The organism is Microbulbifer maximicatervae (SeqCode), assembly GCF_052467385.1.
On the sequence record NZ_CP174311.1, the window covers coordinates 1,555,858 to 1,786,543 of the forward strand.

At 47.4% G+C, this 230,686-nt stretch carries 188 protein-coding genes and 11 tRNA genes (2 of these 199 running past the window's edge); 119 read left to right on the forward strand and 80 right to left on the reverse strand.

Features of this window, described 5'->3' with window-relative positions:
- The 5 genes from lapB to ACJJIR_RS06795 all read left to right on the forward strand — a co-directional run.
- A protein-coding gene (gene lapB / locus ACJJIR_RS06775; protein WP_444907757.1) for a lipopolysaccharide assembly protein LapB crosses the window boundary here: on the forward strand, positions 1–548 show its final stretch. The gene continues 646 nt to the left of window position 1, outside the view; only the last 548 of its 1,194 coding nucleotides appear in the window; its start codon lies off the left edge, out of view; the stop codon is at positions 546–548.
- 70 nt (positions 549–618) lie between these two features.
- The gene (gene pyrF / locus ACJJIR_RS06780; RefSeq protein WP_444907758.1) at positions 619–1,326 is read left to right on the forward strand and encodes an orotidine-5'-phosphate decarboxylase; all 708 of its coding nucleotides are present in this window, start codon (positions 619–621) and stop codon (positions 1,324–1,326) included.
- A 141-nt stretch (positions 1,327–1,467) separates the two neighbouring features.
- Positions 1,468–1,776 (forward strand): ComEA family DNA-binding protein, encoded by a 309-nt coding sequence (locus tag ACJJIR_RS06785; protein ID WP_444907759.1) that lies wholly within the window; start codon positions 1,468–1,470, stop codon positions 1,774–1,776.
- Between the two features lie 357 nt (positions 1,777–2,133).
- Positions 2,134–3,015 (forward strand): MraY family glycosyltransferase, encoded by an 882-nt coding sequence (locus ACJJIR_RS06790; RefSeq protein ID WP_444908405.1) that lies wholly within the window; start codon positions 2,134–2,136, stop codon positions 3,013–3,015.
- 53 nt (positions 3,016–3,068) lie between these two features.
- A complete protein-coding gene (locus tag ACJJIR_RS06795) occupies positions 3,069–5,021 on the forward strand; it encodes a polysaccharide biosynthesis protein (protein WP_444907760.1) in 1,953 nt (650 codons plus the stop codon).
- 121 nt (positions 5,022–5,142) lie between these two features.
- On the opposite strand, the gene ACJJIR_RS06800 is transcribed toward ACJJIR_RS06795, so the two are convergent.
- Positions 5,143–5,218: transfer RNA gene (locus ACJJIR_RS06800), tRNA-Asn, on the reverse strand.
- 46 nt (positions 5,219–5,264) lie between these two features.
- Positions 5,265–5,340, reverse strand: a tRNA-Asn gene (locus ACJJIR_RS06805).
- A 241-nt stretch (positions 5,341–5,581) separates the two neighbouring features.
- Here ACJJIR_RS06805 and uvrB point away from each other — a divergent pair.
- From uvrB to ACJJIR_RS06860, 11 genes are all read left to right on the forward strand, one after another.
- Complete coding sequence (gene uvrB / locus ACJJIR_RS06810) at positions 5,582–7,591, forward strand: excinuclease ABC subunit UvrB (RefSeq protein WP_413662664.1); 2,010 nt, start codon at positions 5,582–5,584, stop codon at positions 7,589–7,591.
- 176 nt (positions 7,592–7,767) lie between these two features.
- Positions 7,768–7,844, forward strand: a tRNA-Val gene (locus ACJJIR_RS06815).
- Positions 7,845–7,954: 110 nt separating this feature from the next.
- Positions 7,955–9,883, forward strand: coding sequence for a threonine--tRNA ligase (gene thrS / locus ACJJIR_RS06820; protein ID WP_108733842.1), 1,929 nt, complete (start codon positions 7,955–7,957; stop codon positions 9,881–9,883).
- A gap of 102 nt (positions 9,884–9,985) precedes the next feature.
- The gene (gene infC / locus ACJJIR_RS06825) at positions 9,986–10,450 is read left to right on the forward strand and encodes a translation initiation factor IF-3 (RefSeq protein WP_444908406.1); all 465 of its coding nucleotides are present in this window, start codon (positions 9,986–9,988) and stop codon (positions 10,448–10,450) included.
- Between the two features lie 146 nt (positions 10,451–10,596).
- Positions 10,597–10,791, forward strand: coding sequence for a 50S ribosomal protein L35 (rpmI, locus tag ACJJIR_RS06830; protein WP_020413351.1), 195 nt, complete (start codon positions 10,597–10,599; stop codon positions 10,789–10,791).
- Between the two features lie 36 nt (positions 10,792–10,827).
- The gene (rplT, locus tag ACJJIR_RS06835; RefSeq protein ID WP_108733840.1) at positions 10,828–11,187 is read left to right on the forward strand and encodes a 50S ribosomal protein L20; all 360 of its coding nucleotides are present in this window, start codon (positions 10,828–10,830) and stop codon (positions 11,185–11,187) included.
- Positions 11,188–11,380: 193 nt separating this feature from the next.
- The gene (gene pheS / locus ACJJIR_RS06840; RefSeq protein WP_108733839.1) at positions 11,381–12,394 is read left to right on the forward strand and encodes a phenylalanine--tRNA ligase subunit alpha; all 1,014 of its coding nucleotides are present in this window, start codon (positions 11,381–11,383) and stop codon (positions 12,392–12,394) included.
- Between the two features lie 129 nt (positions 12,395–12,523).
- Complete coding sequence (pheT, locus tag ACJJIR_RS06845; protein ID WP_444907761.1) at positions 12,524–14,899, forward strand: phenylalanine--tRNA ligase subunit beta; 2,376 nt, start codon at positions 12,524–12,526, stop codon at positions 14,897–14,899.
- A gap of 129 nt (positions 14,900–15,028) precedes the next feature.
- Complete coding sequence (ihfA, locus tag ACJJIR_RS06850) at positions 15,029–15,334, forward strand: integration host factor subunit alpha (RefSeq protein WP_444907762.1); 306 nt, start codon at positions 15,029–15,031, stop codon at positions 15,332–15,334.
- The gene (locus ACJJIR_RS06855; RefSeq protein ID WP_108733836.1) at positions 15,315–15,683 is read left to right on the forward strand and encodes a MerR family transcriptional regulator; all 369 of its coding nucleotides are present in this window, start codon (positions 15,315–15,317) and stop codon (positions 15,681–15,683) included. The genes ihfA and ACJJIR_RS06855 overlap by 20 nt, the downstream gene beginning before the upstream one ends.
- A 114-nt stretch (positions 15,684–15,797) precedes the next feature.
- Positions 15,798–15,874, forward strand: a tRNA-Pro gene (locus ACJJIR_RS06860).
- Positions 15,875–15,973: 99 nt separating this feature from the next.
- On the opposite strand, the gene ACJJIR_RS06865 is transcribed toward ACJJIR_RS06860, so the two are convergent.
- Together ACJJIR_RS06865 and ACJJIR_RS06870 are read right to left on the reverse strand one after the other, a co-directional pair.
- Positions 15,974–17,191: a site-specific integrase gene (locus tag ACJJIR_RS06865; RefSeq protein ID WP_444907763.1), complete on the reverse strand. Its 1,218-nt coding sequence runs from the start codon at positions 17,189–17,191 to the stop codon at positions 15,974–15,976.
- Between the two features lie 14 nt (positions 17,192–17,205).
- Entirely contained in the window at positions 17,206–17,469 is a 264-nt protein-coding gene (locus ACJJIR_RS06870) for a hypothetical protein (protein WP_444907764.1), read from the reverse strand.
- 194 nt (positions 17,470–17,663) lie between these two features.
- Between ACJJIR_RS06870 and ACJJIR_RS06875 the strand changes: the two genes are divergently transcribed.
- The 3 genes from ACJJIR_RS06875 to ACJJIR_RS06885 are packed head-to-tail and all read left to right on the forward strand — an operon-like array spanning position 17,664 to position 18,690.
- Positions 17,664–18,113, forward strand: coding sequence for a hypothetical protein (locus tag ACJJIR_RS06875; protein WP_444907765.1), 450 nt, complete (start codon positions 17,664–17,666; stop codon positions 18,111–18,113).
- Between the two features lie 48 nt (positions 18,114–18,161).
- Entirely contained in the window at positions 18,162–18,428 is a 267-nt protein-coding gene (locus tag ACJJIR_RS06880; protein ID WP_444907766.1) for a hypothetical protein, read from the forward strand.
- 19 nt (positions 18,429–18,447) lie between these two features.
- A complete protein-coding gene (locus tag ACJJIR_RS06885; RefSeq protein WP_444907767.1) occupies positions 18,448–18,690 on the forward strand; it encodes a GmrSD restriction endonuclease domain-containing protein in 243 nt (80 codons plus the stop codon).
- Positions 18,691–18,979: 289 nt separating this feature from the next.
- Here the strand turns inward: ACJJIR_RS06885 and ACJJIR_RS06890 are convergent, their stop codons facing one another.
- The 3 genes from ACJJIR_RS06890 to ACJJIR_RS06900 all read right to left on the reverse strand — a co-directional run bounded on the left by ACJJIR_RS06890 (position 18,980) and on the right by ACJJIR_RS06900 (position 20,608).
- Positions 18,980–19,279, reverse strand: a complete 300-nt coding sequence (locus ACJJIR_RS06890) for a hypothetical protein (protein WP_444907768.1) — start codon at positions 19,277–19,279, stop codon at positions 18,980–18,982.
- A gap of 379 nt (positions 19,280–19,658) precedes the next feature.
- Positions 19,659–20,234: an ImmA/IrrE family metallo-endopeptidase gene (locus ACJJIR_RS06895; RefSeq protein ID WP_444907769.1), complete on the reverse strand. Its 576-nt coding sequence runs from the start codon at positions 20,232–20,234 to the stop codon at positions 19,659–19,661.
- 5 nt (positions 20,235–20,239) lie between these two features.
- On the reverse strand, positions 20,240–20,608 hold the full coding sequence (locus tag ACJJIR_RS06900) for a helix-turn-helix domain-containing protein (protein WP_444907770.1): 369 nt from the start codon (positions 20,606–20,608) through the stop codon (positions 20,240–20,242).
- A 1,544-nt stretch (positions 20,609–22,152) separates the two neighbouring features.
- On the opposite strand from ACJJIR_RS06900, the gene csrA reads away from it, so the two are divergent.
- The 5 genes from csrA (at position 22,153) to ACJJIR_RS06925 (ending at position 27,941) form a co-directional block, all read left to right on the forward strand.
- Complete coding sequence (csrA, locus tag ACJJIR_RS06905; RefSeq protein ID WP_444907771.1) at positions 22,153–22,332, forward strand: carbon storage regulator CsrA; 180 nt, start codon at positions 22,153–22,155, stop codon at positions 22,330–22,332.
- A gap of 2,024 nt (positions 22,333–24,356) precedes the next feature.
- Positions 24,357–24,764 (forward strand): hypothetical protein, encoded by a 408-nt coding sequence (locus tag ACJJIR_RS06910; protein WP_444907772.1) that lies wholly within the window; start codon positions 24,357–24,359, stop codon positions 24,762–24,764.
- 1,661 nt (positions 24,765–26,425) lie between these two features.
- A complete protein-coding gene (locus ACJJIR_RS06915) occupies positions 26,426–26,956 on the forward strand; it encodes a DUF6882 domain-containing protein (protein ID WP_444907773.1) in 531 nt (176 codons plus the stop codon).
- A 97-nt stretch (positions 26,957–27,053) separates the two neighbouring features.
- On the forward strand, positions 27,054–27,500 hold the full coding sequence (locus ACJJIR_RS06920; protein ID WP_444907774.1) for a GNAT family N-acetyltransferase: 447 nt from the start codon (positions 27,054–27,056) through the stop codon (positions 27,498–27,500).
- A gap of 93 nt (positions 27,501–27,593) precedes the next feature.
- The gene (locus tag ACJJIR_RS06925) at positions 27,594–27,941 is read left to right on the forward strand and encodes a hypothetical protein (protein ID WP_444907775.1); all 348 of its coding nucleotides are present in this window, start codon (positions 27,594–27,596) and stop codon (positions 27,939–27,941) included.
- A gap of 756 nt (positions 27,942–28,697) precedes the next feature.
- Here the strand turns inward: ACJJIR_RS06925 and ACJJIR_RS06930 are convergent.
- The 4 genes from ACJJIR_RS06930 to ACJJIR_RS06950 all read right to left on the reverse strand — a co-directional run bounded on the left by ACJJIR_RS06930 (position 28,698) and on the right by ACJJIR_RS06950 (position 33,613).
- Positions 28,698–29,285, reverse strand: coding sequence for a hypothetical protein (locus tag ACJJIR_RS06930; RefSeq protein WP_413662643.1), 588 nt, complete (start codon positions 29,283–29,285; stop codon positions 28,698–28,700).
- A gap of 675 nt (positions 29,286–29,960) precedes the next feature.
- Positions 29,961–30,182, reverse strand: coding sequence for a hypothetical protein (locus tag ACJJIR_RS06940; RefSeq protein ID WP_413662641.1), 222 nt, complete (start codon positions 30,180–30,182; stop codon positions 29,961–29,963).
- A 104-nt stretch (positions 30,183–30,286) separates the two neighbouring features.
- Complete coding sequence (locus ACJJIR_RS06945; protein ID WP_444907777.1) at positions 30,287–31,264, reverse strand: trypsin-like serine peptidase; 978 nt, start codon at positions 31,262–31,264, stop codon at positions 30,287–30,289.
- 771 nt (positions 31,265–32,035) lie between these two features.
- Positions 32,036–33,613, reverse strand: a complete 1,578-nt coding sequence (locus ACJJIR_RS06950) for a phytoene desaturase family protein (RefSeq protein ID WP_444907778.1) — start codon at positions 33,611–33,613, stop codon at positions 32,036–32,038.
- 575 nt (positions 33,614–34,188) lie between these two features.
- Here ACJJIR_RS06950 and ACJJIR_RS06955 point away from each other — a divergent pair.
- Positions 34,189–35,325 carry a serine hydrolase domain-containing protein gene (locus tag ACJJIR_RS06955; RefSeq protein ID WP_444907779.1) on the forward strand — a complete coding sequence of 379 codons (1,137 nt, stop codon included), beginning with the start codon at positions 34,189–34,191 and terminating at the stop codon, positions 35,323–35,325.
- A gap of 127 nt (positions 35,326–35,452) precedes the next feature.
- Here ACJJIR_RS06955 and ACJJIR_RS06960 read toward each other — a convergent pair whose 3' ends face one another.
- Positions 35,453–36,562: an oxidoreductase gene (locus ACJJIR_RS06960; RefSeq protein WP_444907780.1), complete on the reverse strand. Its 1,110-nt coding sequence runs from the start codon at positions 36,560–36,562 to the stop codon at positions 35,453–35,455.
- A 100-nt stretch (positions 36,563–36,662) separates the two neighbouring features.
- Between ACJJIR_RS06960 and ACJJIR_RS06965 the strand changes: the two genes are divergently transcribed.
- Positions 36,663–37,559 (forward strand): LysR family transcriptional regulator, encoded by an 897-nt coding sequence (locus ACJJIR_RS06965; RefSeq protein WP_444907781.1) that lies wholly within the window; start codon positions 36,663–36,665, stop codon positions 37,557–37,559.
- Between the two features lie 108 nt (positions 37,560–37,667).
- On the opposite strand, the gene ACJJIR_RS06970 is transcribed toward ACJJIR_RS06965, so the two are convergent.
- The 4 genes from ACJJIR_RS06970 to ACJJIR_RS06985 are packed head-to-tail and all read right to left on the reverse strand — an operon-like array spanning position 37,668 to position 40,283.
- Entirely contained in the window at positions 37,668–38,276 is a 609-nt protein-coding gene (locus ACJJIR_RS06970; RefSeq protein ID WP_444907782.1) for a DNA-3-methyladenine glycosylase I, read from the reverse strand.
- 9 nt (positions 38,277–38,285) lie between these two features.
- Positions 38,286–38,588 (reverse strand): YciI family protein, encoded by a 303-nt coding sequence (locus ACJJIR_RS06975; protein WP_444907783.1) that lies wholly within the window; start codon positions 38,586–38,588, stop codon positions 38,286–38,288.
- Between the two features lie 26 nt (positions 38,589–38,614).
- Positions 38,615–39,187 carry a TetR/AcrR family transcriptional regulator gene (locus tag ACJJIR_RS06980; protein ID WP_444907784.1) on the reverse strand — a complete coding sequence of 191 codons (573 nt, stop codon included), beginning with the start codon at positions 39,185–39,187 and terminating at the stop codon, positions 38,615–38,617.
- Positions 39,188–39,197: 10 nt separating this feature from the next.
- Positions 39,198–40,283 (reverse strand): alkene reductase, encoded by a 1,086-nt coding sequence (locus ACJJIR_RS06985; RefSeq protein ID WP_444907785.1) that lies wholly within the window; start codon positions 40,281–40,283, stop codon positions 39,198–39,200.
- A gap of 174 nt (positions 40,284–40,457) precedes the next feature.
- Here ACJJIR_RS06985 and ACJJIR_RS06990 point away from each other — a divergent pair, with 174 nt between their 5' ends.
- Both ACJJIR_RS06990 and ACJJIR_RS06995 read left to right on the forward strand, forming a co-directional pair.
- On the forward strand, positions 40,458–41,165 hold the full coding sequence (locus tag ACJJIR_RS06990) for an alpha/beta hydrolase (protein ID WP_444907786.1): 708 nt from the start codon (positions 40,458–40,460) through the stop codon (positions 41,163–41,165).
- A gap of 730 nt (positions 41,166–41,895) precedes the next feature.
- Positions 41,896–43,380, forward strand: coding sequence for an APC family permease (locus ACJJIR_RS06995; protein ID WP_444907787.1), 1,485 nt, complete (start codon positions 41,896–41,898; stop codon positions 43,378–43,380).
- Between the two features lie 401 nt (positions 43,381–43,781).
- Here the strand turns inward: ACJJIR_RS06995 and ACJJIR_RS07000 are convergent, their stop codons facing one another.
- The 16 genes from ACJJIR_RS07000 to ACJJIR_RS07075 form a co-directional block, all read right to left on the reverse strand.
- Positions 43,782–44,429 (reverse strand): MOSC domain-containing protein, encoded by a 648-nt coding sequence (locus ACJJIR_RS07000; RefSeq protein ID WP_444907788.1) that lies wholly within the window; start codon positions 44,427–44,429, stop codon positions 43,782–43,784.
- Between the two features lie 586 nt (positions 44,430–45,015).
- The gene (locus ACJJIR_RS07005) at positions 45,016–46,176 is read right to left on the reverse strand and encodes a patatin-like phospholipase family protein (RefSeq protein ID WP_444907789.1); all 1,161 of its coding nucleotides are present in this window, start codon (positions 46,174–46,176) and stop codon (positions 45,016–45,018) included.
- Between the two features lie 621 nt (positions 46,177–46,797).
- Positions 46,798–47,340: a hypothetical protein gene (locus ACJJIR_RS07010; protein ID WP_444907790.1), complete on the reverse strand. Its 543-nt coding sequence runs from the start codon at positions 47,338–47,340 to the stop codon at positions 46,798–46,800.
- The gene (locus tag ACJJIR_RS07015) at positions 47,340–47,654 is read right to left on the reverse strand and encodes a hypothetical protein (RefSeq protein WP_413662626.1); all 315 of its coding nucleotides are present in this window, start codon (positions 47,652–47,654) and stop codon (positions 47,340–47,342) included. Before ACJJIR_RS07015 ends, ACJJIR_RS07010 begins: the two co-directional genes overlap by 1 nt.
- A 157-nt stretch (positions 47,655–47,811) precedes the next feature.
- Positions 47,812–48,795, reverse strand: coding sequence for a right-handed parallel beta-helix repeat-containing protein (locus tag ACJJIR_RS07020; protein WP_444907791.1), 984 nt, complete (start codon positions 48,793–48,795; stop codon positions 47,812–47,814).
- A gap of 119 nt (positions 48,796–48,914) precedes the next feature.
- Positions 48,915–48,991 (reverse strand) — tRNA-Arg (locus ACJJIR_RS07025).
- 190 nt (positions 48,992–49,181) lie between these two features.
- Positions 49,182–50,207 carry a serine-rich family protein gene (locus ACJJIR_RS07030; protein ID WP_444897852.1) on the reverse strand — a complete coding sequence of 342 codons (1,026 nt, stop codon included), beginning with the start codon at positions 50,205–50,207 and terminating at the stop codon, positions 49,182–49,184.
- Between the two features lie 693 nt (positions 50,208–50,900).
- Positions 50,901–51,698, reverse strand: a complete 798-nt coding sequence (locus tag ACJJIR_RS07035) for a potassium channel family protein (RefSeq protein ID WP_444907792.1) — start codon at positions 51,696–51,698, stop codon at positions 50,901–50,903.
- A gap of 803 nt (positions 51,699–52,501) precedes the next feature.
- Positions 52,502–52,578: transfer RNA gene (locus tag ACJJIR_RS07040), tRNA-Arg, on the reverse strand.
- 251 nt (positions 52,579–52,829) lie between these two features.
- A complete protein-coding gene (locus ACJJIR_RS07045; RefSeq protein WP_444907793.1) occupies positions 52,830–53,462 on the reverse strand; it encodes an outer membrane beta-barrel protein in 633 nt (210 codons plus the stop codon).
- Positions 53,463–53,710: 248 nt separating this feature from the next.
- Positions 53,711–54,199 (reverse strand): DUF1993 family protein, encoded by a 489-nt coding sequence (locus ACJJIR_RS07050; RefSeq protein ID WP_444907794.1) that lies wholly within the window; start codon positions 54,197–54,199, stop codon positions 53,711–53,713.
- A gap of 61 nt (positions 54,200–54,260) precedes the next feature.
- Positions 54,261–56,480, reverse strand: a complete 2,220-nt coding sequence (locus ACJJIR_RS07055) for an ATP-dependent helicase (protein WP_444907795.1) — start codon at positions 56,478–56,480, stop codon at positions 54,261–54,263.
- A 66-nt stretch (positions 56,481–56,546) separates the two neighbouring features.
- Complete coding sequence (locus ACJJIR_RS07060) at positions 56,547–58,277, reverse strand: SulP family inorganic anion transporter (protein ID WP_444907796.1); 1,731 nt, start codon at positions 58,275–58,277, stop codon at positions 56,547–56,549.
- 95 nt (positions 58,278–58,372) lie between these two features.
- Positions 58,373–58,807, reverse strand: a complete 435-nt coding sequence (locus ACJJIR_RS07065) for a DUF6691 family protein (RefSeq protein ID WP_444907797.1) — start codon at positions 58,805–58,807, stop codon at positions 58,373–58,375.
- Complete coding sequence (locus ACJJIR_RS07070; protein ID WP_444907798.1) at positions 58,807–59,250, reverse strand: YeeE/YedE family protein; 444 nt, start codon at positions 59,248–59,250, stop codon at positions 58,807–58,809. The genes ACJJIR_RS07065 and ACJJIR_RS07070 overlap by 1 nt, the downstream gene beginning before the upstream one ends.
- A gap of 4 nt (positions 59,251–59,254) precedes the next feature.
- Positions 59,255–59,569 carry an ArsR/SmtB family transcription factor gene (locus tag ACJJIR_RS07075; protein ID WP_282932131.1) on the reverse strand — a complete coding sequence of 105 codons (315 nt, stop codon included), beginning with the start codon at positions 59,567–59,569 and terminating at the stop codon, positions 59,255–59,257.
- A 92-nt stretch (positions 59,570–59,661) separates the two neighbouring features.
- On the opposite strand from ACJJIR_RS07075, the gene ACJJIR_RS07080 reads away from it, so the two are divergent.
- The 3 genes from ACJJIR_RS07080 (at position 59,662) to ACJJIR_RS07090 (ending at position 62,834) form a co-directional block, all read left to right on the forward strand.
- On the forward strand, positions 59,662–60,540 hold the full coding sequence (locus ACJJIR_RS07080) for an MBL fold metallo-hydrolase (protein WP_444907799.1): 879 nt from the start codon (positions 59,662–59,664) through the stop codon (positions 60,538–60,540).
- A 55-nt stretch (positions 60,541–60,595) separates the two neighbouring features.
- Positions 60,596–61,009, forward strand: a complete 414-nt coding sequence (locus ACJJIR_RS07085) for a protein tyrosine phosphatase family protein (RefSeq protein WP_444907800.1) — start codon at positions 60,596–60,598, stop codon at positions 61,007–61,009.
- 97 nt (positions 61,010–61,106) lie between these two features.
- Positions 61,107–62,834, forward strand: coding sequence for a SulP family inorganic anion transporter (locus ACJJIR_RS07090; RefSeq protein ID WP_444908407.1), 1,728 nt, complete (start codon positions 61,107–61,109; stop codon positions 62,832–62,834).
- 50 nt (positions 62,835–62,884) lie between these two features.
- Here ACJJIR_RS07090 and ACJJIR_RS07095 read toward each other — a convergent pair whose 3' ends face one another.
- Positions 62,885–64,126, reverse strand: coding sequence for a patatin-like phospholipase family protein (locus ACJJIR_RS07095; RefSeq protein ID WP_444907801.1), 1,242 nt, complete (start codon positions 64,124–64,126; stop codon positions 62,885–62,887).
- Positions 64,127–64,446: 320 nt separating this feature from the next.
- Between ACJJIR_RS07095 and ACJJIR_RS07100 the strand changes: the two genes are divergently transcribed.
- A complete protein-coding gene (locus ACJJIR_RS07100; protein WP_444908408.1) occupies positions 64,447–64,776 on the forward strand; it encodes an SDR family NAD(P)-dependent oxidoreductase in 330 nt (109 codons plus the stop codon).
- Between the two features lie 161 nt (positions 64,777–64,937).
- Here ACJJIR_RS07100 and ACJJIR_RS07105 read toward each other — a convergent pair whose 3' ends face one another.
- From ACJJIR_RS07105 to ahpC (ACJJIR_RS07155), 11 genes are all read right to left on the reverse strand, one after another.
- Positions 64,938–66,221, reverse strand: a complete 1,284-nt coding sequence (locus ACJJIR_RS07105; protein ID WP_444907802.1) for a condensation domain-containing protein — start codon at positions 66,219–66,221, stop codon at positions 64,938–64,940.
- 117 nt (positions 66,222–66,338) lie between these two features.
- Positions 66,339–66,842, reverse strand: a complete 504-nt coding sequence (locus tag ACJJIR_RS07110) for an ester cyclase (protein ID WP_444897837.1) — start codon at positions 66,840–66,842, stop codon at positions 66,339–66,341.
- A 282-nt stretch (positions 66,843–67,124) separates the two neighbouring features.
- Positions 67,125–67,841, reverse strand: coding sequence for a LytR/AlgR family response regulator transcription factor (locus tag ACJJIR_RS07115; RefSeq protein WP_444907803.1), 717 nt, complete (start codon positions 67,839–67,841; stop codon positions 67,125–67,127).
- 3 nt (positions 67,842–67,844) lie between these two features.
- Positions 67,845–68,951: a sensor histidine kinase gene (locus ACJJIR_RS07120; protein ID WP_444907804.1), complete on the reverse strand. Its 1,107-nt coding sequence runs from the start codon at positions 68,949–68,951 to the stop codon at positions 67,845–67,847.
- 65 nt (positions 68,952–69,016) lie between these two features.
- Positions 69,017–70,474, reverse strand: a complete 1,458-nt coding sequence (locus tag ACJJIR_RS07125) for an alpha/beta hydrolase family protein (RefSeq protein ID WP_444907805.1) — start codon at positions 70,472–70,474, stop codon at positions 69,017–69,019.
- Between the two features lie 360 nt (positions 70,475–70,834).
- Entirely contained in the window at positions 70,835–71,722 is an 888-nt protein-coding gene (locus ACJJIR_RS07130) for a hypothetical protein (protein WP_444897833.1), read from the reverse strand.
- Positions 71,723–72,122: 400 nt separating this feature from the next.
- Complete coding sequence (locus tag ACJJIR_RS07135; protein WP_444897832.1) at positions 72,123–73,061, reverse strand: right-handed parallel beta-helix repeat-containing protein; 939 nt, start codon at positions 73,059–73,061, stop codon at positions 72,123–72,125.
- Between the two features lie 461 nt (positions 73,062–73,522).
- The gene (locus ACJJIR_RS07140) at positions 73,523–74,500 is read right to left on the reverse strand and encodes a right-handed parallel beta-helix repeat-containing protein (RefSeq protein ID WP_444897831.1); all 978 of its coding nucleotides are present in this window, start codon (positions 74,498–74,500) and stop codon (positions 73,523–73,525) included.
- A 301-nt stretch (positions 74,501–74,801) separates the two neighbouring features.
- Complete coding sequence (gene ahpF, locus ACJJIR_RS07145) at positions 74,802–76,352, reverse strand: alkyl hydroperoxide reductase subunit F (RefSeq protein WP_444907806.1); 1,551 nt, start codon at positions 76,350–76,352, stop codon at positions 74,802–74,804.
- Between the two features lie 76 nt (positions 76,353–76,428).
- Entirely contained in the window at positions 76,429–76,995 is a 567-nt protein-coding gene (gene ahpC / locus ACJJIR_RS07150; RefSeq protein ID WP_444884410.1) for an alkyl hydroperoxide reductase subunit C, read from the reverse strand.
- Between the two features lie 333 nt (positions 76,996–77,328).
- Positions 77,329–77,895, reverse strand: a complete 567-nt coding sequence (ahpC, locus tag ACJJIR_RS07155; RefSeq protein ID WP_413662577.1) for an alkyl hydroperoxide reductase subunit C — start codon at positions 77,893–77,895, stop codon at positions 77,329–77,331.
- A gap of 243 nt (positions 77,896–78,138) precedes the next feature.
- Here ahpC (ACJJIR_RS07155) and ACJJIR_RS07160 point away from each other — a divergent pair, with 243 nt between their 5' ends.
- The 3 genes from ACJJIR_RS07160 to ACJJIR_RS07170 are packed head-to-tail and all read left to right on the forward strand — an operon-like array spanning position 78,139 to position 80,610.
- Positions 78,139–79,455 (forward strand): DUF2157 domain-containing protein, encoded by a 1,317-nt coding sequence (locus tag ACJJIR_RS07160; RefSeq protein ID WP_444907807.1) that lies wholly within the window; start codon positions 78,139–78,141, stop codon positions 79,453–79,455.
- Positions 79,452–79,979: a GDYXXLXY domain-containing protein gene (locus ACJJIR_RS07165; RefSeq protein ID WP_444907808.1), complete on the forward strand. Its 528-nt coding sequence runs from the start codon at positions 79,452–79,454 to the stop codon at positions 79,977–79,979. The genes ACJJIR_RS07160 and ACJJIR_RS07165 overlap by 4 nt, the downstream gene beginning before the upstream one ends.
- Positions 79,980–79,998: 19 nt before the next feature.
- Complete coding sequence (locus ACJJIR_RS07170) at positions 79,999–80,610, forward strand: CPBP family intramembrane glutamic endopeptidase (RefSeq protein WP_444897824.1); 612 nt, start codon at positions 79,999–80,001, stop codon at positions 80,608–80,610.
- Between the two features lie 322 nt (positions 80,611–80,932).
- Here ACJJIR_RS07170 and ACJJIR_RS07175 read toward each other — a convergent pair whose 3' ends face one another.
- Positions 80,933–81,517, reverse strand: a complete 585-nt coding sequence (locus ACJJIR_RS07175) for an exopolysaccharide biosynthesis protein (protein WP_282932146.1) — start codon at positions 81,515–81,517, stop codon at positions 80,933–80,935.
- Between the two features lie 382 nt (positions 81,518–81,899).
- On the opposite strand from ACJJIR_RS07175, the gene ACJJIR_RS07180 reads away from it, so the two are divergent.
- Positions 81,900–82,499 (forward strand): CPBP family intramembrane glutamic endopeptidase, encoded by a 600-nt coding sequence (locus ACJJIR_RS07180; RefSeq protein WP_444907809.1) that lies wholly within the window; start codon positions 81,900–81,902, stop codon positions 82,497–82,499.
- Positions 82,500–82,608: 109 nt separating this feature from the next.
- Here ACJJIR_RS07180 and ACJJIR_RS07185 read toward each other — a convergent pair whose 3' ends face one another.
- Positions 82,609–83,256, reverse strand: a complete 648-nt coding sequence (locus tag ACJJIR_RS07185) for an oxidoreductase (protein WP_444907810.1) — start codon at positions 83,254–83,256, stop codon at positions 82,609–82,611.
- A gap of 217 nt (positions 83,257–83,473) precedes the next feature.
- A complete protein-coding gene (locus tag ACJJIR_RS07190) occupies positions 83,474–83,902 on the reverse strand; it encodes a DUF4174 domain-containing protein (RefSeq protein ID WP_444907811.1) in 429 nt (142 codons plus the stop codon).
- 279 nt (positions 83,903–84,181) lie between these two features.
- Between ACJJIR_RS07190 and ACJJIR_RS07195 the strand changes: the two genes are divergently transcribed.
- From ACJJIR_RS07195 to ACJJIR_RS07260, 14 genes are all read left to right on the forward strand, one after another.
- Positions 84,182–85,576: an MFS transporter gene (locus ACJJIR_RS07195; protein ID WP_444907812.1), complete on the forward strand. Its 1,395-nt coding sequence runs from the start codon at positions 84,182–84,184 to the stop codon at positions 85,574–85,576.
- Between the two features lie 244 nt (positions 85,577–85,820).
- Positions 85,821–86,330, forward strand: coding sequence for a hypothetical protein (locus ACJJIR_RS07200; protein ID WP_444907813.1), 510 nt, complete (start codon positions 85,821–85,823; stop codon positions 86,328–86,330).
- A 2-nt stretch (positions 86,331–86,332) separates the two neighbouring features.
- The gene (locus ACJJIR_RS07205; protein WP_444907814.1) at positions 86,333–88,363 is read left to right on the forward strand and encodes a tetratricopeptide repeat protein; all 2,031 of its coding nucleotides are present in this window, start codon (positions 86,333–86,335) and stop codon (positions 88,361–88,363) included.
- Positions 88,360–91,479, forward strand: a complete 3,120-nt coding sequence (locus ACJJIR_RS07210; protein ID WP_444907815.1) for a tetratricopeptide repeat protein — start codon at positions 88,360–88,362, stop codon at positions 91,477–91,479. The genes ACJJIR_RS07205 and ACJJIR_RS07210 overlap by 4 nt, the downstream gene beginning before the upstream one ends.
- A 32-nt stretch (positions 91,480–91,511) precedes the next feature.
- Complete coding sequence (locus tag ACJJIR_RS07215; RefSeq protein ID WP_413662567.1) at positions 91,512–92,096, forward strand: tetratricopeptide repeat protein; 585 nt, start codon at positions 91,512–91,514, stop codon at positions 92,094–92,096.
- On the forward strand, positions 92,093–92,413 hold the full coding sequence (locus ACJJIR_RS07220) for a hypothetical protein (protein WP_444907816.1): 321 nt from the start codon (positions 92,093–92,095) through the stop codon (positions 92,411–92,413). Before ACJJIR_RS07215 ends, ACJJIR_RS07220 begins: the two co-directional genes overlap by 4 nt.
- A 69-nt stretch (positions 92,414–92,482) precedes the next feature.
- Positions 92,483–93,214 (forward strand): MotA/TolQ/ExbB proton channel family protein, encoded by a 732-nt coding sequence (locus tag ACJJIR_RS07225; protein WP_444907817.1) that lies wholly within the window; start codon positions 92,483–92,485, stop codon positions 93,212–93,214.
- Positions 93,214–93,804, forward strand: a complete 591-nt coding sequence (locus ACJJIR_RS07230) for an ExbD/TolR family protein (protein ID WP_444907818.1) — start codon at positions 93,214–93,216, stop codon at positions 93,802–93,804. Before ACJJIR_RS07225 ends, ACJJIR_RS07230 begins: the two co-directional genes overlap by 1 nt.
- Positions 93,801–94,340, forward strand: a complete 540-nt coding sequence (locus ACJJIR_RS07235) for an ExbD/TolR family protein (RefSeq protein ID WP_444907819.1) — start codon at positions 93,801–93,803, stop codon at positions 94,338–94,340. The genes ACJJIR_RS07230 and ACJJIR_RS07235 overlap by 4 nt, the downstream gene beginning before the upstream one ends.
- Before the next feature lie 9 nt (positions 94,341–94,349).
- A complete protein-coding gene (locus ACJJIR_RS07240) occupies positions 94,350–95,729 on the forward strand; it encodes an AgmX/PglI C-terminal domain-containing protein (RefSeq protein WP_444907820.1) in 1,380 nt (459 codons plus the stop codon).
- Between the two features lie 304 nt (positions 95,730–96,033).
- Positions 96,034–109,083 carry an isopeptide-forming domain-containing fimbrial protein gene (locus tag ACJJIR_RS07245; RefSeq protein WP_444907821.1) on the forward strand — a complete coding sequence of 4,350 codons (13,050 nt, stop codon included), beginning with the start codon at positions 96,034–96,036 and terminating at the stop codon, positions 109,081–109,083.
- Positions 109,083–114,275, forward strand: a complete 5,193-nt coding sequence (locus tag ACJJIR_RS07250) for an OmpA family protein (RefSeq protein WP_444907822.1) — start codon at positions 109,083–109,085, stop codon at positions 114,273–114,275. The genes ACJJIR_RS07245 and ACJJIR_RS07250 overlap by 1 nt, the downstream gene beginning before the upstream one ends.
- 325 nt (positions 114,276–114,600) lie before the next feature.
- Complete coding sequence (locus ACJJIR_RS07255) at positions 114,601–115,965, forward strand: MFS transporter (RefSeq protein WP_444907823.1); 1,365 nt, start codon at positions 114,601–114,603, stop codon at positions 115,963–115,965.
- Positions 115,966–116,211: 246 nt separating this feature from the next.
- Positions 116,212–117,990: a sulfatase-like hydrolase/transferase gene (locus ACJJIR_RS07260; protein WP_444907824.1), complete on the forward strand. Its 1,779-nt coding sequence runs from the start codon at positions 116,212–116,214 to the stop codon at positions 117,988–117,990.
- Between the two features lie 180 nt (positions 117,991–118,170).
- Here ACJJIR_RS07260 and ACJJIR_RS07265 read toward each other — a convergent pair whose 3' ends face one another.
- From ACJJIR_RS07265 to ACJJIR_RS07280, 4 genes are all read right to left on the reverse strand, one after another.
- Positions 118,171–119,397: a hypothetical protein gene (locus tag ACJJIR_RS07265; protein ID WP_444907825.1), complete on the reverse strand. Its 1,227-nt coding sequence runs from the start codon at positions 119,395–119,397 to the stop codon at positions 118,171–118,173.
- 348 nt (positions 119,398–119,745) lie between these two features.
- Positions 119,746–120,969 (reverse strand): hypothetical protein, encoded by a 1,224-nt coding sequence (locus tag ACJJIR_RS07270; protein WP_444907826.1) that lies wholly within the window; start codon positions 120,967–120,969, stop codon positions 119,746–119,748.
- Between the two features lie 350 nt (positions 120,970–121,319).
- Positions 121,320–122,543, reverse strand: coding sequence for a hypothetical protein (locus tag ACJJIR_RS07275; RefSeq protein WP_444907827.1), 1,224 nt, complete (start codon positions 122,541–122,543; stop codon positions 121,320–121,322).
- A 197-nt stretch (positions 122,544–122,740) separates the two neighbouring features.
- The gene (locus ACJJIR_RS07280; protein ID WP_444907828.1) at positions 122,741–123,211 is read right to left on the reverse strand and encodes a hypothetical protein; all 471 of its coding nucleotides are present in this window, start codon (positions 123,209–123,211) and stop codon (positions 122,741–122,743) included.
- Positions 123,212–123,412: 201 nt separating this feature from the next.
- On the opposite strand from ACJJIR_RS07280, the gene ACJJIR_RS07285 reads away from it, so the two are divergent.
- From ACJJIR_RS07285 to ACJJIR_RS07295, 3 genes are read left to right on the forward strand one after another with little or no spacing between them, the layout of a single operon-like run.
- Positions 123,413–124,798: an MFS transporter gene (locus ACJJIR_RS07285; protein ID WP_444907829.1), complete on the forward strand. Its 1,386-nt coding sequence runs from the start codon at positions 123,413–123,415 to the stop codon at positions 124,796–124,798.
- Positions 124,799–124,838: 40 nt separating this feature from the next.
- Complete coding sequence (locus tag ACJJIR_RS07290; RefSeq protein WP_444907830.1) at positions 124,839–126,218, forward strand: MFS transporter; 1,380 nt, start codon at positions 124,839–124,841, stop codon at positions 126,216–126,218.
- A gap of 52 nt (positions 126,219–126,270) precedes the next feature.
- Positions 126,271–127,650 carry an MFS transporter gene (locus tag ACJJIR_RS07295; protein WP_444907831.1) on the forward strand — a complete coding sequence of 460 codons (1,380 nt, stop codon included), beginning with the start codon at positions 126,271–126,273 and terminating at the stop codon, positions 127,648–127,650.
- A gap of 21 nt (positions 127,651–127,671) precedes the next feature.
- Here the strand turns inward: ACJJIR_RS07295 and ACJJIR_RS07300 are convergent, their stop codons facing one another.
- The 3 genes from ACJJIR_RS07300 to acnB all read right to left on the reverse strand — a co-directional run bounded on the left by ACJJIR_RS07300 (position 127,672) and on the right by acnB (position 134,138).
- Positions 127,672–129,813, reverse strand: a complete 2,142-nt coding sequence (locus ACJJIR_RS07300; protein WP_444907832.1) for an alginate lyase family protein — start codon at positions 129,811–129,813, stop codon at positions 127,672–127,674.
- Between the two features lie 484 nt (positions 129,814–130,297).
- Positions 130,298–131,107: a sulfotransferase family 2 domain-containing protein gene (locus ACJJIR_RS07305; RefSeq protein WP_444907833.1), complete on the reverse strand. Its 810-nt coding sequence runs from the start codon at positions 131,105–131,107 to the stop codon at positions 130,298–130,300.
- A 415-nt stretch (positions 131,108–131,522) separates the two neighbouring features.
- On the reverse strand, positions 131,523–134,138 hold the full coding sequence (acnB, locus tag ACJJIR_RS07310; protein ID WP_444907834.1) for a bifunctional aconitate hydratase 2/2-methylisocitrate dehydratase: 2,616 nt from the start codon (positions 134,136–134,138) through the stop codon (positions 131,523–131,525).
- A 304-nt stretch (positions 134,139–134,442) separates the two neighbouring features.
- Here acnB and ACJJIR_RS07315 point away from each other — a divergent pair, with 304 nt between their 5' ends.
- Entirely contained in the window at positions 134,443–134,892 is a 450-nt protein-coding gene (locus ACJJIR_RS07315; RefSeq protein WP_444907835.1) for a DUF1289 domain-containing protein, read from the forward strand.
- 43 nt (positions 134,893–134,935) lie between these two features.
- Here the strand turns inward: ACJJIR_RS07315 and ACJJIR_RS07320 are convergent, their stop codons facing one another.
- On the reverse strand, positions 134,936–135,871 hold the full coding sequence (locus ACJJIR_RS07320) for a hypothetical protein (RefSeq protein WP_444907836.1): 936 nt from the start codon (positions 135,869–135,871) through the stop codon (positions 134,936–134,938).
- 220 nt (positions 135,872–136,091) lie between these two features.
- Between ACJJIR_RS07320 and ACJJIR_RS07325 the strand changes: the two genes are divergently transcribed.
- Positions 136,092–136,718 carry a MiaE family protein gene (locus ACJJIR_RS07325; RefSeq protein WP_444893381.1) on the forward strand — a complete coding sequence of 209 codons (627 nt, stop codon included), beginning with the start codon at positions 136,092–136,094 and terminating at the stop codon, positions 136,716–136,718.
- 1,897 nt (positions 136,719–138,615) lie between these two features.
- Positions 138,616–138,882: a hypothetical protein gene (locus ACJJIR_RS07330; RefSeq protein ID WP_444907837.1), complete on the forward strand. Its 267-nt coding sequence runs from the start codon at positions 138,616–138,618 to the stop codon at positions 138,880–138,882.
- 302 nt (positions 138,883–139,184) lie between these two features.
- Here ACJJIR_RS07330 and ACJJIR_RS07335 read toward each other — a convergent pair whose 3' ends face one another.
- Positions 139,185–139,445, reverse strand: a complete 261-nt coding sequence (locus ACJJIR_RS07335; protein WP_413662543.1) for a DUF3081 family protein — start codon at positions 139,443–139,445, stop codon at positions 139,185–139,187.
- 70 nt (positions 139,446–139,515) lie between these two features.
- On the opposite strand from ACJJIR_RS07335, the gene ACJJIR_RS07340 reads away from it, so the two are divergent.
- The 3 genes from ACJJIR_RS07340 to ACJJIR_RS07350 all read left to right on the forward strand — a co-directional run bounded on the left by ACJJIR_RS07340 (position 139,516) and on the right by ACJJIR_RS07350 (position 141,719).
- A complete protein-coding gene (locus tag ACJJIR_RS07340) occupies positions 139,516–139,980 on the forward strand; it encodes a DUF3429 domain-containing protein (RefSeq protein ID WP_444907838.1) in 465 nt (154 codons plus the stop codon).
- A 54-nt stretch (positions 139,981–140,034) separates the two neighbouring features.
- Complete coding sequence (locus ACJJIR_RS07345; RefSeq protein WP_444907839.1) at positions 140,035–140,664, forward strand: malonic semialdehyde reductase; 630 nt, start codon at positions 140,035–140,037, stop codon at positions 140,662–140,664.
- Positions 140,665–140,738: 74 nt separating this feature from the next.
- Entirely contained in the window at positions 140,739–141,719 is a 981-nt protein-coding gene (locus ACJJIR_RS07350; RefSeq protein ID WP_444907840.1) for a hypothetical protein, read from the forward strand.
- Between the two features lie 17 nt (positions 141,720–141,736).
- Here the strand turns inward: ACJJIR_RS07350 and ACJJIR_RS07355 are convergent, their stop codons facing one another.
- Positions 141,737–142,192, reverse strand: a complete 456-nt coding sequence (locus tag ACJJIR_RS07355) for a DUF2269 family protein (protein WP_444907841.1) — start codon at positions 142,190–142,192, stop codon at positions 141,737–141,739.
- 129 nt (positions 142,193–142,321) lie between these two features.
- On the opposite strand from ACJJIR_RS07355, the gene ACJJIR_RS07360 reads away from it, so the two are divergent.
- Positions 142,322–142,792, forward strand: a complete 471-nt coding sequence (locus tag ACJJIR_RS07360) for a YpsA SLOG family protein (RefSeq protein ID WP_444907842.1) — start codon at positions 142,322–142,324, stop codon at positions 142,790–142,792.
- A gap of 2 nt (positions 142,793–142,794) precedes the next feature.
- Here the strand turns inward: ACJJIR_RS07360 and adiC are convergent, their stop codons facing one another.
- The 5 genes from adiC to ACJJIR_RS07385 all read right to left on the reverse strand — a co-directional run bounded on the left by adiC (position 142,795) and on the right by ACJJIR_RS07385 (position 151,309).
- The gene (gene adiC / locus ACJJIR_RS07365) at positions 142,795–144,234 is read right to left on the reverse strand and encodes an arginine/agmatine antiporter (RefSeq protein ID WP_444907843.1); all 1,440 of its coding nucleotides are present in this window, start codon (positions 144,232–144,234) and stop codon (positions 142,795–142,797) included.
- Positions 144,235–144,284: 50 nt separating this feature from the next.
- Complete coding sequence (locus ACJJIR_RS07370; RefSeq protein WP_444907844.1) at positions 144,285–146,588, reverse strand: Orn/Lys/Arg family decarboxylase; 2,304 nt, start codon at positions 146,586–146,588, stop codon at positions 144,285–144,287.
- A 41-nt stretch (positions 146,589–146,629) separates the two neighbouring features.
- Positions 146,630–148,342 carry a thiamine pyrophosphate-dependent enzyme gene (locus ACJJIR_RS07375; RefSeq protein WP_444897784.1) on the reverse strand — a complete coding sequence of 571 codons (1,713 nt, stop codon included), beginning with the start codon at positions 148,340–148,342 and terminating at the stop codon, positions 146,630–146,632.
- A 25-nt stretch (positions 148,343–148,367) separates the two neighbouring features.
- Positions 148,368–150,050 (reverse strand): FMN-binding glutamate synthase family protein, encoded by a 1,683-nt coding sequence (locus ACJJIR_RS07380; RefSeq protein WP_444897783.1) that lies wholly within the window; start codon positions 150,048–150,050, stop codon positions 148,368–148,370.
- A 98-nt stretch (positions 150,051–150,148) separates the two neighbouring features.
- Positions 150,149–151,309: a saccharopine dehydrogenase family protein gene (locus ACJJIR_RS07385; RefSeq protein WP_444907845.1), complete on the reverse strand. Its 1,161-nt coding sequence runs from the start codon at positions 151,307–151,309 to the stop codon at positions 150,149–150,151.
- A 210-nt stretch (positions 151,310–151,519) separates the two neighbouring features.
- Here ACJJIR_RS07385 and ACJJIR_RS07390 point away from each other — a divergent pair, with 210 nt between their 5' ends.
- Genes ACJJIR_RS07390 through ACJJIR_RS07400 form a run of 3 tightly spaced genes read left to right on the forward strand, consistent with a single transcriptional unit; the run spans position 151,520 to position 154,625 of the window.
- Entirely contained in the window at positions 151,520–152,824 is a 1,305-nt protein-coding gene (locus ACJJIR_RS07390; RefSeq protein WP_444907846.1) for a condensation domain-containing protein, read from the forward strand.
- Positions 152,825–152,858: 34 nt separating this feature from the next.
- Positions 152,859–153,659: a glycosyltransferase gene (locus tag ACJJIR_RS07395; RefSeq protein ID WP_444907847.1), complete on the forward strand. Its 801-nt coding sequence runs from the start codon at positions 152,859–152,861 to the stop codon at positions 153,657–153,659.
- A 24-nt stretch (positions 153,660–153,683) separates the two neighbouring features.
- A complete protein-coding gene (locus tag ACJJIR_RS07400; RefSeq protein WP_444907848.1) occupies positions 153,684–154,625 on the forward strand; it encodes an NAD-dependent epimerase/dehydratase family protein in 942 nt (313 codons plus the stop codon).
- On the opposite strand, the gene ACJJIR_RS07405 is transcribed toward ACJJIR_RS07400, so the two are convergent.
- On the reverse strand, positions 154,622–155,347 hold the full coding sequence (locus ACJJIR_RS07405; protein WP_444907849.1) for a UDP-2,3-diacylglucosamine diphosphatase: 726 nt from the start codon (positions 155,345–155,347) through the stop codon (positions 154,622–154,624). The two genes, ACJJIR_RS07400 and ACJJIR_RS07405, sit on opposite strands and share 4 nt — an antisense overlap.
- Positions 155,348–155,382: 35 nt before the next feature.
- The gene (locus ACJJIR_RS07410) at positions 155,383–155,892 is read right to left on the reverse strand and encodes a peptidylprolyl isomerase (protein ID WP_444897777.1); all 510 of its coding nucleotides are present in this window, start codon (positions 155,890–155,892) and stop codon (positions 155,383–155,385) included.
- A gap of 213 nt (positions 155,893–156,105) precedes the next feature.
- Here ACJJIR_RS07410 and ACJJIR_RS07415 point away from each other — a divergent pair, with 213 nt between their 5' ends.
- The 7 genes from ACJJIR_RS07415 (at position 156,106) to ACJJIR_RS07445 (ending at position 165,973) form a co-directional block, all read left to right on the forward strand.
- Positions 156,106–157,779: a glutamine--tRNA ligase/YqeY domain fusion protein gene (locus tag ACJJIR_RS07415; protein WP_444907850.1), complete on the forward strand. Its 1,674-nt coding sequence runs from the start codon at positions 156,106–156,108 to the stop codon at positions 157,777–157,779.
- A gap of 87 nt (positions 157,780–157,866) precedes the next feature.
- A complete protein-coding gene (cysS, locus tag ACJJIR_RS07420) occupies positions 157,867–159,243 on the forward strand; it encodes a cysteine--tRNA ligase (protein WP_444907851.1) in 1,377 nt (458 codons plus the stop codon).
- Positions 159,244–159,357: 114 nt separating this feature from the next.
- Positions 159,358–159,546, forward strand: coding sequence for a DUF3012 domain-containing protein (locus ACJJIR_RS07425; RefSeq protein ID WP_108733723.1), 189 nt, complete (start codon positions 159,358–159,360; stop codon positions 159,544–159,546).
- Positions 159,547–159,561: 15 nt separating this feature from the next.
- Complete coding sequence (locus ACJJIR_RS07430; protein WP_444884476.1) at positions 159,562–160,989, forward strand: Wadjet anti-phage system protein JetA family protein; 1,428 nt, start codon at positions 159,562–159,564, stop codon at positions 160,987–160,989.
- The gene (locus tag ACJJIR_RS07435; protein ID WP_444907852.1) at positions 160,982–161,746 is read left to right on the forward strand and encodes a DUF4194 domain-containing protein; all 765 of its coding nucleotides are present in this window, start codon (positions 160,982–160,984) and stop codon (positions 161,744–161,746) included. The genes ACJJIR_RS07430 and ACJJIR_RS07435 overlap by 8 nt, the downstream gene beginning before the upstream one ends.
- A gap of 155 nt (positions 161,747–161,901) precedes the next feature.
- Positions 161,902–165,549, forward strand: coding sequence for an ATP-binding protein (locus ACJJIR_RS07440; protein WP_444907853.1), 3,648 nt, complete (start codon positions 161,902–161,904; stop codon positions 165,547–165,549).
- A gap of 43 nt (positions 165,550–165,592) precedes the next feature.
- Positions 165,593–165,973 (forward strand): hypothetical protein, encoded by a 381-nt coding sequence (locus ACJJIR_RS07445; protein WP_444907854.1) that lies wholly within the window; start codon positions 165,593–165,595, stop codon positions 165,971–165,973.
- 385 nt (positions 165,974–166,358) lie between these two features.
- On the opposite strand, the gene ACJJIR_RS07450 is transcribed toward ACJJIR_RS07445, so the two are convergent.
- Positions 166,359–168,233 carry a poly(ADP-ribose) polymerase family protein gene (locus ACJJIR_RS07450; RefSeq protein WP_444907855.1) on the reverse strand — a complete coding sequence of 625 codons (1,875 nt, stop codon included), beginning with the start codon at positions 168,231–168,233 and terminating at the stop codon, positions 166,359–166,361.
- A 1,294-nt stretch (positions 168,234–169,527) separates the two neighbouring features.
- Here ACJJIR_RS07450 and ACJJIR_RS07455 point away from each other — a divergent pair.
- The 4 genes from ACJJIR_RS07455 to ACJJIR_RS07470 all read left to right on the forward strand — a co-directional run bounded on the left by ACJJIR_RS07455 (position 169,528) and on the right by ACJJIR_RS07470 (position 171,922).
- A complete protein-coding gene (locus ACJJIR_RS07455; RefSeq protein WP_444897771.1) occupies positions 169,528–169,989 on the forward strand; it encodes a 6TM ABC transporter family protein in 462 nt (153 codons plus the stop codon).
- 131 nt (positions 169,990–170,120) lie between these two features.
- The gene (gene msrC, locus ACJJIR_RS07460) at positions 170,121–170,594 is read left to right on the forward strand and encodes a free L-methionine (R)-S-oxide reductase MsrC (protein WP_444907856.1); all 474 of its coding nucleotides are present in this window, start codon (positions 170,121–170,123) and stop codon (positions 170,592–170,594) included.
- Positions 170,594–171,340, forward strand: coding sequence for a spermidine synthase (locus tag ACJJIR_RS07465; RefSeq protein ID WP_444907857.1), 747 nt, complete (start codon positions 170,594–170,596; stop codon positions 171,338–171,340). Before msrC ends, ACJJIR_RS07465 begins: the two co-directional genes overlap by 1 nt.
- Positions 171,341–171,466: 126 nt before the next feature.
- Positions 171,467–171,922: a hypothetical protein gene (locus tag ACJJIR_RS07470; RefSeq protein ID WP_444897768.1), complete on the forward strand. Its 456-nt coding sequence runs from the start codon at positions 171,467–171,469 to the stop codon at positions 171,920–171,922.
- A gap of 48 nt (positions 171,923–171,970) precedes the next feature.
- Here the strand turns inward: ACJJIR_RS07470 and ACJJIR_RS07475 are convergent, their stop codons facing one another.
- Genes ACJJIR_RS07475 through folD form a run of 3 tightly spaced genes read right to left on the reverse strand, consistent with a single transcriptional unit; the run spans position 171,971 to position 174,538 of the window.
- Positions 171,971–172,987, reverse strand: a complete 1,017-nt coding sequence (locus ACJJIR_RS07475) for a class I SAM-dependent methyltransferase (RefSeq protein ID WP_444907858.1) — start codon at positions 172,985–172,987, stop codon at positions 171,971–171,973.
- A gap of 8 nt (positions 172,988–172,995) precedes the next feature.
- Positions 172,996–173,700, reverse strand: coding sequence for a 16S rRNA pseudouridine(516) synthase RsuA (gene rsuA / locus ACJJIR_RS07480; RefSeq protein WP_444907859.1), 705 nt, complete (start codon positions 173,698–173,700; stop codon positions 172,996–172,998).
- Positions 173,693–174,538, reverse strand: coding sequence for a bifunctional methylenetetrahydrofolate dehydrogenase/methenyltetrahydrofolate cyclohydrolase FolD (gene folD, locus ACJJIR_RS07485; protein WP_108733712.1), 846 nt, complete (start codon positions 174,536–174,538; stop codon positions 173,693–173,695). The genes rsuA and folD overlap by 8 nt, the downstream gene beginning before the upstream one ends.
- Before the next feature lie 340 nt (positions 174,539–174,878).
- Here folD and ACJJIR_RS07490 point away from each other — a divergent pair.
- From ACJJIR_RS07490 to ACJJIR_RS07500, 3 genes are all read left to right on the forward strand, one after another.
- Positions 174,879–174,955 (forward strand) — tRNA-Pro (locus tag ACJJIR_RS07490).
- An 18-nt stretch (positions 174,956–174,973) separates the two neighbouring features.
- Positions 174,974–175,050: transfer RNA gene (locus ACJJIR_RS07495), tRNA-Arg, on the forward strand.
- A gap of 115 nt (positions 175,051–175,165) precedes the next feature.
- Positions 175,166–175,241, forward strand: a tRNA-His gene (locus ACJJIR_RS07500).
- A gap of 131 nt (positions 175,242–175,372) precedes the next feature.
- Here ACJJIR_RS07500 and ACJJIR_RS07505 read toward each other — a convergent pair.
- Entirely contained in the window at positions 175,373–176,089 is a 717-nt protein-coding gene (locus tag ACJJIR_RS07505) for a tyrosine-type recombinase/integrase (RefSeq protein WP_444907860.1), read from the reverse strand.
- Between the two features lie 62 nt (positions 176,090–176,151).
- Between ACJJIR_RS07505 and ACJJIR_RS07510 the strand changes: the two genes are divergently transcribed.
- From ACJJIR_RS07510 to ACJJIR_RS07530, 5 genes are all read left to right on the forward strand, one after another.
- Positions 176,152–176,316 carry a hypothetical protein gene (locus tag ACJJIR_RS07510; RefSeq protein ID WP_444907861.1) on the forward strand — a complete coding sequence of 55 codons (165 nt, stop codon included), beginning with the start codon at positions 176,152–176,154 and terminating at the stop codon, positions 176,314–176,316.
- Between the two features lie 85 nt (positions 176,317–176,401).
- Positions 176,402–176,773: a DUF2190 family protein gene (locus tag ACJJIR_RS07515; protein WP_444907862.1), complete on the forward strand. Its 372-nt coding sequence runs from the start codon at positions 176,402–176,404 to the stop codon at positions 176,771–176,773.
- Positions 176,774–176,780: 7 nt separating this feature from the next.
- Positions 176,781–176,948 carry a hypothetical protein gene (locus ACJJIR_RS07520; protein WP_444907863.1) on the forward strand — a complete coding sequence of 56 codons (168 nt, stop codon included), beginning with the start codon at positions 176,781–176,783 and terminating at the stop codon, positions 176,946–176,948.
- An 837-nt stretch (positions 176,949–177,785) separates the two neighbouring features.
- Complete coding sequence (locus ACJJIR_RS07525) at positions 177,786–178,064, forward strand: hypothetical protein (protein ID WP_444907864.1); 279 nt, start codon at positions 177,786–177,788, stop codon at positions 178,062–178,064.
- Between the two features lie 105 nt (positions 178,065–178,169).
- Entirely contained in the window at positions 178,170–178,469 is a 300-nt protein-coding gene (locus ACJJIR_RS07530; RefSeq protein ID WP_444907865.1) for a hypothetical protein, read from the forward strand.
- Between the two features lie 28 nt (positions 178,470–178,497).
- Here the strand turns inward: ACJJIR_RS07530 and ACJJIR_RS07535 are convergent, their stop codons facing one another.
- The gene (locus ACJJIR_RS07535; RefSeq protein WP_444907866.1) at positions 178,498–179,439 is read right to left on the reverse strand and encodes an IS110 family RNA-guided transposase; all 942 of its coding nucleotides are present in this window, start codon (positions 179,437–179,439) and stop codon (positions 178,498–178,500) included.
- Positions 179,440–179,597: 158 nt separating this feature from the next.
- Here ACJJIR_RS07535 and ACJJIR_RS07540 point away from each other — a divergent pair, with 158 nt between their 5' ends.
- Both ACJJIR_RS07540 and ACJJIR_RS07545 read left to right on the forward strand, forming a co-directional pair.
- Entirely contained in the window at positions 179,598–180,155 is a 558-nt protein-coding gene (locus ACJJIR_RS07540; RefSeq protein WP_444907867.1) for a hypothetical protein, read from the forward strand.
- A gap of 18 nt (positions 180,156–180,173) precedes the next feature.
- Positions 180,174–180,515: a hypothetical protein gene (locus ACJJIR_RS07545; RefSeq protein WP_444907868.1), complete on the forward strand. Its 342-nt coding sequence runs from the start codon at positions 180,174–180,176 to the stop codon at positions 180,513–180,515.
- 37 nt (positions 180,516–180,552) lie between these two features.
- Here ACJJIR_RS07545 and ACJJIR_RS07550 read toward each other — a convergent pair whose 3' ends face one another.
- Positions 180,553–181,494 (reverse strand): IS110 family RNA-guided transposase, encoded by a 942-nt coding sequence (locus ACJJIR_RS07550; protein ID WP_444907869.1) that lies wholly within the window; start codon positions 181,492–181,494, stop codon positions 180,553–180,555.
- A gap of 845 nt (positions 181,495–182,339) precedes the next feature.
- Between ACJJIR_RS07550 and ACJJIR_RS07555 the strand changes: the two genes are divergently transcribed.
- From ACJJIR_RS07555 to ACJJIR_RS07565, 3 genes are all read left to right on the forward strand, one after another.
- Positions 182,340–182,972, forward strand: coding sequence for a hypothetical protein (locus tag ACJJIR_RS07555; protein WP_444907870.1), 633 nt, complete (start codon positions 182,340–182,342; stop codon positions 182,970–182,972).
- A 157-nt stretch (positions 182,973–183,129) separates the two neighbouring features.
- Positions 183,130–183,402 (forward strand): hypothetical protein, encoded by a 273-nt coding sequence (locus tag ACJJIR_RS07560; RefSeq protein WP_444907871.1) that lies wholly within the window; start codon positions 183,130–183,132, stop codon positions 183,400–183,402.
- A gap of 91 nt (positions 183,403–183,493) precedes the next feature.
- Positions 183,494–183,877 carry a hypothetical protein gene (locus tag ACJJIR_RS07565; protein ID WP_444907872.1) on the forward strand — a complete coding sequence of 128 codons (384 nt, stop codon included), beginning with the start codon at positions 183,494–183,496 and terminating at the stop codon, positions 183,875–183,877.
- 28 nt (positions 183,878–183,905) lie between these two features.
- Here the strand turns inward: ACJJIR_RS07565 and ACJJIR_RS07570 are convergent, their stop codons facing one another.
- Complete coding sequence (locus ACJJIR_RS07570; RefSeq protein WP_444907036.1) at positions 183,906–184,847, reverse strand: IS110 family RNA-guided transposase; 942 nt, start codon at positions 184,845–184,847, stop codon at positions 183,906–183,908.
- A gap of 639 nt (positions 184,848–185,486) precedes the next feature.
- Here ACJJIR_RS07570 and ACJJIR_RS07575 point away from each other — a divergent pair.
- The 19 genes from ACJJIR_RS07575 (at position 185,487) to ACJJIR_RS07665 (ending at position 202,565) form a co-directional block, all read left to right on the forward strand.
- Positions 185,487–185,795, forward strand: a complete 309-nt coding sequence (locus tag ACJJIR_RS07575; RefSeq protein ID WP_444895975.1) for a transposase — start codon at positions 185,487–185,489, stop codon at positions 185,793–185,795.
- Positions 185,796–185,803: 8 nt separating this feature from the next.
- Complete coding sequence (locus tag ACJJIR_RS07580) at positions 185,804–186,649, forward strand: IS3 family transposase (RefSeq protein ID WP_444905485.1); 846 nt, start codon at positions 185,804–185,806, stop codon at positions 186,647–186,649.
- Between the two features lie 549 nt (positions 186,650–187,198).
- Positions 187,199–187,618 carry a hypothetical protein gene (locus ACJJIR_RS07585; RefSeq protein ID WP_444907873.1) on the forward strand — a complete coding sequence of 140 codons (420 nt, stop codon included), beginning with the start codon at positions 187,199–187,201 and terminating at the stop codon, positions 187,616–187,618.
- A 62-nt stretch (positions 187,619–187,680) separates the two neighbouring features.
- The gene (locus tag ACJJIR_RS07590) at positions 187,681–188,094 is read left to right on the forward strand and encodes a hypothetical protein (protein ID WP_444907874.1); all 414 of its coding nucleotides are present in this window, start codon (positions 187,681–187,683) and stop codon (positions 188,092–188,094) included.
- A gap of 137 nt (positions 188,095–188,231) precedes the next feature.
- A complete protein-coding gene (gene gpU, locus ACJJIR_RS07595; protein ID WP_444907875.1) occupies positions 188,232–188,639 on the forward strand; it encodes a phage tail terminator protein in 408 nt (135 codons plus the stop codon).
- Positions 188,640–188,665: 26 nt separating this feature from the next.
- The gene (locus ACJJIR_RS07600) at positions 188,666–189,079 is read left to right on the forward strand and encodes a phage tail tube protein (RefSeq protein WP_444907876.1); all 414 of its coding nucleotides are present in this window, start codon (positions 188,666–188,668) and stop codon (positions 189,077–189,079) included.
- 2 nt (positions 189,080–189,081) lie between these two features.
- Complete coding sequence (locus ACJJIR_RS07605) at positions 189,082–189,507, forward strand: phage minor tail protein domain-containing protein (RefSeq protein ID WP_444907877.1); 426 nt, start codon at positions 189,082–189,084, stop codon at positions 189,505–189,507.
- On the forward strand, positions 189,507–189,773 hold the full coding sequence (locus ACJJIR_RS07610; RefSeq protein WP_444907878.1) for a hypothetical protein: 267 nt from the start codon (positions 189,507–189,509) through the stop codon (positions 189,771–189,773). The genes ACJJIR_RS07605 and ACJJIR_RS07610 overlap by 1 nt, the downstream gene beginning before the upstream one ends.
- Before the next feature lie 3 nt (positions 189,774–189,776).
- On the forward strand, positions 189,777–191,987 hold the full coding sequence (locus ACJJIR_RS07615; RefSeq protein ID WP_444907879.1) for a hypothetical protein: 2,211 nt from the start codon (positions 189,777–189,779) through the stop codon (positions 191,985–191,987).
- An 11-nt stretch (positions 191,988–191,998) separates the two neighbouring features.
- Positions 191,999–192,394, forward strand: a complete 396-nt coding sequence (locus tag ACJJIR_RS07620; protein ID WP_444907880.1) for a hypothetical protein — start codon at positions 191,999–192,001, stop codon at positions 192,392–192,394.
- A gap of 2 nt (positions 192,395–192,396) precedes the next feature.
- Positions 192,397–197,712: a hypothetical protein gene (locus ACJJIR_RS07625; protein WP_444907881.1), complete on the forward strand. Its 5,316-nt coding sequence runs from the start codon at positions 192,397–192,399 to the stop codon at positions 197,710–197,712.
- 8 nt (positions 197,713–197,720) lie between these two features.
- A complete protein-coding gene (locus tag ACJJIR_RS07630) occupies positions 197,721–198,107 on the forward strand; it encodes a hypothetical protein (protein WP_444907882.1) in 387 nt (128 codons plus the stop codon).
- A gap of 398 nt (positions 198,108–198,505) precedes the next feature.
- Positions 198,506–199,372, forward strand: coding sequence for an RbmA family biofilm matrix protein (locus tag ACJJIR_RS07635; protein ID WP_444908409.1), 867 nt, complete (start codon positions 198,506–198,508; stop codon positions 199,370–199,372).
- 302 nt (positions 199,373–199,674) lie between these two features.
- Positions 199,675–200,202: a hypothetical protein gene (locus tag ACJJIR_RS07640; RefSeq protein WP_444907883.1), complete on the forward strand. Its 528-nt coding sequence runs from the start codon at positions 199,675–199,677 to the stop codon at positions 200,200–200,202.
- Between the two features lie 56 nt (positions 200,203–200,258).
- The gene (locus tag ACJJIR_RS07645; RefSeq protein WP_444907884.1) at positions 200,259–200,522 is read left to right on the forward strand and encodes a DUF4288 domain-containing protein; all 264 of its coding nucleotides are present in this window, start codon (positions 200,259–200,261) and stop codon (positions 200,520–200,522) included.
- Positions 200,523–200,665: 143 nt separating this feature from the next.
- The gene (locus ACJJIR_RS07650; protein ID WP_444907885.1) at positions 200,666–201,247 is read left to right on the forward strand and encodes a hypothetical protein; all 582 of its coding nucleotides are present in this window, start codon (positions 200,666–200,668) and stop codon (positions 201,245–201,247) included.
- 68 nt (positions 201,248–201,315) lie between these two features.
- Positions 201,316–201,600 carry a hypothetical protein gene (locus ACJJIR_RS07655; RefSeq protein ID WP_444907886.1) on the forward strand — a complete coding sequence of 95 codons (285 nt, stop codon included), beginning with the start codon at positions 201,316–201,318 and terminating at the stop codon, positions 201,598–201,600.
- A 70-nt stretch (positions 201,601–201,670) separates the two neighbouring features.
- Entirely contained in the window at positions 201,671–202,078 is a 408-nt protein-coding gene (locus ACJJIR_RS07660; RefSeq protein WP_444907887.1) for a hypothetical protein, read from the forward strand.
- Positions 202,079–202,157: 79 nt separating this feature from the next.
- Entirely contained in the window at positions 202,158–202,565 is a 408-nt protein-coding gene (locus ACJJIR_RS07665) for a hypothetical protein (RefSeq protein ID WP_444907888.1), read from the forward strand.
- A 2,134-nt stretch (positions 202,566–204,699) separates the two neighbouring features.
- Here ACJJIR_RS07665 and ACJJIR_RS07670 read toward each other — a convergent pair.
- Positions 204,700–204,978, reverse strand: a complete 279-nt coding sequence (locus tag ACJJIR_RS07670; protein WP_444907889.1) for a hypothetical protein — start codon at positions 204,976–204,978, stop codon at positions 204,700–204,702.
- An 810-nt stretch (positions 204,979–205,788) separates the two neighbouring features.
- Here ACJJIR_RS07670 and ACJJIR_RS07675 point away from each other — a divergent pair.
- Complete coding sequence (locus tag ACJJIR_RS07675) at positions 205,789–206,121, forward strand: glycerophosphodiester phosphodiesterase family protein (RefSeq protein WP_444907890.1); 333 nt, start codon at positions 205,789–205,791, stop codon at positions 206,119–206,121.
- 45 nt (positions 206,122–206,166) lie between these two features.
- Here the strand turns inward: ACJJIR_RS07675 and ACJJIR_RS07680 are convergent, their stop codons facing one another.
- Together ACJJIR_RS07680 and ACJJIR_RS07685 are read right to left on the reverse strand one after the other, a co-directional pair.
- A complete protein-coding gene (locus ACJJIR_RS07680; RefSeq protein WP_444907891.1) occupies positions 206,167–207,201 on the reverse strand; it encodes an IS481 family transposase in 1,035 nt (344 codons plus the stop codon).
- A 138-nt stretch (positions 207,202–207,339) separates the two neighbouring features.
- The gene (locus tag ACJJIR_RS07685; protein ID WP_444907892.1) at positions 207,340–208,704 is read right to left on the reverse strand and encodes an IS4 family transposase; all 1,365 of its coding nucleotides are present in this window, start codon (positions 208,702–208,704) and stop codon (positions 207,340–207,342) included.
- Positions 208,705–208,952: 248 nt separating this feature from the next.
- On the opposite strand from ACJJIR_RS07685, the gene ACJJIR_RS07690 reads away from it, so the two are divergent.
- A complete protein-coding gene (locus ACJJIR_RS07690; RefSeq protein WP_444907893.1) occupies positions 208,953–209,312 on the forward strand; it encodes a glycerophosphodiester phosphodiesterase family protein in 360 nt (119 codons plus the stop codon).
- A gap of 146 nt (positions 209,313–209,458) precedes the next feature.
- Here the strand turns inward: ACJJIR_RS07690 and ACJJIR_RS07695 are convergent, their stop codons facing one another.
- Complete coding sequence (locus tag ACJJIR_RS07695; RefSeq protein ID WP_444907894.1) at positions 209,459–209,647, reverse strand: DNA-processing protein DprA; 189 nt, start codon at positions 209,645–209,647, stop codon at positions 209,459–209,461.
- A 1,127-nt stretch (positions 209,648–210,774) separates the two neighbouring features.
- Here ACJJIR_RS07695 and ACJJIR_RS07700 point away from each other — a divergent pair.
- A complete protein-coding gene (locus ACJJIR_RS07700) occupies positions 210,775–211,170 on the forward strand; it encodes a universal stress protein (RefSeq protein WP_444907895.1) in 396 nt (131 codons plus the stop codon).
- A 114-nt stretch (positions 211,171–211,284) separates the two neighbouring features.
- Here ACJJIR_RS07700 and nhaA read toward each other — a convergent pair whose 3' ends face one another.
- Positions 211,285–212,715: a Na+/H+ antiporter NhaA gene (gene nhaA, locus ACJJIR_RS07705; protein ID WP_444907896.1), complete on the reverse strand. Its 1,431-nt coding sequence runs from the start codon at positions 212,713–212,715 to the stop codon at positions 211,285–211,287.
- 1,013 nt (positions 212,716–213,728) lie between these two features.
- Between nhaA and cysC the strand changes: the two genes are divergently transcribed.
- The 10 genes from cysC to ACJJIR_RS07755 all read left to right on the forward strand — a co-directional run bounded on the left by cysC (position 213,729) and on the right by ACJJIR_RS07755 (position 227,331).
- Positions 213,729–214,358: an adenylyl-sulfate kinase gene (gene cysC / locus ACJJIR_RS07710; protein WP_444907897.1), complete on the forward strand. Its 630-nt coding sequence runs from the start codon at positions 213,729–213,731 to the stop codon at positions 214,356–214,358.
- Positions 214,359–214,553: 195 nt separating this feature from the next.
- The gene (locus ACJJIR_RS07715) at positions 214,554–216,920 is read left to right on the forward strand and encodes a DUF6351 family protein (RefSeq protein ID WP_444907898.1); all 2,367 of its coding nucleotides are present in this window, start codon (positions 214,554–214,556) and stop codon (positions 216,918–216,920) included.
- A 100-nt stretch (positions 216,921–217,020) separates the two neighbouring features.
- A tRNA-Val gene (locus ACJJIR_RS07720) sits at positions 217,021–217,096 on the forward strand.
- A 27-nt stretch (positions 217,097–217,123) separates the two neighbouring features.
- Positions 217,124–217,200: transfer RNA gene (locus ACJJIR_RS07725), tRNA-Asp, on the forward strand.
- Positions 217,201–217,442: 242 nt separating this feature from the next.
- Positions 217,443–218,420, forward strand: coding sequence for a 1-aminocyclopropane-1-carboxylate deaminase/D-cysteine desulfhydrase (locus ACJJIR_RS07730; RefSeq protein ID WP_444907899.1), 978 nt, complete (start codon positions 217,443–217,445; stop codon positions 218,418–218,420).
- Between the two features lie 176 nt (positions 218,421–218,596).
- Positions 218,597–219,475: an NAD(+) kinase gene (locus ACJJIR_RS07735; protein ID WP_444907900.1), complete on the forward strand. Its 879-nt coding sequence runs from the start codon at positions 218,597–218,599 to the stop codon at positions 219,473–219,475.
- A gap of 134 nt (positions 219,476–219,609) precedes the next feature.
- Positions 219,610–220,842, forward strand: a complete 1,233-nt coding sequence (locus ACJJIR_RS07740; RefSeq protein ID WP_444907901.1) for a glycosyltransferase — start codon at positions 219,610–219,612, stop codon at positions 220,840–220,842.
- A complete protein-coding gene (locus tag ACJJIR_RS07745; RefSeq protein ID WP_444907902.1) occupies positions 220,839–224,657 on the forward strand; it encodes a glycosyltransferase in 3,819 nt (1,272 codons plus the stop codon). Before ACJJIR_RS07740 ends, ACJJIR_RS07745 begins: the two co-directional genes overlap by 4 nt.
- A gap of 304 nt (positions 224,658–224,961) precedes the next feature.
- The gene (locus ACJJIR_RS07750; RefSeq protein ID WP_444907903.1) at positions 224,962–225,543 is read left to right on the forward strand and encodes a CatB-related O-acetyltransferase; all 582 of its coding nucleotides are present in this window, start codon (positions 224,962–224,964) and stop codon (positions 225,541–225,543) included.
- 1,554 nt (positions 225,544–227,097) lie between these two features.
- Positions 227,098–227,331 carry a DDE-type integrase/transposase/recombinase gene (locus ACJJIR_RS07755; protein WP_444907904.1) on the forward strand — a complete coding sequence of 78 codons (234 nt, stop codon included), beginning with the start codon at positions 227,098–227,100 and terminating at the stop codon, positions 227,329–227,331.
- A 555-nt stretch (positions 227,332–227,886) separates the two neighbouring features.
- Here the strand turns inward: ACJJIR_RS07755 and ACJJIR_RS07760 are convergent.
- The 3 genes in view from ACJJIR_RS07760 to ACJJIR_RS07770 are tightly spaced (at most 3 nt apart) and all read right to left on the reverse strand, a layout consistent with a single transcriptional unit that may run on beyond the window.
- Entirely contained in the window at positions 227,887–229,062 is a 1,176-nt protein-coding gene (locus tag ACJJIR_RS07760) for a capsular polysaccharide export protein, LipB/KpsS family (protein ID WP_444907905.1), read from the reverse strand.
- Positions 229,063–230,325, reverse strand: a complete 1,263-nt coding sequence (locus tag ACJJIR_RS07765; protein ID WP_444907906.1) for a glycosyltransferase — start codon at positions 230,323–230,325, stop codon at positions 229,063–229,065.
- Positions 230,326–230,328: 3 nt separating this feature from the next.
- A protein-coding gene (locus ACJJIR_RS07770) for a hypothetical protein (protein WP_444907907.1) crosses the window boundary here: on the reverse strand, positions 230,329–230,686 show its 3' portion. It continues 659 nt past the right edge of the window; 358 of the gene's 1,017 nt are visible here — the last part of the coding sequence; the start codon falls outside the window, past its right edge; the stop codon is at positions 230,329–230,331.

Here is a 230,686-nt window from a genome sequence, read left to right on the forward strand (position 1 = left end):
TGAGTTATGAGCGCAGCTCAGTGCGGGCAAATCTGCTGTGGGGTCGCCTCGAATATCTGCTTGGCAAGCCGAGAGAGGCGATCAAGGTTTTGCAGCGGATTCCCAAGCAGAGTCCAGACTATATTCCTGAAATCCTTGAACTGTTGATTACTTGTTATGGGGATTTAGGGGATGGCAAGGGGTTGGATCGCTATCTTGAATCCCTGTTGAAAGAACACCCCTCTAATAGTGTATTGATTGCCCTGGCTGAGCGTATTCAGCAGCAGGATAGCGAGGCTGCAGCGGCCGCATTTATGGGGAAGCAGCTGGCGCTGCGCCCGTCTTTGAGGGGGTTGGGACGCTTTCTCGACCTCCATATTGATAGTACAGAGGGTAGGGCGAGAGAGAATCTCTCTCTGCTCAAGACGCTAATCGATCAGCTAATAGCGAGCCGCCCTCACTACCGGTGTAGCAATTGTGGGTTTTCGGGCAATCAGTTGCACTGGTTGTGCCCGAGCTGCAAGCACTGGGATTCGGTACGCTCCGTTAAGGGGATTGAGGGCGAGTAAAGTAATGACTGTCCTATTCACCGGGCTGGCGGCCTGGTCGGGACGGCTTTTGAAATGAATGAGGTTTTTCTTGCAGTCTAAAGTTTCTTCTCCGGTTATCGTTGCTCTGGATTACGACAATGCTGAGTCTGCACTGGCAATGGCAGATCAGCTCGATCCGTCGCTGTGTCGGGTCAAAGTTGGTAAGGAGCTGTTTACTGCCGCTGGTCCAGACCTGGTGAAAACGTTGGTTGACCGGGGCTTCCAGGTATTTCTGGACCTTAAGTTTCACGATATCCCCAATACTGTTGCAAAGGCGGTTAAAGCTGCTGCGAAATTGGGGGTATGGATGGTTAATGTTCACGCAAGTGGTGGTGAGCGGATGATGTCGGCTGCCGCCGAGGCCCTGCGGGAATTTGGCGAAGATAAGCCTCTATTAATTGCGGTTACTGTACTTACCAGCACAACTGCAGAGGAGCTGACTGCAGTTGGCGTGGCTGCTCCACTGGAAAAGCAGGTGTTGCACCTGGCCTCTCAAGCTAAATCCTGCGGTCTCGACGGTGTAGTCTGCTCCGCACGGGAGGCCCAACTGCTGCGAAGTGAGTGCGGAGCCGATTTCTCCCTGGTGACGCCGGGAATTCGTCCCGCGGGCTCTGATGCCGGGGATCAGCGACGCACTTTGACGCCTGCTGAAGCTTTGGCGCAAGGTTCTGACTATTTGGTTGTGGGTCGTCCCATCACCGCGGCTTCTGAACCCCTAGCGGCCCTAAAGTCAGTACTGGCTGAAGTGGCAGATTAGGATGGTTATCTTGCTTCGCAGCTTGTAATGATGTGTAATTAGGCCTGAACCGACAGAAAGTCGCCTGTTGATATCATGGCGTTGCTTAGGGGAGGTAATTGCAGTCCCAAAGTGAAACTGATAATTCACTGGGAGTTGACCATGAAATTGACCTACCGATTGTTTTCTGTTGTTTTTGCACTAGCTGTTTCGCTCTTTCTAAACCCCTCTACATATGCGGAGGAGTTGGAGAGTGTTGATGCCAAGGAAGTTGTGCTGTCAGTCAATGTTAATAGTGCTTCAGCCATTGAGCTTGCTGAGAAATTGGATGGTATTGGCGAGGCGCGAGCGCAACTGATTGTTGAGTATCGAGAAGAGCACGGCCCGTTCACATCTGTAGAGCAGTTGTTGAATGTTAAAGGTGTAGGTGCAGCAACCCTGGACAAGAACAGGGGTATAATTCGGCTCTGAAGATTTACGGGTCCCGACTGGTAGGTTCATAGTTGCCTCCGGTCGGGGTTTTGAGTTGATAGACAAGAGAGTCGCGATAGATGAGCCCCCTTGGTACCGTTCAACTGCTTCCCCCGGTAAGATGTAATTCTTGGATTACATTAGTCACAAAGCCTCGTAATTTATTGTGTTCTGTCCCCCGCTCTGATCTTCCTTTAATCATTAGCGAATGTTCTCTGCTTGGACGACCTCTAGGGTTTTCCTTTAGGGGTGTGTAGAAAGTTGTAATTGCTTGCGGTGCAAATATTTGTCTGTGTTAAGAGTGGCTGGAGGGATTGGCTTGCGTGAAAGTGATAAGGGGTTAGTTGGTTGAGTAGTGTGGCTTGGGAGTGGGTAATTCCACTGTTGCTTGCTGTGGTTACAAGCTATGGCGCTACATCGGTGTTTATTGTAAGAATGCGCAATTTTGCGCTCGACATACCAAATAATCGCTCGATGCACTCGGTGCCGGTTCCTCGTACAGGTGGGTGGGCTTTCCTGCTTGGCTGCTTGGTCGCGGTAGTTGCTAGCCCACTTGATTTGTCCCCGCTGGTTTTGGGGGCGTTTGCGTTACTGTTAGCTGTGTCCGCCTTGGATGACTTGAGGAGTGTGGCTATACATTTTCGCTTTTCAGCTCATCTTCTGGCGGTAGCCTTGCTGTTAATTGCGCTACCGGGAGGGTTGGACTGGTGGCTCTACCCAATATTCATTTTGGCTGGAGCCTGGGCTATCAACCTCTATAACTTTATGGATGGGATGGATGGCTTGGCGGGGTCAATGACGCTGATCGGCTTTTCTTCTCTGGGGTTGGTTTGCGCTTTAAATGGGGACGCTGAGCTAGCTTGGCTCTGTGCACTGCTGGCTGTATGTGCGTCTGTTTTTTTGGTCTTCAATTGGCCTTCGGCGAAGATTTTTTTGGGTGATGCCGGTTCAACAGGTATAGGTTTGGCGGTGGTTGCTGTCAGTTTGTATGGCTGGCAACGGGGAGCGTTTGGACTTTGGATGCCGGTGCTAATATTTGCACCTTTTTGGCTGGATGCTACTTACACGTTATTAAAGCGAATGTTGGGCGGTCAGCGTTGGTGGGAGGCTCATCGCGAGCACTTTTATCAAAGATATGCGATTCGGGTTGGAGCAAAAAAAGCGCTCGTTGTGCAGTTGGGCGTGATGTTGCTCTTCTCTTCAGCGGCATTAGCAGTTGCCGTATTTGAGAAGGTCTGAGTGGCCTCTGTAGAGGATGGTTTTTTGTTTGTAGGTAGATTCCGGGGAGTCATGTGACAAGGGTTTGGCGAGGCGTAAAGAGAATCCAAAAGCCGGTATTGATGTTGGCATTTGATATGCTGATGTTAAGTTTGGCCTTTCTGCTGGCTATGGCAATCCGGCTCAATGGTGTCGCACAATTTCTTGAGTGGCGAATGTTTGCCTGCCTGGGCTTAACGTTAGCCGCTACTAGTTTTATTTTTCTTCGGCTAGGTTTGTACCGGACAATTATCCGGTACATGGGGCAAAAAGCTATTATTGCGGTTCTGCAAGGGGTAACCCTTTCTGCAGTGATGCTGGCGCTCTTTTCCTACTTGACTACTGCAGGGGTTCCTCGTTCTGTCCCTGTGATCTATTGGTGCTTTGCATTTATTGCCGTGGGTGGGTCCCGCTGGTTGGTCCGCCTTTACTATCAGACAGCGCTTGAAATTCATAAAACCCGGGTGGCCATTTATGGTGCTGGTACTGCGGGTCTGCAAATGTATAAGGCGTTGGTTCATGGGCAGCTGTATAAGCCCGTTGCTTTTTTTGATGATAACGCCTCCAAGCAAAAGACATTTATTGATGGGTTGCTTGTGTATAACCCCGCAGACATTCTTGAAGTGGTTGCGGGTAAAGATATAGTAGAAGTTATTTTGGCTATGCCGGGAGTACCTAGGCGCCGCCGCAGGGAGATAACCAAGGCACTCAGAGAGCGAGGTCTGGTGGTAAAGGCGATTCCTGGAGTGGAGGAGCTGCTCGACGGTGTGGGGCGGGCAGAGGATGTTTCACAGACCTATGAAAATATCCTGGGGCGCGCTCCTGTTGAGCCACAAAAGGAGCTAGTTTCTGGCTCCATCAGCGGCAAGGTGGTTTTGGTCACTGGTGCTGGCGGGTCGATCGGGTCGGAATTGTGCCGACAGATATCGCAATGGAAGCCTGCCAGGCTGGTTGTTGTCGAGTCCTCTGAATATGCCCTCTATCAGATAGAGCGCGAGTTGAGACAGCAGCATCAGGATGACGGGGTCCAGTTTGAAGTAACCGCGCTGCTTGGCGATGTGCGTAACACTGAGCGTATGGCGGAAATTATTCAGGGCTTCTCCGTGCATACAATTTACCATGCGGCCGCATACAAGCATGTGCCCTTAGTTGAGCAGAACGTTGTTATTGGTGCCGACAATAATGTTCTGGGCACCCTCTCTGTGCTTGAGGCTGCGGAGCAGTGTGGGGTTGAGCAGTTTGTGCTTATCTCTACTGATAAGGCTGTCCGGCCAACTAATGTTATGGGGGCCACTAAAAGATTTGCTGAGCTGATTTGCCAGGATTTTGGTCGCCGCTTCAACAAGATGCGTGTGTGCATGGTTAGGTTTGGTAATGTTATCGGCTCTTCCGGCTCGGTAATTCCCTTGTTCACGGATCAGATCAATGCCGGCGGTCCGGTAACTGTGACCCACTCAAAAGTAACCCGTTACTTTATGACGATTCCCGAGGCGGCTCAGCTGGTATTGCAGGCTGGGAGTATGGGGCGCAATGGGGATGTATTTGTTCTCGATATGGGTGAACCGGTTCGTATCTACGATCTGGCTGAGCGCTTGATTCGTTTGATGGGGCACACGGTAAGGGATGAAGAAAACCCTGATGGTGATATTGAGATTCAGCTCACTGGGTTGCGTCCTGGGGAGAAGTTGTACGAAGAATTGTTGTTGGGGGATAACGTGCTGGGCACGGACCACCCAATGATTATGCGCGCCGAAGAGGAGCGTCTGGATAGCGAGGCTTTGCAGCTTCTGGTTTCAGAGCTTAGGGATGCGTGCGGCTCTCATGATTGCGAGCAGGTCCGCAGGATTCTATGTCGGGCAGTAAAAGGCTATTCACCCAAGCAGGGGCTGGTCGATGTTGTCTGGTCGAGGCAGGGGCAGGTGCGTAAGGCGAGTGGAGGGGCAACTGTGGAGAGGTTGCCTTTAGCTGGGGAGGCTAGTTCCCGCTAGTGTATATTTTGGGCGGCTAACTAATACGGTTGGCCGCTATCTCACAATCTCCATATAGATTAAAAATATTTGAGCAGAAAAGAAAAAGCCCGGATAGATGGAATCTATCCGGGCTTTTGTTTGGCTCCGCCTGCTGGGCTCGAACCAGCGACCCAATGATTAACAGTCATTTGCTCTACCAACTGAGCTAAGGCGGAATTTAATCTAATTTATAGAGCGCAAATTAAGCTGCGCTTTGAAATTTGGCTCCGCCTGCTGGGCTCGAACCAGCGACCCAATGATTAACAGTCATTTGCTCTACCAACTGAGCTAAGGCGGAATATCTTTTCGGCTGTGCCGTTGAGATGGCGCGTATATTATAGAGCACTTCCGAACAGGTCAACCCCTTTTTTCATCTTTAACTAATTGATTTGTCAGGAAATTATTTTTTGGGGTCATGCGCAAAATGCCGCAGGTCAGAGTTGGGAAGGGTAGGACGCTATTCTCTTGTAATTGTGGGTCGTATGACGACAGCCTACAATCCTGTGTTGCATGAATGATTAAGCGGTTGGGGGAAGTGTATGGAGTCGCGACCTTTTAAGGTGGAATCCAAGTATCAGCCAGCGGGCGATCAGCCTCTGGCGATAGAGCAGTTGTCAGAAGGAATTGATGATGGTTTGAGCCATCAAACGCTGCTGGGTGTTACCGGTTCGGGTAAGACCTTCACCATGGCGAATATTATTGAGCGCCTGCAGCGGCCGGCCATTGTGATGGCTCACAATAAAACGCTGGCGGCTCAGCTTTACGGGGAGTTTAAAGAGTTTTTCCCCAAGAATGCCGTGGAGTATTTTGTCTCTTACTACGACTACTACCAGCCGGAGGCTTACGTTCCCTCTTCGGACACCTTTATCGAAAAGGATGCATCCGTAAACGAGCATATCGAGCAGATGCGCCTCTCGGCCACCAAGGCACTTATTGAGCGGCGCGATGTGGTTGTGGTCGCCACAGTTTCGGCAATTTACGGTTTGGGTGACCCCGACAAATATTTGAAGATGGTCCTGCATCTGGATCGCGGGGATCTCGTTGACCAACGCACTATCCTCAGGCGCCTGGCTGAACTGCAATACACCCGCAATGATGCAGATTTCCGTCGCGCTACTTACCGGGTGCGCGGCGATATTATCGATATCTACCCGGCAGACTCCGATTTGGAAGCGGTGCGCCTGTCTCTTTTTGATGAAGAGATCGAAGAGATCACCATATTTGACCCTCTCACTGGAGAGCAGATCAGGAAGGTGCCCCGGGTCACTATCTTCCCCAAGAGTCACTATGTGACGCCGCGAGAGACCATCGTCAGTGCTATCGATGAAATCAAAGATGAGCTGCGAGGGCGCCTCGAGCAACTGCGTGGAAACAACAAGCTGGTCGAAGCGCAGCGGCTAGATCAGCGTACCCGCTACGATGTGGAGATGATGCAAGAGCTCGGCTACTGCAATGGCGTAGAGAACTATTCCCGCTACCTCTCCGGTCGCGGTATTGGTCAGCCGCCGCCCACGCTTTTTGATTACCTGCCCAATGATGCACTGTTATTTATCGATGAGAGTCATGTGACAGTGCCGCAAATCGGCGGTATGTATCGTGGAGACCGGTCGCGCAAGGAAACTTTGGTGGAGTATGGCTTTCGTCTGCCATCAGCCCTGGATAATCGTCCTCTCAAGTTTGAAGAGTGGGAGGGGTTGGCACCCCAGACGGTTTTTGTGTCCGCAACCCCAGGGGCCTATGAGCAAGAGAATGCAGGGCAAGTGGTCGAGCAGGTGGTTCGCCCGACAGGGTTGGTGGACCCGGAAGTCGAAGTTCGCCCAGCATTGACCCAGGTAGATGATGCCCTGTCTGAAATTCACCGTTGTGTGGATGCCGATCAGCGAGTACTGATTACCGTATTGACCAAGCGGATGGCGGAAGACCTGACGGAATACCTCTCCGAAAGTGGTGTCCGCGTCCGCTACTTACACTCCGATATTGATACCGTCGAGCGGGTAGAAATTATCCGGGACCTGCGTATCGGTGAGTTTGACGTGCTAGTTGGCATTAACTTGCTGCGAGAAGGCCTGGATATGCCGGAAGTTGCCCTAGTGGCAATTTTCGATGCCGATAAAGAGGGCTTTCTCCGTTCCGATCGCTCGCTGATTCAGACCATTGGGCGGGCTGCGCGAAACCTGGAGGGGAGGGCGATTCTCTACGCGGACAAAGTCACCGGTTCTATGGAGCGAGCACTCGAAGAGACTCGTCGTCGCCGCGAGAAGCAGTTGGCCTTTAACGAGGAGCACGGCATTACCCCCAAAGGTATCCGCAAGAGTGTGGCGGATATTCTGGAGGGGGCGGTGGCCCCCGGTGTGCCCAAGAAAGGGCGCCGCAAAGTTGCCGAGGGTAAAGGTGAGTACAAGGTGGATGTTGAGGCCCTTACCGATAAGCAGCGCTGGGCCCGAATTGCCGAGCTGGAAGAGCAAATGTACCAGCATGCGAAGAACCTGGAATTTGAAGCAGCAGCAAAATTGCGCGATGAGATTACCCACTTAAAAGGTGTGGAATAGTCCTTGCTGAAGGGCGGGACTTGGATCTACATTTTGATAGTCCCGCACTGCCTTGTTGGTGCTTGGTAGCTCTTAAAAAATTTCACACAAAAGTTCAGTAAGTTGTTGAAAACACTGAAAAGCGGTGCTAAAGTTCGCGCTCTTCACAGCACAGGGTTCCCCCGCTGTAGAGCTTTAGACCCGTAGCTCAGTTGGTTAGAGCGCTGCCTTGACATGGCAGAGGTCGGCGGTTCAAATCCGCCCGGGTCTACCACCTTTCAAAAGGATGGATTGCCCATCCCGATCAAGAGTTCCATGAAAAAATTCATGGATAGTTTCATGCGGTCTTTGGTAGGGATCGCCACTGAGAACAAAGGATAAACAATGCCCGTTGTTACTCTCCCCGATGGTTCCCGTCGAGAATTTTCTGCTCCGGTTTCCGTACACGATGTAGCCGCTGATATCGGCCCTGGTTTGGCAAAAGCCGCACTTGCTGGCGTTGTAGACGGCAAGGAAGTCGATACCAGTTACGTTATTGATACCGACGTAAATCTGGCAATTATTACTGATCGTCAGCCCGAAGGTCTGGAAGTGATCCGTCACTCCACAGCGCACTTGCTGGCACAAGCAGTTAAACAACTGTACCCGACAGCTCAGGTCACCATTGGCCCGGTTATCGAAAACGGCTTCTATTACGATTTCGCCTACGAGCGCCAGTTTACGCCGGAAGATCTCGAGAAGATCGAAGAGCGTATGGAAGTGCTGGCCAAAGAAGACATCACTGTCAGTCGCCGCCTGATGCCGCGCAAAGAAGCGGTTAAGTACTTCCGCGAAATGGGCGAAGAGTACAAGGCTGAGATTATCGACAGCATCCCCAGTGATGAAGATATTTCTCTCTACCGCCAGGGCGACTTTGAAGACTTGTGTCGCGGTCCCCACGTACCTTCCACTGGCAGGTTGAAAGCGTTCAAACTGACCAAAGTGGCCGGTGCCTACTGGCGCGGTGACTCCAACAATGAAATGTTGACCCGTGTTTACGGCACTGCTTGGGCCAACAAAAAAGAACTGAAAGCTTACCTGCGTCGCATTGAAGAGGCAGAGAAGCGCGATCACCGCAAGCTGGCGAAGAAATTTGACCTTTTCCATATCCAGGAAGAGGCTCCCGGCATGGTGTTCTGGCACCCGAACGGCTGGACCATTTACAGCACTATCGAGCAGTACATGCGTCGCCGCCAGCGCGAATTCGGCTACAAAGAAATCAAGACTCCGCAGCTGGTAGATTTCAGCCTGTGGCGAAAGTCTGGTCACGCCGATAAGTTTGGCGATGACATGTTCACCCTGACCAGTGAAGAGCGTCAGTTCGCCATTAAACCGATGAACTGCCCTTGTCACGTACAGGTATTCAATCAGGGCCTGCGCAGCTACCGCGACCTGCCGTTGCGTCTGGCGGAGTTTGGCTCCTGTCACCGCAGCGAGCCTTCCGGTTCCCTGCATGGCCTGATGCGCGTGCGCGGCTTTGTGCAGGATGATGGCCATATCTTCTGTAGCGAAGACCAGATCCAGTCAGAAGTTTCTGACTTTATGGATCTGCTGCACTCCGTTTATAAGGATTTCGGCTTCCAGGACGTTATCTACCGTCTCTCCACTCGCCCGGAGAAGCGCGTAGGTTCCGATGAGAGCTGGGATAAGGCTGAAAAAGCCTTGGCCGACGCTCTGGATGCCGCTGGCCTGCCGTGGGAAGAGCTGCCGGGTGAAGGCGCCTTCTACGGACCGAAGATCGAATTCTCCCTGAAAGACTGTCTCGGCCGCGTATGGCAGTGCGGTACCATTCAGGTGGATTTCTCCATGCCGGGCCGCCTGGATGCCCAATTTGTGGCAGAAGATGGCTCGCGCCAGTCCCCGGTAATGCTGCACCGCGCAGCCCTGGGTTCCTTCGAGCGCTTTATCGGAATCCTGATCGAGCACTACGAAGGCGCGTTCCCCACCTGGCTCGCGCCGCAGCAGGTGGCGATCATGAATATCACCGATCGCCAGGCTGAATATTGTCGCAATTTGCAAGATCGTTTGGGTGAGCTGCAATACCGCGCCACAGCTGACTTGAGAAACGAGAAGATCGGCTTTAAAATCCGCGAGCACACGCTTCAGCGTGTTCCTTATCTATTGGTAATTGGCGATAAGGAAGTAGAAAGTCAAACCGTGGCAGTACGTACCCGTAGCGGTGAAGATCTTGGTACAATGACGTATGAGTCATTTCTCGAGATCCTCGAGCAAGACGTGAATCGTCGCGGTCGTTTGACAGAAGATAATGCATAACAACTTGGCAACTGGGAGACCATAGCTATTAAACGAGACACTAAGGGACGGTCCAAAAAGGCCCGCATAAACGATCAGATTGAAGCGTCAGAACTCCGCCTGATAGGCGCTGATGGCGAACAGGTAGGCATTGTCTCCCTGGATGAAGCGCTGGAAGCTGCACAGAAAGCTAGCTTGGATCTCGTTGAAATTGCCTCGGACTCCACGCCGATAGTCTGTAAGATCATGGACTACGGTAAGCACGTATTCGAAGCTAAAAAAGCTAAGAATGCCGCCAAGAAGAAGCAGAAGCAGCAGCAGATCAAGGAAATGAAATTCCGCCCGGGCACCGATGTCGGTGACTACCAGATCAAGCTGCGCAACCTGGCCCGCTTCCTGGAAGCGGGTGACAAGGCCAAAGTATCCCTGCGTTTCCGTGGCCGCGAAATGGCTCACCAAGAGCTGGGCATGGAAATGATGCAGCGCATCGAAAAGGACCTTGAAGAGCTGGGCACCGTAGAGCAGCGACCGAAAATGGAAGGTCGTCAAATGCTGATGGTGATTGCTCCGCTCAAAAAGAAAAAGTGAGGTTTGGGGAAGTCATTCCCGGGATCTCCTTTGAGAAGTGGTTGGGCGACGGCTGCCTCCCCACTCTCGCAGTGCCGGTAACTTCGGTTGTCGGCAGTTACTAAAGGTGCCTGTTTTACAGGCGAATATTAACTTTGGAGTACAAAATGCCGAAAGCAAAGACTCACAGTGGCGCTGCCAAGCGCTTCAAGAAGACGGCTGCGGGCTACAAGCACAAGCACGCTAACAAGAGCCACATCCTCACCAAGATGACCACCAAGCGCAAGCGTCAGCTGCGTGGCACCCAGACTATGAACAAGTCTGATGCTGGTCTGGTCGATCGTATGCTGCGCGCCAAGTAATTGGCCCAAATCGCAAAGGTTTAAGAGGATAGAAGTATGGCCCGTGTAAAACGTGGTGTAGAGGCGCGTCGTCGTCACAAGAAGATTCTGAAGCAGGCTAAAGGTTACTACGGTGCGCGTTCACGCGTATTCCGCGTTGCCAAGCAGGCAGTAATTAAAGCTGGTCAGTACGCATACCGTGACCGTCGCGTTAAAAAGCGTAACTTCCGCGCTCTGTGGATTACTCGTATCAACGCCCAGTCCCGTGCTGAAGGCCTGAGCTACAGCCGCCTGATCGCAGGTCTGAAAAAAGCGGACATCGCACTGGATCGCCGTGTACTGGCTGATCTGGCTGTTTACGATAAAGTCGCTTTTGCTGCCGTAGTTGAAAAAGCTAAGGCAGCCCTGGCAGCGTAAGCTGTCACTTCAGTTGTAAAACTGAATACTCAAAATAGGGAAGGGCTGTAGTGGCCCTTCCCTATTTTTTTATGGAGTTTCCGCTATTTTTTACCGGTGGCGGTGCCTGGGGAAATTCCCTCCGGTACAGAGAGTACCGGCCGAACAAAGCAGAAAAAATTAATCGAAGTTGGATTCAAACGGGAACAGTTCGATGCAAGATTTGCAGTCCCTCACCGAGCAGGCTATGGAGCTGGTGGAGAAGGCCGATGGCCTCGCCGCACTGGATCAGGTGCGTGTTGATTACCTGGGCAAAAAGGGCCAGCTGACGGCACTGCTGAAAGGCCTTGGCAAGTTGTCGGCTGAGGAGCGTCCGGCGGCGGGTGCCAAGATCAACGAAGCCAAGCAGCAGGTTCAGGAAAAAATTAACGCGCGCCGCAATATGCTGGAGCAGGCCGCCATCAACGCAAAGTTGGCCGAAGAGACCATTGATGTCACTCTGCCGGGGCGCGGCGAAGAGCAGGGCAATGCCCACCCCATTACGCGCACCTTAAAGCGCGTGGAAGAATTCTTTGCGAGCATTGGCTTCTCTGTTGAGAACGGCCCGGAAGTCGAACAGGACTACTACAACTTCGAAGCGTTGAATATTCCCGCGCACCACCCCGCGCGCGCGATGCACGACACCTTCTACGTAGACCCCACCACCGTACTGAGAACCCACACTTCCTCAGTGCAGATCCGTACCATGGAGAAAAAGTCTCCACCGCTGCGTATTATCTGCCCGGGCCGCGTATACCGCTGCGACTCCGATGTCACCCACTCGCCCATGTTCCACCAGGTAGAAGGCCTGGTAATCGGCGAGAACATCAGCTTCGCCCACCTGAAAGGCACCATCGACCAATTCCTGCGCGCCTTCTTCGAAGCGGAAGTACCGGTGCGTTTCCGTCCGTCTTACTTCCCGTTCACCGAGCCTTCCGCAGAAGCGGACATCCAGTGTACCGCCTGTTCCGGTGAAGGCTGCCGCGTATGTTCCGGCACCGGTTGGCTGGAAATTCTCGGCTGCGGCATGGTGCACCCGAATGTCTTCGCCGCCTGCGATATCGACAGCGAAAAATACTCCGGCTTTGCCTTCGGTATCGGTATCGAGCGCCTCGCCATGCTGCGCTACGGCGTCAACGACCTGCGCTTGTTCTTCGATAACGATCTGCGCTTCTTGAAACAGTTCTAAGCCAAGTGACAGCGCGAATGGCAATGGCCCTTCGCAACAGCAGTCGAATTGTGGAGGCCTGGGAGGCGAAATAGCCCCAGGCGAAATGCGCACCAAGTTGCGCTGACGGAATACAGAAAGAGATCAACTATGAAAATCAGCAACTCCTGGTTGCGGGAATGGGTAAACCCGGAACTCACCACGCAGGAACTGGCCGACCAAATCACCATGGCCGGCCTGGAAGTGGACGGTATAGAAAAAGTTGCGGGCGATTTCTCCGGAGTGGTTGTCGGTGAGATTGTCGCCTGTGAACAGCACCCGGATGCGGACAAGCTGCGCGTGTGTAAAGTGGCAGGCCACCCCGACGGTGAAATGCAGGTTGTATGCGGTGCTCCCAATGCGCGCACCGGAATCAAAATTCCTTTTGCCCTGGTAGGCGCCAAGCTGCCGGGCGATTTTAAAATCAAGAAAGCCAAGCTCCGTGGTGTAGATAGCTTCGGTATGCTCTGCGCACAGACCGAACTGGAACTGGGCGAAGACAATGACGGTATTTGGGAGCTGCCAGAAGACGCACCCACCGGTACCGATCTGCGCGAATACTTGCAGCTGGATGATGAGACCATCGAAGTGGATCTCACCCCGAACCGTTCCGACTGCCTCGGTGTTGCCGGTATTGCTCGCGAAGTGGGTGTATTGAACCGCTGCGCCGTTCAGGGCCCGGAAGTTGCTCCGGTACCCCAGCAGATCGACGAGAGCATGCCCGTATCCCTGCTGGCCGAAGCCGCCTGCCCGCGCTACGTAGGTCGTGTGATTCGCAATATCGATATCAAAGCGGTAACGCCTCTGTGGATGCAAGAGCGCCTGCGTCGCAGCGGCCTGCGCAGTATCGATCCGGTAGTGGACGTTACCAACTACGTACTACTGGAACTGGGCCAACCCATGCACGCCTTCGACCTGGAGAAACTCTCCGGCGGCATCAAAGTGCGTATGGCAGAAGCCGGTGAAGAGCTGACCCTGCTGGACGGCCAGGAAGTCAAACTGAAAGAGGGCACCCTGGTAATTGCCGATGAGGAAAAACCTCTGGCGATGGCCGGTATTATGGGTGGCCTGGATTCCTCCGTGACAGCGGGCACCCAGCATATCTTCCTGGAGAGCGCCTTCTTTAGCCCGCTGGCCATTGCCGGCAAGGCTCGCTCTTACGGCCTGCACACCGACTCCTCCCACCGTTTCGAACGCGGCGTGGACTACCACCTGCAAGAGAAAGCAGTGGAGCGCGCTACCCAGCTGCTGCTGGATATCGTTGGCGGTGAACCCGGCCCGGTACACGTGCGTGAGCTGACTGAAATTATGCCCGCCGAGCGCCACATTACCCTGCGCCGTGCGAAAGTAGAGTTAGGCCTGGGCATCAAACTGGCCGATGACGAAATAGTCGATATCCTCACCCGCCTGGGCCTGGAAAAAATCGACCAGAACGACGAAGGCTGGACCTTCCTCGCCCCCAGCTTCCGTTTCGATATCGCCATCGAAGCAGACCTGCTGGAAGAGCTGGCCCGTGTATACGGCTACAACCGTATCCCCAGCGAAAGCTTTACTGCCGAGTTGGAAATCGCCCCGCGCCCGGAGAGCACCATTGCCCAGGACAACCTGGAGCAAACCCTGCTGAGCCGCGGTTACTACGAAGCGATTACTTTCAGCTTTATCGATAGCGACAGCGCCGCACTGTTTGATCCGGAAGCCGATCCTGTGGCCCTGCAAAACCCGATCAGCGCCGAGCTGGCGGTTATGCGCACCACCTTGCTGCCTGGCCTGTGCAAAGCGTTGCAGTACAACCTGAATCGCCAGCAAAATCGCGTGCGCCTGTTTGAAACCGGCCTGCGCTTTGTGCCGGGTGCCGAGTTGCACCAAGAACAGATGATTGCCGGTCTCGCCTATGGCAGCCGTTACGCAGAAAACTGGACTGGCAGCAAAGACGCCGTGGACTTCTTCGATGTGAAAGCCGATGTAGAGGCCCTGTTGGCTCGCACCGGTGTTGCCGATGAGTTCCGCTTTGTTGCTGGCCAGCACCCCGCACTGCACCCCGGTCAAACCGCCAAGATTATGCGCGGCGACCGCGAAGTAGGGGTTATCGGAGCCCTGCACCCGCAGTTGCAGAAGAAGTTGGACCTGTCCAAGCCCGCGTTCGTATTTGAACTGAGCCTGGAAGCGATCGGCGAGGGCAAAACCCCCGCATTCCGCCCGCTGTCCAAGTTCCCGGAAGTGCGTCGCGATCTGGCCCTGTTGATTGACGCAGAGGTTCCTGCCGCCAGCCTGGTGGAAACTGCTGTCGAAGTTGCAGGTGAAACCTTGACGGACCTCAAGATATTTGATGTCTACCAGGGCAAAGGTATTGATTTAAATAGAAAAAGTGTCGCTTTGGGGTTGACGTTTCAGCATTCGTCACGCACCCTTAATGACGACGAAATCAATGCCGCTGTAGATGCGGTGGTCGGAAAACTAGAAGAAAAATATAACGCTAGTCTGCGCTAGTAGAGCATGATGCTCTCGGGTGCAGGCTGAATTGCACCCCGAGAGCGTCTGCTACCGGGTTGAAAGCCGCCGCGGTTTGGGCCGCTTCCGATCTGGAGTCGACGCCTCTGAATCAATTGGTAGGATCCAATGACAGAGGCACTGACCAAGGCCGGGCTCGCCGAGAAACTGTACGAAGAGCTGGGCTTTAACAAGCGCGAAGCGAAAGAGATCGTCGAATATTTCTTCGAGGAGATCCGCAATGCGTTGGAAAATAACGAGCAGGTCAAGCTCTCCGGCTTTGGCAATTTCGACCTGCGCGATAAAAGCCAGCGTCCCGGTCGCAATCCCAAGACCGGCGAGGAAATCCCCATCTCGGCCCGCAGGGTAGTCACTTTTAAACCCGGGCAAAAACTCAAGACACGAGTAGAAGAGCATGCTGGAACCGAGCAATAACGCTCAGCTGCCTGCAATCCCCGGTAAGCGCTATTTCACCATTGGTGAAGTGAGTGAACTGTGCGCCGTTAAACCCCATGTCCTGCGTTACTGGGAGCAGGAATTCCCCCAGCTGAAACCCGTCAAACGTCGCGGCAACCGCCGTTACTACCAGCACCAAGATGTCATCATGATCCGCCAGATTCGTGCGCTCCTGTACGAAGAGGGCTATACCATTGGTGGAGCCCGCCAGCAGATCGAAACCGGTAGCGAGCGGGCAGAGGTGGTACAGCTACAGCAAGTACTACCCGAAGTGATCGCAGAACTAAAGGACGTGGTGGCCCTGCTGGAAGGGAAAAATAATTTATAAAAAACTGTAAACCTGGGCTTGCAATCCAGCCGCACTCAGGTATGATTCACGCCACATCAAGACACGATGTCTTTAAAAATCAATCACTTAGCGAAGTGAGCGATTTTTCAAAATCGGAGCGTAGCGCAGCCTGGTAGCGCACCACACTGGGGGTGTGGTGGTCGTCGGTTCAAATCCGGCCGCTCCGACCATCTTTCTTTATATCTCATGCGGCTTTCAGCCACTTTTCCCGATTGAGCGCACAAAAACCAATTCCCAAGCGTACAAAAACCCCGTACAAAAACTCTCAATCACTTCCGCATCAGTAATTTCGGGTCGATGCTGATACCCACTTCTTTGTATTCCCGCTCATGCCCTCCGAGATAAAACTTCTCAGTAATTTCTGCATCGGTATGGGCGCATATTTCTGCAATCTCTTCCGGGCTGTGACCAGATTTCTTGAGCAGGTGAGAGGCTAGGGCGCGCACCTCGTGAAATGTAGGCCTGGCGCTGCTGGGTAAGTCCTGGCGAACCTCTGCGGCGTCTCGTGCATCTTTAAATTGGTTTGATAGCCTTGCTGGCATTAATCTGCACCAATGTTCATTTTGCTTCGCTCGGGGCTGTCTTTTCTTTGGTTGATATGAAACCGCAAAAGGGCATCGATAATTTTGCAGGGAGAGCTGTCGGGCGTGGTTAATTACTTGGCGTAATCCAGGGTGATGATTGTAAGACCAGCGCAGATATGTAGCTCTTTCTTCGCCGCGTTGATTAATTGATTTCTCTACCCCTTTATCAATCCCTGCATCGGTTACATGCTTGTCCAGTCGTAAGCTGCTCACATCACCGCGGCGCATAGTTGTAAGCAGTGATAAATCCATAGCAATTTGCAGACCTGTATAACCCAGCTCGCCAGCTGCGTCGTGTATGCGCCAGAAATCTTGCAGGGTAAGCCGTTGACGTACTTTTTCCGGTCGTTGCCTTGGAATTAATTTAGGGACTTCGTCACTGGTGTTAAATGGATTAAATGTAAGTTTTGGAACTGAGCCTTCCAGCATTAAATAATTAACAAAGCTTCGCAGGGCTGCGCGGCTATTTCGCAGGGGATGATAATCCTGCGATTCCCACCAGTCGCGAACCATGGTTAGCGTCAGCTCGTGCGGCATAGGGTTATTAAGCTGTTCACACATACGCTCAACATAGCGCCGCTTTTGACTCCAGCGTGCAGCTGTGGCCTGTTTGGGATGGTTCAGCTCCATCCAGGCAACCCAGTCGCTGTAGCGGTCCAGTAGGCTACCTGCTCGCGCAATCCAAACGGTATCCGTTGTTGCTGGCTGACGCTCATAGAGGTCGCGCTGGCGGTTGGCCTGTTTTGCCTGACGAATTGCTTCGGCTGTTGTGCCGTGGAATGTGAGACTGGAACCATCTGGGCGTAAATAACGCCAATAATTTGCCCGCTTTTTGGGGTCGGTATAAAGATTTTCTGGCAACTCCAGACCGTCCACATATCTAGGTTTTTTTGGTCTAGCCATTATTTTCTTCCGTGTTATCTGCGTGCGAGTAGTGGTGAGATTGGTTCAGCCTCTACTGCCGCGCGCTCTTCCGTGCGAATTGTGTAAGGGTAATGAAACCCATTTCGGTAAATATATAATCTATCGCCTAACCAGCGCCCGGCAACTTCACCAGTTGAAACCCACTTTATAATGGTCTCGCGTGCGGGCTGGGTTCCGGCAAAGCTCTCTCTAGCCAACGATTCATATAGATTTACCCCTGTAATATTGTGAGATTGATGGATCTCTCTCCTTCTCATAGGATGCGCACCTCGTGCATTTCACAGTAGAAATTTCCTACTTTTAGTAGCTCATTGGAGGGGCGTTACCTATGTCTATTACAGTAAATTCTTCATTACGGCGTATTCATAGGTTCCGTATAGAGGTATTTGGGCCTGACTCATTCACAAAAATTCCTCATATAGCTTGTACGCATTTTGCTAGAGGGGTTCGCTTGTCCAAACATGACTTAAGTGATGAAGAAAGGGATGATAGAACTACAATAAATCATGTTTCATTTTCTGGAGACATGAAGTACCCCACTATTGGTAGCTTTACAAGATATGACATACCGGGGCTTGAGGGGAAAAGGCAGTCTTTTAGCTCGAGAATTGGTTCATGTCACAGCATGAAAGAGGATATAGATAAATATGGACACCCTGATTCGATGTTCTTTATTAAGATCCCATTTGCTAAGGACCGATCCACTACTGCGACAATACCGGCCGTTTATCAGTTAGCAGACAGTGAGTTGGGTGCTGGAAATGGTAACAACTGTGTTCATTATGTAAAACGTGAATTGATGTCTGTTACTGAATGTGATGAAACCCGGAAGCTCATTTGGAATATGCCCCCAACAGTAGAAGGTTTTGCCCTTAGAATTAAAGAGAAATTTTCCTATTGATTGGAGGGGGGGCAATTTTTTCGGTATATATCTGCAGAGTTAGACATAATGAATAAGATCTCAACAGGCTTAATTTTACCTATCGCTTTATTCACTGTTTTATTAGGTTGCTCTGAAGTCGAGGCTAAAGAAGAGCGAAGCTATGACTGCCACGAGTGGCTACCGAAGTGGTCTGACTCCGATAAAGATTGCCAGAGCACCCGCCATGAGTTGCTGCTTCAGTTCTCTCTAGCTCCAGTAACCTTCACTAATGACAAGCAGTGTACTGTAGATACAGGCCTCTGGCTGGACCCGTACTTTCAATCTGGCCTCTGACCTGGATGTTGAACACATCGTGCCGCTGTCCTGGGATCACGGGCACGGTGGTGCCAACTGGACTGTAGAGCTTAAGCGTCAATTTGCAGAAGACCCTGAGAATCTATGGTTGGTCGATGATGGCCGGAATCAAAGCAAGGGTGACAAAGGCCCCGATGAGTGGATGCCACCCTATGAGCCCGTCCAGGCTATCTACGTGCAGCGATTCATGGCGATAGTGGAGAAGTATGGGCTGAAATTCTCACAGGAAGAGTCAGCCTAGATTCTGGCACTCCTGGACGAATAACTCGCACTCTGCAGCGCTTCTACCAGCCTTCCAGAGTGCCGCTTGGTTACCCTCTACCTCCCGGAGACCCTGGCTCCAGTTATGTACCTTCACTGAAGTCTTGGGGTTGCTAAAAGGTGATAGGGAGTATGGGGCGCTAGTTACGCGCCCCTAGCCTAATTGTTCATTGGCCCGATGAGTTGATTAGAGCTTTTAAGAGTTAGGGGAGGGTATCCATTTGGTTGCTCACTTTTAAAACCATATACAAAATGATTTGATAGTGAGCTTAAGTCTCGACGTTAGCCTCATGGATATGCTTCAAGCCAGCCCTTCTAAATGAATGGCCAACCCAAAATGAAATTAGTATAAACACCAATAAGGCTAAGTGAGTTTCTTGATTCATTGATGTAAAAAACCGCAGGATGTCTAGCTTTTCTTCGGAGCTAGAAAGGGTATTGTTTAAGATTATTGTAATAGGTATTACTGTGAATAGCAGAATTATTCCTTTAAAAACTGCAATTGAAATATCTATGAGGGTTTTTCCGAAAGCAATTCTAGCTTCTTTATTAAGCTCACTGGGTTTCATATCTGATCCTGCTGAATAAATCCAAAAATTTTTCTACGAGAAAGGGTATATTTCTCGGTCGTAATTTGGATGGGAGAGGTTGCCCCCTCCCAATGGGATTAGCGGATAGGTTGACTGCGCATATGTGCACAGACAAGTTCCCAGACACCATTACGGAACCGCTTATAACTCCGAACACGAACAGATTTGAATCTATGGGTAGCCATGATAGGCCTCCTTATAAAGTTTAAGGAGTGAATAGAAAAATCGGCTAACCAGTGATACACTTGAATTGCTACGTTCAATTGTTTCAAGTTATGCCGGCGGTTAAGGGTCACTCCTGATACCCCGCACCTTGTTACACAAAAAGCCATCATAAGCGCCAACTTATGATGGCTTTTTACTTTCTTGTGTTCCTAAATCTGTATTCTGCTGCTTTTGTTGAAACGTCAAACCTGACTTGTACGTCTCTAGCGCTAGAGCAGTTTGCTTTTACTTCTTCGTACGGCATGAGGAATTCAGCTGCAAAAGTATCTGCTTGCCACTCTGAGTCCTCATATTTTCGATGAGTTTGTACGTGGTTGCTAATATTTCTAGGGTAGGCAGAAAGGCGACGATGCAAGAAAAGGTGTCCGATTTCGTGTGCGATGGTGAAGCGATCTTTTCCAACACCTTGTGCAGCTCCCTTATATACATGCTCGGCCAGAACTATTCTATTCTGATCGGGATATGTAATTGCCTCCGCCCCGTTGAGCAATGAGGTATCGCTCTGTACACATTCATATGTAAAGTTCGGTATGAGCTTTGGGAGATGAAACTCTAATGTGTCAACAACTTCAACTCTGCCGTTTGGCTTAGAGCCCACCTTGGCAAGAAGATTTCTCCATAAGTTGGCGTGTTGACGAATTTTTTGAGTGCTTAAAGGAGGAACTCTGCTACCACCTCTCCTCATTGGCTCATACCGACTTTGTTCCATATTTTCTAGCTCTCCGGCTGATTTTCTAAAATCTCTAGAATTTGTTTAGCAACAGACTCATCAAGTGATGAGGTGTTGATATTCCTTGCGAATGCCGCTACTGCCTGTCGAGTTATGTCACTTTGCTTTTTTAGGTTAAACCGATACTCAGTTTGGGAGCTATCGGCTGAAGCCTGAAGCTCGGATGCTTCTGCTGGTGACAAACTTAAATAATTGGATATATTCTGTACTAATTCATATGTAACCTTTTTACTGCCTGTTTCAACTGCTGATAGGTATGGGGCACTAACGTTAATTGCAGCAGCCATTTCACCCAGTCTTAGTTGTTGATCAATCCGGTGCTTCCTTACCAGTTTCCCGAATGAAGTAAGCATCCAAAATCTCCCTTTTTTCTATTTGTTATCGCATGAACATCTTTTTAAGCGGCGACGGAAAGAATATTAACCTCGTTTGGTTAATATTAGAAGCCATTTTTAGTAAAAAATACTACTAATTATTAAAAAATTGAACCCTTGTACCGTTTCAAAGTTTATTAATGGCATGAAAGTCATGAATGGGTTAGCTGGGGCGTTAAACCTCTAGATTTACTGAGGGGCTTCATCCTTGACATAGAGGCAGGGGAAGTGGAGTACCAGAAATTGACGTTCAGGTTTTGGGGAAGGCTGATTTTGGGGGTAGGCCAGATTATAAGGAACGCTGAGAGGAAGCTACTGGCAGTCACTTACAAACTTTAATCTGCTTTCAAAATATGGTTGCTACATAGCCAGTGGAGAGGTGAGGTATCAAGTATCTCGGATAGGAGGGGTGATTCCGAAAATACTACCTAGTTTTTAAGGATCTAAATACCGGCCACTCCAGTCACTGGCTCCAAATAGTGCTCCAATGGAAAGGGAAGTGCTTTAGGTTCTTTCAAGCGCTCACTACCAATAAATAAAGTAGAGTTTTGGGTTGCTCACTAGATACGACCGTGCGAATGCGTTGTTAAGTACAAGTGTAATCAGAGTCTTCAATATCTTGCCAATACTGGTAAGAATAGAGCTAAGCCAGGAATTTCAAATGACCTCACCAGCGGCTACTTATACGGTTGGTTTTAACCCAAAATAACCAAGCAATAGCACTAATGTGGAGAGGTGACTTGCAAGGTGGTAACTCCATGTTGAGCTCAATATTTATCCCTACAGCGAAATCCCGCTCTTCCAGTATTTAACAAAGGAGTGCGGATACGAGTATAAAACTAATGAACCAATTAAATCATTAATGAACTTTCACATTCCCCGGTTTTGCCTTTAGTTAGCCATGTAATTGAGAATGTTGCTCTTTATCTTTTAAGAAAAGCATGGAGTGTATTTCAATGTGAATTGAGTTTTCCAATGGTTGATTGAGATTTCCTCAGCCGAAAACAACTAAAAATATAGGCGCGAAAATAATCTTATTGGAATTTATTCAGTTTGTTTCAATCTCAAAGCTGCGTAGAATCGATAGATATTTTTAGTATTTTGGTCGTAATTGAGCGAGCCGATAAAAAATGCTCCAGAAGTTTGAATAGTTTTGAAAGCTTCGAGAGAGCCGAGAATTTTCTAAAAGACCCATCCCTCAAAGGAGAACGGTAGCGTGACCTAAGAGTAAGTAAAAGGCGCTGACCCAAGGTGCTAGGAACACCCGGGGCCAGCTGACCAAATTGATAATCGCACTATCAAAATGGCTATATGGATAATACGCTAGAAACCCGCTCGTCTTCAATAAAGTGGAGTACATTCAGCGGCGTGGGACCTGTTCCCAAGCTCTGGAAGCCTAGCGCCCGCCTTTTCCTTTTCTCTGCCTACCGCCCCCGAGCGCCACCCCACATTTCCTCCAAACGTTAAGCCCAAGCTTCCCCACCCCGGAAGCGCCCAAACTTTGACCATCGAAGGAAATAAGTATGTTGATCTTAAAGCGACGGACAGGTGAACTTCTAAGGATTGGAGCAAATGTCCAAGTCACGGTGCTGGAGGTGAAAGGCAATCAAGTGAAGATAGGCATAAGCGCACCCAAATCACTCCCCATCCACCGTGAAGAAATCTATGTGCGGATCAAAAGGCAACAGAAAGCGAATGTCTGAATATCCTAAAGAGGGTAGGGCAACTTGAGGCACCCAATAATTGAAAGCGGGATTCCAAGAAGAATCATTGCGCCTCTGTCCGTAAGGCGATATACGCGCTCTGATTCGAATGCCTTTTGGATGCCAATGGCGACTAGCTAGCGAACTCGGAGTGGCCGTGCTGATGTCTTGGAGGTGTTTAACAAGCAGACCCTCTTATCCGAGAGGAAGAGAGGGTAGGCAAGCCTTGCCAGCACCATAAGATGTGTACTCAATGCTTGGCTTGCTATGCACAGATCCTCCAGATGAATGTTGCCGAGCCCACCAGCTGCTTCAAGCAGCCTTCAGGATTGCGCTAAAGACAGAGCCTACGCTAAGTGAAGATGCCTAGCCTTTTGATGAAGGAGGAATATTCCCAACAATGCTCCCTAGCTCTTGTGTATTGAGTCAGTGATCAATCAACCTGCCAGCAAAGGAGGTTCCACTTTTGGCGGAATCTGTGCTTTGGTTTTTCTGTTCCTCGCCTAACATACAAGGTGTCCCTCCACATCGCTAGATTTCAATTCGTCACGCTCTTCCGAACCTGTATAGTCAGCCCCGCAGAATCGTTACCGCCACGTATAAGAATAGTAGCAACGGAGAACCTGTTGACGCCGTGTGACAAAAATCAGGATATCAATAAGGTCAAGGAAGAGGGGATCGACCAGTGTTTACAACACAGTGAAGTTTAGGCTTACAGCTTGGATGGGAGGCTATGCCTGATGATATGGAGCATACCGCGTGCAAACACATATCAGTGATGGGGTTGCTTAGACGGCACAAGTGGCTAGCAAGCCATAACCCTCAGATTATCAGTTTTGGGCCATGTAAATTAGTTGGCGCTGATCGAGAAGTGTACAGCTGTACTTTCAATAACAAAAGCCAGCAGAAGCTGCACCTACTTCTAGTTGAAACTCAGTAACTCATTGATACTTAAAGGGTGCCAAAGGTGATGTAAAGCTGAGAAAATACAGAATTATAAAGGCGCTGCTTTGTATATATTCTTGCGTATTTACACAAAAATAAGGTAACTTATTGATTTTATTGAGATTTGAAAGGAAATCGGGCGTAGAAATATAAAGCAGGGTGATATAAAGAAGCTTCTTTTGAATTAACTGTTATGCTTTCTAGTCCAAAATTTTAAATCCTAATGAAATATTTTGTAGGTTTTGTTGTTACTGCATTTGTCTATGTATATGGCCTCATGAGGTTATATGATCATAGTCATTACTGGCCGAGAACTGATGCTGTAGTTGATCCTGTAGAAATGTTACTTTGGACGATATCAAGTCTGTTTGTGGTGGTTATTATTCACTCTATAATTTGGAGCTTACATTCAATTTATCAGCTGAAGCTAATGAGTTTTAAGCCATCTTATAGGGGGCTTTTGTGTTCGGTAAATTTCTGTTTTATTTTATTTTTATGGGTGTTACCAGTATTAATATGAACGCAAGCATAACAAACTGTCGTGGCGGGCCAAAGTAAGCGTGGTTCGCTTTCGCTCACTTTACCACGATTACTTTGGCCACTTAACAGGGCGTTATGAGAAATGGTATGAGGTATACATTCAATTTTTTGAATTTGGACGTAGAGTTTGAAGTCCTTTCAAAAAACAACACAATGGCTATATTCAGAAGTAATGGAAAACAGTGGGTTGAGGTCCTAGAGACTAAACTTTCGAAAAAAAGTAGGTTAGATTCATTCTTTTTCACATCCGATTCAATGGGCCAACTACCCAATATCGTGTTTCGCCAGCTATTCTTTGAATAGAAAATTAGTACTTATAAAGCGTAAAGATGAATATGTCACCTGCTTTCTGGTTACCTGGCGAATACCCTTTACATTTTCAGTGAGCTGGCCAATGTCGGTTCGCAAGTCATTAGTAGATAGTTTTATCGGGGAGCTGCGTGAGGGAAATTCATAACAAACTAATTAACTTTACGCGCGAAGGACGCGTGCCGGAGAGTCTGCGCTCCGGCTGCCGGTTTTAGAGTGTTAACTTTATCATGAATATCGAACAGCTTCGCCGAATTCGAAACAAGAATACTGAACAACAAAATGAACTCTCGTTCCTTGAAATGAAAGAGTGCGCGGACAAATTTATAAATGATGAAAGTATGTACCCATGGTTAAGCTTGCTGTTATCCCAAAAGGGGATGTCCGCGAATGAGGGAATTCTATTGAATTGTTCCGATATTTTTGAGCAGTATGGAACTCAATGGATGGGCACATGGCTAACGAAGAAAAAAGAGTTCTACGAGTTTGATGTAATGACAGATCGAGCCAATAAAGAGTTATTGGAAATTGATGATTGGTCTAGGGTTCACCCTGAAGTGTCTGCTCATTCTAAAGGCATTGGGAAAAAGCCTGCTTTTATAGCTCTAGAGCTGTTATCGGAATATGGTCAAAGTTAACAAATACAAGCAGGTTGTTAAGGGGCTTTGGCCCTTCGTGGGACTGCCTACACTACGCAGCAGCCCCCGTGTAGTTGTTAAATATCTAGGTAGAGGTTGATAGAATTAATGTTCTTAGCGATTGGCATCATCCTACAGATAGTGTTTCTAGGTCCGTCATTGCTGATCTGGGCTTTATGCAAGAGGTTCTGGCCAAATATCTTTTCTATCAATCCGTATCTTGCCACGTTCATATGTTTAGTTTTGGCTATCATTAGCGTATTTGTCCTAAACGTTGAATTTGAGGGTGGTTTAATAACCGGGGTAATAGTGTTTGGTGTTTTCTCGTTTATTTACAGTATTGCTCTCAGTGCAGTGATATTTACCTACAAATCAATAAAGACGCGTATAAATACATAACAAGGCACTGTTGTCACAGCCTTTGGCTGCTGGGGCGGCTCACTGCGTGGCCCGCCCCTAAGCTTAGTGCTAAGTTTTATACACAAGTATTTTTGTTTCGTATCGGACCCATGGTTATACTCTAAACTAGTAGAAGAAATATTACCTTACTCAATTCAGAGCCAATTCTGGAGTAAGGCAGGGTGAGATAGAGGGTCTTATTTGTCCTATAACCGTACTAGATCAGAGCGAATCCAATATTTGTTATAGGTTTTTACGGTCCTCAGCTCTGCAAACGGTACTATTGGATATAATCTATGCAACTTTTAGGGCTACATGTAGCTAGTGCTGCGGTGTAGAGGCATTGAGTAAGCTTAAAATATGTGTATAAAACACAGGCTTAGTGTTATATGCTCCAATAAAGAGGTATGAATTTTGAGTAAGTGGCTTTATCTTTTAGTTATTTTTGTACTGGCCGGTCTTCTTTATCCGGTAATCTACCTCCTCGGCCTGGAAAGGTTAGGGGGCGGAGCTTTACTGAGGGTTCCGGAGTTCATCATATATAGCGTACTGATAGGATTCCTCTTGTATCCGTTCATAGAGGGCTATAGACGCTATAAGGCAGGTAGTCGCTCATTGGCTGCTATTTTTTTCATTTTCGGAATAATTTTACCAGTTATAAGTGGCGCTTTTTTCATACTTTTATTTGAATCTATGTTGAAGACTAGAAGCCATGGATAACAAAGCTACACATAATCAGGCCGGACAAGCTTGTCCAGCTATGTACATGTCATAGGCCTGCTGTTTTCATGTGTTATGTGGGTATGGTAGCTACTGCCGCCTTTTGGTAGGCGATTCAGTACTATGCCTAACTAGTAAAAGCACCGGACGCACTGGCGTGCGCTCGGTATATTTATCCCCAATACTCTAAATAGTTGATAAGATAAATGAGAAAATCATCGCCTGAAGCTTTACTTACAATCGGCACTATCATTCTATTGACATTACTTCCACTTCTGGTTGGATGGCTGCTGGTAAAAACCTACAGACTTATAAAACCAATTCAAGAGAAAGATCTTACGGGCCTTGCAAGTATAGGAGCGCCAAGGCGGGATAGTTTTTTCAAATTTGTAGTCGCAGGGTGGGCTGTTTGCGGTCCAATTTACTATTGGGTTTTCAGTTCTGGGATTCTTGCTTAGCTCTGCGTTTGACAATCACAATCCTTTCGCTGCTCTAATTCAGCTCAAAAACCAGTCGTTAAGGCAATCAAGTATCAGAGAGTTATGAAAAATTTAGTATCAGTTATATTTGTACTATTCATATCAACTAACACGCATGCTGGAGATTACTCCGTGGAGGTCGAAAAGTTTATTGAAGGGAGCATTGAAGGTTTAAGAATTCAAACTGATGCTCACGATAAGACATGGGGTCTGGGCTCTGCTAAAACATGGAATGTCGACCAAGACAAAGGCATTATATTTTGGTCGCTTGAGGATGGTCGGATCGCTGTAGCTCCAGTTCAAATAATAGGTACTTACAATCCGAAGGATAGAAGCTTTCTATGGGGGTGGGATCACCCTTCAGTGCTAAAACCTCTTCAGCAACATTCACGTTTAGTTAAAGAGTATGGTGAAAAGCACGGAGTAAAGCTCTTTACCTCAAGAAAGGTCCATGTTTCCGAAGATCAAGCATGGGAATTTTCAGCCGTTGCCAGCCGTTTGGCTGAAGCAAATGGAGCTTACAGGGCTGATGCGGGTGGACCTCTTGTTTATATGATATTTGGTGAAATTGAGCTAAGAAATCAGCGGCCCTAACAATCGGATGCTGTCAGGTGTAAAAGTTCCAGCCAAAAGCAGCCTTCGCTTTTGGTTAACGCAGAGCCGAACATTATGTATAAACCTAGGTGGCGACATGAACATTTCCTTCAGCGAAGGCACGATAGAAGATGTCATACAGATCAATTCTGAGATTCCAGAGTTCGACACTAAAAATAGTAAAGATAAAATAGAACAAAGATTAGAGGGGCGCCTTTACCTATTACTGGTAGCTTCAGTTGGTAATAGGAAAGTAGGCTACAAAATTGGTTATAAAGTATCCGAAACGGAGTTTTATAGTTGGTCTGTTGCAGTCCACCCAGATTACCGGGGCCGAGGTATAGGAAAGTCTCTACTTGAGCTCCAAGAGCGGTGGGTGATGAACAAAGGATTTCAGTTTATTAGCATTAAATCGATGAATAGATTTCCTTCAATGTTGCATCTTCTTATATCTCACGGCTACCAAGTGTGTGGGTATGAAAATAAAGGAACCCCTCTGCAAAGTAAAATAATTTTTATAAAGAAAATAGGTGAAAATAAATAACAAAGGTTGCAGCACATTTCTGCTTCCAGCGGACCCCGTCAAGCTTCGCTTGTCATGGCCGCTGTACCTGACGCTATGTGTGGTAGATGAGCAATGAGTATTAATATACGAAAATTTCCTGTAAGTTACGTCTATAAAGAGAACATTGAAGAAATTCGTACCTTGTACCCAGGCAAAAGAGAGTTTCGCGTGAGTCCGTACGAGTATGATGCTGGTAGAAAATTTTCAGGCTCTTCTGAAAATTGCTTATGCTTTATTATATCTGGTAGCTGTGAATTAACATTTTCTAATACGGAGCCAGTGGTTGTAAAACGCGGAGATGTTTTCGAATGGCCTAGTGGGCGGTATTGGGTTGAGACTGGTGATTCTGCCGGGGTAAAATATGTCAATGTGTGGAACTTAAAAGAGATAATTGAGCGAAGAGCTAAAAATACACAATAATTTATCGCAGTTGATGTTTTGGTCTACAATCCGTTTTGTCATGGCTGCGCCACCTTACGTTAAAGTTCTAATAGAACCAAAATACTGCTGACTAAGTCGTTATATGTATGAAGTTTGAAAGATTAGATAGTAAGTCAATATTAGTAGGCTGGGGAATGATAACGTCCTCATTACACTATAAGCATACCCAAAATGCCTAGAGGTAGGTGCCAATCTACAGGTTCGAGAAGGCTCAAGAGTAATTGGCTATGCTGAGATACAGGAAATATATAATGAGTAACTACGCAAAGGCAGCTAACAATCACAGGTACGTTGCTACTTCCCTTCGGACGGCTGAGGCTGCGCTCTGGCCGCTAGCTAGTAGGGTCATGGAAGGTAAAAAAACTTAACAGGCCCATACCCCGTATATTGCTATATCTCAATCAGCTGTATCAGTTCAACTCAGCCTGTCAAGTGCTTAAAGCGGAAGCCAAAGGGGGGGGAGGGATATCATTGCAATACCTAATAATCTTCAAAGTATAACTCTTTGAGGGGAATTTGATTTAAGTTTGTAATTGTGAGCCGCATTACATTTATGAATCAAAAAATGATATGCCAGAATTTGTCTTAAATAATAAGATTTAATGCCCCGAACCTTGGACGTGCCCGATTCAATATTAGAGTCTGACACGACCACAGTTGGCGATTCGCTTTCTAGCTCGCAGAGAATTTTGAGTATTCTAGTAGATGCTTATACTACTCTTAAATCGATAACCATCAAGAAAAAGTCACTGCACGCTCATTCAAATCATAATACTTGGTATTAACCTTAATTTTGACAGAGCTACCAGTAGCGTCAAACCAACCAAGGTACCCAGTAACCTCTAGGCTTTTATGGGTAGTAGCCATCGCCTCACGTAAACGCTGTGCCCAGGGCCTTAGCCTCTCACCGTCATAACCTGACCCGCAAGCACAGAGATGCAGGTCTACAAAACTACCAGGCAAACCTTCTTTAACCAAAGTAGCTGCTAGTTGCGTGGGAGTGTAGGTTTTCCACTCTCCACCCTGCCACGACTCTACGCCCCTCTCGAAAACTTTTGTTTGTTTATTCTTACCGTTATTGCGTTGAGCACCAATTTGCTCACCATCGCCAGCGCCGGTACCATGAGAAACAATATAAAGAGTATCACCAGACTTTAGGCTACTAAGACATTTATCAATCCATCGGTACATAGACTTACCAATACCGGATGTCACCTTGTTGGCAAGAATATGGTTCTTCGGAATACTCCATGCGCTCGCCATATTCTCCGCAAACTCTAGCATTTCTTCACTGTTTACGGGGAGATAAATATACTTTGCCATTTTTACACCTTGTTATTATCACGACACCTGAATTATAACACCAAGCTCCTCACAGAATGAATTATTCAAGATATTTCAGAATTGGCGAAAGGTGTCAGTTACATGAAGCGTATAAGCATTGGTAGATCTTAACCCGGTTAAGATGTAAGGAAATGCCGTTGATTAATAGGAGATACGAGCTGAAATCTGCTATGGGCGAGATAAAGAAAAGGAAAGGCATCGATCATTTTATCTTCGTAATCGTTGACATTCGTAAAAATCGATCTTATCTGCTTTGGAGTGATGACCAAGATAAAGATGTTGTTATCTCGGCATTTGGAGATTAGGGAAATGAGAGTGGTGGGGCCTGTGTCAGTTGCGCGGCTTCACCACTATCCCTCCTAGAAGAACTATGGCAACCGGTAGGGACTACCATTTGACCGGACGATCTCGGGTTAGTGTTTCGAGCTTGCATATGCACCTATTACTAGCTGAGGAGTAGATTTCTGCTTAAAGCTCATTATTCCTTGATTCGTGGAGCATTGCTATGGTCGAAAAAAATCTGAACTAGAATAACAAGGAGGAAAGGTCGTTAGATTAATTTCGGTGTTTCGGAGTTATAATCTGCTGTGGCGGGCTTCTACTATTAGCACGAACCTATAAAAAATTATCATTCGCGCGTAGGTAAAGAGAAAGCTAGCGAGATGAACTATATTTATTTGACAGGGACTTCAGCTTCTCAGCTGTCTCAAAATCGGAACTAAACCATATCTGTAATGGATAGGACTCAAGAATAACTACATCTTTTACCTTTCCTAATTCTTCCAGACGCTGCACTTCCTGTAAAACTGGATCAGGTGTATTTAGGCTGCCTCTCACCATTATTCGCTGCCATTCGGGTTCATCATCTGCCATCATTCCACATGCACTTAGAAAAAATATTAAAGAAATTAGCGTTCTCATACTTTTAAAAAAGGCGCCCAAGGGCGCCATATCCTAAATTTGGGTGAGGTAATTTTACTTTATGGGTAATTCTCAATCCAATCCTGCAAAGTGTTATAGACGGAGCTGGTTATACGCGTTCCACAGTTTTGCGAGGATGATCCAGTTGTGTGGATTCCGCGAACACTGTTGGACGTGTCTTTAATCCCACTGCCACTCTGACCGCCAGCTGTATCTAATGTGTAACACACTCTGTATGTACTTGAAGACGTGCTACCGGAATCTGTCCACATAGTAGCAAATGGCTTATCTCCTGGGTATCCAGTAACACTATGAGTGCCGCCAGAATAGACACCCCATCCGGAATATCCATTGTGTGGTGGTTCCGCTAACACAATAATTGCATAGTCATAGTTCGTATCTGAATTATTATGCCAAGCTCTGGTAGTCACAGCATTTGTCCAGGATTCACTCCCCCAGGGCTCATAATTACCAGATTGAGCCACTGTAAAATCAAGAGAACTATACCAGTTGCCGGAGCCATCAGAAACACAATGTCCTGCCGTTAGCACATGCTTTGCGGTAATCAATGTACCGGTACAGCCTACATCAATGCGGCCATTGTACCAGTGAGGATTTTGCACGGTATTAGTAATTTGAACTCTATCGTCAGTACCAATTACAACTGTGGGGAGCAGTTGTTCCTCACCACGAAACATGGTGGGCGCCTGTCCTTTTGATGAAAAAATCCTTGAATCCAAACCATGAGATTCAATAATTGCGATCGCTTGCTCCAATAGCGATAAGGATTCTTGATCTACTTCTGCAGTATATTGCCTACCGTCTGGAGTAACCGAAACAGCACTTAAAGAAGCGGTGCGTTCCATTAACGTATATTCTTTTCTTACCGCGGCATCATTGACTACCGGTTGTTTTGCAACATTATGACCGCTTATAAAACTTGCGGTTTGGTCTATCTCAACAAAGTTGTAAAGGGGGGCTGCATGGGATGCCCCTGAGAGCACTACCAATGAAAGAAAAATATGACTTCTGTTCATATCTGATCCCTCTAAATTAATAGGTTTTAAGTAGTGGTACAGCCATTTTTGTTTTCGCACTTAATTTATGTGCGGGCGCATAATATAGTACCATCGTACATGTTTACAACTCGATGATAGTTAATTAGAAAATAACCGGCGCCAGTTTTTATGCGAGGGAAAGCAGAAAATATTTGTCTAAAAGATTATATTAATTGCTTTAGGTGTTGAGGGTTTTGTGGTTGCTAATATTTGTTAAAGTATTGAGTGAATAAGCTAAGATTTTTTAGTATGCGAATATTAAATTAATTGGTTCATAGTGAAGTCTATGTCATTTATCCAATATTTCTCACAGCTGAAGATTATCACTTGCTCAGCTTATGGCTGCATATGATCTTGGTTATTATTTAAATATGGAATGTTTATGTAGGAGGTATAGAGGTCATAAGTGTAGGAGCCAACAAGATAAATAAACTGCTATAGAAGTGCTATTTTCTAAATCAGCTGCGGCGGCAGATACCCGTTAAAATCGTGAAGAACCTTGATGGCTATAAATGGTAGAGGGCGATAATCAAAATAAAGGTTTTTGTGGCGCTGGGCACTAGATATTCAATCATCCTCAAAGGAAATAACTGTTTGGCACTCATATATTTTGTAGCGTCAGAGGAATCTGTGAAGTGTTCGAAATAGGTGTTCCAACTATTTAAAATAGCAGAATCTTTAGAGCTACTAGTTGGAATCAAAGCTAACTGGTAGTAAAGCGATAAAGGGCCCGCATACTGCAGGCCACTCTTATCTATCTCTGAGAATCTCCATAGCAGCATTATGCCCAGGTACTCCAGTAACTCCGCCTCCCGGGTGGCTACCCGAGCCACAGAGATACAGATCCTGTATCGGCGTGCGGTAATCTGCAAAGCCCATAAAGGGGCGATTACTCCATAGTTGGTCCAGTCCTAGGGCACCATGGAATATATCACCTCCCATGAGGCCAAATTTGCGCTCTAAATCTAGCGGTGAGTGAATTTGTTGGGCGATTACCGCATCACGAAAATTGGGGGCATAGTTAGTGACGGTATCGATAATTGTTTTTGCAGCTTGGTCACGATAGTCGTCCCAGCTTTTTCCTTGCGGAAGTTCTGGAGCGAATTGCTGGCAAAATAGGCTGGCGACATGTTTGCCTTCTGGAGCAAGAGTAGGATCGATGGTGGAGGGGATCAATATTTCTACAATGGGGTGTGTTGACCAGCCGTATTGAGTTGCATCGACAAACGCCTGCTCCAAGTAGGTCATTGTTGGACCAATGACTATCCCAGATTGATGATGCTGTTGTAGGTGAGTTCCAGGCTTACAGATGAAGTCTGGGAGTTCAGACAGCGCCACATTCATACGGAAAGTACCGGAACCCACCCTGAATCCACGTACGCGGCGGCGGAACTCTGGCTCTAGGTGTTGTTCGTCAATCATCCGGGAGTAAAGCAGCTTGGGACCAACATTGGCGATTACTTTGTCGGCCGTAATAGTTTTTCCACTGCTAAGTCGTACGCCGTTGGCACGACTGCGGTCTACCAGAACTTCTTTGACTTCAGCATCTGTACGAATATTGACCCCAAGGCGCTCAGCTTCTTTTCGCATGGCTTGAGTGATAGCGCCCATACCGCCCATAGCATGTCCCCAAGCGCCTTTATCACCGTTAGCCTCGCCAAATACATGGTGCAACAGCACGTAGGCAGAGCCAGGAGTGCTGGGAGCTGCATAATTTCCGACTATAGAGTCGAAAGCAAATGCAGCTTTGACATGGTCATTTTCAAACCAGGCATCCAGTACACTTGAAGCACTCTTGGTGAACAGGTCAAGTGCATCGCGACGAGATGACATACTCAACTTTTTCGCTCTTAAGCCAAAGCCCCCAGCACGAACTAAATCCACAAAGCCACCGCCCACATTAGGGGGGGAGCGGAGTAATTCGTCGCGCAAAATATCTGCAACGGTTTCCAACATGGCATAAAAGTCAGGTAAGGTGGCTGCGTCCTTTTCTGAGAAATGTGCAATCTCAGCTTGTGTATCCAAGATATTTTTATGGAAAGAGAGACTTTGACTATTTGAAAGTGGAAAGAAGTTAGCTTGTGGCCGTAACTTGATTTCCAAGCCATGTTCACGGAGATTGAGATCTTCGATGATTTTCGGGTTGAGCAAACTTACTGTGTAGCTTGCTACAGAATTTCTAAAACCTGGGTAGAACTCTTCAGTTACTGCTGCCCCCCCGACTATAGACCGGCGTTCAAGGATCGTTACTTTTTTTCCTGCTTTTGCTAAATAACAAGCGCAGACCAGGCCGTTATGACCACCACCAATAATCACATAATCCTTCATTATTATTCTCTATATGGATAAAGACTAGTATGAATATTTACAGAAAACTATCAGAAGATAAAGAGTGTTTTTTGGGTTTCAGTTTTGGAGCGATAACTTTAGTCATTACTTATCTGTTTTAGGGTATTGGAGAAGCGGAATTTGAATGCCCTAACTCCAGGTAATGTTGTCTGAGTAAGTGTGGAGTAACGGAAGTTGAAGAAAAAGTAATTGCTGAAGTTATTTAGATATAAATTAAAAAGATAGCTTAATTCTGAGTATTATTGTTGTGCCGGATGTTGAAGTTTCTCTAATCTTGATCGGATAAAGATATTGTCACAGGTTGCAGTCACGTAGTACTTTCGAATTTCGCCAACGACTACTTGTTTATGGATGGAGAATGATATCCCTTAAATTAAAAGTCTGTTTATGTGTGTTCTTGTAAAACCTCCTATATATCAATTATTGAGTAGAGTGTTTAAAGCTAACTAGTGCAGTTGATGGGTATTTTTTAATTGTCCGGGTTATATTTGAGTGATAAAGTCAATTAGTAAATGTTTTTATTTGGTGTGTGAAGATTAAAAGGATTTAAAAATATGTACAAACGTATAACTTTAAGCGCTGTACTTTCTTTATGTTCGGTATTTCCGGCTGAAAGTTCAGTAGCGCATACGGGTGACTTGGATAGTCTTTTTGTAAATGCGGTTTCTGAGGAGTCTGTGCCTGGAATTAGTGTGGCTGTAGGAGAAAATGGGCATGTTCGATGGGCAAGAGGTTATGGTTTTGCTGACCTCGAATCTCATGTTCCAATGACTAGAAAAACCAAATTGAGAATCGCCAGTGTTTCGAAAGTTATCACTGCAGCTGCTCTCATGAGGTTGAAAGAACAGGGGATTATTGAGTTGGACACCTATGTCTCTTCGATGGTAGAAGCTTGGCCTGATTCACACGCTGATATTAGTTTAAGACAGATAACAAATCATACTTCCGGCATTCGCCACTACCAATCTTTGGGAGAATTTCTTTACAATGTGGAATATAGTTCCACGATAGATGCGTTAGACCTTTTTAAGGATGACGATTTACTTTTCTACCCCGGGACAGACTCTAATTACTCGACCTATGCTTGGACATTGCTCGCTGCCGCAATGGAGTCTGCATCAGGAACTGAATTTAAGAAGCTAGTTCAAGAGGAAGTATTTGATCCTTTGAACCTCAAAAATAGTACTTTTGATGAAAACTCTCCCATAATTTCCCACAGGCAAAGAGCTTATTCTTACTGGGGAGGAAGTCTAATCAACTCTCCAGAAGTAAATAGTAGCTATAAATATGCTGGCGGAGGTATGCTCTCTACACCAAGTGACCTGGTTAGGTTTGCTATGTCACATCTTGATAGCGGCTATCTGAGTGATGAATCGCTTTCTGAGCTTTTTAGCCCAGGAACTCTAACAAGTGGTGAGGAGGTTAGCTACGGTATTGGTTGGATTGTTGACTTTATCAGTTTAAGCAATTGGTATGATCCGGAGGAGGATGCGGAGCTGATTAGAGTTATCGAGGAGCATCCAAACATTAAATTGATGAGCGGTGAAGGAGTTGGCGGAAGTACCATGCTAATGCTTTGTCCTGATCATGCCCGCTCTATAAGTGTTGTCAAGAATGTAGATAGTGATCAAACGGCTGACTTGATAGAGCTATCTCTGAAAACATTAGATATTTTCCATAATAAAAACTAATCAATTTAAGGTGTCAGAAAGCTAAAGTTGCTAATTTTAAGATTACCCTTCACTCGCTTAGAGCCATTGTCTGGTCTACAAGGAGGGGAAGGGTAATTAAATTCCTCCGCCGTCTTCAGGTAACTATTTAGCTGTTTCTTCGAAAATAATCGCGAGCACATTCCAGTGTCGCATGGGGTGAAAGCATATCAAAAGTAAAGTTCTTTGGAGTCTGATTTTGTTTTATGGTATTTGGCCAGTCCTGATTGGCCAGGGCCGTTTTACCAAGCGAGATAATATCTGCTTCATTGTTTTCTAGGACCTGAGCTGCGAGTTTTGGGTCTGTAATTCCGCCGTTGGCAATAACCGGTAGAGTACTATATTTCCTTGCCAGACATGCTAATGAGTTACTGTTTTCAAAGGCGGGAGTGTCTATTTTTGGTTCGGTGGTATGAATATAGTCGGCACCACATTGCTTCATTAGCTCGAAAACTTCGGCAGCTCCAGCTTCGCCTTCGGGCCAAATATAGCTGGTATCGTTCACTTTTTTCTGAGAGAAACGAACGCCCACTACAAAGTCCTTTCCGACCGCTGTCCTTACTGATTCAAGTGTTTCCTTGTAAATACGTAAACGGTTAGTGAGTACTCCTCCATAACAGTCTTTTCGTTTGTTGGTATAGGTGGTTAAAAATTGGTCTAACAAGTAGCCATTGGCACCGTGTATCTCAACACCGTCAAAGCCGGCAAGTTGTGCCAGGCGGGCAGCCTGAGCGAAGCCCTCAACAACCATTGCAATATCTCGCTGTGTCATGGCTTCCGGCATGGGATAGGGGCCTTCTCCATAGTAGAAGGGCATTTGACTTCCCTGGGGACGAACCATAGAGGGGCCAGCATTTTGATTGGTATAAGAGTTATATTGCGAAAGGGCGCCGGCATGCATCAATTGGGCATATATCCGGGCTCCTTGCCTATGAACTCTTGAGATAATCGGCTTCCAGCTCTGTGCATGATCGTGGCAGGCCATACCAGGTTGATACTTGTAACCCTGACTATAAAGTCTGTCAGTATGTAATCCCTCGGTAATAATCAGCCCAAACCCTCCATGGGCAAATCCCTCATAGTACTCCTCCATCAGTGGACCAACGCGACCATCCAGCCCGGCGCTGACCCGTGTCATCGGTGCGACTGCGAGCCTGTTAGGAATACGTAAGTTTCCGATTTCAACGGTGTTGAATAGATTGTGATATTTGGTAGCCATAAATATTTCTTACCTATTAAGATTTTTTATATTTTGACAATTAACGAATTGTTGTGTAAATCAGACATTAGGTAATTACAGTTTCAACTATTTATTGAATATGGCAGGAATTAATCAATTAGAGAGCTTGAGGGTTTTCAGTGCGGTCGTGGAGTGTGGAAGCTTTACTACTGCTGCAAATCGTTTAGGTGTATCTGCAGCTTGGGTTTCTAAGTCGGTAGAGAGGTTGGAATCTCGCCTGGGAACCACGCTTTTGCGCCGCAGTACTCGGCATATGCAGGTGACTAGCTCCGGGGAACGGTGTTACATGCGGGCACTTGAAGTGCTCAGCAAGTGGGATGCTTTAGAGGATGACTTATGTGAATCCAATGATAGCCCTAGAGGAAAGTTACGGATTGGCGTCCCGATGTCTTGGGGGTTATCCAAGTTCGGTTCCATTTTGAATATGTTTATGGATCGGTACCCGGAAATCCTTCTAGATATTCAAATGGGAGATCATTATGTGAATGTGTTAGAAGAGAAGTTTGATCTTGTGCTACGGCTAACTAATGAACTAGCTGATAGCGCCTTGTTGTGCCGAAAAATTACCAGTTACCATCGAGTTGCCTGTGCTGCGCCTGAGTACCTTAAAAAATATGGGGAGCCAGGCCACCCCCGTGAGTTAAGTGACCATCACTGTTTGGTATATACCTTACCGGGTAAACCCAGTGTGTGGCAGTTTAAAGATAAAGGTAAATGGCTCGATATTTATCTGGAACCTAGGTTGACTTCTAATAACAGTAAATTACTCCATTGTGCTTTATTAGAGGGGAAGGGCATTGCACTGATCCCCCATTTTATTATTGATGATGACCTTAGAGAGGGGCGATTAGTTCCGATTTTGACAGGCTTCCAAACTGCTGAGCTAAACCTTTATTCACTTAGGCCTGGGGACCGTATGTCCTCCTATCGATTAAAATTACTATACAATTTTATATGTGAGCAGCTTGGTGAGTAAGATTGGGGATGTATCAGAGGTAATATCTTTTACCTTGGGTGCATCCCCTATCAAGCTCTACCCTTTTATAGATTACCTATGATCGTGCGGATTAGTTCTAGTTAAGCATTAGGGTTTTACAAACTTATTTCTTGCACTCTCTATCTTAGATCGCGTGACACATCCCTCTAGATGGTCATTAATTAATCCCATTGCTTGCATAAAGGCATAGACAGTTGTAGGCCCTACAAATTTCCAGCCTAACTTTTTCAAATCTTTCGATAATATGATCGATTCATTTGAGGTAGACATGGACTGAGGCTTGCCAAGCATCTCTTTTTTAGGTTCGTATCTCCAGAGAAATGATGCAAGAGATCCTTCTTTCTTTACGATTTCCCTGGCACATTTGGCATTATTAATAACGGCTTCGATTTTACCTCGGTGTCGGACTATTCCCCCATTTAATAGCAGTTTTTCCACATTTGTATTGGTAAAACTGGCTACTTTATTAAAGTTAAATCCATAAAAAGCTTCCCGAAAGTTTTCTCTTTTGGCAAGAATTGTACGCCAGCTTAAACCAGACTGAAAACCTTCCAGGCATAGCTTTTCAAATAGGCGAAAATCGTCACTAACTGGAAAGCCCCATTCTCTGTCATGGTACTCCAGGAAATCTGGTGCAGAAGCGCACCAGTTGCAACGGTATTTACCATCATGACTTTGAATAAGTTGCGCGGCCATACTAATTACCTAACCGTTTGTCTCTGGGTCTAATAAAAATTCAAGCTGCGGACTAGCCTTGGATGAATCAATTTCTATGACATCGGCACTAACCACTTTTTCAGATACGAAAGGGTCTTGTTCAATGCGTATTAGCAATTCTTCATAAGTGGCGTTAAATGCTAGGATACCTCCACCAATTCCAGGTTTTATACTTCCAGACAGTATAAAAACTCCATCATCGAAGCCTCTCTGTAACCACTCTCTGTGGCCAGTCATATATTTTGCTGCTTGTGATTTTTTTTCTGAAAATTTTAACAAAATAACAAACATATACTTACAGTTCCTTGTAAATAGCGCTAAGCTTTCGTCTTGTATGTGTCAACCCAAGAGCACATTTTATTGACTTCGTACTCAACATAGTCCTTGTCCTGAAAAGCATTTGTTAAGGTTGCAACACCCTGGCTCCAAGAGAGAACCTGTAGAGCTAGTTTATCAGCATCAGTATTGGGATTTAGTTGTGTAAATTGTGTTTTTAGCCATTCCCGAAACAGACTGAATATTTTATTGGCATCCTCTCGCCCTACATGGTTCAACTTGGCAAGTTCATTGGATAGAGTACCTACGGGACAGCCGAAATCTCTGATCTTATCCCAGTTGGTAATGACAATACGGATATAACATTTTATCCGTTGCTCAGATGTATTTCCTTGTGCATCCCAATCTTCAAGCATTGCTTGGGTTTTTTGCAATCTTCTCTCTATAACACCAGATAGAATTTGATCTTTAGTCTTGAAATGGTGGTAGAAGTTTCCGCGAGAAATATTTAAAAGATTAGCGATATCCTTGAATGAGGTATGCTCAAAACCCTGTTGATAAAATAAGTCATCTGCTATTGCGATGATTCGCTCGCGAGTGTCTAGTTTTTCCATATCGATTACTTTACTGATTTTCTATTTGGGTAGAGGCAAATGGGTAGTCAGTGTAGCCTTTTTCATCTCCACCGTAAAAAGTTGAGTGATCGGCTTGATTGAGTGATATGCCTTGTTTTAGTCGGTAAACTAAATCAGGGTTGGCTAAAAATGGTGTTCCAAATGCAATTAGATCGGCATTATTACTTTTCAGGGATTTTTGGGCCAGTTCGAGATTATAGCCATTATTCGCGATATACACACCCTTAAAGCATTCGCGTAAAGCTGGATAATTTACGGTTCTCTCTTTTTTCATCATATCGCCTTCCAGAATATGAACGTAGGCAATATTCCGGTTACTTAGCTGCTCTAAAACATACTCGAAATTTTCTTGTGGGTTAGAGTCAGACATTGAGTTAAAACTATTCTCTGGTGTTAGACGCACGCCTATATGGTTTGAAGGCCAAGTTTCCATCACGGAATCAATTATTTCGTTTAAAAGACGCATGCGATTCTCTATATTTCCACCATAGAGGTCGTTGCGATGATTAGTCCCGTCACGCAGAAATTGATCAATCAGATACCCGTTAGCGCCGTGAACTTCAACTCCATCAAAGCCGGCCTCTTTAGCCATTTGTGCAGCAAAGCCAAATTGCTCCACGATTTTTGGAATCTCACTAGTTTCTAGTGCACGAGGAAGAGCAAAGTCCTTATGTCCCTCGTAGGTAACTGCTTGCCCAATTGGTTTAATTGCAGATGCGCTCACGGGAGCCTTTTTATCTGGTTGTAGGTCGGGATGGGAAATGCGCCCGCAATGTTGCAGCTGTATAAAAATTTTCCCACCAGCTTGATGTACTGCATGGGTTAACTTCCTCCAACCATCAACTTGATCAGCGGTGTATATACCTGGCGTGTAAGGGTATCCCACACCTTGCGTAGAGATAGGAGATGATTCAGCGATAATTAGGCCAGCGCTTGCCCGCTGTTGGTAGTGCGTAACCATCATGGGTGTTACGACTCCATTTTTGTCCGCTCGATTTCGCGTCATCGGCGCCATAACCATGCGGTTTGTAAGTCGAAGACCTGATAAATCGAAGGATTGAAATAGATTTGCCATGCTGTACTTCCTCTTTAACTAGCATTACAGAGTCTAGGACGCTTGACCTAGAGTCAATAATGCTAGGTCAGGCGTCCTACACCTGTCAACCGTTTATCATTTGGGATGGGGGTGGAAGCTAAAAGTGGCGATAATTCATACAGGTGGAGTGCCTGGTTGTGGGGTTAAGTCTTTATGGCGACATTTGTTCTGGTACACGGTGCTTGGCAGGGAGGCTGGTGTTGGAGGCGGGTATCAGCGTTTCTTAGGCGGTACGGCCATGAGGTTTATAGCCCAACTCTGACGGGGCTTGGAGAAAGGGCGCACCTTTTAGATGGCACAGTCAACCTGGATACGCATATACAAGACATTCTGGGTGTTATCGCATGTGAAGAGTTAACGGATATTGTCTTGTGTGGCCACAGTTATGGTGGAGTGGTAATAACCGGTGTGGCTGATAAGGTGCACCAGCATATACGATCCCTTGTCTATCTTGATGCCTTAGTTCCAGAGGATGGGCAAAATGTCTTAGATCTTTTGCCTGTAGAGGTCGGGTTGAGTTTTCAGGATATTGCCAGAACTCAGGGTGATGGATTTCGCGTAGCGCCAAGTCCTGCAATAGATTTCGGGGTTAACATTCAAGATCAGGCATGGGTGGATCGGCGCTGTGTCGACCATCCTCTCGGATCATTTGAGCAACCGATTCAACTACAGGGCTTATGGAAGCAAGTAGCTCGGCACCGATACATCTATGCGTCGGGCTGGGCACCAGGAATTGGTAGGCCGTTCTTTGAGAGAGCCCAGAGAGAACTTGGTTGGGAGACGATAAACCTTCCCTGTGGTCATGATGTGATGCTAGATATGCCCAAAGAACTTACCCAAATTTTGATAGCCTCGATATAGCAATAGCTGCGCTACTTTAGCAACTTATATGGGGCACCCCTTATGGATGCTCCAATGCGAGATGGGTCAAGTATGTCTCTGTATAATTGAAGAGCGTGTCGATATAAAAAATAATTGATCTATTGAATCCAAGTTTTGCGTTGACTACGCCTAATTACATAGTGAAGAAATCAAAGAGAAAAAATATTTCCTCGATTGCGGGTGGGTGGCATAAATCTAGGGGAGCAAGATAAGCCATGGTTGGTACTGCATCACGGTGGCGTGACTGATGATGCGGCTACGGCTTACCTTTTAGTTGTTCCTGAATGTAAGGCCTCTATAGCTTTTGCGACTAACTATGTGCCAGAAAAATTCTGGCGGATGCGGGGGCGTATGGCGTCAATCTTGAAAGAATACCTTGATGTTGAAAGATGCAACCGCTGGGATTTCCTTCAGCCCTCTGTATAGTTGCGTTAACTTCCGTTGCTGCATATGTTGAACGTGCCTCCCGGCAGGCAGCCCTAAGCTTTTGGAAAGGCGAGTTGATGCTCATGCCAAATTTATATAAGGCCTTTAAAGGCTTCTATACAATATCTCCATTTTTAATTTTGACTTATACCTGAAGTAGAAAGAGATAACTTACTGTTTTTGGTTGAAATGAACTGGGCTGGCTAAACTAAAGATACTAGTAGCAGGAGCTATCAGATTAAATAGAGAAGACGCCTGCATAACACTATAGAAAACGGTCGATATGGGTTGTGCCAAAGGCGGAAAAAAACGCGTTTCTCTGTTGAGTGCTACGCTGCTTAGTGCCACCTGTATGATAGGTTCGGGCTGGTTGTTTAGTGCGCAGCTTACGGCAAACTATGCAGGTAATTGGGCTTTTGGAGCCTGGATATTAGCGGCGCTTTTGGTCTTGATGGTTGGCTTGTGCCTAAGCCGTGTCGTTGCATTCTACCCAGTCCGAGGAGCCCTCGCTCAATCCAGTGCATTGTCGCACAATAGTATTTTTGGAATGCCATTTGCGTTTGCTAACTGGTTTGGCACATTAATGGTTGTTGCGACCGAGGCTCAGGCAACTACCCAATACCTCTCATCTGCTATAGATTCCTCTTTGTTAATTGACAATCATACCTTGACTCCGTGGGGGAAGGTTCTCGCGTTAAGTATTCTTTTTGTATATTTGCTGATTAACTATTATGGAATACGGTTTCTTGCCAAGATCAATAATGTTGTCACTGTTCTAAAGATATTTACTCCCACCTTTGCAATAGTTGTATTGCTTATAGTTGTATTTAGTAGTGATACAAGTGGGTCAAATTTTTCAATTGACTCTAATCAGGAGTTTGGGTTTGGAAGCGCTTTTTCCGCTGTTATTGGGGCAGGTCTAATATATTCGTTTAATGGCTTTCAGATCAGTGTTGCCTTTGCCAGTGAGATAAAACATCCCAAGCGTAATATTCCTTTAGCCGTTACTTTATCAATTACAATAATGACGCTTGTTTATCTTGCATTGCAATATGCTTTTATGGCCTCAGTGCCGAACGATCTTCTGGTGGAAAATGGTGGTTGGCAAGGGATTAATTTTGACTCGCCGCTTTTGGACTTGGCGACACTGCTTGGCTTGCACTTTCTTGCAATGATACTACTCGCAGACAGTGTGATAAGTCCCTCGGCATCTGGATATACTTATTTGGGGGCCTCGTCAAGAATTCTATTTGCAATGGCCTCTGTAGGGCAAATGCCGCGATGGTTAGCTGTTTTAGATCCTGTACATAATTTATCAAGGCGCTCGATGCTTACAAATTGGTTGATAGCAGCAGTTGTACTTGCTCATGCTGATAGTTGGGCAGCACTTATGGTGATCGTATCTGGCTATCATATAGTTGGATATATGGCCGCCCCCATTAGCATGGGAGCACTTGAACCTGGTACGAGATACTTTGGGGCTGCTGTCTTTGCTGTACTGGGGGTGCTCATGATTACCATAACTTCATCATCCCTTTTGTTGGTGTGCGCCTCTTTGTCAGTACTTATTTGTATTTATGCATCATTGCATATTGCCAGTATTGGGATTAAGAAATTATCTGTGCTAGTTCTGCCGTTTATTATATATTTATGGATTTTATATCTTATTCAGTATACTTGGGTGGTAGTTGTTTTTTCATTTGCTTTTTATTTGTTAATATCTTCGAAGCCCTATGTTAAATTTTGCAGGGTATATAATAAACTGTAGTTTGATGTAAGGTTTTAAATGGTTAGTGTTTGTGATATTAGTATAAAATTCCTGGGTGTTGGGCGCATCCAAGTACATGAGTGAATCCTTTAGCCAAGGCCAATTCTGACAGGATCAGTTTAAGTTTTTGCATGCCTGATAATAGCTATCATTTTATCCGCAGATATATTGGTAGGTGGCAATAGGGGGTATTCGAGTACAGCTCGCGCAGTAGTATCAAGTTGAGGAAGCCTATTAATTCTTGTTTGTTTAATAAGTTAGTACTTTTCGCCAAAAAACTACTACTAAAGTATTTAAGTCCGGGGTAGTGCCGGGTTTTAACTTTTACTATATAGCCCTCATGGAGACTCACTTTCGGAGGGAACATAGCTAGTAGGCTGATGTGATAAGTTGCTCAATTGTCAGAGCTTAGAGAGCCGCCTTACAGCTTTCTCTCTCCACTCTTTGGATAAGGGTTGTAGCTGACTTGCAGCCTGGAGTACTTGCTTGGTATTGGGAAATTGCTTATCAAAAAAAGCTCTGAACATAGATCGTATGTCGATTGAGTTTGGAGCTTCAGCTATCTTACAAATCGAAATCCCTTCTTTAATATGCCCCTCCTTAACAACCCTAAAATATACACCGCAATTAAAGCTACTAGTGAGAATCTTGGCTGCAGCGTCATTATCTAGGGCCATGCTTAACTTAAAGCAGGGTATTCTGGGTTGACTTACCTCAAGGATACAACTGCCTATGCGGAATTGATCTCCAACAAAGATATTTTGTTCTCGAAGCCCTTCTACCGTTAAATTCTCACCAAATGCGCCATACTTAAGGCTCTTTCTGCCTAACAGGTCTTCCCAGTAAGGGTAGTGGTCATTAGAAAACGCATATATGGCCATATCTTTGCCGCCATGATTTTTTAAGTCTGCCTGCTCATCTCCTTCCAAATTATTCTTTCCAACAAAAACTTTTCCTTGGACTGGCTTCTTGAAGATCCCCGTTGTTACAGTTTTACCCTTGTATTCGCAATCTACTTTTTTGGATACGTTTATAGAGAGGATTTTCATATTTTCTTATTGGTAGATAATTTATGCAGGACCTGGATCTTAGCAAAATATACGCTTAATGCACAGCTATCCTATGTTGCTTTGATGTCCTATAGGACGGCTTACATATATCTGTTTATTGGTTAATGGTTGGAAGATTTATCCCGATACCAGCGCCAGCGATCTTCTTCGTACTCATAGCATATATTATCGCAGTGGATCTTCTTCTCTACGCACCAGTCTTGATTTTCATTATCTCTAATGCAGTCATAGTAGCTATTCTTACAGGTTTTTATACACCTGTTTCGAGCCTCACGATCATGAAGTTCTCCAGCTCTTACATTCACAAAGAGGCAGGAAGTCAGTGTAATTAGAATTGTGATTAGATAGCGAAGCTTTGGCATGGTTAAACGCCGTTTGATTTTGCTCCTGAAGAGTAATGTCACTAGCGATAAATCAGTAAAATATTTGTTGGTTGGTTTGCTGGCAGGCGGGTGAGAGGGTGGTGGGTGCTAAGCGTGTATTTTCTGATAGAGTGAATGCCACTGTCCTTAGATTAGGCGGCAACCGTTTTGTTGAGTTGCCGCCTTACATTGTGATGAGATTTTTATCCGTTGGCAGTGGCCAATTGGTCAATTACCTGTTGTATTTTCTGTTTATTGTTTTTAATGAGTCGATCTGAGTGAATCTTGAGTGAATCGATATTGTCGTATTCAAATAGACCGACATGGGGTTCAGTTACCTCTACATTGAGATAGTCATATTTGATCTTTACATTGTTGGAGAGTAATGAAGCAATTTCCAGGGCGTGCAATTGCTGCTCATCCATTGATCTTTGAACACTTGAGATAGCATCTCGTGCCCACTGTAGTATGCCCCAGTTTTTCAGGTCTTTATATTTCACCTGCGAACTGGTTAGCGGGGAGGTGCCGGACCCAAGAATCAGCACATAGTAGTTCTTGTGAGGGAACTCTTTGATGATATCCAGGAGCGCAACACTTGCAGGGTTGTTGGCAGAAATACCTGCGTCGGCAAAGTATTTATGGCCCACTTCTTTGCTGTCAGCCATAAAGCCAACTGGGGGAAACAGTGAAACCCCACTAACTGCAGCTGTGACCAGTTGATATAGGCTGTTGGTAGGAAGCTCACTGGTATCTCCTCCTCGGTTTTTGAAGAGGTGAAGTTCACCAGTATTTACACTGAGTGAGGGGATAATCACATAATTTTTCAAATCGGTGAAGTTAAGCTCTGGTGTATAGTGCTTCTCCATCACTTTGTGAAGGCGGCGACCCAAATATTTTGGAGAAAAAAGACCGGATGCCGTAAGCAGTTTATGATACCAAGGGGTTGAAAACAGATAATTACTTTTCGACTTGTATAAGTTAATAAGCAAGTCTGTTTTTGAATCGACATTGGCATAGTTTTTAGCCAGGTGAGATGAGCGGACATTCAACCCGGTAACAATGACAGCGCCCGTCGAGACACCACTAAACACATCGAAAAGCTCGTCAACTGGTTGCCCCAGTGCTTTTTCCAAGTGCTTAATGACATATAGTGGTATGAGTCCACGGATACCACCACCGTCAATGACAAGTATGTTGATCGTATCTTTATCATTGAGATGATTGCGTATCGCAGTCTCATCCTCTTGCACTGGTGAGCGATAAAATGTTGCGCTTGCTGTAAGAATGTAGTTGTACAGATAGGCGCAGGTAGTGAAAATCACGATGATCACTGTACATATAATAAGGATATAACTGAGTTCCATTTCTGCACCTATAAGGTATTTACGTCGCAAGGATATAGACACCGAATCTTTGATATTGACTAAATGGAGAGGGCGGGTTTTGTCGGGTAAGAAGGGGGGCGGAAGAAACGTATGATATTACTTTTTATGGGTTGAACGGTCCGTAGTTTTTTCTCGGTTGTAAGGGCTTTCGGTGAGAAAAAAGTGCGATTTATAGATCTGTGCGTCTTATTTTCAGTTTTCTGGTAATGATTATTTCGTATATCGATTTTTTCGAAATTATCGATATATCGACGATGACCGAATGGTTTAATATGAGCTGAAGATGACTATTTAGTTAAATATCAATAGTTTGATGCTGGATGGAGTGCTGTCCTAATTTGGGATATTAAACATTCCAAAAATAAGTGTATTTCTGTATTAACCCATTAATTTTTCAGTGCTTTTTGCTTGACTGAAAATTCCGCCTTTAGTTACTTTTCACGAATAGAATCTTGAGTGTCCATAGAGTCCAGCCTTATTGGCTGACTCCCAGCAGAATTGATATCAGCGCTTGGCGTACTGGCTGGTATCAAAGTTTGCCCTTGATAGCGCTTGCCATGCAAATAGCTGAAAAGCTCTCGGTGGCTGAAAAAGAGGTGCTCAGCAAGGGGAGGAATGCTTTTTAAATGTATTAAGCAGGGTTTTGGCTTCTTTAAGGCTTAGCAAATGTGCCCTGAATGAATTGGCCCCGGCATTTACCCCCAGAGAGATCAATTTCATCACTACATTGAACGCGAGTTCTGATTTTAGGTAGGGGGTAAATGCCAGAAAGGCATTAAATATAGACTGATGAACTCTGTTTAGTAACTCTTGTATATCTGGATTGCTAGTTGATATCTTCTCGGCCTTTTTCTCAAAGGCTTTTAGCTGATTGACATACTCTGAAAATAACCTGAGATTAAACACAACCGTTCTGTGCTCTTTATAGCCGGCAATGATGGTGCTGAGTGCATCATTGATCTTGCGTAAGGCTATGTAATCATTTCTTGATAGGTCGGTATAAGAATCGGAGAGATAGCTGATCGTATCTCTCCGCAGCTGACAAAACTCAAATAAGTGTTGATCATGCTTCTTTACTTCCAGAAGCTGATACATTTTTGCGAAAATGAAGACAAGAGCAATTGCCGGCAATAGATAGAGCACTACTCAAACTCCTTTTCATTAATTGGCTTCTTGGGCGCGTTTTTCCTAGTGGGAGGTGAATAAGAGAAGGCGTTGTCCATCAACTTTAAAAACCTGTCCCTATATTCTTTATTATCTGCTGCAAGCCGGTCAATTTCAACTTGTCGGTCCTTCAGGCGCCCACTGTACATCCAGAAGAGGAGGTAATGCGCAAAGATGAAAAATATGACAAAGAGGCCATTCTTAAGCCCCACATTCTGTACGAACTGAAGTATATCTTTGAGGATATCAGTCATGTAGTCCCTTACTTCTGATTTTGACAGCTCCTCATGCATTTTTAACTATTGAGACTCTTGATTCAACTTGGTTTAACTTTGAACAGTAATTTTGGTACTTGAGTCTTATTTGCTTCTGTTTAAATCCCGGATATAGCCTTCGTGAGACTGGAGGTGTCCGGCCTTGCAGCGCAAGCCACGTCTCTAGTTTGGGTAGTTAGTCTAAGCATGTGGGGTCTGAAGTAGTGAACTGGTTTCCACTCCAAAGATTTCTTTCATTGCAGTCGGGGTCAAAGGGATCTGCGAGGTCAAATTGCTGATTGCCGTTTAGGGTATTCCCGGTAATCCGGTTGTTTAAGCTATTCGAGTCAGTAACGATAATACCGCCATTGCTTGGTAGTACCGAGAGCCCATTATTGGATACCGTGTTGCTTGCAATCGAATTGCTTGAGCCGCCACTTAGATTAATGCCCACCTGCCCATTATCCGCCACATTGTTACTTGCTATGTTGTTGAAATTACCGTTTATCAGGATTCCAGCTTCACCGTTATTCTCAATGATGCTGTTAGATACAAATGTGAAGTTGCCGTCAATCTCGAAGCCGTCCTCGCTAAACCCAGAAACGGTAGTAAAGGAGATATTGTTATAGTCTCCCAGGATTTCAATGCCTTCGTCTCCGCCTCCTAGTACCGTACTGCGACTAATGGTGTTGTAATCGCCAAAAACCTCAATACCATCAGAGATGGTTGAAGTAGCAGGACCTGTAATATCGACGTTGGTGATGGTATTGCCGTTGCCGAATAGTAAAATTGCATTTCTTACAGCGCTATTTATTTCCATATTGGAGATGGAGTGGAAGCCTGAGCTGGAGGTGATGACACCATTGGTGCAGTTGGTTAGTTGGCCGTTGCTGAGATATGCTGCGGTGCCCTGGAGGTCTATTGCGTAGAAATCTGTTTGGGTTGGGTCCAGCGATACGCAGCTAAGCTCAAACCCCGCCATATTCAGGCTCCCTGATGGGCCTACAATGGTGAGTGCTACAGGATTGGCGATACTCAACTCGCAATTCAGGTCCTGAGATAGAGTGGTGGGCTCAGATATAGTGTCGCCGCATTCAATGGCCAGTGCGGCCGTAGATAGGGTAAAGACTGCGGCTAACAAACCTAGCTGCTTAAGTACATTCAGAGTCGTGATATCCATGGCGCTAACCCCTGAAAACTTCTCCTTGTTTCCATAGTCCAAAGCCTAGCTGTGTTTTGGTGTTGAGGTTGTCGCAATAAAAAAGGGGCTTACGTCAAAAAACGTAAGCCCCTTGAAAATGGCGCGCTCGGGAGGATTCGAACCTCCGACCGCCTGGTTCGTAGCCAGGTACTCTATCCAGCTGAGCTACGAGCGCGTCGAGGAGGCGCACAATATAGATTGGTGTAGGTAGAGTCAAGCATTTTTTTCATATGAAGCACTTTTTTGGTGTTTGGTGACCGTAAAACCTGTTTGTCTGTTTCTGTTTTCTCACAAAGGGATTTGGCTCAGGAGCCGTGGGTAGGGCTTTCTAGAGGTTATAAGAGGCTTTTGAGGCTTTGCGGCGACTACTGACTGATCGTTCCGCTATTGCTTGTTCCCAGCTGGGTCACATTGGCAAGTTGTGAGGTTCCACTTTGGCTAGCTGTGAGGCTGTTCAGGGTCCCGTTTTGAAGGGATGTTAAAGTGTGGTTCATTCCGCTCTGATTCGACATTACAGAGTTCTCCATGCCACTTTGGGTGGTCCATGAGTTAATTTGTGAGCCTGTCTGAAACAGTGTTTGTGAATTTTGCATGCCTTGTTGGCTTATATTTAATTGGCTAAAGGAACTGTTGGATTGATTGGCTGACACGGTATTTAGCTCACCAACTTGATCTCCAATAGCAAAATTATTACCGCCTGCACTCTGACCAAGGCTGAATATATTTCCAGTGCCAAATTGTGTAGAGCTGGCAAAATCAGAAATGCTTAAGCTGTGAGATATTCCACTCTCATTTTGATCTCCGATTTGTAAAATTTGAACGGTACCCAGTGAGCTTTCAATCTGTATAGATACTCCGACATTGTTAGTGCCATCCTGAGTCATATTCATGAAATTATTGGTGCTATCTATTTGGGTGAGCAAGGTAGTATTAGAATCGCCTTGTTGTAAGGAGATGGCAGTGTCATTAGAAGAGCGAATTTGCGTGCCGGCTGTTCCATTATTGATCCCAAAAAGTGTCTGGGATAATGTCGTTCCAATAGAATCAATCTGAAAATTTGACAGTGTGTTTCCATCACCATTCTGTAGGATAGTCATACTGGATAATTCAGCATTTTCCTGCTCTAAGTTTAGAGTGGTATTTGCGTTGCCTATTTGTGTATGGCTGATGGAGCTATCAAGGGTAGCTCCAAATTGGATTGCTTCAGAGAAATTATTGTTGCCATTTTGCACTTGTAGAATGGTGCTGTTCTGAGTGCTTGAGTCGGATTGATCCGTCATTGCCATGTTGCCGGTACCGGTCTGCTGTACAATGGAAGTATTATTATTTGCCTGTAGATGTGCACTGAAAGTAGTAAGTGCAACTGCCATAACTAAAAAATTTGCTTTCATAGTGCGACCTCTAGGGTGTAAATGGAAATAGTAGTTGGATTGATATCAGTAGGATGCGCATACTTGGTTATGTTGCCCTCTAAGGGGAAGTTGATAGTTTCAAAATTGGGGGCTGTTTTGAGTGGCGCTAAGGGCAGTTGTAGCCAAATACTGCAAAGGAGGCTATCAAATTGTAGGAGGCGTCTGGCGAAAGACTTCACGCAACTTGACCCCATTTATGCTCTGTCACTCGTCTCACGGGAAGCCCTTTGGGTAACCCCGGTGCAGCCATCCTTCTCGCGACATCTTGATCAGGTCAATCGGTGCAGGGAAAGTGTTGGTGATCTGAGTTGAAGTTGCCATAGGAACTCAGTGTTAAATTACTAGGAAGAAAGTTCAGGTTTTAGTGCCCATTAAATTCCAAGTAATATCTTCTATTAAAAATTATCTTAGGTTTTAAGTAGTGGATATTGTCAGCGAAGATGAAAGGCCATTAAGCAGACCTCTCCCGACTTAAATCGTAGTACAATTCGAAAAATTGCTACTTGCTACTGATAAATAATACTTGAATTGGAACTTTGGAAGCTGGATATAGCATGTCCGGCAGTATCTGTTATTTAGGTGGGGCCCTTGTATACCCCGAACAGGATGACTTATGGTTGAGATAAATATTAAGGCTTGGATCTAGTTTGCCCTTAACCTCTTGGCGGTTTATTAGCCTTGGCTAACGTGCGATTCTAGTGAATTGATATAACCCATATATATGTCTCGGTCACGCCTGTCTCCATTTGCATCGACTCCTGCCATAATGTCATTGATTAGATTGAATAGAGTTTCCGATAAGGTCTCTGATGCTTCACTCACAGCTTCAAGTCGGACAGACTGGCTTATATGGGTATAGAAGAAGTCCAATAGCCTTGTATCGTGGAGATTTATCGTTGAGCAAGCCAATTCTATTTGTCGGGCGTATATTTTGTATTCCGTCATGACCATTGCTCTGAACTTGTAGTCTCGAGGAAGGGCTTCCTTAAGGATATTTGCATTTCTATTATTATTGTTCTCCAAATATGCTCTAAAACCCATCATGTCATAGGATGTTGGGGCTTGTTCTTTGTGGGTTATGGTGCTGATAGCCGCGGCACAAAAGTCGGCCATATGAACTCGAAAATAGTGGTATGCATTTTTTAATTGTTCGACTCTTTTTTCTTGTCTTAATTTTTCTTGTCGGTTTGATTGGTATTTTGTAAATTCATTCAATAGTAGCCCAAATGTTGCAATTCCCGTCAGTGTTTCAATGGAGGTTAGTAGGTAACCGAGCTCATTGACAGGGTAAATTTCTCCATAGCCCAAAGTTGTTATTGTTACAATGCTGAAGTAGATACTTTTTGTGAAGTCGAGCTTTTCATTTATACAGGAGTCACATTCACTATATATTGCAGCAAAGATGAAGATTACTGAAAAATAACCGACAAGTATTTTTTTCCATGTCAGAAAAGATAGGAAACGTGTCATGTTCTGTGCTCATTAACTATAAGCGATGTAATTTATGCCTGCGTCATTCCTTTTGGGATAATTATGATCCCGCCAGCAAGTGTAAAAGAGGGCTGCTTGCAATCAGTCAATCTGGATTATGGTGGCTGTTTTGATCTTACGTTTCTATTAGCATAGTAATGTTAGCTAAGTTGTGAATTATTGAGTCGACACTATAAGGTGTATTGCTTATGGGGTGGTGGTGTTGAGAGCATCATTTGCATTCATGAGTTGATGTGGAGGGGATAGGTTATATCATCGAGAAGCTCGCGCCTCAATTTATCTAACATCTAAAATGGTCTGTACGCGAGGGAGTATGATTATTGCTCTTCAGCAGAGAGTGTTGATGCGTAATTCTATTACACCTGATAATGGCTTTTCGTTGGCTATTTGTCGACTGGGGTTCGCCCACTTAATTGTTGCTAATGGGGCTCAGTTAAAACCTAGTACTTACCCAATCGCTGGCTTTCTTCTTGGGAAGGAGGAACTGGCTCAGCCCCTGCTTGTATAAATTTATCTGTAACACCGGCAATTTATGTTTCTGGCAGTGAGCCGCCAATTCCATCACTAGCTCTCAGCAATGGGTTCAAGGTGAGGAATACTTCCCAGAAGTTCTTGTGTTACGGCCCGATGACTGATGCCTAGTGGTGGAGTTCTGGGGGAGTTGATGGCGATGGGGCCGACTCAGGCATAAAGGTAGTACTGGCGGTGATATATGCATGCGGGTTCTACCGCGCTATAACAAAAAAGGGCTTACGCCGTTAAGCATAAGCCCTTTGTTTGTATGGCGCGCTCGGGAGGATTCGAACCTCCGACCGCCTGGTTCGTAGCCAGGTACTCTATCCAGCTGAGCTACGAGCGCGTTACGGGTGCGGATATTATAGATGCCCCTGGTGCAAGTCAACCTAAAGAATGAAAAAATCCTTAAAAATCATTGTGTTGGCTAAAGATTAGGCATTTTGGGGGTATTTAGTGCAGGCCGAGATTTTCTTGGTTGCCGATTGGCTCCCGGCTACCTCTAGGTGGCTGAGAGGCATTTGATTGTTTTTAACTCTGGTAAGTGAAGGGAGCTGCAGCTGCTTTCTCTGTAGCCCCTACTACTTGCAAGGTGGATTAGAAGCGGGCTTCCAGTGATAGGTCAAACCCGTTAACGGCTACAATGTCGTTATCGATTGTCTTCCACTGAAGCTTTCCTGAAAATTTATCGGTAAAGTCATAGGTAGCACCAAGGCCGTAAGTTAGGTCCACATCTTTTTCACTGTACCTTTCAACTTCTGGGGCCCAATAACCGTAAGGTCTGAACTCACTGTCAACCCTGGTGTAGGAAATACCAAGATTCGCACTCAAGGTCAGTTTTTCGAGAACCGGGTAGTGAGCGACACCATTCAGCTGAAAACTGCTGACTTCAAGTGTTTCGTCTTCCTCGTAGTAAAAGTGTCTGTACTCTTCCTCCGATTCGTCATAATAGGTGCCCGAGGCGAAATATTTGTCAGAGGCGCTGCCAAAATTGCTGTATGCAGCTTCCAAAGAGAAGTGAGGGCTAAATTTATAGCCCAAATAAATATTGACAGAATTTGTTTGATCGCCGAAGCGCTGCCCCTCAAGGTAGTTGCCGGATAGAGTTTTCTGGCCATCAAGGTCATAGTAGCCTAGGCCAAAGCCCATATAAAATGGGCTCTCTTCGGCTAAAGAGCCATTAGAGATTGTCAGGGCTAAGGGGACTAATAATAGTTTAGATATTTTCATACCGGTTACTTCTATTCCATGAAAAGTTTGGTGTGGATGTCGAATTGTATCGCGTTTATATTTTTTTTATGAACCTGGTCAAGTTATTTTAAATGAGGTGAAATTTTCTGAGTCTGAATTTTTAGCACCATAGTAATAGTTACAGCTCATGGTGATATTCTGGTTAATGCCGTGAGGGGGTATGTTCGGCGAAGTAGTTTGATAGTAAAGAGCTGGTAGAATTTGGTGTTGAAGTATTTTGGTGAGTTTTACATAAAGCTAAATTCAGTCGGATAGCTGTGGAACCCATCAAAATCGCCTTTACTAAGGGTTACACCACAGTGGCGTGCAATTGCATAAACCATGCTTGTGTGGAATAGAAAGTTTGGAAGTATATATTGATGGATATATTGTGGCTGTGGGAGATCCACGGTTGTAAAACCTGCTTTATCATTGATTCTTCTACTGCTGTCCAGATCGGTTACTTCGGGTAAAGAATCTAGATAATTTAGTGTTTTCTGGATAGTTCTCAGAATAATTTCCTTTGTATCCCCATCTTCTTCAAATGTCGCAATTTTCTGATCAACGAGTGGGCAGTATCCGCGAAGAGAAAAATTGGCTGCAATTTTTGCATTCTCGGCTAAGCTGAACATGTCAGGTGCCAGCTGCTTGTGAAATATTTCCTGTGGAATTTTAGTCGTAATGGAAAGCAGTTGGGAAAGATGATTATGAAGAAGGCTCTTGATAGATATTTGCATTAGGTAACCTGATAACAGCGGAGTGAATTAATTTTTTTGGTACGCACGTTCCTAGGTATTGCTACATCAGATACTGTGACAAAGTCTCCCAATCAAACCGCCGAGCTTTTCCATCGCTAAATAAAACCTCGATACGCTTGTCCTCCCATCCCAAAACCCTTCCATAGCCAAGTTTTCGATGCCGCAGCCCCTCTCCAGGTTCTGGTTTTCGCATTGGTGCCCGGGGTGCACTGATAGTGGGGTTGTAATCGCAAGCTTCTAAATAGTGGAGCGCTTGGCGTGAAACCGGCACATCAGTGTCGATTTTTTCCGGGCGCTCCTTAAGGGAGTCTGCCATCAATTTACTTAAAGGAAGCTGCATTTCATTAATAAATAATGAAGGCTGCGAAGCCTCGGGATCATTCTTTTTGGGGTCTTCTGCAGGGGCCAACAAGAAGAGTTTTGACTTGGCGCGGGTCATCGCCACGTACATCAAGCGGCGTTCGCTCTCCAGTGACGCGGGTGTGCTGAAGTCCCGTTGGGGCTGATAGGGCATATTGTGCTGGGTGAGGGTGGGGATAATCACTTGTTCCCACTCCAAACCTTTAGCCTGGTGCATAGTCGTTATCTGTATAGCACCCGCTTCGGTTTGTTCGCCCTCCCGGTGTTGGCGTTGCAGCTCTTGTAGATGTGCCAGGGCTTCAGCGGGCGGCTGCTTCAGAGTGTCCAGGTATTTGCAGAAAGCGAGGATGGTTTGTTGTCTCTCCTCCCCTTGTTGGCGGGTGAAGGCGTCGTCAGCGATTCCGCTGAGAAGTTCCAGTTCACCGATATGGCGACGCAGTAGCTCTCCAGCGTGACCGCGCCAGCTCTCGATCTGGGTAAGCAGGTCTGCCCGTTGGCGCAAGCGTTTGGTCTGGGGCTTGCTCAGGTTTTCAGGTAGTAGGGCAATCAGCTTCTTGCCCCAGCCTTTGTCCAGCGCTGCCAGAGATGAACAGATGGGCTCCAGGACTTTGCGCGGAATACGCACATGGGGAGAGGTCAGCCATTCGTAAAGTCCCTGCTGGCGACGCTTGGGAGGAAGTTCGGCGAATCGACCGGAGGCAATATTTAAACTCCAAAATAAGGGGCGGAGCTCCCGGCGCGAAAGGACGGTGTTGCGACTTGCTGAGCGGTAGGGAATATTATTGGCCAGCAGTGCCAGTTCAATAGGAGCGGCGATAGACCACAGCCGCACCAATACGGCGACATCCCTGAGTGACTGACCTTGCTTTTGACATCGGCGCAGGTGCTCTACAAGCCAGCGCCCCTCCTTATCGGTTTTTACCAACTCGATTTCTGTTTGCTGATCTTCATTGGCTGAAACACAGAATATATCGGCGCGATCGCGATTGTTCTCAATAAAGTGATTGGCGGCCAAGGATAGCTGGTGGCCATAACGGAAAGTGCGGCTCAGGTGATAAATATTCGAGGGGGGAAAATCCCCATCGAAAAATGTGAGCAGGAAATCCGGTTTGGAGCCGCGCCATTCATAAATGGTTTGGTCTGGGTCGCCAATCGCGATGACGTTGCCAGATTTTCCGTAGAGAACTCGCAATAAAAAGTGCTGTATCTCATTGATATCCTGGTATTCATCCACCAGGATGTCTTCGTAATAACTGCCGTACTGCTCGGCCATCTCCTCATCCATGCTGAGCAGTATGGCTGGGTCATAAATCAGATCGGCGTAGGTAACCGCATTTTGGCTGCGGCGCCAAGCTTCAAAAGTGCGAAACACCTGCAGAAAATACATGTATTCATCACCGAGCTTCAGTTCCTGAAATGCGCTGAGATCTCCCGACAGAATCGTTTTGGTGTAGTCGATAAAAAATTCAGCGGCCTCAATCTCAGATTGCTTCCGTGCTCTAATCTCTTCGAGTTCGTGGGTAGGCGCGCACTCTTCAATGGCCTTCCAGATTTGTAATTGGATTGTGGATTGGGGCAGGGGGGATAGGTTGGCAGCAGCGATTTGATCATTGGCGATCATGCGTTGGTATAAACGATATCCAACACTGTGAAAGGTATGTACCGCTGGTGTCGAGCCTTCAGTCAGCTGCCGTAAGCGGCGGTCGAAGTCCTCCCGAGCACTGCGGTTGTACATTAATACCAGCAGTCGTTCGGGGGCGATACCTGCATCAAGGCGGTTCTTTATGTAGTGCAACAGAGCAGTGGTTTTGCCAGAGCCGGCAACGGCAATGATCTTGGCGTGACCACCGGCATGATCTGCAATTGCCTGTTGTTCAGAGGTAAGGTTATTTCCGCCCATCGCGCTCTTTGCTCAAATACTGGATATTTTGCCAGTGTTTGATGCTGTCTTACAAGTCGCGCAACCTTATTCGGATGGTTTGTCGCTATCGGAGATTTGATGGTGGCGCAGAGCAAGCTCTGCGATGTAGGGGGAGAGGAACACGCGGCCGCTCAATTCCTGCAGTAACTTGGAGTGGCCCAGGCGATCCAGTACAGCCCCCTTTACCTCAGCCAGATGCAGCTGGATATTTCGATTCTGTAAATCCCGGTTTACTTGTAACAGACGCTCTATCGCTGTGCTGTCGATCCGGTTAACAGACGATAAGATCAGCACCATATGGCGGGTATTGCGATGTCGCTTTATCTCTACAAAAAGTCGCTCCTCAATCGCATTGATGTTGCTAAAAAACAGGTTCTCATCAATACGCAGGAACAAAATCTCAGAGTCGGTTTTCACCGTATGGCGAAGTACATTGCGGAATTGCTCAGTACCCGGTACACGCCCCACAACAGCGATATGTGGCCGGCTGGCTCGCCAGATCAATGTGGCGAATGAGAGCCCGACGCCCAGGGCAATCCCGGTCTCCACGCCAAAAAACACTACCCCGAGAAATGTGCCGGCCATAGCCAGTCCATCGGTGCGGTCGTAGCGCCAGTGGTGGGCCATACCCTGGAAGTTGATCAGGTTTGCGGCTGCAACAATGATGGTGGCAGCTAGCACGCAGATTGGCAGTTCGGTAAAGACTTTGGTGGCATACAGAAGTAGCAGGGCGATTAGCACTGCGGCTATCACGCCGCTGAGGGGGGTTTTTGCTCCACTCTCATCATTAACGGCTGTCCGTGCAAAGCTGCCGGTTACCGCAAACCCTCCTGAAAATGCGCTGAGAAGGTTGGAGGCGCCCAGCCCCCTCAGCTCCGCATTAGTGTTGAGCTTCTCGCCGCGCCGCTGGGCGATAGAGTGAGCAATAGATAAGCTTTCGACAAAGCCGAGCAGGGCAATAATCAGGGCGGGCAAAAGCAGTTTGTAAATCAGCCCCGGGTTAATAGAGGGGATACTTAGGTGCGGTAGGCCAGCGGGAATAACCCCCACAACGGGTAATTCCTTCTCCCAGTGAAAAATAGCGGTGAGCACAATGGCAATCACCACGATAAGCATGGGCGCCAACCGCGAAAGCAACTTGGATCGTGCTGGGCCGACCCCGATTTTTCTGAGCAGGAAGGGCAAACCTAGTCGGGCGGCAATTAAGCTGGCCAGTGCAATGAGCCCCAGCAGAGCTGCTTCCCGATCGGTTTCGGGCAGATGGTTAAAGGTGCTGATCAATATCTCGAGAACCGTATCCCCATTGCTTGATATTCCCAGTAAGGGGGCAATCTGCCCGGCAATAATCAGCAGCGCGGCGCCGGAGACAAAACCGTCAACAACTGGAAGGCTCAAGAGGTTGGCGAGGCTGCCGAGGCCAAGAAACCCCATTAGTAGCAGGATTACTCCACTCAAGAGCGCTAATAATATGGCGCCGGAAATGTACTCGGGACTTCCCGGTGAGGCTATGGGGGTGAGAGCTGAAGCGGTCATTAGGGCGAGCACGGCCACCGGGCCGACGGACAGCACCGAGCTGGAGCCAAACAGTGCGTATCCTATTAATGGGAGCAGCCCAGCGTAGAGCCCTAGATAAGGGGGCAAGCCGGCAAGTGCGGCATAGGCGAGGGCCTGTGGGATCAGCATCATGCTGGCCAGGAGGGCGGCAACACTATCTCCCACCAGCCACTTGGGCTGGTAGCGTCGAAGCCATGGAGGGATTAGGTGGAGTAGCCGCATCCTTACACTTGTTTCCGCTCTCTTCCTGCCGCAATTGTGTGAACTGCTCAAACAAGATAGACGGCGGCTGCCTCACCGTTGTGCTTGGGCGCAAGTTACTCCACTGCGGCAGTGCGCTTGATCCCGAAGAGTTGGAATATCCCCATACCCGTGAGCATGGCGAGCGTAAAAATTACCGCTTTAAGTTGTCCCGCCCCAGTAGCGACAATCGCCGGTCCGGGGCAAAATCCCGCCAGTCCCCAGCCGGCGCCAAATAGAAGGCTGCCCAATACCAATCGGCGATCAACCCGGTTACTTGCCGGCAGGTGAAGCGGTTGCTTCCAGATAGACTGTCCCCGCCGTCTGATGAAATGGAATAGTGGCAGGCCCACAGCGATAGCGCCAAACATCACCAATCCCAGAGAGGGGTCCCAGGCGCCGGCTAAATCTAGGAAGCCCAGAACTTTCTCCGGGTTGGCCATACCGGAGAGCAATAACCCCAGGCCGAAAGTGAGCCCGGCCAAAAGTGCGCTGATATTGGTTTTCATCATCATTGCCCCAGCTGGCCGATCAGGAAGTGTCGCATTAGAAACACGGTTGCGAAGCCCGCAGCCATAAATATCAGGGTGGCGGTTAGCGAGCGAGTGGAGAGTCGGGACAAGCCGCAAACACCATGGCCACTGGTACAACCGGAAGCCATCCGCGTGCCCAGGCCCACCAGTAATCCCGCTGCAATTAAGGTGGGATAACCTGCCTGGATATCAATGTCGGGCACTGTTGCAAAGATTTTCCAGGCAAGAGGGCTTATCAATAGCCCCCCGATAAAGGCCAGGCGCCACAGGGAACCCTGGATTTGGTCAAGCAGTCCGCCAATGATGCCGGAGATCCCTGCGATACGACCGTTGAAGGCGAGTAAAGCGGCACTGGCGAGGCCAATCAGCAGCCCCCCTGCGAGTGCGGAGCCTGGAGTGAAAGCGGTCCAATCGATGGTCATGGGATTACTCCGCACAGTAGAGCTGGTAAAGGGTTTGCAGCAGGGCGAGTACTCGCGGGTCTGCAACCCGGTAGAAGACGTTTTTTCCCTCGCGGCGTGTTTCGACCAGGCCTTCGCGACGGAGGACACCCAGTTGTTGGGACAGGCTTGGCTGATGAATACCTAGGCGCTCTTCCAATTCGCCTACATTTAACTCTTCCTGGCTGAGCTGACATAGAAGTAGCAATCGGTCCTGATTGGCCAGGGAGCGCAGCATCGCTGCCGCCTGGCCAGCGGAATCGCGCATTTTGTTGAGATCGAGATGTTCAGTATCAGGCATAGGAACTAAATCAATTTACACAATGACAATATATTGTTTTATATAATATCACATTGTATATTGTTGGTGTAGTGAATACGGGAGAGCAGAAGATGGCTCACGAAGAACACTGTGCCCGGGTGCAGCCGTTCCTGGATCGGGATACAGAAACCTGGAGTTATGTGGTGTACGACAGGGAAGGGGGTTCCGCCGCTATTGTGGACTCTGTGCTGAATTTTGATTCAGCCTCAGGTCGCACCAGTAGCCGAGGTGCTGAGGAGCTGGTGTCATTTATTCAAGAGAAAGATCTGACTCTCGAGTGGATACTCGAGACCCATGCCCATGCTGACCACTTATCAGCGGCACCGTTTTTACGCCAGCAATTGGGTGGGCGTATTGGGATCGGTGAACACATTTGCCAGGTGCAGAAAATCTTCCGCGATGTATTTAACCTTGAGCGGGAATTCCTGACAGATGGTAGTCAGTTTGATCATCTCTTTAAGGATGGTGAAACTTTCCAGGTCGGTAAGCTGGCAGCGAAAGTGATTTACAGTCCCGGTCACACCCCCGCAGATATGGCCTGGCTAATCGGCGATGCGCTTTTTGTTGGCGATACCTTATTTATGCCGGATGTTGGCAGTGCGCGATGTGACTTCCCCGGCGGCGATGCGTCAGAGCTGTATCGTTCAGTGCGCAAGATTTTGTCCCTTCCCGACCAAACCCGCATGTTTATGTGTCACGACTACCCGCCTAAAGGTAAGCGGGGCTATCAGTGTGAGACCAGTGTGGGAGAGCAACGCAGGGAGAATATTCATTTGCGCGATGGGGTTGCCGAGGAAGATTTTGTCGCGGTGCGCCGCAAGCGCGATGCCACTTTATCTGTGCCGCGGCTGATAGTACCGTCTGTGCAGGTGAATATTCGTGCGGGGCAAATGCCCCCGGCAGAATCGAATGGTACGGTTTATTTGAAAGTGCCGCTTAATCAGCTTTAGACGAAATTATTGATCGATATATTTATTCAGTTGAATGCATAGAACTGAGGTGATAATGAATATTAAACAATTAGATGAACAGGTGAGCGTTTCTGAGCATATAGCCTGTGAAAGTATGGCGCCATTGGCTCAGAGTGGGGTACAAGTTGTAGTATGCAATTGCCCGGAAGGTGAGAGTGAGACTCACCCTTCCTATGTGGAAATGGAGCAGGCCGCATTGGCGGTGGGCATTAAATTTGTGGCTATTCCTTTTACTCGCGGACGTTTGATGCGGAATCACTGCGAGGCATTTCGTGATGTTTTGCAGGAAGGAGACAAAGTGCACGCGTTTTGCCGGACGGGAAATCGTTCCAGCCAGGTATGGGCCGGTGCCAAGATCCTGATGGGGGCAGATAAAAAGCAGCTCAATTCCCAGGCACAGGCCGCAGGATTTGATATTGGCGCTGTGCTGATATCGATTGAACCCTAGCTCTAAAGTGCAGCACTTTCGGTGCTGCAATTCACCCCCTTCTTTTAAGGCGATAGAACTCAGGCCGTAAGGCCAGAGCGGAAAACAGATCATGGCGATGCAGCATCTCACCAGATGGTTTCCCATTCTGGCTACTATTCACTCCTATAATCGGCAGCTGCTAACCCAGGACCTACTGGCGGCTTCAATTGTTACCGTGCTCCTTATTCCCCAGTCCCTTGCTTACGCTTTGCTTGCCGGATTGCCACCTGAGGTGGGCCTCTATGCGAGTATTGTTCCGCTGCTAGTCTATGGCTTGTTAGGCAGCAGTCGAACACTATCCGTAGGACCTGTAGCGGTAATCTCCTTAATGAGCGCCGCTGCTCTTGGAAAGGTAACAGCGAGCGGTGAGGTGGACTACCTCACTGCAGCAGCGATATTGGCGCTCTTATCTGGAGGAATTCTCACAGTATTAGGTATATTAAAGTTAGGTTTTCTCGCTAACTTTTTATCACACCCGGTAATCTCCGGCTTTATAACTGCCTCTGCATTATTAATTGCACTTAATCAGGTTACCCAATTGCTGGGGCTATCGGTCCATGGAGATACAATATTAGAGCTGTTGCCTGGCTTGTTTGAAAAATTGGGAGGCTATAATCAGTTGACCTTGTTAGTCGGTTTGGGGGTGGTGCTATTTCTATACCTATCTAGAGCTTGTGCGGCAAAACTATTGCAAAGATTAGGAATCAGAGCTGATACCGCTAATCTTCTGTCTAAGTCATCCCCCGCAGTAGCAGTGCTGATAACCGTGTACTTCTCATATACTTTTAACCTTGAAGCATGGGGAGTAGCCCTTGTTGGCAGTGTTCCTTCGGGGCTGCCTCAATTTAGCTTGCCAAAGCTGTCGCTTTCCCTATTTGAGTCACTTGCGTTACCTGCGCTAATGATTGCTATCATCGGCTATGTAGAATCGATATCCGTGGCAAAGACTTTAGCCGCAAAACGTAGACAAAGAGTTGATTCCAACCAAGAGCTGGTGGCTTTAGGGTTGGCGAATGTTGGGGCAGGTTTTTCTGGTGGATTTCCGGTAAGTGGTGGCTTCTCACGCTCAGTTGTAAATGCTGACGCGGGAGCACAAACACAGTTTGCCAGCCTATTTACCGCAATAGGCATTGGATTCACGGCTCTTTTTCTCACGTCACCACTATATTTTCTTCCGAAAGCTACTCTTGCTGCCACTATTATTGTTGCAGTACTTTCACTGGTAGATTTTTCTATCTTGCGTAAAACTTGGCAATTTTCCAAGGCGGATTTTGTTGCTGTAGCGGTGACAATCTTCGTTACCCTATTATTTGGCGTTGAGTCGGGCGTGCTCTGTGGAGTGGGTGCATCGCTATTATTATTTATTTGGCGCGCATCAAAGCCTCATATTGCAGAGGTAGGATTAATCGAAGGCACTGAGCATTTCCGCAATATAGATCGACACCGAGTTAAAACTGCTTCTGAGATTCTTACTTTTAGAGTAGATGGCCGTCTGATGTTCTCTAATATAAGTTCATTGGAAGAGCGTATTTATAGCCGTCTAGCAGGTAATTCCCAGGTCAGGCATGTTATTCTGATGTGTAGTGCAGTCAATGAAATTGATTGGAGCGCCTTGGAAGTACTGGAAAGTATAAACAGTATCTTACTTAATAGAGGTGTTCGACTTCATCTTTCTGAAGTTAAAGGTCCGGTGATGGACCGCTTGGAGAAAAGTAGCTTTTTACAAAAGCTCTCTGGCGAAGTGTTTTTAAGTCAGTACCAGGCATTTGTAAATATACAGGTGGGTCAAGGAGGTAACACATAGATGCCTGGAAACCTTCTAGGTTTCCCCCATGTTGATTTAAGAGTCGCCTGTCAAGACTTATCACTTGAATTTTTAATGCTCTCACTTTTTAAATGGTCGATAATTAGATCGATTTGGGCCTGATTGTCTTTGATTAGTTGGTCCGAATAGTCCTTTAACTTTGGGAGCTTCTTATGCTCAAATATGCCGATAAAAGGCTCTCGAATTTCGATATTTAGATAGTCGTATTCTATCCTCCCTTCTTCAGATAAAGACTTTGCAATTTCCAGTGTATGGAGCTGGTGTGTATCCATTGAGCGCTGCATATTTGTTAATGCATCTCGAAACCAGTTTATTTGTCCCCAGTTTTTCAATGTGTCGTAGTTTGTTGTTGAGCTAAGGAGTCGAGGGCTGCCAGCACCTAATACCAGGATGTAGTAATTTTTATCGGGAAATTCGTTGATAACATCTCGAAGAATCATACTGGCCGGGTTGTTCATAGCTATAGCTGCATCTGCAAACACACATTGGGATTCGTTTTCCGATTCTGCGAATTCAGGCTCGCAATGCTGGATACCTTCATCTTCCGAATAATTGAATACGACAGGTGGAAAAGCCGTTTCAGCACTTACCGCGGCTGTCATTAATTGATAAAGCCGATCGGTGGGGAGATAATTAACCGTCTCACCTTTGTTCTTGAAAAGATGTATCTGTCCGTCCTTTAAGTTTAAAGAAGGAATGATTACGTAGTTCTCAAGTTCAGTAAAGTTAAGGTCTTTAGTATAATGTTTTTCCATTACCTCATGTAATCGGCTGCCAAAGTAAGAGGGTGAAAACAGACCGCCTGCGGTTAGGAACTTGTGATACCAAGGGGGAGAGAAAAGGTAATTTACTTCGTTCTCATAGATATCAACCAGATAGTCGAGATGGGATAGCTTTTGCCCGTTTCTGCTGGGAATAGCTTCATCAGGAATATTGAGGCCTGTTGCGATAATGGCTCCAGTGGAAACCCCTGAAAAAACGTCGAACACCTGATCAAGGGGTTTCCCTAATTTGTCTTCAATATACTGCAGTACATGTAGAGGAATTAAGCCTCTGACTCCTCCGCCTGCTACGACGAGGATATTAATCGTGTCTTTTTGCTGGAGATAATCGGTATTGTGAGTAAGATCATACGTGACCGACTCTCGGGGGAATGTGGTTGTTTGCGTAAAAAAATTGTTATAAACGTAGGCGAAAAAAGCATAACCAACAGCAATGTACACAAGTGCAATAATAGTCTTTTTGAAAGAGGCGTTGAACTTACTTGCCATGTTGTACCCAAAACCATCTATTCCTTATGGGTTTTGCCTTTTTAAAGACAAACTCCCAAAGGTATATTAACTTTTATTTTATATCTTCAAAGACTGAATGGTAATAAAACAAAATCTATAAGCAATATAGTAAGGAGTTTACGCGGAGCTTAAGTAGAAAGTGTAATTGTTCTAGGTGGTGGTGACTTGTCTCGAAATCCGACGCTGGTAAGCTCCGCCTTTCTATTGATATAGCATATGCAATGATATCTAGCGGAAGTAATGCAGCTAGATTATGTATCTTGGTTTTTGAAATTAATGTGTTTGGATTGTAACAACTAATTCATGCGGTCTTGCAGCAAATGAAACAGCGTGGTAGTGGAGCTATTGTCCAGATATCAAGTATTTTGGGGGAATTCGTATTACCTTTTCTTGGCTCATATAATACTACCAAGCACGCAATAGAGGGAATCGGAGAAAACTACCGCGTGGAGCTGGCTCAATTTGGCATTCAGTCTCTGATTGTTCAGCCTGGTAAGCATTCATTTAGAACAACTGTTGATGGCACAGGCTTAAATCCCACTATAGAGAAAATTAACAAGACTACAGAAGAGGCGATGCAAGAAATTTACTCAGCTTATGGGATGAGCAATATGTTCCAGCTTAAGTAGCTTTGCTAATATAAATAGTTGCTTGGCACTTTAAAAAAACAAGTTGATTTTTAGCGGGTTTATGAGGTGCTTAGTTGTATGAGGGTTTAGCTTTTTTGATTGTTATTTTCAGGGTTTCCCTTTCAAGGCTGTTTACTTAAAGTAATTTATCGCATGGAATACTATTCTGAAATAAGGCTATTTAATATACGCATATATTCATTAACAAATAAATCGATACTATGTCTGCTAATCAATGGTTCACAATACCCAAAGACAAAAACAGCATTGCGGTAGGTGGTGTAGGTTACTGCCATGATTGGGTTTATACCATTGGTTAGGGTGATCATAGGCTTTTGGATCTCAAAATACTGCATTTCATCAGCTAGTAAGCGCATACTGCCCACATTGGAAACAATAATACCTGCTGGAAATGACTTATGTTGGGCTGTTATCTCTGAAGCCATTTGAGTGATATCATCCATCTTATAGTCAGAACTTAGGTTTTTTGTCATAGGACTCTGCTTGAGGAGAACTGAAAGAATCTGCTGTTGAAGTTGTTTAGCAACTTCGATAACCTCAGCGGACTCTATGTTTTCAGGTAATTTTAAACTGGTAGTTTCTGAAAACGCTCCAATGTGCCCTATGGGGATATTGGGAGAGCATAATCCCCTAGCATCCATGGCCAAAATTACTTCAGTTAGATGCTTGTAGATAGGTATGGCTCGAGCTGCTATGGATGCAATAGCACAGTAAATGGCTGTTATTTTAATGCCATTATCCTTGCCCCATTGGGCGAGTTTGTGGATCTTCTCTGGGGGCATCAGGTATGAAACGGCACAAGATATACGTTCTGTAGGAGGGGCCTGCTTCTCTACTGGCCAGCTAAAATCTCCGGTATTCTTGTGCTCGACCTCTTTTTCTCCAAAGTATCCAGCTGACTCTAGCTGGCTCGCAATACTCTCTTGTAGAGGTAGTGACTTGGCCTGTTTAAGTGTTTCGTTAGATTGCAGGAATTTGTCTAAGTCTGAAAATATAGTCATTACTGATCTGCCATCAAATGCTGCATGTATATTGATGACGGAAATCCACTCTACGAGACCTTCTTTATTGAGGTATAGCTTTATGCTGTATACATATTTTTCACTGTCCAGGCAGTTTATGCCGTGAACTTTAAACTCATCCTCTAAATTGAGAGTGTCACTAACTTGGCTTATATTTAATGGGATATCATTAAAGTCAACGTCGCAAATCCAGCGAAGTTTTTCCCCTCTTTGGATACGAGCGCGTAGAAGAGGGTGGCGTTTGTGTAGGTACTTTAATCCTGTGCGTAAAGTGTCAATACTTAACGATTTGCAGACTCTAATGAAAGAAACAAATTGTAAGCCACCATAGGAGAGTCTTGTCATCTCTATAAATAAGGCCTCTTGTGGGCCAAGTTCTCGAGATGGAGTTTCTAAACTCATAAAAGACACCGATCAAAATATCGACGATCTTGATTATTTGGATTCAGAGCAGCATGAATGTCGCATTCGGGAATGTATCCTGACTTGCTGTCAAGGATAGTATTACTCCGCAATTGACTACTTCAGTGCACCAAGCTGCTTTAGGAATCCATATTTATCCCAAGTGACCCAAGCTTCGACTATTTTGCCGTCCTGAATCTTGGAGAATTCCACGGCATCCCAGGTGATTGTTTTTTTGGTTGGAGATTCCCCCATAAACGAGCCGACATGATTAGCGCTGACTGTAACATGGGTTGCGACTAAATCTCCTTCAGCTACTTGCTTGGTACTGACCGCCTTGATGTCTTTGAAAGCCTTGTGAAACTTAGCCACCTCTTCTTCAAATTGTTTGAGGTTACGCTTTTGTGGGCCTGCGCTATCCGTTGTCGCAGAATCCAGGTTGTTTATATAGTTAGGAGATAAAATTGTCTTGGGATCTATCTTATTGCCGCTTAGCCATAACCCCACAGCTTGCATTGCGAGTTTTTTATTCTCTTCTAAGTTATTTGGCTGTGCCGCCACCAAATTGGTGATACTGAATAAAAGGGCTGTTAAAACCAAACAGGAAGCTCGTTTGAACATTTGATAGATTCCTTTCTACATAAATTAGGGTGTGTTTCAGGACGTCTTGTAAACAACATTAAAAATGAGTAAAGAATTGTGTCATCTCCTATTATGGACGCATATTTCATAAGCTGAATCGATATTCAGGTAGTTTGGCAAGCTGTCCATCTTTGGACTTTACTGGATTAAAAGTATGCCGCTAAAATTGATGTTTCAGATTAGCAGCAGAGTATTTATACGAGGTGAGTAATAGAGATGCTGCTGCCAGCATGGTACCTGGCAGCAGGTTATACGGCCGACCTACAAACTTAGCATTTCCCGTAAGCGAGTAGCGGGGCGTCTTGCAGCCTCTATTTCTTTTCCATCGGTCATTGTTATTAGTAGCCCACTATTGACCCATGGTTGAATATCCTGAATAAAATTCAAGTTTATGATTTGCTGGCGATTGGCGCGAAAGAAAACCTCAGGATTTAAACGCTGTTCAATTTTAGATAATGATTTATAAATAAACGGTTTGTTGTTATCAAAGAATACTTGAGCATGATTTCCACAGTTTTCAAAATAACGGATATTTCCTATTTCTATTAGCCAGCAACGCTCTCCGTCCTTGATAAAGATCTTGTTGTTGGTGTCTAGGTAGTTCGATGAGTGATTATCATCCTGTAAGGAAGAATCACTTAGTGTTTTGTTAAGGGCCCGCTTTAATTTTTCCGGGTTGATTGGTTTGAGGAGATAGTCTAATGCGTTGACTTCGAATGCTTGTATGGCGTATTCATCATAAGCGGTTGTGAAAATAACCTGGGGTGCAGTTTCAAGCTGTTCTAGTATGTCGAAGCCAGCCCCGTCCGGTAGATTAATGTCTAAAAAAAGTAAGTCTGGTTGTTCTTTTAGAATCAGAGAAACTGCCTGCTCACAATCTTTTGCCTCTGCAACTAAGTTAATATTTTTGTGAGGCTTTAACAGCTCTCTCAATTCATTGCGAGCGAGTCTGGAATCTTCAATAATAATGGCTTTCACTTATTATACCGCCAACTGTAGAGATGAAGTAGGAACATGGCATTGGGCAATAACTTGCTGCCCCTGTTGCTTTATCTGGAAGGATGTGTTGTTACCATATTGAAGAGTCAATCGTTTTTTTATATTAGCTAGCCCCAATCCGGTATTTTCATTTTTCTTTTTGCTGGGCTTTGTTTCTAGAGGTGCGTTTAGTTCTAAGGTCCCTGGGTTAGCTACCGTGATGACTAGGTGTTCCTCTTCATGGGATACTCTGATGGTTACTTCACCGCCATGCTTGGACTTTTCAATTCCGTGGCGTATCGCATTTTCTGTAAGCAGTTGGATAATAAGAGGAGGGATTCGTTCTCCCATCAATTCTGGATCAGTTGTCAACTTGAAAGTCAAACGATCTTCATATTGTATTTTGAGGAGGTCGATATATTGACAAACAATTTCCAGCTCATCTCTGAGTGGCACGGTTTTCTGTTTATGCGCCATCAATGTATATCTCAGTAGATCAGAGAGGTTTGTCAGCATCGTTCTTGATTTAGTAGCATCCTCGAGAATTAAGGCCCGAATATTGTTTAGTCCATTGAATAGAAAGTGTGGGTTAAGCTGCCCCATAAGTGCTGCCATTTTAACCTCATTGAGCTGTAGGTTAAGTTGAATGGCTTCCTGTTCAGCCTTGAGTAAACGGTCTTGATTAACTGCTGTAATATAAATTAGGGTCCAGCTTACCAATAAAATAGTCATGATAAGCCAGTTGCCAAGTACGTTATGCCAAATTGAATCGGGAATGGCATACCCCATTAAATTATAATATGAGAATAGAAAGATAACTGAAATATAAGCACAGGTAAATGCGAGTGAGATTGAGGATAGAGCGAAGTAGGGCCACTGTTGCCTCCAGTTTTTATCTAAGAGGTCAAAACGATAAATCATTTCTCTGATGATTAGTGTTAAAGCTCCGCAGGTTAATATCAGGGTGAGTGCATGTATGGCGAGCTGCTCAAAATTTTCATCGGTAAGTAACCCACGAGAAATGGAGTTCACTAGGGCGAATATTAGCCAGCCGCCAAAATGGTACACTAAGAATTTTGGCGTAGGTGCGGGGGACTTCAGTAACTTCATAAATTAATACATGTTAATAAAGTGGCCCCTTGTTCTGGGGCCACAGAGTTTAGTTGAAAATAAAATCAGAATCTCTCGTTCAGCCAGATTGACATCGTCTCAAGTGCAATAGGGGAAAAGGTTTCCTCTATTTCCGCATACTCAGCATAGCTACCTGTTTCGGCTGTTTGAAAGAGATGATTCATTTTATCGAGTTCAATAATTTCATAATCCTTATGATTGGATTTAATCAACACCTTTTCTATATTGCCCAAGTTCATTTCCGCATCAACTTGAAAATCCAGTGAGCCGTTAAGAGCCAAAATAGGACATTTTGTACCCTCTAAATAGGGCTCAGGGTTGAAGCTCAATGCATAACGAAACCAAGGGGTGGAATACTGTTTTTTAAGTACCTCAACTTGAGCTTCCAGTTTACCTCCTTTCAAGCCTTCGAGTTCAACAGTCTTATAGAGATATTGGTGCAACTCATCACTGATAGTTCCCCCAATGGGAAGATGAGCAAATTGTTCAAAAATAATTTTATCAAGCTTGCGTAACTCTTGTAGGTTTTTCTCAGTTACACCGCTGTGCTTTCTATCCCTGTGCCACTGGTCGAAAAAGAGCTCTTGTAGTTTAACCCCTGGACCGCCGAGAAGAATTGTAAACGCAATATCATCACGACTGCTGGCTACCATGGGGGCTATCATCCCCCCCTCGCTGTGCCCAATCAAGCCCGTTTTACCCTTGGGGAGATCGTTACGACTGTTCAGATAATCCACAATTGCACTGGTATCATTGGCAAAATCTTCGGTAGTTGCCGTGGAGAAACTCCCGGTAGAGTCACCAATTCCTCGTTCATCATAACGCAATACCGCGTACCCTTGCCGGGTTAAATAGTCGGCAATTACCGCAAATGCTTTATGGCCGAATGCGGTTTCATCCCGGTCTTGCGGCCCCGAACCACTAATCAGGATCGCAGTAGCTTTTATCCTTGAGTTTGGTTTGGTCAATGTTCCAGAGATTATATTATTTGTGATTGTACTTTTAAAACTTACCTCTTCAACAGTATAGGGATAGGGGCCTGTTGGTATTTGTGGACGGTTATCCGGTTTAGCAGTATTTATCTTTCTGAAGTTAAGAGTCTGTGACTTCCCTTGAGTAAATGATCCGAACATAAGCTCAACTACTGGGTTGTACGCCCCCTCGTAGCTGATTTGTAAGTCTTCAATTTCGAAGGATATGTTGTTGCCGCTAATGTCCAAGGATGACATCTCTATGCCATAGGCATTTTGTGAAGGGCTATCCAGTACGCCCGTCCATTTATCGTTATCCTGATCAAAATGGAGGACAATCGGAAGTACCTTGTCACTCTCTGTTTGGATAGTGGCCTTCCATTCTCCATCAATGCCACCAGCACTTGCTGTAGTAGAAAACAGGCCGGCGGCTAAGAAAAGCGACTTTAACTTTGCGTTTGTCTTTGAAAATCTAGTTTGAATATATCGCACAACTATTCTCTCTGTGTTCACCTGCTGAATGCTTGCCATCTTAGAGCTATCTTTTTCTTCTGGATTAAAATTAGGATAAGTGGCGAATAGGGCTGCTGAACGGCGAGGAAGTCTTGGCTATCCTTTGTCTAGTTATGCGTGGGGTAAAGGTATGTTGCGTCATCAGATAGAGGCGACTTATCCTGATAGATGGGACGGAGAGACTAACTAACGGTGCGGATTGTACCTATGACGAACACGAAGTCGCCTATATAAGTTGGTAAAGAACTTGGGTTATTGCTAGGTATGTGGATGTAAGGGAAGAGTTATTTGGGAAATAACTCTTTGGAAGATGGTCTTTCGGTGCCAATGAGTCCATGGGTGCTGCCCATTTATGGGCAGCACTGCGAGATGAAGCGTTTACTGTAGAATCACACCTACGTTTGCGTTTCCGGTTTGATTGGCAAAAGCAGATTGCGCATCGCCAATTTGCGTTGTTGTTTGGGCGTTACCCACACCATTTTGGTAAGTTTGAGCGGAAGAACCAATACCTGTTGCCGTAATATTGGCAAAGTTGGAAGTTCCGAGCTGCTCGGTCAGTGCGTAGTGATCTGAACCCGTCTGGTTATGAATGGCAACATTGTTGTCGCCAATTTGCCAGAGGTTGCTCTCGTGATCATCGTTGGTTTGAATCACATTTAGGGTGTTGGTAGTACCGTCCTGATATGAGTAGGAGTAGTGGGAGTCCCCATTGACTTGATTGTGGGTCGCCAGGTTGGAGTCGCCGAGCTGATCTACATAGACTTCACTGTTTGACGTCAGTGTTTGGGTAACAAATGCGGTTTGGTTTACCCCAGCTTGAGTCACCACAATAACATCATCGGTACTATTGGTTTGAGTTAAGGTTGCACTGTGGCCATCCCCATCTTGGGTAATGGACATGGTGCTACCGTCAACAAATGACTGGAGAGTGAAGACGTACTGATTGTTGTCTCCCTGATTGATCTCGATATAGGCGCCTACAGAGTTATCCTGATAGGACTCGGCGGTATTCATATCGCCAGTTTGGTTATGAATGATCGTGCCACCATCACTGTTAGCGGATTGCTCCGCATAGCTGGTGTTGTTATCACCGATCTGAGTTTGATCGATGGTATTGTTTGTGGCGGTTGGATCACTTTGATCAGCTGTTGCAGTGTTCCCAAGACCTTCTTGGTAAACCGTTGCAGTATTGGTGTCGGCGATAGCGCCCTGGCTAATGATTGCCAGGGCAATACTGGCGGCTAGAGGTGCAATATTCTTCATCATAAACTCCTTTAGTGATGAGACTGTACGACCAATGTCGTTTTCCATTGCATTTTCAAGGTTGAGGTCGTATCAATCACCGTTCACTAGCCTGATCATCGGAATTTGGCCGACAATCTGGCACGTACTCCTTGTGAATGGGGTTGATACAAGTATGAGTTTGATAGATGGCCTAGATAGATGCTATGAGAGGTAAGTGCTGATTTAGTGGGACATTAGTTTAATGGGAGGTTTTACTTATTGTCGGTTTGAAATTCTTGCTGAAGAAAGCTTGATAGAGGACTGCCGGTAACAATGTATGATTTAACTTACAAGGTATTCTATTGCCCAAATGATAGTCATTGAGAGAAGGCGATACAGAACTTGATTATCGCCTTTAGTTTTGAGTTATTTAGGGTTTAATTTATTCTAAACATGAAGGGTCACGGGTAACAAAAGTATTACCTATCCAGGTGTTATCAGTGCAAGTTGGATCGTTGGGTGAGTAAAGGTCAAAGATCCCATTGTTTAAGGAGGAGTTAGATAAGACGGTATTACCGTCGGCGCTTCCACTTTCAATAGATATTCCGTAGTCATTGTTATCACTTACACTATTTACACTAATGGTGTTGTTATCAGCGCTCTCAACCCTGATACCTGTCACGTTATTTGTCACTACATTTTGAGAAATGAGATTAGAGTTGGAATCTATCTCAATGCCAACGTCTGTACTGTTATCAATAACATTCAATATAAGGATATTTGAACGACCATCGGGATCGAAATCAACACCGTCACCACCAGCATTTGTGATTATATTGCTAGTAACATTGTTTGAGATTCCCTCTAGATATATTCCATCTCCACCGGTGCTATCGATAGTATTTCCGATGATTTGGTTATAATTAGCGGGATCTTCAGTTTCTATACCATTTCCGGAGGTTACGCCATCAGATTGTATCTGGATGCCGGTGACAAAGTTACTATCGCTTGAAATAAGTACTCCTACTCCATCAGGATCATCTATATCAACACTTGTAACATAGTGGGACCCATCGTCTTGTAACATAATAGAGTTGTTACAGTTATCGATAACTCCAGAGGTTAAACTAGCAGATAGGCCATTTAGGAGTATGCCGTCGTCTGTTGAGGCAGAGCACGTAACAGTAAATCCATCCATATCAAGTCCGCCCAAGGGACCGGTAATTGTTAGTGCGGGATTAGTGGCACAGACTAAGTCCTGAGTCAGTGTTTCTTGGGAGGTAATGGTATCTCCACAGCTAACAGCATAGCTTTCGAAGGAAATTGCTATTCCAGCAGCGGGCAAAAGAAAATAGGCAAGGGCTAATTTTAGTTTTTTCATACTTTCCATTCCTTGTTCGCGGTTGTTATGTTATTGAGGGTGATTCATTTTCTATGGTTAGATTGGATGAGTGCGTAAGCTGGGCTAGCGTTACTTTTACTATTATTAGCTTTTTTATTTGTTTTCGATAATATTTAATTTAAATTATGGCTTTGATTTTAAAACCCATTGTAAATATTGAATCTTACTTTCAGTAAGGTTTATGGGTGTCTGGAACTTTTGCGTAATACTTTTTTTCTGGTAGAAGTCAGTTTTAGCTTTATCCCATTAGTGCTGGCATGGTTGTAATTTGGGGGCTATGAAGATGTGAGTATTGATTTCACTCTCAATCCGTTATCGGGGAGTATTGGCTACGAATGATTGCTAAGAGATTCTTTACTTTTTTATACTTTATAAGTAAGCAATATACCGCTCGGCTATTGCTTAACTAGATAATTTTATGGATTTAGTTTGGCAAAGCCTCAATCCAAGCAGTTAGGGTCATTAATGGTAGAACTATTGCCAATCCAGTTGTTCGAAGATGTGCAGTTCGGATCATCAGGGGAGTAAAGGTCGAATATACCATTGTCATTGGCTGTATTAGATAAAATGTTATTGAATTCTGCGCTAGTTCCCTCGATCACTATGCCATAGTCAGTGTTATTGTCAGCTTCATTGCTGCTTACTGTATTGCTGTCACTGTTATTGATTCTGATTCCAGTGGTGCTGTTCGATATACTATTTTGAGAAATGAGATTTGAATCTGAACTTACAGATATTCCCACATCTCCATCGCCATTGAGAGTGTTGAATATTCTCGCTTTACTGTCACTGATTATAGTGTTAAGTAGGATTAAGTTGCTCCCTCCATCGGAATCAAGAGCTATGCCAAAATCACCAGGGTTAAGAATTTCATTTCCGGTGACTGTATTGCTTCGCCCCTCGATATATATTCCTGAAAATCCCGGGAACTCTAGAAAATTTCCAGTGATCTGATTGAGGCTTGCGGGATTAGCTGTTTCTATGCCTATTGCATATTGCGTACCATTAAAAGGTATCACGATGCCGGTAACAAAATTACTGTTACTTTCAATACGTACGCCCACACCTACAAGATTGTTAATCTCAATATCACTGACAAAATGAACACCATCTTCCGTAAGTGCTATTGAGTCATTGCAATTGTCTATTACGCCGTTAAACAGGCTTGCAGCTAGCCCTGTTAGATAGATGCCCTCATGTAATGGTTCTATACAGGTAACAGTAAACCCATTTAAGTTCAGCCCGCCACCGGGGCCGTCAATTGTGAGGGCTGGATTGGTTTCGCAGGAGAGGTCTTCTGTGAGGGATTCCTGGGTAGTAATCGTGTCACCACAGCTCACAGCAAAACTGTTTGAGGCTAAAGGTAATCCAAAGGTTGGTAGCAGGGTTAAAAATAGCGTTAGGCTTGGCTTCTTCATGGGGGGCTCCCAAGATAATGAGTCTATTATTTACTCTAAAGTTTTCTTTCGATTAGTAATTGATAGGTGATGCCAAGTGGTATTTTATAGGGTTTAATCAGTTTGTTTTTGGTTTGTTAATAATATATATAAATTAAAGGTGCGGATTTAGTGTCCATTATAAATATAGGTTTATAAATGGCGCATGATATTTTATGTGGGCTCAGGTCTTAGCTTGAAATCTGTTCTCCTATATTGTCCATGCTTAAAGTGAATATAAAAAAGGGCCAGTCAATGACTGGCCCTTTTTAACGCTTTGGTGTTATTCAACCGAAGACCTAATCAAGTAGTCAAATGCGCCCAGCGAAGCAGTTGCACCTGCACCCATAGAGATCACTATCTGTTTGTAGGGGACAGTGGTCGCATCGCCGGCGGCGTAGACGCCGGGGACTGAAGTTGCGCCGCGCTCGTCGATCACGATTTCGCCCATGCGATTCATCTCTATATCGGTTTCGTTAAGGAACTCCGTATTGGGTACCAGGCCAATCTGTACGAAGACGCCTGCCAGGTCGAGTTGCTTGTTTTCACCACTCTCTCGATCGGTATAGGCCAGGCCGTTAACTTTGTTGCCGTCGCCGAGTACTTCGGTGGTTTGCGCATTGACGATAATATCAATGTTATCCATTAACTGAGCCTTGCGTACCAGCACCTCGTCTGCACGCAGTTTATCGGCGAACTCCAGTACGGTGACGTGCTCGACGATTCCGGCGAGGTCGATAGCTGCTTCGATGCCCGAGTTGCCGCCACCGATAACGGCTACACGCTTACCTTTAAAGAAGGGGCCGTCGCAATGGGGGCAGTAGGCTACGCCCTTGGTGCGGTACTCCGCTTCGCCAGGTACCCCCAGTTCTCTCCAGCGGGCACCGGTAGCCAATACTACAGAGCGGCTGGATAGGGTAGCACCGCTTTGTAGTTTGATATCTACCATTTCGTTGCGTCGCAAGTTGGCTGCGCGTTGATCGGTAATGATATCAACACCATACTCTTTTACGTGTTGCTCAAGGCTGGCTGCGAGCTTGGGGCCCTCGGTATAAGGTACAGAGATAAAGTTCTCGATGCCTACGGTATCCATTACCTGGCCGCCGAAGCGTTCTGCCACTATGCCAGTGCGAATGCCTTTGCGAGCGGCATAAATAGCAGCCGCTGCGCCCGCTGGGCCACCCCCTACCACTAAAAGATCGTAGGGTGCTTTTTCATTCAGTTCTTCAGCTTTACGCTCGGCTGCGCCAGTATCCAGTTTTCCAACAATCTCTTCGAGGGACATCCTGCCTTGGCCGAAGTGTTCACCATTGAGGTAAACCGCAGGTACAGCCATAACATTGCGCTTTTCAACTTCCTCCTGGAACAGGCCACCGTCGATCATTTCGTGGGTGATGTTTGGGTTGAGGATTGCCATCAGGTTCAGCGCTTGGACAACATCCGGGCAGTTTTGGCAAGAGAGGGAGATATAGGTTTCAAAGTGGAATTCACCCTTCAGGTTTCGTACCTGCTCCAGTAGCTCCGGGTCTGCTTTTGAGGGATGGCCCCCCGCTTGCAATAGTGCCAGTACGAGTGAGGTAAATTCATGTCCCAGGGGAATACCGGCAAAGCTAACCCGGGGTTCCTCTCCGGCAGGGGCGATGGCCATACTCGGCGTGCGCTTGGCTTGACTCTGCTGTGCAGTAATTTTGTTGGAGAGTCCGGAGATTTCATCTACCAGCGCCTCCAGCTCTTTGGATTTTTCACTGTTATCTGTGGACACACGAATCTCGATCGGTTTGACGATATTCTGCAGGTAAGTGTCCAGTTGTTTTTTCAGGTTTGCGTCCAACATCGGTGTGTCCTTTCTCTAACAATTTAAGGCTTGGTTGTGGCCCACCTTTTGATGGGCCGGGTCAGAGGTATTTGGGTTAAATCTTTCCTACCAGATCTAGGGAGGGGGCTAAGGTCTCTTCGCCTTCTTTCCACTTGGCCGGGCAGACTTCACCGGGGTGAGCGGCGATGTACTGGGCCGCTTTGATCTTGCGCAACAGCTCGCTGGCATCGCGGCCGATTCCGCCGGCAGTGATCTCGACAATTTGGATACGGCCTTCCGGGTCGATTACAAAGGTGCCGCGATCGGCTATGCCTTCTTCCTCGATCATCACACCGAAGTTGCGGGTGATGGTGCCGGTGGGGTCGCCGATCATCGGGTATTGGATTTTGCCGATGGTGTCGGAAGAGTCGTGCCAGGCTTTGTGAGTGAAGTGGGTATCGGTAGATACGGAGTAGATCTCAACGCCCAATTTCTTGAACTCTTCATAGTTGTCGGCAAGATCGCCCAGCTCAGTGGGGCAGACGAAGGTAAAGTCCGCGGGGTAGAAGAAGAATACGGCCCACTTGCCTTTAACGTCGGCGTCGCTGATATCGAAGAAGTCGCCGTTTTGATAAGCCTTGGCGTTAAAGGGTTTCAGCTGGGATTCGATGTAACGTGACATGGATAGCTCCTTATTTATCACTGTCTTGTCGGTCGTTGTTTGGGAACGGGATTTATACTATCGACTAATGTTTTTTAATAGAAATTACCAATAGCTATACATTTGATAGTATTTGGCAATTAAAGCTTATACTTAGATAGCTTTTTATTTGTGAGTGAGTTGAGAGGCGTGGGTGGTAGATACACTGAGCTGTGACGCCGTAAGCCTCCCTCAACGGATTATTTTGCTGATAGCTGTTGGGAATTAAGGGGGGGGGGCCAGGTAGTAAAAACGACAATGCCCGCCAAAAGGGCGGGCAAGGCCAGTTCCAATCCTGTGAGGGCTTGGGAAGACTTAAATTTTGCCTACCAGATCGAGAGAGGGGGCCAGGGTTTCCTCACCTTCCTTCCATTTCGCTGGGCAAACTTCACCCGGGTGAGCAGCGATGTACTGAGCAGCTTTGATCTTGCGCAGCAGCTCACTGGCATCGCGGCCGATACCGCCAGCAGTAATTTCCACAATTTGAACACGGCCTTCCGGGTCGATTACGAAAGTACCACGGTCGGCAATGCCTTCTTCCTCAATCATTACACCGAAGTTGCGGGTAATGGTACCGGTAGGATCACCGATCATCGGGTACTGGATCTTACCGATGGTGTCAGAGGAATCGTGCCAGGCCTTGTGGGTGAAGTGAGTGTCTGTGGAGACTGAGTAGATCTCTACACCCAGCTTCTTAAACTCCTCATAGTTGTCTGCCAGATCGCCTAATTCAGTGGGGCATACGAAGGTGAAGTCGGCGGGGTAAAAGAAGAATACGGCCCATTTACCTTTGACGTCAGAGTCACTTACATCGTGAAATTCGCCATTTTGGTAGGCTTTGGCGTTAAACGGCTTGAGTTCGGATTCGATATAGCGGGACATGGTTAGCTCCTTATTGGGTGCCTGGCTCTTAACTTTGATGCTGTTTATGCTATTGAATGGCAATCAATAATAGAAATTAACAATTTAAATATCTGAGATAGTTTTCTGCTATCTAGGCAGCCTGGCGATAATTTAGTCTTCAATCCGTACCAATTTGAGGTCGCTGGTTACATCGGGGATACTCGGGACCAAAGTATTAATACCCATCCATCGGGTATGGGTAATTTTTCACAAGGCGCATCTATGCGATTGATTCGGTTGCTTAAGCATGACCTGGCCCGCGAAGCCGGAGATTGGGTTGAAGACGGTGTGATCAGTGAAGCTCAGGCTGAGCAGATCTGTGCCCGCTATGAAGTGGATTACCACCGGGCGCAAGAAAGAACACTTGGATATCGTATTTTGATTGGGTTGGCCTATCTCTTTATCGGGCTGGCGGTGATTACACTGATTGGAGCCAATTGGGAGGAAATCCCCAGAGCGTTGCGAATGGGGGGACTGATCGCTTTGACCTTGGTGACCCAGGGAGTGGCGTTTAAGGTTTACCTGTCTGGAGACCGGAAGGCCGGAGAGGGCTTGTTCTTGTTAGGTAACCTGTTTTTTGGTGCGGCGATTATTTTGATCGCACAGGTATACCACTTGGGCGAGCATATGCCAGATGGTATTTTCTGGTGGGCACTGGGTAGTTTGCCATTTGCTTTAATTACCCGCAGCCCGTGGATTGCAGAGCAGTCCTTGCTCTTGGCTTTACTTTGGTTCTTCCTGGAGTCGAGTTTAGGCTTTTACCCCGCCCTGTTCCCAATTTTCCTGCTGGGGGCCCTCTATATTCTGTTAAGTGGTCGTGCGAGCGTGATTCTCTTGCTGACGTTTATCTTTGGCTTAGGTTTTTGGCTGGAATTTTCCCTGTCAGAATTTTGGCGTTTGCAGGATGGGAAATTTAGTGCGGATATTTATCCGGAGAACTTTGCTGTTGCAGTCTCGCTCTTTATCCTGATGTATTGCTTTGCCCATTGGTTGGCAACTCGCCCGTCGGCGGTAGCCAAGGACTACGCAGCAGTAATCTCTATTTGGTGCCTTCGGTTTACTTTAATTGGCTTGCTGATTTTTAGCTTTGAATATCCCTGGGAGGAGATGATAGAAGCCCCCTGGAGTCACCTACCTTCTATGTGGGCGGTAGTGGGGACTATGTCTGCTGTGTCGATAGTGTTGGCGCTGCTGTCTCAGAGGTTACTATTCGGACTGGGGTTGTGCGGTGTTTTTGCGGCAGTACTTGCGCTCGTAACGAATGCCAGCTCCAGTGACTACGCAGTTTGGTTACAAATTTTTACAAACTTCGCCCTGATTGCCTGTGGAATCTGGTTGATCTTCAGGGGTATTCACGATGGTATCTCACACTACTTCTTCCTAGGAGTTATGGCGGTCCTGTTGACGGCTCTGCTGCGCTATATTGACTTGATTGGCGACTATATAGGAGCTGCTCTCCTGTTCATTCTCTTCGCAGTTTTATTGCTGGCAGCAGCCAAGTATTGGAAATATCACCAGGCGGGGGGAAGTTTGCGATGAAACGTAGAGTTGTGATTGGCCTGGTTGCCGCCATTGGCGTGCAGTTTTTTATACTGTTAGGAATGTATATTAAGGCTCAAATGCCGCTGTGGACGGGCCAGCCTGTCTCAGTGAAAACTGTTCCTGTAGACCCGCGCTCATTGTTTCGGGGTAACTATGCCCAATTAAATTACGCCTTTTCCACCTTAGATAAAGCCTTGTTTAAAGGGCAGGGACGACTGCGTCAGGGAGAGGTGGTTTATGTGGGCTTAGAGAAAGGGGCATCCGGATTGTATGAACGCGCCTCTGTCAGCCTTGAACAACCACAGGGCGGAGTCTTTATTCGAGGGCGGGTAGCAGGCCAGAATTTTTGGAATTCATCAGATAGCTACCGGATTCGCTACGGTATTGAAGCCTACTTTGCTCCGAAGGAAAAAGCCCTGGATCTGGAAAAACAACTGCGGGACGGTGGCGTGGCCGAATTGATGATTTCTGCGGATGGGCGAGCGAGCTTGAAGGTTGTCAGAGGCTCAGGAAATCAATAGGCAAAGGGAAAAATCAGGAATGGAAGCGATTGGTCCGGCACGGCGAAGCCTGCCGGTTTTCTTTTTTTTAATGGATATTCAACTGGGCTGTCTATTGCTTGCGGCTCTGGGTCTCTACCTCGTGCCAATGGAAGTTTCATTTGTTGGTGATACGGTATGGCTGCAACTGCTATTGGGATTGTTAGGCGCTATTGTCACATTTGCGGTAGTACTTACATTAGCTCGTTCTGAGACGCTATTTGGGAAAATGCTGCGGCTCCACTGTACTCAATTGACCCCGCTATTTTCCAAGTTGTCCCCATCACAAATGGTATGGGTTGCTTTAGCTGCGGGTGTTTGTGAGGAGCTGTTGTTTCGTGGTTTTCTACAGTCTTGGCTTTCCCAGCTCAGTACGCCATTCCTCGGTTTATTGGGTGCATCACTGATATTCGCATTACTGCACTGTGTTTCCTGGGTGTACTTCTTCCTTACCTTTATGATTGGGCTTATTTTAGGCATTTTCTACCAAATGTCCGGGGGCTTGGTGGGAGCGATTGTTTGGCATGCGGTATACGACCTTTTGGCAATTTTCGCCATAGTGCACTTTCCCCATTTGCTCGGATTGAAAAATCAAGTCTTAAAGCGAGGGTAAGTAGCCAGCTTTGGTCTGGAGACCTACAGAGATATTACGGAGTTACTCGCGGGCTCCTAGGGAGTCTCTGAATAACTCCATAATGCCTCTGCGGGCCTTGAAGGCTACAGATGTTAGGCGCAGCTCGCCGCGAATGGCTCGGTCCTTTGCAAGAGCTGCAACGCAGCAGCTGTGGCCTTCAAGGCCCGCCCTTCGGGGCTTGCAGAGCGATTCACACTCCGCGTTGCGACTTCTTGAAAGGTCTAGACATTCCTGCGAAGCCGCGCCTTGATTGTGAACCGCTCTGCAAGCCAGAGGTATCACGGAGTTATTCAGAGGCTCCCTAGATCACGGCAACGATCACCACTAGTACCAGGGAGGCCGTTAGGATAAAAGCAATAAGCGCTAAGAGTCCGTCTCGAGCTGCCAGCGATAGCCCAAAAATGGTGAGAGCGAGACCAGCAGTTGAGGCAGAGAAGGGGATTACTTCCATTATTGGCAGGGTCAATGCAATAAAAATGCAGGTTCCAGCAATAGCGTAGGTGCCATATCGGCGCACGATAAAATCCATCCGTGGCTGAATCCAGCGGTCGGCAAACCGGGCGGGCTTTTCCATCCAGTGCAGGGCATCCATCAGCTTCTCGCTGGATATGGAGCGGTTGATTAACCACTGTGGAAGCCAGATATAGTTGCGCTTCATCAGCAGTTGTAGGGCAAACAGTAGTAGCAATACGCCCATCGCGGTAGACATTCCGGGAATACCGCTCAGAGGGGAAAACAGGATCAACCCGATAAGGATAAGGAATGGGGCAAAGGATCGAAGCCCCACAGCCTCAATAACATGCTGGATGGAGATTTTCTCCTGCCCCTGACTTTTCTCCTCAATATCCTTCAGCAGCTGGCCCAGTCCTATGATTTCTTGTGTCATGGTTGGAATTAGTTGCTGTGTAGTTTCTTTGCAAGACAATCTACTGATAAGAGGGCTGGAAACCGGGTAGTCTCTACGAGCTATCCGGTTCCAGAGATATTGTCGAGCATAGCACTGTGACTGGCTTTTCGGCTAAAGTCAGGCAGTTTTTCAAAGGGGATAAGCTGTCTGACGTCAAACTAAACGGATAGAGATAGGCTGTTGGCGGAGGATTATGCCTGTCATCATTTTCTGTTAGATTATTGCTGATGGCGGGTGTGCTTATTTCGGCTGATTTAATTTCGATGTGGTTTCTAGTTGGTACGGAATCCTAAGGCAGTCTATTTAGGTACTGAGCCACTCGACTACCTCGATAAACTACTAATAAAAAGGACGGTCACAAATGGATGCTGTTGACCAAACAAAAGGGAATCCACCAGTTTTTCTTTTATTAATTGGCACTCAGGTTGTTTGCTTGTTGCTGGCCCTTCTGGGCTTTTATCTGGCTTCACTCAAGGTAGTGATCATTGGTGATAGTGCAGGGTTGCAAGTAACAATTGGCATCATTGGTGCAATGGCTACCTACGGTGTGATGTTGTCGTTAACTCGCTCAGAAACGACCCTTGGCAAGTCAATGCGGCGTCAATCGATCGCCCTGATTCCGCTATTTTCACGATTGTCTTTCTTTCAGCTGCTGTTGATTTCTGTTGTAGTCGGAATTTGCGAAGAGCTTTTGTTTCGGGGGTTTTTGCAGTCCTGGTTGTCAGAACTTAGCTCGCCATTGTTGGGGTTATTAATTTCCGCAATTGCATTTGCGCTACTTCATTTCTCATCGTGGACCAATTTCTTTCTGACTTTGGGAATTGGTGTGGTTTTAGGAGTGGTTTACCAAGTGTCCGGAAGCTTATTGGGAGTGATAATCTGGCACGCAGTCTACGATGCAATTGTCCTTATTGTTTTGACTCAATATCCGCATTGGCTAGGGATTAAAGTAAAAGAATAACCGCAATATTCGGGAGCGATTTACTTGTTTTAAGCTCCCGAATTTAACCTTTGGGGTTTAAGGAGCCTCCCAGATTCGCCGAGACATTACGGAATTATTCAGAGGCTCCTTAAGTATTGAATAACTCATCCAAACGCAGGGTCTCAACCCCTGTTCGTTCTTGTCGACTTAAATAAACCATTTTTTTGGCTACTTCACGCCCCTCAATGGGCCTATAACGTCTCAGCCCCGGCAGCATACAAATTACTGGTAGGAGGATGCCTCCGATTTTCTCACCGGGTCGGGCATTTGCACGATCTCCGAGGAGTAGGGAGGGTTGCAGTATACTGATACGCTTAAATGGAAGTTTCTTGATTTTCTCCTCCAGCTCACCCTTCATACGTAAGTAAGCGCTGGTGCTATTGGCATTGGCCCCGCTGGATGAAACCAGTAAGTAATGGCTGACCCCTGCCTCCGCTGCCAATTGGGCCGCTTTGTATTGATATTCAACGTCAACCTTGTGCTGGGCGGCCAGGCTGCCGGCTTGCTTGCGAGTGGTTCCCAGGCAGGAAAATAGAGTATTTCCCTGAAAAATAGGGGCAGCCTCCTCCAATCGATCAAAATCGACAATATGATTGTGTATTTTTTGATTTGCAGTGGCTTTGGGGCGTCGAGTGAGGGTAAGTACTTCATCAAAGACTTCTTCACCAGCCAGTTGCTCTGTGAGATGGCCACCGATAAGGCCCGTAGCTCCGAGGATAATGGCTCTTTTGGTCATTGGAGGTCGATTTCCATTGATTATAAGTTCGCAAGGCTAATAGCGTACTTTAGCGCAAAGATGTCTATGTTTGTTAAAAGTTGCCAGCTGGAAAGGGTGTCTGGTGAGCAAAGAAGGCCGAAGCGTAATTAACTGAGGGAAATCTAACCCTGGGATTCCTCAGTAATTCTGGAAGATACAAAAATTCTCTATCAGATTGTGGGTGTTCAATAATTGTTCACTGTGCAGATCCTTGCTGCATTTCATTGCGTCGCATGGGCATACTGTCGATACGTTGGAAAATTTCGACAGCTGAGAATTTATTGGCTTTATACTTTACTTCCCCATCCTTTCCTATAAGAAGTACTTGCATTGCTGGTCCTTGCAGATATTTTTCCCGTATATTTTTAGCAAAACTGTCTGTGACTTTTCCGGGGAAGTTAGTCTCAAGGGTGCCGTTAGAGAATAGGAACCATATTAAGTTTCTCTCTGCAAACTGCGGCGCTAACTTGAGTAATTCATTGATTGTGCTATTGGGATCTTCCGGGATATTCAGTAATAGAATGCGGTTTTTCCACTGGAAATCTTTTAGGTCGTTCACCGTAGATCCCTGGGCGAATGTAGAAGAAGTCAACAGAACCAAGACAAGCACAATGAACTTATGCATTTACTAATCTCATCTATTAGCGTGATCTTAGGGGGCTCAGTAGGCTATCCAATCACTAATTCAATTTTCCGGCGCTTGGATGCCCTTTAAGCATAAGATATGAGCTGCCAGTTACAAGGCAGATGATGATCGGTATCGACAGTGAAAACTGACTAGTCAAAAGGCGTGTAAATTAGCGAGTGGTCTAGGCTCTAGGCGGGAGTAACAAAAATATATCGCAAGCTAATTAGGTTCTGAAGGATTACCTGAGCGGCTCGGGTGTCGAGTGAATTACGCAGTATGGCTAAACAGAGCGGCAAAATTACACGAGATCAGTACTTGGGGTTGGCTGCATTAGTTCTCGCGGCCTTCCTTATTAGTAATGACTATACCGCTTTTGCCCCCGCACTACCTGCCATCGAAAGAGAATTCAATGCAGACATAACTAGCTCCCAGTGGATCATTAACGGCTACGCCTTGGTTTTTGGTGTTTTCATCATAACCGGTGGCCGCTTGGCGGATATCTATGGCCGCCGCAGAGTATTTATGATTGGAGCGGGAATATTCGTTTTCTTTGCCGTGCTGGGTGGCCTGGCAATGGATATGTGGATGTTATTGATATCCCGCGCATTGATGGGAGTGGGTGCGGCATTGATGTGGCCGTCCACTTTGGCAATGACTTTTAACTTGTTGACCTATGAAAGGTCAGGGTTGGCGGGTGGTATCCTGATGGCCACCTGTGGGTTAGCGAATGCAGCTGGACCAGTTTTGGGTGGGGTGCTCGCAGATTTTTTCAGTTGGCGATGGATTTTCTTCGTTAATATTCTCCTCACTCTGGCAACAATGCTGGCTTGCTGGTGGGCAGTACCCCCCGATAAACCGCGTGACACCGAGGAAAAAATAGACTTCTTCGGTGTGCTACTACTGTGCACCTCGCTATTTTGTTTGCTTTTTGCACTGGATGTCTCCGCGGAAATTGGTTTCAAGCATCCTGTGGTTATCAGCCTGATCGTTGTGTTCCTGGTGTTGCTCTGCCTGTTTACCATCGTGGAGTATCGAGTTGGTAAAGATGCCCTGATTCCCCCTGATATTGCAAAGAACCGGAAGTTCCTAGCGGTAGGTGTTACAACACTTCTAATCTCCGTAGTATTCCTATCGGCAATTCTCTATGTCCCCCAATTTTTGGCGAATTTTCGTGGTTACTCAGCATTTCAGGCTGGTTTATCTTTGGTCCCTTTAATGGTTGTATCGGGGCTGGTTGCTATTATCTCCGGCCGCCTCTATGAGCTAGCTGGACCAAAATTACTCGTCTCATTAGGTATTTTGGGGATGAGTGTTGGAATGTTCATGCTTTCGAACCTGACTTCGGACACGGGTTTTCTGGATATGTGTCCGGGCTTGGTTGTGTTGGGAGTGGGTATTGGGCTGTTCAATCCATCCAGTACGACTGCGGGTATTACGGTGGTGGAACCTCACCGTGCCAGCTTGGCAGGCGCAATCCTCTATATGTTTAAAATTGGTGGGGGTGCGGTTGGTTTGGGTATGAATGCTACAATCATTGCCTTCGCTCCAGATATACCTACGGGAATAGATAGAGCTTTTACAGTAAATGCTTACCTAGCCTTGGTTGGTTTGATTGTTTGCATGTTCTTTGTGATCGGTAGGCCAGAGAGCCAAAGCGGAGAGCTTTCTTAATCGAAAGTGAATTGTGTCTCACTTCTTTTGTGTTGTAGATCTCTTTTATTTGCTGGAAGTGCTTTTTTCAAAATTTATCCATTCTTTGAGTTTTTGTGAGATTTGAATTTCCTCACATCTGATTAGCCCTCTATTCAATACAATGCCGCAGCTCAAGGCCCTGTTGTGCCTGGGTTTATTGTGGTCCTGTTCCAGGTTCTCTGGCAGGAATTGATAGTTTAGGGTTGGGTCGGAGGTAGGCCACATGTTCAGAATTCTTCAGATTGTACTTTTCTTTCTGTTGGCCAGTACTGGGCATGCTCAGACTATTGATAGAGATGATATCCGTGGCCTGGATGAGCAGATCCAGGATGTTAAGAAAGATGTAATTGATCTCACTGCTGAATTGTCACAGCTGGAGGAAAAGCTCTTATTCCCCTCTAATACGCAGGTAGCTCTTTTTGTCTCGGTGGCTGATGAAAAGCCCTTCGAGCTGGAGTCGGTTGAGGTCACACTGAATGGCAAATTAGTTGCCCATCATCTCTATACCTACCGGGAAATTGAGTCCCTGCAAAAAGGTGGGGTACAAAAAATATACACTGGCAATGTGCAAGTGGGTGGGCATCCATTAGAGGTTAGTTTTCTCGGTAAAGCCCCATCAGGAAAAGAGTATCGGGCTACAGCTTCCTACACCGTGAAGAAAGCAGTGGGTCCTAAATTTGTCGAGATTAAGGTTCTGGGAACCGAGTCCACGATAAACTTCAAGGACTGGTAATCATGCTCAGGTCCCTGGTAAATGTGTTGTCCTGTCAAACCAGGATGATGCTTGGTGCTCTATCCCTTTGTTCTTCGGCTGCTCTCCCCGCTGTAGCGGCGACTGAATCGCAGGAAGAACTTAAAGACCTGTTTTTCGGTGCGGCAATGTTTCATGCCCATCAGGAAAGTTATTTTGATGCGATTGTGGCACTGGACACAGAACTTGCTCAGTATCACCGCTTAGATCAGCCCGAACTCGATCCTTTCAGTGCGCACTTGGGGCAAGCTGAGTTTTCGGTGGGTGACTTGGAATTGTCCTATCGAATGCACAGGGAGGCCGGGCGGGCTATTGAGGCTGTACTGCAGGGAAATGTTTCCCAGCCGGTGCGTAATGAAGCCGCGTATCGACTGGCAAAAATTCACTATCACAAACAACAACCGCGCAACGCCTTACACGCCCTGGAAATGATTGATGGGCGGGTTCCCGAGAGGGTCCGTGCAGATGAGCAGTTTTTGCGTGCTCGAGTCTATATGCAGCTCGGTCGATTCGAGGAGGCCGTAGAACTGCTGCAAGACCTGAAGGGTGAGGAGTCGCTAGAGGGCTTTGTTTCCTTCAATTTGGGTATTGCCCAACTGAAGGCGGGAGAAGAGGAGCGCGGTGTTCTGGAGTTGACTGCGCTTGGAAGAAAGCGCAGTTCAGAGGCGGCCCTGCAAGCTCTTTACGATAAGACCAACCTCTTATTGGGCTCCCATTTAATGGAGCTGGGCAAGCTGGATATGGCGCGCCCCTATTTTGATCGTGTAAACCTCGATGGCCCTTTTTCAAATAGGGCGCTGCTGGGCGCTGGCTGGGTAGAGGCCCGCGCGGGTCGCTATGACCGGGCACTGGTGCCCTGGAAACTGTTGCAAGACCGCAAAGGCACCAGTGAGCCAGTGCAAGAGGTCATGTTGGCGGTGCCCTATGCCTATGGCAAATTGGATGTCCACAGTACCGCTGCAATTAACTACGGCCGCGCATTAGACGCGTTCGGGCGCGAGATTGATACCCTCACTCAGTCTATTCATAGTATTCGCAAAGGTAAGTTCCTTGAGGCGTTGCGTCGTAAAGAGGCTACCCAGGTACAGAACTGGGTAGTGGCCTTGCGCAATTTACCGGAAGCCCCCGAAACCCATTACTTACTCGACCTGATGGCGTCCAATGACTATCAGGAATTTCTACGCAACTATCGCGACCTCAACGGTTTATATGAGCGCAATGAAGAGTGGCTAAAAAGCCTGACAGCCTACGAAGATATTATTCGTATTCGCCGCAACTATTACGAGCCCCTATTGCCGGAACTGGACAGACAATTCCGGGAGCTCGATGCCCGTATCAAGCTGCGGATGGAGCAGCGCGATCAGTTTGCCAGTCGTATAGAGCAGATGCTGATCTCCCGCCGCCCAGAATACCTGGCAACGGCCGAAGAGCAGGAAGCGCGATTGAAGCTCCTGGAACTTAGCGGAAAAATTGCTGAGCATCCCCAGGGCTTTACTGAAACTACTTTGGAGCGGGTACAGCGGCTCAAAGGTGTTTTGGACCTGCGTCTTTCCTTTGAGTACGACCAGCGTTTGACCGAGGCCTACAAACACCTGGCGGAATTAAACCAGGAGATCGAAAGTCTCCAGTCTGTTTACGATTCCTTTGTGCGCAGTCGCCAGGCGGCAACTCACAGCTATACCGGTTACGACCGCGATATTACTCGTTTGCGCGCGCGTATCCAGCAAACCCAGCGGCGACTGAAAATCCTGATGGCGCGCCAGGGCACCATGCTTGAAGCATTGGCAATTGCTGAGTTGGAACGCCGTCGCGCACAGTTGGAAAGTTATCAAATTAAAGCCCGCTTCGCCCTGGCAGACAGCTATGACCGCGCTAATGAGCTGCAGGAGCAGCGTGAAGATGAATTCAAGGTAGAGCAGCACAAAGCGCTGTTGGAAGAGCAAATCCCTGAGGACAATCCAGCGGAGATGGAGCCGGTGGAGGAAGAAGAATCAGCAGAGGGAGGTGGTTCGTGAGTAAGTTGCTCAAATCTAAATCTCTCAATCGCGCCGCCGGTCTTCTCTCTGCACTTATAGTGCTAGGGGGTTGTGCGGGAAACAGCGGCAAGACCATCGGCAGTCTTCAAAATGTCGAAGTAGAAATCAAGGAAGAGCATATTGATGGGAGCCTGGAGAAGGCTCTGGCCAGCTACCAGAAGTACTTGCAGGAAACCCCTGAATCCAAGCTGACCCCCGAGGCGATGCGCAGGATTGCCGACCTGAAAATCAAGCAGGCACACCGCGCTGAAGATGCAGAATTCGATAACCTTGCTGGAGTAGCTGCTGGAAGCGGGGCGGTGATCTCTGTCGATGCGTCAGAAGCTATGGCTGAAAATACCCTGGATGCTCCAGAGACGTCAGCGCCGGTGGCGAAGGTAGAGCCGGTAGTGACTGAGGCGCAGGCCCCTGGGGTTGTCGAGTCTGATGAGAAGTTTGAAACCCGCGCTAGTGGCAGTATAGAAATAGCTGCAGATGAAACCCCGCTTGAAGCGCCGGGCGTTGATTCTGAAGAGATGATGTCAGCCAATGCCCGCGAAGCTATCGATCTCTATATTAAATTGCTGCAAAAGTACCCCCTGTATCACCGCAACGACCAGGTGATGTATCAGTTATCCCGGGCTTATGAAGAGGCGGGAGAGATTGATGCAGCGGTGGATGTGCTGCGTCAGCTGGTGGCCAACTATCCGGACTCGCGACATATCGATGAATCTTGGTTCCGGTTGGGCGAATACTATTTTACCCGCAAGAAGTTTCTCGATGCGGAAGAGTCCTACGGAAAAGTTATCGATATTGGTGTGATATCCAGTTTCTACGAGCTTGCCCTGTATAAACGCGGTTGGGCGCTGTTTAAGCAAGATATGTATGAAATGGCTCTGGATGACTATATCGCCATGCTGGATTACAAAGTCTCCCAGGGATATGACTTCGACCAGCAAAACAATAAGGGCGAGCGCAAGCATATTGACGATACTTTCCGTGTGGTCAGCTTGAGCTTTTCTTACCTGGAAGGCCCTGATTCGGTTGTCGATTACTTCACCCGCAAGGGCAATAGAGATTACGAGTTCAGGGTATACAGCCAGCTGGGTGAATATTATTTGGAGAAGCGTCGCTACCAGGATGCGGCAAAATCCTATATTGCGTTTGTTGATCGAAACCAGTTACACAGAGTATCTGCGGATTTCTCAATTCGTGTAATTGAAATCTACAGTAAAGGCGGCTTCCCCAAGCTGGTGCTGGAAGCGAAGAAGGATTTCGCCACTACTTATGCACTTAATGCCGATTACTGGACTGTCTTCGATATTAATGAATACGGAGAGGTGGTTGCCTTCCTGCAGACCAACCTGATCGACCTCGCCGGGCACTACCATGCGGCTTACCAGAATAAGAAGTTAAAAGATAAGAAGGCCGAGAATTATCGCGAGGCGATTCACTGGTATCGAAGCTATCTCGATTCCTTTCGGGAAACTGAGCGCGCACCGGAAATCAATTATCAGCTTGCCGGATTGATGTTGGAAAACCGGGATTTCCATGGTGCAGCTCTGGAGTATGAGCGCACGGCCTATGAATATCCTGCGCATAAGGATTCCAGCGAAGCAGGCTACGCAGCGGTTTACGCTTATCGCGAACATCTGGCCAATAACTTAAAAGATGCAACGGATGAGCAGCGTGCACCACTATTGCGGGAAATTATCCGTTCATCGCTGACATTTGCAGCCACATTCCCTGAGCATGCCAAAGCCCCTCAGATCATGCTCGGAGCGGTGGAGGATCTCTACGGGTTAAAAGACTATGCCCCGACGATCGCCAATGGCCGTTCACTGTTGGAGCAGTTCCCCACTGCGGAGCAGGAGATTAGACGTTCTGCCTGGCTGCTGGTGGCTCACGCTTCTTTCGATACTGCGGCCTTTGCTGATGCAGAAACCGCTTACGGTGAAACTTTGACACTGACTGCCCAGGATGCAAAGGATAGGGCAGGTCTGGTAGATAACCTGGCGGCTTCTATCTACCAGCAGGGTGATATGGCCCGTAAGCAGGAGGATCATGCAACCGCAGCGAATCATTTCCTGCGTATTCGAGGTGCTGCACCCGGTGCGACCATTCTGGCTACGGCGGAGTACGATGCTGCCGCATCATTGATCGTGCTTAAGGATTGGGTACAAGCGGCAACGGTATTGAATAACTTCCGCAGTCACTTCCCGGAGCATGAGCTGGCGAAAGATGTCACCAAGAAGTTGGCAGTGGTTTACCAGGAGAGCGGTGAGCTGTTGCTGGCAGCTGCGGAATTTGAGCGTATTGAGCGGGAATCCGAGGACGATGAAATACGCCGTGAGGCCTTAACCCAGGCGGCAGATCTTTATGCAGCGGCAGAAGATAGCGCTAAAGCGCTGTCTGTTTTGCGTCGCTACGTCGATTATTTCCCCGAACCCATGGAGCCGGCGCTGGAGACCCGCCAGAAAATTGCCGATATCTACAAAGTGTCCGGGAATCAAAAGCTTTATATGGCAGAGCTTCGTGAACTGGTGAAAGTTGAGTCCCGCGGTGGTTCCCAGCGCAGCGACCGCACCCGTTATCTCGCAGGTAATGCGGCCCTGCTATTGGCTGAACCCAGCTTTGAGGCTTTCACCCAGGTGGATTTGGTTGCGCCTATCGAGAAAAGCCTCAACCTCAAGCGCAAGCGTATGAAAGCAGCCACCCGTGCATTTACTGACCTGATTGATTATCAGGTGGCCGATGTGACCGCTGCGGCAACCTTTTACCTGGCTGAAATTTATCTCCACTTTAGCGTGGCCCTGAAGGACTCTGAACGTCCAACCAACCTGAATGCCCTGGAGCTGGAAGAGTATGAGTTGGCATTGGAGGAGCAGATTTATCCCTTCGAGGAAAAAGCCATTTCTGTTCACCAGAAGAATGTCGAGTTGCTGGGCGTCGGTATTTATAACCCCTGGATTGATAAAAGTATTGGCAAGCTTGCCAATTTAATGCCCGCTCGCTATGCACGGGCGGAAGAGGCTGGTGAGTATCTCCAGACTATTGTACCCCTGCCGCCAGAACCGGAATTGCCTTCAGCGGGATCAGCAGTTTCGGGTCAGTAATAACAGGCATTTGCCTTTTGGAGTGGAAAGTTATGCAAAAACAAATGCGTTTGTTTTTTCTGGTGGGCTTAGCCTTGTTGTTGGCAGCTTGCGCCAGCACCCAAACCAAGTCTGGAAAAATCTCTGATTATTCTTCGGTGCGGGTATCGGGCAGTGTGAGTCGGGACTTTGAGCGATCCCTGGAATATCTTGCCGAGCAGGATTATGCGAGTGCTATTGAACTTCTGCAGTCAGTGGTGGAGCGCGAGCAGCGCCTTCCGGCACCCTATATCAATCTGGGTATTGCCCACTACAAAAGTGGCAATGAGGCAAAAGCGGAAGAGGCTTTTTTAAAGGCATTGGCGCTGGACGAAAAGCATCCGGTGGCAACTAATGAACTGGCCGTTCTCTACCGAAAGCAAGGGCGCTTTGCCGAGGCGCGAAAAATATATGTGAATGCTTTGGCAGAAAATCCAGAATATCTACCTTTGATAAAAAATCTGGGCATATTGTGTGATCTGTATCTGCAAGATCTCCAGTGTGCTCTGGCACAATTCGAACAATATGTTCAATTGGAACCAGAGGACCGGGATGTCACTATCTGGTTAGCTGATATTCAACGGAGGGCTGGTAAATGATTAAACTTCGTTGGGCTTTGCCATTCTTGGCCAGCTTTATGGTTTTCCCTTATGCCTTGGCTCAGTCTGAGGGAGAGGAGAAAAAAGAATCTACCGATAAAAAGGTGGATTCAAAAATTAAGGAGTTGTCGGGTATTTCTATTATCGGTAACAAGGAAGCCCCTAAGTCTCTCTATATTGTCCCCTGGAAAAGTTCCGAAGTGGGTGTCGAAAGCGACCTTGTCTCCAGCTTGATGGATGACAAACTCAAACCGCTCGACAAGGAAGTTTTCATGCGTGAGTTGGAGTTCTACCAACTCAGCCTGTCCGGCGATTAACGCCATATAGACTCCGGCTATCGCCGGAGTAGCACCAAGTTTTAGCTGTATTTCTCAAGAGGGTTTGTAATGGGCTTTTTCAATAACGTCATCGAGTTTTTCCAGACGGGCGGTACTTTTATGTACCCGATTCTCGTGGTTGCCGCACTGGGTGGTGCTGTGGCTATCGAGCGCTTTATCCGCCTGCATTTGGAGCGCCGCAGCAACCGCAATATGTGGGATAAGCTGCAGCCGGTATTAGCTTCAGGAGACTTCGATCGCGCTCGCAACCTGGTAAAACAGGACGAGTCCAGTGTGAGTAAATTACTGTCTATGGGGCTGGCCCGGCAGGGGGCCGTTCGCCGTCGTGAAGATATCGAAATCGCGATGGAAGAGAGCATGATGGAGATCACTCCACAGCTGGAAAAGCGCACCCCTTACGTAGCTTTGTTTTCAAATATCGCAACTTTGCTCGGGCTTCTGGGAACCATTATGGGTCTGATCGAAGCCTTTACGGCGGTAGCCAATGCCAACCCGGCAGAAAAAGCGGACCTGCTCTCCGCCAGTATTTCCGTGGCGATGAACACCACCGCCTTCGGTCTGATGACTGGTATTCCACTGTTGATCGTTCACGCACTGCTGAACTCACTTACCGGTGAAATTATCGACAGCCTGGAAATGGTTTCTGTAAAAGCATCCAACCTGATTGATGGTGCAACTCGTCGCCGCTTTGAAGTGGAGCCCGCAAAATCCAAGCCGTCTAGTGAAAAAACTACACCAGCTAAAACCAATCCAGTAGCACAGCAAGCGGAAACTGCGTAATGAGAAGGCGGCGCCACGGGCGGGATAAAGAAGCTCCTGAGCTGGATATCACTGCTTTCTTGAATTTGATGGTGGTATTGGTGCCTTTTCTATTGGTATCGGCGGTATTTTCGCGGGTGACAATTCTCGAACTGAATATGCCGAGTGGTGCCGGTGGTGGAGCACCGGATGATCCCACGGTTACGGTGGAGGTGGTTGTGCGAGAGCAAGCCCTGGAAATCAGTGATGGTGAAAAGGTTATCGCACGTTTCCCCAACCTGAATATCGATGGCGAGGGTGAAAATGCTCCTATTGAGGCTCCCGTTGGAGCAGATGCTGAACAGACTGAGATTCTTGCTGTGCTCCCCACAGCAGAGGTGTATGACCTAAAGAAGCTCACGCAGTTTTTGTTGGAAGTTAAGGCCAGTTATCCGGAAAAAACTGATTCCATCATCCTGATGGAGCCCACAATCGCCTATGAGCATTTGGTGGGCATTATGGATACTGTGCGCGGAGCTGAAGTACGGATTGAGGGGAGTGATCCCAGTGATCTGGATGCGGTGGAAAAGGTGGTTTTATTTCCTGATATTTCCATAGGAGATGCGCCATGAGAAATGAAAGCCGACGCATGAAGCGTATGGCGCGAAGCCATAAGCGCAAGAAAACCTCGGGCATGAACCTGACTTCCCTGATGGATGTTTTTACGATCCTGGTGTTTTTCCTGCTGACTAATACCTCCAGCAATGAAGCGCTGGAGCCTCCCAAGGTGATTACCTTGCCGGACTCAGTGGTGGAGACCAAGCCCCGGGAAACGGTGACCTTGATGGTGACCAATGATGAAATCCTGGTGGAGTCCAACTCGATAATTGCCACCTCCGAAGTGTTGGAAAGCGAGGAAACCACTATTGTGGCCATTAAGGAAGCGATGGTTGCAGAGCTGGCCAAGGCAATTGGAGTTGCACAGGCCTCGGCAGATTCAGGTGAGGGTGATGTCGAGGGGGGGCAGGATCCAGAACCACCGGAGGTCAATATTCTCGCGGACAGAGGCATTCCGTTCAGTTTGCTGAAAAAGGTGATGTCCAGCTGTACAGACGCTGGCTATACCAAAGTTTCACTGGCGGTTATTCAGAAAGCATCTCAGGGTTAATGGAAGTTTGTGAGTAATTTTCTTCAACAACAGCGGGCGGTAGGTGAGGCGCTTGAGGCGGTTCACCATCGCATGCAGCTGCTCGAGGATGAGCGGCACCAGATCGAAGAGAAGCTGGCTGAATTACAGGACCAGGGGTCCAAGTACCAGTTGCTCGACGAAATTTCCGAACGCCTGCGCAAGCTTGAAGAAGCGGGCGCGGGAGAAATGTTCTGGGCGGAAGATTATCGGGAGAATGCTTCTGCGCAGGTTATCGAGCGGATCGGGCAGTCGACGCGCAGTTTCAATCAGAGCCTGGAGCAGCTGCGCGATGAGCGCAGTGCTTTGCAGAACAGCATAAGCGAGTGCCAGGAAGAGGTATTTACGCTGGATGAGCGCGCGGATGAGCTGCGCCGCGAGGAGGAAGAGTCAAAGTTCGAGTTCGAGATAACACGGGAATTCGAGCAGCCCAAGTTCCGCCCTATGGTGATGCCATGGCACAAGCAGGGCGAGGACGAAAAGCGTTTTCGCCGCTGTGTCTTTGCCTCACTGTTTATCGCCGCCTTGCTGGGCTACCTGATTCCTCTGTATACGGTGCCCCAGCCCGAGTCTCAAATAGTGGAAATTCCCGAGCGCCTGGCCAAGCTGGTTATTGAGAAGAAAACCAAGCCCAAGCCACCGCCGGAGCCAGAAAAAGCCAAGCCTAAGAAAGAGGAGAAAAAACCGGAGAAGAAGCCTGAGCAGAAGGTAGCCAAGCAGGACCCGAAACCCTCCAAGGCGGAGAAAAAGCAGGCGCGTAAAAAAGCTGAGCGATCCGGTGTTCTCGCCTTTAAGGATAACTTCCAGGACCTGATACAGGATGATCTGGATAACCGCCTCGGCCAGCAAACCCAGCTGAGCACAGCCGGTAAAAAAGAGAACCGCAGTCAGCGCTCACTGATCACTGCAGCATCTACCGCGGGTAGTGGTGGTATCAATACGGCAGAGCTGAGTCGCAATGTGGGTGGATCTGGTTCGGACCTGGGTGGCGTTGCCTTTGCGCGAGTCGAAAGCTCTATCGGTACTGAAGGTGACTTTGCCGGTGAGGACCGTCCTCTCAGTGATGGTGCTGGACCGTCGCGGACAGATGAGGAAATCCAGATTGTTTTCGATCGCTACAAGGCCACCTTGTACCGTATCTACAATCGTGAGCTGCGTAATAATCCCGCGCTGCAAGGTAAGATGGTGTTGAAGATTACTATTGAACCCAGCGGATCGGTTTCTGCCGTGAGTGTAGATTCCAGTGATGTGGATTCGCCGTCGCTCAATGCAAAAATTGTGGCTAGGGTCAAACGATTTAACTTTGGTGAAAAGGCCGGAGTGCCGACCATTACCATTCTTTATCCGATTGACTTCTTCCCACCAACCTAGGCTGATAATTGGCCGGAGCCCACTGAATAGAGGGTTCCGGTCGTTTCAAACTGATGAAATTTTCGTCATACCTGTTCAGTTATTATTTGTCCGTTCTGAACAAAATTTTCCCTCACAGAGGGCCCGCCTGAGAACCACTTGGCAATCCCTACAAAAGTTCCACTTGTCAGCTGGCTAATTATGACTTGTTTCACGGCTACCTAAGTAGGTTGTAATTAAAGTTCGCCCACCGTGGAGTGTCTGGTGTAAATGCCCGATTTATCTCCAAATATCTGTATTAGAAAGTGGCGGCCGTTAAGTGATAATGAAGTCGGAATTTGTTGAGCAAAAATCCTGCAAGTCTGTGATTATTGGATTTTTATTGGTCTGTGCGGTGGTCCTATTAGCTGCACCGCAGGCATTTGCTCAATCCAACTGTCCTTCTATTACCGATGATCCTGCAGGGTTCAATATTCTCAGTCACCGCTCAGGCCAAAGTTGGTGCGTTTTATGTGGTGATGGACAGGTAACCATTGAAGTTGATGTACCCAGTATTTTCAGTGGCCTATCGGGTACCCAGTCCATTCAGGATATCGTTATTACGGAGAACTTCGGGTCCTCCGGTCTCGAGTATGTGACTGGCTCTACTTCAGTGAGTTCTGGGTTTGTTCTGGGCGAACCCACTATTAGTGGCACCACGATTACCTGGGATCAAAATGACCTGTCTGCACTTGCTGAGCGGGACGAAAGTACGACGCTGACGATTACCTTTAATGTGCGCAGTCAGGATGAGGAAGAGGAAGAGCTGGTTGTTAATAATCGCACCCTAAATGCTACCGCAACTTTTGACTACTGCAGTTACCCCACCACTACAGATACTCACAGCATGGAGCTGGCGATCCGTGAGCCGGAACCCTCCATGGACAAGCGCGGCCGTAACATTGATGCGGCGCAAACGAACTACACCAACAATGTCTATGGCAATATTGAAGATGATGTGATCTGGCGTATTCGTATCTCTAATGATGGTGACGCGGATATGCAGGATGCGCGTTTTGATGATTTGATGTCCAACCCCAATATGGATATCAACTACGCCTGTCCGAGTGAAAGTGCCGCTGAAGCTGTTGCCAATAATAATGGTGTTGCGCCCGGTGGCAGTAGCTGCGTTTCCGCAAGTAATTCTATTAATAACTTTGAGCTGGATGGTAACTTTTCCAATGGCTCAGGGCGCACTGACGTTCCGTCTGGTGGCAACCTGGATATCTACTTGGTAGGTAAAGTAAATACTTCCTGTACCAATGGCACCAATACAGTGTCAGATTTACAGTGGGGTTGTGAGATTGATGGTGATACGGGTGTTGGCGGTATTTCCAGTCCCGCAGAAGCCTCAGCTCCGGGCTCTGATACTTCGGCAATGCGTGTTGAGGTTTTATCAGACCTCACTATTACCCAGGAGATTACTGGTACCAACTTGAATCAACCGCTCGGTGCTTCCGGTTACGTCACTATAACGGTAAATAACCGGACAGGTGGCTCGGTAAGAGATATCCAGTTTGTCAGCGATCTGCCCGACGAATATGTGGTTGATACCACCTTTACACCGGAAATTACCCGAGAGCGTCGCGGTATTGATAGCCACGGCGCTAACTATAGCTCAACCTACGATGGCAAAGTCGATACGCTGGAATGGCGTGTGGGTTCTAACTGGAATCAATGGGATACAAATCCACTTAATAACAACCAACCGGAATTCCGCTTGCTGAGTAGTACAGTTCACTCAGTATACTCAGACCAAGAGCATATGATGCGGTATGGGGATGAAATTCAAATTCGTTTCCGCATCGTTACGATCGAGCCGGACTTCTATGACTTGGATGCTGACCTGGATATAGAGGAAGAGTCTTCCACTACCGGTACCGATCCAAATAGCAATATCGCCCTTGCAAACAATGTCCTCACCATTGATTACGAGGATTTCTGTTCTTCAAGCACTCCTGCTACTCAGGTAGAAGCCCAGTCGGTTACTCCCGACCCCGAAGATCTGGACGTCAGCACGGTTCATCCACTTTATATTGTTCGCGATAGTGGCACTTCAGAATTGACGGTGGATATCACCAATAACGGTGGCCACGACGCGGATGATTATTCCGTGTATGTCACCTTCGGTGAGGCGATGACGGTCCTGTCCAATGACCGCAGCTGTACGGCCCTGGGAAATCCCAATCTGGGCACAGTGCCAGGACACCCACTTTGGAACCAGCCTGATTATTTGCCAGATTCCTCCAGGGTGTACCTGTGTGATAGTGGTGATTTGGGGGGTGAAATTGGACCTGGTGATACAGAGCGAGTGGTTTTTGTGGTTGAAAAGAATCACTCGGCCACTGATGACGACCTGACGTTCCGTGCAGATGTCGTAGGTGAAATCACCTTATATGATGGTACCGCGCTAAGTTTCCCCAGTCCTGCATCTCTAACGGATACGACACCAAACCAGCAATTGGCTAATAATTACACCCTTGATGGTATGCGCGCGCGGGTAATGGGTTTTAACCTGGTCAAGGACCGTTCGGATGAATGTACCGAGCTGACCAGTGAAACTGCTTTCCCAAATAGCAGTGTATTGATTGGTGAAGAGTGTAGTTTTGAAATTCAAGCCGGTGGTTGGTTTGGATTCGATACACCGGGATTTACTTTGATAGAAGTGAAGGACATTGATGTTATCGATGACCTTCCCGACGGCCAGGGCTATATTGCGGATTCACCGCTAAATTGTTCAGACGTCAGCCTTCCTGATCCCACCTCACAGGCAAATTGTGTGGTTATTTCGAGCAGTGATATTGTCGAGGGCGGTGGTCTGAATAACTCTCTGAGCGAAACAGATTTACAGTGGGATATTACTACCAATATTACTGCGAAAGATCGCTGGTTCCTTGCGGATATGACAACCCGCTTGTTGAATGACCCAGTGGATACAGAAAACACTGATCCTAATCAACACGCAAATGACAGTATCGATTACGCTCGCGCCCAGTTTACTGCGGTTTTTGATACTGAAACGATTATCGTAGATAACTACAATACCAGTGGAACCCTGACCAATATTGATGGTGTTCCAACCACGGTCCCCGGTTTCCCAGATATTACTGAATGGTCGGAATCTGTCACTGTTACTGAACCCTCGATAGAAGTCGATAAAAAAGTCTGTAATGAAAATCTCTACGGCACTGGAACAAGCTGTAGCAATTTTGTGGATTTTACTGATGAAGGGCACCGGGACCAGACTTATATCTTCCGTCTCACGGTGACTAACCGGGCTGCGGATAGCGGTGTTGATCGCGCTCCCGCATACGATGTTGTAGTAACTGATACCCTGGATTCTTCCGGCCAGATGTGTGTGCAGGCAATGGATTCCGATAGCCTGGATAACGATGCTGATGGCAGTTCGGAAACTGTCAGTGGCGACGATGGCTTGGTGGGAATTACCTCCGGTGCAAATAACTATTCGGAAGCTACCCACTGTAATGATGGTGGCACTCCGGCTATTATTACTTTTTCCTATGAGCATTCCACTGCCCTTGAGCGAATTAACCCGGGTGACTCCGTAACTCTGTATTACCGTGTGAAACCACACCAGTCAGTGGCACCACTGCAGCTGTTTACCAATACTTTCTTCGCTCGCTATGACAGTTTGGAAGGCGATTTTGGTAATCAGACTTCTCCGCAAATTGACAGTGACACGGACAATGATGGTGTCGGTGACGGCACTCCTGCAGCCGGTCGGGCGCGCCACTACCAGTCCGACGATGCCGAAGCACAGATGAGGATTATTGAAGTACAGGCAGAGCCGAAGGAAGCCCTTGAGTTCTCCAACGGCACGGCCAGTGGAACCAGCAGTGACACAGCGGTTGTCGGTGAAGAGGTACGTTATGAACTGACAGCACAGATTCCGGCAGCGAAACTGCGAGATTTTGTGATTCGTGATGAATTGCCGGCAGGTATGCGCTGTATCGAAGGAGAGACCATTGATTTAAATGCCTCCCCTTACGATGCCGCTGGCTTTGTACCGGGAGGTACTTTTAATGCTACCTGTACCAGCACGGGTACTGCAGATTACGTTGAGTGGGATTTTGGTGATCAGGAGCTCACCACCGTATCCGGTAGCCTGTTTGATTTTCCGGTAGAGTTTATTGCCCGTATTGAAAACAGCAGTAACACCAATGACGGTGATGTTTTGGGTAATGGCGGCAGCTATACCACTGCGCAAGTTACCTATGTGGATGAGTCCGGTGCGGCGGTGGCGGTGCCATTTGATGCCCATGAAATAACAGTACTCGAGCCACAAATACAGCTGACCAAATCCTTTGCTGTTACCAATAGTGATGCTGACGATATTTTGACAGTCACGGTTACAGCAGAAAATATTGGCAGTGCCGATGCCTACAACTTGCAGGTGCTCGACGATCTCACCGGTAGCAATCTTATTTACCTGGGAAATGTGGGCGGCAACGATCCTCCCAATAATGTTGATGTCACTACGGTGGGCACCAATGCTCCCATCTTTAGCTGGAATCGCAGTAATAGCGATTACACTATTGCGGTTGGCAATACAAAAACATTCACTTTTGAAGTCCAGGTAGAGCAGGGCGTTGAGCCCCATGAAATTCTGGACAACACGGTTGAAGCCCGCTGGCAGTCCCTGCCGGGCTCGGATGTTGCACTTAACAGTGGCAATTCTATTGGCATTGATGGTACCGCTGACGGCATGCGTATTGGTGTTTTGCCTAATGTCGGCGATCCCATCAACGATTATGAAACCACTGCCAGTGCCCAGACTGAAGTACCGTCATTAGAGTTGACTAAAACGGATTTGGACACCTCGGTAGTTCCCACCATCGGTGCCCATAAACAATTCCAACTGGAAATCAGTTTGCCGGAAGGTATCAGTGAAAATGTAGTTATCACTGATCAGCTGGGTAGCCCTGAGGGTTATGTGCTCTCTCATAATACTGACTACGATATCACTTACGATTTTGTCGGTATTGAAACTATTAATGGCAGCGCGCCATCTGAATCGGCCTTTAACAGTTTTCCGGGGGATAATACTTCCGGAAATCCTACCTGGGATATCGGCACCGTCGATACCAGCAGTGAAAATGACACGGCCGGAAGCACAATTGCTCCGCTGATTCGAATTACCTATTTTGCCCGCATCGAAAATGATCTCGCCACTAATGATGGTGACAATCGCCAAAATAGTGCCGCCCTTACTTACAGCAATGGGGAAAGTGGCAGCACAGAAAATATCAACGACAGCACAACCAGTGTAACGGTAGTAGAGCCGTTACTCGAGATTAATAAGACAGTGAGTAATGCCACCAACCCCGGCAATCTGCCGGTGGGTGGTGATGTGCTGGAATATGTTATTACCGTGGAGCATGATGCGGGCTCCAGTGCCGCAGCTTATGAGCTGAATTTAGTCGATACGCTGCCTTCAGAGTTGACCTTTGATAGCAGCTTTACACCTACCGCAGAAATAGGCGGTACCGCAGTATCCGGCTTTGTCGCCACACCAGCGGCAGCTCCAGCAGGTCCACTCGTATGGGGTCGTGACAATGGCGATAACAGTCTGGATTTAGCGCTGGGTCAAACTCTGGTGCTCACCTACCGAACCCAGGTTACCGGCGTTTTTGGTTCGCCTATCAGCAACAGTGTGATGCTGGACTGGACCTCCCTGGACGATGGCAGTATCAATGACCAGGCCTATGAGCGAGACGGTGCTGGATGCCCCAGTATTTCCGCACCTGATGATTACTGTGTTGGTCCTGCAGAAGCCAGTATCAATACGGTAGATAATACCAGTATTACAAAAACAGTAATTGCCGATACAGATACCGCAACTGCAGTGGGTACCTTGCGTGTTGGCGATACTGTCACTTACCAGCTCACCCTAAATTTACAGGCGGGAACAACACCAGCGGTAACTATTGATGATGCGCTGCCCAGTGGTTTGGAATTTGACACTGTTGTCAGCGTGAACGGGGATACCACTGCTCCCTACGACGATAGCCTGAATGATTTTACCTATTCAGCGATTTCGGTTCCCACTGCCGGCGATACCGGTACAGTTTCCTGGGATCTAGGGGATATCACCAGTAATTTCGGTAATACCAATAACTTTGTTATTGAGTACACCGCTAAAGTAGTAGCGGGTTCGGGAATCACCGCGCCTACCGCAACTCTTACCAATACGGCTCAGCTAAATTACACCGGTGCCGCCAGTACCTTGCAGGACAGCGCCGATATTACTGTACTGCAACCGGTGATCGACAATCTCACCAAGACCGATGCTACCTGGCCCAGTTCCCATATGAATGTGGACCCGGCCAACGATATTATGCAGTTTACCCTGCTGGCCTGTAACTCGGGTCTTGCCCCCGCCTACAACCTATCGCTAACTGACGATTTAGCGACGCAAATGGACGAGAGTTCCATTGCCAATCTCCAGGTGAGCCTCGACGGTGCTGTACTGACACAGGGAGCAGATTACACCTATAGCGCGCCGGCAACGCGCGGTGCTGATATGGGCTTCGATTTCCTGGTGCCGGTCGAAGCGGGCACCTGTTTGGAAATCAGTTACGAGATCGGTTTCTATACAGATATTAGTGGCGGTGAAAGTTGGGTTAACACTTTTACCGTCGATGAATTCTGGTCGCTGGAAGCTAGCAATGGCGAACAGTACTCTGCAGTTACTTTGGGCACTCCCTATCCTATGGGCACTGTTGCGACCAGTGTGACTGCTCCACAAAAAACACTGCAAACAGCGACTACTGCCGCTGTTGGTGACGAGGTCGTATACCAGATACAGGTACCCGGTAGCGGCACCACCTCGGCTATTTACGATATTGAAATTTCCGATGTATTAGACCCCAGCCTGGAGTTGGTGCAATTGCAGGAAATTAATGGGCTTACCTACACCGATAATACCAGTGGCAATAATATCGATATGGCTATCGATATTATCCCAGCCGGTACCGTGGCAATTTTTGAAGTTCGCGCTCGGGTTGCCAACAATGCTACAGCCCAGGCTGGCCACAGCTTTGAAAATGAGGTGACTTATTCTTATGCCGCGACTGATGGTGGCACTTCTCAGTCCGGAGGCACCGGCACTGCAGCGACACTCACCATCGTCGAGCCAGAGATAAGTGCAATTGCCTCTGTCGTAAATCAAACCAATCCCGGTAACGATCCGGATGCGGGCGATGTACTGCGTTTTACCCTGGACCTCAGTGCTGCGGGTAATGCGGAAAATTCTGCAGCTTACGATCTTTCGGTTAATGAGTTGTTATCCCTGGGGCTTGAGTTTGTACCAGGCACCGTGACTTTTGCCGGAGCCTCCCAGGCAGATCCCACCGTAACTGGTGACGGAATTACTACTGCGCAAAACCTGGTTTGGGATCGGGCCAATAGTGATCTGGATATCGCCGCAGGTGATAACAGTGAACTGGTCTTCGATGTGGTTGTACTCGACAGTGTACAGCCGGCGGCGGCGCTGTCCGCAACTGCCAGTGTGGAATGGACCAGTCTCGATGAAGATAACAGCAGTATTTATGAACGTAACGGTGCTGATGGTAGCGGTGGCCTGAATGATTACTTGCTGGAAAATATTGCTGCTCAGCTAGATGTTGCCAATGACAGCACAATTAGCAAAATTCGCTCAGATGACAGCTATGGTAGCGCTGATGAGCAATTGCGAGTGGGCGACTTGGTTGAATACCAGATTACCCTCTCCCTACCAGAGGGCACGGCCTCCAATGGGCTTATTGTCGATACTTTGCCCCAGGGAATGGTGTTTGTAAGCACACTTTCAATTAATGGCCAGACTTCTGCACCATTTACTGCTGCGGCGCCCTTTACCCACACCGATATCGCAGAACCAGTGCAGTCTGGCGATCCTTCTACTGGTGCCACTACGGTTACCTGGAGTATTCCCGACCTGGTCAACACGGGTGATAACGATACCAGCAACGATGAATTTATTGTGCGTTACCTTGTGCGGGTTCTCAATGAGGATTCCCACCCCTGGCCGGCAACGAACACCGCGCTGACCAATACTGCAGAGTTTGGTTTTGATGCTGCCACAGGAGCTGAAACCCGCAGTGATAGCGAAACACTGGACCTGTTACAGCCGGACCTCGCCGTAGCTATTAGCTCAACTCCCGCAGATGGCAGCACGCTTTCCGCCGGTGATACCATTGAATATACCGTTACGATAACCAACAACGGTTCTTCACCAGCCTATGATCCGGTATTCCGCGATGTGATTCCTTTAGGTCTGCGCCAAGGGGGTGTCAGTGTCCAATCCCTCACAGTAAATGGTGCCGCAGCAACAGTGGTTGCACCTACTTTCGATAGCAGTACTGGCGAAGCCTTTTGGGATTTTGCCGCAGGTACGGGTTACGGAATCAACGCTGGTGAGTCCATGGAAATGGTATATCGCGTTGAAGCGGATTCTAATTTGGGGGCTGGACTTAGCCTGCAAAATGCGGCCTATGTTGAAGTTTATTATTCGCTTGATGATAACGATTTGCCGTCTCTGAATTCCGTGGCGGTCACTGACGATTTACGCGAGGATTATGGCCCGACTTCTCCGGTGAGTGTCCAATTTAATACTCCTAATGCCGCGCCACTGTTGATTGAAGTTACCCAATTAACAGCCTCCATTGGCGAGCCGTTTAACTATCGCATTACCATCCCGGAAACGGTGCAGACCACAGCGCTTCACGATGTTACTGTGCTGATGGATCTGACTGCGTCTGCTGCAGACCTGGAATTTGTCAGTGCCAGTAAAGTGTCTGGCAGTGCATCTTTCACTCCGGAAAATAACGGCAGCTCCACCAGTCTCAGTATTGCAGATAGCACTAACGGAATTGATGTGCCTGCCGGCGAGCAAGTCGTTATTGATGTAACACTGCGACTGCTGGATATGGACCCGCCGAATGTGGACGGTTTGAATTTTGCCGCCAGTGCCAGCTACAGCTACAACTACGATAATGATAATTCCTCTGCGGGGCAGGGTGCGGGTAGCGGCAATACTACGGCGGACATGACGGTAGTAGAGCCCACGGCTATTACGCTGACTAAAACTGGCCCCACCAGTGTCCAGTCCGGTGTAGGCGGTACCTTTACTTTAGATTTGCACAATACTGGTACGGGCCCGGCCTGGGATATTAGTGTTACCGATATTTTGCCGGATAATAATCCCGGTGGAATGTGTGAAACGGCCCCAGCCAATTTCACCGCGCAAATTACTGACAGCGCCGGCACCACGACGGCCACCCTGACAGAGGGTTCCGACTTTAGCGCGGTATTCGATAACGATAGCTGCACCCTCACAATTACCTCCATTGGTTCAGTGGCAATGCTGGATGCGGATTACCATCTGCTGATTGGTTACGATGCCTATTTGGATGCCGACACCGTCGATGGGGATACGCTGACGAATATTGCTGGTGTTACTCAGTGGCACAGCTGGGATAGCAGCCTCACTGAAGTTCGCCAGTACACCCGTGCGGCGCCCACCGATGGCACTCCCGGTGTGCTGGATCATGAGGATGCTTATTCAGTTAGCGCCTCTGTGCCGACAGTGACTTTCTACAAAGCTGTGGAAAATATCAGCCGTGGAGAAAACCCGGCCACTGCCGCCAGCCCCACGGAAGTTTTACGTTACACATTGACTCTGACCAATACGAGTGGTGTTGATGTGAGCGGAGTAGAGATTACCGATGACCTGGGTCGATTAAATAACTCTGCACTGTTTGAATCGGGCACTTTACAGTTGGTAAGTGCTCCGACTGGCAGTGACAGCAGTGCTATCGATGCCTCTGCCGGTACCTGGAATAGTGGCTATCTGGAAGTCAGTAATCTGGATCTTACGGCGAGCGGTACCGCGGGAGATTCTATCCAGATTGTTTATGAAGTTACCCTGGCAGCAGTTATTGATAGTGGGACCCAAGTCTTCAACCAGGCCCAGGTTCAGCTTCCCGGGCAATTACTGCAAGACAGTGATGATCCCAACATCAACGGCACCGATGATCCGGATACGGCGGGTGATGAAGATCCCACAGAAGTACTGATTGAGTCAGAGCCATTACTGGTGGTAGAAAAAACGTCGGCAGATATGACTGATGATGCAGATCTGCTGATGGTTGGGGATACCCTGCGATATACTATTACCGCGGAAAATGCCGGTAATGAGAATGCGATCAATGCCCTGATATTGGATCAGATCCCATCTAATACAACTTATGTCAGTGGCTCTACCACCCTGAATGGCTCCACATTGTCTGATGCCAGCGGCACCTCTCCTCTGGCTGCAGGTATGAGCATTAATACCGATGGTGAAGCCGATGGTTTTATCGGCGCAACGGCCAATGGCGCACCTGCAGTGGTCATCACCTTTGATGTCACCATTAATGACGTTAATGATGGCACCGTTATTTCAAACCAAGCGTTTGTAAATGGTGAAGGTGCGGGTAGCGGTACTTTTGATGAAGTGCCCTCCGATGATCCGAATACCGATGCTCCCAATGATCCCACGATCGATATTGTTGGCGATGTACCCCTGTTAATTGCCCACAAGACTGTGGAGATTGCCGAAGACTATATTTCCGCAGGGATTGTCGATCCGGGTGATGTACTTCGCTATACCATCGCGATCACCAATATGGGTGGTGTAGATGCTCTCGAAGTAGCGCTTACCGATCAGGTACCAAATGACACTACTTATGTTGCCGGCACCACCACTTTAAATGGTGAAGTGGTCGCGGATAACGGTGGTGGTAATTCACAGTTGGATTCTGCCCTACCGGTTTCATCCGATGACCTGACTCCGCCGCTACCAGGAGCCAATGAAGGCATTATTACCTCGGGGCAAACTGCCATAGTCACATTTGAGGTAATGGTGAATGCTGGCACCCCGACAGGCACAGTTATCAGTAACCAGGGTAGTGTTGATGCAGATGAGTTGGCACTTACCCTGACCGACGCAGATGGCAACCCAGCCAATGGTGCACAGCCAACTGACGTTGTCGTGGGTGATGCCCAGTTGCTCTCCATTGTGAAAGAAGTTGCGGTTGTCGGTGGCGGTGCCGCAGAAGCGGGTGCGGTATTGGAATACCTGGTAACCGTCGAAAATATCAGCGGTGTCCCAGCAACTTATATTGAGATCACCGATGACCTGGCTATAGCCGGAGATGGAGTTCTTACTTATATCGTTGATTCGGCCATGCTCAACGGGCAGACCGACGGAATAACTGTTGTCGACACGCTAATCACTGCTGACTACGCCACAACTTACGGTGATTTGGAACCGGGAGAGATGGTTACTCTGCGTTTCCAGGCGCAGATGTCAGAAAACCTGGATTATGGTTTTACTGTATTGAATACCGCAGAAGTACAGTGGAATGATCCGGCTTCCAGCGCTCAGGCCAGTGTTGCCATTGACGTTGGCGGTACCCCGGGCATTGCCAACCTGGCTGGTTATCTATGGCACGATGTGAATTTCAATGATGCCTTGGATACGGATGAGAGCCTGCTGCTTAATTGGGCGGTAGACCTGTATTTCAATGACGAATTGATGGAAACAGTTCAGTCTGATGAAAATGGTTACTTCCAGTTCCAGGGGCTGGTACCGAACAGCTATGGTGGCCTTAGCTATGAAATGCGCTACACCGCACCAGATGCTACGGAAACTACGGCTTCATTGGGTAACTCTATTTCTGATTTCACCAACGGCCCGCAGTCCATTAGTGAAATTTATGTAGATTCGGGAGCGAACCCGCAGGACTTGAATTTGCCTCTAACACCCAATGGCGTGGTTTACGATTCAGTAACCCGCTCCGCCATTGAGGGTGCCACCCTCACTATGTTGAGGGTGAGTTCCGGTCAGGAATTGCCTGCGCGTTGTTTTGATGATGAGAAACAACAAGGGCAGGTAACCCAGTCTGGGGGTTACTACAAGTTTGATATCAACTTCAGCGATGCAGCCTGTCCATCCAACGCGGACTACCTGATTCAGGTGGATATCGCGGATGAGGATTATGTGGGTGGCGAATCACTGGTAATTCCTTCTCAGACAAACAGCGAAACTGCCGGTTTTGATGTGGCCGGTTGCCTGGGCAGCAACGCCGATATGGTTCCTGCGACCGCAAATCATTGTGAGGTTCAGGAATCATTCTCTCACCCCTCTCTTGATGTCGAGGCGCGGGATGCGGCAACGGACTACTACCTGCGAATGACTTTGGATGATGGCCAGATTCCAGGGGAAAGCCAGCTGTTCAACAACCATGTCGCCATGGACCCAGAGTTGGAAGGGGCGCTATCCATCACCAAAACCGCGGCCATGCTCAACGTAACCCGCAGTCAGTTGGTTCCTTACACCATTACTTTTGGCAATACGCTGCCAATTCCACTGACAGATCTACAGCTAGTCGATTACTTCCCGGCAGGCTTCAAATATGTCGCGGGCTCGGCGCGCCTTGATGGAGAAGCGGTTGAGCCTGAAAGCGAAGGCCTGCAATTGAGGTGGTCAGACCTGCGCGTGGAAGCGGAAGAAACCCGTGTATTGAAACTGCTTTTGGTTGTGGGCTCCGGTGTGGGCGAGGGCAAATATGTGAACCGCGCCCGTATGTTCAACCAACTATCAGGTCAGGCTGCCTCTGGTGAGGCCTCTGCCACAGTGCGCGTAGTACCCGATCCCACCTTCGACTGCACCGATGTTATCGGCAAAGTGTTTGACGATAAAAATATGAATGGCTACCAGGATGAAGGAGAGGGTGGTTTACCGGGTGCTCGAGTGGTGACTGCTACCGGCCTGAATGCTACAGCGGACTCCCACGGTCGATTCCATATTACCTGCGCAGTGGTGCCGAATGGGGATCGAGGTTCCAATTTTGTGCTCAAGCTCGACGATCGCAGCTTGCCAAGCGGGTATCGTCTCACCACTGAAAACCCGCGTGTGCTGCGAGCCACCCGAGGCAAGATGCTGAAGTTCAACTTTGGAGCCAGCTTGCACCGGGTAGTGCGCCTGGATATTGCCGAAGCGGTATTTGAACCGGGCACAACAGAGTTGCGCCCGCAATGGCATTCCCGAATGGATTTATTGTTGGAAAAACTCAGTGAAGCTCCCTCTGTTTTACGCCTTGCCTATCTTGGGGAGAATGAAGATCCGGATCTGGTGGACGAGCGTCTGCAGGCAATTAAAGATCAGGTCGCCCAGGACTGGGAGAGCCGTGAAGGTGACTACGATTTGACCATAGAAACTGAAGTTTTCTGGCGCCGTGGAGCGCCTCCTGGTAAAGGAGGTTTGGAGTGATGTCCTTTGCAAAACGGAATCGTGATCAGCGAGCTTGCTCGATAAATACTGCCGCGAAGACGACCCGCTTTTTCCCCCGGCGGGACTGCCGTCTCGCCACTGCGATCGCGTTGGCATTAACACTTCCAGCGCAGGCCCAGGAAGCGGGTGCGCAAGTAGATGAGCCTAGTTGGTGGCAGGTCTGGCAAAATATTCCAAGCCTGAGTTCTGAAGAAAGTGGAGCTCAATCCGAACTCGAAGAGCAGTCGATAGGCAGTAATACTGAAGGTATGCTGCTGCGCGCACCTACAAATCAATGGTTGCAGGATGCAACTCAATTTGTTGCACCGCTGGACCCGATTGTGGTGGAAGATTTTATCGACCCAATCCTGTTCTATGGCGTTGAGGATGAAATTCCTCTGGAGGCAGTGGAGTTACTGCGCCAGAGCTTGAATGACTTGGGTGAGACGCCCAATTTTAAGTTGCACTTTATTGGCCATACAGATTCCGATCCCCTTACCGGGGAACAGGTAGCAGACTTTGCCAGCAAAGAAGAATTTACTTTGGCGCGGGCCCAGTTCGTGGCGGACTTCCTTCAAGAGGCCCTTGAACTGCCTGAGCAAATGATTGTTGTTGAAGGGCGAGGGGATATAGAACCCACAGCGGATAATATTACTACCGCAGGTCGTGAAGAAAACCGCCGAGTACAGGTAAAAGTAACCTATGACGCCCTGGATGAAAAAGCCATGGCGGACCGTGCCCGTGCGGAAGCATTGTTGCTCAACCGGGTTAAAGTATGTCGCCAGGAAACGGTGTGCAGACTTACTTATGCCGCAGGCAGTGAGCAGCGGGCACGCCTTAGAAACCTGGTGACGCCACTGAGAATGGAGCCCGGGCAAACAGAATTGCCGGAAGCCTTTATTCGCCGTATCCGCGAGGTTCGATCCAACCTTGCGGATAAAAACAATCTGGTTATTCACTTTATTGGTCACACCGACGCCCGCCCCCTGGACGTGAGTGAAAATCCGGAAGCCCAACAGAGTGCTTATCAGGAGCGATCCTATAGCGAAGCCCGCCGTGTCGCTCAGGCCCTGGGTTCTGCACTGAATTTGCCTGCGGCCATGGTCACCAGCAGTGGCAAGGGGGCAAGTCAACCAATAGCGGCCAACGATACGCCGAAAGGCCGAGCCCTCAACCGTCGCGTAGAAGTGGAATTTTGGTATGACGACCCATTGGAAGTCGCTACAGATTCTGTTCAGGCCTGTCCGGAAGCTGCCGCTGCGGAAACTCTCACCATTGCCTATGAGTCTGCCGGTGGAAAACTGTCGCCGATTCGTTTTGATAATGGCGATCCGATTATCAGTCAGGCACAGCTAACACAAATACGTGCGGCCATGGCTGAAATTTCCAATAAAGCGAATGTTCGTCTGAGCTTTATTGGCTACAGCGATAACCAGCGTATGGATCGCCGCGAAGCGATGGTTTACGGCGATGACCAGGGATTGTCCGGTGCCCGCGCTCAGCGCGCTATGGCACAGGTACAGGAGTTGCTCAACCTCGAAGGTACCCAGGTGGAATTTGAAGGGCGCGGCTACGTCCAGTCCGCAGATGTAGTGAGCAATGGCTTTGAGCAGCGGGATGGCGCCAGGGTTGAGGTCGAAATCCTGTACGATGAACTGGCAATTCTCACTGAAAGTGATCGCTTGGAAATCGAGCGCATTAATCGTGAAGCCATAGCCAATAATCCCTACGCACTTAACTTGATGCGTATTACTGTCGACGGCAGCCCGGAATACGACCCCTATAAAAACTCGGCGGACTTACAGCGCTGTACTGATGTGGCCTTGCAAGAAGCGAATATTCAATTTCGCTTCGACAATAAAAAAATGCAACCGCGCCTGAATGTGACAGCGTGGCCCAACACCATCCGTTACGCAGATAACCCGGATACCGATCTGGCAGAGAACCGGGTATTTTTCAGTAGCTATACCAACTATCCCTCTTTTATTAAAAGTACCGAAGTGCGATTGTTCGAAGAGGGACAGTCTCTGCGCGATACACCTCTGGCAATTGTACCGCTGGATCACTTTGGCAAAGGGGAATGGCATGCAGAATTTTCTGAATTCCAGGCGCCTTTAAAAAAATTACACTACGTACTGCGTGCCTATGACAACAAGGGCCGCTATGACGAGACTACGGAACAGACCCTGTGGTTGGTAGATCAAATTGAAGAGTCTGCAGAAAATGAAGATATCGGTAGGGAATTATTAGTAGGCTACGGCGAGAACCGCTTAGCACAGCGGAACATCCCTCTGGATGGTAACAGTGTATTGGTCAATGGCACTCAGGTGCCGTCCGGGCACACCGTATGGTTAGCGGGCAATCCGGTACCGGTCGATAGTCAAGGCCAGTTTATCGCCGAGCAAATTTTTGAGCCGGGCATGCATACGGTTGAAGTGGCGATACTTGATGATGAGGGTAATGGTGAACTTTTCCTGCGGGATTTGGATTTTGCCAAAAACGACTGGTTTACTGTAGGGATTGCCGACCTTACCGTGGGCTACGATAAAACCAATGGCCCCGCAGCCCTGGTTACCGGTGACGAAACTCACTATGACAATTCAGTAAGTTACGATGGCCGTCTGGCGTTTTACACCAACGGCGGTTTCGGGGAAGGCTGGCGCCTGTCGGCCAGTGCAGATACCGAAGAGGGCCCGGTAGAGGATCTGTTTTCCAACTTTATGGAAAAGTCTCCCGATGCCTTGTTCCGCCGTCTGGATAGTGATTTGTATTACCCGACGTTTGGCGATGATTCCACCGTAGTTGAAGACGCCCCAACGTCAGGCAAATTTTATGTGAAATTGTCTAAGTACGATGATTACGGTCTCTGGGGTAATTTCAAAGCCAACTACGCCGATAATGAGCTGGCCCAAATTGACCGAACGCTCTACGGCGGTAGTGGTCACTTTGAAACGGACGCGATGACCAGCTTTGGTGAGAAGCGCTTTCAAATAGATGCCTTTGGAGCAGAGCCGGGAACCATTGCCGGGCGCGATGAGTATCGTGGAACCGGCGGCTCCCTGTATTACCTCCGCCACCAGGACATTTCCAGTGGCTCGGAAAGTTTACGGGTAGAAGTCCGGGATAAAGATTCCGGGTTGGTGCTCGCAGTTAAGACCCTTACCGCAGTAGTTGATTACGACATCGACTATATCCAAGGGCGTATCCTGCTTAACAGCCCCTTATCTTCCCTGGCAAATGATGAACTGCTCATTGAAGATGGCGCTTACAACGGCAATCCCCAATACCTGGTAGCACGCTACGAATACACACCAGGTTTTGAAGAAATGGATACCCTGGCTGTCGGTGGGCGTGCCCACTACTGGTTGGGCGATCACGTCAAATTGGGCCTCAGCAGTATTCAGCAAGATGAAGATGAGAATGAAAGTTCCTTGCAGGGTATTGACCTGACTTTGCGTAAAAGCGCCAGTAGTTGGGTAAAAATTGAAGTGGCCGACAGCGAGGGCAGTAATCTCGATAGCGTCAGTTCACTCGATGGCGGCTATACCTTTGATGACGAAAGCCTGGATTCCACGGTTGCTGCCAGTGCAACCAAAGTGGAAGGCGTTTTACAGCTGGGAGATTTCTTCGAGAGTTTGCGTGGCTCGGGTAATTTCTACCATCAAGAGCGTGAAGCGGGTTTTTCCGGTCCAGGCCAATTTGTGGATGGCGATACCATCCAATATGGCGGTGGCGTTAACCTGCCGATCGGCGAAAGTTTTGATGTAAGAATCAAAGCCGACACCAAAGAGGAAGAGCAGGGGTTGCAAACCAATGCCATGGACTTGATGCTCGGCTACCGTATCAATGATCACTGGCGACTCACCTCCGCAGTTCGCAATGATAGCCGTGAAGATGAATCCGAAGTTGTCGCCGCTACCCAGACAGAAGGGGATCGCACAGATGTTGCTGTCGAGGCGAGCTATGATTCCGGTGAGAGTTGGAGCGCCTTTGGTTTTGTTCAGAATACGATGGAAGTGACCGGTACCCGCGAAGAGAACAATCGCATCGGCCTCGGTGGCGCTTATCGGGTAAGTGACCGCCTGACCATGGACAGTGAAGTTTCCGGTGGTGATACCGGCACAGCTGCCCGACTCGGTACGGACTTTCTGGTGACTGACAGAACCAGCCTCTATATGAATTATGCGCTGGATAACGAGCGCAGCGATACCGGTGTGCGCGCACGCAAGGGCAATATGAGTACCGGCTTCCGCAGTCGCTATTCTGATACGCTAAATATTTACGGTGAGGAGCGCTACAGTCACGGTGATGTTTCCACTGGTCTGACCCACGCCCTGGGTATGGATCTGGCCCCCAATGACCGTTGGACCTATGGCACTACCCTGGAGGCGGGTACACTCGAAGACCCGGATACAGGAGCCAAGACCGAGCGCAATGCCATGGGCTTTAATCTGGGCTATGGTTTGGATGCTATACGCATCGCATCCGCGCTGGAATACCGTACGGATATATCGGAAACGGTATCGGGCGAAAATATTGTATCGGAAACTGTGCGCGATACCTGGCTATTAAAAAATACCTTCAACTACCAGTTCACTCCGGACTGGCGCTTGGTTGGCAAGCTCAACTATTCAGACAGCAAAAGTTCGGAAGGTGAATTCTACGATGGTAAATTTACCGAAGCGGTAATGGGTTATGCCTATCGCCCGGTGAATAACGACCGCCTGAATACCCTGATGAAGTACACCTATTTCTATAATGTGCCGACTCAGGATCAGGTTACGGTTGAAAATACCTCCACTGAATTTATCCAGAAGAGTCATATCTTTTCGATAGACGCCAGTTACGATCTCAATCGACAGTGGACCTTGGGTGGTAAGTACGCCTATCGTCTGGGTCAGCTGAGTATGGACACGGAAGACCCGGAGTTTTTCGATAGCCGTGCCAGCCTTTATGTACTGCGTGCCGACTGGCATTTTATCAAACGCTGGGACCTCCTCTTGGAAGCCCGTCTGCTCGATCTACCCGATGCCCAGGATAGCAAGAGCGGCGCCTTAATCGGCTTGTATCGCCATGTTGGCGATCACCTTAAGTTGGGGGTGGGCTACAACTTTACCGACTTCTCTGATGACCTCACCCAGCTGGACTATGACAGTCACGGGGTGTTTATTAATATTATTGGTAAGCTGTGATTTAATGGCCCGGTGCAAGCTGGGCCTTATTTCTTATCCCTTTCGTTTGAGCTTCAAACAATAATGTGAAGTTATTAAAACGGAAAAGAATCAGGTTGATTAATCCCACTATTTAACTCCACTTTTTAAGTAAAGAGTAAATGATGTTATTAGCTGTCATTTAACGGATTCAGTCAGTAAGCCTCCCAATCTACTTATCTACGTATCAATCGTCGCCAGATGCAATATATGGAGCTATACAAGCCATGAGACTCTTCCTCTGACCCCATGGACTAGAGTGTCACTAAGTAGGACCTTAGAGAGCTTGTATCGAAAAATGACAAAAATGAAGAGTATCTCAGAGGGGCAAATCTGGGGACTGTTTGTTCTCTTTTTATCAGTATTTTTGATCGCCAGTGATTTTACCGCCTTTTCACCAGCTCTCCCCGCTATCGCCAAAGACTTTTCCGTCCGCATATCATTCGTTCACTGGGTAGTGAATGCCTATGCCCTGGCCTATGGAGTCATTATTGTGACCAGTGGGCGTTTGGCGGATATCTATGGGCGTGAAACTGTTTTCTTAATTGGTGTTGGTATTTTTTCTTGCTCATCGCTATTGGGAGGGCTTGCGAGTGAGGTAGGGGTACTGTTAATCGCCAGGGTATTGATGGGGTTGGGAGGTGCATTAGCCTGGTCGGCAATGCTAGGGATGGCTTACACACTGTTGCCATCTGATCGCGCAGGATTTGTTGGGGGCTTTGTTTTGGCTGCATTAGGTGTGGCTACTGCTTGCGGGCCTGTTATTGGAGGAGTGTTGTCAGATTTTTTGAGCTGGCGCTGGATTTTATTTATAAATATCCCCATTGCTATCTTTGTGGTCGTTTTTTACGTATTGAAGTACCCGTCAGAGCAGTTTGAAAAAAAAGACGAACGAATTGATTACTTGGGCGTGTTAACTCTCTCCGTATCCCTTTTCCTGTTTTTGTTGGCTCTTGACTTAATGACTCAGACAGGTATTTCTCGACTCTTGGTTTTCTGTCTTCTGGCAATATCTTTATTGGCTGCGATAACTTTTGCTTTTGTTGAAGCTAGAATGGCAGATGATGCTCTTATTCCAGCGAGCTTGGTGAGAAATCGTGTGTTTATGGCATCAGGAGTTAGTGTGTTTTTTGTCGCTATCGCCTTCTTTGCAACCCTTGTCTATATCCCTTTACTTTTTATTAGCGTGCATCATTATTCTGCATTTCAGGCCGGATTGGCTTTGTTGCCAGCTATGGTCTCTTCTGGCGTTTTTGCATTTGTATCTGGAGCAATTCATGAGCGGTTTGGCCCCAAATTACTGCTCTGTTCAGGCGCCCTGGTGATGAGTCTGGGGCTTTTTATGCTTTCGGTTCACGGTCATCATATTGTCTACCCAGTCTTTGTGCCGGGCATGTTATTGATTGGCATTGGGTTAGGTATATTTAGCCCTGCCGCTGTGACTGCCGCAATAACTTCTGTGGAGGCCAGTAAATCCAGTTTATCTGGTGCTGTTGTCTATATGTTCCGTTTTTTAGGTGGTGCTGTGGGTTTGGGGATCAATTCAGCCATATTGGCGTCAGCGCCGGATATTGCCACCGGTGTGAACCGGGCACTACTGGTAGATGGATTTATTGTCCTTATAGGGTTCTTGATTGCAATTTTCTTCTTTCAGGAGCCCCAGAGAAGGTAATTGACGCGCTGCTTAGATTCCTCTTAGGCAATACGGTTTCTTATCGGTATTTAGGAGCATGTTTCCTATTTTCATTCTCTCTAAATGTTGACTGCAAGGGATAAGGCGAGTGGTCGGGGCTATCCTTCAACAAGTATTAGCGATGTTAACTCGTATGGGTTGTTAGCCGTTTAATATTGGCGGCTCAGGAAGAGCTGAGTTCTTAGAGATTGCTAATAGTAAATTTATACGAAATGGATCTCGGATATGAAATTGTCTTGGTTGCGGTTCTTGGCTGATAATTCTCTTGTTGTATCTCTTGCTGTAATCTTGATGGTGTCAGGCCCCATTGCTCTGGCAGAGAATTTACGGGGAAGTACCACGGGGCCAACTTCTGCACCTGGATACAGTCACCCGGATCAGTTTCTCCATTTAAAGCCTGTAAAGCTGGCTGACAATATGTATCCGGTAATTCAGCATCCGCAAGAGGAAAAGCAGGCTAGACAGAAGCTGGCTCTTCTGGAGGAGAAATTTGGCAAAAAGCCCAACATATTGATTTTCTTACTTGATGATGTGGGCTGGATGGATGTTGGCTTTAATGGTGGAGGTATTGCTGTCGGCAATGCCACACCCACTATGGATAAATTGGCGAATGAGGGGCTTATTTTAACCTCTGCCTATTCAACACCTTCATGCTCGCCAACACGGGCTACTATTCATACCGGCCAAAATCCGCTACACCATGGAATCCTACGCCCCCCTATGTACGGTGAGGCTGGTGGCTTGGACGGAGCGGTAACTATGCCGGCGGTACTCAAAAAGTTAGGCTACGTGACCCAGGGGGTCGGTAAATGGCATATGGGAGAGAATAAGGGCTCACTACCGCAGAATGTTGGTTATGACGATTACCGAGGGTTTCTCGGTGTATCAGATATGTATACGGAATGGCGGGACGTTTATTTCAATCCAGAAGTGGCGCTGTCTCCAGAGCGCTTTGCCATGATGCAGAAGGAGCCATTTAGTCATAGTGAGGTTCATTGCACGCCGCAGGACACGGAGCGGTGTGAAGATCTCCATCTGATTGACCTGGACACTATCAAAGTGCTTGATGATCAATGGATGGAATACAGCGTAAACTTCATTAGGCAGATGAAAGACGCTGAAAGGCCCTTTTTCCTGTATCACGCTCCCCGTGGTTGTCACTTTGACAACTACCCATCCGATAAGTGGGCAGGAAAATCCAGGGCTCGTACAGTATATAGCGACTGTATGGTTCATATGGATTATGTACTTGCACAGCTATTTAGTGCTTTGCAGGAAACAAACCAGCTGGATAACACTCTGATTTTCTTCACCTCGGATAATGGCCCCGAGTGCGAGGTTCCCCCTTATGGCCGAACCCCTTTCCGGGGTTGTAAAGGTACGAGCTGGGAGGGTGGAGTAAGAGTGCCGACATTTGCCTATTGGAAGGGGATGATAAAGCCGCGCCGAACTGAAGGGTTGTTTGATCTGGCTGATCTCTTTAACACAGCCATTTCAATAGCGGGCAAGCCCGGTAGGGAGGTGGCAAGTTTTGTTAATGAAGATCGATATATCGATGGTATCGATCAAACGGGAATGCTGTTGGCGGATAATGGCCAGTCTGCACGCCGTAGTCGGCCCTATACGATGAATCAGTATTTTTCTGCTATGCGTATTGATGAGTTCAAATATGTATGGACGGCAGAAATCGAAAATGGTGTCGTACAGAGGGGAAACTGGGGCGGGTTCAGTGGTCCCATTTTTGTTGAGAGTGACGGGGCAATATTATTTAACCTTTATTCCAATCCTCAGGAAGATGTCAGTATCGGTGTACGTCATTTGCCAATGCTTGTGCCGGTGATGACAACAGCAGGGGACTACATGAAAGAACTCATCAAATACCCCCCACAATTCAAGATCGGTTTCATATCCAACAATCCGCCAATCTATGACCTTTTACCTCAGGCGAAAGAGAAGTTGGAGCAGTTTGAGAAAGAGGGTACTGGTAAGTATCCCTGGCCTTAGAGTTGATCCCTGAAATGTAGCTTTAACTCTATGAGTGGATTTATGCTTGAGCCGTATAAGTATGTAATATTTTGACGGCTATTAAATAGGGTGGCGGGAGTCATTCTCTTGAGATACAGGCCTCGATAGATCAAACAAAATGGCCGGCCTCGCTCGTGTTTCTGGAGGCCGGCCTGTGGACTACTGCAAGATTGTGCCGGTGTTACTGGTTCCCACTTGCGTAGCGGTTGCAGAGTTCCCAGATGTTGCCTGGGTGGTATCATGGGTGTTTGTTGTGCCCATTTGCATAATGTTGGCGGTATTCATCGTCATTGATTGGTTAATCGTAACCGTATTAGAATCTCCAATCTGTTCCACATCGGCAACCAGTAAATCTCCAAGCTGGAATAGCGTAGAGGAATTGCTTAAGCCATCCTGTTCGATCTCAGCATCGTTACTGTCACCAAATTGAATGGCAAAAACCATATTGGTTGTACCCAGTTGTTCGGCAAAAAGGTTATTACCGAGGCCGTCCTGCTGCCCAAGATCAGCATCGTTTGAATCGCCATCCTGTATTAGCTCAGCAGTACCACCGGTAGATGTAAATTGTGTTATGAGTGAGGTATTACCTGTCCCTAACTGGATTGTGCTCTGAATATTCCCCGATCCGTTGGCGACCTGAAAAAAGGTAGCCATATTTGATGTTCCATCCTGAAATATGGTGGCGGTGCTAGAAGTTTCACTTGACTGGGTACCGTCTACGTCATTAGTCGTTCCCAGTTGGATGACAACAAGTCCATTCCCCGAAGAGTTTGATTGAATAATAGAGCCAGTGTTTGAATCACCATTCTGGGTGATTGTGGCAGTATCGAGGGAGGAATTGAGTTGTGTTGTGGTGAATTGGTTGGAAGTGCCAATTTGTGTGGTTGTCGAAGTTACCGATGTGGTATTGGTTTGAGTGGCATCGAATAAATTAGTTTGACCGTTTTGCAGTACAGTAATTGTCGATGTGGTCGCATTATCTTGCTCAATCGTCGAAACGGTATTGTTGTCGCCAATTTGGGTACTGTTGATAACACTATTTGTAGAGTTGGTTATCTGTGATGTGGTTGATGAGTTGTTGTCACCGGTTTGAGTGAATATCGCAAAGTTGCCCGACGTTGTGGGGTCAGCTTGGTTGGCTGTTGCTGTATTCCCGGTGCCATTCTGATTGACAATCGTAGTATTGGCGACAGCATGCGTGCTGATTGCTAAAGCAAGTGCCGAAGCAATATAGGTGTAAGCTCTCATATCTACTTCCTTACAAATCAACATATTAATCTTTATCAAGCGGATTACCGCCTGCTTGTCGATTTGGGACTCTGCGGAATATCTGGTTAGGCAAAGACGGCTCTCAAATCCCTGGGTAATTACTTGAATTGTTCCCATCCAAAGTTACTGCTGACACCCAAGATACTACCGTTAAAATGATATTGGGTGATGGTGTAGGATGACCTAACGATTTTCGGTCAGGTGAGCAGTATTTTCCTTGGGATTTAACTATCAATCTACTGAGAAGAAATCCCTAAAGAGATAGTTGCAGGCCTATATTGCAGTTTGCCTTGTCTGAAAAGAAGTGGCTAATTACGTTAGTCATTTCTTTCATGCATTTAAAATAGAGGAGGTGAAAACTTGGGAGCTTTAATTATCGAAAGATTTACTATAGCAAATTAAATGTCACGATTTAATCAGGCATGGCCGGCTCCAGTTTGAGGTTCACTGGGGCCGGCCGATAAATTACTGCAAGATGGTACCTGTATTACTGGTACCTAGCTGGGTAGCAGTTGCTGAGTTTCCACTTGTTGCCTGGGTGGTGTCATGGGTGTTGGCGAAACCCATCTGCATAGTACTGGCATTATTGTTGGTTGATGTTTGGGTAATTGTTGCAGTATTCGAAGTCTGGATTTGTTCTATATAGGCTACGAGCAAGTCGCCATCCTGTGATAGATCTGCTGAGTTACTTAATCCATCCTGGAGAATTTCACCATCGTTACCTGCACCAGTTTGAGAGGTCATGACCGTATTGGTGGTGCCTAGTTGTTCGGCGTAGAGACTACTGCCAGCGCCTAAATCTTGTTCAATATCTGCATCGTTTGAATCACCTTCCTGTATTAATTCAGCCGAATCTCCGACACTGGTAAATTGAATAACTAATGAGGTATTGCTCGTTCCCACCTGGGTTGTGTTTTGAATATTCCCTGCTCCAAGAGTCTGTATACTTCCCGATAAATTTGATGTGCCATCCTGAAGTACCGTGATGGTGCTTGAAGTTTCGTTTGATAGGACTGTACTTGCAACGTTGGTTGCTCCAAGTTGGGTGATAAAATGCCCATTCCCAGTGGAGGATGACTGAACCATGGACCCCATGTTGGAGTCACCAATTTGGGTGATTGAGGCGGTATCTAAAGATGAATTACCTTGTACGGCGGTGAATTGGTTGGAAGTTCCAGTTTGTGTCGTTGTTGAAGTACTTGAAGTGGTGCTACTTTGAAAGCCACTGAATAAGTTAGTTTGACCATTTTGTATTACGGTCATGACTGAAGTGGAAGCATCGCTCTGATCAATTGATGAAACAGTATTGTTGTCGCCAATTTGGGTACTGTTGATAACACTATTTGTAGTGTTGACTACCTGTGAGGTGGTCGATGAGTTGTTGTCACCGATTTGTGTGAATATCGCAAAGTTGCCTGATGTGGATGGGTCAACCTGGTTGGACAGGGCTGAATTCCCGACGCCATTCTGATTGACAATGGTGGTATTGGCGGCAGCGTGCCCAGTGAAGGCTATAGCGACTGCCGCAGCAATGGAGGCATAAGTTTTCATATCTATTTCCTTGCAAATCAACATATTAAGTTCTATCAAGCGGATTACTGCCTGTTTGTCGATTTGGGACTCTGCTGAATAGCTGGTTAGGCAAAGACGGCCCTCAAATCCCTGGGTAATTACTTGAATTATTTTCACCCAAAGCTACCACTGACATCCAAAGCACTATCGTTAAAATAATATTGGATGACGTTATAGGATGACCCTCCGATTTTTGATTATGGGCAGAGTGTTTTCCTTGGGAATTAACTATCAATCTACTGAGAAGAAATCCCTAAAGAGATAGTTGCAGGCCTATATTGCAACTTGTCTTGCATAAAAAAGAAGTGACTAATGACGTTAGTCATTTCATTTATGCATTTAAAATAGGGGAGGGTAAAAACTTGGGGGCTTTAATTGTTAAAAGATTTACTATAGCAAAGTAAATATCACTATATCATCAGGTATGGCCGGCTCCAGCTTGAGGCTCACAGGAGCCGGCCGATAAATTACTGCAAGATGGTACCTGTATTACTGGTACCTAGCTGGGTAGCAGTTGCTGAGTTTCCACTTGTTGCCTGGGTGGTGTCATGGGTGTTGGCGAAACCCATCTGCATAGTACTGGCATTATTGTTGGTTGATGTTTGGGTAATTGTTGCAGTATTCGAAGTCTGGATTTGTTCTATATAGGCTACGAGCAAGTCGCCATCCTGTGATAGATCTGCTGAGTTACTTAATCCATCCTGGAGAATTTCACCATCGTTACCCGCACCAGTTTGAAAGGTCATGACCGTATTGGTGGTGCCTAGTTGTTCAGCGTAGAGACTATTGCCCGCGCCTAAATCTTGTTCAATATCTGCATCGTTTGAATCACCTTCCTGTATTAATTCAGCAGAATCTCCGACACTGGTAAATTGAAGAACTAATGAGGTGTTACTCGTTCCCACCTGGGTTGTACTTTGAGTATTCCCTGTTCCGAGAGATTGTGTACTTCCCGACATATTTGATGTGCCATCTTGAAGTACCGTGATGGTGCCGGAAGTCTCAGTTGATTGAGCTGCTCCTGCGGTATTAGTTGTTCCAAGCTGGGTAATAAAAAGCCCATTCCCAGAGGAGGATGACTGAACCATGGAACCCATGTTGGAGTCACCATTCTGGGTGATTACGGTGTTATCCAAAGATGAGTTAGTTTGTACGGTGGTATATTGATTGGAGGTGCCAGTTTGTGTCGTTGTTGAAGTGCTTGAAGTAGTGCTAATTTGAAGCGCATTAAACAAATTAGTTTGGCCATTTTGCAGTACGGTAACAGTTGATGTAGTAGCGTTGCTTTGATCAATCGATGAAACAGTGTTGTTGTCGCCAAGTTGAGTGCTGTTAATAACACTATTCGTAGTGTTGACTACCTGAGATGTGGTCGATGAGTTGTTGTCACCGATTTGTGTGAATATCGCAAAGTTACCTGACGTGGATGGGTCAACCTGGTTGGACAGGGCTGAATTCCCGACGCCATTTTGATTGACAATGGTAGTATTGGCGGCAGCGTGCCCACTGATGGCTATAGCGACTGCCGCAGCAATGGAGGCGTAAGTTTTCATATCTATTTCCTTACAAATCAACATATTAAGTTCTATCAAGCGGATTACTGCCTGTTTGTCGATTTGGGACTCTGCTGAATAGCTGGTTAGGCAAAGACGGCTCTCAAATCCCTGGGTAATTACTTGAATTATTTTCACCCAAAGCTACCACTGACATCCAAAGCACTATCGTTAAAATGATATTGGATGACGTTATAGGATGACCCTCCGATTTTTGATTATGGGCAGAGTGTTTTCCTTGGGAATTAACTATCAATATTCTGAGAAGAATTTCCCAAAGGTGATCGGAGGCTCTTAATTCTTCGTCTGAGGGAGGGGGGAAGAGGCAGGTTCCTTTAAGCGCTCTTTACATCCTTGCCAGATTTTTCAACAAAATAATGGCATAAAAAGGCAATGGGAATTGAGTATAAAGCGATAATAAATGCGAGACCGAAGAAACCTGATTCTGTTGTTGCTATTCCTGCGCAGCAAAGGAGAATGCTTGGAAGAGCACCACCCAACATCATAGAAACTCGGTTGTATCTCTGCATCTTTAACAGGAAGTACTCAATAAGCTTCCCGTAGGTTAGTGTGGCGATTAAGGATATCAGAGTGGTCATCAGATACAATGTCAGCATCGGGACTGTACCATTAAGAATCTGAATTCCGGAAGCACCTGGCAAGGAAAAAACCGCAATAATAGTTGGTAATACGACACAGGTTAGCGCAGTAGCTTTAAGGGCAATAAGGAAGGATATAGTTTGGGGCGAAGGAGTGGTTTTACTTTCCAGGTTGGCCTTAGGCGCTTTGTAATAATTTGTAGGCATGTACTTATTGATGAAGCTCGTTTAAATCTGTGTTTTTCAAGTGGAATGTAGCTTAATCAATGGTAATCATTGGCTGTTGTCATGTAAATACGATAGTGGCTCGAATTATATAGATTTCTGATCGCGAATTGAGGCTTTTGCCGGGGTGGATGTTGGAATAAATACACCATACTGGATATAAAATACCTGTAGATTTAATCGATGGCATCCAATGAAAGCTCTTTAACTCCCACTCACTACTGGGGGCTCTTTGCCCTGCTACTGGCGGCATTTCTTCTTGCCAATGATTATACGGCGTTTTCGCCGGCGCTTCCGGTAATTCAAAAGACATTTAATGTTGATATCACCACCATTCACTGGGTTGTTAACGCCTATACCCTGGTGTATGGCGTTTTGATTGTGTCTACGGGCAGGATGGCTGATATCTATGGTCGCCGGCGAATGTTTATTACCGGCATCTATATCTTTACTGCATCTTCCCTTGTTGGTGGGTTTGCGGGAAATATAGGGACGTTATTATTCGCCCGTGCTGGGATGGGGCTGGGTGGCGCCTTGGCCTGGGCTGCGATCCTGGGTATGGTCTTCTCCCTCTTGCCCAGGGATAAGGCCGGGCTGGCCGGAGGATTGATTCTCACTACAACGGGGTTGGCGAATGCCAGCGGCCCAGTGATTGGTGGCCTGTTGGCTGATTTTGCCAGTTGGCGCTGGATATTATTTATCAATATTCCCATTGCTCTGCTGGTTATTCTTCTGTGTTGGAGCAAATATCCTCCAGCTAATACGCAGAGAAGCACTAAGAAAATTGACTATTGGGGTGTTATTACCCTCTGTGGGTCTCTATTTAGTTTCCTCCTTGCTATGGATCTGGTAGCTCAGTATGGCTTGTCCCACTTCTATGTGTGGGGCCTATTGGTACTGTCCATATTTCTCATGATAGTTTTTGCTCTTGTTGAAACTGTTGATCCGAATAACGCGCTAATTCCTGGTGAGTTGATAAAGAATAGAGGTTTTATCGCCGCTGGACTCAGTATGTTCTTTGTTGCTATCGCATTCTTTGCAACCCTGGTTTATATCCCGCAGCTATTTATCAAGGTGAAGGGCTATTCTGCCTTTGGGGCTGGGTTGGCGTTGTTACCATTAATGGTCAGCTCTGGTGTTGTCGCCTATATTTCTGGCACTTTATACGAGCGGTTGGGCGCCAAGATTTTGATTTGTTCTGGCGCTTTGGGTATGTGTATAGGGCTATTGCTACTGTCGGCTATAAAGCCCCAAGTATCTTATATTTTTTTCGTTCCTGGGCTTTTGATAGTAGGCAGCAGTATTGGCATATATAGCCCTACGATTGTTACCGCGGCAATTAGCGTAGTTGAGCCGAGTGATTCCAGTTTGGCAGGGTCGATTATCTATATGTTTAAATTTGTGGGTGGTGCACTTGGGCTGGGGGTTAATGCGACTTTACTGGCGATGGCTCCAAATATCTCTGTTGGGATTGAGCGGGCCTTTGTGGTTGATGCTTATCTGGCACTACTTGGGTTTCTAATTTCCTTAATTTTCTTTTCTGGACTTTCAACAAAAACGGTTCGTTAATGATAGCTGTTTTCCCTGAGAATAAGCCGAGTGTTTAGGTATGGGTGATAAAAAGGCCTCAGTGGAAAGAAACTTATATCTTGGCCTGGTCGCGCTATCCTTGGCAATCTTTCTTGTAGCTAATGATTTTACGGCATTCTCCCCGGCTCTACCTGTGGTTGAAAGAGAATTTGATTCAGATATTACCACGATTCAGTGGGTTATTAATGCCTATGCGTTAGTTTGTGGTGTGTTAATAGTATCCGGCGGTCGCCTGGCTGACATGTATGGAAGGAGAAAAATATTTTTTGTAGGGATATCAATTTTTATATTTTTCTCGTTTCTGGGTGGGATTGCCGTAAATATGGGGATGTTGTTGTTATCTCGTGCATTTATGGGGGCTGGGAGTGCGCTGATTTGGCCGTCGGTTCTGGGAATGATGTATAGCCTGATGGCGCAGAAGAATGCGGGATTGGCAGGTGGGCTGATAATTACAATATGCGGTATTGCGAATTCCGTGGGGCCATTAGTGGGAGGTTTCCTGGCCGATTACGTCAGCTGGAGATGGATACTATTTATTAATTTGCCTTTGTCTTTAGTGTCTCTTTATCTTTGCTTCAAGGTGATCCCAGCGGATGCGATAGGTGTACCTAAAGAAAAATTGGACTATAGAGGAGTTGTTCTTCTATCGTCTGCACTATTCTCCCTCTTGTTGGCTTTTGATTTTGTGGTAGATGTGGGGTTTAAAAACTACTTGGTATTTGGATTGTTTATCTCTTGTTTTTTCCTATTTTGCCTCTTTTTATTAATTGAGGGGAGAGAGTCAGAGGGGGCATTAATCCCTCCGGATGTGGCAGGAAATAAGTCTTTTATAGCTGCGGCCTGTGCTGCTTTGCTAATTGCTCAGTTCTTCTATGCTGGATTCTTTTTTATCCCTCAATATTTAAGTAAAGTCCATGGAACTTCTGCAACAGTAGCAGGCTTAGGGTTGGTTCCGCTTATGTTAGCTTTTAGTGTATTTGGTTTTTTGGCTGGTAAAGTTTATAAGGTGGTGGGGGCCAAACTAATTGTATCTGTTGCAACATTGTTAATGGCTTTAGGGTTATATATGTTGTCTCACATCTATCAGGACAGTCAATATATACGCTTGGTCCCCGGGCTGATAGTTTTAGGGGCGGGTATTGGTTTATTCAATTCTACTATAATCACATTTGCAATATCGGTGGTTGATTCGCGTCGGGCAAGTCTAGCCGGAGCAATAATTTTTATGGTGCAAATAGCCGGTGGCGCTGTAGGGTTGGGCTTGAACACCACTATCGTCGTAATGGCTGGAGATATATCTTATGGTATCGGTCAGGCATTTACATTAAACGCATATCTGGCAATGTTATCTTTTATTATCTGTGTGTTGTTTATAGGATCTAAAGAAGAAAAATCATAGTGTCATTTTGTATTATCATAGGTTTTTACATATGTAAGTACAGGTTTATGTCATGGAAAGACAAGAGCGTCCTTTAGATAAGGATTTATACCTTGGTATGCTGGCCCTGTCCCTTGCCATTTTCCTTGTCGCCAATGATTTTACGGCATTCTCCCCAGCACTGCCGGCAATGGAGCAAGAATTCAATTCAGACCTTACAACGACGCAGTGGGTCATTAATGGTTATGCCCTGGTGTTTGGGGTATTGATTATTTCTGGTGGTCGCCTTGCCGATATGTATGGCAGGAGGAAGGTGTTCTTTATTGGAACCCTGGTATTTATGGCATTCTCGCTTCTAGGTGGGCTTGCAGTCGATATGGGAATGTTGTTGATATCCAGGGCGCTGATGGGGGTCGGGGGAGCGATGATGTGGCCATCTATCCTCGGCATGACTTATAGCCTGATGACTGAGCGGCGAGCTGGGTTAGCTGGTGGATTGGTAATCACTGTTTGCGGTGTCGCTAATTCGGTCGGTCCCTTATTGGGTGGCGCGCTGGCAGATTATGCCAGTTGGAGATGGATTTTCTTTATTAATCTGCCGGTATCGGCAATTGCTTTATATGTTTGCTGGAGAGTGATTCCTGATGACTCTCCAGAAGCTTGTGATGAACGTATTGACTATGCCGGAATCACTTCGCTGTCGATGGCTCTATTTGCCTTGCTGCTGGCGTTTGATCTTGTGGTTGATGTCGGTTTCAAAAGCCCATTGGTCCTCGGCCTTATCGCTGCTTTTTTCTTACTTATATGCTTGTTTAGTGTCGTTGAGAAGCGAGTTGGGGCTCAGGCGTTGATTCCACCGGATGTGGCTGGGAATAAACGGTTTGTTTTCGCCTCTATTGCTACGTTATTGATTTCAGCACTTTTCTTTGCGGGATTGTTTTTTATTCCCCAATTCTTAACCCATGTTCGAGGTACCTCGGCGATGAAGGCGGGGATGGGGTTGATCCCTATGATGCTCTCCTTTAGCGTTTTCGGCTTTCTGGCAGGGAAGCTATATGATGTGATTGGAGCAAAGAAGATAGTATCGGCAGCTACTTTATTGATGACGCTGGGAATGTATCTTCTATCTCATATCCACAAGGATACTCAATATATGTCTTTGGTTCCTGGCCTGGTGATATTAGGTGCTGGTATTGGTTTGTTCAATTCCACCATTACCACTGTGGCTATAACGGTTGTTGATAACAGTAGAGCGAGTTTGGCGGGTGCAATCATTTTTATGTTTCAAATAGCGGGTGGTGCCGTAGGATTAGGGTTGAATACTACGATAGTGGCGATGGCCACTGATATGCCATCGGGTATTGAACATGCATTTACTGTAAATGCATATCTGGCCATGTTTGCTTTTATTATTTGCATTTTATTTGTCGGGGATAAAAAGCCTGAAGTTTGATTTTAATAATCTATCCGTTGTCTATCTTTCCGTTTCAGTTGTTAATTGATCGGCAGCCTTTAAAGGTGAAGTTTGTGCTTCTTTGTCGAGGTTCCAAAATGGGAAAATTCCCGTTTCGATTGGGAAAACAGGTTTGCATTGGCTGATTGGTACGGCATTAAGTTTTATTTTTAGCTCTCCATAATGTTGTCTATAGGCATAGACTATTGGGATCAGTCTCTGCCGGTCGAAATGCTTGGGGCCCTTGTGGTTTTCGAACGCTTGTAGAAAATTATTTATTCCCTGCTGGATGCCAGCCCCATTTCTTGCTGTGAAGTTCCAGAGATTTTCATCAATTGTTTTTGCGAGACTAGCAAGATAAATCCATGATTGAAAATTGAGGCATTCATAATGAACACTATTTTTACTCTTGGTTTTCGATACTTGGTTATCAGAGTGATCAAACTGCTCTAATATTCGGAAGCGGGAGTCCCTGAGAGTTTTTCTGGCAGCTTGTATTTGATTGAGATAGAGCGCTAAAGCTACAACTTGTAAATCATACTGTGTGCCAAGATGCCCAAGTTTTGGACGCATTGATTGCCCGCGATGACTATCTATCAACCAGCTAAGGTATTGCTCCAGATGGTAGTCTAATCGCTCAACTCCTATCAGACGAATCTGCTGTTCTTGTTTAAGTTCTTTTAAAGTGCAGAGGGTGTGGACCAGTAGGTTGGGATTTACAGATTGTAATTGTTTGCTGTATTTCGTTTCATGTTTGTTGGGGAATAGTTTGATGAGGCTATTGTCGATAAATTGAATGAATTCCGGCTTCGAGCAGTGGGATTGGGCAAGGGCGACAATGGTCAAATCCTGAAGCAGGCTGTTAATCGAACTGGGCCGCGCCCTCTGTTTTTCTTTTACCGATCTTTGCGTGGCCTCTCTTAATAGCATTAGATAGGAAAGGTCGCACCTGTTTACTGTGGCCAACTTGCTGGCAGGGGCGCTTGTATCGGCGGAAAAGCTGGAATCATCGAGTTGATCCAGCATGGCAAGGATAGCTTCAGAGCGAGTTGTTCCTCGATCCCGGCTGGACTGCTGATCTGTTCGCTCCAGGTGCGGCTTTCCGGAAAATAGTCTGGCTACCCAGCCTCCCTGAGTATAGTGACCTGCGGCTTCAGAGTAATCAGGGCAGGGGAGATCCCATGGGAAAATCGCCCACTCATCCCATTTCCCCGATACGCCTAGCCGCCATAAAAGTTCAACCTTGGGTCGCCTGCCATAGCAGTAGCGGCTATCAAATACCTCTGTACTATCAGATCGAAATACTATTTGTGGCTCTTCAGTGGGAGTTGGTTTGAAGTTCTCACATAGAATGGATTGGTTATCCAGCAGTCTTGTCATTGGAATAACATGGTAGGGGTAGGCGTTGTTGTTGAGTACTTGTTGCTTTATTGCTTGCCAGGCTTTTGGTGTTACGAAGCAATTGCCGTCCCAAGGTAAAATCCAATCTGCTTTTGATTTACCATCTTCTAGAGCGAGATTTCTCGCCCCATTATTATTCATTACATAGTTATTTTTATGACGGTATAGACCCAGCTCGGCTTGTATTTCCAAATCCCGTCGCATGCGAAGGTCTTTTAGTTTATAGGGGGCATAATTAATCGGGTAATCCAGGATGTTCCACCCAATTTCTTTGTATTCACCCCAGTGAAAGGGTATTCTCAAGTAACTTTGTTTGTAATTGCAAAGCAGTTTGATAATGGCAGTTTCCTCTCTTGGGTCAACAATTCGGTTGAGGATAAACACCTTCTTGCAGCCCTCTAGTGGAGGCTCATGCTGCAAAATGAATTCAAGGTTTTTATAGGATTGTCCGGCGCTGTGTCGAGGGATTAGGTCGTTGCCGATAATTCTATAAAGAATAAAAGTCTGGGTATTGTCTGATGTGCTTGTATAGGAGTTGCTTGGTATAGTCTTTGGGTAGGGTGGGCGACTATTGGGGAAGTAGAAGTTTGGGAAATGGCGATGCTTGTGAAAGATAGCATTGATTAGGCGACCGGCATACTTCAGGATCTTCCGTTTGAATTTTTGAGTGAAGAATGCCCAGCGATTCTGCCACTGTATTAAAAAAGTATCTTTACTGGGAGTTGTTGGTTTTTGTTTAAAATCTGGGTGTTTATTGGGCATTGGTATCTATATTCTTATAGTTCGATATTTTGGGGGCGTATTTAAGTGAATCTTATTGTTTTCAGGAAAATTCCTAATGGTCTAACTTTTACATTATGGCTTGTAAATGATTATAGTTGACCTGATTTTAGGAGTTGAGAGGGAAAGAAAGCTGTAAATTACGCCATCATTGAAGTGTATCTCCATTAGCCGATACAAATTGAGGTGGTTATGACTGATAACAATTCGCGTCATTCCACTTGTCTTCTCGGGTAGATTTATGGGTGGCTATATTTTAAACAGCAATCGAGAGGTTTGCGCCGTTACGGGTGTGGATGATCTAAGTGATATATTTGGAGGGGGTTTCTGATATTTGTATATGGGTAGCAATATTGCGCTCGTTTTATTTGAATCAGCGTAACTTGTACCGTTCGTAGTCCTCTCCCCCTTTGCAGGGTTATCGTCTTAGTGGGGGCTCGCACGACTTGGTATGTTTTCAGTGTTTTTACATCTCTTTGTAACTCTTTCCAGAAAATATTGGTCCATGCTTATCAGTAAATCTTTTGTAAATTTCCATATCATATTGGCAAATCTTCTCAATTTTCTTGATTGCTTTTGCGTCTGTTTTTATCTCCTGAGAAAGTTTGGTATTAGGGCTCTTGTTAATCTTAGGGATGTCTAGTTTTATATCGAAGTCTTTAGAGATTTGTTGGGTTAGCTTGTCTAAATGATTGGTTGTGCCAACAATTGAGATCTGCTGTAAATTTTTTAAGGCTTGCTCTATGTGCTCTGAAGGATTTGAGTCAGAAAAATCCGAAAAATATCGTATGAAAACTTGTCCTGTCATGACCCCAATCTGGGACTCGATATATTTGTCCAAAGGGAGAGAGTTCTTGTCCCATTGACTCTTCTTGTAGGTGTTATAGGTGTAGAGAGATATCCATCTATCAATTGGGTTTCGTAGTACTGTTATAAAATTCCATTCGTTGGAAAAATTTTTTACAACATTCGGGCGGCAGAATGAGTGCCCGTGTCCATAATAATTAGAATTTATAGACAGATTGTGAACCATTACAGTTTCTCGTACAGACATCATTGGCATTTCTAATACATCAGCTGCTCGCTTGCTAACTGCTCGTTTAATGTTGAAGCTGCCTAATTTATTTGGCTCATAATATTGAGAGCTAATGGCGGAGTGCAGGGAGGAACCTGCACATTTTGGGATGTGGCAAAAGAAGATTTTAGGGGGAGGTACGAGTCTTACAGGAAACTTTTTAAATGTAGGTCGGCTAAATTTCATCAATAATTTTTTCATTTAAAGAAAGTCTATCGAGTAATAGAGGTTGTTTTCCAATAAATCATCGAATTTAATTTTCTAAGGTTTCCCGTTGTAAACTCTGTATAAATGCCAATCTTCAAATCTAGCCGGTGGTAATGAAATGGGCAATATATTGTTTGCCTAGTGGCGGCTTTTATATTATTTAGTCTTTCAATTTAAGGCTCATCTCCCAAATCTCAGTCGGAAGAATGTATGCACTTTCGCAGTAGGGTATTTCAAAAGTCTATTTGTGGGCCAATAGTGGTCGCGACTTTAGGGGCTTGCTTAGGAATTAGGGGGGATATAGTGGTAGGAAAATCTGATTTTGCAGGGTAGGTAAATAGGGATATTTTCACTGGATAAAAAAAGCCCCGCTAGTTAGCGGGGCTTTTCGTCTGGATCAGGCTGTCACTTAGACATTCACTTCCTGGATCTCAGTCGCGGCGATGCGCTTGCCTTCTTCGGCAGACTTCTGGAAGTCTTCAATCTGATCGAAATTCAGGTAGCGGTAGATCTCGCTGGACATGGAGTCCAGGTTCTGTGCGTATTCCTGGTACTCAGCCGGAGTCGGCAGTTTACCCAGGATGGCGCCTACAGAAGCCAGCTCAGCGGAGGTTAGGTACACGTTGGCACCATCGCCCAGACGGTTGGGGAAGTTACGGGTAGAGGTAGACAGTACGGTAGCATTCGGTGCCACACGCGCCTGGTTACCCATACACAGGGAACATCCGGGCATTTCGGTGCGGGCACCGGCAGAGCCGTAGATGTTGTAGTAACCCTCTTCCATCAACTGGTGCTCGTCCATCTTGGTGGGCGGGGAGATCCACATGCGAGTGGAGATGCCACCTTTGTGTTCTTGCAGCAGTTTACCGGCAGCGCGGAAGTGACCGATGTTGGTCATACAGGAGCCGATAAACACTTCGTCTACCTTGTCGCCAGCAACGTCGGACAGCAGGCGTGCGTCGTCCGGATCGTTAGGAGCACATACGATCGGCTCTTTGATCTCGGCCAGATCGATCTCGATCACTTCCAGGTATTCGGCGTCGGCGTCCGCTTCCATCAGTTTCGGGTTGGCCAGCCACTCTTCCATGGCGCGCGCGCGGCGCTCCAGGGTACGCTTGGAGCCATAACCTTCAGCGATCATCCAGCGCAACAGGGTTACGTTGGAGCGCAGGTACTCAGACATGGTGTCTTCGGACAGCTTGATGGTACAGCCAGCAGCGGAGCGCTCGGCGGAGGCGTCGGACAGCTCGAATGCCTGCTCTACAGTCAGGTCTTCCAGACCTTCGATCTCGAGGATGCGGCCGGAGAAGATGTTCTTCTTGCCTTTCTTCTCAACGGTCAGCAGGCCCTGCTTAATGGCGTAGAGAGGAATGGAGTGCACCAGGTCGCGCAGGGTGATGCCGGGCTGCATTTTGCCCTTGAAGCGCACCAGTACGGACTCAGGCATATCCAGCGGCATAACACCGGTAGCGGCGGCGAAAGCTACCAGACCGGAACCTGCCGGGAAGGAGATACCCATGGGGAAGCGGGTGTGGGAGTCACCACCGGTACCTACGGTGTCCGGCAGCAGCATGCGGTTCAGCCAGCTGTGGATGATGCCGTCAGCCGGGCGCAGGGAAACACCGCCACGGTTCATGATGAAGTCCGGCAGGGTGTGCTGGGTGCTGATATCAACGGGCTTCGGATAGGCCGCAGTGTGACAGAAAGACTGCATTACCAGGTCGGCGGAGAAGCCGAGGCAGGCCAGGTCTTTCAGTTCGTCACGGGTCATGGGGCCAGTGGTGTCCTGGGAGCCCACAGTGGTCATTTTCGGCTCGCAGTAGGTGCCCGGGCGGATACCTTCAACGCCACAGGCTTTACCAACCATCTTCTGCGCCAGAGTGTAACCTTTGCCGGTGTCGGCAGGTTGCTCAGGCTTGCGGAACAGCTCGGAAGGCGCCAGGCCCAGGGCTTCACGGGCTTTGCCGGTCAGGCCGCGACCGATGATCAGGTTGATACGACCGCCAGCCTGAACTTCGTCCAGCAGTACGTCGGACTTCAGTTGGAATTCAGACAGGACTTTGCCGTCTTCGGCCAGGATCTTGCCGTCGTAAGGGCGGATCTCGATAACGTCGCCCATGCCCAGTTCGTCAACGGGGGCTTCGAATACCAGTGCGCCGGCATCTTCCATGGTGTTGTAGAAGATCGGGGCAACTTTACCGCCGATACAAATACCGCCACCTTTCTTGTTGGGCACGCCAGGCATTTCTTCACCGAAGTACCACAGCACGGAGTTGGTGGCGGACTTACGGGAAGAACCGGTACCTACTACGTCGCCAACGAAAGCAACGGGCAGGCCCTTGGCTTTAACTTCTTCGATCTGCTTCAGCGGACCGGTAACGCCTGCTTCTTCTGGCTCCAGACCGTCGCGCTTCATTTTGTACATGGCCAGCGCGTGCAGGGGAATATCCGGACGAGACCAAGCATCCGGTGCCGGAGACAGGTCGTCAGTGTTGGTTTCGCCAGTTACCTTGAATACGGCAACTTTGATGCTCTCGGGTACTTTGTTGCGCTTGGTGAACCACTCGGCGTCTGCCCAGGATTGCATTACCGCTTTGGCGAATTCGTTGCCGGCTTTGGCTTTCTCTTCCACATCGTGGAAGGCGTCAAACATCAGCAGAGTGCCTTTCAGCTGCTCGGCGGCCAGTTCGGCCAGATCTTTGTCGTCCAGCAGCTCGACCAGGGTGGAGATGTTGTAACCGCCCAGCATTTGGCCCAGCAGTTCTACAGCGTGTTTGCGATCGATCAGCGGGGATTCTGCTTCACCTTTGATAATGGCGGACAGGAAACCTGCTTTAACATAAGCGGCTTCGTCAACGCCCGGCGGAACGCGTTGGGTGAGCAGGTCAACCAGTTCCTGTTCTTCGCCTTTTGGCGGATTTTTCAGCAATTCAACCAGGCCGGCGACTTGCTCGGCGTCCAATGGCTTTGGCGGAATGCCTTGTTCGGCGCGCTCGGCGACGTGTTTGCGATAGGCTTCAAGCACTGATAAGTCCCTCTTGGTGTGTGGGGTGGCACCTACAGCGGGTGGAATTCCCAGTCTATTAACTGTCAGCCGGGATTTTTTTTTCGAGGCCGCTGATGGCGGGGGGCGAATACTACAGGAAAGCCCTACTGCTGTTAAGTTTATCGAAAAATCAATAATTTAAGTGAATTATGACTATTTGCTAGGTGAATTTTAGTAGTTTGGCAGCTGGTACTTCCCCCCTTTTCTTGGCGGCGGAAACAAAATAGGCTACGCGCAATTTGAAGGCCGCGCGGGCGGCATAAATAGGTTGGTCGGATAGTTAATGTATAAGAAGGTTCGCACGCCCTGTATCGGTGTTTGCTCCACGGGAATTGGCGATGATGTTTGCCGTGGCTGCAAGCGCTTTGCACATGAGGTTATTGATTGGAATGCCTACAGTGAAGAACAGCGCCGGGTAATTGCCGAGCGCCGAGAGGGGTATTTGGTGAATGCGGTGCGCAGCCAGTTGGAGATCGTGGATCGCGAGCTGCTATTGGAGCAGCTTCATCACCAGCGGGTCCGTTTTGATGAAAGTCAAAACCCCTACTGTTGGGTGTTCGAACTGTTGAGGGCAGGGGCCAGCCAGATATCAGACCTCAAGGCTTTTGGGTTGCAACTCACCGCACAGGCGCGCGGCGTCCCACTGGTGGAAATTCGCCGCCTTATCGATGAGGATTTTTACGCACTGTCTGTCGCCTATTACCAGCGCTATGTGGCGCCTGGTATTGCATAGGAAGGTTCAAAAGTTGATGGCAGCTCCATTTGAGATCCTGGGTTTAGCGCTGCTGGCGCAAAAATACTCTGAGCGCCGGTAGAAAGGGCTCACTGGCGATTGCCAGATCCCGCCGCTGGCGCCGCCGGCTCAAGCTCGGTTGGTGGTCAACTCGGGTGAATTCAGGCAGCTGCCCAGCCTCACTGGCTTCTACCAGAATCGGCATGGAGGAATAGCCGACCTGATGATATTCCTCTTCCTCACCTAGCTCGTGCCCATAGAAGATTTCCGCTACCTGGAGATTAGGGCGACTCTGTACCTGCACCTGGCGTAAATCCTCCTGCTGGCTTTTGTGTAGCCCGGCGAGTAGCTGGCGCTGATATTGGATACCGGGATCGGACCCTTGAGGGTCCAGCTGCACCAACTTCTTTTCACACCATTTCACCGTGACCTTGCGAATAGATTTACGCGCCTTGATCCATGAAAGGGTGATGGCATCCGGCCGCTTCGGGCACATCAAGACCAGGCGGTAACATTGGCGTAGATGCGCGCGGGGGAACCCAGCACCCGCAAGGGTTTCCCGCACAGTACGATCCTGCTCTGCCACTGGCCGCTCCGCCAGGGCGCCTCGGAGTTCGGCAATAACCTTGGCGAAGATCTCTTTGTGGTTATTGAGTTGTTGGGCAAGCTCAAGGGTTTTGGTCGGTACCGCCAATAAGCCAGGTACCTGTAAAGTAGCGCGGGCATCTCCTCCGGCGCTAATGGGCTCCAGATAGTCGAGTTGTGAGTAGAGAGCGCCTGACAGTGAATAGGGGCGTTCAAAGCTCTGACTGAGACTGAGTGCGGCATCCTGTGCGAAAGGGGGCTGAAGTAGATAGTGCTGCCAGGGTTTCTCGGCATTTTGCAGCAACTCCAGGGATTCTCTCAGGGCTTGGGCGGCGCCATGGACATTTTCTAGTAGCTGCGGGATAGCTTTTGCCTGGGTTCTGTAGTCATTCATCAGATATGCCGGATAAAAAGTGATTTTTATATTAATACACTTAATAAATCGTTATCAAATTGAGTGTATTTATCACTAGGGACCTTCCTGGATAATTGCAGCCCCTGTTTGTCAGTTGGGGGAGTAGTGCCCGCTGGTGGTTTAAAAGCGGGCGTTTGTGGCTTGGGGCCGCTATAATCCCGCGCCAAGTTATTTTGCTCCGGTTAAGTTTGTTCGTCTTATGAATGCTCAAGTCCCAGATCTGTCCGCTATCAATGAATTCCTGCTGTGTCCCACGCCCGATGCCTGGGTGGAGGCGGCATTGAAGGAGCCGGAAATGATGCTGATCGATCATGCCAACTGCGAGAAAAAAGCGGCGGGTACGGCCCTGAACCTGATGTTTCGCTATCTGAATGACTTTGAGCTGCTGAACAAAATGTCGCGTCTGGCTCGCGAAGAGTTACGCCACTTTGAGCAGGTGCTGGCGATTATGGAGAAACGCGGTATCGCCTATCCCCACGTTAGTGCCTCCCGCTACGCGGCCGGTCTTCGCGCTGAAGTGCGCAGCGCAGAGCCGGGGCGTTTGATTGATACGTTGATTTGTGGCGCTATTATCGAGGCGCGCTCCTGCGAGCGCTTTGCACGGATTGCGCCTCAGTTAGATGATGAGTTGCAGAAGTTTTATCTCTCCCTGCTCAAATCTGAGGCACGTCACTTCCGCGATTACCTACATCTTGCCCAGAAGGCTTCCGATGAAGATATTCAACCTAGGGTTCAGGCACTGCTGGAGAAAGAAAAGGAATTAGTGGAAGGCAGTGATGGACAATTCCGCTTTCACAGTGGTGTGCCGGAGAGTGCTGGGCAGTAATTCTCGCCCGGCCTGCTAAGTTGGCTCAGATTTTCAGGAAGCTTTTGAATTGATGTTTATTGGCTACAAGCTTCCTGATTCTTTAGTGAAAACATCAGAATTCTTGCTGCCTAAGCTCACTGAATTGGGGCATATCGGCAGTAGCTCTAATCGTTTGCTGTGGCATTATCGTAGGACTGCTTGGTAGTTCTGCTGTCTTTACCTGATTCTACGTTTGTGCTCTAAAAATCAGCACAGGTCTCTTTGGGATCTCGCCAGTACAAGTCGATATCGACTGATCAAACGCTATAAGTAAGCTGGATGAGCGGTAGTAAATTAATACTAAAGGGTATTTGTAAGCTGTACTATTGTAAGCTCGCTAGAAGATCAAACTCGTACACTAGGAGTTGTTCATCAATACCCTGCTGGCCACAATCTTGAAAAAGATATGTACTGCACAGTGATTTCTACTGACCATCCTTCCGTAAAAATTATAATTTAGAGCCAATGTGTGGAAGTACAGTTTTTGAGTACCGCCTTTTGAAGGTTTACGTGCCGTTTCTTAATTAGCTTTTATTTTCAATCAGTTATTCTGTAATCAGAAAGCATAAATGGTTTATGGGTATCTTTGTCTGAGTGATTCAAGGAAGACGAAAGTGGCTCGTTGGATGCTTTTTTGTAGTGCATTAAGGGTTAATGAAACTGCTTAACGACATATAAGAGAGAGATACTAGACAACGGGCTAATTTCAGGAAGTTTTAGGCTGCCTGAGAAATGCACCAAAACGGGAAAGCCTGGGGCGGTATACCTATTGGTGTTACTGCTGGGGCCGCATCCGGCGATCTTGGAGCACTGAAGGTTGAGGGGCGTAATGATCAGCCAGGATGATTGTTATGGTGAGTTTGTACCAGGTAGCCCGGTATTTCTCCCCTCCTCCCCCAAAAAAAGTAAGTAATGGAAAAACTATCTTTCATTTCCAAGAAATATACAGATGCTGAGAGAAGCACAAAGACAAGGTTGTCCCGTGCTTTACTCAATAATTTTACACAAAATCTTATAAAGCGAAACGGTATTCACGGTGGGGTTGATCACTTAGACGCCGTAGTATTTTAGCTTGCAGAAAATATAAAGATCTTGGGACGCTCTCCAGTAGATATGACCATGATTTACATTTATCCTTGGCGAGAAGGTTGTATCAATAAAGCCATTAAAGAATTCTGTTAGGGTGTGAGGCTATTTGGCCTTCCTCGAGAAGGACTGAAAAAAGACATGGCAAGCTTCCAACTTTACTCTGGCGAAAAAGGTTATATTTTGCCGTTTGAGCATCAACATAGCTAACTCTGAATCAGTATTGATGCTCAAGATGATCTTTTGTGTGACCAATGATGTTGCCAGGAGCAAGATATTTCAAAGCTGTAATTGTTTATTGGCTCCTGAGGATGTTAAAAAATATTTGCATGCAATGAAATGTAAAGGTTGATATTAAAGGAAGGTTGGGGAGATGCTGTTATTTGGGACTGGTGTTTGACGAAGTGTCTGGTTATGGATAACCAACTATTGGATTTTTTTAAACACAATTCTACCATGTTGGCAGGTGGTGGTCCTCTGCTTTTAGACGTGGCAGAAAAGTACTAGGCGCGTCTCCCAATGATAGCACTGAACTTTTGGAGGTGTTGATACCTTTTAGGTTTCAGGGGGATTGAATATGACGCGGAAGATATTGGCAATCGCAAGTTCGATCTTGCTGGCTACTTTGTTCCGTCAGGGAGTAACACCCAGGCTGATCTCGCAGGTATTTTTTCGTTCATGGAAGCTAATAAGGTTTCATATGAGAATTTTAAGTTTAATATAATAGGTTTGAAGGCTGTTCAAATATCCATTAATGTGGATATTCCAAAAATAGGGAGATTTTTGGAGGATGGAAAGAAGGAAAGGTGGAAAATTTGATCAATTAGGAGGAATGTTAATGAAAGTTATATATAAATTGTTTTTTATGGTCTTAACTGTCAGTGTATGTTTTGCTGGATCAATACATGAGGATGTGATTCACACTCAGATATCTGAAGAAGGGAAAACCATTTCAGCAGATATGTTAATGGCTGGAAGTGATGTGTCTGGTGGAGTGACGGATAGTGTTGGTTATATTCTTGGGGCAATAATTAAAATTCTACTAGGGGAAGCTTAAGATTTAGCCCAGCGGACTTTGGGTGAAATGATGGGTCAATGTTTCGCTGGGCTTCAAAATTCTGTGCTACCCGAATAAGTCCGTAAGATGATCGATTTATCTGGAAGGTAGCTGCGGTAGTATTAGGCTGTAATTTTAAACCGGATGCGTTGGGTTTTCTGAGATTTTTAAGCTTGGTGGTGGATAGTGTCTCCATTTGTGCATACGGTGTTCTTTTAGTGAATGTCGAAAAGTTGCTCTCACCGTGTCTCATTTTTGTGTTTAAAATTTACCTCTGTTTGAGGTTTCTAGGTTCTTTTCTCTTATCCTGAATCAAGCTTTTTCAATAGCCGAATAAACTCTTCGAGCTCTTTGCTGCTGGTGGAATCCACAGAAAATTTATTGTGGAAAAATATGGTGAGTTTTACTTTGGGGGAGTTGATAAAAACCGTATAGCCGTCAAAGTCAGTGCTGACTGCCAGTCCCTGGTAATGCCATTCGTTACCTTCCTTGCGCCCCTCCTTTGTCGCCCTATCAAACACCCGCAGCGCTTGTTTGACGTCAATCTTCTGTTCGGCATCCATTGCTGCTTGCTCCTGCCGCTAAGCTTGTTGTTTGAGACGAAACTGTCTTTGACTTGGAAGCTTAGACGACATGGACACTGACATCCATCACTACCCACCAGTAGATACGCGGCTGTTTGACTGGCTGGCTTACCTTGGTTTGATTCCATTTGTCGCAGGAATCATTATGCAGTGGTTAGGGTTTTCTCTTTGGGGAGTGACTCCGCGCCTGCTGTTCACCGCCTATAGCGCCGTGATTCTGAGTTTTCTCTGCGGTGTTTGGTGGGGTGCTGCACTCAATCAAGTGGGGCATCCGCACAGGATGATTTTAGCGCTACTGAGTAACCTGGTGACGTTGGTGGGGTGGGTGGCGCTGCTGATGTTTCGCACCACTTGGGCGCTACCGGTATTACTAGTTGCTTTCGGTTTTGTGGTCTGGTCCGAGGCCCGGTTGAACCCCAATCTGCCCGGGAGGGATCAGTACTTTCGCACCCGCAGTATTGTGACCTATTTAGTGATGGCCTGCCATCTTCTTATGATTCTGCTGCTCCTTTGAAGTGCCTGGCGCAAACTAAACTGTTACCAGCGAAGATATTTTGGGGTAGCTCTTATGCAACCTGTTTCCTCTGAGGTGCTCGATCAGCTATTCAACAAAGCCCGAACCCATAGTCATTGGCAGGATAAGCCGGTTTCAAAAGAGGTTTTGAAACAGCTTTACGACTTGGTCAAATTCGGACCCACCAGTGCTAATTGTTGCCCTATGCGATTGGTGTTTGTTGTAAGTAAGGAGGCTAAGGAGCGGCTCAAGCCAGCGCTTAATGAAGGAAACATTGAAAAAACTATGCGGGCTCCGGTGACTGCCATTATTGCTTACGATATGCACTTTTATGAACACCTTCCGAGGCTCTACCCCCAGACTCCTGCGCGGGAATGGTTTGCCGATAGCCCCGAATACGCCGAGGTTACTGCATTTCGCAATGGTTCCTTGCAAGGAGGCTACTTTATTTTAGCGGCGAGGGCCCTGGGGCTCGACTGCGGTCCAATGTCGGGGTTTGATAACGCATTAGTTGATGAGGAATTCTTCAGTGAAAAATGCTCAGCACCGGCTTTTCTACCGGAGCACTTCCCCGATTGTCATATTAAGTCCAATTTCTTGTGCAACCTTGGCTATGGCGAAACTGACAAATTATATCCGCGCAACCCTCGGTTGGATTTCGATGAAGTGTGCACAACTCTGTAAATTGTTGTGTTTAACATAATTCGTATTTGTTAATGCGGGTTAATGGCAGTGGATTAAGAATTAGGTGTGATTAAGTGGTTCTTAAACGATCTCAGCGGTTGATTGACCCGGAAGAATATTTTTTACCTAGGCAAGAGGACGCGCTTTATGAGTTGTTTGGCCGGGACATAAGCCGGGCTGTGGTTGAGCGATTTTTGTCGATGCAAGATGAGGAATACTTCCGCTGTGTCAGTTCGGGAAATTTCGGTATCTATGCCGCAGACCAACTGCTGATAGATTGCTACGCAAAGAAAATAAATGAGCAGGCGATTCTCGATGAAAAGTTGTTGTTTAGTCGAGAAGAGCTGGAGCCGATTATTCAGGCATATAGAGCGGAAACACTTTATATGAACCTGGCAATGGACAACGCAGCGCTGCCACACGATGTAATTACCACCGAGGAATTTGTCTTACATCTACAGGCGACCATTCTTAAGGCGTTGGAGAAAAAGCGGGATGCTGATGATTTTATTGTGGTTATCCCGACCACCAGCTACAAAGGGGAACTCATTCCCAAAGCCATTTGCAGTAAAGCCAAGTTGAATGATGAAACCTTTGAGCGTCAATTCCAGTTGGGGCTTGTTCGCAATCAGCACCTGCAATATGTCTTAAGTAAGTCCTACTTGTGGACCCTGGCACATGCCTGGCCCTTTATTACGGGTTCGGAAGTTGGGGAGGGGCTGTTTAAAGGGGTGGTATTTCGGCAGTTTGATCTAGGTTTTGGCACCATAGCCTCGGACCTGGACAGTGATACCAATGTATTTGTGATTACAGATGCAAGTTGTACCGGTGGTGAGGCAGAGCATATTCGCAGCCGTCTGTTGAGAATGGACCGACATGAACGCTCGGCGATTATTGTTCCACTATGTAAGAAAGAAGCGATACACCGTTTGGATAAAAGTGCGGAAGGTAATGCAGAAATCGTGTCTGGGGTCGTCCTGGATGACTTCAAGCGGCAGTGGAAAGATATTGGCCATCGAGCGAGCTATAAGACCCTCAGGGGGGCGAAGAGGTAATGGCCAGGCATGAGTCCTTATAGTGCCGGCTTAGAGACCATCAGATAGACAATGACAACGGTTATGGGAAATGCGATAGCCCCGAGCAGGGACCAAGCCATCATTAGCTTGCGCATTTTGTCTATATTACCGTCCTCTTTGGCATGTTTACGCAGCTGGTACTGAAGGTAAACAACCGGCAGCCACAACAAGAACACGGTTGCGCTGAGACCGGCGGCCAATTGTAACCAGGCTTGCTGCATCCAGCTTGGATTAATCAGCAGCATACCCACCGCGCTTCCGAATAGACCAATTACCGCCGATCCGGTAAATATCCAGTCTGCCTGTACCGTCTCCCGGCTGACCCACTGCATAACTTGGGCATTTCCGGACTGCCAGCCCCTCAGGGTGTACCAAGCGATGCCGGTCCCTGTGCCGAGTACGATTATGGCGCAGAGGATATGCAGTGTTTTCAGTATCAGATAGTAATTCACAGTGCTGCTGGCCAGACTAAAGTTGGAGATAAATTAGTGGCTGCGATCGTTAATTTCAATGCCAATTATCGCTGGTTTGATATCTGCTAGCTCGAGCTAGTAGGACGATGAACGATATGGGGGAGAAAAGTGATATTCCGACCGGAGAAAATTATTAGTGGTGGTCAGACGGGGGCGGATACCGGTGGCCTGCTGGCGGGGCAGCGCCTGGGAATTGCCACCGGTGGCACAGCGCCACAGGGTTACTGGACTGAGATCGGTGATCGGCCGGATTTTCTGAAAGGGCTTGGGCTGATTGAAAACACGTCCCCGGATCTGGAAGAGCGTACTCGTGAGAATATCCGCAACTCCGATGCCACTGTTATCTTCACAACCAATCCCGGTAGTGATGGCACCCTGTTTACTATTGAGTTCTGCCAGGCATCGGGGAGGCCACACTTGGTAGTCAATCCGACTGATGCCAATCGAGTAAAGCTGGTGCGTGACTTTATCCTCAAGAATCGTCCGCAGACGCTCAATGTGGCGGGTAACCGTGAATCCAACTCTCAAGGGATTACTGAAATTACCGCGGAAACCATCGAGAGGGCGCTAACCCGCTGAGTCTAGGGTTCCATGTGCCTCTCAAGATGATGACCCGAGGGGTTGGGTGCGCGCAGGCGCAATTCCAAGTCCGGGTATTGCCCTACGGAAAACCAGAAGAACAGGCACAGGGCAGCAATTGTGGCAAAGAGAGTGAAGTAGTGAACCCAGGCTGGTTCTGGCCCACCGGGTAGAAAGTGCTTTTCTTCAACGCTGCGACGGCGATTTAAAATTAGCGCATAAAAAATGACTGTCGCAATCACAAAGATCAGGGACCAGCGGGTTTGTTGCCCGTCAGATCCCACCAGGGCCACAAGGCAGTACACCGCAGCAATCAGCAAAATCACAGTAAACAGTCCGTACTGCTGAGGCGGCATTTTGCCGTAGGCCAAAACCCGCAAAGCTACCGCAGAATAGATATAGGGCATCAGTGTCATAATCACAGCGACAGAGGCAATTTTGCCAAACTGCTGGCTGGCCGTTGGCGATATAGTGGTAAGTATCAATACAGACATCAACACGGCCACCAGGGTTAATCCGCCGGTAGGCACGCCTTTGTTATTGGTGCGGGCAAATAGCGCTGCAAACAGGCCATCATCTGCCGCGGCCTTGGCAGACTGCCCCACCAGCAGTATCCAGCCGCCCAGCGAACCGATACAGCCAATAGCGGCGCACAGGGCTACGACATTGGCCGCAGTATTTCCCAGTGCCAGGCGAGCAGCATCGGCAAAAGGAGCGGAGGAGCTGATTAATTCCTGATTCGGCAGCATCCCCATAATGACCGATGAGCTGAGCACATAGGCGATAGAAGCCAGGATAACTCCCCCAACTGTTGCGATTGGGACGTTCTTGGTGGGGTCTTTTACCACTGCGGCGGATACAGAGGCGGTTTCCACCCCAATAAAGGCCCAGAGCGTGAAGGTAAGGCTGGCCATAATGGCACTGGGGTCGCTTTTGCCTGAGACATTCCAGCTGCTGGTAAAGTTTTGCTGGTCGAACCAGAACCAGCCAAAAATAGCGGTGCCGAGGATTGGAAGTAAAACCAGGCCGGTGGTGAGGGATTGGATGCGACCGACGGTGCGCGGGCCCAGTACATTGGCGTAAGTCAGCAGCCAGACCATGGCAACCTGGGCCATGGCAAAAGTCAGTGGGTCTTTTAACGGTGGAAAAAAATGGGTCAGATAGCCCAGGCCCGCAGTAATCAGCGCAACATTACCGATAACATTGGCCAGCCAGTAAACCAGATTGGTTTGGTAGCCAATGTAATCGCCAAAAGCGCGGCGGGCATAGGCGTAAGGGCCGCCGGCGGCGGGATAGATAGCGGCGAGTTTGGCAAATACCAGGGCCAGGGAGATAGCGCCAACGATGGTTATCAACCAACCAATCAGGGAAATACTGCCGACTGCAGCGAGATTGGCGGGGAGCATAAAAACCCCGGAGCCCATCATATTGCCTGCAACCATCAGGGTTGCGGGGACCAGGCCTATTTTATGCTCCTCTTTGATAGGCGAGCCTATGGCGAGTCTCCCCGCAGGGCGTAAATATGATAGTGGCCGTCCCGCACCTCTACTCCGTGGTTATCGTGGGTAAAGCCTGGAAATTTCTGGTCGAAGGCTTCCAGAGTTCTCAAGTAAATCAATGCCGGACTGTCTTCATCGCCAAAATTTTCTCCGGGCATTAACAGAGGAATACCTGGAGGGTAGGGTACAACGCCGGTGGCTGCGGTACGTCCCGGTAACTTGCTTAGCGGAAGCATTTCCACATCGCCGCGAACCAGGGTTTCATAAGCTTGTACCGGACTGCAGTCAGCTCTAGGTAAGGCTGAAAACCCTGCAGACATTTGCACTGTGGTCTGTAATTTTTTCATGGAAGCAAACATATTGTCTGCAAGGTCGCGCAGCCCGATATTGCGATAGGCTGGGGACTTTTTTAAAAGGTTTGGCAGGCATTCACTCAAGGGCCGGTTGGCATCGAAGTCGCGCTTAAAGGCCAGTAAAGCATTGATTAGAGTGCCCCACTTACCCTTGGTAATACCGATAGAAAACAGGAACAAAATCGTAAAATCGGTAGTTTTTTCCACGATAATGCCGAGATTGTCCAGGTATTTACTGACGATGTTGGCAGGTATTCCAGATGCAGACAGTTTGCCATCAGGGTTTATCCCTGGGGTGGTAATCGATACTTTAATCGGGTCCAACATGCAGTAATCTGGCTCAATATCACCAAATCCATGCCATGACTCGCCGGGGTCTAATAACCAGCAGCTGGGCTCATGACACAGGAGCTCTGCTGGGGCGCTGTGAAAGGCGTAGTTGTGCCCGTTACTGGGGTCGGTGACATGCTCAGGCTGCCAACCTCCGAAGAACCACTCTTCTTTATCGCGATACTCCTGTTGCAAACGGGACAATACTTGTCGGAACGCTATGGCCTCAGCAATTGACTCCTCTGTTAATGCTTTTCCACCCGGCCCATCCATCATTGCTGCGCTCACATCATTGGAGGCCATGATGGAGTAAAGTGGGGAGGTTGAGGCATGCATCATAAAGGCTTCATTAAAGCGCCCATGCTCAATGGGTTTACGCCCATCGCGAATGTGAATCATCGATGCCTGGGACAATGCGGCGAGTAATTTATGTGTTGACTGAGTGGCAAATTTGCTCGGGCCATTTTTCGCGTCGGCTTCGCCCAAATCATACATTGCGAAGCGATCTCGATAGATAGGATTAAATCGAGCGTATGAGTACCAGGCTTCGTCAAAGTGCAGGCGATCAACGGACTCGCCGAGAAGTTCTTCCACTCTGCGCACGTTGTAACAGAGACCGTCGTAGGTGGAATTAGTAATGACTGCGTGAACGGCACGGGAGTTTTTGGCGTGCTTGGACAAAGGGTTTTGCCGAATAGCATTGGCAACAGAGCTGGCCGTCAACTGTTGGGGAGGGACAGGGCCTATGAGGCCGTAGTTGTTGCGTAGGGGAATCAGGTAGGTTGGAACTGCACCTGACATGGTGATCGCGTGTTCGACGGATTTATGGCAGTTTCGATCGCACAGAGCCAATTGCCCCCGGGTAACCGATGCCATCAATATCACTCTATTCGATGTCGAAGAGCCATTGGTTACATAGTAAGTGCGATCCGCACCAAATACTTTTGCTGCATATTTCTCTCCCTTGGCAATGGGGCCCGAGTGATCCAAAAGCGATCCCAACTCTGTTACAGAAACAGAGAGGTCCGAGCGCAACATATTTTCCCCAAAGAAATCGTAAAAAGCGCGACCCGCAGGGGATTTGAGAAAAGCTGTTCCCCCAGTGTGGCCGGGTGTGTGCCATGAATATTCATGGACCCGGGCAAAGTGGGTCAGGGCGCGAAACATGGGGGGAAGAATGGCGTGGCGGTATCTTTCAATCGCACTCTGGATGCGACCGCCGATAAAGGTCGGGGTATCTTCTAGCATCCAGATAAAATCGTTGGCTAATTCCAGGGCCCGTCGCGGCATGGTGCTGACAGTCTGCTGATCTGCCAGAAGGAATACCGGCATTTGGGGATTGCGGGCGCGAAGTTCTTCCAATACAACCAGGGCGGGGCATTTCGCTTCACCGGGCAGGGTCCAATTAATCAGCAGGCATTGGATCGCGGTGTTAGTACTCAGTATGGCGCAGGCATCACTACCACTGGTGGTTGTTATTACGTCAATTTTTCGCTCTGATAACTCTGCCTGTAGCCTCATGGCGGCGCGGCCGGGAGCGCTGTTGTCGTCGACTTCACTGCTGGCGATCAGGGCCAGCATGCTGTTATGGCGTTGCTGTCCGAAATGATGCATGAGTGCCGCACAAACCTTTTGTTGTGGCCTGCTAAAAAGTCTCAGCGCAGGAAATTGTCTCGCAAAAGATCTACCACCTCATCGGCGCGGCCGTTGAGTATTGCCTTAAGTCCGAACAGTGCGGTGGAGGTGACTTGCTGCGCTGTAACTTCCGGCGGCATCACCAGCTCCACGCGGTTCGTCGGTACGCTGAGTAGTGCCGGCCCGTCAGTGGCGAGCCAGCGCTTCATACTTTCCTCAAGCTGATCCGCACTCTCGATACTGGCACCACTGATGCCACAAGCTTCGGCAACGCGGCCGAAGTCCGGGTTATGTAAGTCGGTATAGCTGTCGAGAAGCCCCTCAATGCGCTGCTCCATCTCTACGAAGCCGAGGGAGTTATTGTTAAATACCAGGACTTTTAATGGGATTTTTTCTTGCACCAGTGTCAACAGGTCTCCCATTAACATGGTCATACCACCGTCGCCGCACATAGCGATGACCTGGCGCCCGGGATAGGCTTTGGCCATGCCCAGGGCTTGGGGGTAGGCGTTGGCCATGGTGCCGTGGGAAAGGCTGGTGAGAAATGAGCGTTTGCCGTTGGCAGTGAGGTCGCGGAGCATCCAAACCATACAGGCGCCGCCATCGGCGGTGAATACGGCATCCTCATCGGCCAGCTTGTTGAGCGTCTGGGCGACAAATTGAGGGTGGATCAGGCTGGGGTCTTTCTCTTTGCCGCGGCTCTTCATCTCTTCCCGATCTTTTTTGTATCGTTCGAGAAGGTCATCGAGGAAGGTGCTATCGGTGCGGGCCTTTAATCGGGGCAAGAGGGCTTCAATGGTGGGCCCCACATGCCCTACCAGGCCCATATCCACAGGAGCGCGTCGCCCCAGGTGCGGCGCTTCCGCATCAATTTGAATAATGGTGGCTTTTTTCGGGTAGAACTGGGTGTAGGCAAAATCGGTACCCAGACACAGTAACAGGTCACAAGTCTCCATGGCCCGGTAGCCCGCGGGATTGCCGAGAATCCCGGTCATGCCCACATGGCAGGGGTTGTCGTATTCGAGAAACTCTTTCGACTTGGTGGTGTGGGCGATAGGAGCGGCCAGGTGCTGTCCCAGTTTTACTACTTCATCGTGAGCGTGACGGCAGCCGATACCGCCGTAAATAGTGATATTTTTTGCGGCGTTGATTTTCTTTGCCAGGGCGTCGAGCTCAGAGTCAGACGGACGCGCTAGCCATTCAGGGCGATGTACCGACCAGGGCAGACTGTCTTTGGTCTTCTCCTTGAACAAGTCGCCGCTAATTTGCACCACCGCGACACCACCGCGAGTAAGCGCAGTTTGTGCCGCCTGCACAATCATTCGACGGGCTTGCTCCGGGTGGGTCATGGTTTCACAGAAGACCGAACACTGTTCGTAGAGTTTTTGCTGGTCCACTTCCTGTGGATAGCCGAACCCCTGTTCCGCACGGTCGATGCGGGATGCAATCAGTACCACCGGGGCGCCATTGCGATGGCTTTCAAAAATGCCGTTGATAAAGTGCAGGCTGCCGGGTCCGGCAGTCCCGGCGCAGACACTCAGCTCACCGGTAAGGTAAGACTCCCCCCCAGCGGCGAAAGCGCCCACTTCCTCATGACGCACATGTATCCACTCCAAGTCGGAAGTGCGTACCGCTGATGTAAAGTGATTGATGGTATCGCCGACAATGCCGTAGCACCGTTTGGCGCCGGCCTTGACCAGTGTATCGACAATAATCTCTGAAACGGTTTGCATAGCAATCTCCACAGATTGGGTGAGGCTAGCGGTTAATAGCGCGGCGGATCGACGCGTACTTGCCCTCTTCGAGCTTGATCGCAGGCTGAAAACTGTCTGCCTGTGCGGCCAGCCACCAGTGCCAGTAGGGCGTATCTTCTGGTGCGTCGATCAGCGAGTTGGTGTCAAGAAAATGCCAGATACGATCTATCGGCCTGGATTCTGCGCCATTAATTCGGTGAATCATGTGATAGGGTTTTAGGTCTCGGGGGTCGGTAAGCCCCGCGCCGGCCACAATATCCTCCAATGCTTCGAGGGTTTTTGCCTGGAAGGCCGCCGCTCGCTTGCTTTGCACATCCACCACTAGCCCACGCTGACGCCGAGGATCTTGGGTGGTAACGCCAGTTGGGCAGGTATCCGTGTGGCAGCGTTGGGATTGAATACAGCCTACGGAAAGCATGAAGGCCCGCGCCGCATTGCACCAGTCGGCGCCGATGGCCAAGCATTGCGCTAGTCCGGATGCGGAATAAACCTTGCCGCTGGCAGCCAGCTTCACCTTATCTTTCAGGCCCGCCCCCACCAGGGCATTGCGTACGATAATCAACCCTTCCAGCAGCGGCATACCCACGTGGTTGGAAAGCTCCAGCGGCGCTGCACCGGTACCGCCTTCGGCGCCGTCTACAACAATAAAGTCCACCAGTTTCCCGGTTTCGTGCATGGCCTTCATTATGGCCATCACCTCGTAGATATGCCCTACACAGAGTTTTATGCCTACCGGTTTGCCGCCGGACAGTTCACGCATTTGTTCGGCAAATTCCAGCATTTCAATGGGGGTGGAGAACATGGAGTGCGCGCGGGGGGATACGCAGTCCTGGCCGGGCGTAACCTTCCGGGTGGAGGCGATCTCCTGAGTTACTTTGGTGCCAGGTAATACTCCACCGTGCCCGGGTTTCGCTCCTTGGCTCAATTTAATTTCCGTCATTTTAACCTGGTCGTTACAGGCCTCGCGGAATAGATCCGGGTTAAAGCTGCCGTCATCGTTGCGCGCACCGAAATAACCGGTACCCAATTCCCACACTAGATCGCCGCCATGTTTGCGGTGATAGGGGCTGATACCCCCCTCACCGGTATCGTGATAGAAGCCGCCAATTGAGGCTCCTTTATTCAAAGCTTCTATTGCGGCGGCGGACAGAGCGCCAAAGCTCATGGCCGAGATATTTAACAGGGCGGCGGAGTAGGGCTGTTTGCAGCGGCCCGTGCCCACTTCAGTACGGCAGGAGGTGTCTGCATGTTTTTCGGGCTTCACCGAGTGAGTGAGCCAGGTATATTCCTCACTCTGCACATCTTTTTCAGTGCCGAACGGATGCATATCAGAAAAACCTTCGGAGCGGGCATACACAAGCCTTCGGGCTTCAATGCTGTAAGGGCGTCCTTCCTCATCACCCTCTACCATATAGGCGCGGAAATAGGGACGCAGGTTCAGGAATATCCAGCGAATGCGGCCGGCAACCGGGAAGTTCCGCGTAATGCTCCAATGGGGTTGGAGCATATCGTAGATTCCCAGTAGTACCAGTGAAACGCTAATCAGTAGAGCCACCAGCCACCAGGCGCTGTTTGTAAACGTGAGCACCAAGAAGAATGGGGTCAGGATAAGAGCGGTAATGGGAATAATCGCGCGCTTTATACCATTCCGGCCGGAATAGGCGCACCAGGGGTTGGAGCTACTCATAAAATCAGGTTCAGCATCGTTACATAAAGTTCCGATACTGAACCTAGATCATTTGTAAGGGTTCTGCCTTGATAAGGTCAACTAAAGGGCTTTTTCCCCTAACTTGCCGCTAATGCAGGCAGTGAATTTTGCTTTGCAGGTAAAAACTCGATGGCAGTGACGATAGAGTAATCCTTTAGTTCATCCAGAATTTCATCCAGCTTTAATAGTTGCCAGCAGGCGCGCGCGCCACTGTCTGAAATTTCACCGCGAAGGAATTTTCTCGCCAAAGCCACTGCGGGTGCTGCAGGAATCCAGACGCCATCGCCATCCATTCCAAGTATTTGCCACTGCCTTCCAGCTATCCTACCCTCAGCATCTTCACCCAGTGCGCGGACAATCATGCCGCCGTGAGAGCTGCCACCAGGCCAGCGGGCACTCAATTTATGGGCAATCTGTGCGATGCGGGAACTCGTGGCGGGCAAATTTAGGCGCGAGAGTTGGGCGCACAAAGACAGGCCGGCCTGGAGAATCAGGGGCTCTGTCCCCGTGGAAAATAGTGCTGTGTTTAAATTTGGCAGGTGTCTTGGGCACAACTCCAGGTCGGGTACTTCAAAGTCGCACAGCCAGCGTTTTCCCACTGGATGGGCAAGAGTTACCGAGTGCAGGTGATTGCCGGCAAATGATTCTCTCCAGCGCCCATCCCGCAATTGGGGGAAGCTCTCCCCCAGCGCTTCAAAACCGGAGCGCACGGTGGCAAGGCCGCGTTCTACCTTGTGTGCTGGAGCAATTGCCGCTTGTACAGAGTGAATGACCGGCAGCTCTTTCTGGATCTCAGCTATGGCTGCTGAGCTGAGGCCGGGTAGACTGCTGGCACCGGATACCATGGCGATACCGGCGGCCTCGGCGGCCGGGGAGAGACGGTGAAAATCACATACAAAGCGGCGCGCATCTGAAATATCGATGTAAGGGGTACGGGCTTCAATGCAGGCTTTGGCCACCCGGTAATCGGTTTCTCTCTGGTAGGGGCCAGCGCAGTGGATCAATAAATCCAGGTGCAAGGCTTTCAATTGCGCAGCCAAGTTGATGGAGTCCCGCTCCAGTCGTAACCCCTCGGCGAGGCCACCGAGTGATTGGGCGCAACGGTCGGCCAACGATTTGTTATGGCCGGCAATAATCAGTTGGATATTGGGCTCAGAACTCAGCATTTGTGCAATACGTGCGCCAAAATTGCCGTAGCCTCCGAGAATCAATACGCGTTTATTCAGGTTATTGATCACCTGGATGGAACTCCTGCCCCTTATAGTTTGTAGAGATCATGCATCGTGCCGGTGACTTAAAGCAAGAGAATCTTGTCTGTGCCTTCAGCATACCGCCGTTGTCATTTCACCGTTTTGTATATTCTAAAAGTAACGTTCCCGATGATCTTGTGCAGTTTTATCAGGCTCATTAGTGATCTCATGTCGGGCAAATGATTTTTGGAGATCAGAATGACCGGTTGGAGTTTATCGACTCAGGTCCCCCTATCGATCACTGAGCAGCGTATTTATGACTTGCATCACCGCAAGGATCTGGTCGACCTGATTACCCGCGCCATGGTTTTCAAAGGAAAATTCGATGTTGAACTGTTTAAGAAGTCTATTTCAGAGGTGGTAAACACCTATCCGATTTTTCGCTGTCGTTATAGCGGGGAGCCGGCTGTCCGCTCCTTTGTAGATATTGAGCTGGACTACATCGACATTCGCCACTTAAGTGATACTCACTTCACGAGCTTTTTGCGTCAATTTGGCAGCTCGCCAATGGATTTGACGCAGGATCAATTGTTGGGGCTCAGTGTTCTTCGCAGTGGAGAGGATGAATACATTTTTTTGACCAAGTGTCACCACATCATTGCCGATGGGATTAGCTTGTCACTGCTCTGGTCTGAATCCTTGACTCACTATTTGGATAGTGCGAAGGGTAAGGATTATCAACCCAGGGTGGAAACTGCAGGCTTTGCTGATTATGTAAATTATGAAAATACCTATCTGAGATCGCCGAGGGGGCATAAGGCGCGAAATCTTTGGCAAAAAAAGTTGCAATCCCAAAAAGATGAGATAGAGCAGTTGCCTCAATCGGAAGAGACCTCGGTTATTTGTAGTGAAGTAATCCAGCATATAGATGAGATTGAGCTGGAGCAGATAAAGACATTGGCCAGCTCGGAGAATGTGAACCTCTTCGCTTATCTAGCAGCCGCATTTCAGCAAGTTTTATGTGATTTCATACCTCACTCTTTTTGGATGAATGGCAATTTATCCCTTCGGCTAAAGAGAGAGTATCGGGAAGTGTTTGGCCCCATGTGCCGGTATGTCAACCTGATGGTTTGTAGGGATGAGTCCTGGCAGGAGAAGCTCACGCGCCTGTCTGCGGAGATAAAATATGCCATGCGCACGGTTTATGCTGCTGATGCAATTGGGCCTCACGGCCTGATTGGCCATCACCTCGATGCATCCCATTGCTACTTGGTGACTTTCCTGCAAACAGAGGAGCATCGGGAAGGTTTTTTTGCAGTTTATACCGGTGAAACTTCCGACTGGGTCAAATTGAATGACCATTTGAAAATTCGCATTGTCCCCCTGGCGACGCGCTTAACGCCATATGGCATCTATCTTTCTATTACTGTCTTTGGAAAGAAGTTGCGCTCTAGCTTTATCTACAATGAGAATTGCTTCGAACAAAAACAAGTAGAGGAAATGGTAAGTCGCTGGTGTGACAGATTATTGTGCGGGCCTGAAGATATTCTACCGCCGCTGTAAATAACGCTGTATAGGGACTGTAGAGCCAATTGTTATGTCAAGATGTGCCTTTGTGACCCTGGTCAATAGTCCGGATTATGTAATAGGTGCGCAGGCACTGAAACACTCACTGGATCGTACGGCCAGTGCCTATCCGTTAATTTGTATGGTGCCACCGAACAGCTGTGATGCAGCGCCATTGGAAGCGGCGGGCTGTAAGATAAAAGAAGTTTATACGCCTCGTTTTTCCGATGAGTTTATCCACCGCCATAAACGCGATTCTTTGCACCGGCGCGCGCCCTTTGATAAGGGTAGTAAGCCCGCTTTCCATGACCCATTGAATAACTTTTGTAAATTGGCACTGTGGCAATTGACCCAATTCGATAAGCTTGTTTTTCTGGATGCAGACACCCTGGTTTTGCGCAATATTGATCACTTGATGAATTATCCGGAATTTTGCGCAGCGCCCAATCTTTACGAAGACTTGGATGGATTTCATCGCATGAATTCGGGATTGTTTACTGCGGTACCGAGTGAAACGACTTACCAAAAAATGCTTGAGCAACTGGATCGACCAGGAGTTTTCTGGCGGCGCACAGACCAGACTTTTTTGCAGTCCTTTTTCCCTCGTTGGCACGGTTTGCCTTATATCTATAACGCCTTGCAATACCTCTACCTGAATTTACCCCAGCTGTGGCAGTGGGACAGTATTCATGTCATTCACTACCAATATGAAAAACCCTGGCAAAAACAGCACTCAAAAGTTGAAAAGCTCAAACCCCTGATCGACTTGTGGTGGGCTGTTTACGAAGGGCGAGATATTGCCGTTGATCTGGATGAGCTGGCCCGTGCTTAGAAAATAAAATCGAGAGAGGGAATTGTGAGAATAGGGATTACTGGCGCCAGTGGCTATGTGGGGCAATTTCTGGTCAGGCATTTTTTGCGGCAGGGCTATGAAGTGCGAGCATTACTGCGCAGGGAGGAAAGAGCAGCTCTTTTTAGCAGTATTGCTTCACCCAGATTGGCGTGGAGCGTCGGGGATATTACTTCTGATAAAACACTACAGACATTCGCCAGCAATCTGGATGTGGTGGTGCATGCGGCTTTCGAGCATCTTCCCGGGCGCTATCGAAATGGGGAGGGGGATGATCTCGAGGGTTTTTTACATGTAAACCTCAATCAAACCCTGGCATTAATCCGATTCGCCTATGCAGCGAAGGTAAAAAAATTTGTGTTTATTTCCAGTCGTGCCGTTTATGCCACTGGAAAGTTGAGCGGTTCTTTAAGTGAGGAGCAGGTTGTTCAGCCGGATACTTTCTACGGCGGCTATAAAGCGGCTGTGGAAGCCATGTTGTCTGCTTGGGCGTATCAGCGTGGCTGGCATGCGGTTTCATTGCGCTTAACTGGAGTTTACGGGCTGGTGAGTCCACTAAGTCGCAGCAAGTGGTATGACATCGCTCGAGCCGTGATATCTGGGGAAGCCTATTTAACTTCCCGGCTTTCAACGGAAGTGCACGGAGAAGATGTGGCGCGGGCGGTAGAGCTTTTACTGGAGCACGAAGATGCCCGGGGACGGGCAGTAAATTGTAGTGATTGCCTGGTTAGCAGTCGCGAGTTGGTGAAGATTCTAAGATCGATATCCGGACAGCAGGGACCGCTACCTTCCCAGCCACAAGTGAAACCGCCGGCAGTGATGGATTGCACTTATTTACGGGGGAAAGGTTTTCAATTTGGGGGTGTACAGCGTTTGTGGGAGACGCTTGGGGAATTGGTAGAGGCTGTGCAGCAACAGCAGAGCCTCATCCAAAACGCCGGTTCCTAACTGATCGGCCAGTGAATCAACTCCAGTGAGTCGTTGTCCGCTTTCAGGCACCAGGCATTCTTATCCCAGTCTCCCAGCACAACACGTTCCGCCGGTTCATCGTTGATTGTCAACGCGTGGCGGGCGGGCCGGTGGGTGTGGCCGTGGATCAGTCGATGCACATTGTGCTCAAGCATCACCCGCTCCACTTCTTCCTGGGTCACATCCATGATGTCTTCGGCCTTGCGGCTGTTCATACTCTTGGATGCCATACGAATCTGCGCGGCAATAGCGCGGCGTTCCTGTAGGGACTTGGTCAATAGCTCTTGTTGCCACTTGGGGTCCCGGGCCTGGCGGCGGAACGCCATATACTCTTTGTCGAGGGTGCAAAGGCTGTCGCCGTGCATAAGCAACACGCGCTCATTACCGAGGGACAACGCAGTCGGGTCCTGAAGTAAAGTGGCTCCCGCGCGCTGGGCGAAGTCGGTACCCAGCAGGAAATCTCGATTGCCGTGCATCAGGTACAACTCTACGCCGGTACCGCTATAGCGACTTAACTCGCCAATCACTTCGCGGGCCAGCGGGGCATCGTCGTCGTCGCCAACCCACGCCTCAAAAAAGTCGCCGAGAATATATAGCGCCTCAGCACCGGCAGCTCGCCCGTGCAGGAAATCAAAAAACGCCCGGGTAATATCCGGGCGTTTTTCGTCGAGGTGCAAGTCAGAAATAAAATAAGTAGACAATGTCCCCGCCTTAGAGTCGGTACTGACCCGTGGAATTACTTATCGGCGTAGGCGTCAGAGATGCTGATACCGGTGATTTCGATAGTCTCCAGGGGTACGTCCTGGTGGAAGCCTTTGCTGCCGGTTTTAACGTCTTTGATTTTGTTGACCACGTCCATGCCGTCGACAACCTTACCAAATACGCAGTAACCCCAACCCTGAGAATCTTCGCTGCGGAAGTTCAGGAAATCGTTGTCCTTAACATTGATAAAGAACTGGGAGCTGGCGGAATGCGGGTCCATAGTGCGGGCCATGGCCAGGGTGCCAGTGTCGTTCTTCAAGCCATTGTTGGCTTCGTTTTCGATGGGATCGCGGGTTTCCTTCTGCTGCATGTCCGGAGTCATGCCGCCACCTTGGATCATAAAGTTGTTGATCACCCGGTGGAAGACAGTGCCGGTATAGAAATCGTCACGGCAGTACTGCAAGAAGTTGGCAGCAGTCTTGGGCGCCTTTTCGAAATCCAATTCGATGGCTATATCTCCATGGGTTGTGTGAAGGGTGATCATAAAATGTCCTATGAGGGTTGATTTGGGGCGGCATGATACCTTGTAGTCTGTAGCTGTAAAATGCTGTGTCGGAATATCTGTGTCAATTGCACAAAAATCAAACGCTTGCAGTGAATTTCTATGAAAAGCGCTCCTTCAAATTCGATATTCTGTCTCTCAAGTAGGTTATAATTCGCCGTTTACGTTCGCACAGCTGTAAATTAAGAGAATCCTATGACATCCGAGAGCAAGCCAGCTCACTTTTTACAGAACCTTATCCGTGAAGATCTGACTGAGGGCCGGGTTACGCAGATCGCGACCCGCTTCCCGCCGGAGCCCAACGGCTACCTGCATATCGGCCACGCCAAGTCCATCTGTCTGAATTTTGGTCTGGCGCAGGAATTCGGTGGCACCTGTAATTTACGCTTTGACGACACCAACCCGGCCAAGGAAGAGGAAGAGTTTGTCGATGCGATTAAGCGCGATGTCTCCTGGCTCGGTTTTGAGTGGAATGGCGAGGCCAAATATTCCTCGGATAATTTTGATCAATTGTACGAGTGGGCGCTGCACCTGATTAAAGATGGCAAAGCCTATGTCTGCGACCTGTCCGCAGAAGAAGCTCGTCACTATCGTGGCACGCTGAAAGAGCCGGGCAAAAACAGCCCCTTCCGCGATCGCTCCGCCGAGGAAAACCTGGCGCTGTTTGAAAAGATGCGCAACGGTGAAATGGAAGAGGGCCAGTGTAGCTTGCGCGCCAAGATCGATATGGCCGCACCGAATATCAACCTGCGTGATCCGATCATCTATCGCATCAAAAAAATGGCTCACCACCAGACTAGTGATAAGTGGTGTATTTACCCCAGCTACGATTTCGCTCACGGCCAGTGTGATGCAATTGAGGGTATCAGCCACTCCATCTGTACCCTGGAGTTTGAAGACCACAAGCCCCTGTACGACTGGCTGATCGAGAACCTGCCGGTGCCTTCACGCCCGCGTCAGTACGAATTTGCACGCCTGCACCTCAACTACACCGTGGTGTCCAAGCGTAAGCTCAAGCAACTGGTAGACGAAGGCCATGTGGACGGCTGGGATGATCCCCGCATGCCGACCCTGTCCGGTATGCGCCGTCGCGGCTTTACTCCGGCTTCCATTCGCAACTTCTGCGAGATGATCGGTGTAACCCGCTCCGACTCAGTTGTCGATGTGGGCATGCTGGAATACAGCATTCGCGACGATCTGGATAAAAATGCACCGCGCGCCATGTGCGTGATGGAGCCTTTGAAGATCACCCTGAAAAATTACCCGGAAGGCCAGGAAGAGATGCTGTCAGCACCCGGCCACCCGGTGCGCGATGATCTGCCGGCCCGTGAACTTCCTTTTGGCCGCACTCTCTATATTGAGAAAGAGGATTTCCGCGAAGAGGCCAACAAGAAGTACAAGCGTCTGGTGCTGGGCAAAAAAGTTCGCCTGCGCAACGCCTATGTGATCTTTGCTGAAGAAGTCGTGAAGAACGATGCCGGTGAAATTGTTGAGGTGATCTGCTCGGTTGATCTGGACACCTTGGGCAAAGATCCGGCCGACGGCGTTAAGCCAAAGGGCGTTATTCACTGGGTATCTGCGGACAACAATGTCGATTGCGAAGTGCGCCTCTACGATCGCCTGTTTAACGATGCGGCGCCGGATGCCGGCGGTAAGAACTTCCTCGACTGCGTAAACCCGGACAACCTGCAAATCCTAAAAGGCTGTAAGGCGGAAATCGGCCTGGCCAAAGCGGAGCCGGAGCAGGGCTACCAGTTCGAGCGCAACGGCTACTTCTGTCGCGACAGCAAGTACGGCAGCGCGGAAGCGCCGGTGTTTAACCGCACCATTGGTCTGCGAGACAGCTGGGCCAAAGAGCAAAACAAATAGCAAAGCGGAGAGCTGCCCGAGCGGCAGTTTTCGCGGCTGGGTCAATGACTGGCCCAGCCACACAGCAAAAAGAATTCGAGAGAAAAGATGTCTCTACAGGTCTACAACACGTTTTCCGGGAAGAAAGAACCCTTCGTACCACTGGTGGAAGATCAGGTGCGCATGTATGTGTGTGGCCCCACCGTGTACAACCGCGTGCATATTGGTAATGCCCGCCCTGTGGTGGTGTTCGACACCCTGTACCGGGTACTGAAAAGAAATTTCAGCGATGTGATTTACGCGCGCAATATCACCGATATTGACGACAAAATCATGAAGACCGCGCGTGATAACGGCGAGGAAATCGGCGTGCTGTCGGCGCGCTATGCCCAGGCTTACTACGAGGATATGGCCGCGCTCAATAACCTGGAGCCGGATATCGTCCCCTACGCCACCCAGCACTTGCCGGAAATGGTCGCGATGATCGAAAGCCTGCTGGAGAAAGGTCACGCCTACGCCGCCGAAGGCCATGTGCTATTCGCCGTGGAATCCATGCAGGAGTACGGCCAGCTGTCCAAGCGCTCCCTCGACGATATGCTCGCCGGTGCGCGGGTGGAAGTGGCACCTTACAAAAAGTACGCCGGCGACTTCGTCCTGTGGAAGCCGTCTGCCGATGACGAGCCCGGCTGGGACAGCCCCTGGGGTCGTGGGCGCCCGGGTTGGCACTTGGAGTGCTCGGCCATGATCAAGAAGCACCTGGGTGACACTATCGATATTCACGGCGGCGGTCGCGATCTGACCTTCCCCCACCACGAAAACGAGCGCGCCCAGAGCTGCTGCGCCAATGGTGTGGATTTTGTGCGCTACTGGATGCACAACGGCTACGTGAATATCAATGGCGAAAAGATGTCCAAATCCCTGGGCAACTTCCGCATGGTCAAAGACCTGCTGAGCCAGTACCCCGGTGAAGTGCTGCGTTTCGCACTGCTGTCTGCCCACTATCGCTCTGAGCTGAATTTCAGTGCTGATTTGCTGGATCAGGCATGGCGCACCCTGGATACTCTCTATGGCGCACTGCGTGAAACGCAAGCGCTTGAGGCTGAAGCGGTAGATCTTAACAACACCGCCTTTATCAAGGCGTTGGAAGACGATCTGAATACGCCGATCGCCATCAGCGAATTGCACCAGATCGCCCGCGACCTGAACAAAGCCGATGAGGTGGATAAAGCACGCCTGAAAGGCTTGCTGCTGGCCGCTGCAGATATGCTGGGCATTCTCCAGCAAGACCCGGAAGCCTGGTTCAAACAGGCCCGTGGTGGAGATGAAGGTATTTCTGCCGAAGAAGTTGAAGCACTGATCGAAGAGCGCGCACAAAGCAAGAAGAACCGTGACTTTGCCCGCGCCGATGAGATTCGCGAAGAGTTAAAATCCAAAGGTGTGGTGCTTGAGGATAGCCGCGAAGGGACCAAGTGGCGCCGCGAATAGCGCGGTCCTACCCTGAGACACGGATAGACTTGAGACACCGATAGATTTTTCCCGGCTTGGCACATTGCGGCCGCCGGGGAAGTGAAATTCGAATTTCATTTGTAGAAGCGAACCATGAAAAAAGTATTTGTCCTGACCAGCGCTGTTATCGCCCTTATCGCACTGACCGGCTGTGAGCCCAAACGGGGTTCCGATGCCTGGTGCGAGAAAATGGATGGCATTCCCAAAGGGCAGTGGACTTTTGACGATACCCGCGACTACACAAAATATTGTGTCTTCAACCAAAAGCCGGAAGAGGAATAAGCGGGCCTATAGTCGTTGTTCTTCGTCGATTCCTACCAGCACTTCTTCCGCCCGCTGACCGGTAAATACCGCGAGCAGGTGGTTGAGTGCTTGCGTCTTTTGTATGAGCGTCTGTACACCGCCAAGGCTGACTACGGTGAGTCTCTGCTGCGCGAGCAGATCCTGGAAATTTTTGCCGAGGCCCTGACCCGCGCGCCCCAACTCGACAGCGAGGACGGTGTGCAGGACCCCGAGGGCCGCTTCCGCAACCTGCGTGATCAGGCCGTCTGGGTACTGAACAGCCTGGTGGAGTTCGGTTGGCTGGAGAAGCAGGTAGATAGCGCCACGCTCACCGCCACCTATCCGTTTAGCCGCCGGGGCCGGCTTTTCACTCAGCCGCTAGTGGAAGTGAATGGCACCCGCGTGCGCACCCGCCACCGCAATACCCGCAACACCTTAAATGCCCTGGAAGCCTTTGCCAGCCGAGGTGAAATCCACGACTTGATCGATGCCTGGGAATACTCCGAGCGTATCGTGGCGGATTTCACCGATATGATCGCCGAGCTGGAAGAGCGCAAGCGGGAAATGGTGCGAGAAGTGGAGGCCCAATTACTGGTGCAGCAGGCCACCGATGAGTTTTTCTCCTTTATGGAGAGCCGCTTCCAACCGGACCTGGCTATTCGTCTGTCTGCGGACAGCGTGGAAAAACATCGCGATTCCATCAACCGGGTGATTGACTGCATTCGCCGCAAGGAGGATGTGCAGAAAGCGGAGTGGGAGAAGCGCCTGCGCCAACTGCTGCCGGAGTTGGTGCAACCGGGCCAGTCCCTGCTGTGGCTGATGCTCGACACCATCGAGGACCGCATGCGCCGCGCCTGCGAGGTGAAGTTGCCCGCTTTGCGCCGCGCACTACAGGGCTTTACCAAGCGCGCGGATATTATTATCCGCCAGCTCAGCTACCTGCACAGCCAGGCCGAAGGTGAATTTGCCGACCTGTGCCAGCGTCTCGGTGAAAGCCAGCAAAAAACACAAATTCTCGAGCAGCTGGGCGAACAGTTAGGCGGCTTCCAGCTGCGCCTGTTTGACCCCAAGCAAACCCAGCTGTGGCAGCGCAACCGCCGCCAGCCGGTGAATACCCGGGTCGAAGATGAAACCCCCATCGGTGAAGAAAACCGCCGCGAGATCGAGCTGCAACAACTGCTCGACCAGGCGTTTAATTTCAACAACAGTAACCTGCGCGATTATCTGAGTGATGCCCTCGGCACCGGCCGCCAAATCAACAGCCGCAACCTGCCATTGCGCGATGCGCGTGATCTGCTCGCTATGAGCCATGTGATCGAAGCGGCGGCGGTGAACCAGAGCGGTGCCGCCGACTTGCAGGTGAAATTTACCGGTGAAATCGCCAGCAATGATTATTTCACCGAATTTGACGAATATATCCTGGAGCTGAAAAACAGTGATTGAACAGGCTTTGGAAGAGGCCCTGGCGCAGTGTCGCCTGAACCGCAGTGAATTCTCCGAGCTGCTGGTGCGCCTGTTGGATTACGGCGTTATCTGCCGGGATGAAAGCGTTATCGAAACCACGCTTTACGATCGCTTCCAGCGCTGCGAGCAGCTGGTACGCGAGTGGTTGGCCCCGTTGGGATTGCGTTTGCAGCACGACAGCCGTTTCCAGTTTATCCGCGTGTATCCGCCCGGCGCCGAAGTGTCGGGACTGCCGGATCAGGAAGAGCCGCACCACGGCGGCTTCCGCGCCCGTCTCAGCCAACAGGAAGTGGCCGCGATTCTCGCCCTGCGCGTGGAATACGATAAAGCGCTGCGGGAAGGGCAGGTGGATGAGAGCGGCTGTGCCGCGCTATCGATGGAAGCCTTGGAACTGGGCATGCGCAACCTGCTGAAAATGTCCCTGCCGGATAAGCACGCCGAGCGTAAAAACCTGCTGAAAAAATTGCGCCAGCTGCGTCTGGTGCAGTTCAGCAGTGAAGAAGTGGAGACCAGTGCGGAAGTCTGGTTGCGCGTACGCCCGACCATCGCCCACTTTGTCAGCGAGTCGGTATTGCACCAGCTGATCGACAGCGAAGCCCCGCCCGCAGTGGAGAGCGAGGCCATTCAAACTGATGAAATTGATGAGGCTGAAGAAGCAGAAGAAGAGCAAGCGCTCGAACGCATCACTCCAGAAGTCGAAGATAACAGCCTGTTTGAGAGTGAAGCCGCTTCCTAGTTGAAAATAGAGGCCGCACTAGCGGCTATAAAAAATCGAAAATATTCGACCGCCCGGGTTTGCGTAAATCGCACCCGGGAGCCTCGGAGAGGGGTGTCGGCTTCCCGCCTGCAAAAAGACCCTGCTTTTGAAAAGACCGTTTTTTTGAAAAGACTATGTTCCTAAAAAAACTGATCCTGATTAACTGGGGCAATATCCCGCAGTTGGAATATGATTTCGGCCCGATCAACTTGTTTTCCGGTGGCAACGGTTCCGGTAAAACCACGGCGGCTGATGCTATCCAGACATTGATGACCGCCGCCCACGATACCCTGTTTACCTTTAACCCGGGGCAGGATGAAACCACCCAGCGCGGGCGGGGTGGCAAGCAGGTGCGGACGCTAGCTTCCTATGTACTGGGTTGTGACGACGGCAGTTACGCTCGGGTAGAGCCCACCGACTGTTACATTGCCGGTATTTTCCATCCCACCAGCGGTGAAGACGATGCTGAGCCTTTTACTGCAGTGATGGGTATTCGCGCACACCTGGATGCCAGCAGCAAACCCGCCCAGGCCCGCCAAAGTGATTTGCGCTTTTTCGTATTCCCCGGCGAGCAGTTGGTGATGGGGGATTTTGTCCGGGATTACACCGATGGTAAACACCTGCTGCCGCTGGATAAATTCAACCAGGTCCTGAGCAAGCAGTTCGAAAAAGTAGAGCAGTACGACAAGAAAAAGGCCTACCTGCGCCGCCTTTACGGCGCCCTGCGCGGACGCCGCGATGCGGTCTCCGATCGCGAGGCCATGCACGCCGCGCGCACTTTTGCCAATTTTATGGCCTACAAGCCAGTAAAAAGCATCAACGATTTTGTCGCCCAGGAAGTATTGGAAAAACGCGATCTGGGTGATGCCATCCGCTCCGTATCCGAGCTGATGAAAACCATTCACAGCATGGAGCAGGAAGCCCGCCAGATTGTGGAGCGGGTCAGTTCCCTGGAGGCCATCGCCCAGTCGGTAGAGCTCTACCGGGAGCAGTGGTTGCAATTGCGGGTGCAGGAATATTTGTGCGCACGCCACCACCAGCAGCGGGTGCAAAAGAGTTATCTGAGCGGCAAGAACGACCAGAAAAAACTGCGCAGTGATCTGGATAACAATGAGCGGGAAGTGCGCGTCGCTTCCGAGCGCGTCGAGCAACTCAATGGCCAGCTGGTAGAGCTTCAAGCCCAGCGCCTGGGTATCGATGCGCTGCGCAATAAGGACGAATTGGAACAGCGTATTAACAATGCCCTGAGCCTGCTGTCCCAGCAGCACACCCCCATGTCTGCCGAAGAGGCCCGCTGGCGCGAGAACCGCGAGGCCGCTGAAGAATTATTAAACCTGCTCAACTCCACCTCCGCCGAGCTGGAAATTCCCGCCTTCTCCGATAAGGCACTGGTGCAGGCAATTAAGCAGGTAGCCCGCGAGGAAGACCTGCCGGATCTGCACAAGTTGTTGGGCAAGGACTGGATCGATCTGGCTGCATTGGAGCCATTGCGCGAACGCGCTGCCAGCAGCGAAGCTCTACAGAACCGCCTCTTCGATCTGCTGGATAGCAGTGGCAAAGCTGGCGCCAGTGATGAGGTTTCTCCCAAAGAGCAGATTGCCCAGCAGGCCTCCCGCTGGGAGCAAAAAGTCCAGCAACTGCAAAAGCAGCTGCGCACCCAGGAGAGCCGCATTCAGCATCTCCAGGCCAACCGCGTGCGTTACCCCCAATCGGTGGAAGCGGCCCTGGCCGCAATTCGCGAGCAGTGCCCTGAAGCGGAGCCCCGCGTCCTGTGTGATTATGTGGAAGTGCTGGATGAGCGCTGGCAGATGGCGATTGAAGGCTATCTGGGCGGCGCGCGCTTCTCGATTATTGTGGAGCCGGAACACGAGGCCCGCGCTATTCGTATCGTGCGCAGCCTGCCCGGGCGCAACAACCGCGCCCGCGTGATCCAGGGGGACAAAGCCCGCAGAGATGCGGAGCGCCTGGATACGCCGTCGGGCTCCATTATCGAACTGATGGAATTCACCCATAAAACTGCCGAGCACTATTTGCGCGCTTCTTACGGTGCCGTGGTGCAGGTGGAGGATGAACACGAGCTGCGCGGCACCCGCCGGGGTCTGACTGCCGACGGTATGGCCAGTGGCAACTACAGCATGTGGCGCTGCGATATGGACGATGCCGAGTTGGTGTTCGGCCAGGGCGCCCGCGCTCGCGCACTGGCGGCGCAGCAGCGCGCTATGGAGCAGTTGCTGGAAGAGGCCGCCCACGTCAACGAGCGCCACCAGCTCTACCGCCGCGTTACCAACGCGGTGCGCGGACTGGCGAATATCAAGCTGTTGTCCATTGTGGATTCCGCCCTGGCGGCACAGCGGGAATGGCGCAGCGCCGAGCGGGCTCTGGAAAACCTGGACCTGAAGGACTTCGAGCAGTTCGAGCAGCAGGTTGATGAACTCAAGGCCCAGCTCAAGGACCATCAAAAGCAGTTATCTGATCTGCAGCGCAAGACTGGCTCCCTGGAAACGAAATTAAAGAGCAACGAAAAACTCTTATACGCCCTGTCTGGCGAGCTTGAGTCCCTGGACGATGCCGCCAGTGACAGCGAGGAAATGGTAAGGCGTATTACCGCCATCGACCCCACTTTCGATGCCGAGCAAGTACTGGTTACTGCTGATGAGCAGGTAGAGCGCGCAGCTGACAACTTCGACTTCTCAGCGGATATCGAAAGTTGGCAGGGGCAGCTGGAGAAATACAGTCGCCAGTTGGATCGCGCGGTGATGGAGTACAACGCCACCTGTGCCAGCGTCGATACCCTGGTATTTGAGCCAGACTTGAGTGGCGGCCACAAAGATGGTTTGTTCAAGTTGATCAGCGGTCTCGGCGATCAGGTAGAGACCCTGCGCAACCGCCTGAAGAACAACCTGCTGGTGGAGCGCCACGATCAATTGCTGGGATTGAAAAAATCCTTTAACACCACTTTTGTAACCCACTTGTGCCACGCTATTTACCAGTCCATTAACGATGGTAAGCGCGTGTTGGATGATCTGAACAAAGAGCTGGAACACCACCGCTTTGGAGCCGACCGCGAGCGCTTCCGTTTCGACTACCAGTGGGTGGCGGAATTCAAGGAGTACTGGAGCTTCTTTAAGGCGGTAATTGAACTGCCGAATCTGGGTGAAGAGCAGAGCCTGTTCGACACGGACTTGGCTCCCAAGCACCGCAAGGTGCGGGATCGCCTGTTGAGTATGCTGCTGAGTGAAGACGAGCAGGTAGCGCGGCGCGAGCTGGATCGGATCAGCGACTATCGCAACTACCGCAGCTATGAGATCTATAAGGAACCGGAAGGCAAGGAGCCGATTGCGCTCAGCCAGTACGGCACCGGTTCCGGCGGTCAGCTGGAAACGCCGGCTTATATTATCCGCTCCGCAGCGGTCACTTCGGCCTTCCGCTTTGGTGAAAGCGGAAGCCATTTGCAAATGGTGCTGGTGGATGAGGCCTTCTCCAAAATGGATGAGTCCCGCTCCAAGGAAGTGATCCGTTACCTGACTGAAACCCTGGGGCTACAGCTGCTGTTTATTATGCCCAGCAGTAAATCCGGGCCTTTTATGGACCTGATCTCGAATCAGTTTGTATTCAGCAAGTGCCCCAGTGCCAAGCCCATCGGCCAGCTGAATACCCGAGTGTATGTTGATCGCAAGGTGTGCAACCAGGAGCGTATCGCCGAACTCTGGGCCAACCACCGCCGCACGATTCGCCAACAGGCATCGCTGGATTTTATGGACCTGGTAGAAGTAGAGGGATAGGTATTTTCGGGGGGAAACCCCTCCATTGGCAGGGAGGCAACCGATGGAAAAGACATTGCCCTATTGGGTAGAGGAAAACCCGTTGTTAATCGGCATCCTGAATTTTATTCTGGATCGGCGGGACAGCCAGCTGGAACGCGGCAAGGAAGCCCGCATTAGTTTCAGGCTGGATTTGCGCGCTGGCAGTAAGCGCTGGTTGGAAGTGTTGGAGCCCCTCAGGGACCCCGATCAAGACGAGCAGGAGCTGTGGAATGAATTGCAGCACTTTGCGCGGGAATACCAGTGTTTTACGGTGAAACCGAATCCGAAAAGGCGGCCGGGTATTGCTGAGTGGCAGGGAGCCCAATTGATTTTTCGGGATGCCAGCGAGGAACAGCTGCGCCTGTGGCTCAATCGCCCATCCCAAGGACTGCGCCGCTATTAATTTAAAAGGTTGCAAATTCTTGAGCCAGGTTTTTCCTGCTTCCTGGCATTTACAAGGCCTCTTATCCTTGTGCCCCATACTGCCAACTGAAATTCAGGAGGAGGGGGGTTATGAAGGGCCCGTGCTCATGGGTTCTGATGAAATAAGGCGGTAGCCTTGTTATTCGCTCCCCGCTCCCTCCGGTATATTCAGCAGCGGAGGGTGAGTGCTTTATGCGTAAGTGGCACTTGGCTTGCCTGAGTTGGGTAGCCTGAGCGTAGCTTACTTTTAGGGTGTAATTTGGCTAAACAGGCCTGATGACCAGTGAATTAAAGATAATTTAACAGAGACCAGCAGGCTATGGTAAAGCCTGCTGGTCAAGCCCTATATCTTAAATTGGGTTGTCTTATGGCAATGGCAGGCTTCCTTCACCGACAGGGGCTGCAATTCCCATTTCCCACTCTATAAGCTGCTTGATTCCGGCCTGAAATCCGGATTGGAGTACCTCAATACTGGATGGGATTACCACCGCTCTCTTCGCCAGATTAAACCCCATGATGCTTTCTGTGCTTGCTTCCCCTGTGGTTTCGACCCCTCTTATCAAAAAGTCACCAGCGTCCCAAACGTCTTCCCCATACAGGTTGACAACTTCAGTAATGGCTTCGCCTTGATCTAGTGCAATACCGATATTCTGCATAGCATTGGCTTCCGCTGTGGGCAGGTAGACTCTAAGCAATTGCCCGCCGCTAAGAGAGGCTGTTTCTTGATCTATGGTATAGCCTGCTGCGACCTCGGGACTGTCAGCAAAGTAGAATCCTCGCCACGCTTGCCCCTCGGGGAAACCGCTAATAGCTTCTATTCCTTGGTTGACTATACTGACGGCATTACTTGCTGTTGTTCCGTGGTACCCAACAAACCGATAACCAGCTCTTTCCAATGCGGCATGTGCAGACTCTATCAATTCAGAAGAAAGGGCTCCTTCAGTACCCGCTGCTGCACCTGTGAATGTTTGGCCGAGTAGCTCCGAAGCAGCTGGGGCTATTTCAGAAGCAGTTGCTGCTGCGCCAGCTTCTTCCAGTGCCGCTAAGCCCTCCTCAGTCGCTATCGCCGTACCTTCAGCGATGCCTTCCGTAACTACTATTTCACCACTGATCAATGCACTATCGGCCTCTAACACGGCGGGTGTTGCTGCGCCCCCGGTTGCAACGATTGCTACTACCGATGCGACTGCTGCAGCGGCCCCTATAGCTATGCCTGAATACGAAAATCCGAGTTCGGCACCGTAGATCATTTTTCCATCCAGGGTTATATCGAAATGATCTCTATATTGCCTAAGCTTGGAATACTCTTCGTCACTCAGTGGTGTAACATAAGGCTCCTGATCTGGATTGCCATGCGCAGCTTCATATATTAGTTGCGCAGCAAGTACACCCTCTGATCCTGTATGCTTTCCGTATGGATTTACGAGGGCGTCAATATGATGCGCGAGTTCCTGAATAAAAATGATTTCTCCTTCTATTATTGGGTCTTTGCTATTTATATATTTATTACTAAAATAGATCGTACCTTCTTTGTATGCTCCCCTAAGCTCTACTGGTTGACCGGTGGATATATCTTTTATAGGTACACCTTTTACACTCGCACTGGATTTTGATGGGTCGAAAATGACAACCTCAGGAAACCAATCCATACTTCCGGAATTAAAATTATTTGCTAATGATTGAGCAATGTTTTTATCATAGTTTTCGCCAAAGACTGCGCTCATCCATTGCTCATCCTCTAAGTAAGGTAGCAATTTTTGTGTGGCTAGATTTTTGTAATAATCAAGACGGTCAATGTCTCTATAATACCCTACTGCACTAGTGGCGCTTCCCCACCAGGGCTTATGGCTACACAATCTAGATGCATCCTGATCATGACTAAATATTACACAGGATTTTGCAGGTAAAACTACCAAATTGTCATTATATTTAGGCACCCAGCCACCATGCGGATAGGCCCAACTATGCACATAGCCATCAACTTTAAATGGGGTAGCATTTACCACAAATTCATAGTTGCCATGGTATTGACCAAAATACCCCTGCTTTTTTGTAAATAGCTCTTTACACTCATCTTGGGAGGTGTTTGGATATATATCTAGGCGACAAAATGCATATAGTTGCTTTGCTCCTTGATATATTAACGCATTATTTTTTGTGTGAACTTCATCTGCAAAAGATAAATGAGAGATGGCTAAGGTCAATAAGCAAAACCTTAGCCTATTTTTTAAATTTCTCATGATTTAGTACACCTTTCTATGTTTGTGACAAGTACAGCGATATGTTTTGAAATAAATTCACTATGCACTTACTAAACTTGCGGTCTAGTGAGAAGTCAGCAAAGCTAAATTTGGTTTTCGGTGTTAACTTTAATATTTTTTTTAAGGGTTGATATCAATATTGGTCATACTTTTTTATATTATGGTCTAAAGGTTATTTTTGTAGATTATTATTTGGTCTGCTTTAATGGAATATAATTGATTTTCTGATTAATGCCCATTCTTAGTGCCTGGGAGCAAAAATATTTAAATTTGAAGAAAACATTTAAGGGGCTTCTGAAAGGCCTGCAGAGATATCGTGAAATTATTTAGAGACCTCTTAATTTATTTTATTGTAAAATATACATGGGGGGTAAGAATCACCCAAAAAATATACCTTATTTCATTAGATTCAATCCATTATAGTTGTGAGGTGGTTTCTAAATTCCCGCGATAACCAACACACTTGCGATAGCGGAGAAGGCCAGTTGGCTATAAGTTTAGATTGCCTAGATAAGTGACACGCGCCTGCCGACTAAGAGTTTCTGCAGGCGTCAGTAATTTAAAATTTTATTGATACGGAATACTGCATTATCAACCTGGTGTTTCGGCAGATTTATAATTTGAACCCCATACGAGAAGAAACGTTTCAATAGCCGTTGATGTTTGTTTAGTTACTGTTTCCTGGAGTGAATTTCTGCCTCGCTCAGGGTTCTTGTATTTGTGATTAGATGGGCAGGTGGTCGTTATTTGAACTGCTAATCAGACAGTAAACGGTTGGATGGCAGGTTATTTTTCATGCTTCTCAGTCCGCATGGATCTATCAATTTGCTTGGCCCTTGTGGGTTGAACTGCTTATTTGCTATGCAGCGCCAGCTAGTGAACGAGCTCAGCGCTATAAGGGTCGTGACAAAATATAGGATCCTTAGTTTGAGGTGGACCTATTATTGGAATGACTGAGCCGTTGCTCAATCGCTCGGGCTGGATAGACCTGCCTGTTGGGATTTCAATCTGGTATGGTTTTGGGGGTAGCTAGCCTTCATCTCCACTATCGCCAAGTTTGTCAGTTATTGTGGGAGTTTAGAGAGAGGTAGGGACACCCGTCTAAATTTGTCGCTATTCGATAAATTTTAATTGTTTGTTTTTATGGAATGGTGACTTTCAAGGCGTCAGTAGGCGTTTGAACTTGTTTTTTATGCGCAATTTCTCGGAAGATAGAAAAAATATGCTGTAAAAATGCCCCTCAGAATAACAAGTGCAGTTTCCGGAGTTTGCTATGCGTCAGTTTTCCATCCTGGTCATTTTTGCGTTGGCCTTTGGCGGCGCCGCCGTGATGTACGAAAAGGAAAGCCGTAAAGTAAAAGGTGTGTTGACCCAGATTACTGAACTTCAGGCGCAGATGGGTGATTTACAGGCGGAGATCAACCGCCTGAACAGTGAGTTGGAAACCGTGAAGCTTGCGGAACGCCGCCGCCCTAATCTCAGTGCTATGGCCAACCGTATTCGCCGTGAAGGTAGCGGCAATCCCGCACAAGTTGCGCCCAAGCCAAAAGTGGAAGACCGCTTCGAAAAGTCGCGCAACCTGATGCAATCAGACGTTACCAGCGCGCCGCCGGCTATCCAGTCGAACACTCGTAGCAACAATGATGAAAGTGAGTGGTCTCGCCCAACTGTAGATGCCGATGAGTATCGCGGTGAGACCGGTGAAGAACCCGCAGTGGTCGATCCCTACCAGTAATTTTGCACGCAGCATATTGATTCCCTCGCCAAAGCCCGCAAAATACCTGCCTCCCGCAGGATACTGTTTTGCGGGTTTGCCAGTTTTAGCTGACACGATTTGAAATTATAAGTGGGCAAGGGGCGTTAGGTATGTCGCTGAACAAGTTTTACACCACCTTAAATGGGCAGCTGGAAGGATTGCTTTCTGGAGAGCGAGACTGGCTGGCCAACACCGCCAATGCCAGTGCGCTGTTGTTTATGGAGTTGGAAGATATCAACTGGGCCGGTTTCTATTTCCTCTACGGTGATGAATTGCGTTTGGGGTCCTTCCAGGGCAAGCCTGCCTGTACCCGGATTCCAGTGGGCGCCGGTGTTTGCGGTACTGCTGTTTCGACCGGTGAATCCCAATTGGTAGAGGATGTGCATCAGTTCCCCGGCCATATCGCCTGCGATGCCGTGTCAGCTTCAGAGGTGGTGGTGCCGCTCTATGACGAAGCGGGTCGTTGCCTGGGAGTGTTGGATATCGATAGCCCCAGTGTGGCGCGCTTTAGCGAGGAAGACCTGGCGGGCCTACAGGATTTTGCCCGGGTATTGCTCAAGTCCTCAGACCTCCCGGCGAGCTGATGGCGCTGCTTTGGCAAAAGCAGGTTGGCGATACCTGCTACCAGGTGCGCAACCATGGCGCCAGTGTGCGCCTCTACAGCAATGGGGTTTTCCATTCTCAGTGGAATCCCCGCGATCCCCTCAAGGGCTCCCTTTGGGAGCTGTTGCTGCTACCGGCATTTTTCCTCCCTGAAGAGCGCTTGAATTCGGTATTGGTGCTCGGCGTTGGTGGCGGTGCCCTGATTCGCCTTTTGCAGGCGTTCACCTCCGCTAAGCGTATTGTCGGCGTAGATTTGGACCCGGTGCACCTGGATATTGCCCGTCGCTTCTTTGATGTGCGCGATGTTGAGCTGGTGTGTGCGGATGCCTGTGATTTTGTGCGCGATCACTTGAAGCGACCCTCTCACAGCACTTTCGACCTGGTGATTGACGACTTATTTGGGCACTGCGGAGGCGTAGCGCAGCGAGCGGTGCCCGCCGATAAGTCCTGGTGCTCCAGTCTGATGCGCCTGCTTCATAAAGATGGCGTGCTGGTCAGCAACTTCGGGGATAGGCCCGAGCTACAGAACAGTGCTTGGCGCGATAAAGCTATGCGTGAGCGACTCGGCGGTGCCTGGATGGCCTATATGCCCCAGTATGAGAATCATATCCTGGCAGTGAGCAGAAGAACTCTGCGCAAAGGTGAGCTGGCGGCCAGGGCCCCAGAAAAGATCAATCCCGCCAACCCCAATCGGCGCCTGGATTTCCGCATGAGCCAGCTTCGCTAATCTCGACAGCCCCCACAGAGGCCGGCTCCTAAAATCCCTGTCACTTTAATAGTGATATTCATTGGCGCCCTTTGTCACCTCGTGACTATACTCAAGGTGAGCGAAGTGTTCTGCCGGGATCGATTGATGCGGTACAAAACTGTTGAGGAAGTGATTCAGGAAGGAAGGGATTTTCATGCCAAGTTGGCGCTGCAGTACGAAGAGTATGAGCAGCTTGCCACCAATGAACGGGTCGAGTTGCTGCTGGATCAGCTGCGACGACGGGAAGATTCCATGAAGCACTCACTGGAAAATTTCCATGAAGACCTGCCCCCTGGAGCCCTACATACCTGGGTGCAATTTGCCCCGGAAGGGCGAGAGAAAGAATTTTTGCAGCGCTTGCGCGGCATTGATATTGAAGACTTGGAGCAGATTGCCAAGTTGGCCATGGATATCGAGATCTACCTGGCCGATCAATATCGGGATCTTGCCCAGGGCGCTGAAACCCCATCGGCACGGGATGCATTCGAACGATTGCGACAACTCGAAGAGTTGGAAGAGCATACGCTGTCGATGAACTTGTTTAATTTGCGCGATTACTAGCCTTTAATCCTGTTTCCAGGCGACTGCTGCCGGCCTGCGCCCCAGCTCTTAGGGGCGCAGTCGGTATACGCAAAATCCTTGCTCTTTGGTGATTAAATCCACCTGGGAAAAATAGCGGGGCCCTTTTTTCGCTAGGGGAATAAATTCATTCACCACAAAAATCGCAGCGCCGGAATCTTTGAGAATCCGAGCACTCTGCTGCAGAAAGCGATCGGTCAAATCTCCCTCCACCTGAAAGCCCTGGTGGAAAGGTGGGTTGCACAGCACCAGATCGGCGATTTCACTTTCCAGTTCAGAGCCTGCATCAGAGGGCACAACGATGCCTTCGACTCCCTGTTCGGTAAAATTCTTGCGGCAGGCCAATAGAGCAGCGGCGTTATTATCCGTAGCGGTAAAATGATATTTACCCAAAGCGGCTAATTGCATACTCAGGTAGCCATAACCACAACCGAGATCAACAATACGAGAACCGTCCTGTGGCAACTCCGTCGTTAATTGCTGGGCGAGTAGGGCACTGCCTTTATCGATTTTGTTCCAGCCGAACAATCCCGGCTTGGAGTAGAGGTCGCCAAGCTCGGGCAGCTTCTGTAACTGGGCGTACTGAAGCTCACCGATTGGATTGCCGGTGTCCTCGTGAGCGACAACATTACTGCTCAGGTAGTCGTTGCCGTTTTTTTGCAGGTGCTTGGCAGTGCCCAGGCGCTCGGCTACTTTCGCAGCGTAGCTTTTGATTCCGCTTTGCTTTTCACCCAGCAGAACCAACTCGCCACCTTCACCGAGGAAGTGGGGTGCACAATCAATAATATGGTGAACTATGGCCTTTTCTTTTGAAACGGCGTAGACAATACGGCGGTATTTGCGGTCCAGTTCTTCAAAGTGGAAATCGTTGAAGAAGCTCCGCTTCACCGTATTTTCGGCGAGTTCGGCAATATCCCAGCGGTTACTGATTAAATCTCCGGCAAAATGAAACCCCTCCTGGTGTAAGAGGGGTTTGCTGTTTTCATCGGCGATCCACAGGGTTTCCTCTGGGGCCTGGATAAGTTCCTGATGTAGAAGGGCTGACATATCTTTTTTTAATTGATAGAGGCAATTTCTTCAGGGGTCAGGAGGCGGTAATCACCTTCCTGAAGTTCTTCATCCAAGATGATTTCGCCGATCTTTTCCCGGTGCAACTCCAATACCTTGTTGCCCAGGGCTGCAAACATACGCTTCACCTGATGATAGCGCCCTTCACCGATGGTGATGCGCACTTCGTTGGCAAAGAGGATCTCCAGCTTGGCGGGCTTGGTTCTCTTCTTTTCGTTATTGAGCCAGACACCCTTGGCAAGCTTGGCCACGGCATCTTCCTCAATTTTCTCGGCCAACAGAGCGTAGTAGGTCTTGTCGCAATGATGGTTGGGGGAGGTCACCTTGTGGGACCACTGGCCGTCATCGGTAAGCAGCACCAGGCCGGTGGTATCAATATCCAGGCGCCCGGCAATATGCAACTTTTCCTTGTTAGGCTCATCAATCAGGTCCAGCACCGTGGGGTGCTCGCCATCTTTGGTGGCACTGACATAGCCCAGGGGCTTGTTCAACATAATGTAGCGGGGCCCCGGTTCGTGCAGGGGCTCATCATCCAGGCACAACTCATCACTGACTTGTATTTTGGTGGCCGCATTGGTGATCACCTCACCATTAACGGTAATGCGCCCCGCCCAGGCGGCGCGCTTTACATCAGTGCGGGAGAGGTCGGTGACCTGGCTGACCGCTTTATCCAGACGAATCAGGTTAGCCAATTTTACGCTCACCGGAATCGACAGATTGATAGATCAGGGTATTGATGGTCATGGGACCAACGCCACCGGGTACCGGGGTGTAAGCTGCAGCGCGTTCGGTCAGTGGGCCCAGCTCGATATCGCCGACACCGCCGGGGTGGTAACCGGCATCCACAACCACAGCGCCATCCTTAATCCACTCGGCCTTGATAAACTCAGGCTTGCCCACGGCGCCCACTACGATATCGGCGCGGCGGATATGCTCGGCCAGGTCTTGGGTGCGGGAGTGGCAGATAGTCACGGTGGCATTGGCATTCAACAACATGGCCGCCATCGGCTTACCCAAAATGGGGCTGCGACCCACAACTACGGCGTGCTTGCCTTCCAATTCAATATTGTAGGCTTCCAGCAGGCGCATAATTCCTTTAGGAGTCGCGCAGCCATAGGCCTCTTCACCCATTGCCATACGGCCAAAGCCCAGGCAGGTTACACCGTCTACATCTTTCTCCAGGCTGATCGCATCAAAACAAGCGCGCTCATCGATCTGCGCCGGTACCGGGTGCTGGAGCAGAATGCCGTGGACGTTGGGGTTGGTGTTGAGTTCTTCGATCTTAGCGAGCAGCTGCTCAGTGGTGGTGGAGGAGGGCAGTTCCACCTGGAGGGAGTCCATGCCGATTCGGCGGCAGGCATTGCCCTTCATCTTTACGTAAGTGGCGGAGGCGGGGTCATCACCTACCAGAATGGTCGCCAGGATTGGCGTTTGGCCACCACTCTTTTCCTTTAGTACGGCTACCCGAGCCGAGAGTTCCTCTTCAGTTTTCTGTGCCAGGGCCTTGCCGTCCAGAACCAGTGCAGACATAGATACTATCTCTAACAGTAAAAAATCGATGGCTAATAGACCGGAATCTGCTTCAGCACCTACTTTATATAGAAGGGCGGAAGCCGGCGATTTTTAAAAACGCTTACTTTTTATCCGGTCGGATTCGCGAAGTGCGCCATTTTCGCACAGGTTGGAAATAATTTCGCCACTTCTGGGCCCAGATAGGCAAAAGGATAAACTTCTTTAAAAATAATAGCTTAGAAGCGTTGACATGGGCCGGGGGTATCATTACTATGCACGCACTTCGCAGCTACAGCGACTTACGCAACCACCTACGGGGCGGTTAACAGGGTCAAAGAGGTGCGAATGATTGGAAAAACGGGGCATAGCGCAGTCTGGTAGCGCGCCTGCTTTGGGAGCAGGATGTCGGGGGTTCGAATCCCTCTGCCCCGACCAATTTTCCGGGTTCACCTTGCGCCCGTAGCTCAGCTGGATAGAGCATCCGCCTTCTAAGCGGATGGTCGCAGGTTCGAGTCCTGCCGGGCGTGCCATCTTTATAAGATGGTGCTGGTTTGGCAAAAAGGACTTAGTCTGAAGTCAGATTGGCTGCAAGAGGTATCCGGTAATCAGTACTGCCACAAGGTGCTGAAGTATATCACTTTTATGGTGGCCGTAGCTCAGTTGGTAGAGCACAGGATTGTGGCTCCTGAGGTCGCGGGTTCGATCCCCGTCGGCCACCCCAGATTCTTCCTTGTTTATCAAGGACTTAAAACCCCGCCGAGTGCGGGGTTTTTTAGTTTTGGGCCTTTGAGGGGTAATTCGAGGGGGTAATTTTTACCACAATCGATTTTTTCAGCCCCTCCGATTGGACATTCATCCAGTGTCCTTTGGCGTATCTTCCTTTCCCTTGATTCTCGCCTTGTTAAGAGAAACAACTTTATCGGCGGTGTGGTTGTAGCGCTCCATCATGCTGCGAGTCTTGTGCCCGCTGAATTCCTGCTTGTCGCCTTCGAAATCTGAGATACCTTTAATCTTTAAATCATGAAATCGGAAGCGGGCGGGTAGGGCGCCGGCCTCATTGGCAGCTCTTTGCTCTCTGCTCCAGGTGGTGTTGAATCCGTCTCGGGTGAAGCGCTGACCAGTTCGGCCGCGAATTAGATACATGCTTTGCGACCTGGAAGTGGTGTTGCTTTTAAGTGCCAGCTCAACGGCATCGTGCAATCGGTCAGTCCAAAGCTTCAGTTGCTTCTTGCCGGTCTTTTGTTGGCAAATCAATAAACCTTCTTCGGTGATATCTTGCCGCTTCAGTGCGAGAACATCTTGCTGGCGAGCGGCGCAAAGATAGGCAATCTCCATTGCGGCCGCGTGGGCAGTATGCCCCTTGGACTCTAGCCAGTTATAGAAAGCTAAATATTCGGAATCTTCGACATACCGCCCAGCCTGCTTTTCCTTGATTGGCTTGACCGCCCTGGCTGGGTCTTCGATTGATACGAGCCCGCGAGCCTTTCCCCATCGAAAAATAATACTGAGAAATGTGCGCTCCCTGTTTGCTGCGGTAGGGTATTGCTGCCCGCGTGTATCCATATACATTTGAATCACAGGTGATGTGATGGAGTCCGGAACTGCTTGGCCAAAGGCGGCCTCTATCTCTTTTGCGTAATATTGCCGAAGTGCTCTACTTCGATGGGCAGCAAGCCTCGGTCCTACAAGAGCAAAAAGGCTGGAGTGTCGATGGGGTAGATTTCAAAGTGCGCCTGGATGCGGCTGCCAAAGCCTGGGACCCCAAAGGCATGGTGAAGACACCAAAAGCCAGCTAATCGCTAGCTCTAACAACGTTCATTGAAGAGGCCGCATCGCGCGGCCTTTTTACTTTCAGCTATTAACCCAATCGAGAGAAAGAGAATGGCTACTAACTTTGTGCAAGACGGACGCATGCTGGATTACACCAATAGCACCAGCGCGGATATTACCTCTGGCCAGGTCGTGCCGGTCGGTGCAGTACTGGGTGTAGCAATGGATGATATCTCCGTGGGTGAGCCCGGTGTGATTGCTATTGATGGTGTATTCAACGTGCCCAAGGTATCCGCCGCAGAGATCAACCAGGGCGAAACTCTCACCTGGGTGGTTTTCTCTAAATCGTTTGATAACAACACAGCCACTGCAGCTACTAGCGATATTACTGGAGCAATCGCTTTCGCCGCAGAGGATGCGGGTTCCAGCGTTACTAGCCTGACGGTTAAATTCACCGGCGTACCGGGCACCGTTAAATCCTAGGTGAACCATGGATCTGGATCAGAGAGCCGACGAGCGCGCGTTTCGCAAATGGGGCAAAGCCGCTACCTATGATGATGGTAGCGGCGGTGAGCCTATCGACTGCCGCGTGATAAAAGATCAGGAGGTTGACGAATTCGAGGAAGATGAGCGTGTGCGGTGCCGCCTATTGAGTTGAGTCTGCTGGTGAGTGAGGTAGGGGCTTATAACTCGGAGGTGGTGATTACCCTTGGTGGTATGGAGTATAGGGTGCGCAAGCGGTTGGGTGATGATGGGGTGGTTTGGCGGGCGTTGGTGGATGTATAGCCTGAGTGGGTAGGTCAGCACAGGATTTATGATCATTGTGATTGTTATTTTTTTGAGTTGCTCAAACATGCAGGAAAATTCTTTAAAATCATTGGCTTAAAAGATCGGTTAAAAATGGGGAAAGTGCTCAAATTGATCATTTTTCTAGATGGGGCGTTGGTGCCAAGTGAGCATAATCTATTGATTTAGTGGAAGAAGACGGTGTGTTGGCCTAAATTTGTCTCAGAAATAGTAGTCAAGATAAAAGTGATCATGATGACCACTATATAAATGTTATTGGTCGCTCGCTCCAGTTTTGCGGGGGTTCAATAAAGAATAGCAGGTAATTATTAGGTTGCTGTATAAAAAAACAGTATTGGCGGGAAAGCCCATAGCCAACGGTTCGACCTTCATGTAAGCTTCGAAGCTTCAGCGACGCTCGCATAACGAAGTTAATGCGGACGGCGCAGCCGCTTCGAAGCAAGGCCGCGAACCTAGTGCTGCTAGTTTCTCTCTCCGAATCGTGGTAGACAATAAAAGAAAGATATTTGTAGTGGATTTGTACACAGTGCCACGAGCAACAAATAACAACCCGATTATGCGGAAACCTAAAAGTTGTCATTCCCTTTGCTTGCACAAAGGCACTGCCAACTTTCTTAACGGTTCCGCATATCTATTTTCGTTAAACGTAAATATGGAAAGAACTGTAGTATCAATAAGCTGGTCCACCATGTTATTTTTAGTGGTAACAGTGGTTTTAGGTAGGGGAGAGCTTCCTGAGCATGCAATTATTCCTGCTCTAAACACCGCAGCTTTTTGGGCGGCTGTTACTGGGCCGTTTTGGCTTATAGGTATTTCTACAGTTTCACTAATTGCAGGTTGCATTGCCATTAGCAAAGGTAAAGCAGCCAAAAATAACTCTATCGCTCAAAAATATGGCTGGGGTTTAGCGGGCGTGGCGCCTATGGTATTTATATTTACAACCTTAATTGTTGCGGCGCTATTATGAGCGCTGAAACGTTTAACAAGGCGCTGTTGTCGCAGCCTTCGGCTGCTGGGACGGCCTGCTGCGCAGTCCGCCCCAAAGCTTAGCGTTAACTGTATTCACTGAGCCATGAGTAAAGCTAAAGGAATTGCAATAAGAACTATACTGGCTGCAGCGTTCGTCATTGCTATATCGTTCTTCTTCGGGGCGAGCTTATATCTGTCTCTTATCATTGTTGCTGGTTTGGGTATGTTTGGTGAAATAATCCATATGCCAGAAAACATGCCGGGCGCTATCGATAATCCAGATGGCAAAGAGTTGCATCCAGCTAAAGCAATCTGTATTGGTTTGGTCGTTGTTCTGGTTTTAATTGGTTTTGGGATTCTTTTTCCGGAGTTATATGGTTATGGTTTTGGTACAAACAGTTAACAAGTGACTATGGTTGCTCGTCAAGTTTTTAAGGCATACTTTCATCCCAGTAGGTGTTATTTTTCACCATCGTATTCAGGATCGTAATCTGCTTTCTCATGCAGGCAATCAGAGCGACCTTTTTAGGTTTGCCAGCGTCGACTAATCGCTTGTACATCGGCTTTAGTTTGGGATGATGCTGTATGGCCGACATGATGGAAACAAACAAAACCGTTCGTACACGATGCCTTCCACCCCGAATATATCTCTTTCCCTGGAAGCTGCCGCTATCACGGTTCATCGGGGCGATACCGACAAGTGCAGCGATTTCTTTACGGTTCAATTTTCCTAGCTCGGGAAGTTCACTCATCAATGTATAAGCCAACACATTTCCAACCCCTTTAGCGCTCAACAATAGGTCCCGCCTTTGCCGCCACTCAGACACACTGTTAACCAGTTTATCCAGTTGCTTGTCGATACCTTGTAACTCTTTCTTGATGGTGTTTAGAATGGCCTGTATAGGTTTGTGCACTGATTTAGGCATCCTCTGAAGCCGATTCTTTTGCATTGTGCTCATCTCTAAACATTGACTTCTTACCGCCAGTAAGTCACTGATCTCCCTAAGTTTTTCTGGCTTTAGCTCCGATAGTCTTGGCTTCATGGCCTCACCAAAATGTGCAATATCCATTGCATCTAGCTTGTCAGTTTTGGCGAGGCGCCCTGCGGATTTGGCGAAGCTTCTTATCTGTGAAGGGTTGCAAACAACAACAGGTAATCCTGCTTTGTCAGCGGCGCAAACAAACTCTAATTCGAGTCTTCCTGTAGACTCTATTAATACTCTTTGAGGTTTAAGAGATTGTAATTGTTTAATGGCATCCTTAATGCCATTTTTATCATTGGCAACACTAAAAAATTGGCCAGTAGGTCTCACATAAATATCGAGTTGTTTACTGCTGGTATCGATACCGACATTGATCTCTTGAGGTTCCATAAGATAAGCTATCTCCGCCTTGCTATTCGGGCTCGAGGCCAACATGACTATCCGAGTTATGCCTAGTGAGTGTCTGTCACGCTCCTACTTGTTAACGGTCTTTATAAACCGGCGCAGCAACGAACTGTGACAAACAAGGCCTTCGGTGGCCGCCGAAGGTGGGTCTCAATTTACCCGTTTGCGAAAAGGATTTTCAACATCAGAATCAGGCAAGAACAACCATACAAGCAGCAGCACCCTCGGCCTTTGGCCTGGACCTCCTTCCGCTGCGCTTCAGTCGGCCGGTGTGCTGGGCGTTAGGTGAAATCGTGGATCGACTTATTACTATAATTTTGTCAATTGCATTATTAATATGTGGCGGCTTGCACGTTTATTTTGGCGGCTTACTGGTGCAAGTTGAAAGAAGAGTCATTTTTAGCAATGAGCTTCTGAGTAGTGGAAGTGATAGTAGCTTCTTAGTCTGTCTTGGGTTAATGATTTTCCTCGTTAGTTTAATCTCTGGGCTGCGCAGAAAAGGAATGTTTTTGTCTTGCACCTTTAGTGTCTTATTCTTTGATTTTATGTTGTTCTTAGCAAACCTGGATGTGCCATTAATAGAATCTGTAAAACATGGTGATTTCACTTTATTGGTAGCATTTATATTGGCACATTTTCTGATAGCATATCACCTAACAAGTAAAGGCATCGGACTGCGAAAACCGCAGCCGCTGCTTTAGACGTTAAGTGTCCGCATCATGAAATACATCGTGCCACTACTGTCCTTATTCCCTTTACCAGCGCTGGCTGAGGTATCAGATAAGATGACCTCTATTCCTGTAATGTGGGCTCAGGGTGCAGTCGGCGCAATAATACTAATGTTCTTAATTTGGCGTTTTATCTGGGCAAGTGTTTTAGGTTTTCTGGTGGTAGCTTTTTTTTCTTATGCGTCTTACGCTACTTTTGATAATCCACATATAGGCCCAGCAATAATCAAAGAGCAAGGTATACCGTATATTGTCGCAGCATATGGATCTGCAGCCCTTATGGCGGTCGGTTTGTGTTGGGGTATCTTTTTAAATCGCAGGCGCTGCAAGTAATGCACTTAACAAGTGACTATGGTTGTTCGTCAAGTTATTAAGCCATACTTTCATCCCAGTAGGTATTATTTTTTACCATCGTATTCAGGATCGTAATCTGCTTTCTCATGCAGGCAATCAGAGCGACCTTTTTAGGTTTGCCAGCGTCGACTAATCGCTTATACATCGGCTTTAGTTTGGGATGATGTTGTATGGCCGACATGATGGAAACAAATAGAACCGTACGTACACGATGCCTTCCGCCTCGAATATATCTCTTTCCCTGGAAGTTGCCGCTATCACGGTTCATCGGGGCGATACCGACAAGTGCAGCGATTTCTTTACGGTTCAATTGTCCTAGCTCAGGAAGTTCACTCATTAACGTATAGGCCAATACATTTCCGACCCCTTTGGCACTCAACAATAGGTCACGCCTTTGCCGCCACTCGGACACACTGTTAACCAGTTTTTCCAGTTGCTTGTCGATACCTTGTAACTCTTTCTTGATGGTGTTTAGAATGGTCTGGATAGGTTTGTGTACTGATTTCGGCATCCTCTGAAGCCGATTCTTTTGCATTGTACTCATCTCTAAACACTGACTTCTTACAGCCAGTAAGTCACTGATCTCCCTAAGCTTTTCTGGTTTTAGCACCGACAGCCCTGGCTTCATGGCCTCACCAAAATGTGCAATATCCATTGCATCTAGCTTGTCAGTTTTGGCGAGGCGCCCTGCAGATTTAGCGAAGCTCCTTATCTGCGAAGGACTGCAAACAACAATAGGTAATCCGGCTTTGTCGGCGGCGCAAACAAACTCTAACTCGAGCCTTCCCGTAGACTCTATTAATACTCTTTGAGGTTTAAGAGGTTGTAGTTGTTTAATGGCATCTTTAATGCCATTTTTATCATTGGCAACACTAAAGAACTGGCCAGTAGGTCTCACATAAATATCGAGTTGTTTACTGCTGGTATCGATACCGACATTGATCTCTTGAGGTTCCATAAGATAAGCTATCTCCGCCTTGCTATTCGGGCTCGAGGCCCACATGACTATCCGAGTTATGCCTAGTGAGTGCTTATCACGTTCATACTTGTTATCGGTCTTTTACGAACCAGCCAAGCAGCGAACTGTGATAAACAAGGCCTTCGGTGGCCGCCGAAGGTGGGTCTCAATTTACCCGTTAACGAAAAGGATTTTCAACATCAGAATCGGGCAAGAACAACCATACAAAGCCAAGCACGACCGCCAGCAAAGCTGGCTGGACCTACATTCCGCAGCTTCGCTGCTCCATTTCGGCCCGTGTTGGCGGCGTTATGCAATCAAAAGAGTGCCCAGAATGAAATACCTACTTTCTCTACTAATGATTAGCCTGCTTCCAGGTATCGTCTATGGTGAGGGTCTTGGATAAGCTGGTCATAACAAAGAAGGTCAGAGTGTCGGTGAAAAATTAAGTGAGTTAAAAGGCGATAAATCTTTTAATGTCTACGAGCAGGGCGGGTGGACTATCGCTAGTTCTCAAGATGGCGTGATATACAGTTTTACTCCAGCAAATCATCCTGCGCATCCAGCGTATGTGGAGCGACGAGTAATTGAACGCGATGGTGCTATCTATATAGAAATGTCGGCACGCTGTGGGGCATCAAAGGCAGCTTGTGATGATCTTGTAAGGTCATTTCAAGAGTTAAACAAAAAAATCATCCAGAACATGGGTGGATAAATGCATAATAAGGCCATTAAAAGCCGGCCGCAAAATGCGCGGCCTACGACGCTCCTATCGTCGCGCGTTTTATGGCGGCGTTATCTGGCGTGAAGTTGAACCAGTGGGGCATTAATCGACCGAGACTCAAATGAAACTCGACAGCGGGATCCGGTTAGAAAGCGACGGCGAGCAAGCTGATTTGTATGCACTCGACGAAATCAACACAGCGCTGGCGCCGATCGGCGCCCGGATTTGGGCGCAGGATTGGTCGGGCCTCTCCAACGACCTTAAGGCCTTTTTGGCCGATCCCGAACCTTCGACGGAGCGTGTCGCGGAAGTGATGCCACACTTTCTGCTATCTCGTGAACGTTTACTGGAAATCATCGCCCAGGCGGGACGCGAGCCCCATATTCCCGGAGGCGGAGAGCTGGCCACACTGGACGAGACCCATGGCGTTTCCTATCCGCAACTGTATGTCGCACAGGAAGGTGAGGACTTTTCGCGTTTTGACCGAATGCATGTGAACATTAGCGCCGACGGGACGCCTGTCGATGACGTGGTACAACTTCTCTGCGGCAGCGGTTTGCTTGTGCACTTCCGTATTCCTTCGGGCGGGACGTTCAAAGTATATCTTGCCTGCCCCACGCCCGATGCTGGCTGGCTTTTAACTTTTGATTGCGCCATCCCATTTATCGGCAGCTTTAGCGGCGCTTCGGCTGGGGCCAAAGCCGTCACCCAAGTTATCGGCCCGGCACGTTGGAGAATGGAGTATCTTGAATAGAGATGTCTGCGCAGCTAACGGACGCGTTCAATCAATGGAAAAGGCAACAGCCAGATAACAACGCGTTGCACCGGAGTAAGGGCGTCGTCCTTCCTCCAGCTACCCAACCAAACGAACGCCACCGTTAAATGTCTAAATGATTTTAGGGATTGAGACAATGGGCATTTTTATTGTTTTAGCCTCGCTTCTTTGCTGGTTTTCGATTTTATGGGGGCCAGCAATTTATAGCTTTAGGAGAAAGGGGTTCCCAATAAAGTCAAAACTAGTGATAGCTACACTCGTAGAGCAAGTTCTCTTGGTGGTTCTCTTGGTAGTATTGGCTGAAGTTGTAGGCCTCTTAAATCCGGGAGGGCTAATTTTAGCACTTACCATAGCTGTTTCAGTTGGTGGCTTTTTTATAATAAGGTGGCTTTGTGCCAAAAACATTTAACAAGTTTATCAACCATTGCCACTGCGTGGCTGGACTGCCAAATCTACGGTTCGGCTGCCGGTTATAAAGGCGTTAGGAGCTCAACAGAGAAATGAGAGTAATTCTATTTTTGTCGGTATTCTTTCTCACTCAATTTGCTCACTCAATTGAATATATTGGTGTCACTCAAGACGGTATTGATAGCGCATACAAAGAAGCTATGTCAAAGCCCGGGATCTCTATCACTGAAGAGTACAGCTATAAAAAGATAGCCGTCCCTAGCGAGCGAACAACTTATTATTTTACTCTACCAGAACACCCCGCCCATCCCGCTGTTGTGATCCAAGAAGTAATCGAGGAAAATGGCGCTATCTATTTACAAGCAACAGGAATCACAGCTGGAGATCGAGATATTTTCGAGCAATGGTTACGTAATTTTGAGCAAATGCATGAACGTGTTCGTAAACAAATGCAAAATCGTGCCAGCGGCTCCTAACAAGTGACTATGGTTGTTCGTCAAGTTATTAAGCCATACTTTCATCCCAGTAGGTGTTATTTTTCACCATCGTATTCAGTATCGTAATCTGCTTTCTCATGCAGGCAATCAGAGCGACCTTTTTAGGTTTGCCAGCGTCGACTAATCGCTTGTACATCGGCTTTAGTTTGGGATGATGCTGTATGGCCGACATGATGGAAACAAACAAAACCGTTCGTACACGATGCCTTCCACCCCGAATATATCTCTTTCCCTGGAAGCTGCCGCTATCACGGTTCATCGGGGCGATACCGACAAGTGCAGCGATTTCTTTACGGTTCAATTTTCCTAGCTCGGGAAGTTCACTCATCAACGTATAAGCCAATACATTTCCGACCCCTTTAGCACTCAACAATAAGTCGCGCCTTTGCTGCCACTCAGACACACTGTTAACCAGTTTATCTAGTTGCTTGTCGATACCTTGTAGCTCTTTCTTGATGGTGTTTAGAATGGTCCGTATAGGTTTGTGTACTGATTTCGGCATTCTCTGAAGCCGATTCTTTTGCATTGTACTCATCTCTAAACACTGACTTCTTACCGCCAGTAAGTCACTGATCTCCCTAAGCTTTTCTGGCTTTAGCACCGACAGCCTTGGCTTCATGGCCTCACCAAAATGTGCAATATCTATTGCATCTAGCTTGTCAGTTTTGGCGAGGCGCCCTGTGGATTTAGCGAAGCTTCTTATCTGTGAAGGGTTGCAAACAACAACAGGTAATCCTGCTTTATCAGCGGCGCAAACAAACTCTAATTCAAGTCTTCCTGTAGACTCTATTAATACTCTTTGAGGTTTAAGAGGTTGTAATTGTTTAATGGCATCCTTAATGCCATTTTTATCATTGGCAACACTAAAGAATTGGCCAGTAGGTCTCACATAAATATCGAGTTGTTTACTGCTGGTATCGATACCGACATTGATCTCTTGAGGTTCCATAAGATAAGCTATCTCCGCCTTGCTATTCGGGCTCGAGGCCCACATGACTATCCGAGTTATGCCTAGTGAGTGCTTATCGCGTTCATACTTGTTATCGGTCTTTTACGAACCGGCCAGGCAGCGAACTGTGATAAACAAGGCCTTCGGTGGCCGCCGAAGGTGGGTCTCAATTTACCCGTTAGCGAAAAGGATTTTCAACATCAGAATCGATCAAGAACAACCATACAAGGCCAGCCAGAGGACGCGCCAAAGCGCGCCCTGCTAAAGGCGTTATGTCCTTCGAAAACTGCAAATAGAAATACAACGAAAATGAAAGCGAAGATAATCGGAAGAAGGATAACGTATTTTCTCTCAGGTTTGATCTTCCTGTTAGGGGCCACAATTAGCTACTTCTTGAGAGATGGTCTCGGCACAGATATGGTTGATTCTCAAGGTATTGTCGCATTAATCCGTACGGTAGAAGGGGCATGGCCCGCGTGGGCAGTTTCTTTATTACTGGCACTTTTAGCTCGCTGGTTAGGACATAGCAATCACAGGCAGTGAGGCTCAGGCCTCTGCTGTGGGCGCTAAGTATAAGACTTACCCACGTTTAGTAGACACCCTGTATAGTTAGGTTTAGGCCTAACACGGAGGTGTATCATGGGTAAGAAAAGAACTCAGGCGTATACGGAGGAGTTCCGCAGAGAAGCAGTTAAGAGAGCGGAAAAGCCTGGAGCAACAACGGCTTCTGTGGCGCGAGAGCTAGGCGTCAGCGCACAGCAGATCTACAACTGGCGTCGTCAATTTAATCGACTGTCTGATAAGCAGTTCAATAGTTTAGACGGTGTCGACTATTCCAAACAGGAAAGCGCTGAAGTTCGCAAACTCAAGAAGGAGCTGCATGAAGCTCGTCAGGAGGTTGAGTTTCTAAAAAAGGCAGCTGCGTACTTTGCGAACCACCAAGAGTAAAGTACGCATTGATACAAGAGCATGTAGGGTCATTCCCGGTTAGCTTGATGTGTCGGTGTTTAGAAGTCTCAAGATCGGGTTATTATCGATGGCGGGGGCGATTGCCATCTGCTCGCACGATTAGAGAGATACGAACAATCGAGAAAATCCGAGAGACGTTTGCTGAGTTTAAAGGTCGTTATGGCGCGCCTAGAATTGCTTGCGAGCTTCAAGAGTTAGGTGAGCCATGCTCGCGGAACTACGTCGCTAAGCTTATGCAACAGGAACATATTAAAGCGAGAAACGGCAAAGGCTTTCGATATAGTCAGCCCGTGGAGGGGAGCATTAACGTCTCCGCCAACTTACTTAAGCGTTGCTTTGATGTGGATCGACCAAATTGCCGCTGGACCAGTGACATTACGTATATCTGGGTTCTGGATAGGTGGCTATACCTCGCGGTAGTTATGGATCTGTACTCTCGACGTATTGTAGGTTGGGCATTCGACTCGCAGATGACCGATGAATTGACACGTCGAGCATTGAAAATGGCCCTAGAGCGACGACCAATAAAGCCTGGACTGCTAGTTCACTCTGACAGGGGTGTGCAATATCGATCGCAGAAATACCAGGATCTCTTGTCCGAAAGCAAGTGCAAGCCGAGTATGAGTCGCCAGGCTAACTGTTGGGATAATGCGGCAATGGAATCATTCTTTAGCAGGCTAAAAGTCGAGCTGGTCTATGCCGGAACATTCGAAAGCGAAGAGCAAGCAAAATCTGAGGTGTTTGAATACATTGAGATTTTCTACAATAGGGTTCGTAGGCACTCTGCATTGGGCTATGTAAGTCCAGCAGAGTATGAGCGAAAATACGCATAGTTAGAGTGTCTACTTTTTGTGGGCAAGACCAGTATGAAAAATGACTAATATACTAATAGGGCTTTCGGCTATTCCTGCGATTCCAGTTGTACTCTATTTATGGTCAATTCTGATAGCAGGGTTTGGCCCAAAGAATGGAATATGGATGCTGCTACTTCTCACTGGGATCTTTTCGTTGTTTGGTATTCTAGGTCTAATTTTGGCAGCCTTCAAAAAAACATACGAAAATAGAAAGCGTCGAAGTGTATCTGTGGCTCTTATTGCTTGCGGATTCTTAGCTGTCGCAACAGGATACGCAGGAATATATGTAGGCCACTATCAAGGACCTCCGGGAGGGCTACACCAAGAGGTAAATGTCTCTTTTCCATGGCTGCAAGTAATATTATTATTCTTGCTTATCTTATGGCCCATTTCTTCAGGTGTTATAGCGCTTATTCAGCTTCGGAGAGCAAAAGCTTAACAAGGCTAGCCAAAATCGCACACTATGTACGCTGGACTCGAAACTAATTGCTCGCTTTTGCCGGCGGCGTTATGAGGTATTAGAAATTCATGGTTAAAAAGCTACTAATTACTTTCGCCTTAATTATAATTTTGTTTTTGATGTCCCCAATGTTTATGTATTGGTGGGGATTGTCACAAATTGATGGACTAGGTAAGCCTGTTGATTTGAATCTGACGCAAGACGAAAAAAATGAAATATGGATTGCGGCAAGGGAAGTGGGGAAACCTAGGCTCAGAAAGCTCAATCCATATAGCTACTTGTTAATGGTAAACTGTGGTGTCAATTGCCGGGATAGGTTTCCAGGAAGTAATATCACAGCACAAGCAATACGTGCTGAAGTTTCTTCACAGCTTAATCATGGTAATAATACTCATTGGCAGTTTACTTGGATGGCTTACACTATTTGGGCCACGAATAATTGGAGTCTAGATGAGGTTGTATCTACTTATAAAAGTACGCGCGCATAACAAAGGGCGCTCGTTACTTTGAGCTTTATGTGTACGGTCTAGATACAAAAGGATAGGGATCTATGAGAATTGATGTTGAATATTTAAAGGAACTACTGGGTATTATACTTGACCATGATAAGCCAGATTTTAATATCGGCCTCGACAAGATAAAGCCCTTGTGGAGCGATGATGACAAGTTGAATAAGCTTGTTTTTCATATGGAGATCCTCAATGATCAGGGGTTAATAAAAAGCTCAAACGGAAGTAGTAGTCTCGGGTTTAGAAGAGACTCTTATGGCGGTTTTATGGTCGGTGTTATTCCTCTCAGATTGACAGCCGATGGACATCAATTTGCTTCTGATTTATCAAAGCCAGGTGTTTTGGAGACGCTTAAGACATCTTTTCAAGACTCAGGGCCGACAGAAACTGTCAAATTGGTTTTTGCCCTCGGAAAAAAAGCCATAGATAGAAAGCTTGCCGAATTGTCAGAGTAGGTAAGGTGGAGCAATGATGTGAGCTGAAGTACCCTAGCAGTTTAAAGTTATCTATTTAATAAGGCTCTACCCACAATATGTTTTCAAACCCGCACCAGCGGGTTTTTTTTTGCCCAAAATTTATAGAACACACCCCAATGACCCAACGCATAACAATCCGCGATGCCGTACTGACCAAGCTGCAAACTCTATCCGGTTATACATTCCCGCCTCCCGGTACCACAGAAGAAATTGATTCCAAAAAACTGCCAGCGATTATGGTGGGCTTTGCAACTGAAAACACCGAACATGAAATGCATGGCGGTACCGAGCGGCAACTGGATCTGACGGTTGCTGCGGTAGTGAAAACTAGCGGTGATGTATATGCAGCGTTAGACCAGGCAGCGGCAGATATTGAAAGCGCCTTGCAGGATGCTTCTCTGGAGGACACTTGTGATTTGTTCCTGCTCAGCCAAACCGAGTTTGCATTGGACCAGGATCACCCATTAGGTGAAGTGCGCTTGACGTATAGCGCCAAGTATTCCACTGAACCCACAGACTTTTAACGAAACAACCCGATGAGGTTATGACTATGGCACAAGGTTATAAAACCAAGTTTTATCGCAGTGATGATGGCAGTTCCTATTCTCAAGTGGCGGGCATGTTGGATATTGAACCCGGTGAAGAGTCTCGCGGTTCTGTTGAGATGACAGCCATTGATGGCACCAGTGGCTATATGGACTATGACCCTTCGGGCTTGCGTGATCCCGGTGAGGCCTCTATTACCTTGATTTGGAAAGAGAGTGATAGCGGTCAACAGGCTCTGCGTTCGGATTACGACTCTGATAGCAACAAGTATTACAAGGTCGAATACCCTGAGGGTACTACCGTCGAGTTTCTTGGTCATATTACCGGTTGGGGTAAGGCAGTACCCAAGGATGACAAGATTACTCGCACGGTTAAATTCAAGATCTCTGGTAAGCCCTCGGTAACTGCAGGTAGCTAACCATGAATTTAGTTCCAGCCCCTATTTTAAAGTCTCAAACAGTGCCTTTCGGTGAGCAAGAAGTAGAGTTGTTTGAGCTGAGTGCTTACCACCGCTGTGAATACCTGCAGAAAACTACTGAGGATATCCCGCTTCCGCAAGGTGAGGATGTTCCAAAAACCGAACTGGAATCCTTTGGCCAGCTCTGGGCTTTTCGTGCCGGGGAAGTGAGCAATAAATTGTTGCTAATTGCCTACTCGATTTGGATGAAGCCAGACTGTCAGGATTCGGTGGAGCAGATTCATCAGGGGCTTATCCGCAGTATCACTCCCGAGTTGATCGATGTGCTCTATGTGCCTGCGGCAAAGCTATCCGGCCTTTTTGTAGAGATACCCGATGAGGGTGAGGGTAGCGATACGGAAGGTGAGGATAAGGAAAAAAAAGGCTAGTGCCGGGTTTCTACTTTGCCCGGCAGCTTGCGCGGGATTTTAATCGTCCCGACTATTTCAATATGTTGCGCTCCATGAGTTCTACCGAGTTTGATCATTGGTATGAATTCCACTCCGAGCGGCCCTTACAGACCGAAGTCCAGCAGTGGCAACTCGCCCATATCGCTGCCGGCACCCTGGGAGGCAAAGTCTCTCAATACCTGCCTCAGACGCACAAACCTAAAACCGTGCAGCAGCAAATCGCAATCTGGAACTCCATGAGTTGAGCAATGGCTAAACAAACATCCATGGCCACGATGGTGGCCAACTTGGAGCTGCGCTCCACTCAATATAAGCGGGAGATGGACCAAGCTACTGCACGCAATAAAAAGCTAACCCGAGAACTGAAGTCCACCAGTGCAGCGGGGGATATGTTCGGCCGCTCCATGCGAGGGGCTGCACAGGGTGTCGCCGCTATCGATGGTCCCTTGGGCGGTGTTTCTGGTCGAGTCGGTGCGCTTAATGGGTTGCTGACTAGTGGGAATTTGGCGTGGGCGTCCTTTGGTGTCGCGATCGCTGGTGCCACTGCTGTGATGTACAAAAGTATCCGTGCTGGTGAAGAAATGGAGCGGGGTCAGCTCAAGATTGAGGCGTTGCTGAAAGCGACCGGTAGTGCCAGTGGTCGAACCGCAGAGCAGCTGGATGAACAAGCGCGCTCAGTGGCCCGCGCAACCCTGGCTAGTGTTACTGGTATCCGTGAAGCTCAGGGCATATTACTCACTTTTAAAGGTGTTCAAGGCCCAGTATTCGATGACGCTATTCGGCTAAGTCAGGATTTGGCAGCGGTGATGGGAGGCGATGGCAAGAATGCAGCGCTGCAGCTGGGTAAGGCATTAGAAGATCCATCGACCGGCTTAACTTCGCTCAAGCGCTCTGGGGTAAGTTTTACTGAGCAAGAAAAAGAACAGATTAAAACTATGCAGGAATCTGGGCGTGTGATGGAAGCCCAGCGCATGATTCTGTTAAAGCTTGAGCAGCAGGTGGGCGGTGCTGGTGCTGCTGAAGCGGGTGGCCTTACCGGTGCTACCGATTCCTTAGCGCAGTCCTGGCAGGAGTTTCTGGAGGGGCTCAGTGAAACTGCGGGTTCCACCAGTATTGCGACATCCGGTATTAATAAGTTAACCGGTGCCGTGGATACCCTGCGACGCGGACTCGCGCCTACCGATGAAGAAAAACAGCGCACACAATTTGCTGAACTGCATAAGCAGTATGTTTGGCATCAGCAGATGCTGGCCAAGGCAGAAGCCGAAGGCATTCAGATTCAGGTCGAAATCCATCGCAACAGATCTGACATGATACGCGGCCAACTTGCTGAGCTACAGAGTGAACAAATAGCCGCGCAAAAAAAGCGGCAGGATGAAGAGAGGAGAGCTGAAGAAGCCGCGGCAGCTGCGAGAGAGCAATCTGAGCGTGATCGTATAGCTCAGCAGCGTGCAATGGCAGAGGAGGCGGGCACTTCTCAGTTAATGCAACTGGATCAGTTCCTGGCCAATCAACAAGGCAAAATAAAGCTGGATCATGAACAGCGACTCCAACAAATCGCTGGGCTGCAAATTGCCGAGGAAGAGCTTACCAGGCGAGGCTTTGAATCCATTGAGGCACTTCGTACTGAATATGCTGATCGTGAGAAAGAGCGCTTCCAAATGGCCCTGGCTGAAGAGCAGGCACGCACAGCCAATGGTGAAGGCGAAGAGGGCCAGGTCGGTGAGGATGGTCTAACGGAAGCAGAACGCCAACGCATGGTGGCCCGCTTGGAGACGTTGCAGCTCTCCTGGCTTACCGAAATGGAGCAGCTACAAGTCCAGCAGGACGAAGAGATGGCCCTGCTGGATCAAGCCTTTGCCAGCAAGTTAATTGCGCACGATACCTATGAGCGCAATCTCACCCTTTTAGAAAACCAACATCGAAAACAGCGCGAGAAGCTTGAGCAGGCCTCCAATAAAAGCAGACTTCAACTGTTTGTTACTGGAGCCAGCCAAGTGCTATCGGCAGCAGCGGCCTATAACCAAAAAGCTGCGAAAGCGGAGATGGCAATGGCTGTTTTTTCTACCGGGGTTTCCCTTGTAAAAAATATCGCAAAAGCCTCTGAAATTGGATACCCACAAAATATTCCCATGATCGCCGGGGCTATTGGTCAGGGCATTCAAATCGCTGGGATGCTGTCTGACTTGCAGGCGCCCAGCGGCGTTTCAGGCGGTGCTGCCGCACCCAGTATTAGCACAACGGGTTCAGCCGTGGAGAGCCCCGGGGTCTCTGGTATTGATGAGGTAGTCGAAGGGGAAGCGCAACAGCCAGCCTCACAAGTGATTTTCCAGTTTATGGGAGATGTTGTTGGCGATAGTGGCGAACGTATTATCGAAGAAATTCAAACCAAGATGAGTGAAGGAGAACTGGTGCTGTTCGATAAGAGCAGCCGCCAAGCTCTTGAACTTAATGGTTAAAGGGGTAACTCATGCTGATTCAGTACACTCCAACTCGCTCACTAGTTGGTGATGGTAGTAACTTCCAGATTGAAGCGAAGTTGAAGCGCTATGACGGCAGTGACCGGCTTGAAGGTAAAGAGCATAAAGCGCTCAGCGGACAAAGCGAGTACACGGTCTATCGCCTCGAAGAGGAATACGTTTGCCAGACAGTGCCGCTCAAGCTTACCAGTACAGAGCTCGCACGCTGGCGTGAATTTAAAAGAAGCTGCGCCTTTGGTGAGTTCTTTACTTTCGATGCCTACGGAACGTCAGCACTTGCTGATGATCCCCAACAAGTGCAGCTCAAATTTAAATCCTTCAAAGAAAAGCGCCAAAAGGATGGTCGCTTTATCTTTTCATTTACCACTGTACAAGTGATTGCTTAATTATGCGCAACAATACTGAAATATTTGATTTGCATAACCAGGCTCCGCAGCGGCAATTGCGATTGGTGATTGAGATTGGCTATGACTTGCCGCTCTATATCAGTAGTCATACGGATATTCCCGGGCTTCCTGCCAATGCGATTCTTGGGACCTTAAAGAAGTGCAGTTCCACCAGCCAAAAAATTATTCCTGAGCAGGGGTTGGCACAGATAGGAGCAATCTCCTTTGAAGTGGTCGATATCGCCGCTCAGTTATCCTATGTACTGCGTGATGAGCTGGAGCAGGGGCGCGGTATTAAGGGAAGTACAGTCCGCTTATATCAAGGTTTTGCTGGCCTTGCTTGGGAGGATTTTAGGCTTGAGCAGACTCAGATTGCTGAGGAGTCTATTTCTTACACGAACGGTATCTACCGTGTGCGTTGCCGGGATATTCAGCGGGAAATGCGCAGTGATATTTTTGTACTTAACAGTACGCGCTTAGCTGCAGACTTCTCTAAATCTGACGTTACCCTACAGGTTTACGATGCAAGCAGCTTCGAACCAAACCCGCACACCTCGGCCTATGGCGATGCTCCGAATCAATCTGTCTATTACCTGAAAATTAAATATCAGGATGGTTTCGAAATTGTTCGGGCTACCGGTAAAACCGATAGTAGTTTTACTGGCTGTAGTCGAGGCCTATTCGGCACCTATGCCCGTGACCATATACTCCCAGAAGACAGCGATGATGAAAGTGGAGTAGAAGTAGAAGAGTTTGTCTACCTGGAAGGTCCAGGCCCTCAGCTGGCGTATGCGCTCCTTACTGGCGCTATCTTAGGTACCGATGATGCACTGCCCAGCAATTGGCATCTAGGGATAGATCCTAGCTATGTGGTCCGCGATCAGTTCGAAAATATAGGTTCAGACTGGTACAAACCCAGTGACCACTCCAAAGGTAAGATTTTAAGATTCGACGGACTCGAAGAAACGGATGGCAAGAAGTTTATCGAGACTGAAATCAATCTGCTGCTCGGTGCATTTATGCCAGTTAATGCTGCCGGCCAGTTGGGGTTTCGTCGTATGGCTGGAGTACTCGCCGACTCTGGAAGTGTAGCGACAATTGGTCCTGATGATGTTACCAGCCTTGGCGAGCTGAAATATAGCTTGGCGGGTGTGCGGAATGTATTTTCTGTTGAATGGAGTTGGTTTGAGCAGCCTGGATTTGATGGCAAGTATCTGCGTACAAACCACGTACTTGATGCTGATTCAATCGCTGTTCATGGTGAAGCAAAACAGCATACTTTGGCATTTAGAGGGCTCCATAATTCACGCCACACCTACACTACGATTAAAAACACTTTTGATGCGCTTAGGGATCGATTTGCAGGTCCGCCGCTGAGCCTGCGCTTGGGCCTACTCCCAAGTAAGAATGACCTGGAAGTAGGGGATATCGTACGGGTGAGCTTACCGCAGCTGCGCGATCACTCGATTCGTGGTGATAGGCCCTACGATTTTAATTTCGCCAGTGATGCTGGAGACTGGATTCCCCGTGATGGCATTACGGTATTCAGCGTTAGTAATGGAGTGCTGTCGGTCAATGTTGTTGGGGTGAATCCCTGGATTAGCCGCAATTTTTCGCCCACTTTTCCAGGGGCTGATCTGCCCTATATTAAATTGCGCATTCGTCGTACCAGTGATGAGCCGATCGCTGCAGGTACCGGCAGTAAACTGTTTTTCAAACACACTGGAAGTAGCAGTTATTTTTCTGCGGGCGCGGATGAGATGCTCGACCTTATCGAGCGGCTCAACAGTGCTAAAGATGAATGGCAAGAGTTTGTATTAGATCTATCCCAAGAGAATGACTGGACCGGCGGTGATATCGAGCTAATCCGTATCGATATAGGGCATGACCACACAGCAGACTATAGCTATGAGCTGGACTATATCCGGCTAGTCCCCACTTTAGGATTAGATGAGTACAGTCTGGACCGGGCTATGGAGGTTCAGAGAGTTAGCATTAATCAGGTGACGGGTGCGGTCAGTGTTGACTTGTTCGGAAGCTACCAACCTGCCGGCATGATTGCCGATCAATCCGAAAGCACCAGCGCTGAATTGCCAGATAATTGGTATGAGAGCGAAGGGACGTCAATGGCGGCCGCAGGTCTCAGCATTGATTCCGATGGTTTCCTTACTGCAGATGGCACGCTTACTGGCAATACTGATAGCCGATCGATTTATTACCACCTGGGCGACCTCACTATACCGGCAGGTCTCACGCTTTCCGTGCTCAACAATGTGGAGCTGCGGGTGCGCGGTGTCTTGCAGATTGAAGGCTCGCTGTCCGGTGTTCCTGGAAATACCGGCGTTGGCTTTTTGGGTTCTTGTCGCGGTGGTGATGGCAGCTTGTCGGGCAGCTTCAATCAGTCCGGATATATTTACCGCTCAAGCCGTGGTGAGGTGGTCACCGGCCGAAATGAAGTCATGCCGCCGCTCAATATCGAAAATTATGCCGGCGACCTTCAAGGGATTCCCGACGATATACGCGGTATCGGCGGTGCTGATGGTGGAGACGGTTATTACTACAACAGAGCGGATATTATCCACGAGCGAGATGGAAGAGGGGGTGACGGCGGCGCAGGTGGCGCGGGGCTTGTTGTAGTAGCGAGGGGAATCGCTTTTGGGGTTTCCGGCAAAATTGATTCCTCCGGTGAGGATGCAAGTGCAGGCTTGGTAGGGATTCGGGGTGTGGCCGGCGGCAGCGGGGGCGGCGGTGCCCCAGGTGGGATTGTTCTTTTGGTGGACGGCACCGACAACCCTATGCCAGTGCTTACTAATAGCAAGATTATCGCCTGCTATGGAGATAGTCCCACCAGTCCCGGTAATGCTGGCCTAGGTAATACTTGTCTGGGAACCAATGCAGTTCGAATTCTATTTGTTCCCCGCTCGCGTCTTCCCTATCTAGATCAGGAAGATCCAGCACTAGACCCCGATCTACAGGCAGCTCTGGATGCAGCAGAGGAGGCCAAGGAAGATGCAGAGGCAGCGCTGGAAGACCTGGGCAATATTTCTGCCGATGGCGTATTGCACAAGAATGAAAAGCTGCAGGTGATTCGCGAATACAATCAGTTAATTAGCGATCAAACGGATCTGGATATCTTGGCCAGTAATGTGGGTACCGTGCTGGATGCTGAGCGAGCTGATTTTACGAATGCACTAACAGCACTCACCAGTTACTTGCAGGGGTTAACACCAGCCTGGGACGACCGCCAAGAAAACACCGCGATTAGCCGCACTATTTTCGACAGCAATTGGGAATACGCCTACGACAAAAAAACCGCATTGCTCAGTGCGACGATAGATGCTACGAGAGAAAAAGCGTTTGACTCCACCCGCAATATTATTGGCTATGACGAAACGACCGGTCAGTTTACTGATGACGGCATCCTCATTGGATCAATGCAGAGTGTGCGCCGGGCCCAGCTGCGCGCACAGCAGGCTTCTGCTTCCGTATTTATTGAAGCATTTGTTGATTCCACGGCAAAGGAAGACTGGCCGATTATTGGGGGCAATACTCAGGACAATATCTACTATGTGAAAACTGAAGATTCTGGGGCCCGCGCTGGTGGTAATGTTTTGCGCATTGGCGGTGATGGTACGGGAACCCTGGCATCCAATGGCGAGGCATTTATTGAGTATATCGAGCGCTTCCCCTTTGATCCGGTTAAGCTCTACCGCCTTCGGGCTCGCGCTACTGTTTTCAATGAAGGCGATACAGATAGAAGCCTATTTATAGGCGTTGCTGGTTTTCGTGCTGATGGCACTCGCTGTAATCGCAATGGGGATGATTCTGTCGGAACGCAGCACTATATCGCCTGCGCAGGCGTCGAGGCAGCAGGTGAGGCGTGGCAAGAGTACACGGGCTACTTTAAAGGAAATGCCAGTGATGCTGCCGAAGTGGAAACTTCTTTGGGCTACAACTCAATTGCCCAGCCCGCTCAACTGCACGCGGACGTGCGCTACTTTTCTCCCACTGCAATTGTCAATTACAACGATAAAATCGGGCGCACTCAGTTTGACTATATCCGCATTGATGAGGTTGAGCCGACCGGCAATGGTCTTTACCTAAAAATTAATAGCGGGACAAACTTGGGGGATAATGAAACCCCTGGTGAAGCCATGCTTTGCGGGTTTGATGCGACTGGAAACCCCAATGCAAACTTGCCCGGCTGGTTTCAGCGGAATGGGCAGATGCTGGTGGTTCCCAGTATTCACCTAAATCCTGGGTATGCTGGGCTGCTTTACATTGTTGTGCGTGCGAGCACTGGCTATTGGGGCAGCAGCTATAGCGCTATGTGTGTCAGCATCGAGCGCGGTGAATTTCGAGCGCATTATTATGATGGCAGTTCCAAGCACGTCAGCTTTAATCCCACTGATGATCATATTGTTATAGGAGAATTACACCTCACTGATTCAGAGAGTGTTGAGAGCGGTGGGATCTATCAGAACCCGCGTCCACTGATTGGGTTTGCCCAATACATGAGTGGACTGAATGAATATGGCCAAATTGCGGACCAGCGCAGCCTTCCACAAAATGTTGGATCGATACCCGCTTTACCAACTAGCAGCAATATCATTTCCGCATCAGATGACGGCTCATCCGCAAAAATCACAATTGCGAGCCATACGGTTCAGTATGGTGGTTATACCGTTACCTACAATAGCGGCTCCATAACCGGTCTGAGTTTTTCTACCAAATATTACATCTATGTTGATGACCCGCACTATACAGGTGGTGGTGTTACCTATTACACAACGACACAGATTTGGAAGCTCTCTGCTGGGATTGGTAGAAGGACTGTAGGTACTATCACAACCCCTTCAGATGGTGGTGGCACTACCACCCCGGTTGATCCCTGGTGCGTTGCAGCCGGTACCTGGTTGCGCGATGGATTGTTAGCAGATAACTGCCACCCTGGAGATTTAATCGAATGCTGGGATGTGGGTGACTCCAATACTCACTTTGCACCGATCCAAGCCGTTAAACCCCAGGACAATGTGCTCTGCGTAGTGTTGACGATGGAGACTGGTGCGCAAGTTATTTGCAGTCGAGAAACCCCAGTTACGGATAGAGAAGGGCGCGTCTACTTGGCTCAGGATTGTGTGGGCGTTGCGCTTGGGACCCTGCATAACTGTGATCCGCTGATCTGGGAAAAAGTCGTTAGCGTCGAGTGCGCAGGCTTGCGCACCGTCTACAAAATCTCTGTTGGTGGAATCTCATTTGCCGCCGGTGTGAACCCCGAGCACCGAGTAATCACTCACAATATCGATATAAAACCTTAGGAGGCGACATGCTCAGTTTTTCCGTTTTAGATGGAGTGCCAGGCCTGGCTGATTGGCAGTTTGCTTACACTATCGATGATGGCCATAGCGCCGGCACCATTGTGCGAGCAACCATCACTCAAAAAACCGAGGCCGCGAATGCTGAAGCCCAGGCGGTGGCCGTGCTCAAATGCGTTATTGCTGTAATTGATAGCCAGAACAATGTGCAGACCGATGCGGCCGGCGACTCTATGGATACGGTGTACGTCACCACTAAGACGTTAACCACGGATGCAGGCCAAACGGTAAATGTTGTTGATGAAGCTGCTGGCTTGGTGTCTGACTGTATTGTTGAAGTGGCCAATCGGCTTGCCGTGCACAGTTCTATTGCGGCTATGGCGATCCCTAACGGGTGACTAAAACAGTTAGGGGCTAATCGACAAGAATTATTACTGATGGTTGTTGGGGATGTAGGCATAAACTTGGCTGAGGTGTTTACGCAATTTTTTTCGCGTAAAGATATTTATTGGGATAACCAGATTAATTAGTAGTGCCGCCTTCAGTTTTTATTGTATCTGGTACGGTTAGGTAGGAAAAAATTTTGTAGGGATGGGAAAGGGTAAAATACAATGCTTCGGGCAGTTTTAGCCTGGCAAACCGGTAAAGTTATTTTCTCGGATTGGAATTGCCAAGACATTCGATAAATACTTGATTGTCAAGGAACTGGTCTTGCTTTATCAGGATTCAACTCTAAAAACTGTCCGAAGTAAGTTGTGTTTCATAATGTATGTAATGGATTTTAATTTTGAAAAAAATGACTACAAATTTGCCTCTGCACAGGGCTGTGTTGAAAAATTCTATCGGTGGTATCGCTTTAATCTGCGCATCGGCATTAGTCCAAGCAGAGACAATAAGCACAAAAATAGACTTAGGTGAACCGTTCCCCTTTAGGATGGAAGATGGAATCAGGCACGCGGTAAATTTAGATGCTGGTTATCAATTCGATACCATTAATGAAGTTTGTATTAGTGGTAAAGTTGATAATGGAACTGCTACATCAGTATCTTATTCAGTGCAAAGTGAACCTGAAGGACCTTTCACTTTGCCTATTTTTGAAGTGTATGTGCAGATGCTTGTTAGGAGTGTAGATTTTCCAACACCGGAAAACCCCAACCCTGTACCACAGCTACAAAAAAACATCAATTTCTGTGGGGATGGAAGTAGTATCTTGGCAAAGAATTTTCTCGATGGAGAAGGTGAGTTTACGTATCATGTATCCGGTGGTTATGTAGATTTCTGGGATTTTGAATTGGTTGTAGAGGGTGATGTCTCTGACATTCAGTTGGCGATTGTACTTGACGAACCTGCTGAATTTTTAGTTCCTTCCTACGGAGGAAGAGTCAATTACGATGCGAATATTCGTAATTTAGATTCTTCGAAATCACTGGTTACATTTGAGCAATGGAGTGTACTCACTCTACCCAACGGCGATAATTATCCCATTCATAAGTCAAGGGATGTGGTGTTAAATTATTCTGAGGCGAAAGATTACACTAGAAATTATCTAAACATACCTTCTTGGTTCGAAGCTGGGGATTACGAACTAACTTGGTATGTAACTGATCCAAGCACCGGTAATCGTGTGAAAGATAGTCTGTATTTTACAAAGAGCGCTGACTAAGTTTTAAGCATACTGGGGCGCTCTTGTGTCCCAGCTGCCCTATTCAGGTTGCATAAATGGCAATATCGAGAGGGTGAGCAAGTCCTGTTGTAGGCGAGATCTGAGAAAGAGTGGATTGGTTGAGGCCTTGGTGCGGGTTTGAGTAGGCTAGTCCAATGGTGACTAAAACGAATATCAGGAAAATAAAGCGTGGCGACAGTAGCGTTAAACAAACAGAAACATAGGCAGCACTGCTTTTCCTGCAGGCTAGGAGCGATAACGTTCACCGTTGCATTGGATGTTAAGCGAAGAAAAGGAATCATATGAAACCTCAAGAATTATTATCAGTTGGTCTTAGAGTTTGCGGCGTGTTGCTGATATTTTTAGGCTTGCGAACAATTTCTAGCCAATATATGTCATTGGGGATGCTTTCATATGAATTGGATGAGCGTATTCAGGTGTACGCAGTGGTGACTGTAATAGAGATCGCTTTGATTTTTTTACTTGCGCTAATATTCCTCAAGTTCCCAAATTCGGTCGCAAAGAAACTATTACCTCACGAGTCTGACAATAATGTTGAGCTCTCAAAGAATGGGAAAGAGTTGCTTTCAATTGCATTCTGTCTTCTGGGGGTATACATCCTTTCATGGGCAATCCCTGACTTAGTTAATAACGGAATGTGGCTCATTCACTTTTCGGAAAGGGCGTACATGAATGATAGTAATTACGCCGAAACAGTTATTGCTCAGATTACCACGGTGGTAGAGGTAGTGATCGGTGCTTTTCTCTGCTTTGGAGCCTCTGGTCTAGGAAGTCTGTTGTGGAAACTGAGGGGAATACAGCGAGCTTAATAAGGCCGGGTGAGAGGCCCCTACCGGCGGCGTTATGCTCTTTGAGGAGAAATTAGTTGAGCTGGTATGGTGTTAGAAGTGTTTACCACTTCGGAATAAGTTCTAAGGGCTTGAATATCTTTGAAGAAAGGGTGGTTTGTATAAGGGCTGAATCGTTCAAAGAAGCCCATAGTAGAGCGAGAAAAGAAGCTGAGGAATACGCTGAAGATAATGGTTTTGATATGCACCCAGAGCAAGTTTGTTACAAGCAGGATGGTGATGAGCTTATTAAAAATTACGAAGTTTTGGTCCGAGTTGTTTCAGTCAAACCTGAACCTTGAGTCTTTTTATAAAGAGCGTTATTTGAAGTATCTATATGTTCCGGAATAAGCATAACCAGGCGTGCGAGGCCGCACAGCCCAGGCTGGGCTGGACAGTTCGGCTGTCAATTCTACCAGCGTTAAGTGGCCATGGAGAGTCATGAGTGAATCTCATTAACAGAAAAAAGTTGTTACTTATTTTTTTGCTGGTATTTCCACTAGCGAGCTATGCCAATGGTGGTGGACCCCTTCTACTCTTTATCAGCGGCAGTGTTTTTCTTTATGGGCAAGTCTGGATATTAGCCTCTGAAACATTCATTTACTGCAAATGTACAGACCTTGATCCAGTAACTGCATTCAAGCAGGTTTTTTTAGTCAATTTAGGCTCAACTATAGTTGTAGGTCTCGGCTTTCCCTTTATATTGGCTATTGTTACTGCATTAGCTATGTCTCTTCCAGAACCATTTAAAGACTACGCATCTCTAATGGGTACTTGGGCATACGAAGGAGCTCCGCATACGGATCTTCTGGGGCCACTATCACTTATATGGTTAACTGTTACTTTTATTTTAACTATTATTTATGAGCGCTGGCACTTATCTAAGCTTTGGCTTAAAGCAAACTATCAGGGGTCAATAACAATATCAGGTTTAATGGTTCGCGCTCATGTAGTAAGTTACACTGGGCTTTTACTAATGAGTATTTACATGTGGGGCGGTATGATTGGCGCACTGCTTGGCATGTAACAAATGCAGGCATTGGGTGTCAACCTTGCGGTTTACCGAGCATGCAATAAGCGCTAAGCATATAAAATATGGCCAGAGAAAAATCAATATCAGAAAAGGCAGCGGGTAAGCTAATTTTGGCAATTCAAAAGGAGTGGGATGAAGAAATTGGCACCATTCAAGCAGATTATAGTGAAGACGTACTTGGGATGGCGCATGAACTCCTGCAGGCTCGCAATGCTAAGGGCATGAAGGAATTACTCAAAAATAGAACGATAGATGAATTTTTAGGTGAATTTTGGGTTCGTAGACATCCAACCATTCGAATAGAAATTCAATGTCTAGAAAGGGCAATAAAGCAAGAATATGCTTAGTGCTCACAAGCAATTTGCTGCTCCTCTTCGGGCCTCTATGGAGCGATCCTACTGTGGGCGTTAATTATTTATGAAGAAATATTTATACATTGCATTATTATTTTGCAGGCCTGTATTTGCTGAAGATGATGTTGATTTATTTAAGCTAGAGATGAATCAAAAAAATTGCGTTGAGTCCACGGTTAATTTTGGTTCTGCATCTACCTCGTATTCAAAAGGCGAGGTAGTGTTTGCGGAGTTATCTACCGTTATAAACTGTGCCGCGAAAGTGGCAAATCCTGAGCTTTACATTGGCAACGATTCTTTAACGCTTGCGGTGGATGAGGTGTTTCCATCTGGGGTAATTGAAATGTGCAAGTGCCGCACAAGAATTGACTTTAAGTTTGTATTTCCTGAGTTTAAGGAGTATAGATTTGAAGAATTATATTTTACGGTAAATGGCGCCGTGCAGTCGAAGACGGCAATACTTAATAAGTAAAGGCGTTCGGAACCAAAGCTGTGGCTCTCTTTTGGTTTTACTGCAAGTGTCTTAGATATAGAGTTTATTTAGGATTTATATGGATATCAGTTGGCAGGGTTTGATTGCGGGTGCGATAGCCTTCTTTGTGGTTTTATACGAAAGAAAAAGGTCTGTTTACGCTGAACAGGAAGGAGTTCTAAAGTCCGGTCTGATCACAAAGGGGTTTGGGTTGGTTACTTTGCTATTTTCGGTAGTTCCTTTCGGAGTATTTTTAACCGGAAATTATCAGGTAGATAAGCCTGGGGAAACAATAGCCCTTATTGGCTTAACCCTTAGTTTTGGCATTGCCGCTATATATTACATAGCTGAAGGTTTCTTTGTGAAAGGGGCTTATAATGACACTTCGATTGTTTTCGTAACTCCTTGGGCGGGTAAGAAAGATGAAAAATGGTGCGATCTCGAATCAGTAGAGTTTAATTGTTGGTGGTCTTGGTATGTGCTCTAATTCAAGAGTGGCAAAATAATTCGGTTATCTTCATTCTTAAGCGGTCATGGCTATTTGTTGAATTTTTTGCGGGAGCGTGGCCATTATTTTTAATAATTAGCTGCGCGATATCCGAAACTGAACGAGACGTGATATAGATTTATAGTTGAGGGCCTTTATGAAGAACAGGGATTGTCCATATTGTCAGGGGAGCACTATATCTCGTAAAAAATTAGCCTTCCAAGCTCTTTGTATACCGGGCATCGTATGTGAGTGTGTAAATTGCAATGCAGTAGTAAGTGTCAAGAGTAGTGATAACCTACTATGGGCAATTACACTTGAGATAGTTGTTTTTATGCTCGCGGTGGCCTCAATCAATTTATTTGGTGGTATATGGTGGGGAGTGTTCATATTTGTTATCTGGCGAATCTCAAAGTTCCTGGCAAGATTAAATGGTCAGCTGGAGTGCATACGTTAATTCATAATAAGTTACTGCATCCTATCGACTATATTCAGGCCGCTTTTCTGTATGCTAGCGTAAAGCGGCTCCATTCCGGAGGTGGTTGCTCGCGGAGGATCGTTGTATATATTTTTGAGAACTCTCATTAATAGTGGCACCAGATTGGAGCGGCGGTTTTCATTTATAAAGTAGACCGTTAGCAAATAAGCCATAGAGTTGGCAGGGTTACCTTGCTAGTAGAGACGGTGATAGGTGCATAATGAGGCAAGAGAATTATTTCTTGCCTCTTCAATTCAGTGGAGTCAGTTATCGGAGGCAGCAGTTTGATTACTGTCCACACATACAGGTTTTGCGTGTGCAAAAAATAAATCGCTGAGTAATCATGGGCTTTAGAGGGCGGTTGAGTCTCCCTATCATTTGCACACAAGCTGCTATAACTGCATGATAATTAATAAGCTTTCTAACTGATTGTGGCTCCTGAGGTCGCGGGTTCGATCCCCGTCGGCCACCCCAGATCCTTCCTTGTTTATTAAGGACTTACAAGCTCGCCTATGCGGATTTTTTCGCTTCTGTTTTGGTGTGGCAATTTGGGCCTTAATCTATATTAAAGCTTTGTTTCTCGGTATCTCGTTAAAAAGATTCAAATATGAGTTAGGTGGGTATACTGTGGCCGATCATAGAGCTTTTGGGTACGGTGGGAGGTAGTGAAGAGTAGTAGATAGAATTTTTTGTCAAGAGAGAGGCTGGGAAGAAGTTTAACTGATCCTACTCCCTTTTGTCATACGACATGAAGGTTTTTTATGAGTAGCTTGGAGGCAAGCTGGTTATCCAACTTCAAATAGAAACTTCTAATCGCTGTTTCTATGCTGCTTTCGCTCCAAAGCCTTCACTTGTGGCTCGTTGAGGGTGAGCCCCTTCTCTACCTTAGCCCCAAGTTCTTTTAATCTAAGTTTAAAATTTTTTTAGTCTGATCTTAGTCAAATGCTTCGAACGCCACGAGGACAGACAAGTGAACTGCGTTTACGCAGTTCACTGAGGACTCGAATCTGTCGGGGGGGCTCCTAGAGGAGGGCATAAGTCAAGGCTGTTTTTTCAATGGCTGTGTCTACGCCGCGAGTTGAAACGGTGTACAAAGAGTCTCTCGATACATCCAGAATCATGTCAGCTTTGGATATATTGCCGAGTTATTTTACTGGATTGAGCTTTGGATTTTGTGTTTGATAATGCGATTATTAGTATGGATCATCGGATTTATCTTTGGTTTTAGGTCTAGGTTTCAGCAGCAAAACCGGTAAACACCTCCTTTTTATAGGGTATTTCAGATTAATATTGAATTAGTCCATGTAAGTGGTTTTTCATGAAATTTCCGTTTCATCGAGATACTCCTATGGTCAGCACAGTTTAACTACTAGTGCTATAAATTTTTATAAGCTTGGATACTCCTGTGTCGAAGTTATCCTTCCGATTCATATGAGTAGCTTTAAGATCGGAGTAATTTCTTCTTTATACTTGCTGCTATTCGTAATTTTGGATAGCGATACCTGCAGAATTGATAGCGCACAAGTATTGTTGGAAAGTAAGAACTTCTTTATTTACTGAATAGCCACATAGGTATCTGCTATTCGATACTGCTAATAAATGTGCGAGGGTTTGCGAGCCTACTTTACGCGGGCTCACAAGCTGGCTGAATACTATTTAACAAAACTCAGTTACAGCCTTCACCATTGATTTGGCAGATTGTTTCGGGTAGTCATTGATTTCACTCTCAATCACATTTCCATCGATAATATTAAAAATTCTCGCCTTATCAGTTCTCTTGTCGAATATCTGTGCCCAGTGAGCAAATTGATCAGTTTTGGCAATCTGTTCTATCTCTTTGTAGGCGTCTTCCTCATTGTGAAATGATCGCTTGAAGTCCTTTATTCCACCCATAAGTAAGTTATAAGTACCTGTAAATAATGCGTATCTTTCCATGGGATTCTCCAAATTTATAAATCTGGGCTCCGAGTCGGTAACCTTAGGTAGTTGCTGTCGGCTAAATACGCCGAAGCGCGGTTAGCTAATTTCCCGGCTAGAAGTATGTTTTATCTTTTATAAAACCTACATGCTAACCATGCGCTCTAATTTAACCCTTTTGTTTATGTATAGAAGCTTAACCAGTACATGCATTTGCATTTTGAGGAGAGTTTTTGTCGTGATCTGCAACATGTTTGCGCAAGAATAATAGGTCTAAATTACTTTAGGCTTTATATTGTTCGATATATTTATATTTTTCCTGCCTGTATAGATGAAGGGGGAGGATTTTCAGGCCCTCTCGACCGCTCTTAACCTTCCTGGCTTAATCTAAATATATTGTTTTAGTTTAAAGGATAAAATTTCCAACCTAGAAGCTTGATCGATATGTCCTTAATTGATAATGGAGGCTTTGTTTAGTTAATGAATTTGGTGGCGATATTTTCTAGATTTGTGCATTGGTACTTAATATTTAAATGTATGATGTTGCTTAAAATAGATGGGTGCATTTAGGGTGGGTTATCAATCAGATTTAAGTGCTTTAATGGTTGATTCTTTGGTTGGGTATACGTGAACAAAAAGAGCCTTGAAGGCTGTAAGAGTTACTTTTGTATCTTTTATATAGTTTAAATAGATTAAATGGGTCAATTCATGCTTTGTATGTGAGAGAAATAGTATACCTAATACTATTTCTCTGTAGTATCTATTTTGGATTGGCTTTTGTTTGTGTCTGAGCAATAGCTCTTCTCTTAAAACATAGGAAACTTCTAAATGAACAACGTGCTCAAGATCGTTACTTGTCTGGTTTTATCTATGATGGCTTACAATAAGGTTTTGGCTATTGATATCCTTGCTCACAGAGGAGCTTCTGGTGAGTACCCTCAAAGTACCACCCTGGCTTTTGATATGGCATTGGAACAGGGGGCAGATATTCTAGAGTTGGATATACATTTGTCAAAAGATCAGTTTATTATTATCAATCACGATGCAGACCTTAAAAAAAATGCAGGTGTCTCGGATAAAATAGAAGATTTGACTTTGGGAGAAATAAAAGCATTGGATGCTGGATATGAGTTTACCCTAGATGTAGTAGTTCAGACTTGATCTGACAGTTACCGGTTTCTCAGGAGATGCTCTGTCAGGTCAAATTCAGTTTACGAGCTTTTCCTTCCAGATGCTTTTTCCATCTTCAAGAGTTGCTAACGGTGTTCGACCGCAACACTTCTTACCCTGATGAGTTCTCTCATTATTGTAATATGTGAGCCACTCGTCCAGATCCGTTTGTAACTCTTCTATTGATCCATAGATCTTGCGGCGTAATGAGGGTTGGTAGAACTCTTGTAAAATGGTCTTATGGAAGCGCTCACAGATTCCATTAGTTTGTGGATGTCTGGCTTTTGTCTTAGTGTGTTCTATTTCGTTCACACTTAGATATAACTGGTAGTCGTGCTGTTCCAATTTGCCACAATACTCCGTACCGCGATCAGTTAGGATACGCAGCACTGGTAGATCATGTAAGGCATAAAACGGTAGTACACGGTCATTCAGGAGGTCCGCCGCAGTGATTGGCGTTTTGGTGGTGTACAGCTTGCAATGAGCCACCTTTGCATAGGTATCGACATAGGTTTGTTGGTAAACACGTCCGACGCCCTTAAAGGTTCCTACATAGAAGGTATCCTGCGAGCCCAGATAACCTGGGTGTTGAGTATCAATTTCACCGCAGGCTTCATCATCATGCCGTTTTCTCTCCAAAGCCTGAACCTGTGACTCTGTGAGGATCAGTCCCTCCTCAGCGACCTTGGCCTCAAGTGCCTTTAATCGCAATTTGAAGTTAGCCAGGTCATGCCGTAACCAGATACTCCGAACGCCACTAGGGGACACAAATACACCGCGTTTACGCAGTTCATTGGAAACTCGAACCTGCCCATGGGCAGGCTCTTGGAGGGCATAAGTTAACACTGCCTCTTCAATGACTGTGTCAACACGGTTCTTGTGGTTGGGCACACGCCGGTTCTTCTCAAGAAGGGCGTCCACATCGCCACTTGAAACGGCTTCCTTATAGCGATAGAAAGTGTCTCTCGACACACCCAGCATCTTGCAAGCTTTGGAGATATTGCCGAGTTCTTCTGCCAGATTTAGCAATCCGGTCTTGTGTTTGATGATGCGATCATTAGTATGGATCATGGGGTTTATCCTTGGTTTTGCTTTTAGGTTTAGGCACCTTCATCAAAACCGGTAAACCCCTCTTTTTCAAGAGGATGTGTCAGATTTGGTCTGAACTAATACACCCTAGATAATGGTGATAGCTGTGTTTTATACACATCATTTAAGTTCATTTAAAGCCTCTGCTGCCTCCATATAATGGAGAAGTTTAGTGTACCCCTGCCAAACGGTTTTAACTCCAGGCTCACCATCGCCGCTCCGCCCCAGAAAGCCTCCAAGTCCTGCCAACATACGAGTTATATCTCTCATACTTGGAGCTTCATTTGGTGGGGAGGTTTTAGCTTGCATTATCCATATCATACGCCACTCTTTTTCAGAGTAGACTTTCGTACACGACGTATCAGGAAGCGTTCGTGCCCGTGTTGTCATGGAGTGTAGACGCCACCCAATAATCATATAGATTGCAATACAGTTCAGCATTCGCTGCTCGGTTCTAAAGCGATTACTTTCTATCTGGCATCCGCCTTTCACCACTCGGAAATAGGTTTCAATTTCCCATCGACTTCGATACCACTCAATAATGATCCTCGCTTGCTTAAAGTCCTCAACTGCAAGATCGGTCAGCAGCATCCATTCAATACCTTTTTCCCCTTCTGGTGGGCTTAATTCCTTAGCAAAGACTGCGTAGAGAGAAAGAGGTCGTTTTGATTTTCCTTTTCCCTGCAATCTTACTTCTGCAATGGATACACTGACCTTAGCTTCCCTTTCTGGCTGTCCATTCCTTTTGGGGATACCTACTGAGTATTTCCCGATGGACTTCTGCTTGGTCATATAGTCCCAAAGTAAAGTCGTATCTTCTCCTTCGATCTCTAAACTACGATTAGCCTTGGCTCGAATAATATAGCTTGCACGCCGCTGTTCATTTTGATCTTCAGCTAATTGAAACCACTCATGAATATCCCCCTCTCTATCCGCGATGCTCACAATCGTGGTTTCAGGGCAGCGCTCTTGTATCTCACAAGCTGATTCATAATGGTCTAGCCAGCGTCGACTCTCTTTATCTTGTATCGACTTGGTATAGCGAGAATTAGCACTAGATTCTTTATCTCGCTGCCACATGCTACCCTCAATAATACCCAGATTATCTCTGGATGGTGTTATAGCGATAGACGTATGTAGGAGCTGCTGATTAGTCTCTTTGCGTCGGAGTGTTCCCATTTCTTTGCTTTCTAAATCGGTAGCAAAATTTAGGAAAGTGGTATCCTGAGGGATAAGAACAACTGGTTGAACCTTGATTCTTTCAAGAGTGGCTGATTTATGGCCACTCATAATGGAGTCAAAGCTGACTTTGTCATTTTCGATAAATCGATAGGCTGCAAAGGTTTCTGCCCAAGACTTGTTTGCACAGGGAATGCTACCCTTTGGGTCGGAACTTAAATTACTGAGAATATTGGACAAGCGCTTATTCAATCGTGTATCACTCATAACCTGATTTTTCACTTCGTCCCTGACCCAGTCCTGCATAATTATCCAGCCAAATTTGTAGCCCCTATAACGTACAAACTGTAACTCATTGATTTTTATAATAAAACTGAAAAAACTTGTGTATAAAACTTAGTGGTGATAGTTACCCATTCCGAAACCAAGGACTCGACCTTTAAACATTAAATGAGCTATTTGAGCGCTACCCCAATGCTATATTTAATATTGAAATTAAACCAAATGACAGAGTCCTCTCAGAAATACTATGGCAAGTAATTGTTGATTATAGAATGGAGCAGCAAGTTACTGTGGCCAGCCAGCACAGTAAAGCCATGGGACACTTTCGTGATATCAGTGAGGGAGAGATTAGAACGAGCGCAACAATCGGTGAACTTATAGAGGCCAGTCTAGCCTGGAGTTCGGGCTTTGGATGGGCTTTCAAGCCGGACTTTGAAGTTGCCCAACTGCCATACAGTATTACCACGAAGCCCTATGTTCGCTTTTTTCAGAGTAAAGGCGTGGCCGTCGATCTCTGGACAGTTAACGATATAGATGACATTGAGCGCAGTATATCCCTTGGTGTAGATGGGATTATTGGTGATTTCCCTGGGCGAGTTTATCAACTACTTGAGAGTGCTGGAGAACGGTAATTTTTCTCGATGCGGGTCAGAATTGTCGAGTACAAAAATTTTCTTGTAAAAGAATAATGAAGTTAGTGTTAACTTGATAATTTCAACCTTAAAAAGTCAGTACTTTATTGACTTTTTAAGGTTCTAGGAGACGATGATATCGATCTTTATGGGCAAAAGTAGTATACAAAGAGTTTGTGTTTAGCCTGGAGGCAAAAATCTACATACTTCATTGAGCCTTCCGAAGCTTCAGATTCAACAATTAGAGAGGGTTGGGAAAGGCCTAGCTGCAATCTATTCTGGCTTACAAAAAAAGTGCTGTTGGGTGGTGTGTTCTGGTACCCACAGGCCCCCACTTTCTGATACTTTCATTGTTAGTCGATAATTCGGCATTGGGTTTGCTATATGTGCAATCCGTAGGTGAGACTGTAATTGTTCCACCTTTAGAAGCTAGCGTTCCGTACAGGCTGCTGTTTCAATTCCTAGAGTTAGCCCACTGACGACAACATTGTTTCTAGTAGTAATATGGTTGGCTATTTTTGGTCTATTTCATTCCATTTTTGTCGTATCTATGGATCCAATTACTGCAATGCCAAGCTACTTAAGTAAGCTAATATTACTGCGCGCATAAACAGTTAAGAGGGGATTGTGAGTGTCTTCTAGTCCATAGGGATATTTGTAATTACCTTGTTGAATTTTTGCTACTTCCATTCTTCAGACTAAAAGAACCCTTTTACTTTCTAGTATGTCTAATTAAGTGAGAGACAGCTTACAAAGAGTTATAGCTGCTACACATGAGGCTTTCATATCAGGTTTCTTTCGGTCTTTGAGTGACACCGCGCATTTGGAATGCAGATCCTGTTGGAGAAACAATTGGCCTCTGAAATGAAGCTTTGTTTGGGTGCAGGGCTGGGAATGTAATGTCATAGTTTTCTTAAGTTATACAATCAGCTCTAGGGGCGAGACTTGTTGAAAGTGATGAGTTGACAGTTTAAAAATAACAGAAAGCCCTGTAATTGATGTCTTCTGGTAATGGATTTTTTGTGAGATAGACTTGTGCCAAAATAGAAGAGAGCTAGGGCTGTAAATGAGATGTTATTAGGTATACATTTTTCTGAAGTTGAAAGTTCTTCTATTGATATCATCTGCGTGGATAAAGATGTCCATCGTATAGTAATAAATTTTTGCTTGCGACGCAGATGTGTCCTATCCGTTTGTTCCTTATATCTTCTCGGCCTTTAGTTTTTTTAGAGCTTGCAGGAGGTTTAGTCAAGAAAATGATAACTTCTGGCCTCCTATGGCTGTTTGAGAGTTGTGCCGTAATCGAGGCTTTAGTCCGTTCGGGTTGAATACATAACAGGTGGTATTAGGTTGATTTTTTAATTTTCCCTCTTTGTGCTTCGAACTCTTTTCATTTAAGCTGTGGTGGAATCGGTGCTCGATAAGTTCAGTTGTTATTAGTCAAATATACTGGAGGGGGAATATGTACAATACTATCCTTTGCGCTATAGAAGCGTCTCAAGAAGGGAGGTATGTGTTGTCTAAAGCGGTAGAATTATCTAAGAAATTTGATAGCAAGCTAGTAGTTTTAAATGTACTGCCTTATAGCTTCCTGCCCAAGGATTATCAAAAAGAGCTGAAAGAGAGTGCAATCCCGAAGTTTGAGGAGATTACGGAAGACTTTGGGGTTAGCAAGAGAAATCGGGCCCTTAAAGTGGGAAAGCCTTATGAGGCTATCTGTAAGGAAGCTGAAAAAAGGAAGGTGGATCTGATAGTTCTGGGAACTCACTCCAAGAAAGGTTTGAGTTCCCTGATTGGTTCTACCGCTAATAGCATAGTGAACTATGCACATTGTGATGTAACTTTGGTTCGAATCTAAGTTATAGGGACATAGTCGACACAAAGTTTGCCTTCTATTCGTTCATTATTCGTAATGACGCTTTTTGTAGGCCGGGCAACCGGAGTTTGCCCGGCCTACTTTGATTGTTGTTGTTTAGTTGGAAGTAGCTTGGGCTGGGTAATCTGGCTCCTCGCCTTTGGCTTCATTGTCTTCTGAGGCAGGAGCGTTACGTAGCACCAAAAAGCCAGCTGTCCCAGCGATAACCGACGCTAATAGAATGCCGGCTTTCGCCTGAATAAGCAGCTCATTTTGTGAGCTAAATGCTAGTTCGGCAATAAAAATGGACATAGTGAACCCAATACCTGCGAGCAATGCTACACCGACAATATGTTGGAAATTCGCCGCTTTGGGTAATTGGCCCCAACCTAGCTTCCAACCTACCCAAGTGGCCCCTACAATCCCAAGCAACTTACCGACCACCAAGCCAAAGATTACACCGAGAGTGACCGGATTGAGTACCGCTTCGGAGCTACTGAAGCTGTCGACCGGAATTCCCGCGTTAGCTAGTGCAAAGATAGGTATCACTACAAACCCGACCGGAATGTGCAGGCGAGTCTCCATGCGTTGTAGCGGAGATTGGGCTAAGTTCACGCCATTACCCAAGCCCATTACGCGAGCTCGTAAATCATCGTTAGCGATAATCTTGTCACCTGGGCGGAAGCAGCGGTCAAAGCTGCGAATGATATCTTTTACGAAGGTGCTAAATGCTACAGGATCGTATTTTGGCTTGGCAGGTAATGCCATAGCGGTAATGACACCAGCGAGAGTAGCGTGGACACCGGCTGAGTGAAGTCCGTACCACAATAGACCTCCAACAAAGACATAGGCTGCGGATCGGCGAATACCTGCAGCATTGAGTAGCCCGAGCACTACAACCAGGCCACCTGATACGATGAGTGCTGTCATGTTTACTTGTTCTGTGTACCAGATGGCAATAACGAGAATTGCCCCTAAGTCATCTACGATCGCCAGTGCGACCAAAAAGGTCACTACTGCTCGTGGTACACGGTTGCCTAGTAGTGCAATACAGCCTACCGCAAAGGCAATGTCTGTTGCCATCGGGATACCCCAGCCTGGGCCGGCTTCGGTACCTAAATTAAGGGAGCTGTATAGTAGGGCGGGCACCACCATGCCGCCGATAGCGGCCATCACAGGTAGTACTGCCTGACGGAGATCTGAGAGTTCTCCCACAAGAAACTCTCGTTTTAATTCCAAGCCTACTAGAAAGAAAAAGATGGCCATTAGGCCGTCATTGATCCAGTGATGTAGGGAAAGGGAAAATATCCAGTCTCCTGCACCTATCGCAATAGGCATATGAAGTAGGTGCTTGTAAGCCTCTTGCAGAGGAGAGTTGGCAATAATCAAAGCGATAAGCGCAGAGAGCATTAGTAATATACCACTGCTGCTTTGGCGATGAATAAATTCCTCAAAAGGAGTAACCAGGCGACCAAATGCCTCTTCTAGCGGGGCTTCAAAAATTTTTCCTTTGCGAATTTTAAATCTATTTAAAACCCCTTTACTCATCGTTGAGCATCCTCCTTTACTGGCTATAGACCCTAAGAAATATAGGGCTGTTTTTTCTCGATTCAGGCCCACAGATTACCATGGAACTTGTATTTTTAACTAGATTAAAGCGCGTCACTCGGTAGCCGGTTGCAAATATGATGAATGAGAAAACCTGCGCAGTTGTCGGGGGTTTAGTCGCGTCGTGTGAAAAATTTGAGGGTGTCGATGACTTGAAATTAAATGATGCTTTTTATCGGCAGGTGACAAGTTTAATCTCATACAATTTTATTTTATTCGGGTTGTAAGGAATAATAGTTTTTTGTGTTAACTGTAATAACCAATTGTCTATGGATTTGAATGGTCTACTTTAGTTTGCCTAGCTAGTCCAAAAGGGTAGTGATGCTCCTAAGTTTCTTTGCTTGAGGTTAAGGAGGGTAGCATTGTAAAGGAGCCTCCTTGCCAAGTTTTCCTACCTGTTTTTGGCTCCTCAACTGATGATGATTCAACGGCATATTGTTCATTGGAGCGAGTAAAAGGAGCTTACATCTCCGGTGAGAATTTATAGGTTTACAAAATATGTAGATGGGTATTGGTTGCGAGCGTTTGTGACTAGTGATACTTCTTACTCCATTCTTTATCTCACTCAATAGCTAATAGAAGTACCTAGTTATAGATGGATTAGTGTAACAATCTGATGTCCCATTCAGCCTTCGCGTAACGAAGGGATGGTAGTGGCAGAATGGTTTAAATGATGCTGCCTGCAGTAGTACCACTGGAGTAGATTCCAAGCAAAAAAGTCCTGTCTATAGGGTTATTTTGCCCATTCGGCCCCACTATTAGAACAATGCCACTTTGTTGCTTATGCACTCAAGACTTTGAGTTGAATAGACACGTTATAACAGAGGGCTTTACGCTTACCGCCCAAATACTCGATAATTAGCGCCCATATCACAGGCAGGCATTGGCACAGAGTGCAATGAAATGCTTGATACCTGTGACACTAGGATTGTATTCAAGACTTGGAGTAATCAGTGACAGCTACAGTTGAGCAAAAAGCGACCAATGTCCATTGGCATGAGGGTGATGTGACCCGCGAAAACCGGGCGAGTCTCCTCGGCCACAAAGGTGTGACTCTTTGGTTCACCGGCCTTTCGGGCTCTGGTAAGAGTACTGTGGCTGTTGCTGTAGAGAAGGCTCTCGCTGCTCGTGGCGTGCTCAGCTACCGTCTTGATGGCGATAACATTCGTTTGGGCATCAATTCAAACCTCGGTTTCTCTGCAGAGGATCGCCAGGAAAATATCCGCCGTGTAGGCGAAATTTCCAAGTTGTTTGCGGATACTGGAGTGGTTGTTTTATCCAGTTTTATCAGTCCGTACCGTGAAGATCGTGATTTAGTGAGAAAGATGCATGAAGCAGGTGATCTTCCGTATATGGAGGTGTTCGTAGACTGCCCACTGAAAGAGGCTGAGGCACGTGACCCCAAAGGCTTGTATAAGAAAGCTCGCGCAGGTGAGATCAAAGGTTTTACTGGTATTGATGATCCCTATGAGGCACCTGTTTCACCAGAATTGCACCTTAATACCTCTGAAATGACTCTTGAAGAGGAAGTAGAAGTGATTCTCTCCACTCTCCAAGAGAAAGGCATTATCGCTAAAGACTAGGCGGTACTGCTTTCGATAGGGGGATCACTAGATCCCCTTTTTTTGTTTTTGTCCTAAAGATATATGCGCTTCTGCGCATCGCTCTACAAGTCCTGCCTCTCTTTAAGTCTTCCTCGGCGCCAACTGCCAGTAGCCAGGGACATCCGTTCATATACTCAAGCTGTACAGAAAGTGATGTTTCCTGTGGAGGCGCTTATGTCCGTTAGGAGAGGCTGGATACTCTCTATTTTGCTCTTGGTGCTAGTGGGCCTGGGGGCAGCAGCTTGGTATGGGTATAACCAGCTGCCAAAAGTCCACGGGAGCGTAGATGCTCCGGTGTTGAAGGTTCCTGAAGGGGTGCTGGACTATCAACCTGCGCCAGCTTATTCCGGCCCTCACCCCCGAATGATGTCCCGCCCGCCTGAATATTTCCCATTTCCTATTGGCTTGGGAGAGGTGGGGCCTGTAGAGACGCTATTTAGTGGCCCAGTCAGGTACCCTCTTTATTGTGGGAAAAACAATATTACAAATAAGCAGCCCCTGGTTGACAATCAGGATGGGGAAGGGGTGTCCATCTTTGCTCTAAATGATAAGGGCAGGAAGACAAAAGAGGTTATTGGGTATAGCCGGGATTGCAGTCACGCTACAGAGGTTACCTATTTTTACCGTAGTACCACTGATGGCCAGTTTCACTATCTGCATGAGGCCAGAAATGATATCGATAAGGTGACGGTAAACGGGAAGCAGGTAGATTTTATTGTTCGTGTAGAGACAGGCACGATCAACCGCCACTTTTATGCAATAGCAGTATTAAGGGGCGAGGGTGAGTCTGCAGGTAGACCAAGTGGTAGTAACTGGAATAAGCGGCTGATCTATCAGTTCCGTGGCGGCGTAGGCATTGGAGGGCGCCAGGGAAAAATCAACAAAGGAGATATCACCACGCGGCGAATGGATGAACTTGCGCGCGGTTATGCGATTGTCTATTCGACCGCCAATCAGACTAGAAACCACTACAACATGTGGCTGGCAGAAGACACTGCTCGTAGGGTGAAAAAGCAATTTGTATCGTTATATGGGGAGCCAATGTACACCGTTGGCATTGGGGGGTCTGGTGGAGCGATCCAACAGTATCTATTTGCGCAGAATGCACCGGGCCTCTTAGATGCCGCTATACCTTTGTATTCCTACCCAGATATGGTGTCCCAAACGATCTATGCCTTCGATTGTGAGCCACTAGAGTACTTCTTTGACATTGTGGATAGGCAGAATCAGCGCTGGAAAAAAGCTGAGGAGCGTACGGTTATCCAAGGGTTAGCTGCCAGTGAGAATGGTTCAAGTAAATTTGGGGTGTTGAGCTTTTTCGCCGGGATTTTTGATAGCCGCTATCGAGACAGGATGCAAGGAACCACTGAATGCGTCGAAGGATGGCGAGGCTTAGTGCCGTTGGTTAATAACCCTAATTTTGTTCATTTTGCTAAGAGTTTTTCTGCAGAGGTTATCCCTAAAGTGCATTGGACACACTGGGAAGATCTTCGCCAGTTTTATGGTGCAAATGCATCAGGGTATGCAAATAGTTCTTGGGATAATGAGGGAGTGCAGTACGGCCTGAAAGCCCTGGTGAACGGCGAAATTAATATAGATACATTTTTACGTGTAAATGCTGCTGTAGGTGGCTGGAAAGCGCCAGAAGATCAGATCCAAGAGCAGTTGTGGTTTATGAATGGGAATATGTTTCCGGTTCGCTTGTCCCTTTGGAGTGAGCAAAATCTCAATATGGGAACCCTCCAAAAGCCGGCGAAGCGTAGTCGCGCAAGTCTGGAGGCTATTAATGGAATATATCGTTCCGGGCACGTTTTCCTGGGGGATGTAGAGATCCCCATTATTGATTTGCGGCACTACCTCGATAAAGAGCCTGATATGCACCACAGCTCAGCCTCTTTTTCCGCACGCGAGCGTATTCGGCGTGCCCGTGGACATGCGGAGAACCAACTGATTTGGATGAGTGACAAAGGCTACAACCCATTGCATGAGGCGCTGGATTTAGTCGACCGTTGGATGCAGAGCATCATAGAAAACCCAGGTAAAGGTGTCGTGGAAAACCGCCCAGATGATGCCAATGACCGATGCTTTGACAAGGAAGGAAATTTACTTGCGTCTGGAGATAAGGTTTGGGATGGCCCCTGGAATAGCCAAGCCCCCGGGAAGTGTATGAGGGTATACCCGATTCATAGTACGTCAAGGCAAGTGGCGGGGGCGCCGGTGACTGATGATGTCTTTAAGTGCGCACTGCAGCCGGTTGAGCGGGCGCTGGCGAAGGGGATCTACGGTCCATTCACCGAGGAAATTTCCAGTCGTGTGGCAGATCTAAAGAGAATATTTCCTACCGGTGTTTGTAATTACAACGAGCAAGACTTGGCCCGCCCAAAAGAGCAGCTGATACCGAGGGGGATACCTGTGAAGATAGCTGGGCATCTGCTAGACCCAGACTATCGGCAGGGTAAGGTCTTGCAGGGAGCAAGTACTGAAGAGGCTGAAATGAGGGGAGTTCCTGTCTCTTTACCAGACGAATCGGATGGAAATTAATCGGACGTGATTATTTGGCGTGAAAATTGTTGACAGGAATCTACAGTCGGGTAATATGCGCCTCGCTCAAGGGGGCACGGCCCCTATAGCAAAGAGCACCGGGTGGTTAGCTCAGTTGGGAGAGCGACGGCCTTACAAGCCGTAGGTCACAGGTTCGACCCCTGTACCACCCACCAACTTCCAGAGAGGAAGTTTACTACCGAGGACCGGTAGTTCAGTTGGTTAGAATGCCGGCCTGTCACGCCGGAGGTTGCGGGTTCGAGTCCCGTCCGGTCCGCCAGATACAAAAAAGCCCTCACATGTGAGGGCTTTTTTGTATCTGGCTGATGCTGCTATTTGCCCTCCTTGCTTTTGCTCTCTATTGAACTCTTTCTGTTGGTTTGAGTGCACCTATTTCGCTAAATGTGGATTAGCCTAGAGGTGCTTTTTTTGAGAGCTGGTCCGGCTATTACATTGCTAGGGGGTATCTAACCTGGTTAATTGCCCTGGATAACCTTTTAACTAGCTTAATGGTGAGAGTTTATGGATTTTCTCGAGCGCTTGGACTTGAAAACCTTTAAGGAGTCAGCCCTAAGAGTGCCTTATGAAAGGGTTGATAGCCATTTGTTTCAGGGGGTTGAGCTTTGGGTGCGTAGGGATGACCAGCTTGATCCCTTACTTTCTGGAAACAAAGCATACAAACTGCTTTTTAATTTACTTGAAGCTACAGAGAGAGGGGTTAAAACAGTCGCAACCTGCGGAGGTGCATGGTCAAATCACATTCATGCAACAGCTGCAGCAGGAGCTCGCTTCGGTTTTTCGACGCTGGGGATTATTAGGGGGGAAAGACCTCCCAGTCTAAGTGCGATGTTGGAGGATGCCCAGCGCTTAGGGATGCAGTTGGTTTTTGTTAGTAGGGCTCAGTATCGCCGAAGAGGTGAGGCTACATTTTTGCGCGAGATTGGTCTTGAGGAGAATTCGATTCTCTTCGTACCGGAGGGAGGCTCTAATTGGGCGGGAGTTAAGGGGGCTGGATTTTTAGGGCAGGTAATTAGCGAAAGCCAACCGGTAGATTTCGATCAACTTTGGGTGGCATGTGGAACAGGCGCCACGTTTGCGGGGTTGGGCTCTACTATCAAAGCATCTCCTGTGGTTGGGGTTGAGATTCTTAAGGCGGGGGCCAGTGTGGCAACTGATTCGGCTTGCTGGTTGGAGAGGCTCGGGATGAGTCGCAATAATTTGCAGCATATTGAGGGGGTGTCTCTTGATCCGCTAGAAGAATACTCGAGGCTTAGGTTGCTAAGTGGGTTTCACTGTGGGGGTTATGGGAAGTATCCAGAAGGGCTTAAGCGGTTTCAGGTTGCCTTTGAGCGCGACACTGGAATCCCACTTGACCCGGTCTATACAAGTAAGCTCTTTATGGCTTTATCGTATTGTGTAGTGGCTGGCAAGGTGCCTGTTGGAAGCAGGGTATTAGCGATTCACACTGGTGGTTTGCAGGGGCGAAGGGGGTATCGTTGAAATTGGCTAGGTTCTTTTTAGTTGAGGAATAGCTGGTTCGTTCGACTCAACTGTGCGTCTCCGGCATAATAGCATATGGTGCGCCGATAGCTTGTTCCTAGTGCTCTGGTTACTAAATATAGTTACGTGCGTTGTATTTTCAGAGGTATGGCCCTTTTAGATTACCCGGGGGAGATGTGTCGGAATTTCAAACTATCGGACTAGTCGGCCGAACAGAGAGCGAAAGTACGGTTGTTTCCCTCAAACGCCTTATGTCTTTTCTTGAAGGCGAAGGCTATACAGTGGTGCTTGAAGAGGGAACGGCTGCGTCAGTAATGGAGCATCGTGTTCGTGTTTCTAAGAAGGAAAAGCTCGGTGAGTTATGTGATTTGGTGATTGTTGTTGGTGGAGATGGTAGTCTTTTAGGGGCTGCACGGGCACTAGCACGGTTTAGTGTACCATTGCTAGGGATTAATCGAGGGCGGCTGGGCTTTCTGACTGATATTACACCAGATCAAGTTGAGCAGAAGGTTGGGGAAGTGTTATCTGGTAAATATATGGCAGAAAGTCGTTTTTTACTAGATATGTCACTTACTCGTAATGGAAAACCAATTGGTGAAGGATCAGCGCTTAATGATGTAGTGCTACATCCCGGAGAATTAATTCGAATGATCGAGTTTGATCTCTATATTGATGGCCAATTTGTTTACACCCAAAGATCAGATGGTTTAATTATATCAACTCCGACAGGCTCCACTGCTTACGCTCTTTCTGGTGGCGGGCCTATTATGCACCCCAAGTTAGATGCCATAGTTTTAGTACCGCTAAATCCACATACGCTAAGCAGTCGCCCAATAGTGGTTGAAGGCAGCTCAGAAATTAAAATTGTTGTTAGCGATCATAGCATTTCTAATCCTCATGTAACTTGTGATGGACATGATCAAATTATTACAAAAAGTGGAGATGTTGTTAGAGTTCATAAAAAGCCACACAGGCTTACCCTGGTGCATCCAATTGAGCATAGCTTTTATGAGGCTTGCAGATCCAAGCTTGGATGGGGGAGTAGTAATCTCTGATCGTATGAGTTTCAAATTAGTACAAGTCATATGATTGATATCCTAGTTGGGGTATTAAGTGGTAAGCACGATATACTGCTGTAGTAAATGTATTTATATTTTTATATATTGTTTTTTGAGTTGTTAAGATAGTGATGAGAAAATATCTTTCTGAGTCAAGTAAATTGAGAATAGGTTTTTTTATTCCCTGGATTACTCAAGGTCGAGGGGGGACAGAAAGTGTAGGAGCGCTTATTGCTAACCTGCTATCAAGGCGTGGCCACAATATTTTCATTTACACATATGATTCGCATCACGGAAAGCCAACGTGGCACCTTGACCCTGAAATTAAATTACGAACTTTTGATGAAGATATCAATGGCGTCTCTTGTGGGCAGACAATATTTGAGCTTGCTGCTGATAACTTAGATGTTCTTGTTGGATTTCATATGAACCGGGAGTTTATCCGGTATGTATATTATGGTTGGAAGCTAAATGTCCCTGTAATTTTATCAGAGCACATAAATCCAGAGTTCCCTAGAAAAATTGGTAATTTTAATAAGCGAGAAAGGGAGATTATTTTCTCAGGAGCCAATCATATTCACGTTCTATTACCTGAATATAGGGACACTTTGCCACCCTACTTGCGGGAAAAAACGACAGTTATCCCAAATACTGTCCGATTACCGAAAAAACAGGCAAACCCTGATCGGGGTGCAGACAACTATATTTTGTGTGTAGCGAGATTGGTAAAGCGTAAGAGAGTTGACTTGTTGATAAGAGGGTTTGCGGCGTCTGGCCTTCAGAGTAAAGGTTGGCGTTTAAAGATAGCCGGATATGGCTCTGAAGAGGCGAATCTTAAAAGCTTATCAAGCCAACTTGCTGTAACTAAGTCTGTTGATTTCTTAGGGAAAGTTGACGTCCCCTACCCGCTTTTTGAACAGGCCAATATATTCGTATTACCTAGTGAAGCGGAAGGGTTTGCCTTAACGTGCTTGGAAGCGATGGCTCATGGGCTTCCATTAATAGGTTATGCTGACTGCCTGGGGCTGAATTACCAAATTCAAGATGGTGAGAGTGGCATTCTATGTTCACCCGAAGACCCTGTAGATAGTTTAGCTACTGCGTTAAAACAGTTGGGAAAAGATAAGTCGATGAGAGCTTTGATGGGGCAGAAGGGCCTTTCTCGATTTAGTGAGCTATTTTCTCATGAGGTGATTGTTGAAAAGTGGGAGTCTATGATAGCAAGTACGGTAGAAGAGGCTGGAAATTCTTTGCGAACATTAGCTCTCACGCAAGAAGATTTGGATAGGGTCAGGCTTATGGAAGTCTTGGGCTCCAATTTTTTAAATTATGGAAAAGAATTTAAGCTTGGCCAAAAGAAATGAAGCAAAACAGTTTTTTTGATCGCTTTGAGCGGATTGTTAAAGCCAGAAGTACACGAGAAGATTATGATTTGCGAAATTATATTCGCAATATAAGTCGTGAAGATGTTGTTTTCGGTTATGCAGAGAGTAATCTGAGTGGTGCATATGCAGCCAATCTCAATTTGATTTTTCCTGAACTGGCTGGTTTCAACCAGGGGGATATAAATAAAGCAAAGTATGCCTTCATCCCAAGAGCGCCATTTGAGGACTTAAGCAAAGATTCACATGTTGGAACTGTGGAAGTCCTGTCAAATATAAAGTCAGAGGACAAGGTTCTGTTCTTTGAGCAAGGGTTTATAGCTGCTGCTGCAAGCTGGAGTCATGCATTTAAGGCAAAGAAAGTTGAGTATGCTTGCCTCTCATATGTCTTCGATGATTTGGCATTTTATTATATGTCTAATTATGAGAGTCGTTTGGCAAGAAAGTTAAATTCTGACGAAAAATTATCAGATGCGGAATTTCGTAGAGCCGATGAGAATATAAGCAGAATTTTAAAAGAAAAGATATCTAAGTATAACTCCCAACCTCTCTCGTTTAATAATATTGGAAGAGATGGTGTTCCGAAAGTTTTGGTTGTTGACCAATCATATGGTGATGCTTCAACAGTCTATGGATTGGCAGATGATTCTACTTTTGAGGATATGTTGATATCCGCTATCCGTGAAAACCCTGAAGCTGATATTCTAGTAAAGACCCACCCTGACTCTATTTATGAGAAAAGTAAGCGGGCTGGATACTACAGTGGTTTACAAGACTTTGATAATGTCTATTTTTATCGCGAGCCCGTTAACCCATACTCAATGTTTGAGTTTATTGATAAAGTATATGTTGGTACAAGCGGAATGGGCTTCGAAGCACTTTTGGCAGGGTGTGAAGTAATCTGTTTTGGGGCTCCATTTTATGCTGGTTGGGGATTGACCGATGACAGAATTCTTGTTCCGCATAGAAGAACGAAAAGATCCCTGCATGAGTTGTTTTATTATACGTATATATGGTACTCACATTATTGTGTGCCCTCTATTGGCCAGGGTAGTCAAATAGAGGATGCAATTGATTATATTATTGAGCACCGCCCTATTAGGGAGATAGGTACAACTAAAACTGACGTCAGTAATAGTGTGGGCAGCCCAAAGGTCTCTATCATTATTCCGACTTACAATGTCGAGAGTTATCTTGCTAAGTGTTTAGATTCAGTCTGCTCCCAGTCTCTTCAAAATATTGAAGTTGTTGTCGTGGATGATTGCTCTTCCGATGATACTAGAGGGATTATTTCGAAGTATGCTTCCTTAGATAATCGGGTTTTGCCAATATTGCTTCCTGAAAATGTAGGGCAGGGAGTGGCGAGAAATGTTGGGCTTGAGCAATCTGCAGGGGAGTTTGTCTGGTTTTTAGATTCTGATGATTACTTCTGTGATGATGATGTGTTGGAACACCTTTTCAGTACGGCTGTGTCAAATAATGCAGACATGGTTCGAGGAAGGAAGCAATGTGAAAGGGTTGAGAGTGCTACAGGTGAATTTAAGTTTAATAGGCCAGACCCGTCCGAACAGTACTTCTCAGGAGGATTTGAGGCTAAAGCTTTTATCGAGTTGCCTTTGCTACTCCACAATAGACATTTTTGGACGTTTTTATATCGAAGAAGCTTTTTAATTGAAAACGATATTAAGTTCCTTACACCTCAGTGGGAGGAGCGTTATTTTCTAACCAAAGCATTTCTTGGTGCGAATAAAATAGCTGATTCAGCTTACGAAGCTGTTGTGTACAGAGTACGGCAGAACTCAACTGCGAGAAGGGAAAAGAATGTTTCTGATGCCTTGCTGTTTTTGCAAAACTTAGAAGGAGTTGTTGATCTATATTTGGATAAGATAAGTGGTGAGAAAAATTTTATTACCGCCCTTGCCTTTAATGTTTCTCAGTTTTTGCATTATATTTTCTATGGATTTGTTTGGAAAGTCATTAGAAATCTAGAGCATGGTGAGGATAGGGATTTTCTTCTTGAAAGACTTGAGTTTATCTTCAAAAAGTCACAGCTTAACCATAGTCAACTGCTGAATGAACCAAGTGCAATATCTCAGGATAGATTTTTAGAATATAGATATCATGTGATATTTGAAGGTGTAAAAGCGGGTGAATGGCAGCTGGTTTCTGATGTTGTAGATGGGAAAAAAATAGATCTAGATGTTGCTTATAGCCACTTGTTGTCCAAAAATAATCACCTCTCGTCAGCTATTAACAAGTTTATCAAGTATTCTAATGGCTCGATAAGGTATTCGACTTCGTTAGATTTAAATGAAGTTGTTTTACCAAAAATTGTTATACATATCGGCTCATCAAAGACAGGGAGTACCTACCTTCAGCACCTTTTGGAAGGAAATAGAGCAGCATTAATTAATGCAGGTGTATATATCCCTGAGTATGGTTTATTTTGGCAGAAGAATAGAAGGCATAAGCAAGCCGGTCATGCAGGCTTTTTACATGCAGCTATTCGTAAGAACTTCGAACTAAAAAAGAGATTGCTTAGCTCCCTTGCAGTTCTCGGAGGGAGGATTCATACAGTTATATTGTCATCAGAAGCGTTTTTTCTTGCTGATGAGCCAGAAAGGCTTGTAGATTACTTCTCTGAATTTGATGTGGAGATGATAGTCTACTTGAGACGCCAGGATGAGTGGGCAAATAGTCAGTACATGGAATTTGTTGCTGGAGGTGCAGTAGGGAAGGTTTCTGAATCTTTTCAGGAGTGGCTTTCCTGCCCGAAAACTCAGTATAGAATGTCGTATGACCTTGTTGTTGATCGGTGGCGTAAAAAGCTGCCACTTAAAAACATTAAAGTCAGGGTTTTCGATAAAAAGCAAATGGTATCTGGAGATTTGCTAGCGGACTTTATCCAAGCAATTGACCTGCCTTCTACCCCAGTTCTCAAAGATGTTTCCCTTGAGGAGCGTAATGAGGCTCAACTTAGCGCAAGGCACGTTGAAATCTTTAGATTATATAATGGTTACTTTTTCCCCTCCCATAATGACTATCTTCTGTTTATTCAAGAGGCCCATGATAAGTTATCTAAACTAGATTTGCCCTCAGACGGATTTTCTGTGATTAGTGCAGAAGAGCGGAAGACTTTATTGGTGAAATATGGTGAGTCAAATAAGTATATTGCTAATCAATACCTTGGTCGTGATGATGGTATTTTATTTGAGAGGGTAGAATCAAATAAAGTGCCGGTTGGTCCTTCAGTGAATTTAACTATTGCTGAAGTGATGGCTGTATCTGAGGCTTACAAAGAAATCTCTAATTCTTGGAGTAATATTCTCAAAGGTGGTAGGGAGCATAACAAAAAAAATAGCTCGTCACATTCTAAGAAAAGCCATAAAAATAAAAGACGTCAAGAAAAAATTATTAATTTCGGTTTTTTCTCTTGGCGATTGCCATTCTTTAAGTTGGCTGATTCATATATTGAAGGAAGGCTTTCTCGGGGCGAGTACGCTATATTCTTGTCTGACCCTGCTGAATTTTTATCCCGATTAGAGAATCCTAAATATAAATATGCCAAGTACTTTCTTGTTTCATATCGTTCTGTCTATGGCCTGATGGGGTGGCGCAAAATTTATGTGCCATTAATTTATAAGATTCTTCGACGGTTTAAAGGTGCCGAGCTGGCGTCAGAATTCTCTCAATCCCCAGTGGAGTTTTGTAGAAAGTTACAAAATCCTGTCTTTGCTGTAGTTGGCCGTTTACTATTTCCTTCTGGTGAAGTAGTTGATGGGGGGAGGGTTGGCTAATAGTTTATGTTTGAGTAGAGTGCATGGTTAATAAGATTTTTGGTGTACCCTGACTTTAGCTAAAGCTAGATATTTCTATTAGTGTTCAGCTTTTACTTTAGAAGGCTTGCTGTTTGAAGGTTGTCTGATATGGCAAGCCGATTACTTAAAACTAGTGTATAGATGACGTAAATCCAGCGTTATGGCTCTCGAAATTTTATTCGTAAAGCTACATGTGCTGATTACGAGATACTACAGTGATAAAGCCTTGTAATGTATAGTGTTTAATAAGCGGGCATGTGTCACTTTCATGAAGGAGATTTTTATGACCTACTACAACCCTTTGATCGGTGAAGAAAAAAAGAAAGGTTGCATTAGGGGCGGCGGACCCTGGGATGTAAAAGGTAGGATTGGAGTTGGGTATCATTCATCAATAAATGGTTCAATTAAAGTAAGAGGTCAGGTTTTAGTAGGTAAATATTGTGCAATTGGCGACAGCTGTAGGCTTATAGCAGCAAGCCATGATACACAAATTATCAATATGCAGATTTGGCTTCAAAATAAACTTGGTCTTACGAAAGGTGGGGCATCAAAAGGCCCAATTGTTGTTGGCAATAACGTATGGATAGGCGATGGAGTGACGGTATTGTCCGGGGTGACGATTGGTGATGGTGCTGTATTAGGGGCGGGTTCTGTGATAACTAAGGATGTAGAGCCATTTAGTATAGTAGGAGGGTCTCCATCAAAGCACATTCGGTTCAGGTTTTCTAAGCATGTCAGGGAGCAATTACTGAGAATTAAATGGTGGGACTGGAGTGATGAAGTCATTCTGAATAATGCTGACTTTTTTAGCCTGTCGATAGGGCCAGAGGAAGACCTTGATTTGTCTGCTTATATCCCTGGATAGAATATTTATTAGGATTTAGATTCCTCTCGAGAGCCTTACAGAAGCTGTTGTGGTCGAGTCCAGCCACTCGGCTCTTCAAGCAATTTTTTTCTAATTCTATGGGGGTATCTCCCCCAGCGATATATGTGGTCTGTATGAGCTGTAATAAGTAATATAGGTTCTCATATCTGTTATCGTATTCTCCCAGTGCTGTAGAGTTTTCGGTTCACCCCCCCCTTTTTTTTTGGCTGCTAAATGAGAGTTCAGTCGGTGTGTTGCCCTATCAAATCCCCCTACGATTCGTTGAGTTGATCATAAAATACTGCTTCAATAGTGCTTGTTGGGTGTGGTTGGCATAATTATTAGTTCAAGCAAGGTAGCCTAGAAAACCTATAGGTGTGTACACAAGTTGACTGCCGTCAGCAATGTTTAACTTACTAAGGTCATTTTCATCTTACAACCTAAATGCCAACCAGTAATCCGGTGTGAATATAAGTCAAGTATTACTGCCAAGCATAGCCAGCTTTGTAAGACCCAGATGTGTTTTATCTGGGTAGTTCAATCTAGATTTTAGTGTCCGGTGAGAGTTTTCTATTTATTAGTTTCAGCGATTGGCAGCCGGTGTTAATTGTCAAGCCTCGCTTTTGATTAGCTTGGGGCTTAATAGCGCCTAATTTTAAGCCCTTTAATTGATTACATGCTGGCATTACTTAGCTATCTATTAAGCTATCATTACCGCGTAATAGCTATTCTTATTTATTTGCCTACCTGACTGAGGCCTCTAACTGGAAAGTTACCTTTCTTCTCCCCAATAAAGCTGTACATTTTTTTATTTCTGCCGTAAGGAATATGCTGGTGAGTTCAACCCGTGTGTGTAGTGGTCTAATCCTTCCGGGCACTTCACTAAGATGGTAAAATTACAACCGAAGTGAAGTATGACAACAAAAGGCACACGTCGAAAATTCAAGCTGGAGCTCAAGAGAGGTGCGGTTGCTTTTGTCTCGGAGCACGGGTATTCGATTTCCAAGGTTGCAGAGGCTGTAAGACCACGGCTAACAACCTGCGATGCTGGATAAGGATTAGAGTAGGAAGAGAGCAGATTAAGGTTGGATACGGGCGAACGAGCTGAACTGGGCCAGCCATATGTGAAGTAACGCAATTGTGGATAGAGAAGGAAATCCTAAAAAAGCCAACGCCTTCTTTGCGAAAGAAATGAAATAAAGTACGAATTTAATAAGAAGCAGTAAGGCAGCTTTCCAGTTAGGGCGCCTCTGTCGAGTGATGCAAGTAAATAATAATAGCTATTACGAATGGTGTCGCCGTAGTGGTGGCCCAATAGATGTTCAGATTTGGCAACTACGCTATCGATTGAAGGCCTTATTTGTAGAATCTCGACAGAATCTAGGAGGCCGTCGGTTACGCAAAGAAGGCTCTGAATTGGGCACTATCGAGCCCGCAAGCTAATGAAAAAGCTAGGTTTGCCAGTAAAGCCCAAAAAGCGATTTACACTAACCATAAATAGCAAGCATCAACTGCCAGTTGCTCTGAATCTTCTGAGCAGGGATTTCTCGCCGAGTGCTAAAAATTGAGTTTGGACGACTGATATTATATATCTGGACTTTGCAGGGCTGGTTGTACTTGGTGGTAGTGATTGATCTATATTCGCGCCGGATTGTTGGTCGGCATCTAGATCGTAATCTGGAAGCGGCCTTAGTAATTAGTGCGTTGATGATGGCTGTCATTTTGTGTTCGCCCCCAAAAGGTCTTCTGGATCACTCTGATCGTGGCATATCTACCAAACATTTTTGAGGCAGCATGGAATAGTGTGTTCAATGAGTCTCAAAGGAAATTGTTGGAACAGCACACCGACTGAGCGTTTCTTTAGCTGCTTGAAGATCTATGGTTGGCGGGCAACCTCTATCCGCCAAGGAAGGGCGCGCTAGCTGATGTGAGAGCTATATTGCTTATTACAACTTGCGAAGAATACATACAGCACTGGCAGAGATAGCCTATATCAAATTTGAGATATGTGCTTAAAGAAGCGTCCGGTTAGATTTGATCACAACCCCCTGCTTAACTACCTCATTATTTTTAAATCTTGATCAAAGCTAAAAAATCCTAAATTCTGTGAAATTGTGATGCGCAATTTAAGGTTTTACGTGAAAAAACGTATCTAGGTTGTTTTGCTCTTAATTTTTCTACCCTGTAGTGGGTGCCCATGATGCAACGCTTGGCGAGCGTATCACACTAGGTGTTAAGTGGCCCGGATCTACCTTTTGATAGTTGATCTATATATAATTTCCCTCTTGTCGACGGGTTTGGTTTTGCACCGATGGTTTATCTTTTGGTGGCAGTATGTGACTTTTAGAATTTAAAGAGCTTAAAACTAACTTTAAAAATATCTACTACCTTAATGTAAGTTTTAAAAAGGTGAGTCAACAGGTATGGAAGGGAGAGAATGGGGGATTTTATTGAATAGTTGGGTAATTTTTTTTGAGTGCTTACTAAAGTACTTAAAAGGATGTTTGCAGAAGCTATGTCGAGAGTGGTATTTGTATCTATTGATTGATTAACCTTTTGCTTGCGGATGGCCTTAGAGGAATCAAAGAGACCTTCTCCTACAGCATAGACTTGCTTTTCGTAAATCAAAGCTTCAAGTAGCACTGTACTATTTATACCAACAACAAAGCTGCACTCTGAAATAAGTTTATGAATATTGGTTTCAGAATCAATTAGCAGCCTGCTGGAAATTTCATTTGCATTTAAGGGTAGACTGCCTTTAGATAGTGGGTGCGGTCTGGCTATAATGCTGTATTCTTTAGGGGTCATAGTTTCCACCCAGGCCAAAAAATCCTGCATTTTTTTGAATGGGGAAAAATTCGTAATGTTTGTGTCTGTTTCTAGCTGGAGTGGAATAAATATATAATTCTTATCCTTTATTTTATAATTTCCATTTGTTCTTCGGTAATTGCTTTTCCATGCCTCAATCTTTTCATTTTCTAGGGGTGATAATTTCGCTTTCTTTTCTTTAGCGATAGAGCTTTTAGCGTTTACTCCCAAAGAGTCAGTGTAAAAAGTTCCCTTTTGGGGGAACCAACCCGCCTCAACATAGCGGTATGCTTGGCAATGATTCAGCCGTTGACTTAGAGATAAAAAGTCTTGTTGATAGTGAGCAAGACCATTCCAAATAACTATTAATTCTGGCTTAAAATTGGCTACAATTTTTTCATAGGCCTTGAAACGGTAGTCCCTAATTAAATCCATTGTAGAGGATGGGTCCTTTGCGAACTTAAGTGCGAACTCTTTATTTCGAGGGAGTGCGTAATAGTTAATACCAGATGCGGCGACTATACTGCCAATTACCTTTCGGCAGCATACAGTATGGGGGGCTGTGTGAGAATTTCGCGTTAATAACTGCACTTCTTCCTCCACAATTAAAAATACTTCATTCCCCTTTTTAATTTCATGCTGGGCAAGAGCACAAATGTTCTGTGCTTTAAGGATGTCTGGCATGGCTTCATAAAATAGTATCTTTTTCATTTATATAGAATCGTAGATACGTATAATTTCATTGGCAACATCTTTGGCTGAAAGTGGGGGTGAGGGTGGTGAGAATTTTTGTGGAGCATCCAAATAGCATTGAAGAATTTTTCTGAGCTCATAGGCGTTTTCAATAGGGAAAATCACATTATCTTCTAAAAGCTCGGCGCACCCTGGGCTAGCGCTGGCAATAACTATTTTACCTCTTGCTGCAGCTTCTAGCAATACTTGAGGTTGGTTCTCAGGGCTAGTGCTTGGAATGACGAGGATGTCAATGGAGTCTATAAAAGAAACCGCCTGGGCTTCAGTTACTTCTCCAATATAATCGATATTTAATTCAAAGTTTGATATCTTATTAAAGTACTGATGGTCATGGATTTTACCGGCCACTTTTAAGCTTACATTGGGACTTTTTAGTTGTTCTAGCGCTTCAATTAAAGTATGAAGCCCTTTATGTGGGGCTAGTGCGCCAAGAAAACCAATGGTAACCTTAGGGTTTGAACCTACTTCTTTTCTTCCCGGCCTTTCTTTAAACCAGTGATTTGATAACCCTGCTGGAATATAGCAAGTATTAGATAGACTAAAAAAGCTCTCTAGCTTTTCCTGTCCGGTTTTTGATAAGCAAATTATCTTCTTGGCAGAGCAGAGGATGTCCCTTAAAGTTTCATTTCGTGAACTCCAGCTAGGAGTTGCTTGCTTTTGGTATATATTATTCGCGTAAATTAAGCCTTGTGCGATTACATTGGTGTATTTAAGGCTTGCGACCTCTCTTACAACCTTCTTGGGGTGAGTTTTTGTGATGCACTTGCGACATATACTAGAGGTTTCGAACCCCTTGCAGAAGGTCCCATTTGGGAGTGTTAGTGTGTGCTTAGGGCAAAGCCACCAAAAATCGGTAATACTCACAAAATAGGGTATATTTAATGTTTCAGCAGCTTTTAATATATTTACTCCTATATGCGCCGGATTAGCCATATGGACAATGTCAGGCTGTAATTCGGTTAACCACTTGACATAGAAGTTGACATCAGCACCTAATAAGCTGCACCAGCCGTTCGTGGGAATTCCAATAAACCCTTTACATTGTTCGTCTTGTTTCTGCTTGATGTGCTCAGGGTTTCCCGCTGCAATGAAGATTTCATATCCTCTGGGCTTTAGCTCGGAAGTTAGGTTTTTAATGTACTTTTCTGTACCTTGTTTATAACCTGCTCCATACTGCATTGTTACAAACAAAATGCGACTGTTTTTACGCGGCAGCTTCATTTTTTAGGGGGTATCTGAAGTTTGAGTGTTGGCGTCTTTTTGGGTGCTGAGTTTCTTACTTAATATATCTAACCGCTTCTTTTGGTGAATAGTAAATTCAGTTAGTAGGTGTTGGGCCTCTTCTATAATTTTTGATTCAGGAGGCGCAAAGCCTTTTGGGATGGGCTTCTTGGTTGGGAGTGGGCACTTAAAATCTTGTGAAATTTTTCTAAAAATTGGGCGCGATATAGCCTCAGCAAGACATCTTTTTTGAAAGCTACTTATAGGGTGCGCCATTTTTTGGTCAAATTTCGAAACCATTAGCTCTGAAAATTGGTGACGTAAAGGGGGGTGGCTAGATCTTGAGAACGCACACATTGCA

Bases quoted from the DNA above. Each gene is read 5' to 3' on its own strand.
- ACJJIR_RS06785 (WP_444907759.1), top strand. From the start codon at position 1,468: ATGAAATTGACCTACCGATTGTTTTCTGTTGTTTTTGCACTAGCTGTT.
- uvrB (WP_413662664.1), top strand. From the start codon at position 5,582: ATGGAGTCGCGACCTTTTAAGGTGGAATCCAAGTATCAGCCAGCGGGC.
- thrS (WP_108733842.1), top strand. From the start codon at position 7,955: ATGCCCGTTGTTACTCTCCCCGATGGTTCCCGTCGAGAATTTTCTGCT.
- rpmI (WP_020413351.1), top strand. From the start codon at position 10,597: ATGCCGAAAGCAAAGACTCACAGTGGCGCTGCCAAGCGCTTCAAGAAG.
- rplT (WP_108733840.1), top strand. From the start codon at position 10,828: ATGGCCCGTGTAAAACGTGGTGTAGAGGCGCGTCGTCGTCACAAGAAG.
- pheS (WP_108733839.1), top strand. From the start codon at position 11,381: ATGCAAGATTTGCAGTCCCTCACCGAGCAGGCTATGGAGCTGGTGGAG.
- pheT (WP_444907761.1), top strand. From the start codon at position 12,524: ATGAAAATCAGCAACTCCTGGTTGCGGGAATGGGTAAACCCGGAACTC.
- ihfA (WP_444907762.1), top strand. From the start codon at position 15,029: ATGACAGAGGCACTGACCAAGGCCGGGCTCGCCGAGAAACTGTACGAA.
- ACJJIR_RS06855 (WP_108733836.1), top strand. From the start codon at position 15,315: ATGCTGGAACCGAGCAATAACGCTCAGCTGCCTGCAATCCCCGGTAAG.
- ACJJIR_RS06865 (WP_444907763.1), bottom strand. From the start codon at position 17,191: ATGGCTAGACCAAAAAAACCTAGATATGTGGACGGTCTGGAGTTGCCA.
- ACJJIR_RS06870 (WP_444907764.1), bottom strand. From the start codon at position 17,469: ATGAGAAGGAGAGAGATCCATCAATCTCACAATATTACAGGGGTAAAT.
- ACJJIR_RS06880 (WP_444907766.1), top strand. From the start codon at position 18,162: ATGAATAAGATCTCAACAGGCTTAATTTTACCTATCGCTTTATTCACT.
- ACJJIR_RS06890 (WP_444907768.1), bottom strand. From the start codon at position 19,279: ATGAAACCCAGTGAGCTTAATAAAGAAGCTAGAATTGCTTTCGGAAAA.
- ACJJIR_RS06895 (WP_444907769.1), bottom strand. From the start codon at position 20,234: ATGGAACAAAGTCGGTATGAGCCAATGAGGAGAGGTGGTAGCAGAGTT.
- ACJJIR_RS06900 (WP_444907770.1), bottom strand. From the start codon at position 20,608: ATGCTTACTTCATTCGGGAAACTGGTAAGGAAGCACCGGATTGATCAA.
- csrA (WP_444907771.1), top strand. From the start codon at position 22,153: ATGTTGATCTTAAAGCGACGGACAGGTGAACTTCTAAGGATTGGAGCA.
- ACJJIR_RS06910 (WP_444907772.1), top strand. From the start codon at position 24,357: ATGAATATCGAACAGCTTCGCCGAATTCGAAACAAGAATACTGAACAA.
- ACJJIR_RS06915 (WP_444907773.1), top strand. From the start codon at position 26,426: ATGAAAAATTTAGTATCAGTTATATTTGTACTATTCATATCAACTAAC.
- ACJJIR_RS06920 (WP_444907774.1), top strand. From the start codon at position 27,054: ATGAACATTTCCTTCAGCGAAGGCACGATAGAAGATGTCATACAGATC.
- ACJJIR_RS06925 (WP_444907775.1), top strand. From the start codon at position 27,594: ATGAGTATTAATATACGAAAATTTCCTGTAAGTTACGTCTATAAAGAG.
- ACJJIR_RS06930 (WP_413662643.1), bottom strand. From the start codon at position 29,285: ATGGCAAAGTATATTTATCTCCCCGTAAACAGTGAAGAAATGCTAGAG.
- ACJJIR_RS06940 (WP_413662641.1), bottom strand. From the start codon at position 30,182: ATGATGGCAGATGATGAACCCGAATGGCAGCGAATAATGGTGAGAGGC.
- ACJJIR_RS06945 (WP_444907777.1), bottom strand. From the start codon at position 31,264: ATGAACAGAAGTCATATTTTTCTTTCATTGGTAGTGCTCTCAGGGGCA.
- ACJJIR_RS06950 (WP_444907778.1), bottom strand. From the start codon at position 33,613: ATGAAGGATTATGTGATTATTGGTGGTGGTCATAACGGCCTGGTCTGC.
- ACJJIR_RS06955 (WP_444907779.1), top strand. From the start codon at position 34,189: ATGTACAAACGTATAACTTTAAGCGCTGTACTTTCTTTATGTTCGGTA.
- ACJJIR_RS06960 (WP_444907780.1), bottom strand. From the start codon at position 36,562: ATGGCTACCAAATATCACAATCTATTCAACACCGTTGAAATCGGAAAC.
- ACJJIR_RS06965 (WP_444907781.1), top strand. From the start codon at position 36,663: ATGGCAGGAATTAATCAATTAGAGAGCTTGAGGGTTTTCAGTGCGGTC.
- ACJJIR_RS06970 (WP_444907782.1), bottom strand. From the start codon at position 38,276: ATGGCCGCGCAACTTATTCAAAGTCATGATGGTAAATACCGTTGCAAC.
- ACJJIR_RS06975 (WP_444907783.1), bottom strand. From the start codon at position 38,588: ATGTTTGTTATTTTGTTAAAATTTTCAGAAAAAAAATCACAAGCAGCA.
- ACJJIR_RS06980 (WP_444907784.1), bottom strand. From the start codon at position 39,187: ATGGAAAAACTAGACACTCGCGAGCGAATCATCGCAATAGCAGATGAC.
- ACJJIR_RS06985 (WP_444907785.1), bottom strand. From the start codon at position 40,283: ATGGCAAATCTATTTCAATCCTTCGATTTATCAGGTCTTCGACTTACA.
- ACJJIR_RS06990 (WP_444907786.1), top strand. From the start codon at position 40,458: ATGGCGACATTTGTTCTGGTACACGGTGCTTGGCAGGGAGGCTGGTGT.
- ACJJIR_RS06995 (WP_444907787.1), top strand. From the start codon at position 41,896: ATGGGTTGTGCCAAAGGCGGAAAAAAACGCGTTTCTCTGTTGAGTGCT.
- ACJJIR_RS07000 (WP_444907788.1), bottom strand. From the start codon at position 44,429: ATGAAAATCCTCTCTATAAACGTATCCAAAAAAGTAGATTGCGAATAC.
- ACJJIR_RS07005 (WP_444907789.1), bottom strand. From the start codon at position 46,176: ATGGAACTCAGTTATATCCTTATTATATGTACAGTGATCATCGTGATT.
- ACJJIR_RS07015 (WP_413662626.1), bottom strand. From the start codon at position 47,654: ATGCATGAGGAGCTGTCAAAATCAGAAGTAAGGGACTACATGACTGAT.
- ACJJIR_RS07020 (WP_444907791.1), bottom strand. From the start codon at position 48,795: ATGGATATCACGACTCTGAATGTACTTAAGCAGCTAGGTTTGTTAGCC.
- ACJJIR_RS07030 (WP_444897852.1), bottom strand. From the start codon at position 50,207: ATGAAAGCAAATTTTTTAGTTATGGCAGTTGCACTTACTACTTTCAGT.
- ACJJIR_RS07035 (WP_444907792.1), bottom strand. From the start codon at position 51,698: ATGACACGTTTCCTATCTTTTCTGACATGGAAAAAAATACTTGTCGGT.
- ACJJIR_RS07045 (WP_444907793.1), bottom strand. From the start codon at position 53,462: ATGAAAATATCTAAACTATTATTAGTCCCCTTAGCCCTGACAATCTCT.
- ACJJIR_RS07050 (WP_444907794.1), bottom strand. From the start codon at position 54,199: ATGCAAATATCTATCAAGAGCCTTCTTCATAATCATCTTTCCCAACTG.
- ACJJIR_RS07055 (WP_444907795.1), bottom strand. From the start codon at position 56,480: ATGGGCGGAAATAACCTTACCTCTGAACAACAGGCAATTGCAGATCAT.
- ACJJIR_RS07060 (WP_444907796.1), bottom strand. From the start codon at position 58,277: ATGCGGCTACTCCACCTAATCCCTCCATGGCTTCGACGCTACCAGCCC.
- ACJJIR_RS07065 (WP_444907797.1), bottom strand. From the start codon at position 58,807: ATGATGAAAACCAATATCAGCGCACTTTTGGCCGGGCTCACTTTCGGC.
- ACJJIR_RS07070 (WP_444907798.1), bottom strand. From the start codon at position 59,250: ATGACCATCGATTGGACCGCTTTCACTCCAGGCTCCGCACTCGCAGGG.
- ACJJIR_RS07075 (WP_282932131.1), bottom strand. From the start codon at position 59,569: ATGCCTGATACTGAACATCTCGATCTCAACAAAATGCGCGATTCCGCT.
- ACJJIR_RS07080 (WP_444907799.1), top strand. From the start codon at position 59,662: ATGGCTCACGAAGAACACTGTGCCCGGGTGCAGCCGTTCCTGGATCGG.
- ACJJIR_RS07085 (WP_444907800.1), top strand. From the start codon at position 60,596: ATGAATATTAAACAATTAGATGAACAGGTGAGCGTTTCTGAGCATATA.
- ACJJIR_RS07090 (WP_444908407.1), top strand. From the start codon at position 61,107: ATGCAGCATCTCACCAGATGGTTTCCCATTCTGGCTACTATTCACTCC.
- ACJJIR_RS07095 (WP_444907801.1), bottom strand. From the start codon at position 64,126: ATGGCAAGTAAGTTCAACGCCTCTTTCAAAAAGACTATTATTGCACTT.
- ACJJIR_RS07105 (WP_444907802.1), bottom strand. From the start codon at position 66,221: ATGAGTTTAGAAACTCCATCTCGAGAACTTGGCCCACAAGAGGCCTTA.
- ACJJIR_RS07110 (WP_444897837.1), bottom strand. From the start codon at position 66,842: ATGTTCAAACGAGCTTCCTGTTTGGTTTTAACAGCCCTTTTATTCAGT.
- ACJJIR_RS07120 (WP_444907804.1), bottom strand. From the start codon at position 68,951: ATGAAGTTACTGAAGTCCCCCGCACCTACGCCAAAATTCTTAGTGTAC.
- ACJJIR_RS07125 (WP_444907805.1), bottom strand. From the start codon at position 70,474: ATGGCAAGCATTCAGCAGGTGAACACAGAGAGAATAGTTGTGCGATAT.
- ACJJIR_RS07130 (WP_444897833.1), bottom strand. From the start codon at position 71,722: ATGATGAAGAATATTGCACCTCTAGCCGCCAGTATTGCCCTGGCAATC.
- ACJJIR_RS07135 (WP_444897832.1), bottom strand. From the start codon at position 73,061: ATGAAAAAACTAAAATTAGCCCTTGCCTATTTTCTTTTGCCCGCTGCT.
- ACJJIR_RS07140 (WP_444897831.1), bottom strand. From the start codon at position 74,500: ATGAAGAAGCCAAGCCTAACGCTATTTTTAACCCTGCTACCAACCTTT.
- ahpF (WP_444907806.1), bottom strand. From the start codon at position 76,352: ATGTTGGACGCAAACCTGAAAAAACAACTGGACACTTACCTGCAGAAT.
- ahpC (WP_444884410.1), bottom strand. From the start codon at position 76,995: ATGTCACGTTACATCGAATCCCAGCTGAAACCCTTTAACGCCAAGGCT.
- ahpC (WP_413662577.1), bottom strand. From the start codon at position 77,895: ATGTCCCGCTATATCGAATCCGAACTCAAGCCGTTTAACGCCAAAGCC.
- ACJJIR_RS07160 (WP_444907807.1), top strand. From the start codon at position 78,139: ATGCGATTGATTCGGTTGCTTAAGCATGACCTGGCCCGCGAAGCCGGA.
- ACJJIR_RS07165 (WP_444907808.1), top strand. From the start codon at position 79,452: ATGAAACGTAGAGTTGTGATTGGCCTGGTTGCCGCCATTGGCGTGCAG.
- ACJJIR_RS07170 (WP_444897824.1), top strand. From the start codon at position 79,999: ATGGAAGCGATTGGTCCGGCACGGCGAAGCCTGCCGGTTTTCTTTTTT.
- ACJJIR_RS07175 (WP_282932146.1), bottom strand. From the start codon at position 81,517: ATGACACAAGAAATCATAGGACTGGGCCAGCTGCTGAAGGATATTGAG.
- ACJJIR_RS07180 (WP_444907809.1), top strand. From the start codon at position 81,900: ATGGATGCTGTTGACCAAACAAAAGGGAATCCACCAGTTTTTCTTTTA.
- ACJJIR_RS07185 (WP_444907810.1), bottom strand. From the start codon at position 83,256: ATGACCAAAAGAGCCATTATCCTCGGAGCTACGGGCCTTATCGGTGGC.
- ACJJIR_RS07190 (WP_444907811.1), bottom strand. From the start codon at position 83,902: ATGCATAAGTTCATTGTGCTTGTCTTGGTTCTGTTGACTTCTTCTACA.
- ACJJIR_RS07195 (WP_444907812.1), top strand. From the start codon at position 84,182: ATGGCTAAACAGAGCGGCAAAATTACACGAGATCAGTACTTGGGGTTG.
- ACJJIR_RS07200 (WP_444907813.1), top strand. From the start codon at position 85,821: ATGTTCAGAATTCTTCAGATTGTACTTTTCTTTCTGTTGGCCAGTACT.
- ACJJIR_RS07205 (WP_444907814.1), top strand. From the start codon at position 86,333: ATGCTCAGGTCCCTGGTAAATGTGTTGTCCTGTCAAACCAGGATGATG.
- ACJJIR_RS07215 (WP_413662567.1), top strand. From the start codon at position 91,512: ATGCAAAAACAAATGCGTTTGTTTTTTCTGGTGGGCTTAGCCTTGTTG.
- ACJJIR_RS07220 (WP_444907816.1), top strand. From the start codon at position 92,093: ATGATTAAACTTCGTTGGGCTTTGCCATTCTTGGCCAGCTTTATGGTT.
- ACJJIR_RS07225 (WP_444907817.1), top strand. From the start codon at position 92,483: ATGGGCTTTTTCAATAACGTCATCGAGTTTTTCCAGACGGGCGGTACT.
- ACJJIR_RS07230 (WP_444907818.1), top strand. From the start codon at position 93,214: ATGAGAAGGCGGCGCCACGGGCGGGATAAAGAAGCTCCTGAGCTGGAT.
- ACJJIR_RS07235 (WP_444907819.1), top strand. From the start codon at position 93,801: ATGAGAAATGAAAGCCGACGCATGAAGCGTATGGCGCGAAGCCATAAG.
- ACJJIR_RS07245 (WP_444907821.1), top strand. From the start codon at position 96,034: ATGAAGTCGGAATTTGTTGAGCAAAAATCCTGCAAGTCTGTGATTATT.
- ACJJIR_RS07250 (WP_444907822.1), top strand. From the start codon at position 109,083: ATGTCCTTTGCAAAACGGAATCGTGATCAGCGAGCTTGCTCGATAAAT.
- ACJJIR_RS07255 (WP_444907823.1), top strand. From the start codon at position 114,601: ATGAAGAGTATCTCAGAGGGGCAAATCTGGGGACTGTTTGTTCTCTTT.
- ACJJIR_RS07260 (WP_444907824.1), top strand. From the start codon at position 116,212: ATGAAATTGTCTTGGTTGCGGTTCTTGGCTGATAATTCTCTTGTTGTA.
- ACJJIR_RS07265 (WP_444907825.1), bottom strand. From the start codon at position 119,397: ATGGGAACAATTCAAGTAATTACCCAGGGATTTGAGAGCCGTCTTTGC.
- ACJJIR_RS07280 (WP_444907828.1), bottom strand. From the start codon at position 123,211: ATGCCTACAAATTATTACAAAGCGCCTAAGGCCAACCTGGAAAGTAAA.
- ACJJIR_RS07285 (WP_444907829.1), top strand. From the start codon at position 123,413: ATGGCATCCAATGAAAGCTCTTTAACTCCCACTCACTACTGGGGGCTC.
- ACJJIR_RS07290 (WP_444907830.1), top strand. From the start codon at position 124,839: ATGGGTGATAAAAAGGCCTCAGTGGAAAGAAACTTATATCTTGGCCTG.
- ACJJIR_RS07295 (WP_444907831.1), top strand. From the start codon at position 126,271: ATGGAAAGACAAGAGCGTCCTTTAGATAAGGATTTATACCTTGGTATG.
- ACJJIR_RS07300 (WP_444907832.1), bottom strand. From the start codon at position 129,813: ATGCCCAATAAACACCCAGATTTTAAACAAAAACCAACAACTCCCAGT.
- ACJJIR_RS07305 (WP_444907833.1), bottom strand. From the start codon at position 131,107: ATGAAAAAATTATTGATGAAATTTAGCCGACCTACATTTAAAAAGTTT.
- ACJJIR_RS07315 (WP_444907835.1), top strand. From the start codon at position 134,443: ATGTATAAGAAGGTTCGCACGCCCTGTATCGGTGTTTGCTCCACGGGA.
- ACJJIR_RS07320 (WP_444907836.1), bottom strand. From the start codon at position 135,871: ATGAATGACTACAGAACCCAGGCAAAAGCTATCCCGCAGCTACTAGAA.
- ACJJIR_RS07325 (WP_444893381.1), top strand. From the start codon at position 136,092: ATGAATGCTCAAGTCCCAGATCTGTCCGCTATCAATGAATTCCTGCTG.
- ACJJIR_RS07330 (WP_444907837.1), top strand. From the start codon at position 138,616: ATGGAAAGAAGGAAAGGTGGAAAATTTGATCAATTAGGAGGAATGTTA.
- ACJJIR_RS07335 (WP_413662543.1), bottom strand. From the start codon at position 139,445: ATGGATGCCGAACAGAAGATTGACGTCAAACAAGCGCTGCGGGTGTTT.
- ACJJIR_RS07340 (WP_444907838.1), top strand. From the start codon at position 139,516: ATGGACACTGACATCCATCACTACCCACCAGTAGATACGCGGCTGTTT.
- ACJJIR_RS07345 (WP_444907839.1), top strand. From the start codon at position 140,035: ATGCAACCTGTTTCCTCTGAGGTGCTCGATCAGCTATTCAACAAAGCC.
- adiC (WP_444907843.1), bottom strand. From the start codon at position 144,234: ATGGTTGCAGGCAATATGATGGGCTCCGGGGTTTTTATGCTCCCCGCC.
- ACJJIR_RS07370 (WP_444907844.1), bottom strand. From the start codon at position 146,588: ATGCATCATTTCGGACAGCAACGCCATAACAGCATGCTGGCCCTGATC.
- ACJJIR_RS07375 (WP_444897784.1), bottom strand. From the start codon at position 148,342: ATGCAAACCGTTTCAGAGATTATTGTCGATACACTGGTCAAGGCCGGC.
- ACJJIR_RS07380 (WP_444897783.1), bottom strand. From the start codon at position 150,050: ATGAGTAGCTCCAACCCCTGGTGCGCCTATTCCGGCCGGAATGGTATA.
- ACJJIR_RS07390 (WP_444907846.1), top strand. From the start codon at position 151,520: ATGACCGGTTGGAGTTTATCGACTCAGGTCCCCCTATCGATCACTGAG.
- ACJJIR_RS07395 (WP_444907847.1), top strand. From the start codon at position 152,859: ATGTCAAGATGTGCCTTTGTGACCCTGGTCAATAGTCCGGATTATGTA.
- ACJJIR_RS07410 (WP_444897777.1), bottom strand. From the start codon at position 155,892: ATGATCACCCTTCACACAACCCATGGAGATATAGCCATCGAATTGGAT.
- ACJJIR_RS07415 (WP_444907850.1), top strand. From the start codon at position 156,106: ATGACATCCGAGAGCAAGCCAGCTCACTTTTTACAGAACCTTATCCGT.
- cysS (WP_444907851.1), top strand. From the start codon at position 157,867: ATGTCTCTACAGGTCTACAACACGTTTTCCGGGAAGAAAGAACCCTTC.
- ACJJIR_RS07425 (WP_108733723.1), top strand. From the start codon at position 159,358: ATGAAAAAAGTATTTGTCCTGACCAGCGCTGTTATCGCCCTTATCGCA.
- ACJJIR_RS07440 (WP_444907853.1), top strand. From the start codon at position 161,902: ATGTTCCTAAAAAAACTGATCCTGATTAACTGGGGCAATATCCCGCAG.
- ACJJIR_RS07445 (WP_444907854.1), top strand. From the start codon at position 165,593: ATGGAAAAGACATTGCCCTATTGGGTAGAGGAAAACCCGTTGTTAATC.
- ACJJIR_RS07450 (WP_444907855.1), bottom strand. From the start codon at position 168,233: ATGAGAAATTTAAAAAATAGGCTAAGGTTTTGCTTATTGACCTTAGCC.
- ACJJIR_RS07455 (WP_444897771.1), top strand. From the start codon at position 169,528: ATGCGTCAGTTTTCCATCCTGGTCATTTTTGCGTTGGCCTTTGGCGGC.
- msrC (WP_444907856.1), top strand. From the start codon at position 170,121: ATGTCGCTGAACAAGTTTTACACCACCTTAAATGGGCAGCTGGAAGGA.
- ACJJIR_RS07465 (WP_444907857.1), top strand. From the start codon at position 170,594: ATGGCGCTGCTTTGGCAAAAGCAGGTTGGCGATACCTGCTACCAGGTG.
- ACJJIR_RS07470 (WP_444897768.1), top strand. From the start codon at position 171,467: ATGCGGTACAAAACTGTTGAGGAAGTGATTCAGGAAGGAAGGGATTTT.
- ACJJIR_RS07475 (WP_444907858.1), bottom strand. From the start codon at position 172,987: ATGTCAGCCCTTCTACATCAGGAACTTATCCAGGCCCCAGAGGAAACC.
- folD (WP_108733712.1), bottom strand. From the start codon at position 174,538: ATGTCTGCACTGGTTCTGGACGGCAAGGCCCTGGCACAGAAAACTGAA.
- ACJJIR_RS07505 (WP_444907860.1), bottom strand. From the start codon at position 176,089: ATGTATATGGATACACGCGGGCAGCAATACCCTACCGCAGCAAACAGG.
- ACJJIR_RS07515 (WP_444907862.1), top strand. From the start codon at position 176,402: ATGGCTACTAACTTTGTGCAAGACGGACGCATGCTGGATTACACCAAT.
- ACJJIR_RS07520 (WP_444907863.1), top strand. From the start codon at position 176,781: ATGGATCTGGATCAGAGAGCCGACGAGCGCGCGTTTCGCAAATGGGGC.
- ACJJIR_RS07525 (WP_444907864.1), top strand. From the start codon at position 177,786: ATGTTATTTTTAGTGGTAACAGTGGTTTTAGGTAGGGGAGAGCTTCCT.
- ACJJIR_RS07530 (WP_444907865.1), top strand. From the start codon at position 178,170: ATGAGTAAAGCTAAAGGAATTGCAATAAGAACTATACTGGCTGCAGCG.
- ACJJIR_RS07535 (WP_444907866.1), bottom strand. From the start codon at position 179,439: ATGGAACCTCAAGAGATCAATGTCGGTATCGATACCAGCAGTAAACAA.
- ACJJIR_RS07545 (WP_444907868.1), top strand. From the start codon at position 180,174: ATGAAATACATCGTGCCACTACTGTCCTTATTCCCTTTACCAGCGCTG.
- ACJJIR_RS07550 (WP_444907869.1), bottom strand. From the start codon at position 181,494: ATGGAACCTCAAGAGATCAATGTCGGTATCGATACCAGCAGTAAACAA.
- ACJJIR_RS07555 (WP_444907870.1), top strand. From the start codon at position 182,340: ATGAAACTCGACAGCGGGATCCGGTTAGAAAGCGACGGCGAGCAAGCT.
- ACJJIR_RS07560 (WP_444907871.1), top strand. From the start codon at position 183,130: ATGGGCATTTTTATTGTTTTAGCCTCGCTTCTTTGCTGGTTTTCGATT.
- ACJJIR_RS07565 (WP_444907872.1), top strand. From the start codon at position 183,494: ATGAGAGTAATTCTATTTTTGTCGGTATTCTTTCTCACTCAATTTGCT.
- ACJJIR_RS07570 (WP_444907036.1), bottom strand. From the start codon at position 184,847: ATGGAACCTCAAGAGATCAATGTCGGTATCGATACCAGCAGTAAACAA.
- ACJJIR_RS07575 (WP_444895975.1), top strand. From the start codon at position 185,487: ATGGGTAAGAAAAGAACTCAGGCGTATACGGAGGAGTTCCGCAGAGAA.
- ACJJIR_RS07585 (WP_444907873.1), top strand. From the start codon at position 187,199: ATGGTTAAAAAGCTACTAATTACTTTCGCCTTAATTATAATTTTGTTT.
- ACJJIR_RS07590 (WP_444907874.1), top strand. From the start codon at position 187,681: ATGAGAATTGATGTTGAATATTTAAAGGAACTACTGGGTATTATACTT.
- gpU (WP_444907875.1), top strand. From the start codon at position 188,232: ATGACCCAACGCATAACAATCCGCGATGCCGTACTGACCAAGCTGCAA.
- ACJJIR_RS07600 (WP_444907876.1), top strand. From the start codon at position 188,666: ATGGCACAAGGTTATAAAACCAAGTTTTATCGCAGTGATGATGGCAGT.
- ACJJIR_RS07605 (WP_444907877.1), top strand. From the start codon at position 189,082: ATGAATTTAGTTCCAGCCCCTATTTTAAAGTCTCAAACAGTGCCTTTC.
- ACJJIR_RS07615 (WP_444907879.1), top strand. From the start codon at position 189,777: ATGGCTAAACAAACATCCATGGCCACGATGGTGGCCAACTTGGAGCTG.
- ACJJIR_RS07620 (WP_444907880.1), top strand. From the start codon at position 191,999: ATGCTGATTCAGTACACTCCAACTCGCTCACTAGTTGGTGATGGTAGT.
- ACJJIR_RS07625 (WP_444907881.1), top strand. From the start codon at position 192,397: ATGCGCAACAATACTGAAATATTTGATTTGCATAACCAGGCTCCGCAG.
- ACJJIR_RS07630 (WP_444907882.1), top strand. From the start codon at position 197,721: ATGCTCAGTTTTTCCGTTTTAGATGGAGTGCCAGGCCTGGCTGATTGG.
- ACJJIR_RS07635 (WP_444908409.1), top strand. From the start codon at position 198,506: ATGACTACAAATTTGCCTCTGCACAGGGCTGTGTTGAAAAATTCTATC.
- ACJJIR_RS07640 (WP_444907883.1), top strand. From the start codon at position 199,675: ATGAAACCTCAAGAATTATTATCAGTTGGTCTTAGAGTTTGCGGCGTG.
- ACJJIR_RS07655 (WP_444907886.1), top strand. From the start codon at position 201,316: ATGGCCAGAGAAAAATCAATATCAGAAAAGGCAGCGGGTAAGCTAATT.
- ACJJIR_RS07660 (WP_444907887.1), top strand. From the start codon at position 201,671: ATGAAGAAATATTTATACATTGCATTATTATTTTGCAGGCCTGTATTT.
- ACJJIR_RS07665 (WP_444907888.1), top strand. From the start codon at position 202,158: ATGGATATCAGTTGGCAGGGTTTGATTGCGGGTGCGATAGCCTTCTTT.
- ACJJIR_RS07670 (WP_444907889.1), bottom strand. From the start codon at position 204,978: ATGGAAAGATACGCATTATTTACAGGTACTTATAACTTACTTATGGGT.
- ACJJIR_RS07675 (WP_444907890.1), top strand. From the start codon at position 205,789: ATGAACAACGTGCTCAAGATCGTTACTTGTCTGGTTTTATCTATGATG.
- ACJJIR_RS07680 (WP_444907891.1), bottom strand. From the start codon at position 207,201: ATGATCCATACTAATGATCGCATCATCAAACACAAGACCGGATTGCTA.
- ACJJIR_RS07685 (WP_444907892.1), bottom strand. From the start codon at position 208,704: ATGCAGGACTGGGTCAGGGACGAAGTGAAAAATCAGGTTATGAGTGAT.
- ACJJIR_RS07690 (WP_444907893.1), top strand. From the start codon at position 208,953: ATGGAGCAGCAAGTTACTGTGGCCAGCCAGCACAGTAAAGCCATGGGA.
- ACJJIR_RS07700 (WP_444907895.1), top strand. From the start codon at position 210,775: ATGTACAATACTATCCTTTGCGCTATAGAAGCGTCTCAAGAAGGGAGG.
- nhaA (WP_444907896.1), bottom strand. From the start codon at position 212,715: ATGAGTAAAGGGGTTTTAAATAGATTTAAAATTCGCAAAGGAAAAATT.
- ACJJIR_RS07715 (WP_444907898.1), top strand. From the start codon at position 214,554: ATGTCCGTTAGGAGAGGCTGGATACTCTCTATTTTGCTCTTGGTGCTA.
- ACJJIR_RS07730 (WP_444907899.1), top strand. From the start codon at position 217,443: ATGGATTTTCTCGAGCGCTTGGACTTGAAAACCTTTAAGGAGTCAGCC.
- ACJJIR_RS07740 (WP_444907901.1), top strand. From the start codon at position 219,610: ATGAGAAAATATCTTTCTGAGTCAAGTAAATTGAGAATAGGTTTTTTT.
- ACJJIR_RS07745 (WP_444907902.1), top strand. From the start codon at position 220,839: ATGAAGCAAAACAGTTTTTTTGATCGCTTTGAGCGGATTGTTAAAGCC.
- ACJJIR_RS07750 (WP_444907903.1), top strand. From the start codon at position 224,962: ATGACCTACTACAACCCTTTGATCGGTGAAGAAAAAAAGAAAGGTTGC.
- ACJJIR_RS07760 (WP_444907905.1), bottom strand. From the start codon at position 229,062: ATGAAAAAGATACTATTTTATGAAGCCATGCCAGACATCCTTAAAGCA.
- ACJJIR_RS07765 (WP_444907906.1), bottom strand. From the start codon at position 230,325: ATGAAGCTGCCGCGTAAAAACAGTCGCATTTTGTTTGTAACAATGCAG.